General features: G+C 64.3%; 210 protein-coding genes and 3 pseudogenes (2 of these 213 only partly in view). 104 read left to right on the plus strand and 109 right to left on the minus strand.

The features are described from left to right. The 6 genes from ACZ9BC_RS13005 to ACZ9BC_RS13030 all read right to left on the minus strand — a co-directional run. Positions 1-404, minus strand: the 5' portion of a protein-coding gene (locus ACZ9BC_RS13005) for a DUF779 domain-containing protein (protein ID WP_476246269.1). 4 nt of this gene lie to the left of the window's left edge; the window shows 404 of its 408 coding nt (coding positions 1-404); it begins with the start codon at positions 402-404; the stop codon falls past the left edge of the window. Beyond that, positions 404-1426, minus strand: a complete 1023-nt coding sequence (gene adhP, locus ACZ9BC_RS13010; protein ID WP_476246270.1) for an alcohol dehydrogenase AdhP — start codon at positions 1424-1426, stop codon at positions 404-406. Before adhP ends, ACZ9BC_RS13005 begins: the two co-directional genes overlap by 1 nt. A 43-nt stretch (positions 1427-1469) precedes the next feature. Further along, positions 1470-2996 (minus strand): acetaldehyde dehydrogenase ExaC, encoded by a 1527-nt coding sequence (exaC, locus tag ACZ9BC_RS13015; protein ID WP_476246271.1) that lies wholly within the window; start codon positions 2994-2996, stop codon positions 1470-1472. Positions 2997-3088: 92 nt separating this feature from the next. Next, positions 3089-4429, minus strand: a complete 1341-nt coding sequence (locus tag ACZ9BC_RS13020; protein ID WP_476246272.1) for a helix-turn-helix domain-containing protein — start codon at positions 4427-4429, stop codon at positions 3089-3091. Between the two features lie 107 nt (positions 4430-4536). Then, on the minus strand, positions 4537-5997 hold the full coding sequence (locus tag ACZ9BC_RS13025) for an FAD-dependent oxidoreductase (protein WP_476246273.1): 1461 nt from the start codon (positions 5995-5997) through the stop codon (positions 4537-4539). Positions 5998-6049: 52 nt separating this feature from the next. After that, on the minus strand, positions 6050-7048 hold the full coding sequence (locus ACZ9BC_RS13030; protein WP_079596555.1) for a DNA topoisomerase IB: 999 nt from the start codon (positions 7046-7048) through the stop codon (positions 6050-6052). Positions 7049-7152: 104 nt separating this feature from the next. Here ACZ9BC_RS13030 and rarD point away from each other — a divergent pair, with 104 nt between their 5' ends. Continuing rightward, positions 7153-8211, plus strand: coding sequence for an EamA family transporter RarD (gene rarD / locus ACZ9BC_RS13035; protein ID WP_476246274.1), 1059 nt, complete (start codon positions 7153-7155; stop codon positions 8209-8211). Positions 8212-8287: 76 nt separating this feature from the next. Here rarD and gabT read toward each other — a convergent pair whose 3' ends face one another. Continuing rightward, on the minus strand, positions 8288-9658 hold the full coding sequence (gene gabT / locus ACZ9BC_RS13040) for a 4-aminobutyrate--2-oxoglutarate transaminase (RefSeq protein ID WP_275729606.1): 1371 nt from the start codon (positions 9656-9658) through the stop codon (positions 8288-8290). Between the two features lie 58 nt (positions 9659-9716). Continuing rightward, complete coding sequence (locus ACZ9BC_RS13045) at positions 9717-11147, minus strand: gamma-aminobutyraldehyde dehydrogenase (RefSeq protein WP_476246275.1); 1431 nt, start codon at positions 11145-11147, stop codon at positions 9717-9719. 171 nt (positions 11148-11318) lie between these two features. On the opposite strand from ACZ9BC_RS13045, the gene ACZ9BC_RS13050 reads away from it, so the two are divergent. Further along, positions 11319-12755 (plus strand): PucR family transcriptional regulator, encoded by a 1437-nt coding sequence (locus ACZ9BC_RS13050; protein ID WP_476246276.1) that lies wholly within the window; start codon positions 11319-11321, stop codon positions 12753-12755. Between the two features lie 79 nt (positions 12756-12834). Here the strand turns inward: ACZ9BC_RS13050 and ACZ9BC_RS13055 are convergent, their stop codons facing one another. Beyond that, complete coding sequence (locus ACZ9BC_RS13055; protein WP_476246277.1) at positions 12835-14406, minus strand: CYTH and CHAD domain-containing protein; 1572 nt, start codon at positions 14404-14406, stop codon at positions 12835-12837. Between the two features lie 143 nt (positions 14407-14549). On the opposite strand from ACZ9BC_RS13055, the gene ACZ9BC_RS13060 reads away from it, so the two are divergent. The 3 genes from ACZ9BC_RS13060 (at position 14550) to ACZ9BC_RS13070 (ending at position 17864) form a co-directional block, all read left to right on the plus strand. Beyond that, positions 14550-15833 carry an MFS transporter gene (locus ACZ9BC_RS13060; RefSeq protein WP_476246278.1) on the plus strand — a complete coding sequence of 428 codons (1284 nt, stop codon included), beginning with the start codon at positions 14550-14552 and terminating at the stop codon, positions 15831-15833. A gap of 11 nt (positions 15834-15844) precedes the next feature. Further along, positions 15845-16525, plus strand: coding sequence for a FadR/GntR family transcriptional regulator (locus ACZ9BC_RS13065; protein WP_476246279.1), 681 nt, complete (start codon positions 15845-15847; stop codon positions 16523-16525). Between the two features lie 85 nt (positions 16526-16610). Next, on the plus strand, positions 16611-17864 hold the full coding sequence (locus ACZ9BC_RS13070) for an AI-2E family transporter (RefSeq protein ID WP_476246280.1): 1254 nt from the start codon (positions 16611-16613) through the stop codon (positions 17862-17864). A gap of 101 nt (positions 17865-17965) precedes the next feature. On the opposite strand, the gene ACZ9BC_RS13075 is transcribed toward ACZ9BC_RS13070, so the two are convergent. Next, complete coding sequence (locus ACZ9BC_RS13075) at positions 17966-18502, minus strand: hypothetical protein (protein ID WP_079596547.1); 537 nt, start codon at positions 18500-18502, stop codon at positions 17966-17968. A gap of 156 nt (positions 18503-18658) precedes the next feature. Between ACZ9BC_RS13075 and ACZ9BC_RS13080 the strand changes: the two genes are divergently transcribed. From ACZ9BC_RS13080 to ACZ9BC_RS13090, 3 genes are read left to right on the plus strand one after another with little or no spacing between them, the layout of a single operon-like run. Continuing rightward, a complete protein-coding gene (locus tag ACZ9BC_RS13080; protein WP_476246281.1) occupies positions 18659-18949 on the plus strand; it encodes a hypothetical protein in 291 nt (96 codons plus the stop codon). Between the two features lie 3 nt (positions 18950-18952). Continuing rightward, entirely contained in the window at positions 18953-19780 is an 828-nt protein-coding gene (locus tag ACZ9BC_RS13085) for a DUF1206 domain-containing protein (protein WP_476246282.1), read from the plus strand. Between the two features lie 30 nt (positions 19781-19810). Further along, the gene (locus ACZ9BC_RS13090) at positions 19811-21115 is read left to right on the plus strand and encodes an SRPBCC family protein (RefSeq protein WP_476246283.1); all 1305 of its coding nucleotides are present in this window, start codon (positions 19811-19813) and stop codon (positions 21113-21115) included. A 93-nt stretch (positions 21116-21208) separates the two neighbouring features. On the opposite strand, the gene ACZ9BC_RS13095 is transcribed toward ACZ9BC_RS13090, so the two are convergent. The 7 genes from ACZ9BC_RS13095 to ACZ9BC_RS13125 form a co-directional block, all read right to left on the minus strand. Next, positions 21209-22675: an FAD-dependent oxidoreductase gene (locus tag ACZ9BC_RS13095; RefSeq protein WP_476246284.1), complete on the minus strand. Its 1467-nt coding sequence runs from the start codon at positions 22673-22675 to the stop codon at positions 21209-21211. A 101-nt stretch (positions 22676-22776) separates the two neighbouring features. Continuing rightward, the gene (cobA, locus tag ACZ9BC_RS13100) at positions 22777-24033 is read right to left on the minus strand and encodes a uroporphyrinogen-III C-methyltransferase (protein ID WP_476246285.1); all 1257 of its coding nucleotides are present in this window, start codon (positions 24031-24033) and stop codon (positions 22777-22779) included. A gap of 88 nt (positions 24034-24121) precedes the next feature. Continuing rightward, complete coding sequence (locus tag ACZ9BC_RS13105; protein WP_476246286.1) at positions 24122-24568, minus strand: SRPBCC family protein; 447 nt, start codon at positions 24566-24568, stop codon at positions 24122-24124. A gap of 193 nt (positions 24569-24761) precedes the next feature. Beyond that, a complete protein-coding gene (locus tag ACZ9BC_RS13110; RefSeq protein WP_476246287.1) occupies positions 24762-25802 on the minus strand; it encodes an ABC transporter permease in 1041 nt (346 codons plus the stop codon). Beyond that, positions 25792-26517 carry an ABC transporter ATP-binding protein gene (locus ACZ9BC_RS13115; protein ID WP_476246288.1) on the minus strand — a complete coding sequence of 242 codons (726 nt, stop codon included), beginning with the start codon at positions 26515-26517 and terminating at the stop codon, positions 25792-25794. The genes ACZ9BC_RS13110 and ACZ9BC_RS13115 overlap by 11 nt, the downstream gene beginning before the upstream one ends. A 27-nt stretch (positions 26518-26544) precedes the next feature. Then, positions 26545-27684, minus strand: coding sequence for an ABC transporter substrate-binding protein (locus tag ACZ9BC_RS13120; protein WP_476246490.1), 1140 nt, complete (start codon positions 27682-27684; stop codon positions 26545-26547). Positions 27685-27907: 223 nt separating this feature from the next. Continuing rightward, complete coding sequence (locus ACZ9BC_RS13125) at positions 27908-29074, minus strand: RtcB family protein (protein ID WP_476246289.1); 1167 nt, start codon at positions 29072-29074, stop codon at positions 27908-27910. Between the two features lie 78 nt (positions 29075-29152). Between ACZ9BC_RS13125 and ACZ9BC_RS13130 the strand changes: the two genes are divergently transcribed. Next, positions 29153-29590 (plus strand): SRPBCC family protein, encoded by a 438-nt coding sequence (locus tag ACZ9BC_RS13130; RefSeq protein ID WP_476246290.1) that lies wholly within the window; start codon positions 29153-29155, stop codon positions 29588-29590. A 93-nt stretch (positions 29591-29683) separates the two neighbouring features. On the opposite strand, the gene ACZ9BC_RS13135 is transcribed toward ACZ9BC_RS13130, so the two are convergent. From ACZ9BC_RS13135 to ACZ9BC_RS13155, 5 genes are read right to left on the minus strand one after another with little or no spacing between them, the layout of a single operon-like run. Next, positions 29684-31093, minus strand: coding sequence for a sulfate adenylyltransferase subunit 1 (locus tag ACZ9BC_RS13135; protein WP_476246291.1), 1410 nt, complete (start codon positions 31091-31093; stop codon positions 29684-29686). Continuing rightward, positions 31093-32040, minus strand: a complete 948-nt coding sequence (cysD, locus tag ACZ9BC_RS13140; RefSeq protein ID WP_115526347.1) for a sulfate adenylyltransferase subunit CysD — start codon at positions 32038-32040, stop codon at positions 31093-31095. The genes ACZ9BC_RS13135 and cysD overlap by 1 nt, the downstream gene beginning before the upstream one ends. Further along, positions 32037-32828, minus strand: coding sequence for a phosphoadenylyl-sulfate reductase (locus ACZ9BC_RS13145; protein ID WP_181884893.1), 792 nt, complete (start codon positions 32826-32828; stop codon positions 32037-32039). Before ACZ9BC_RS13145 ends, cysD begins: the two co-directional genes overlap by 4 nt. Continuing rightward, positions 32828-34573: a nitrite/sulfite reductase gene (locus tag ACZ9BC_RS13150; protein WP_079596534.1), complete on the minus strand. Its 1746-nt coding sequence runs from the start codon at positions 34571-34573 to the stop codon at positions 32828-32830. Before ACZ9BC_RS13150 ends, ACZ9BC_RS13145 begins: the two co-directional genes overlap by 1 nt. A gap of 54 nt (positions 34574-34627) precedes the next feature. Beyond that, the gene (locus tag ACZ9BC_RS13155; protein ID WP_476246292.1) at positions 34628-35509 is read right to left on the minus strand and encodes a sirohydrochlorin chelatase; all 882 of its coding nucleotides are present in this window, start codon (positions 35507-35509) and stop codon (positions 34628-34630) included. 60 nt (positions 35510-35569) lie between these two features. Here ACZ9BC_RS13155 and ACZ9BC_RS13160 point away from each other — a divergent pair, with 60 nt between their 5' ends. Further along, on the plus strand, positions 35570-36238 hold the full coding sequence (locus tag ACZ9BC_RS13160; RefSeq protein ID WP_476246293.1) for a trimeric intracellular cation channel family protein: 669 nt from the start codon (positions 35570-35572) through the stop codon (positions 36236-36238). Between the two features lie 13 nt (positions 36239-36251). After that, a complete protein-coding gene (locus ACZ9BC_RS13165) occupies positions 36252-36680 on the plus strand; it encodes a hypothetical protein (RefSeq protein WP_476246294.1) in 429 nt (142 codons plus the stop codon). On the opposite strand, the gene ACZ9BC_RS13170 is transcribed toward ACZ9BC_RS13165, so the two are convergent. Then, positions 36677-37339, minus strand: coding sequence for an endonuclease domain-containing protein (locus tag ACZ9BC_RS13170; RefSeq protein WP_476246491.1), 663 nt, complete (start codon positions 37337-37339; stop codon positions 36677-36679). The two genes, ACZ9BC_RS13165 and ACZ9BC_RS13170, sit on opposite strands and share 4 nt — an antisense overlap. Between ACZ9BC_RS13170 and ACZ9BC_RS13175 the strand changes: the two genes are divergently transcribed. Further along, positions 37331-37675 carry a hypothetical protein gene (locus ACZ9BC_RS13175; protein WP_476246504.1) on the plus strand — a complete coding sequence of 115 codons (345 nt, stop codon included), beginning with the start codon at positions 37331-37333 and terminating at the stop codon, positions 37673-37675. The two genes, ACZ9BC_RS13170 and ACZ9BC_RS13175, sit on opposite strands and share 9 nt — an antisense overlap. 385 nt (positions 37676-38060) lie before the next feature. Here the strand turns inward: ACZ9BC_RS13175 and ACZ9BC_RS13180 are convergent, their stop codons facing one another. Genes ACZ9BC_RS13180 through ACZ9BC_RS13195 form a run of 4 tightly spaced genes read right to left on the minus strand, consistent with a single transcriptional unit; the run spans position 38061 to position 42112 of the window. Beyond that, entirely contained in the window at positions 38061-39161 is a 1101-nt protein-coding gene (locus tag ACZ9BC_RS13180; RefSeq protein WP_476246295.1) for a polyprenyl synthetase family protein, read from the minus strand. Further along, the gene (locus ACZ9BC_RS13185; protein ID WP_476246296.1) at positions 39158-40489 is read right to left on the minus strand and encodes a geranylgeranyl reductase family protein; all 1332 of its coding nucleotides are present in this window, start codon (positions 40487-40489) and stop codon (positions 39158-39160) included. Before ACZ9BC_RS13185 ends, ACZ9BC_RS13180 begins: the two co-directional genes overlap by 4 nt. A gap of 3 nt (positions 40490-40492) precedes the next feature. Further along, positions 40493-41269, minus strand: coding sequence for a demethylmenaquinone methyltransferase (locus tag ACZ9BC_RS13190; RefSeq protein ID WP_476246492.1), 777 nt, complete (start codon positions 41267-41269; stop codon positions 40493-40495). Between the two features lie 51 nt (positions 41270-41320). Then, positions 41321-42112: an alpha/beta fold hydrolase gene (locus ACZ9BC_RS13195; RefSeq protein ID WP_476246297.1), complete on the minus strand. Its 792-nt coding sequence runs from the start codon at positions 42110-42112 to the stop codon at positions 41321-41323. 109 nt (positions 42113-42221) lie between these two features. On the opposite strand from ACZ9BC_RS13195, the gene ACZ9BC_RS13200 reads away from it, so the two are divergent. The 6 genes from ACZ9BC_RS13200 to ACZ9BC_RS13225 all read left to right on the plus strand — a co-directional run bounded on the left by ACZ9BC_RS13200 (position 42222) and on the right by ACZ9BC_RS13225 (position 48694). After that, positions 42222-43598: an isochorismate synthase gene (locus ACZ9BC_RS13200; RefSeq protein ID WP_476246298.1), complete on the plus strand. Its 1377-nt coding sequence runs from the start codon at positions 42222-42224 to the stop codon at positions 43596-43598. A gap of 244 nt (positions 43599-43842) precedes the next feature. After that, positions 43843-44646, plus strand: coding sequence for an ABC transporter substrate-binding protein (locus tag ACZ9BC_RS13205; protein ID WP_476246299.1), 804 nt, complete (start codon positions 43843-43845; stop codon positions 44644-44646). Between the two features lie 133 nt (positions 44647-44779). Then, positions 44780-45571 (plus strand): amino acid ABC transporter permease, encoded by a 792-nt coding sequence (locus tag ACZ9BC_RS13210; RefSeq protein ID WP_079596522.1) that lies wholly within the window; start codon positions 44780-44782, stop codon positions 45569-45571. Between the two features lie 12 nt (positions 45572-45583). Continuing rightward, entirely contained in the window at positions 45584-46384 is an 801-nt protein-coding gene (locus ACZ9BC_RS13215; protein WP_079596521.1) for an amino acid ABC transporter ATP-binding protein, read from the plus strand. 250 nt (positions 46385-46634) lie between these two features. Then, a complete protein-coding gene (locus ACZ9BC_RS13220) occupies positions 46635-47849 on the plus strand; it encodes an aminotransferase class I/II-fold pyridoxal phosphate-dependent enzyme (protein ID WP_476246300.1) in 1215 nt (404 codons plus the stop codon). Beyond that, entirely contained in the window at positions 47846-48694 is an 849-nt protein-coding gene (locus ACZ9BC_RS13225) for a VOC family protein (protein ID WP_476246301.1), read from the plus strand. The genes ACZ9BC_RS13220 and ACZ9BC_RS13225 overlap by 4 nt, the downstream gene beginning before the upstream one ends. A 19-nt stretch (positions 48695-48713) precedes the next feature. Here the strand turns inward: ACZ9BC_RS13225 and menD are convergent, their stop codons facing one another. From menD to ACZ9BC_RS13240, 3 genes are all read right to left on the minus strand, one after another. Further along, positions 48714-50444 (minus strand): 2-succinyl-5-enolpyruvyl-6-hydroxy-3-cyclohexene-1-carboxylic-acid synthase, encoded by a 1731-nt coding sequence (gene menD, locus ACZ9BC_RS13230; RefSeq protein WP_476246493.1) that lies wholly within the window; start codon positions 50442-50444, stop codon positions 48714-48716. Between the two features lie 271 nt (positions 50445-50715). Further along, on the minus strand, positions 50716-52791 hold the full coding sequence (locus ACZ9BC_RS13235; protein ID WP_476246302.1) for a PhoX family protein: 2076 nt from the start codon (positions 52789-52791) through the stop codon (positions 50716-50718). 149 nt (positions 52792-52940) lie between these two features. Beyond that, positions 52941-53972, minus strand: coding sequence for an o-succinylbenzoate synthase (locus ACZ9BC_RS13240; protein WP_476246303.1), 1032 nt, complete (start codon positions 53970-53972; stop codon positions 52941-52943). Between the two features lie 69 nt (positions 53973-54041). On the opposite strand from ACZ9BC_RS13240, the gene ACZ9BC_RS13245 reads away from it, so the two are divergent. The 3 genes from ACZ9BC_RS13245 to ACZ9BC_RS13255 all read left to right on the plus strand — a co-directional run bounded on the left by ACZ9BC_RS13245 (position 54042) and on the right by ACZ9BC_RS13255 (position 55881). Continuing rightward, positions 54042-54389 carry an ArsR/SmtB family transcription factor gene (locus ACZ9BC_RS13245; protein ID WP_476246304.1) on the plus strand — a complete coding sequence of 116 codons (348 nt, stop codon included), beginning with the start codon at positions 54042-54044 and terminating at the stop codon, positions 54387-54389. Positions 54390-54393: 4 nt separating this feature from the next. Continuing rightward, positions 54394-54900 carry an SRPBCC family protein gene (locus tag ACZ9BC_RS13250; RefSeq protein ID WP_476246305.1) on the plus strand — a complete coding sequence of 169 codons (507 nt, stop codon included), beginning with the start codon at positions 54394-54396 and terminating at the stop codon, positions 54898-54900. A gap of 75 nt (positions 54901-54975) precedes the next feature. Further along, positions 54976-55881, plus strand: coding sequence for a phosphatase PAP2 family protein (locus ACZ9BC_RS13255; RefSeq protein ID WP_476246306.1), 906 nt, complete (start codon positions 54976-54978; stop codon positions 55879-55881). Here ACZ9BC_RS13255 and ACZ9BC_RS13260 read toward each other — a convergent pair whose 3' ends face one another. Beyond that, the gene (locus ACZ9BC_RS13260) at positions 55882-56241 is read right to left on the minus strand and encodes a hypothetical protein (protein WP_476246307.1); all 360 of its coding nucleotides are present in this window, start codon (positions 56239-56241) and stop codon (positions 55882-55884) included. It abuts the gene before it with no gap. Positions 56242-56315: 74 nt separating this feature from the next. Then, positions 56316-56966 carry a PglD-related sugar-binding protein gene (locus ACZ9BC_RS13265; RefSeq protein WP_476246308.1) on the minus strand — a complete coding sequence of 217 codons (651 nt, stop codon included), beginning with the start codon at positions 56964-56966 and terminating at the stop codon, positions 56316-56318. Positions 56967-57335: 369 nt separating this feature from the next. Here ACZ9BC_RS13265 and ACZ9BC_RS13270 point away from each other — a divergent pair, with 369 nt between their 5' ends. Together ACZ9BC_RS13270 and ACZ9BC_RS13275 are read left to right on the plus strand one after the other, a co-directional pair. Then, positions 57336-57809 (plus strand): hypothetical protein, encoded by a 474-nt coding sequence (locus ACZ9BC_RS13270; protein WP_476246309.1) that lies wholly within the window; start codon positions 57336-57338, stop codon positions 57807-57809. Positions 57810-57912: 103 nt separating this feature from the next. Next, positions 57913-59346 (plus strand): fibronectin type III domain-containing protein, encoded by a 1434-nt coding sequence (locus tag ACZ9BC_RS13275; protein ID WP_476246310.1) that lies wholly within the window; start codon positions 57913-57915, stop codon positions 59344-59346. Here the strand turns inward: ACZ9BC_RS13275 and ACZ9BC_RS13280 are convergent. The 3 genes from ACZ9BC_RS13280 to ACZ9BC_RS13290 are packed head-to-tail and all read right to left on the minus strand — an operon-like array spanning position 59343 to position 62199. After that, a complete protein-coding gene (locus tag ACZ9BC_RS13280) occupies positions 59343-60263 on the minus strand; it encodes an LssY C-terminal domain-containing protein (protein ID WP_476246311.1) in 921 nt (306 codons plus the stop codon). The genes ACZ9BC_RS13275 and ACZ9BC_RS13280 overlap by 4 nt on opposite strands. Further along, entirely contained in the window at positions 60260-60964 is a 705-nt protein-coding gene (locus ACZ9BC_RS13285; RefSeq protein ID WP_476246312.1) for an esterase/lipase family protein, read from the minus strand. Before ACZ9BC_RS13285 ends, ACZ9BC_RS13280 begins: the two co-directional genes overlap by 4 nt. Before the next feature lie 17 nt (positions 60965-60981). Further along, positions 60982-62199 carry an MFS transporter gene (locus ACZ9BC_RS13290; protein WP_476246313.1) on the minus strand — a complete coding sequence of 406 codons (1218 nt, stop codon included), beginning with the start codon at positions 62197-62199 and terminating at the stop codon, positions 60982-60984. A gap of 153 nt (positions 62200-62352) precedes the next feature. Between ACZ9BC_RS13290 and ACZ9BC_RS13295 the strand changes: the two genes are divergently transcribed. Next, positions 62353-62694 (plus strand): thioredoxin domain-containing protein, encoded by a 342-nt coding sequence (locus tag ACZ9BC_RS13295; RefSeq protein ID WP_079596499.1) that lies wholly within the window; start codon positions 62353-62355, stop codon positions 62692-62694. Here the strand turns inward: ACZ9BC_RS13295 and ACZ9BC_RS13300 are convergent. Continuing rightward, positions 62687-64552 carry a hypothetical protein gene (locus tag ACZ9BC_RS13300; RefSeq protein ID WP_476246314.1) on the minus strand — a complete coding sequence of 622 codons (1866 nt, stop codon included), beginning with the start codon at positions 64550-64552 and terminating at the stop codon, positions 62687-62689. The genes ACZ9BC_RS13295 and ACZ9BC_RS13300 overlap by 8 nt on opposite strands. Before the next feature lie 214 nt (positions 64553-64766). Here ACZ9BC_RS13300 and ACZ9BC_RS13305 point away from each other — a divergent pair, with 214 nt between their 5' ends. Next, positions 64767-65090: a hypothetical protein gene (locus ACZ9BC_RS13305; RefSeq protein ID WP_079596497.1), complete on the plus strand. Its 324-nt coding sequence runs from the start codon at positions 64767-64769 to the stop codon at positions 65088-65090. Between the two features lie 145 nt (positions 65091-65235). Here ACZ9BC_RS13305 and ACZ9BC_RS13310 read toward each other — a convergent pair whose 3' ends face one another. Together ACZ9BC_RS13310 and ACZ9BC_RS13315 are read right to left on the minus strand one after the other, a co-directional pair. Beyond that, the gene (locus ACZ9BC_RS13310; RefSeq protein ID WP_476246315.1) at positions 65236-67026 is read right to left on the minus strand and encodes a sensor domain-containing protein; all 1791 of its coding nucleotides are present in this window, start codon (positions 67024-67026) and stop codon (positions 65236-65238) included. Further along, a complete protein-coding gene (locus tag ACZ9BC_RS13315) occupies positions 67023-67859 on the minus strand; it encodes an alpha/beta fold hydrolase (RefSeq protein WP_476246316.1) in 837 nt (278 codons plus the stop codon). The genes ACZ9BC_RS13310 and ACZ9BC_RS13315 overlap by 4 nt, the downstream gene beginning before the upstream one ends. A 231-nt stretch (positions 67860-68090) precedes the next feature. Between ACZ9BC_RS13315 and ACZ9BC_RS13320 the strand changes: the two genes are divergently transcribed. Further along, positions 68091-68693, plus strand: coding sequence for a hypothetical protein (locus ACZ9BC_RS13320; RefSeq protein WP_476246317.1), 603 nt, complete (start codon positions 68091-68093; stop codon positions 68691-68693). Continuing rightward, positions 68657-69772 carry an ATP-binding protein gene (locus ACZ9BC_RS13325; RefSeq protein WP_476246318.1) on the plus strand — a complete coding sequence of 372 codons (1116 nt, stop codon included), beginning with the start codon at positions 68657-68659 and terminating at the stop codon, positions 69770-69772. Before ACZ9BC_RS13320 ends, ACZ9BC_RS13325 begins: the two co-directional genes overlap by 37 nt. 288 nt (positions 69773-70060) lie before the next feature. Here ACZ9BC_RS13325 and ACZ9BC_RS13330 read toward each other — a convergent pair whose 3' ends face one another. Further along, on the minus strand, positions 70061-71251 hold the full coding sequence (locus tag ACZ9BC_RS13330; protein WP_476246319.1) for a type II toxin-antitoxin system HipA family toxin: 1191 nt from the start codon (positions 71249-71251) through the stop codon (positions 70061-70063). Next, the gene (locus tag ACZ9BC_RS13335) at positions 71244-71447 is read right to left on the minus strand and encodes a helix-turn-helix transcriptional regulator (RefSeq protein WP_476246320.1); all 204 of its coding nucleotides are present in this window, start codon (positions 71445-71447) and stop codon (positions 71244-71246) included. Before ACZ9BC_RS13335 ends, ACZ9BC_RS13330 begins: the two co-directional genes overlap by 8 nt. Before the next feature lie 214 nt (positions 71448-71661). On the opposite strand from ACZ9BC_RS13335, the gene ACZ9BC_RS13340 reads away from it, so the two are divergent. Continuing rightward, positions 71662-72405 carry an SDR family oxidoreductase gene (locus ACZ9BC_RS13340; RefSeq protein WP_476246321.1) on the plus strand — a complete coding sequence of 248 codons (744 nt, stop codon included), beginning with the start codon at positions 71662-71664 and terminating at the stop codon, positions 72403-72405. A 21-nt stretch (positions 72406-72426) separates the two neighbouring features. Here ACZ9BC_RS13340 and ACZ9BC_RS13345 read toward each other — a convergent pair whose 3' ends face one another. Then, a complete protein-coding gene (locus tag ACZ9BC_RS13345; RefSeq protein WP_476246322.1) occupies positions 72427-72753 on the minus strand; it encodes a hypothetical protein in 327 nt (108 codons plus the stop codon). A 133-nt stretch (positions 72754-72886) separates the two neighbouring features. Then, the gene (locus tag ACZ9BC_RS13350) at positions 72887-73288 is read right to left on the minus strand and encodes a VOC family protein (RefSeq protein ID WP_476246323.1); all 402 of its coding nucleotides are present in this window, start codon (positions 73286-73288) and stop codon (positions 72887-72889) included. 177 nt (positions 73289-73465) lie between these two features. Between ACZ9BC_RS13350 and ACZ9BC_RS13355 the strand changes: the two genes are divergently transcribed. The 5 genes from ACZ9BC_RS13355 to ACZ9BC_RS13375 all read left to right on the plus strand — a co-directional run bounded on the left by ACZ9BC_RS13355 (position 73466) and on the right by ACZ9BC_RS13375 (position 81374). Continuing rightward, positions 73466-74989 (plus strand): SulP family inorganic anion transporter, encoded by a 1524-nt coding sequence (locus tag ACZ9BC_RS13355; RefSeq protein ID WP_476246324.1) that lies wholly within the window; start codon positions 73466-73468, stop codon positions 74987-74989. A 92-nt stretch (positions 74990-75081) separates the two neighbouring features. Continuing rightward, complete coding sequence (locus ACZ9BC_RS13360) at positions 75082-77049, plus strand: helix-turn-helix domain-containing protein (RefSeq protein WP_476246325.1); 1968 nt, start codon at positions 75082-75084, stop codon at positions 77047-77049. Between the two features lie 164 nt (positions 77050-77213). Then, positions 77214-78464: an iron-containing alcohol dehydrogenase gene (locus ACZ9BC_RS13365; RefSeq protein ID WP_476246326.1), complete on the plus strand. Its 1251-nt coding sequence runs from the start codon at positions 77214-77216 to the stop codon at positions 78462-78464. Between the two features lie 21 nt (positions 78465-78485). Further along, a complete protein-coding gene (locus ACZ9BC_RS13370; protein ID WP_476246327.1) occupies positions 78486-79961 on the plus strand; it encodes an NAD-dependent succinate-semialdehyde dehydrogenase in 1476 nt (491 codons plus the stop codon). Between the two features lie 39 nt (positions 79962-80000). Next, positions 80001-81374 carry an MFS transporter gene (locus tag ACZ9BC_RS13375; RefSeq protein WP_476246328.1) on the plus strand — a complete coding sequence of 458 codons (1374 nt, stop codon included), beginning with the start codon at positions 80001-80003 and terminating at the stop codon, positions 81372-81374. Positions 81375-81441: 67 nt separating this feature from the next. Here ACZ9BC_RS13375 and ACZ9BC_RS13380 read toward each other — a convergent pair whose 3' ends face one another. Next, positions 81442-82206: a cation:proton antiporter domain-containing protein gene (locus ACZ9BC_RS13380; protein WP_476246329.1), complete on the minus strand. Its 765-nt coding sequence runs from the start codon at positions 82204-82206 to the stop codon at positions 81442-81444. Positions 82207-82297: 91 nt separating this feature from the next. Beyond that, positions 82298-82687 (minus strand): annotated as a pseudogene (locus tag ACZ9BC_RS13385) (cation:proton antiporter domain-containing protein); the annotation flags it as partial. A 201-nt stretch (positions 82688-82888) separates the two neighbouring features. Here ACZ9BC_RS13385 and ACZ9BC_RS13390 point away from each other — a divergent pair. The 12 genes from ACZ9BC_RS13390 (at position 82889) to ACZ9BC_RS13445 (ending at position 95167) form a co-directional block, all read left to right on the plus strand. Continuing rightward, entirely contained in the window at positions 82889-83272 is a 384-nt protein-coding gene (locus ACZ9BC_RS13390) for a hypothetical protein (protein ID WP_476246330.1), read from the plus strand. Continuing rightward, a complete protein-coding gene (locus ACZ9BC_RS13395) occupies positions 83265-85325 on the plus strand; it encodes a DUF8189 domain-containing protein (RefSeq protein ID WP_476246331.1) in 2061 nt (686 codons plus the stop codon). Before ACZ9BC_RS13390 ends, ACZ9BC_RS13395 begins: the two co-directional genes overlap by 8 nt. A 161-nt stretch (positions 85326-85486) precedes the next feature. Continuing rightward, the gene (locus ACZ9BC_RS13400; RefSeq protein WP_476246332.1) at positions 85487-85885 is read left to right on the plus strand and encodes a DUF7793 family protein; all 399 of its coding nucleotides are present in this window, start codon (positions 85487-85489) and stop codon (positions 85883-85885) included. Next, positions 85882-86529 carry a LysE family translocator gene (locus ACZ9BC_RS13405; protein ID WP_476246333.1) on the plus strand — a complete coding sequence of 216 codons (648 nt, stop codon included), beginning with the start codon at positions 85882-85884 and terminating at the stop codon, positions 86527-86529. Before ACZ9BC_RS13400 ends, ACZ9BC_RS13405 begins: the two co-directional genes overlap by 4 nt. A gap of 302 nt (positions 86530-86831) precedes the next feature. Then, positions 86832-88265, plus strand: coding sequence for a glycoside hydrolase (locus ACZ9BC_RS13410; protein WP_476246334.1), 1434 nt, complete (start codon positions 86832-86834; stop codon positions 88263-88265). A 43-nt stretch (positions 88266-88308) separates the two neighbouring features. Then, positions 88309-89643 (plus strand): ABC transporter substrate-binding protein, encoded by a 1335-nt coding sequence (locus ACZ9BC_RS13415; protein WP_476246335.1) that lies wholly within the window; start codon positions 88309-88311, stop codon positions 89641-89643. A gap of 82 nt (positions 89644-89725) precedes the next feature. Beyond that, positions 89726-90604 carry a carbohydrate ABC transporter permease gene (locus ACZ9BC_RS13420; RefSeq protein WP_476246494.1) on the plus strand — a complete coding sequence of 293 codons (879 nt, stop codon included), beginning with the start codon at positions 89726-89728 and terminating at the stop codon, positions 90602-90604. Then, the gene (locus ACZ9BC_RS13425) at positions 90604-91509 is read left to right on the plus strand and encodes a carbohydrate ABC transporter permease (protein WP_476246336.1); all 906 of its coding nucleotides are present in this window, start codon (positions 90604-90606) and stop codon (positions 91507-91509) included. The genes ACZ9BC_RS13420 and ACZ9BC_RS13425 overlap by 1 nt, the downstream gene beginning before the upstream one ends. A gap of 38 nt (positions 91510-91547) precedes the next feature. Further along, a complete protein-coding gene (locus ACZ9BC_RS13430; protein WP_476246337.1) occupies positions 91548-92624 on the plus strand; it encodes a LacI family DNA-binding transcriptional regulator in 1077 nt (358 codons plus the stop codon). Between the two features lie 108 nt (positions 92625-92732). Beyond that, positions 92733-94007: a glycoside hydrolase family 26 protein gene (locus ACZ9BC_RS13435; RefSeq protein ID WP_476246338.1), complete on the plus strand. Its 1275-nt coding sequence runs from the start codon at positions 92733-92735 to the stop codon at positions 94005-94007. Positions 94008-94049: 42 nt separating this feature from the next. After that, on the plus strand, positions 94050-94739 hold the full coding sequence (locus ACZ9BC_RS13440; protein ID WP_476246339.1) for a cation diffusion facilitator family transporter: 690 nt from the start codon (positions 94050-94052) through the stop codon (positions 94737-94739). 83 nt (positions 94740-94822) lie between these two features. Beyond that, positions 94823-95167 (plus strand): hypothetical protein, encoded by a 345-nt coding sequence (locus ACZ9BC_RS13445; RefSeq protein WP_079596477.1) that lies wholly within the window; start codon positions 94823-94825, stop codon positions 95165-95167. Positions 95168-95177: 10 nt separating this feature from the next. Here the strand turns inward: ACZ9BC_RS13445 and ACZ9BC_RS13450 are convergent, their stop codons facing one another. Next, positions 95178-95570: a hypothetical protein gene (locus ACZ9BC_RS13450; protein WP_476246340.1), complete on the minus strand. Its 393-nt coding sequence runs from the start codon at positions 95568-95570 to the stop codon at positions 95178-95180. Between the two features lie 317 nt (positions 95571-95887). Between ACZ9BC_RS13450 and ACZ9BC_RS13455 the strand changes: the two genes are divergently transcribed. The 9 genes from ACZ9BC_RS13455 (at position 95888) to ACZ9BC_RS13495 (ending at position 105722) form a co-directional block, all read left to right on the plus strand. Beyond that, positions 95888-96055, plus strand: coding sequence for a hypothetical protein (locus ACZ9BC_RS13455; RefSeq protein WP_476246341.1), 168 nt, complete (start codon positions 95888-95890; stop codon positions 96053-96055). A gap of 405 nt (positions 96056-96460) precedes the next feature. After that, complete coding sequence (locus tag ACZ9BC_RS13460; RefSeq protein ID WP_476246342.1) at positions 96461-97801, plus strand: ABC transporter substrate-binding protein; 1341 nt, start codon at positions 96461-96463, stop codon at positions 97799-97801. After that, entirely contained in the window at positions 97801-98694 is an 894-nt protein-coding gene (locus ACZ9BC_RS13465; RefSeq protein WP_079596474.1) for a carbohydrate ABC transporter permease, read from the plus strand. The genes ACZ9BC_RS13460 and ACZ9BC_RS13465 overlap by 1 nt, the downstream gene beginning before the upstream one ends. Continuing rightward, the gene (locus ACZ9BC_RS13470) at positions 98691-99533 is read left to right on the plus strand and encodes a carbohydrate ABC transporter permease (protein WP_275729666.1); all 843 of its coding nucleotides are present in this window, start codon (positions 98691-98693) and stop codon (positions 99531-99533) included. The genes ACZ9BC_RS13465 and ACZ9BC_RS13470 overlap by 4 nt, the downstream gene beginning before the upstream one ends. Before the next feature lie 56 nt (positions 99534-99589). After that, on the plus strand, positions 99590-100669 hold the full coding sequence (locus tag ACZ9BC_RS13475) for an ABC transporter ATP-binding protein (protein WP_079596713.1): 1080 nt from the start codon (positions 99590-99592) through the stop codon (positions 100667-100669). Further along, a complete protein-coding gene (ggh, locus tag ACZ9BC_RS13480; RefSeq protein ID WP_476246343.1) occupies positions 100670-102001 on the plus strand; it encodes a glucosylglycerate hydrolase in 1332 nt (443 codons plus the stop codon). Beyond that, positions 101998-103158 (plus strand): glycerate kinase, encoded by a 1161-nt coding sequence (locus tag ACZ9BC_RS13485; RefSeq protein ID WP_476246344.1) that lies wholly within the window; start codon positions 101998-102000, stop codon positions 103156-103158. The genes ggh and ACZ9BC_RS13485 overlap by 4 nt, the downstream gene beginning before the upstream one ends. Positions 103159-103189: 31 nt before the next feature. Beyond that, positions 103190-104365, plus strand: a complete 1176-nt coding sequence (locus tag ACZ9BC_RS13490; RefSeq protein ID WP_476246345.1) for an ROK family transcriptional regulator — start codon at positions 103190-103192, stop codon at positions 104363-104365. 142 nt (positions 104366-104507) lie between these two features. Next, on the plus strand, positions 104508-105722 hold the full coding sequence (locus ACZ9BC_RS13495; protein ID WP_476246346.1) for a glycosyl hydrolase: 1215 nt from the start codon (positions 104508-104510) through the stop codon (positions 105720-105722). A gap of 13 nt (positions 105723-105735) precedes the next feature. On the opposite strand, the gene ACZ9BC_RS13500 is transcribed toward ACZ9BC_RS13495, so the two are convergent. Beyond that, positions 105736-105882 carry a hypothetical protein gene (locus ACZ9BC_RS13500; RefSeq protein ID WP_176156811.1) on the minus strand — a complete coding sequence of 49 codons (147 nt, stop codon included), beginning with the start codon at positions 105880-105882 and terminating at the stop codon, positions 105736-105738. Between the two features lie 11 nt (positions 105883-105893). Beyond that, complete coding sequence (locus ACZ9BC_RS13505) at positions 105894-107021, minus strand: glycosyltransferase family 2 protein (protein ID WP_476246347.1); 1128 nt, start codon at positions 107019-107021, stop codon at positions 105894-105896. A gap of 432 nt (positions 107022-107453) precedes the next feature. Here ACZ9BC_RS13505 and ACZ9BC_RS13510 point away from each other — a divergent pair, with 432 nt between their 5' ends. After that, positions 107454-108317 carry an ANTAR domain-containing protein gene (locus ACZ9BC_RS13510; RefSeq protein ID WP_476246348.1) on the plus strand — a complete coding sequence of 288 codons (864 nt, stop codon included), beginning with the start codon at positions 107454-107456 and terminating at the stop codon, positions 108315-108317. Positions 108318-108327: 10 nt separating this feature from the next. Here the strand turns inward: ACZ9BC_RS13510 and ACZ9BC_RS13515 are convergent, their stop codons facing one another. Beyond that, positions 108328-109647, minus strand: coding sequence for a BTAD domain-containing putative transcriptional regulator (locus tag ACZ9BC_RS13515; protein ID WP_476246349.1), 1320 nt, complete (start codon positions 109645-109647; stop codon positions 108328-108330). Positions 109648-110090: 443 nt separating this feature from the next. Between ACZ9BC_RS13515 and ACZ9BC_RS13520 the strand changes: the two are divergent. Continuing rightward, a pseudogene (locus tag ACZ9BC_RS13520) lies at positions 110091-110968 on the plus strand (FAD-dependent monooxygenase); the annotation flags it as partial. Between the two features lie 231 nt (positions 110969-111199). Further along, on the plus strand, positions 111200-111502 hold the full coding sequence (locus tag ACZ9BC_RS13525; RefSeq protein WP_476246495.1) for an aromatic-ring hydroxylase C-terminal domain-containing protein: 303 nt from the start codon (positions 111200-111202) through the stop codon (positions 111500-111502). A 24-nt stretch (positions 111503-111526) separates the two neighbouring features. Here the strand turns inward: ACZ9BC_RS13525 and ACZ9BC_RS13530 are convergent, their stop codons facing one another. Continuing rightward, positions 111527-113557 carry a multicopper oxidase family protein gene (locus ACZ9BC_RS13530; RefSeq protein WP_476246350.1) on the minus strand — a complete coding sequence of 677 codons (2031 nt, stop codon included), beginning with the start codon at positions 113555-113557 and terminating at the stop codon, positions 111527-111529. Positions 113558-113639: 82 nt separating this feature from the next. Next, positions 113640-114371: a GAF and ANTAR domain-containing protein gene (locus ACZ9BC_RS13535; RefSeq protein ID WP_476246351.1), complete on the minus strand. Its 732-nt coding sequence runs from the start codon at positions 114369-114371 to the stop codon at positions 113640-113642. Positions 114372-114551: 180 nt separating this feature from the next. Between ACZ9BC_RS13535 and ACZ9BC_RS13540 the strand changes: the two genes are divergently transcribed. Beyond that, positions 114552-114932 (plus strand): DUF1304 family protein, encoded by a 381-nt coding sequence (locus ACZ9BC_RS13540; RefSeq protein WP_476246352.1) that lies wholly within the window; start codon positions 114552-114554, stop codon positions 114930-114932. Positions 114933-115235: 303 nt separating this feature from the next. Here the strand turns inward: ACZ9BC_RS13540 and ACZ9BC_RS13545 are convergent, their stop codons facing one another. After that, positions 115236-116450: an acyltransferase family protein gene (locus tag ACZ9BC_RS13545; protein ID WP_476246353.1), complete on the minus strand. Its 1215-nt coding sequence runs from the start codon at positions 116448-116450 to the stop codon at positions 115236-115238. A gap of 305 nt (positions 116451-116755) precedes the next feature. Further along, entirely contained in the window at positions 116756-116896 is a 141-nt protein-coding gene (locus ACZ9BC_RS13550; RefSeq protein WP_176156809.1) for a hypothetical protein, read from the minus strand. 179 nt (positions 116897-117075) lie between these two features. Here ACZ9BC_RS13550 and ACZ9BC_RS13555 point away from each other — a divergent pair, with 179 nt between their 5' ends. The 3 genes from ACZ9BC_RS13555 (at position 117076) to ACZ9BC_RS13565 (ending at position 120248) form a co-directional block, all read left to right on the plus strand. Continuing rightward, positions 117076-117699, plus strand: coding sequence for an Ig domain-containing protein (locus tag ACZ9BC_RS13555; RefSeq protein ID WP_476246354.1), 624 nt, complete (start codon positions 117076-117078; stop codon positions 117697-117699). Between the two features lie 155 nt (positions 117700-117854). Further along, positions 117855-118580, plus strand: a complete 726-nt coding sequence (locus tag ACZ9BC_RS13560; RefSeq protein ID WP_476246355.1) for a hemerythrin domain-containing protein — start codon at positions 117855-117857, stop codon at positions 118578-118580. A gap of 9 nt (positions 118581-118589) precedes the next feature. Further along, positions 118590-120248, plus strand: coding sequence for a serine hydrolase domain-containing protein (locus ACZ9BC_RS13565; RefSeq protein WP_476246356.1), 1659 nt, complete (start codon positions 118590-118592; stop codon positions 120246-120248). Positions 120249-120347: 99 nt separating this feature from the next. On the opposite strand, the gene ACZ9BC_RS13570 is transcribed toward ACZ9BC_RS13565, so the two are convergent. The 7 genes from ACZ9BC_RS13570 to ACZ9BC_RS13600 form a co-directional block, all read right to left on the minus strand. Next, complete coding sequence (locus tag ACZ9BC_RS13570; RefSeq protein WP_476246357.1) at positions 120348-120998, minus strand: DapH/DapD/GlmU-related protein; 651 nt, start codon at positions 120996-120998, stop codon at positions 120348-120350. Beyond that, the gene (locus tag ACZ9BC_RS13575) at positions 120991-121566 is read right to left on the minus strand and encodes a GtrA family protein (protein WP_476246358.1); all 576 of its coding nucleotides are present in this window, start codon (positions 121564-121566) and stop codon (positions 120991-120993) included. Before ACZ9BC_RS13575 ends, ACZ9BC_RS13570 begins: the two co-directional genes overlap by 8 nt. Beyond that, entirely contained in the window at positions 121563-123224 is a 1662-nt protein-coding gene (locus ACZ9BC_RS13580) for an ArnT family glycosyltransferase (protein ID WP_476246359.1), read from the minus strand. The genes ACZ9BC_RS13575 and ACZ9BC_RS13580 overlap by 4 nt, the downstream gene beginning before the upstream one ends. Further along, on the minus strand, positions 123221-124501 hold the full coding sequence (locus ACZ9BC_RS13585) for a glycosyltransferase (RefSeq protein WP_476246360.1): 1281 nt from the start codon (positions 124499-124501) through the stop codon (positions 123221-123223). The genes ACZ9BC_RS13580 and ACZ9BC_RS13585 overlap by 4 nt, the downstream gene beginning before the upstream one ends. A gap of 796 nt (positions 124502-125297) precedes the next feature. Further along, positions 125298-126830 (minus strand): galactose oxidase-like domain-containing protein, encoded by a 1533-nt coding sequence (locus tag ACZ9BC_RS13590; protein WP_476246361.1) that lies wholly within the window; start codon positions 126828-126830, stop codon positions 125298-125300. A 1975-nt stretch (positions 126831-128805) separates the two neighbouring features. Next, complete coding sequence (locus ACZ9BC_RS13595; protein WP_476246362.1) at positions 128806-129924, minus strand: serine hydrolase domain-containing protein; 1119 nt, start codon at positions 129922-129924, stop codon at positions 128806-128808. Between the two features lie 362 nt (positions 129925-130286). Further along, positions 130287-131105 (minus strand): SGNH/GDSL hydrolase family protein, encoded by an 819-nt coding sequence (locus ACZ9BC_RS13600; RefSeq protein WP_476246496.1) that lies wholly within the window; start codon positions 131103-131105, stop codon positions 130287-130289. Positions 131106-131349: 244 nt separating this feature from the next. On the opposite strand from ACZ9BC_RS13600, the gene ACZ9BC_RS13605 reads away from it, so the two are divergent. Next, entirely contained in the window at positions 131350-131640 is a 291-nt protein-coding gene (locus ACZ9BC_RS13605; protein ID WP_476246363.1) for a hypothetical protein, read from the plus strand. 122 nt (positions 131641-131762) lie between these two features. Here the strand turns inward: ACZ9BC_RS13605 and ACZ9BC_RS13610 are convergent, their stop codons facing one another. After that, positions 131763-132182, minus strand: coding sequence for a nuclear transport factor 2 family protein (locus ACZ9BC_RS13610; protein WP_476246497.1), 420 nt, complete (start codon positions 132180-132182; stop codon positions 131763-131765). A 218-nt stretch (positions 132183-132400) separates the two neighbouring features. On the opposite strand from ACZ9BC_RS13610, the gene ACZ9BC_RS13615 reads away from it, so the two are divergent. Beyond that, positions 132401-133258, plus strand: a complete 858-nt coding sequence (locus ACZ9BC_RS13615; RefSeq protein ID WP_476246364.1) for an SGNH/GDSL hydrolase family protein — start codon at positions 132401-132403, stop codon at positions 133256-133258. A 77-nt stretch (positions 133259-133335) separates the two neighbouring features. Then, a complete protein-coding gene (locus ACZ9BC_RS13620) occupies positions 133336-134250 on the plus strand; it encodes a TM2 domain-containing protein (RefSeq protein WP_476246365.1) in 915 nt (304 codons plus the stop codon). A gap of 412 nt (positions 134251-134662) precedes the next feature. On the opposite strand, the gene ACZ9BC_RS13625 is transcribed toward ACZ9BC_RS13620, so the two are convergent. From ACZ9BC_RS13625 to ACZ9BC_RS13635, 3 genes are read right to left on the minus strand one after another with little or no spacing between them, the layout of a single operon-like run. Then, positions 134663-136174, minus strand: a complete 1512-nt coding sequence (locus tag ACZ9BC_RS13625; protein ID WP_476246366.1) for a dihydrolipoamide acetyltransferase family protein — start codon at positions 136172-136174, stop codon at positions 134663-134665. Between the two features lie 2 nt (positions 136175-136176). After that, positions 136177-137289, minus strand: coding sequence for an alpha-ketoacid dehydrogenase subunit beta (locus ACZ9BC_RS13630; RefSeq protein ID WP_476246367.1), 1113 nt, complete (start codon positions 137287-137289; stop codon positions 136177-136179). After that, on the minus strand, positions 137286-138524 hold the full coding sequence (locus ACZ9BC_RS13635; protein WP_476246368.1) for a thiamine pyrophosphate-dependent dehydrogenase E1 component subunit alpha: 1239 nt from the start codon (positions 138522-138524) through the stop codon (positions 137286-137288). Before ACZ9BC_RS13635 ends, ACZ9BC_RS13630 begins: the two co-directional genes overlap by 4 nt. A 296-nt stretch (positions 138525-138820) precedes the next feature. Between ACZ9BC_RS13635 and ACZ9BC_RS13640 the strand changes: the two genes are divergently transcribed. From ACZ9BC_RS13640 to ACZ9BC_RS13655, 4 genes are all read left to right on the plus strand, one after another. Further along, the gene (locus tag ACZ9BC_RS13640) at positions 138821-139420 is read left to right on the plus strand and encodes a metalloregulator ArsR/SmtB family transcription factor (protein ID WP_476246369.1); all 600 of its coding nucleotides are present in this window, start codon (positions 138821-138823) and stop codon (positions 139418-139420) included. A gap of 426 nt (positions 139421-139846) precedes the next feature. After that, on the plus strand, positions 139847-140068 hold the full coding sequence (locus ACZ9BC_RS13645) for a hypothetical protein (protein ID WP_115526443.1): 222 nt from the start codon (positions 139847-139849) through the stop codon (positions 140066-140068). Between the two features lie 195 nt (positions 140069-140263). Continuing rightward, positions 140264-140728 carry an Lrp/AsnC family transcriptional regulator gene (locus ACZ9BC_RS13650; RefSeq protein WP_079596441.1) on the plus strand — a complete coding sequence of 155 codons (465 nt, stop codon included), beginning with the start codon at positions 140264-140266 and terminating at the stop codon, positions 140726-140728. Positions 140729-141516: 788 nt separating this feature from the next. Beyond that, a complete protein-coding gene (locus ACZ9BC_RS13655; RefSeq protein WP_476246370.1) occupies positions 141517-142278 on the plus strand; it encodes an ANTAR domain-containing protein in 762 nt (253 codons plus the stop codon). A gap of 291 nt (positions 142279-142569) precedes the next feature. On the opposite strand, the gene ACZ9BC_RS13660 is transcribed toward ACZ9BC_RS13655, so the two are convergent. Together ACZ9BC_RS13660 and ACZ9BC_RS13665 are read right to left on the minus strand one after the other, a co-directional pair. Beyond that, positions 142570-143385 carry an MBL fold metallo-hydrolase gene (locus ACZ9BC_RS13660; RefSeq protein ID WP_476246371.1) on the minus strand — a complete coding sequence of 272 codons (816 nt, stop codon included), beginning with the start codon at positions 143383-143385 and terminating at the stop codon, positions 142570-142572. Positions 143386-144369: 984 nt separating this feature from the next. Beyond that, a complete protein-coding gene (locus ACZ9BC_RS13665; protein ID WP_476246372.1) occupies positions 144370-145560 on the minus strand; it encodes a MinD/ParA family ATP-binding protein in 1191 nt (396 codons plus the stop codon). Between the two features lie 2055 nt (positions 145561-147615). Here ACZ9BC_RS13665 and ACZ9BC_RS13670 point away from each other — a divergent pair. Continuing rightward, entirely contained in the window at positions 147616-148287 is a 672-nt protein-coding gene (locus tag ACZ9BC_RS13670; protein WP_476246373.1) for a YdcF family protein, read from the plus strand. A gap of 160 nt (positions 148288-148447) precedes the next feature. Here ACZ9BC_RS13670 and glmS read toward each other — a convergent pair whose 3' ends face one another. From glmS to ACZ9BC_RS13685, 3 genes are all read right to left on the minus strand, one after another. After that, complete coding sequence (gene glmS, locus ACZ9BC_RS13675; protein WP_476246498.1) at positions 148448-150340, minus strand: glutamine--fructose-6-phosphate transaminase (isomerizing); 1893 nt, start codon at positions 150338-150340, stop codon at positions 148448-148450. 213 nt (positions 150341-150553) lie between these two features. After that, positions 150554-151846 (minus strand): O-antigen polymerase, encoded by a 1293-nt coding sequence (locus ACZ9BC_RS13680; RefSeq protein WP_476246499.1) that lies wholly within the window; start codon positions 151844-151846, stop codon positions 150554-150556. Positions 151847-152065: 219 nt separating this feature from the next. After that, the gene (locus ACZ9BC_RS13685; protein ID WP_476246374.1) at positions 152066-153553 is read right to left on the minus strand and encodes a polysaccharide deacetylase family protein; all 1488 of its coding nucleotides are present in this window, start codon (positions 153551-153553) and stop codon (positions 152066-152068) included. Between the two features lie 1838 nt (positions 153554-155391). Here ACZ9BC_RS13685 and ACZ9BC_RS13690 point away from each other — a divergent pair. The 3 genes from ACZ9BC_RS13690 (at position 155392) to ACZ9BC_RS13700 (ending at position 158410) form a co-directional block, all read left to right on the plus strand. Beyond that, positions 155392-156657: a hypothetical protein gene (locus ACZ9BC_RS13690; protein WP_476246375.1), complete on the plus strand. Its 1266-nt coding sequence runs from the start codon at positions 155392-155394 to the stop codon at positions 156655-156657. 539 nt (positions 156658-157196) lie between these two features. Further along, positions 157197-157796 carry a sugar transferase gene (locus tag ACZ9BC_RS13695; protein ID WP_476246376.1) on the plus strand — a complete coding sequence of 200 codons (600 nt, stop codon included), beginning with the start codon at positions 157197-157199 and terminating at the stop codon, positions 157794-157796. Further along, on the plus strand, positions 157796-158410 hold the full coding sequence (locus tag ACZ9BC_RS13700) for a NeuD/PglB/VioB family sugar acetyltransferase (protein WP_476246500.1): 615 nt from the start codon (positions 157796-157798) through the stop codon (positions 158408-158410). The genes ACZ9BC_RS13695 and ACZ9BC_RS13700 overlap by 1 nt, the downstream gene beginning before the upstream one ends. Before the next feature lie 139 nt (positions 158411-158549). Here the strand turns inward: ACZ9BC_RS13700 and ACZ9BC_RS13705 are convergent, their stop codons facing one another. After that, complete coding sequence (locus ACZ9BC_RS13705) at positions 158550-159884, minus strand: polysaccharide deacetylase family protein (RefSeq protein WP_476246377.1); 1335 nt, start codon at positions 159882-159884, stop codon at positions 158550-158552. Positions 159885-161195: 1311 nt separating this feature from the next. Between ACZ9BC_RS13705 and ACZ9BC_RS13710 the strand changes: the two genes are divergently transcribed. Then, a complete protein-coding gene (locus ACZ9BC_RS13710; RefSeq protein ID WP_476246378.1) occupies positions 161196-161489 on the plus strand; it encodes a transposase in 294 nt (97 codons plus the stop codon). A 165-nt stretch (positions 161490-161654) separates the two neighbouring features. Further along, a complete protein-coding gene (locus ACZ9BC_RS13715) occupies positions 161655-161846 on the plus strand; it encodes a transposase (RefSeq protein ID WP_476246379.1) in 192 nt (63 codons plus the stop codon). Here the strand turns inward: ACZ9BC_RS13715 and ACZ9BC_RS13720 are convergent. From ACZ9BC_RS13720 to ACZ9BC_RS13745, 6 genes are all read right to left on the minus strand, one after another. Further along, positions 161843-162676: a glycosyltransferase gene (locus ACZ9BC_RS13720; RefSeq protein WP_476246380.1), complete on the minus strand. Its 834-nt coding sequence runs from the start codon at positions 162674-162676 to the stop codon at positions 161843-161845. The two genes, ACZ9BC_RS13715 and ACZ9BC_RS13720, sit on opposite strands and share 4 nt — an antisense overlap. Beyond that, positions 162673-163956: a lipopolysaccharide biosynthesis protein gene (locus ACZ9BC_RS13725; protein WP_476246381.1), complete on the minus strand. Its 1284-nt coding sequence runs from the start codon at positions 163954-163956 to the stop codon at positions 162673-162675. The genes ACZ9BC_RS13720 and ACZ9BC_RS13725 overlap by 4 nt, the downstream gene beginning before the upstream one ends. 73 nt (positions 163957-164029) lie before the next feature. Next, complete coding sequence (locus tag ACZ9BC_RS13730) at positions 164030-165232, minus strand: glycosyltransferase family 4 protein (protein WP_476246382.1); 1203 nt, start codon at positions 165230-165232, stop codon at positions 164030-164032. A gap of 33 nt (positions 165233-165265) precedes the next feature. Then, entirely contained in the window at positions 165266-166537 is a 1272-nt protein-coding gene (locus tag ACZ9BC_RS13735; protein WP_476246383.1) for a nucleotide sugar dehydrogenase, read from the minus strand. Between the two features lie 107 nt (positions 166538-166644). Continuing rightward, entirely contained in the window at positions 166645-167793 is a 1149-nt protein-coding gene (locus tag ACZ9BC_RS13740; protein ID WP_476246384.1) for a DegT/DnrJ/EryC1/StrS family aminotransferase, read from the minus strand. Beyond that, positions 167790-169625 carry a polysaccharide biosynthesis protein gene (locus ACZ9BC_RS13745; protein ID WP_476246385.1) on the minus strand — a complete coding sequence of 612 codons (1836 nt, stop codon included), beginning with the start codon at positions 169623-169625 and terminating at the stop codon, positions 167790-167792. The genes ACZ9BC_RS13740 and ACZ9BC_RS13745 overlap by 4 nt, the downstream gene beginning before the upstream one ends. 506 nt (positions 169626-170131) lie before the next feature. Here ACZ9BC_RS13745 and ACZ9BC_RS13750 point away from each other — a divergent pair. From ACZ9BC_RS13750 to ACZ9BC_RS13760, 3 genes are all read left to right on the plus strand, one after another. Further along, positions 170132-171637 (plus strand): tyrosine-protein kinase domain-containing protein, encoded by a 1506-nt coding sequence (locus ACZ9BC_RS13750; RefSeq protein WP_476246386.1) that lies wholly within the window; start codon positions 170132-170134, stop codon positions 171635-171637. Continuing rightward, positions 171606-173546 (plus strand): DUF4012 domain-containing protein, encoded by a 1941-nt coding sequence (locus ACZ9BC_RS13755; protein WP_476246387.1) that lies wholly within the window; start codon positions 171606-171608, stop codon positions 173544-173546. The genes ACZ9BC_RS13750 and ACZ9BC_RS13755 overlap by 32 nt, the downstream gene beginning before the upstream one ends. 172 nt (positions 173547-173718) lie before the next feature. Beyond that, on the plus strand, positions 173719-174366 hold the full coding sequence (locus ACZ9BC_RS13760; protein ID WP_476246388.1) for an LPXTG cell wall anchor domain-containing protein: 648 nt from the start codon (positions 173719-173721) through the stop codon (positions 174364-174366). A gap of 535 nt (positions 174367-174901) precedes the next feature. On the opposite strand, the gene galU is transcribed toward ACZ9BC_RS13760, so the two are convergent. The 9 genes from galU to ACZ9BC_RS13805 form a co-directional block, all read right to left on the minus strand. Next, on the minus strand, positions 174902-175786 hold the full coding sequence (galU, locus tag ACZ9BC_RS13765; RefSeq protein ID WP_476246389.1) for a UTP--glucose-1-phosphate uridylyltransferase GalU: 885 nt from the start codon (positions 175784-175786) through the stop codon (positions 174902-174904). Positions 175787-175883: 97 nt separating this feature from the next. After that, the gene (locus ACZ9BC_RS13770; RefSeq protein ID WP_476246390.1) at positions 175884-176672 is read right to left on the minus strand and encodes an enoyl-CoA hydratase/isomerase family protein; all 789 of its coding nucleotides are present in this window, start codon (positions 176670-176672) and stop codon (positions 175884-175886) included. A 25-nt stretch (positions 176673-176697) separates the two neighbouring features. Then, positions 176698-177924 carry a 1,2-phenylacetyl-CoA epoxidase subunit PaaE gene (paaE, locus tag ACZ9BC_RS13775; protein WP_476246391.1) on the minus strand — a complete coding sequence of 409 codons (1227 nt, stop codon included), beginning with the start codon at positions 177922-177924 and terminating at the stop codon, positions 176698-176700. Positions 177925-177933: 9 nt separating this feature from the next. Then, complete coding sequence (gene paaD, locus ACZ9BC_RS13780; protein WP_476246501.1) at positions 177934-178452, minus strand: 1,2-phenylacetyl-CoA epoxidase subunit PaaD; 519 nt, start codon at positions 178450-178452, stop codon at positions 177934-177936. Positions 178453-178460: 8 nt separating this feature from the next. Then, on the minus strand, positions 178461-179378 hold the full coding sequence (gene paaC, locus ACZ9BC_RS13785) for a 1,2-phenylacetyl-CoA epoxidase subunit PaaC (protein ID WP_476246392.1): 918 nt from the start codon (positions 179376-179378) through the stop codon (positions 178461-178463). Further along, a complete protein-coding gene (paaB, locus tag ACZ9BC_RS13790) occupies positions 179375-179755 on the minus strand; it encodes a 1,2-phenylacetyl-CoA epoxidase subunit PaaB (RefSeq protein ID WP_115525334.1) in 381 nt (126 codons plus the stop codon). Before paaB ends, paaC begins: the two co-directional genes overlap by 4 nt. Then, on the minus strand, positions 179752-180744 hold the full coding sequence (gene paaA, locus ACZ9BC_RS13795) for a 1,2-phenylacetyl-CoA epoxidase subunit PaaA (RefSeq protein ID WP_476246393.1): 993 nt from the start codon (positions 180742-180744) through the stop codon (positions 179752-179754). The genes paaB and paaA overlap by 4 nt, the downstream gene beginning before the upstream one ends. Positions 180745-181044: 300 nt before the next feature. Next, entirely contained in the window at positions 181045-181560 is a 516-nt protein-coding gene (locus ACZ9BC_RS13800) for a hypothetical protein (protein ID WP_476246394.1), read from the minus strand. Positions 181561-181689: 129 nt separating this feature from the next. After that, positions 181690-182394 (minus strand): hypothetical protein, encoded by a 705-nt coding sequence (locus ACZ9BC_RS13805; protein ID WP_476246395.1) that lies wholly within the window; start codon positions 182392-182394, stop codon positions 181690-181692. Positions 182395-182422: 28 nt separating this feature from the next. Between ACZ9BC_RS13805 and ACZ9BC_RS13810 the strand changes: the two genes are divergently transcribed. Then, entirely contained in the window at positions 182423-182611 is a 189-nt protein-coding gene (locus ACZ9BC_RS13810) for a hypothetical protein (RefSeq protein WP_476246396.1), read from the plus strand. Between the two features lie 522 nt (positions 182612-183133). Next, on the plus strand, positions 183134-183334 hold the full coding sequence (locus tag ACZ9BC_RS13815; protein WP_476246397.1) for a DUF2795 domain-containing protein: 201 nt from the start codon (positions 183134-183136) through the stop codon (positions 183332-183334). Between the two features lie 13 nt (positions 183335-183347). Here the strand turns inward: ACZ9BC_RS13815 and ACZ9BC_RS13820 are convergent, their stop codons facing one another. Then, a complete protein-coding gene (locus ACZ9BC_RS13820; RefSeq protein WP_476246398.1) occupies positions 183348-183944 on the minus strand; it encodes a hypothetical protein in 597 nt (198 codons plus the stop codon). An 85-nt stretch (positions 183945-184029) separates the two neighbouring features. Beyond that, a complete protein-coding gene (locus ACZ9BC_RS13825; RefSeq protein ID WP_476246399.1) occupies positions 184030-184920 on the minus strand; it encodes an AraC family transcriptional regulator in 891 nt (296 codons plus the stop codon). Between the two features lie 233 nt (positions 184921-185153). On the opposite strand from ACZ9BC_RS13825, the gene ACZ9BC_RS13830 reads away from it, so the two are divergent. Continuing rightward, a complete protein-coding gene (locus ACZ9BC_RS13830) occupies positions 185154-186158 on the plus strand; it encodes a hypothetical protein (RefSeq protein ID WP_476246400.1) in 1005 nt (334 codons plus the stop codon). 7 nt (positions 186159-186165) lie between these two features. On the opposite strand, the gene nhaA is transcribed toward ACZ9BC_RS13830, so the two are convergent. Then, a complete protein-coding gene (nhaA, locus tag ACZ9BC_RS13835) occupies positions 186166-187464 on the minus strand; it encodes a Na+/H+ antiporter NhaA (RefSeq protein ID WP_476246401.1) in 1299 nt (432 codons plus the stop codon). A gap of 74 nt (positions 187465-187538) precedes the next feature. Continuing rightward, entirely contained in the window at positions 187539-187706 is a 168-nt protein-coding gene (locus ACZ9BC_RS13840; RefSeq protein ID WP_476246402.1) for a hypothetical protein, read from the minus strand. A 152-nt stretch (positions 187707-187858) separates the two neighbouring features. Here ACZ9BC_RS13840 and ACZ9BC_RS13845 point away from each other — a divergent pair, with 152 nt between their 5' ends. From ACZ9BC_RS13845 to ACZ9BC_RS13860, 4 genes are all read left to right on the plus strand, one after another. Beyond that, positions 187859-188683: an MBL fold metallo-hydrolase gene (locus ACZ9BC_RS13845; protein ID WP_476246403.1), complete on the plus strand. Its 825-nt coding sequence runs from the start codon at positions 187859-187861 to the stop codon at positions 188681-188683. 47 nt (positions 188684-188730) lie between these two features. Continuing rightward, positions 188731-188883 (plus strand): LPXTG cell wall anchor domain-containing protein, encoded by a 153-nt coding sequence (locus ACZ9BC_RS13850; protein WP_115525355.1) that lies wholly within the window; start codon positions 188731-188733, stop codon positions 188881-188883. A 117-nt stretch (positions 188884-189000) separates the two neighbouring features. Then, a complete protein-coding gene (locus tag ACZ9BC_RS13855; RefSeq protein WP_476246404.1) occupies positions 189001-189231 on the plus strand; it encodes a hypothetical protein in 231 nt (76 codons plus the stop codon). A 166-nt stretch (positions 189232-189397) separates the two neighbouring features. Beyond that, positions 189398-189601, plus strand: a complete 204-nt coding sequence (locus tag ACZ9BC_RS13860) for a hypothetical protein (protein WP_476246405.1) — start codon at positions 189398-189400, stop codon at positions 189599-189601. 6 nt (positions 189602-189607) lie between these two features. Here ACZ9BC_RS13860 and ACZ9BC_RS13865 read toward each other — a convergent pair whose 3' ends face one another. Then, positions 189608-189820, minus strand: a complete 213-nt coding sequence (locus ACZ9BC_RS13865; protein WP_476246406.1) for a hypothetical protein — start codon at positions 189818-189820, stop codon at positions 189608-189610. A gap of 254 nt (positions 189821-190074) precedes the next feature. On the opposite strand from ACZ9BC_RS13865, the gene ACZ9BC_RS13870 reads away from it, so the two are divergent. Beyond that, a complete protein-coding gene (locus ACZ9BC_RS13870; RefSeq protein WP_476246407.1) occupies positions 190075-190263 on the plus strand; it encodes a three-helix bundle dimerization domain-containing protein in 189 nt (62 codons plus the stop codon). A 61-nt stretch (positions 190264-190324) separates the two neighbouring features. Here ACZ9BC_RS13870 and ACZ9BC_RS13875 read toward each other — a convergent pair whose 3' ends face one another. The 4 genes from ACZ9BC_RS13875 to ACZ9BC_RS13890 form a co-directional block, all read right to left on the minus strand. Next, positions 190325-190798 carry a universal stress protein gene (locus tag ACZ9BC_RS13875; protein ID WP_476246408.1) on the minus strand — a complete coding sequence of 158 codons (474 nt, stop codon included), beginning with the start codon at positions 190796-190798 and terminating at the stop codon, positions 190325-190327. An 18-nt stretch (positions 190799-190816) separates the two neighbouring features. Further along, on the minus strand, positions 190817-192199 hold the full coding sequence (locus ACZ9BC_RS13880; protein WP_476246502.1) for an FAD-dependent oxidoreductase: 1383 nt from the start codon (positions 192197-192199) through the stop codon (positions 190817-190819). Between the two features lie 212 nt (positions 192200-192411). After that, a complete protein-coding gene (locus tag ACZ9BC_RS13885; RefSeq protein ID WP_476246409.1) occupies positions 192412-192834 on the minus strand; it encodes an arsenate reductase ArsC in 423 nt (140 codons plus the stop codon). Positions 192835-192977: 143 nt separating this feature from the next. Then, positions 192978-193652, minus strand: coding sequence for an arsenate reductase/protein-tyrosine-phosphatase family protein (locus ACZ9BC_RS13890; protein ID WP_476246410.1), 675 nt, complete (start codon positions 193650-193652; stop codon positions 192978-192980). A gap of 46 nt (positions 193653-193698) precedes the next feature. On the opposite strand from ACZ9BC_RS13890, the gene ACZ9BC_RS13895 reads away from it, so the two are divergent. The 3 genes from ACZ9BC_RS13895 (at position 193699) to ACZ9BC_RS13905 (ending at position 196290) form a co-directional block, all read left to right on the plus strand. Then, positions 193699-194439, plus strand: a complete 741-nt coding sequence (locus ACZ9BC_RS13895; RefSeq protein ID WP_476246411.1) for an aquaporin — start codon at positions 193699-193701, stop codon at positions 194437-194439. Positions 194440-194515: 76 nt separating this feature from the next. Then, positions 194516-195793: a serine/threonine-protein kinase gene (locus tag ACZ9BC_RS13900; protein WP_476246412.1), complete on the plus strand. Its 1278-nt coding sequence runs from the start codon at positions 194516-194518 to the stop codon at positions 195791-195793. After that, complete coding sequence (locus tag ACZ9BC_RS13905) at positions 195790-196290, plus strand: hypothetical protein (RefSeq protein WP_476246413.1); 501 nt, start codon at positions 195790-195792, stop codon at positions 196288-196290. The genes ACZ9BC_RS13900 and ACZ9BC_RS13905 overlap by 4 nt, the downstream gene beginning before the upstream one ends. Positions 196291-196301: 11 nt before the next feature. Here the strand turns inward: ACZ9BC_RS13905 and ACZ9BC_RS13910 are convergent, their stop codons facing one another. Beyond that, complete coding sequence (locus tag ACZ9BC_RS13910) at positions 196302-196895, minus strand: TetR/AcrR family transcriptional regulator (protein WP_476246414.1); 594 nt, start codon at positions 196893-196895, stop codon at positions 196302-196304. Between the two features lie 118 nt (positions 196896-197013). Here ACZ9BC_RS13910 and ACZ9BC_RS13915 point away from each other — a divergent pair, with 118 nt between their 5' ends. Together ACZ9BC_RS13915 and ACZ9BC_RS13920 are read left to right on the plus strand one after the other, a co-directional pair. Further along, a complete protein-coding gene (locus tag ACZ9BC_RS13915) occupies positions 197014-198318 on the plus strand; it encodes an MFS transporter (RefSeq protein WP_476246415.1) in 1305 nt (434 codons plus the stop codon). Then, positions 198319-200817: a beta-glucosidase gene (locus ACZ9BC_RS13920; protein ID WP_476246416.1), complete on the plus strand. Its 2499-nt coding sequence runs from the start codon at positions 198319-198321 to the stop codon at positions 200815-200817. A 90-nt stretch (positions 200818-200907) separates the two neighbouring features. Here the strand turns inward: ACZ9BC_RS13920 and ACZ9BC_RS13925 are convergent, their stop codons facing one another. Beyond that, a complete protein-coding gene (locus ACZ9BC_RS13925) occupies positions 200908-201189 on the minus strand; it encodes a hypothetical protein (protein WP_476246417.1) in 282 nt (93 codons plus the stop codon). 163 nt (positions 201190-201352) lie between these two features. Here ACZ9BC_RS13925 and ACZ9BC_RS13930 point away from each other — a divergent pair, with 163 nt between their 5' ends. The 3 genes from ACZ9BC_RS13930 to ACZ9BC_RS13940 all read left to right on the plus strand — a co-directional run bounded on the left by ACZ9BC_RS13930 (position 201353) and on the right by ACZ9BC_RS13940 (position 203843). Then, on the plus strand, positions 201353-201601 hold the full coding sequence (locus tag ACZ9BC_RS13930) for a hypothetical protein (RefSeq protein ID WP_476246418.1): 249 nt from the start codon (positions 201353-201355) through the stop codon (positions 201599-201601). Between the two features lie 93 nt (positions 201602-201694). Next, complete coding sequence (locus ACZ9BC_RS13935; protein WP_476246419.1) at positions 201695-203158, plus strand: TrkH family potassium uptake protein; 1464 nt, start codon at positions 201695-201697, stop codon at positions 203156-203158. Next, positions 203151-203843 (plus strand): potassium channel family protein, encoded by a 693-nt coding sequence (locus ACZ9BC_RS13940; protein WP_476246420.1) that lies wholly within the window; start codon positions 203151-203153, stop codon positions 203841-203843. The genes ACZ9BC_RS13935 and ACZ9BC_RS13940 overlap by 8 nt, the downstream gene beginning before the upstream one ends. 48 nt (positions 203844-203891) lie before the next feature. Here ACZ9BC_RS13940 and ACZ9BC_RS13945 read toward each other — a convergent pair whose 3' ends face one another. Further along, positions 203892-205112 (minus strand): MFS transporter, encoded by a 1221-nt coding sequence (locus tag ACZ9BC_RS13945; RefSeq protein ID WP_476246421.1) that lies wholly within the window; start codon positions 205110-205112, stop codon positions 203892-203894. 92 nt (positions 205113-205204) lie between these two features. Here ACZ9BC_RS13945 and ACZ9BC_RS13950 point away from each other — a divergent pair, with 92 nt between their 5' ends. Then, positions 205205-205873 carry a TetR/AcrR family transcriptional regulator gene (locus ACZ9BC_RS13950; protein WP_476246422.1) on the plus strand — a complete coding sequence of 223 codons (669 nt, stop codon included), beginning with the start codon at positions 205205-205207 and terminating at the stop codon, positions 205871-205873. Positions 205874-205898: 25 nt separating this feature from the next. Beyond that, positions 205899-206644 (plus strand): annotated as a pseudogene (locus tag ACZ9BC_RS13955) (ABC transporter permease). A 74-nt stretch (positions 206645-206718) separates the two neighbouring features. On the opposite strand, the gene ACZ9BC_RS13960 reads toward ACZ9BC_RS13955, so the two are convergent. The 8 genes from ACZ9BC_RS13960 to ACZ9BC_RS13995 form a co-directional block, all read right to left on the minus strand. Then, positions 206719-207693, minus strand: a complete 975-nt coding sequence (locus ACZ9BC_RS13960) for an alpha/beta fold hydrolase (RefSeq protein ID WP_476246423.1) — start codon at positions 207691-207693, stop codon at positions 206719-206721. A gap of 10 nt (positions 207694-207703) precedes the next feature. Further along, positions 207704-208078, minus strand: coding sequence for a cupin domain-containing protein (locus tag ACZ9BC_RS13965; RefSeq protein ID WP_476246424.1), 375 nt, complete (start codon positions 208076-208078; stop codon positions 207704-207706). 195 nt (positions 208079-208273) lie between these two features. Beyond that, positions 208274-209482, minus strand: a complete 1209-nt coding sequence (locus ACZ9BC_RS13970; protein ID WP_476246425.1) for a carboxylate-amine ligase — start codon at positions 209480-209482, stop codon at positions 208274-208276. After that, positions 209463-211001, minus strand: a complete 1539-nt coding sequence (locus ACZ9BC_RS13975; protein ID WP_476246426.1) for a M20/M25/M40 family metallo-hydrolase — start codon at positions 210999-211001, stop codon at positions 209463-209465. The genes ACZ9BC_RS13970 and ACZ9BC_RS13975 overlap by 20 nt, the downstream gene beginning before the upstream one ends. A gap of 39 nt (positions 211002-211040) precedes the next feature. After that, on the minus strand, positions 211041-211394 hold the full coding sequence (locus ACZ9BC_RS13980; RefSeq protein WP_115525385.1) for a DUF8129 domain-containing protein: 354 nt from the start codon (positions 211392-211394) through the stop codon (positions 211041-211043). Positions 211395-211406: 12 nt separating this feature from the next. Continuing rightward, entirely contained in the window at positions 211407-211814 is a 408-nt protein-coding gene (locus ACZ9BC_RS13985; RefSeq protein WP_115525386.1) for a four-helix bundle copper-binding protein, read from the minus strand. Between the two features lie 131 nt (positions 211815-211945). Next, positions 211946-212209 carry a hypothetical protein gene (locus ACZ9BC_RS13990; protein WP_147294384.1) on the minus strand — a complete coding sequence of 88 codons (264 nt, stop codon included), beginning with the start codon at positions 212207-212209 and terminating at the stop codon, positions 211946-211948. A gap of 35 nt (positions 212210-212244) precedes the next feature. Then, complete coding sequence (locus tag ACZ9BC_RS13995; protein ID WP_476246427.1) at positions 212245-213138, minus strand: phosphodiesterase; 894 nt, start codon at positions 213136-213138, stop codon at positions 212245-212247. A gap of 271 nt (positions 213139-213409) precedes the next feature. On the opposite strand from ACZ9BC_RS13995, the gene ACZ9BC_RS14000 reads away from it, so the two are divergent. The 5 genes from ACZ9BC_RS14000 (at position 213410) to ACZ9BC_RS14020 (ending at position 215498) form a co-directional block, all read left to right on the plus strand. Beyond that, positions 213410-213694 carry a DUF1540 domain-containing protein gene (locus tag ACZ9BC_RS14000; protein ID WP_079598736.1) on the plus strand — a complete coding sequence of 95 codons (285 nt, stop codon included), beginning with the start codon at positions 213410-213412 and terminating at the stop codon, positions 213692-213694. Between the two features lie 259 nt (positions 213695-213953). Continuing rightward, positions 213954-214211: a hypothetical protein gene (locus ACZ9BC_RS14005; protein ID WP_476246428.1), complete on the plus strand. Its 258-nt coding sequence runs from the start codon at positions 213954-213956 to the stop codon at positions 214209-214211. Further along, the gene (locus ACZ9BC_RS14010) at positions 214208-214456 is read left to right on the plus strand and encodes a hypothetical protein (RefSeq protein ID WP_476246429.1); all 249 of its coding nucleotides are present in this window, start codon (positions 214208-214210) and stop codon (positions 214454-214456) included. The genes ACZ9BC_RS14005 and ACZ9BC_RS14010 overlap by 4 nt, the downstream gene beginning before the upstream one ends. Beyond that, positions 214453-215169, plus strand: a complete 717-nt coding sequence (locus ACZ9BC_RS14015) for a GAF and ANTAR domain-containing protein (RefSeq protein WP_476246430.1) — start codon at positions 214453-214455, stop codon at positions 215167-215169. Before ACZ9BC_RS14010 ends, ACZ9BC_RS14015 begins: the two co-directional genes overlap by 4 nt. An 11-nt stretch (positions 215170-215180) precedes the next feature. Further along, entirely contained in the window at positions 215181-215498 is a 318-nt protein-coding gene (locus ACZ9BC_RS14020; protein WP_476246431.1) for a hypothetical protein, read from the plus strand. A gap of 13 nt (positions 215499-215511) precedes the next feature. Here ACZ9BC_RS14020 and ACZ9BC_RS14025 read toward each other — a convergent pair whose 3' ends face one another. Then, the gene (locus ACZ9BC_RS14025) at positions 215512-216249 is read right to left on the minus strand and encodes a GAF and ANTAR domain-containing protein (RefSeq protein ID WP_476246432.1); all 738 of its coding nucleotides are present in this window, start codon (positions 216247-216249) and stop codon (positions 215512-215514) included. Between the two features lie 195 nt (positions 216250-216444). Here ACZ9BC_RS14025 and ACZ9BC_RS14030 point away from each other — a divergent pair, with 195 nt between their 5' ends. Further along, entirely contained in the window at positions 216445-217776 is a 1332-nt protein-coding gene (locus ACZ9BC_RS14030; protein ID WP_476246433.1) for a cytochrome P450, read from the plus strand. Here the strand turns inward: ACZ9BC_RS14030 and ACZ9BC_RS14035 are convergent. After that, positions 217760-218566 (minus strand): carbon-nitrogen hydrolase family protein, encoded by an 807-nt coding sequence (locus tag ACZ9BC_RS14035; RefSeq protein ID WP_476246434.1) that lies wholly within the window; start codon positions 218564-218566, stop codon positions 217760-217762. The two genes, ACZ9BC_RS14030 and ACZ9BC_RS14035, sit on opposite strands and share 17 nt — an antisense overlap. A gap of 169 nt (positions 218567-218735) precedes the next feature. On the opposite strand from ACZ9BC_RS14035, the gene ctaC reads away from it, so the two are divergent. Both ctaC and ctaD read left to right on the plus strand, forming a co-directional pair. Further along, on the plus strand, positions 218736-219629 hold the full coding sequence (gene ctaC, locus ACZ9BC_RS14040) for an aa3-type cytochrome oxidase subunit II (RefSeq protein ID WP_476246435.1): 894 nt from the start codon (positions 218736-218738) through the stop codon (positions 219627-219629). Further along, positions 219629-221380: an aa3-type cytochrome oxidase subunit I gene (ctaD, locus tag ACZ9BC_RS14045; protein WP_476246436.1), complete on the plus strand. Its 1752-nt coding sequence runs from the start codon at positions 219629-219631 to the stop codon at positions 221378-221380. The genes ctaC and ctaD overlap by 1 nt, the downstream gene beginning before the upstream one ends. Positions 221381-221454: 74 nt before the next feature. On the opposite strand, the gene ACZ9BC_RS14050 is transcribed toward ctaD, so the two are convergent. The 3 genes from ACZ9BC_RS14050 to ACZ9BC_RS14060 all read right to left on the minus strand — a co-directional run bounded on the left by ACZ9BC_RS14050 (position 221455) and on the right by ACZ9BC_RS14060 (position 223627). After that, on the minus strand, positions 221455-221973 hold the full coding sequence (locus ACZ9BC_RS14050; RefSeq protein WP_476246437.1) for a DUF2243 domain-containing protein: 519 nt from the start codon (positions 221971-221973) through the stop codon (positions 221455-221457). Between the two features lie 86 nt (positions 221974-222059). Next, a complete protein-coding gene (gene chrA / locus ACZ9BC_RS14055) occupies positions 222060-223283 on the minus strand; it encodes a chromate efflux transporter (protein WP_476246438.1) in 1224 nt (407 codons plus the stop codon). Beyond that, positions 223280-223627 carry an ArsR/SmtB family transcription factor gene (locus ACZ9BC_RS14060; protein WP_476246439.1) on the minus strand — a complete coding sequence of 116 codons (348 nt, stop codon included), beginning with the start codon at positions 223625-223627 and terminating at the stop codon, positions 223280-223282. The genes chrA and ACZ9BC_RS14060 overlap by 4 nt, the downstream gene beginning before the upstream one ends. A gap of 126 nt (positions 223628-223753) precedes the next feature. Here ACZ9BC_RS14060 and trxB point away from each other — a divergent pair, with 126 nt between their 5' ends. After that, positions 223754-224492 carry the 5' portion of a thioredoxin-disulfide reductase gene (gene trxB, locus ACZ9BC_RS14065; protein WP_476246440.1) on the plus strand. 239 nt of this gene lie beyond the right edge of the window, so the window shows 739 of its 978 coding nt (coding positions 1-739); the start codon lies at positions 223754-223756; the stop codon falls past the right edge of the window.

Genomic DNA, 224492 nt, shown 5'->3' on the forward strand with positions numbered 1-224492 from the left:
GCCGTCCAGTCCATCAGGGTTGACCGGATCAGGAATCGTTTGCCCTCCGGCGCTTCCACCGAAAAACCGCTCCCGCGCCCGGGAACCACGTCAACGGTCAGGTGGGTGTGGCTCCAATAGTTGAACTGCTCCCGCGACATCCAGAACTCCAGCGGCTGCGGTTCCAACCCATCGGAGAGATCGAACAGCCCCAGGAGGATGTCCGAATCGCCGGTCATGAAGTCGCCTGCCGGATAGCACATGGGCGAGGATCCGTCGCAGCAGCCGCCGGATTGGTGGAACATCAGCGGTCCGTGCCGGAGCCACAGCGAGCGCAGCAGCTCCACGGCCGGCGGCGTGAGCGCCACCCGGGAAAAGTCCTCCCCGGGCAGCGTCACTGCAGCATCGAGGCTGTCCAGGGCCATCAGAACCTCAGGACCACGCGGCCGTCGATCTTGGCGTGCTTCATCTCGTCGAACACGGCGTTGACCTCCGAAAGCTCCCGCACGGATACCGTGGGGTGAATTTTTCCCTGGGCGTAGAAGTCCAGCGCCTCCTCCAGGTCCTGGCGCGTGCCCACGATCGAGCCGCGGACGGTCAAGCCCTTGAGCACAATCTCGAAGATGGGCGCCGGAAAGTCGCCCGGCGGCAGCCCATTGAACACAATCGTCCCGCCGCGGCGGGCCATGCCGATGGCCTGTCCGAAAGCTGACGGGTGCACTGCGGTGACCAGGACTCCATGGCAACCTCCGGTTTCGCGCTCGATCACTTCCACAGGGTCTTCGTGCAGGGCGTTGACGGTCAGTTCCGCACCGTGCGCCTTGGCCAGGGCGAGCTTGTCGTCGGCAATGTCCACGGCCGCGACCCTCAGCCCCATGGCCACGGCGTACTGCACGGCAATGTGCCCCAGCCCGCCGATACCCGAGATGGTGACCCACTGGCCCGGCTTGGCTTCGGTCATCTTCAGGCCCTTGTAGACGGAGACGCCGGCACAGAGCACCGGCGCCACCTCGACGGGGTCGGATCCCGCCGGAATGCGGGCGGCAAAGCGGGTATCGACGAGCATGTACTCGCCGAAGGACCCGTCCACGCTGTAGCCGCCGTTCTTCTGGACCTCGCACAGGGTTTCCCAGCCCGTGCGGCAGTACTGGCAGCCGCCGCAGGCGGACCAAAGCCACGCGTTGCCCACCAGGTCGCCCACCGCGAGGTCTGTGACGCCCTCGCCGAGTGCCACCACTTCGCCCACGCCCTCGTGGCCGGGAACAAAGGGCGGTGAGGGTTTGACCGGCCAATCGCCCTCGGCGGCATGGAGGTCGGTGTGGCAAACGCCGGTGGTGAACACCTTGACCAGGGCTTCCCCCGGGCCGGGAGTTGGGATGGGGAGGTCCTGGACCTGGAGCTCCGTGCCGAAACTGTTTACTACTGCTGCTTGCATTGTCGTCGTCATTGGCGAAAATCCTTGCGTCGTTGTAGCGATGGAGTGCGAAGGCTTAGAAGAAGCCCAGCTTGTTTTCGTTGTAGCTGACCAGCAGGTTCTTGGTCTGCTGGTAGTGGTCCAGCATCATCGAGTGGTTTTCCCGCCCGATGCCTGAGGACTTGTAGCCGCCGAACGCGGCACCCGCCGGGTAGGCGTGGTAGTTGTTGACCCAGACGCGGCCTGCCTGAATTTCGCGCCCGGCGCGGTACGCGATGTTGCCGTTGCGGGACCAGACGCCGGCGCCCAGGCCGTACAGGGTGTCGTTGGCGATGCCCATGGCGTCGTTGTAGTCGCTGAACTTTGTCACCGACACCACCGGGCCGAAGATTTCCTCCTGGAAGATCCGCATCTTGTTGTGGCCCTCGAAAACGGTGGGCTGGACGTAGTAGCCGCCGGCCAGGTCGCCGGGCAGCTCGGCCCGTCCGCCGCCGATGAGGACCTTGGCGCCTTCCTGCTTTCCGATGTCGATGTAGGACAGGATCTTCTCGAGCTGGTCGTTGGAGGCCTGGGCGCCCACTTGGGTTTCCGTGTCCAGCGGGTTTCCCTGGACCATTTTCGCTACGCGGGCCACGGCGTCGGCCATGAAGGAGTCGTAGATGTCTTCCTGCACCAGGGCGCGGGACGGGCAGGTGCAGACCTCACCCTGGTTGAAGGCGAACAGCGCGAAGCCCTCCTGTGCTTTGTCGTAGAACGCGTCGGAGGTGTCTGCTGCGACATCGTTGAAGAAGATGTTGGGACTCTTGCCGCCCAGTTCCAGGGTGACGGGGATGAGGTTCTGGCTGGCGTACTGGCTGATCAGGCGGCCGGTGGTGGTCTCGCCCGTGAAAGCGATCTTCCGGATGCGGGGGCTGGACGCCAGCGGCTTGCCGGCCTCGACGCCGAACCCATTGACAATGTTGAGGACGCCGGCCGGGAGGAGGTCGCCGATGAGTTCGATGAGCACCAGGATGGACGACGGCGTCTGCTCGGCCGGCTTGAGGACCACGGCGTTGCCGGCGGCGAGCGCCGGTGCGAGCTTCCAGACGGCCATCAGGATGGGGAAGTTCCAGGGGATGATCTGGCCCACGACGCCGAGCGGCTCGTGGTAGTGGTAGGCGGTGGTGTCGTCGTCGAGCTGGGAGAGCCGGCCTTCCTGGGCGCGGACGGCGGAGGCGAAGTAGCGGAAGTGGTCCGCGGCGAGCGGGAGGTCCGCGTTGAGGGTTTCCCGGATGGGCTTGCCGTTGTCCCAGGTTTCAGCGACGGCGAGCATTTCCAGGTTCTCGTCGATGCGGTCGGCGATTTTGTTCAGGATGGCGGCACGTTCAGCGACGGACGTCTTGCCCCAGGACGGAGCTGCCTTGTGGGCGGCGTCCAGCGCCAGGTCGATGTCCTCTGCCGTGCCGCGGGCTACCTCGCAGAAGGCCTTGCCGGTGACGGGGGTGATGTTTTCGAAGTACTGGCCCTTCACGGGGGCCACCCACTCGCCGCCGATCCAGTTCTCGTAGCGGTCCTTGAAGGTAACCTTCGAGCCCTCGGTTCCGGGCTGTGCGTAAACAGTCATTGCTAGCTCCTTTGCTGTGCAGTCCAGGCTTTCGCCGTTGGAGCAAGCGTAGGAGTGGACAGGTTGCAGCGAGGTTGCAACTAAGTCCGGTGCTAGGCGCGGAGTTCGGCTTCCAGCCGTTCCAGGTCAGCGACGACGGCGGCCCGCTTGGGTGAGCGCGCAGGAAGGAGGCGGAGGGCGGCACGGCGGACCCCGACGTCGTCCCTTGCCTCGGGCAGCTCGGCGTACCGGAGGAGCGACTCGGCGCTGCCGTCGGTCAGGACTGCCTCGCGCAGCAGCGACGAGACCCTGTCACGCAGCTCCACGATGCCGGGCGCCTCGGACCGCGGCAGGACCGCGCCGCGGTAGATTTCCAGGGCGATGCGGTGCGCGCCGCGCTGCAGGCAGCTCAGCACCTGGCCGCTGTCCGGCACCACGTCCACGGGCAGGCGGTAGGGCCGCGATCCCGGGACGGCATCCGGATTGAGCTGCTGGAGGACTTTGCGCAGGCGCACCATTTCCGCCCGGAGCGTGATGGCGGAGCCTTCCCCGGGATACAGCAGGACGGTCAGCTCTTCGGCAGTGAGCCCGTCGGGGTGGGTGCTGAGCAGCGCAAGGATTTCGCTGTGCCGGGCGGACAGTGCAACGGTTTTGCCTTCCAGACTGAGCAGGGCCTGGTCGCGGCCCAGCAGCTGCAGGCTGTTCCGGTAGAGGCTGCCTTCCTTGGTCCCCGTGCCAGGTGCGCGGGCAGCGGAAGACGCGGCCCGCCGTCGTACCGGCCTGGCGGCGAGCCCTGCGGCCAGCTGGAGCCGCTCGACACGCAGCTGCGCCTGGGCTGCCGCTACGGTTGCCTCCACGAGGGACAGGGTGTGCGGGGCCACGGCCGTGGCGGTGCCGGTGATGTCCACGACGCCGAGGACCGCACCGGAATCGGGGTCGTGGAAGGGTACGGCGGTGCAGCTCCACGCATGCACGGCGCGCTGGTAGTGCTCGGCACCGGCAATCTGGATGCCGCGGCCCAGGGCAAGGGCCGTTCCCGGAGCGCTGGTGCCCACCGTGGCCTCGGACCAGTCGGCGCCGGGGACGAACATCATTCCCTCGGCCCGGCGCTGCAATGCGGGGTCGCCCTCCACCCAGAGCAGACGGCCCACTTCGTCGCCGACTGCCACCAGCAGCCCGCTGTCGTGGCTGGGCTGGACCAGGAGTTTGTTGATCACGGGCATGATGGCGGCCAGGGGGTGCTGGCTGCGGTAGTCCTCCAGCTCATCCCGGTCCAGTGCGAGCGGTGCGGCAGGGTTGTCCGGATTCGCCTTTAAGCTGACCGAACGCTGCCAGGACTCGCGGATCAGGTTGCGCAGGCCGTTGGGGGCATCCGGAAGGGCGCCGCCGTCGAGCTGTTCATGGGCGGCCAGGGCGCTGGCCTGCAGCGGTTCCGGCTGGATCAGGTTCCTCATTGAACTCCTGTGCTGCCTGTAGGCACGGCATCTCCATGCCGGCCAAGGGGTGGCCGCCATTCTAACCCTGCACGGGGCCGTAGCGCCCCTGTCCCCCTGGGAAACCCTTAGCCGCGGGAAATCCGGATCATGTCCTCGCGCGGAACCACCTTGATCCGTTCCCGGACCACGTGGTCCAGGCCCTCGGGTCCGGTCCAGGCAGCACCCAGGCCGGCCTCATGGGCGTCAAGCCGGTTCCACCCTTCCCAGGTGGTGTATTCAATGCCGCGCTCTTCCAGCAGGTCGATGATTGCCTGCGGGTCCGGGTTTTGGGCCGGGGGCAGCGTAAGCCGGTCTTCGAGGAGAAAGCCGATGGTTTCCAGCGCATCGCCCTTGGTATGGCCGATCAGGCCGACAGGTCCACGCTTGATCCAGCCGGTGGCATAAATGCCCGGAACCGGGTTGCCCTCGGCGTCCAGGACCCGGCCGCCCTCGTTGGGGATGACCCCGCGCTTGGCGTCGTACTCCAGTTCATCCAGGGCCGAGCCATGGTAGCCGATGGCACGGTACACCGCCTGGACCGGGTACTCGATGTACTCCCCGGTGCCTTTGGCGTTGCCGGTGCCGTCAAGCTGCATGCGCTCGAACTTGATGCCGCCCACCTTGCCCGCACCGTCGTCGAGCACTTCCACGGGGCTGTGCAGGAAGTGCAGGTGCAGGCGCCGCGATGAAGGGTTCTCGGATTCTGCGTGCTCCTCCACCAGCCAGTTGGTCAGGGTGTTCACCATGGTCTTGATCTGGTTGTTGGTGCGGATGGCTTCATCCGAGGCGTCGTCGAACTCGAAATCCTCCGGATATAGCACGATGTCCACATCATTCATGTGGCTGAGCTCCCGCAGCTCCAGCGGCGTGAACTTCACCTGGGCCGGGCCGCGGCGGCCAAACACATGCACGTCAGTGACGGGCGAGGCTTTCAGGCCCCGGTAGACGTTGTCCGGGATCTCGGTGCTGAGCAGCTCCTCCGGGTGCTTCACCAGCATGCGGGCCACGTCCAGGGCCACGTTGCCGTTCCCGATCACGGCGATCTCCCTGGCCTCGAGCGGCCATTCCCGGGCGACGTCGGGGTGGCCGTCGTACCAGGAAACAAAGTCGGCGCCGCCAAAGGAACCTGCCAGCTCAATACCGGGAATGGCCAGGTCCGCATCCTTGACCGCGCCCGTGGAGAAAATCACGGCATCGTAAAAGGACCGGAAATCGTGCAGGGTGAGGTCCCGGCCGTACGTCACGTTGCCCAGGAACCGGATGTCGCCGCGGTCCAGGACCTTGTGCAGGGCGTTGACGATGCCCTTGATGCGGGGGTGGTCCGGGGCAACGCCGTAGCGGATCAGGCCGTAGGGTGCGGGGTACGCCTCAAAGAGGTCGATGCTGACCTCGAAGTCGCCGTCCTTCACGCCGCGGGACTTGGTGAGGATGTCCGCAGCATAGACTCCTGCCGGTCCTGCGCCCACAATGGCGACGCGGAGCGGGCGGTTGGAAGCTGTTTCGCTGGGGTTGGACACCGGGAGCCCTTCTGAACTGACCATTTTCATGATGCATCGGGATGCGCCGAGTCGGGTAGCGCACAATCCCTTATTCTAGGCCTCAGCCGCTCTTGGCCAGCGGCACCACGTTGCCTTCGCGGTAGAGCAGCGCACGAAGCTCCGCCTCCGCCGATTGAAGACGCTTGGGGTCGATGGTTTCGCCGGCGTGGTAGTGGTCCAGCACGCGGGGGTCCACATAGCTTTTCCGGGCGATGGAGGGCGTGTTTCCCAGAGTATCGGCGGCGTCGTGCATGGCCCGGCTGATGGCCCGCTTCCGTTTGGCAGCAGTCCGCTGGGGACCGGTCCGGGCCAGGCTCTCGGCAGCCGCTATTGTGCCGCGCAGGGTGCGGAAGTCCTTTGCGGTGAAGTCGGAGCCGGTCCGCTCCTTCACGTAGGCGTTGATGTCGGCACTGGTGACCGGGCGCCATCGCCCGCCCTCCTTGTACGCAAGGAGCCTGGCGTTGGGGCCGCGCCGTTTGAGCAGGCGCAGCAGGGCAGCGAGGTCGGCGTCGCGGATCTCCGATTCCCAGTCCTTCCCGCTCTTGGCCGGGAACCGCAGGTGGATACGGTCCTTGCGGACCTGGACGTGGGCGCACAGCAGGGTGGCCAGTCCGCGGCTGCCGTTCTCGTTGGTGTAGCGCTCGGAGCCTACCCTCAGGGAACCGCTGTCCAGCATCCGGAACGCCCCGGCGAGGACGCGCTCCCGGGTGAAGCCTTCGCTGCGCAGGTCCATGGTCACCCGGCGGCGGGCGGAAGGAAGGGACTCGGCAAGCTGCAGGGAACGGTCAAACTTGAGCCGGTCCTTCCGCTCCCGCCATTCGGGGTGGTAGATGTACTGGCGCCGGCCCACCGCGTCCACCCCCGTCGCCTGGATGTGCCCGTTCTCGAACGGGGCGATCCACACGTCCGTCCAGGCCGGTGGAATACCAATACTCTCCAGCCGGTCCCTAACGGGCCCCGGGGGCAGGGTGGAGCCGTCGAGGTCCCGGTAGCTGAAGCCCTTGCCGGCGGGCACCCTGCGGTATCCGCGGCCTGAGGCGTTGCTGCGCCGGAGCCTCATGGGGCGGCTTTCGGCAGGTCGGCAAACATCATAAAAGCAAGCCTACTGACTATTTGGCGTTTCCGGCGGTGCCGGCTTGGAATACCTGTCCCGGTGCTGGTGTTATGGGTTTCGTGCCCACCCCTGAAGGATCCTCCCCCGCCAGTCCGCCAGCCGCCGCCATGACAGGCACCCCGTCAGCCAAAGGCGCCGGCGGAGGCGGAGCAGCGGGTGCCGCGAAGCCCGACGCCCCCAAGGCAGTGGACAAAGAGACGACGGCGGGCATCCTCTTCGGCATCGGGGCTTACGGGCTGTGGGGGCTGCTCCCGCTGTACTTCTTTGTGCTCATGCCGGCAGGCGCCGTCGAAATCGTGGCCAACCGCGTGGTGTGGTCCCTGCTGTTCTGCGCACTGCTGATCACAGTCACCCGGGGCTGGCCGGCCCTGGTTGCGGCGGTCCGGAACCGTTCGGTGTTCGGCCCCCTGGCCCTGGCCGCGTTCCTGATCGCCATTAACTGGCTGACGTACACGTACGGAGTGACCACCAACCAGACGGTGGAAGCCTCGCTCGGGTACTTCATCAACCCGCTGGTTTCCGTCCTCCTTGGCGTCTTCGTCCTCAAGGAGAAGCTGCGTCCGCTCCAGTGGGCCGCCGTCGGGATCGGCTTTGTGGCGGTGGGTGTCCTCACCTACTCCTACGGCAAGCTGCCGTGGATCGCGCTGACCCTGGCCTTCAGTTTTGGCCTCTACGGCTTCGTCAAGAAACGTGTGGGCCCCAGGGTGGACGCGGTCACGAGCCTCAGTGTGGAGACCATGGTGCTGGCACCCTTCGCGGCGGCCACTATGGTTGTCCTTGCCGTCACGGGTTCCGCCACGCTCACCAGCCAGGGCGCCGGGCACTTCTGGCTGCTGCTGGCCTCCGGCGTCATCACCGCCGTCCCGCTGGTCTTCTTCGGCGCTTCGGCCCGCCGGCTGCCCATGACCACCATCGGGCTCCTGCAGTACTTCGCGCCCGTGCTGCAGTTCATTGTTGCGCTGCTGGTGTTCCGGGAAGCCATGACCGTTGACCGGTGGATCGGCTTCGGTGTGGTGTGGCTGGCCCTCATCGTCCTCACGGTGGACATGCTGCGGACCGCGCGCAAAAACTCGGTGGCCCGCAAGTATGCGGCCCACCACCCGGCCTAGTCCATAAACCAAGGAAGGCGGGACCAGCAGATGCTGGTCCCGCCTTCCTGGCGTTGCCGGAGGGAGTCGTTTCCGGTTAAGCGTTGGCCTTGATGGCGGCGGCGAGGACGTCCAGGCCGTCGTTCAGCAGGTCATCGGTGATGACCAGCGGCGGCAGCAGGCGGATCACGTTGCCGTAGGTGCCGCAGGTGAGGATGATGACGCCTTCCTTCAGGCAGGCGGCGGCAACAGCCTTGGTCAGTTCCGGGTTGGGTTCCTTGGACCCGGCCTGGACCAGTTCGATGGCCAGCATGGCGCCGCGGCCGCGGATGTCGCCGATCACGCCCGTGCCGGTGCCGGCAAGTTCAGTCTGCAGTTCACGGAGGCGCGTGGTGGCAACCGCTTCAATGTGGCGGGCGCGGCCGGCCAGGTCGTATTCCTCCATGGAACCGATGGATGCCAGGGCAGCCGCGCAGGCTACCGGGTTGCCGCCGTAGGTGCCCCCCAGGCCGCCGGGGTGGACGGCGTCGAGCAGGTCGGCGCGGCCGGTGATGGCGGACAGCGGCATGCCGCCGGCGATGCCCTTGGCAAGGGTCATGATGTCCGGGATGACGCCCTCGTGGTTGACGGCAAACCATTCGCCGGTACGGCAGAAGCCGGACTGGACCTCGTCGGCGATGAAGACAATGCCCTTTTCCTTGGCCCATGCAGCCAGCGCCGGCAGGAAGCCCTCAGCCGGGACGATGAAGCCGCCCTCGCCCTGGATGGGCTCGATGATGATCGCGGCAACCTGGTCCCCGCCGATCTGCTTTTCGATCATGGTGATGGCGCGCTTGGCAGCCTCGGCACCGGTGATCTCCGGGTTTTCCTCGCGGTACGGGTAGCTCATGGGCATGCGGTAGACCTCGGGCGCGAACGGGCCGAAGTTGGTCTTGTACGGCATGGCCTTGGCGGTCAGCGCCATGGTGAGGTTGGTGCGGCCGTGGTAGGCGTGGTCGAAAGCCACGACGGCGTCACGCCCCGTGGCGAGGCGGGCCACCTTCACGGCGTTTTCCACGGCTTCTGCGCCGGAGTTGAAGAGGACGGTGCGCTTTTCGTGGTCACCGGGGGTGAGGCGGTTCAGCTGCTCGGCGACGGCCACGTAGCCTTCGTAGGGTGTGACCATGAAGCAGGTGTGGGTGAAGTGCTCCACGGCTTCCTTGACGGCACCGACGACGGCGGGATCGGACGCGCCCACGCTGGTGACCGCGATACCCGAGCCGAGATCGATGAAGGAGTTGCCGTCGACGTCATGGATGATGCCGCCGTCGGCGTCTGCCACGTAGACGGGAACGCCGGAGGCGACGCCCGCGGCCACCACGGACTTGCGCCGCTCGGCGAGGGCGAGGGACTTGGGGCCCGGGAAGTCGGCCTGGACGCGACGCTTCTGCTCCAGGCGGAAGGTGATGTCGGATGCGGTGGTGGTCATGGGAGGCCTTTCAGGAATTGCGGGGAAGCGTTAGGGGTGTTGCTGGTTGGCGCGGCGGTCAGGCGTCCAGCGCGCTCATGACGTGCTTGATGCGGGTGTAGTCCTCCACGCCGTACATGGAGAGGTCCTTGCCGTAGCCGGACTGCTTGAAGCCGCCGTGCGGCATCTCGGCGGTGAGCAGGATGTGGGTGTTGATCCAGACGGCACCGAAGTCCAGGTCCCGGCTCAGGCGCATGGCCGTGCCGTGGTTGGTGGTCCAGACGCTGGAGGCGAGGGCGTATTCCACGTCGTTCGCGAGCTCAACGGCTTCTTCCTCGGTGCTGAACCTCTGGACGGTGATCACGGGGCCGAAGGTTTCCTTCTGGACCACGTCGTCGGTCTGCTTGGCGCCGGTGATGATGGTGGGCTCGAAGAAGTAGCCCTTCTCCCCCGCCCGGTGGCCGCCGGTTTCGATCCGGCAGTTCGCGGGCAGGTTCTCCACCACGGACGTCACGGCGTTGAAGTGGTTCACGTTGTTCAGCGGGCCGAAGTAGTTGTCTTCGTCGTTCTGCGAGCCGGTGTGCAGGGTCCTGGTGTGTTCCACCATGGCTGCCACGACGTCGTCGTGCACCGAATCCTCCACCAGCACGCGGGTGATGGCGGTGCAGTCCTGGCCGGCGTTGAAGAACGCGAACTCGGCGATGGCAGCCGCGCTCTTCTTGATGTCGGCGTCCTTGAACACGATGGCGGGAGCTTTGCCGCCCAGTTCGAGGTGGGCGCGCTTGAGTCCCTTGGCGGCGCCGGAAGCGACGGCGATGCCGGCCCGGACGGAGCCGGTGATGGACACCAGGCCGGGGACCTTGTGCTCCACCATCATGGCGCCGGTCTGGCCCGTGCCCAGAATGACGTTGAGGACGCCGGCGGGCAGGATGTCCCCTGCCAGGCGGGCCAGGACCAGGGTGGATTCCGGGGTGGTGTCCGAGGGCTTCAGGACCACGGTGTTGCCGGCGGCGAGTGCGGGGCCGATCTTCCAAATGGCCATCAGGAACGGGTAGTTCCAGGGGGCCACCTGGGCCACCACGCCGATGGGTTCGCGGCGGACATAGGAGGTGTGGCCCTCGAAGTACTCGCCGGCGGACTTGCCTTCCAGGATGCGCGCGGCACCGGCGAAGAAGCGGAGCTGGTCTGCGCCGGCGGCCACTTCCTCGGAGGCGATCAGGGACCGGACCTGCCCGGTGTTGCGGTGCTGGGCCTCCACCAGTTCGTCACTGTTGGCTTCGATGGCGTCGGCGAGCTTGAGCAGCATCAGCTGGCGCTGGCCCGGGGTGACGTGCTTCCAGGTCTTGAAGGCGTCCTTCGCCGCGGTCATGGCGGCGTCGACGTCGGCCTGCACGGAGATGGGCGCAACGGCCACCACCTCGCCGTTGGTGGGGTTCACGACGTCCAGCAGGCCGGTGCCGGCAGGGGTGACGAACTGTCCGTTGATGAAGTTCTGCAAGGTTTGGACCACGGTGTGCAACCTCTTTCGTAAGGGGCCATCGGCGCCAGGGTTATTGGACCAGGGCGGATGGATGGAACTGCCTTGAGCCTATGTCAGCGCCCCTGCACAGTGAATAGCCACCTGCACACCCTTCCTCACGGTGTTTAGTGCGGTTGTCCAGAGCCCGTTTATCCTTGATGCATGGCCATTTCCCTCGCTGCCCTGCTGGGCGTGAACTCCCTGAAGCTTTCCAAGGCAGGGGTTGCTGAAACCACGTGGCACCAGGACATCAACTGGGTGGCGGTCACGGAGCTCGAGGATCCGCAGCGGTTCATCAACGGCGGCGAGCTGATCCTCACCACCGGGCTGCGGTTGCGTTCCGCGCCGGAGCAGCGGCGCTTTGTCCGCCAGGTGCAGCGGGCCGGGGCCGTGGGCATCGGATTCGGTGTGGGGCTCTCGCATGATGCCGTGCCGCCGGCGCTCCTGGCCGAGGCCAACCGGTGGGGTTTGCCTGTGGTGGAGGTCCCCTACGAAACCCCGTTCATCGCCATCGGCAAGCTGGTAGCGGACGCCCAGTCCGCAGACCACTATGCCAAGCTGGAGCGGCTGATCGCCGGGCACCAGGTGCTGGCCCGGGCGCTGCTGACCGGCGGCGGGCTCGCCGAGCTCCTGAAGCACCTGGGTAGCATGCTCCGGACGGATATCGCCCTCACCCAGTTCACGGCGCAGCTCTACAACAGCAGCAGCGAACCGCCGTCCGCAGACACCTGGTCCTCCTACCCCATCCCCACCGGCCGCCGCGATGCCTGCACCCTGTGGGTCCGGCAGCCGTTCGAGGACTCCGGCATCATCGGCTACGCCCAGAACCTGATCAGCGTGGAGCTGAACAACATGGTCAAGCAGCGCCAGGCGCAGCGCGCCCTGTGCGGGCAGGTGCTCGAGGACGTCATCCACGGCGCGCTCGAAACCAGCGAGGCGCAGCGCCGGCTGGCCGGTGTGGGCGTGAACAGTACCCGTAAGAACGTGGTGCTGCTGGCCGTCTCTGCCGCGCACAACAAGGCCCTGGTGAGCACCTCCGTGCCTCGGGACCTGGAGAACACCGTTGCCGCCGTCGTCGGCAAGGACCTGGTCCTGGTAGTCAATGATGACGGCGGGAAGGCACCGGCCCTGGCGCGGAAGCTCAGCGACCACCTCGCCGAGGCCGGGATCCACGCCACCATTGGAATCGGCGGCGCATACACCAAGCCGAACGGCCTGCGCTGGAGCTACTTTGAGGCCCGGGATGCGGCAAGCCACGGCCTGCCCGTCAACGAGCCGGAGCGGCTGAGCCTGACATCACTGCTGCTGGCGAGCGAGGACGTACCGCTGGCGGATATGGCACAGGAATCGCTGAACCCGCTGCGCACCTTCGATGCCGCCCATGGCGCCGAGCTGATGGCCACGCTCGAAAGCTACCTCAACAACAACGGTTCCGTGGCGGCCGTTGCCGAGGAGCTCACCCTGCACCGCAACACCGTCCGCTACCGGCTGGCCCAGATCACGGAGCTGACGGGGTACGACCCCTCGGTCACCTCGGACCGCGTGCAGCTGTGGCTGGCGCTTGCCGTGGCCCGGCTGTCCGCGCGGCAGGGCAAGTAAGCCAACGCGGGGTCACTCCAGGCCCAATGTCCGCCGTTTGCGGGGCCTTACCTGACCCAGCGTTGCCTTGGACCAGTAACTAGATGACCCCGCGCCGCAGCAGGTCGCGGGACTTTTTGCGCGCCTTCCGGTACTTCGATTCGGCGGCCGCCATCAGTTCTTCCTGCCGCTTCTGCAGAGTCCCGTAGGCTTCAGCCGTTGCCGCGGGGTCCTGGTCCGACCGGAGGCCGGCGAGCAGGTCGCGGGCCAGCACGGCGTCATGGTAATCGCCCAGGGTTTTCTGCTGCCGGTGGGCCGCCTTGGCCACCTTGCCCGCCCGCTTGCCCTTAACGAGGGCCGCGGATTCCGCCACATGCCGGAGCCGCTTTGCGTCCTTGCGCACCTGGTGGAGGGCGTTTTCGTGGTCTGTTCCACGCCGCGCGTGCGCGGCCGCCTTGTGCGAGCGCCGCAGCCGTTTCGCCGCTTTGTCCACGGCTTTCGCAGCCACCCTTTGTCCCGGCGCCACGGCCTGGGCGCGCACGGGCGGGTTGTCCCGGAAGTCTTCGAGGCTGTCCAGGAGCCTGAAGTAGCGCTTGGACTGCAGGGCCTCCTGGAGGCGCTGGTACCCGGCGTCGAACGTGGCTCCGGCCTGGCGTTCCACCCGGACGCGCGCCGCGTCGGTACCCTCGCCGGGAGGGAGACTGTCCAGCTGTTCACGGAGGAGGCCCAGCAGCACCTCGGCGTCCCGCGGCTCGCCGAGCAGTCGGCCCAGCAATTTCAGCTCGTCCCGCAGCCGGCGCACCGGCACTGCCCGGTAGAGCTTCCGGTACGCGGCCAGGACGGAGCGGATCCGGCGCGTTGCCGAACGCATGTCATGCACGCCTTCCGGTTCTTCCAGCCTGACCGCCGCGTCCTGGGCCAGGAGCTGCTCGATCTGTGCCGCAACGTAGACGGTGACGACGGCGGCGGCCGGGGCCTTCTTCCCGGACAGGAGCGCGGGGGTACTTTCCGACGGGCTGGCGGACGTGCCCAGCGCCTTGCCCAACTTGGAAGCATGGCCGGCGGGACGGGCGCCGGCTGCCAGCAGAAGCTGCTCGGCCGGGGCGAAGAGTCCGGGTTCCCCGTGGACCAGTTCCAACTCCCACTCGCGCCACTGCTGCTTGTGCCCTTCACCGGCTGATTCGCCGGAGACATCCTGCCCATGCAGGCGCTCCGCCGTCACGCGGTCATCAGCCAGGTCCGCCAGGTGCACACCGTCCTCGCCGTACAGGGCATGGGTGGTGCGTTCGGTACGCAGCCGGACCACCGGGGCAACCTTCGCGCCCCGCACGTACGCCTGCACGCGGGCCAGCAGGCTGTCGGGAACGACGCCGGGCTGGCCCAGCGGGGCGTGCAGCTCGCGGCGCTGCTGGGGTTCCGCCCCCGTGGATGCGGAGGATTCGGGCGGCAGTTTCAGGTGCCAGCCCGCGTCGGTTCCGCCCGTGCGGCGGCGCAGGGTGATGCGGCGGGAGGCCAGGGTGTGCTTTGCGGTGTCGAAGTAGACGGCTTCCAGCAGCGCGGTGTGCGGTTCGCCCACCCGGGCAACGCCGGGCAGGTCGTGCAGCGGGGGCACGACGGCGTCGTCGCCGGCGTCGTACTTTTTCTCGACCTCAAGTCCCTCGGAAGCCTTCACAGCCGTCCTTCCACAATTGCTGCAGTGCGTAGTCCGGATGTCCGGCATCCGCCCGTTCGCAGTCTATTGCCCCGGGCCGAAAAGCCGGGAGAGCTTGCCCACAAAACCCTAGACATCAAACGTCTAACGTTTACCCTAGAGGTATGCCCGCCACCCCGCCCTCGCCTGCCGCGTCCGCTCCCGCCCCGGCACCCACAGCTGCCGCTCCCGCTTCCGCGATCATGGGCGCCCAGGCCGTGCAGGCAAAGCCGCGGTCCGCCGTCGTCTTCGGCGTTATTGCGCTCGTCCTCATCGGGCTGAACCTTCGTGCGGGGATAACCGGGGCGTCGGCGCTGCTGCACGATCTGCAGGCCGCGCTCGGCTACGGCCCGCTGGTGGCGGCAATCATTCCGTCCGTCCCCACCCTTTGCTTCGCGCTTGCCGGTGCGGGAACGTCCTGGCTAACGGGGCGGCTGGGCGTGGAAAAGGCGATTCTGCTGGCCCTGGCAATGCTGGCCGGCGGTCTCCTGCTGCGCGGCATTCCGGCCACGGGGATGCTGGTTGCCGGCAGCGTTCTTGGGATGTCCGGCCTGGCCGTCTGCAACGTGGCCATGCCGTCCTTCATCCGCGAGCATTTCGCCTCCCGGACTTCGCTGATGACCGCCATGTATACGGTCACGATGACCACCGGCGCAACCGTCACGGCCGTCGCGGTGGTCCCCCTGGCGCAGGCACTGGGATCGCCGTCCGCTGCCGTCGGCGCCATCGGAATCACCGCCGTCGCAGCCTTCCTTGGCTTCCTTCCCGTGGTGCTGCACGCGCACCGCAACAACTCCCGCGGCAGCGCGGGTACCATCTCGCCCTGGCCGCTGCTGCGGACCCGCAAAGGCGTGCTCCTCACCGCGATCTTCACACTGCAGGCCCTGCTCGCCTACGCCCTGCTGAGCTGGTTCCCCTACATGCTCACCACCATGGGGCTCAGCGCCTCGGACAGCGGACTGATGTTCGGACTGATGCAGCTTGTCTCGGTCCCTGCCGGCATGGTCCTGATCGCCATCGGGTCACGGCCGCGGATGCTGCGCCCGGCGTTCTACCTGGTCAGCGTCGTCATGGCACTGGGGCTGGTGGCGCTGCTGGTGCTGCCCGTTCAGCTCGCCTTCGTTTCGGCCGTCCTGCTGGGCTTTGGCCTCGGAATCTTCCCGCTGGTGATGGTGATGATCAGCCGCAGCGGGGCAAGCACGGCCGAAACCACCGCGCTGTCCACCCTGGCGCAGTCCTCCGGCTACCTGCTGGCAACGGCCGGGCCCTTCGGAATGGGCCTGCTGCACGGCGCAACCGGAGGCTGGACTCTGCCCCTCGCCATCCTGCTGGCCCTGGCGCTGGTCCAGATTGTGGTGGCGCACCTGATCACCGGCACGCCGAAGACCGGCAAAGCCAACACCAGATAAAGTAGGACGCCATGGCACTGAGCCCCTCCACCCGCGCGCCCCTGGCCGATGAAGTTACCGCCAAACTGCGCACCATGGTGCACTCCGGCGAGTGGCCGCTGAACCAGCGCATCCCGTCCGAGACCGAACTGATCGCCGGGCTTGGTGTCTCGCGCGGCACCCTTCGCGAAGCCATCAAGGCCCTCGCACACAGCGGCATGTTGGAGGTGCGCCGCGGCGACGGCACCTACGTCCGCGCCACCAGCGAGATCTCCGGTGCCGCCCGCCGCATGTACCAGGACCACACGGAGGAGCACATCCTGGAAGTCCGGCTGGGGCTGGACACCCAGGCGGCGCGGCTGGCTGCCCGGAACGCCACCGACGACGACGTCACCGCCCTGCGCGGGCTCCTCACCGCCCGGGACCAGGCCTGGAAGGGCAGGGACTATGAGGCCTGGGCGCGGGCGGACTGGGGCTTCCACGAACGGGTGGCCCAGGCCTCCGGCAACCCCCTGCTGCATGAGCTCTACGTCAGCTTTGGCCCCGTCCTCCACCAGGACCTCCTTACCCAGCAGGGCCGGCCGGGCTTCGAGGGGCTCCCCCAGGAAGGGCACGAGTTGCTGCTGGCGGCCATCGAACGGCACGACGAGGACGCCGCCGTCGCCACCGTGAACAGAAACCTGAACTCCTGCGCAGAGTGGCTCGGCACGTAATCGGTCAGTAGGCTTACTATCTGACGTAGGTAGTTAAGCCTGCCCTGCACCCGCAGGCGGGTGCCGCCGATGATGAGGAGTTCCCATGGCGCGATCCACACGCCTGACCGAACACGAGTTGGGCAACGAGACCCCACCGCCGAAACCTGGCACCGAGGCCGCGGCGGCAGCCGAAGGCGCACCGCGGCAGGGCCAACCCCTTGGACAATCTGCCCTGCAGCGGGGCGCGAAAGCCCGGGAAACCAAGCCGGCCAGCGCACTCTGGTCCGACGGATTGGGCCGGGTGGGCATCCGCGCGGCCCAGATCCTGCTGATCCTGACCGTGGCCGTCGTCTCCATCTACGCGCTGATGCAGATCAAGCTCCTGGTGATTCCGATCCTGATCGCGCTGATCCTGGCCGCCGCCATTGGTCCGTTCGTGAACATGCTGCGGCGCCGCGGAATGCGCGGAGGCCTGGCCACGGGCATCGCGTTCATCGGGCTGTTGCTGGTACTGGGCGGCGTTGGCACAGTTATTTACTACTCGGTCCGCAACCAGTGGGGCGAACTCGCACAGCAGGCTGCGTCAGGCCTGGACGAGCTGGAGCGGTTCCTGCTCACCGGCCCCATTCCACTGGACCAGGAGCAGTTGGACCAGGCGCGCGAGGGCATCGTGCAGTTCGCCACCAGCAGCCAGGTCCGTTCGGGAGCTATCACCGGGCTGTCCGTGGTGACCGAGTTCATCGCGGGGGCCAGCCTCATGATCATCATCCTGTTCTTCTTCCTGAAGGACGGGGGCAAGATCTGGAACTTTTTCCTCCGTCCGTTCAAGGGGGAACGCGAGGCAAAGCTGCGCCGGGTGGGCAAGCGTACTCTTGAGGTGCTCGGCGGCTACGTCCGCGGCACGGCGATTGTGGCTCTTGTGGACACTGTAGCCATCGGGGCCGCGCTGCTGATCCTGCAGGTTCCGCTGGCCATCCCCCTGGCACTCATCGTCTTCATCGGCGCCTTCGTGCCGCTGGTGGGCGCCACTGTGGCCGGAATCCTGGCGGCCCTGGTGGCACTGGTGGCCAACGGGCCCGTGGTGGCCCTGATCGTGGTGGCCGTGGTCATCGCGGTCAACCAGCTGGAGGGCGACCTCCTGCAGCCCATTGTGATGGGCAAATCCCTGCAGCTCCATGCCCTGGTGATCCTGATGGCCCTGACAGCCGGCACCATCCTCGCCGGCATCGTGGGCGCAGTCCTGTCCGTCCCCCTGGCCGCCGTGGCATGGGCGATCATCCAGGTGTGGACGGCCGAGGATCCGAACATGGAAGACATGAACCCGGACCTTCCACCGGCGAACACGCAGCCCGTCTAGCGCTGCGGTTCCTCCTTTTCGCCGCACAAAAAACCTGGCGCACCTGTAATCTCAGGTGCGCCAGGTTTTTTGTGCGTCACAGATGACTGTGCGCGTCGCGTTTAGCGGCGCAAGCCCGCAAACACGTTCTTGGGACGCTGCATCTCGCCGTGCTTGGCTCCGAGGATCACCACGAGTCCGGCGAAGGCCGGAATCACCCACTGGAGCGTCTTGAGCTGCTGCTGGGCCGCCTGCAGTTCGTCGGAAGCACCGGGCCGCGGCTCGGTGGCGCCTTCGGAACCTTCACCGGCCAGCTTCTCCACCTTCTTGCCGAGCATGCCGGAGTACAGGGTCACCGCAGCGCCGGCCAGGGTCACCACGGTTTTGATGGCCGTGTCCCGGGCCACGCCGTCCTGCTGGGCGATGCGCTCCTTGTTCTCCCAAGCGATGGCCAGGTCCGCCACAAGGTGGGAGGCGAAGGCTGCCGTCTGGATCGGCGCCCATTTCATCCACCCGGCACTGGAGAGCCGGGTCCGCTCAGTGGGGTCCTTGGCTTCCGCCGCTGCACCGTTCAGGCCGATGGCACCCATCAGGGAGCCACCGAACCAGGCTGCTGCCGTCAGGTCGTGTACTGACCGGGCAATGAGATTTCCTGCCATGATGTGCATTCCTTACGTTGAACTGGTTCCGGGATGCCGCTGCCGCGGACTTCGCTTTCCGTGTCCCATCGAGGTCATGGTCCGCCTATGGTAAGCACACTTACTAATGTTACGAAAGCCCGTCTTACGCGCACCGGACCGCGTAATATCGTGGCCATGGGAATGACAGGGACATTGTTCGGCTGGGCCTTCGGGGACCCGGCCCGTGAAAGTGACAGCACATATGTGGACGGGCTTCAGCGCGAGGCGCTGCGGAATGCCCGGGAGACGGCGCAGGCCAAGGGCGTAGGTGTTGTGGGGGGCTCGGAGGTCTTTACCGTGCTGAGCGGAAACGATTCCCTCGTTGAGCTGGACAACGCTCCCGGCCAGCTGGTGGTGCGCTGCACCGTCCACGTTGAAGGACCCGGTGCGGAGAAGCTGCGTGCCGAAGGACCCATGAACGGCTGACCGATGTCGGACCGGGACTCAACCCTCAGCCAGGCCGCGGACGCCATCGAGGACGCCTCCAACCACAAGGCTCTCGACGTCCTGGCGCGTACGGGATTCGCTGTGATGGCCCTGCTGCACATCATTGTGGGGGCCATCGCCGTCGCCGTCGCCTTCGGCCAGCCAGGTGAGCCCGATGCTACCGGCGCGATCGAACAGCTGGCTGCCAACCCGTGGGGCCCGGCAGTCATGTGGGCATGCGTGGCAGCATGCGGTGGCCTGTCCTTGTGGCAGGCCAGCGAGGCCACACTCCGCATGCGGGGCCGGCCCCGGAAGGAGCGGGTCTCCAAGCTGATTTCCTCAGGCTTCCTGGCCATTGCCTACGGCAGCGTCGGGTTCAGCTTCGCCGGTTTCGCGGTGGGGCTGCGCGGCGACTCCGGTGACAGCGCGCGGGACTTCAGCGCTTCCCTGATGGCCAACCCGCTGGGCTTGTGGGTGCTGGTGGCCCTGGGCCTGACGATTATCGGGATCGGCATCTACTTCGTGTTCAAGGGCGCCCGGCGCGGCTTCAAGGAGGAACTCTTCTATTTCGACGGAACGCGGCGCGGCCGGCTGATCGACACCTTGGGCGTCACGGGCCACATCGCCAAGGGCATCGCCCTGAACCTCACGGGACTCCTGTTCGTCATTGCCGCCGCCAAGCACCGCCCCGAGGAATCCACCGGACTGGACGGCAGCCTGAAGGCCCTGCGCGACCATCCCTTCGGACCATCCCTGCTGGTTGCAATCGGGGCCGGCTTCATCGCCTACGGGATTTTTGCCTTGATCCGCTCGCGGTTCGGCCGTATGTAATTCCTCCGGATTTCGGGGTACGAAGGAAATATGACCCAGCACCTGACGACGGACCCAACAGCCGACGACGGCGCCAGCAGCCAGGGCGCGGAACGCACCTTGCGTGCCTTCACAGCGGGAGGGCCTGCGCCTGGCACCGGGCAGAGGGAACCCGCTGACGCCGCCCCGGGCCTCTCGGAGCCTGCCGGCCGCGCTTTCGAGGGTCTGTTCCGGGTGCTCAAGCTGGCCAGGCCGGACCGCCCCATCCATCCGAAGGGACTGGGCCTGGCCGGGGAACTGACGCGGACCGGCAACCCCCACGAAGCGAGTGGCCTGGAGTGGCTGGATTCGCCGGGCACGGACGCAGTGGAGGCCAGGTTCTCGCGGTCAGTGGGCCTGCCGCAGGCACTGCCGGACGTCCTGGGGCTCGCGCTGCGCGTCACCCCGGTTGCCGGCACCCCTGCCACCGGAGGTTCCGCGGATGTTCTCTTCGCCTCCACCGGCTGGCGGGTTCCGGGACGCTTCCTGCTCCAGCCGCGGCTCGACGTCGACGGCGCCACCATGACCACCCTCATGCCCTACCGCGGCAGGAATGGGCCCGTTCTGCTGGGACTGCGGACGGTCAGTTTGCCGCCGGGATCGCTGTCCTCCGGGGAATGGGTGCTCGGGCTGTACTGGGCCAGGCCGCTGGGACGCTGGCGCCAGTGCGGCGAGCTGGTGCTGCACGCGGGGTCCCCGCCCGCTGACACGCCGCTGCGCTTCAACCCACTGGAGAACCAGCCGCCCGGGGCGCAGACTTATGCCTGGACGCGCCGCCTGCGGGAGCGCTCCTACCGGACGGCGCAGCGGCCGGCGCCTGCCGCCGTCGGACGTCCTGCCCTTAACCAGCCCGGCACCGCAGAGAGAAGGAAGACCATGTCCACCGTGTCCCAGCTGTTCAACTCCCCCGCAGCCGACGTGTGGCGCGTCCTCTCCGACGGCTGGCTGTATTCCGGCTGGGTGGTGGGAGCCTCCAGGATCCGGGCCGTGGACGATGCGTGGCCCCAGGCCGGTGCCCGGCTCCACCACTCCGTCGGCGCCTGGCCGTTCGTGATCAACGACAGCACCAGGGTAGTGAACGCCGAGCCCGGCCGGTTGCTGGAACTTGTGGCGCGTGGCTGGCCGATGGGTGAGGCCAAGGTGGTGGTTACCCTTGAGGACCGGGGCAACCAGTGCCAGGTGACCATGGTCGAAGACGCCATCAGGGGTCCCGGCAAGCTCATGCCCAAGTTCCTCCGGGACGCCATGATCGGCGTGCGGAACCGGGAAACCCTTCAGCGGCTGGAGCTGATGGCGGCAGGCGGCGCCGGGAAGTAGCGCCGCCTGGTTAAAACAACAACGCGAGGTCGCTTCCTGCCCAATGAACCGAGTTCATCGGGCGGAAAGCGACCTCGCGTTGCTTGTGGTGTCTTAGACCTGCGCGGCCACGCCGTCGCGGGAGATGGCGACCATGTCTTCGCGCGGCACAACCTTGATGCGCTCACGCTTGACCTCGACGCCGTGCGAGCCGCCGGCCTCCGTGGCGGCTGCACCGAGGGCGAGCTCGTGCGCGTCCAGGGCAAGCCAGCCTTCCCAGCTGGTGAACTTCACGCCGCGGCCGTCCAGGAGTTCGACGACGCCGTCCGCCTCGGGAACGCTGGCCACCGGAAGGTTTTCGCGGTCTTCCAGCAGGTAGGTCACGGTTTCCAAAGCGTCGCCCTTGGTGTGGCCGATCAGGCCGACGGGTCCGCGCTTGATCCAGCCCGTGGCGTAGATGCCCGGCACGTGGGTGCCGGACGCGTCCAGGACGCGGCCGCCGTCGTTCGGGATGACGCCCTTCTTGTGGTCGAACTCGATCTCCGGCAGGGCGGAACCGAAGTAGCCGATGGCGCGGTAGACGGCCTGGACCGGGTAGTCCACGAACTCGCCGGTGCCGCGGGCGTTGCCCGTGCCATCCAGCTCGGTCCGCTCGAACTTGATGCCGGCAACCTTGCCCGGCGTCTCGGCGTCGTCGTAGATCTCCACCGGGCTGTGCAGGAAGTGCAGGTGCAGGCGGCGGGAAGCCTTGAGCTCGGAGAGGTCTTCGGGCTGCTCGGCGATCCAGTTGGTGAGCGTGCCCACCATGGTCTTGGTCTGGTTGTTGGTCTGGATCTGGCGGTCGGATTCCTCGTCGAACTCGAAGTCCTCCGGGTACAGGATGATGTCCACGTCCTTGGAGTGGGACAGCTCGCGCAGCTCCAGCGGGGTGAACTTGACCTGGGCCGGGCCGCGGCGGCCGAAGACGTGCACGTCGGTGACGGGCGAGGCCTTCAGGCCGGCGTAGACGTTGTCCGGGATCTCGGAGACCAGGAGGTCGTCGGCGTGCTTGGACAGGACGCGGGCCACGTCCAGGGCCACGTTGCCGTTGCCGATGACAGCTATTTCCTTGGCTTCGAGGGGCCATTCGCGGGGAACGTCGGGGTGACCGTCGTACCAGGAGACAAAGTCCGCGCCGCCGTAGGAGCCGTCCAGCTCGATGCCCGGGATGTTCAGGTCCGCGTCCTTGATGGCGCCGGTGGCGAAGATGACGGCGTCGTAGTGGGTGCGGAGGTCCTCGATGGTGAGGTCCGTGCCGTAGTCCACGTTCCCGAAGAAGCGGATGTCGCCGCGGTCCAGGACCTTGTGCAGGGCGTTCACGATGCCCTTGATGCGGGGGTGGTCCGGGGCAACGCCGTAGCGGATCAGGCCGTAGGGTGCCGGGTAGCGGTCAAAGAGGTCGATGCTCACGGTCAGCTCGCCGCTCTTGACGGCTTCGCTCTTGGTGAGGATGTCGGCGGCGTAGACGCCGGCCGGGCCGGAGCCCACGACGGCGACGCGCAGCGGACGTTCGGCAGAACCTACGGTAGTGCTTGATGACACGGCTGTGTTCCTTTTGTTCGTTCCGGCCCAACTAAGTAGCACTAACTGTCGTTTTGAGGGCTCATAACGACACTTGGCGCTACCCAGTTGGGTTGGGTGGGCTAGGTGGTGAGGACTCGGGGCTTGTTTGGGGTGGTGGTGCTGTAGTCAGCGGTTCGGAAGTGCGACGGCGCGAACGGGCTCACGCGCACAACGTCACCGATGACAATTACTGCGGGATTTGCGACGCCGGCGGCCTCGGCCTGGTCCGCAATGGAACCGAGCGTGCCGATGGTGACGCGCTGGTCCGGCAAGTAGCCGTTTTCAACAATACCAACCGGAGTGTCAGCGGGCAGGCCGGCTTTGCCGAGGGCGGACGCGGATTCGCGGAGCTGGCCCACGCCCATGAGCAGGATGATCGTGTGGTCTGCGCGGGCCGGAACCTCGGACAGTTCCTCGTGGCCGGTGACCACGCTGAAGCCTTTGGCCAGTCCGCGGTGCGTAACCGGAATGCCGGCGGCTGCGGGAACGGAAATCGCAGACGTGACGCCGGAAACCACTTCAACCTCGACGCCGTGCTGCCGGCAGTGTTCGGCTTCCTCGCCGCCGCGGCCCAGCACGTAGGGGTCGCCGCCCTTGAGCCGGACCACGCGGTGGCCGGCGAGGGCTTCTTCGACCAGGATGCGGTTGATCTCGGCCTGCGGCACGGGGTGGTGACCGGGGGTCTTGCCGACCTCGATCACGCGGACGTCTGGGGCCAGTTCGTTCAGCAGTTCACGGGGGCCGAGCCGGTCCGCCACAACGACGTCGGCCTGGCCCAGGAGCCGGCGGCCGCGGACGGTGATGAGGCCGGTGTCGCCGGGGCCGCCACCAACCAGTGCAACTGATCCCCGGTGGGCGCGGCGGCGGCGCAGCGGAAGGTCGCCGGTTTCCAGTGCGGTGGCGACGGCGTCGCGCACGGCCATGGCGCGGCGGGGGTCTCCCCCGGCGTTGACGGCGATCTTGACGTCGTCAACTTCGGCGACGGCGGGCGTCCAGGCTGCGGAGGCTTCATGGTCGGAAGCGTTGACGCACCAGACGCGCTGCGCCTCGGCGTCAGCCGAAACCTGCGCGTCCACGGCGGCATCACCGGTGGCGGTCTGGACGAACCAGACTCCGTCGACGTCGGACGGACGGTAGGTGCGCGGCTCCCAGGTGAGAAGGCCGGCGTCGGCCAGTTCCCGGAGCGCGGGAGAGGCAACGGGAGCCACGGCGGTGACCCGTGCACCTGCGTCGAGCAGCCCCTTGGCGCGGCGTGCAGCAACGGGGCCGCCGCCCACCACCAGCACGGGGCGGCCGAGGAGGCGCAGCGCCGTGGGGTAGATATCCTGAATTGCCATGAATCAACGGTAGGGCCGCGTCACAATCGCCCACAAAGGCCGAGCAACACCAGTTCACGTAAGGTAATGCTGCGTCACAAAGGATGCTTCAGGCTTGGCCGGCAAGGAACCGGCCCCTGTGGACGATGAGCTTCTCCAGGTAGCCGGCCAGCACCAGCCGCTCTGCCAGCCGGCCCAGGAACCCGAACGGGGCGGTGAACTCCACCCGGTCCGTCATGGCGCTGCCTGTGGCGGTCGTTTCGAATTCGTGGACGTGGCGGAAGCTCTTGAACGGGCCGCGGACCTGCTCGTCCGTGAAGCTGCTTGGGAAGTCCATGTGGGTGATGCGGTTCGTCATGGTCAGGGGAATCCCGAAGTGCCGCGCCCGCCACGTCACCTCCTGGCCCTCTTCGATCAGCCCGGACGTCACACCAGCCACGGCCCGCTCCCCCGCGTCCTGCTGGGAGTTCACGTGTACGTCGATGCTGCGGGCCAGGTCGAAGAGTCGTTCCGGAGGCAGCGCTGATTCGGTGCGGCACACGAAGCTGACGGTCATCCGGCCAGTCTGTCACGGACCCCAGGGACCCGCCGTCGTGGGGCACATTGGCGGGCCAGAGTGCCGGACCAGCCTTAAGCCGCGGCGTTTCCGTGCCAAAGTGCCCCACGACGGCGGCGGGCAAAAGCACAAGCAAACGGCAAGGCCCGACGGCGGGAGGTCGCCGTCGGGCCTTGCAAGGGTGGTGTAAGGGCTAGCGGGTGCTGCCGGAGAGGAGGCCGCGGCTGCGCAGCAGGCGCTTCTCGATGGGGCCGAACACCAGCAGTTCAATCAGGATGCCGACGGCGAGGATCAGCAGGATTGCCGACATCACCACGGTCATGTCGGACAGGATGCGGCCCTGGTCCAGCAGCGAGCCCAGGCCGAAGCCGATGGTCCCGCCCACGGCGATGATTTCCGCGGCCATGAGTGAGCGCCAGGAGAAGGCCCAGCCCTGTTTGAGGCCACCCAGGTATCCGGGAAGCGCGGCCGGGAGGATGACCTGGAGAGCCATCTGCAGCCGGGAAGCGCCCAGGACGGTGCCCACGCGCCGGTACTGCGGCGGGATCTGGTCCACACCTGAGATGAGGCCGTTGATGATGGACGGGATGGCGCCCATGAACACCACGAAATAGACGGTGGCGTCGGTGAGGCCGAACCAGATGATGGCCGCAGGAACCCATGCCACGGAAGGAAGGACCTGCAGGCCGGAGATCAGCGGGCCGAACGCGCGGCGCAGCGGTGCAACCTGTGCCAGCAGCAGGCCGATTGGCGTGGCGATGGCCACCGAGATCAGAAAGCCAACCAGTCCGCGCTGCATCGATGTCCACAGGGCCTCCTGGAGTTTACCCTCGTTCCAGAGAACGCCCATCTGGCCCACAACATCCAGCGGACCTGGCACCAGGTCGCGGCGCTTGACGCCCAGCGAGACGTAGAACTGCCAGACAAGGATCAGGACGGCCAGGGCGGCGATCGGCAGGAGGATCCGGCTCCACTCGATCCGGTGCTTGCGGTCGGCATCGGACTGCAGCGAGTCCAGCCCGGACTCGAGTTCCCGCAGGTCCTCTTTCCCGGTGGAAGTCCGTGTCAAAGCGGCATGGACGTGCTGAGTGGATGCGGGCGCAGCGCCCGATGCCGCCCAGGGAGTGGCATCGGGCCTGTCGGAGCCGGACGCTTCGTCCGCAGGACGAAAGCCGTCCGGCGAAGGGGCGGGGGCGGCATCGGGCGCGGAGCCGGACAGGGACTTACTTGGCATGGCGGCGAATCTCCTCCCGCAGCCGGGCGGTGATGACCCCGGTCAGCTGGCCGGCAAGCCCGGCGTCGGTTCGGTGTTCCTCGGTGACGGCCCATTCCTGGACCACGCGGCCGGGCCGGGAGGACAGCAGCAGCACGCGCTGGCCCAGCCGGACGGCCTCGCGGACGTTGTGGGTCACAAAGACGATGGTGCGGCCGGTTTCCTTCCAGATGCGCTCCAGCTCGTCGTGCAGGAGGTCGCGGGTGATGGCGTCCAGCGCGGCGAACGGCTCGTCCATCAGCAGCAGCTGCCGGTCCTGTGAGAGCGACCGGGCCAGAGACACACGCTGCCGCATGCCGCCGGACAGCTCGTGCGGGCGCTTGTCGCCGGCGCTGCCAAGGTGCACGAGCTCAAGGAGCTCCTGCGCCTTGATCCGGCGCTCCGCCTTGCCCACACCGCGCAGCTTCAGGGCCAGCTCGATGTTTTCCCGGGCGGTGAGCCACGGGAAAAGGGCGGCGTCCTGGAACATAAAGGCGGCACCGTCGCTGGGCACTTCCAGGGCGCCCGACGTCGGCGCCTCCAGCCCCGCGATGATGTTCAGCAGGGTGGATTTGCCGCAGCCGGACGCACCGAGGAGGGCAACGAACTCGCCCTGCCCGATGGTGGCGTTGACGTCGTCCAGCACCGGGGCGCCGTCGCCGAAGCGCTTGCCCAGGTTTTCCAGTACGACTGGCATGGTGCCGTCCTTAGGTAGTGGGGTGGATCAGTCCTGGCCGAGGCCGGCTGCTGAAATCTTGGTGGTGCTGCCTGCAACCGCATTGACCTCGTTGAGTGCGCGGAGGTCGAAGAGCCCGTTGATGTCCGCCTGCTTGGTGGTGCCTGCCTCGACGCCGTCGTGAAGAAGGCGTGGGTAGCCTCCGGCCAGCGGGTCAAGGGTGAAGGTGATGTTGGCCAACGAACGGTCCAGCACATCCGGGGCCAGGGCTGCGCCGGCGGATTCCTGCAGGGCGGAGTTGATGACACGGGCCTTCTGTTCCGCAGGTGCCTCGTTGAGCCAAGCGACCGACTTGGCGTGGCCGGCCAGGAGCGCCTTGACCGTCTCAGGGTGTTCGGCGGCGAATTTCTGGTTCACGATCAGGATGGTGGTGGGGAACTCGCCGGGCTTGCCCGTACCGGTTCCGTCCCACAGGTCCTTTTCGTCCACCAGCACCTTGGCTCCGGCCTGGAGCACCAGCCGGGACGCCCACGGCTCAGGCAACCAGGCGCCGTCGAGCTTTCCGTCCTGGAAGAGCTTCAGGGACTGGGCGTTTTCGGTGGGGTTGATGGCGACGTCGCCGCTGCCGTCAACGTTGGTCTTGTAGCCCTGGTCCGCCAGCCACGCGCGCAGGGCAACGTCCTGGGTTCCGCCCAGTTGCGGGGACGCGATGGTCTTGCCCTTGAGGTCTGTGGCGGAGTTGATGTCAGGCTTAACCACCAGTTGGGCACCGCCCGCGGCAGCGCCGGCAATAACCTTCACGGACTCGCCCTGGCTCTTCACGAACGAGTTGATGGCCGGATTGGGGCCGATGTATGCGGCGTCGATGGCGCCGGCGTTCAGCGCCTCGATGGCAGCGGGACCGGCGTTGAATGTCTCGGTGCTGAGGGTGGTGTTCCCCAGCGCTTCGGCCAGGAAGCCCTCCTTGATGCCCACCAGAGCGGGGGCATGCGTGACGTTGCCGAAGTACCCCAGCTTGAGCTCCGCCGCGGGGGTGGGGGCCACGGCCTGGGCCTCAGTGTTACGCGAAACAGTGGAGGCCACAACCGCTCCCACCACAATCAGGAGGACCAGCCCGACGGCCAGGGCAGCCTCGATGGCACGCTTGCGCTTGGGTGCTGCGCTTTCGCCTGCCACGATGCGGGTCATCCCGGGCTTGGAACTAGTCATTGTTTCACCATAGGGAGTGACATAAACCCGTTCAATGAAGCCTAAACGGGGGGTCACGCAGGTTCATCTAGCGTCACATTCGGCCGTGCCGGTGGCTTCTCGCTTGCTGCCGGTCCGCCGCTTGATTAGCGCCCAGATCGCCGGAATGGTGCCAGCACGCCGTTCCGTTCCGGCTTCATGACACCGTTCCGGCGAGCTCGCGTCAGTTGCCTTTGACGTTGACCAGCTGCCGCAGCTTGTGCCGGACCGTCACCAGGTCTGCGGCGTCCTGCATCACCTGGTCGATCGGCTTGTACGCAGCGGGAATTTCGTCGATGAATGCCTCCGACGCGCGGAACTCAATTCCGCGCATGGCCCGCTTTAGCTCCTCGAGCGAAAAGGTCCTGCGGGCTGCATTGCGTGAGTACTCCCGGCCCGCCCCGTGCGGCGACGAGTTCAGCGACTCCCGGTTGCCGCGTCCTTCCACAACGTACGACGCCGTCCCCATGGATCCGGGGATCAGTCCCGGATCGCCGTGCTCGGCTTTGATGGCGCCCTTCCGCGACACCCACACGGACTTGCCGTAGTGCGTCTCCTGCCGGGTGAAGTTGTGGTGGCAGTTGATCCTCTCGCGTTCCTGCACCGGCCCACCCACCCAGCGGCCGAACTGCTCAATCACGCGGTCCATCATTTCCTCGCGGTTCAGCAGCGCGAAGTGCTGGGCCCAGCGCAGTTCGGCCATATACCGGTCAAACTGCGGCGTCCCCTCGTCGAGGTAGGCGAGGTCCGGGTCGGGCAGATAGATCTGGTTCTTGCGGCTTACGTGCCGGGCGACGCCGATATGGTGCTGGGCGATCTTGTTGCCGATGCCGCGCGAGCCGGAGTGCAGGAAGAGCCAGACGTCGCCGTTCTCATCTGAGCAGATCTCGATGAAGTGGTTGCCCGAACCGAGGGATCCCAGCTGCAACTCCCACTTCTCGACATACTGCGCCGGGTTGAAGCCGGCCTTCGCAGCCAGCGCTTTCAGCTCCGCGATCCGGGGTTCGGCGGTGGGCAGGACCTTCTTGTTGTTGTGGCCGGCGGACAGCGGAATGGCCCGCTCGATGTACTCCCGGATCCGCTTCCTGTCCGCCGGCAGGTCCTTCAGCGTGTACTGCGTCCGGACCGCGATCATGCCGCAGCCGATATCAACCCCCACCGCGGCCGGAATGATCGCCCGCAGGGTTGGAATGACGGAGCCCACGGTGGCGCCCTTGCCCAGGTGCGCGTCCGGCATCAGTGCCAGGTGCGGGTAGATGAACGGCAACTCGGCCGTCATCACGGCCTGTTTCCGGGTCTGGTCATCCAGGATGGACGCCCAGTTGAGAAGCTTGCTGTTGATGGTTTCCATGCTCTGCCTCCCACTGAGCCGCCGAGGACTAACGTAAGTCCTAGGCTAAACCCGGTCTCCCCGGAAGGAGACGCAATCATGGTGAACGTCCAGACCGAGATCCTCATCAACCGGCCGCGCGCGGAGGTGGCGGAGTACGCGGCCAACCCGGACAACGCACCAAATTGGTACGTCAATATCCATAAATCCCAGCGACTGACTGACGGCCCAACCGGTACAGGTTCCAAGGTGGCGTTCACCGCAAAGTTCCTCGGCCGGGAGCTGAACTACACCTATGAGTTCGTGGAATACGTACCGGGCGAAAAGCTGGTGATGCGCACCGCCCAGGGCCCGTTCCCCATGCAGACCACCTACACCTGGGCCGATGAAGGCGGCGGGACCCGCATGACGCTGGGCAACACCGGCAAGCCCTCGGGTTTCTCCAAGCTCGCGGGTTTGGTTATGGAGCCGATGATCCGCCGTGAGACCCGGAAGGACCTGCAGAAGCTCAAGTCGATCCTCGAGGGGCAGCAGTAAAGCCAGGTCCCTTAAACCGCGAAATCGCCGGAATGCACCGAGATCGCCGCAATTTTGCGGCGATCTCGGTGCATTCCGGCGAACTCGGCGAAGCTAGATGCTGTAGCGCTCGTCCTCGTGGTCGCCCGGGTGGTCCTTGACCAGGCCTGCGGCAAGCGTGTTGCCGTCCAGCGGATCGATCACCAGGAACGCGCCGGTCCGGCGATGGTGCAGGTAGTTCTCGAGCGGCAGCGGTGCGGCGAGCCGGAGCTGCGCGTGCCCGATGTCGTTCAGTTCCAGGTTCGAGGCTGGCTCCAGCTTGAAGGACGCAAGGTCCAGCTTGCCGGACACGTTGCGGACCAGCGCCTGCACCGTGCGGGTGCCGTGCTTCACCAGCACCTTCTGGCCTTCGCGGAGCGGCTTCGGGGACAGCCAGCACAGCGCTGCATACAGGTCGGCTGACGCTTCCCGGACGGTGCCGGCAGCAGCAATGGTGTCACCGCGGGCGACGTCGAACTCCTCCGCCAGGCGGATCGCGACCGACTGCGGGGCGGCGGCTTCCTCCAGCGAGGCGCCAGCGAAATCGATGCCAACCACAGTTGTGGTGCGCGGGTCCTGGCCGGGCGTCAGCACGGAAACCTTGTCGCCCACCTTGACGGAGCCTTCGGTAATCTGGCCGGCGTACGCGCGGTAGTCGCGGTAAGCCTCCGCATCCAGGCCGGCAGCCACGGCGTCGGGAGCCAGCGCGCCCTGCGGACGGATGACCAGCTGCACCGGGAAACGGAAGCTCTCCAGGTGGCTTTCCAGCTCGTCGGCGGCGGGAAGGGTCTCGAGGACCTCAAGCAGCGCCGGGCCGGTGTACCAGGGGGTCCGCTCGGAGCGCTCCACCACGTTGTCGCCGTCGAGCGCGGAAACGGGTACCACCAGCAGGTCGGCGATGCCGTCGGAGCCGAGGCCCAGCTCGCGGCCCACCTGCTGCACGTCGGCTTCGATCTCGCGGAACACGGGCTCGCTGAAGTCCACCAGGTCGATCTTGTTCACGGCCACGATGACGTGCGCCACACGCAGCAGTTGCAGCACGGACAGGTGCCGGCGGGTCTGCTCCAGCACACCCTTGCGGGCGTCGATGAGTACGACGACGGCATCCGCAGTGGACGCGCCCGTCACCGTGTTCTTGGTGTACTGGACGTGCCCGGGGCAGTCGGCCAGGATGAAGCTGCGGCGGTCCGTGGCGAAGTAGCGGTAGGCAACGTCGATGGTGATGCCCTGTTCGCGCTCGGCACGCAGGCCGTCGGTCAGCAGCGCCAGGTCGATGCCGCCCTTTTCGCCGCCGAAGCCGCGGTCTGCGGAGGTGCGGGCAACGGCGTCGAGCGTGTCAGCCAGGATGGCCTTGGAATCGTGAAGGAGGCGGCCCACCAAAGTGGACTTGCCGTCGTCGACCGATCCTGCGGTGGCGAAACGGAAGAGCGTGGTGGGCAGGCCTTCGGTGAGTGAGCCTGTCGAAATCTCGGAAATCGTGCTCATTAGAAATACCCGTCCTTCTTGCGGTCTTCCATGGCTGCCTCGGAGATGCGGTCATCTGCCCGGGTGGCGCCACGTTCGGTGAGGGTGGAGGCAGCGACTTCAACCACGACGTCGGCCACGGTGTATGCGTCGGACTCGACGGCGCCGGTGCAGGACATGTCCCCCACGGTCCGGTAGCGCACGGTCTTGGTGATGACTTCCTCGTGGGGCAGCGGCTGGGACACTTCGCCCACTGCGCGCCACATGCCGTCGCGGGCGAAAACCTCGCGCTCGTGGGCGTAGTACAGGCCGGGCAGCTCGATGTTCTCGCGCTCGATGTAGCGCCAGATGTCCAGCTCGGTCCAGTTGCTGATGGGGAACGCACGGACGTGCTGGCCCACGGTGTGGCGGCCGTTGTAGAGGTTCCACAATTCGGGGCGCTGGTTGCGCGGGTCCCACTGGCCGAACTCGTCGCGCAGGCTCAGGATGCGCTCCTTGGCGCGGGCCTTGTCCTCGTCGCGGCGGCCGCCGCCGAACACGGCGTCGAACTTGTTCTGCTGGATGGCGTCCAGCAGCGGGACGGTCTGCAGCGGGTTGCGGGTGCCGTCGGCACGCTCGGCGAGCTCGCCGCGGTCGATGAACTCCTGCACGGAGCCGACCACGAGCTTCAGGCCCAGGCGCTCCACGGTGCGGTCGCGGAAGTCGATGACCTCCGGGAAGTTGTGGCCGGTGTCCACGTGCAGCACGGGGAACGGGACCTTGCCGGGCCAGAATGCCTTGGTGGCCAGGTGCAGCATCACCACGGAGTCCTTGCCGCCGGAGAACAGCAGCGCGGGCTTCTCGAACTCGGCAACAACCTCGCGGATGATGTGGATGGCCTCGGACTCAAGGGTGTCCAGGCTGGAGAGGCGCGTGGAAACGGCGGCTTCAGTCACCTGGGTGGTCTCCTCGGTTAGGGAAGTGCTCATACGTGTAGTCCGCATTCTGTCTTGTCGGTCCCTGCCCAGCGGCCGGCGCGCGGGTCGTCGCCCGGCGCCACCTTCCGGGTGCAGGGCTGGCAGCCAATGGAGGGGTAACCCTGGGAAAGCAGCGGGTTGACGGGCAGGAGGTTGTCGTCCGAGTACTGGACCAGCTGGTCGAAGGTCCACGCAGCCACCGGGTTCACCTTGACCAGGCCGTTGGCCTCGTCCCAGGTGACCAGCGGGGTGTTGGTGCGGGTGGGTGCCTCGTCGCGGCGCACGCCGGTGAACCAGAGTTCGTAGCCGGACAGGGTGCGGCGCAGCGGGGCCACTTTGCGGAGGGCGCAGCACTGGGCGGCGTCGCGGGCGAAGAGGTTCTTGCCCAGCAGGCGGTCCTGCTGCTCCACCGTGTTCTCGGGGAGCACGTCCACCACGTTGACGCGGAGGTTTGCGGCCACCTCGTCACGCGTGGCGTAGGTTTCCGGGAAGTGGTAGCCGGTCTCCAGGAACAGGACGTCGACGCCGGGCATCTGGTCCGCGACCAGGGCCGGCAGGACGGCGTCGGCCATGGAGCAGGCGACGGCGACGGCGGGCAGGTCGAAGTTGCGCTCCACCCAGGCGATGACGTCGCGGGCGGGCGCGTCCCAGCCGAGCTCGGCAGCGCCGGCTTCGGCGAGGGCCTTCAGCTCTTCCTTGCTGCGGAGCTTGGGGGCTGCTGCCGCAACGGTGGCGTCAACCTCGGCGGTGGCGACGGCTTGCGGGGCAACAGGGTCTACTCCGAGTGCATGCTTGCTCATTACTGGAGTGCCTCCTCGTCTGCTGCGTGGGCCCATTCGGCGAAGGTCTGGCCCTCGGCGCGCTGGGCAACGAACGTGCGGACAACCCGCTCAACGTAGTCGGGCAGGTCGTCCACGTACACCTTCAGGCCGCGGACGGTACGTCCCAGGCCGGCCTCTTCGCGGCTGCTGGAAGCCAGCCCGCCGCCCAGGTGGACCTGGAAGCCCGGGGAGGGGTCGCCGTCGGGCGTGGGAAGCATCATGCCCTTAAGCCCGATGTCCGCGGTCTGGATGCGGGCGCAGGAGTTGGGGCAGCCGTTGATGTGCAGGGACAGCGCGTGCGGCAGCTCGCCGGATTCGGCGAGGTCAGCCAGGCGGCGCTCAAGTTCGGCAACGGCGGTGGCGGCGGTGTGCTTGGTCTCCACGATGGCCAGCTTGCAGTACTCGATGCCGGTGCAGGCGATGGTGCCGCGGCGGAAAACGGACGGGCGGGCGGACAGGCCCAGCGCGTCCAGCTCGGCCACCAGCGGCTCCACGTGGTCCTTCTCGACGTCGAGAACAACGAGCTTCTGGTGCGGGGTGGTGCGCAGCCGGTAGGAGCCCCGGGCCTCCAGGGTGTCCGCGAGCTTGACCAGGGCAGCCCCGGACAGGCGGCCGGCCACCGGGGTGGCGCCGATGAAGAACTTGCCGTCCTTCTGCTCGTGCACGCCGACGTGGTCGCCGGGGGTGGTGGGCTTGGGTGCGGCGGGGCCGTCGGCCAGCTTGTAGCCCAGGTATTCGTCCTCCAGGATCTGGCGGAACTTCTCCGGACCCCAGTCGGCCATCAGGAACTTCAGGCGGGCCTTGGTGCGCATGCGGCGGTAGCCGTAATCGCGGAAGATGCTGGTGACGCCGAGCCACACGTCTGCTGCCTGCTCCGGCGTCACGAACGCACCCAGGCGCTTGCCGAGCATCGGGTTGGTGGACAGCGCGCCGCCAGCCCAGAGGTCGTAGCCGATGCCCAGCTCGGGGTGGCGCACGCCTACCAGGGCGAAGTCGTTGATCTCGTGCACCACGTCCTGGCTGGGGTGCCCGGTGATGGCGGTCTTGTACTTGCGGGGCAGGTTGGACAGCAGCGGGTTGCCGATGAACCGCTCCCCCAGCTCGGCGATCAGCGGGGTGGGGTCGATGATCTCGTCCTTGGCGATGCCGGCCACGGGCGAGCCAAGGATGACGCGGGGAACGTCGCCGCAAGCCTCGGTGGTGGACAGGCCAACACCTTCCAGGCGGTTCCAGATTTCGGGGATGTCCTCCACGCGGATCCAGTGGAGCTGGATGTTCTGGCGGTCCGTGAGGTCGGCAGAGTCCCGGGCGAAGTCCACGGAGATCTGGCCGATGACGCGCAGCTGCTCGGTGGTGAGCGCGCCGCCGTCGATCCTCACACGGAGCATGAAGTACTTGTCTTCGAGCTCGTGCGGCTCAAGGGTTGCGGTCTTGCCGCCGTCGATCCCCTGCTTGCGCTGGGTGTACAGGCCCCACCAGCGGAACCGGCCGTGCAGGTCCTGGCCCGGGATGGCGTCGAAGCCTTCCTTGGCGTAGATGGTTTCGATACGCTCGCGCACGTTAAGGCCGTCGTCTTCCTGTTTCCAGGTTTCGTTGGCGTTAAGGGGCGTCTTGCCGTCCACTTTCCATTGCCCGTGCGGCTTTGCAGCGGGACGGGCAGGGCGGGCGGGGCGCTTAGGGGCAGCGGAGTCCGCGGACGCTCCGGCTAGAGCTGTATCAGTCATGCATCGACTGTAGGTCCCGCCCGAATTGCGTCACAAAGGCCCGGAAACGCTAAGTCACCTAGGGAAATATTTCGTCACGAAACGCCGGACGGCCTTGAAGAAGCCTTCCTGCTGTGCATCGGACGTGCGGTCCGCGGCGGCTTCGGCCGGGCCCTTAATCCTAGGTTTCGGCGGCTGCGCAGCCGGCGCTGCTGCGGCGGCTTCCCGGGCCTTCGCGACGGCGGCGTCGTACCGTTCGAGCGCAATCTCGGCGAGCACCGGGGACGGCAGCAGCGGCCCGGTGATGAGGTCGGCACCCGCCTTGGCGAGCTGGTCGTGGAAGAAGCCCGGCGCCAGGAGGTATGCGGCAATCACGACGCGCCCACCGACGTCGACCGCTCCCGCGGACTCCCCCGCGCCGGCACCGCCTTCCAGTTCCTCGCGTAGCATCGCGACGGCGTCGGGCACCGAAGGCTTGGCAGAGGCACCATAGGCGGCCACCATCCTGTTGGAGCGCAACTCCTGCAGCTGGCCCAGCAGCTTTTCGACGCTGACGGCGGCGTTGGGGTTGGACGAACCGGCAGCGGCGACCACGATCACGTCGTTGTCCGTTACCCCGGCTTCGCGCAGCCGCTGGTCAAGCAGCGCCGCCAGGCGGGGATCCGGGCCCAGCGGTGCGGCCGCCGCACTTCCCGGGCGGCTCTTCACTGCCCGTGCGATGTCCACCTTCACGTGGTAGCCCACGCTCAGCAGCAGCGGCACCACGACGGCGGACTCCCCCTCCGGCAGGCCCGCCACCACGTCCACCAGGTCGGGCTGCTGGACGTCCACGTACGCTTCCCGGACGTCGAGGCCGGGGCGGAGGGCGGCGATGCCGGCGCGCATGGCGTTGACCTCCGCGGCTCCCTGTGCGTTGGACGTCCCATGGGCGCAGGCGATCATGATGGGGCTGTTCATAGGGGCTAGCGTAACGTTGGAGCCGCCCTGTCCGCCCTCTTTGAATTGCCGGGACGCTCCATGACATTCCCTTTTGACATCGCCCTGGTATGGCTGGACCTGGCCGGTATCTTTTTCTTTGCCGTCTCGGGATCCCTGCTGGCGGCGCGGAAGCGGTTCGACATCCTGGGCTCGCTCCTTCTGGCCTCGCTGGTGTCCCTGGGCGGGGGCGTAATCCGGGACATCATCCTCAACACCGTTCCGGCCGCGTTCACCAACCCGGCCTACCTGGTGCCGCCGCTGCTGGCAACCGTGCTGGTGTATTTCCTGTACTCCAGCGTCCAGCGTTTCACCTCCCTTTTGGTCCTGTTCGACGCCGGCGGGCTGGCACTGTTCTGCATCACCGGCACGTTGAAGGCGATTTCCCTGGGAATGAACCCGTTTGCGGCAGTCCTGCTGGGCGTCACAACTGCGGTGGGTGGCGGGCTGCTGCGCGATATCACGGCCAACGAGGTGCCGCAGCTGTTTGATGCCGGGGATCTGTATGCGCTGCCGGCCTTCAGCGGGGCAACCCTTACCTCGGTGCTGTGGGTGACGGGTTCATTCAATGCCGTCACTGCTTGCCTGGTTGCGGCTGTTGTTTTTGCCTTCCGGGTGGTGGCGTGGCGCCGGTCCTGGTACGTGCCGCTGGCGGTCCAAGGGTGGCACCGGCCGGGCCCTGACGGCGGCGAAGCGAGGGTCCGCAATTAGCTAGGATATGAGCATGACTGACATGTTCCTCGAGAAGTTCCGCTCGCTTGTTCCGAAGTATCTCGAGGATGAATGGCAGGAAGAGGACGGGCTGTCCGAAGAGGAGCTGGACAAGGCCCTGGCCGAGCACCAGTTCCAGATCCCCCTGGTCCTCCGGGAGTTCTACCTCGCCCTGGGTGGCTGCGAGGACCTCATGGAGGCCTACCACTACTTCTGGGACCCCGAAGAGCTCGAGGTGGACGACGAGGGTTTCCTCATGTTCCTCGAGGATGAGGAGGAGCAGTTCACCTGGGGCTTCCGTGTGGGCGACCTCGGCATCCCGGACCCCATCGTGTACCGCCGCAACAACGCCCGCGGGCAGTGGAAGTCCGAAGAAGGCACCTTCTCCGAGTTCGTGTTCGACATGTTCGAGTGGGCCTTCGAGGACGACGAAGAGAACTAGGGCTCCTGGGGCCTCAGGCCTTCCGGGGGCCGGCCGCCGGGATTCCCCAGCTTTGGAGGAGTACGACGGCGTGTCCCCCGGTTTTGCAGGCATGTCTCCGGTATTCCGGGGCAAACCTGAGGAATCTCAGCGCACCACCCTGCCGCGCAGAACCTGCCACACTTCATCAATGATCTTTGCGGGTTGTAAACCACGTCCGCATAGCCGTATCGGAGCACCGCGTAGCCAGTGAGTGTGCTCGCGTTGTTCCTCACCCTGTCTTTTTTCACCTGCCGCGGTTCCAGGTGGCTGCCTCCGTCTATCTCGACAATGAGGAATCCTTCCAGGAGGAAGTCCACGAACCCGATCCCCGGCAGCTCAACTTGGGTCTCCGTGTGGATTCCTTCGCTGCGGAAGAGTAGCCGGGCAACCACCTCGATGGCTGAGTCCGCCGTGCCATCCACCAGGTCCAGCACCCTCCTGGCGCTGCCGTTCCGGTTACCGGGCAACCTTTCCCGCAGGTAGCCCAGGGTTGTTACGCCCTGCCGCACCGCGCTTTCAACGATGACGGCAGCTTCCACAGCCGGCAGGCAGCGCAAGCTGTGGATCAGGACATCGGTGGTACTTGCGATAGGTTTCAGCCGATCGGGAGACGGCACCAAGGAGTCCCGGTGAACCACAGCATCGCGGGGACCGCCGTGTTTGCAGAGCAGGTGAAGTGTCCGCGGCTCGTGCAGCAGCCAGAGCTGCCGATGGCCGGCAGCCGACGCGCAGGTCAACAGGCCGTTCCCGAGCACGGCGCCCATCAGGTCATGAGCAGCACCTGGCAGTCCAACCACTCCATGCCGCAGACGAAGAATCTCGCCGCCCGCCACCGCATTTCGGACGTCCCGGTCTATGAAGCCTGCCCTCAGGAGGGTGGATGTCCGGGCCACGGAGCCTGCCTGAAGGAGGAAACGGGAAAGGTCCATGAAGCCAGCAGACCCAATATCCGACGGCTGGGGCAGAGCAGTTGAGCCATATGTGGACAAGGTGGTGCTGAGATTCGCCGGCTTTGGCGTGGTGCATCGGCGTGTCATGACGACTCGCCAGGCCCGCAGAGCATCTTGGGCCTAAAGGTGGGGAGATTGGGCGACGAAAAGTTTTTGACACTCGCAGTAACAAGGGACTTGATTCTTGTGACAAAGCTGTCATAGACTATTTCCGGATCCGCTAAACGCCTCCGGCGGGTCTGATGCGAACGGAGAGATAGCCCCGGTTCACAGCAACATATGACTCGTATTGTTGTTGCGGACCGGGGCTATCCCGTTTAACAGGCGCCCCGGCGACCGGGACGGCGGCGCCGCACATGGAGAAGCCCGGCGCCTGGGGGGAGCCGGGCTTCGACATGTCAAGAGAAAGCTAGCTGGCTCGGTCCACTACAGCCAGGGCGAAGTTGGACAGCGAATCCTTGACCACGCCCTCGGGCAGTGGGGCCAACGCGGCAATCGCTTCATTGGCCCAGCGGCGCGCCACCACCCAGGACTCCGCAGTGACGGGGTGCTCGCGCAGGCCGGCAACAGCCTCGGCCAGTGCCTCATCGGAGGTCAGGTCGCCGTCGATCAGCCGGAGAAGTTCGACGGCGGACTGGTCGCCGTCCGCGGCAGCCTTGCGCAGGAGCAGCACCGGCAGCGTGGGCACCCCTTCGCGCAGGTCGGTTCCCGGCGACTTGCCGGACTTCACCTTGACGCCGGTAACGTCGATGACGTCGTCCGCGAGCTGGAAGGCCACACCCACCTTCTCGCCGTACTCCACCAGCACATTCTCGAATTCGGGAGCAGCCCCGGCGAAGATGGCGCCCAGCTGGCCGGAAGCGGCCACCAGTGATCCGGTCTTGTCCGCGATCACGGAGAGGTAGTGCGCCACCGGATCCTCGTCCGGGCGCGGCCCAACGGTTTCGTGCAGCTGGCCCAGGCACAGGCGCTCGAAGGTGCGGGCCTGGATGCCCAGCGCCCGGGAGCCGAGCTCGGACACCAGGATGGAGGCGCGGGCAAAGATGAGGTCGCCGGTGAGGACGGCTACGGAGTTTCCCCACACTTCGTGGGCGGTGGGGGCGCCGCGGCGGAACGGGGCGGAGTCCATCACGTCGTCGTGGTACAGGGTTGCCAGGTGCGTCAGTTCAACCACGACGGCGGCCTGCACCACGGCGGGCAGGGAAGCGTCGCCGAGGTGGGCGCAGAGCAGGGTGAGCAGCGGCCTGATCCGCTTTCCGCCGGCTTCCACCAGGTGACGCGACGTTGCGTCAGCCAGGGGATCCGAGTTGGCGATGGCTTCGCGGAGCTTCTTCTCCACCTTGGCCAGGTTGTTGGTGATGGCCGGGCCCAGTTCAGCGTCCTCGGCGATGGCGGCAAAACCCGCAGGCAGCTGGAGGCCGGTGGCGATGGCGCTGGTGTTGAGCGAAGGTTCAGCGGCCGTCATGCCGTGTCCGGCGTGGGTCCAGCTGTGGTCTGCGGGGTTGGTCACGGGTTAACCCTAACTTTTTGTTGCGGATACCGCTGGTTCGAAGCAGACGGGGTATTGGATGTGGCCGGAACCAGCGATTCCAGGACACGGATCATCCGGTCCTCGACGCCCTTCGCCGACGGGTCGGTGAGGTTGGCCAGAAGCCGCACCACAAACCGCATCAGTACCGGGATGGGCATGCCCGTCCGCAGCGCGAGCTTCATGACGGCGGGCTTGCCGATCAGCGCCGCGAACGCCCGGCCCAGGGTGAAGTGCGATCCCCACTGGTGCCGCACATAGTCCGCGTACCTGCCCAGGTGCGCGTCGGCGTCGTACGTTCCGCCCGAAGAAGCCGCGCGCGAGGACGCATCGATGATGAACTCGGCGGCGAAGCGCGCGGACTCCATCGCGTAGGAGATGCCCTCGCCGTTGAACGGGGAGACCATGCCGCCGGCGTCGCCCAGGAGGAGCAGGCCGGGTGAATAGTGCGGGGTGCGGTTGAAGCCCATGGGCAGCGCGGCGCCTCGGATTTCGCCTACCTGGTTTTCGGGTGTGAAGCCCCAGTCGGCGGGCATGCCGGCGGTCCATTCGCGCAGGACCTGCTTGTAATCGAGCTTCCCGAATTCCTTGGAGGAGTTCAGGATGCCCAGGCCCACATTGGAGGTACCGTCGCCCACGCCGAAAACCCAGCCGTAGCCGGGCAGCAGCTTGCCGTCGCGTCCGGGGAGCTCCAGCCAGCCTTCCATCCAGTCGTCGTCCGTGCGCGGGCTGGTGAAGTAGGTGCGCACAGCCACGCCGAGGGGACGGTCGTCGCGCTTCTGGATGCCGAGGGACACGGCGGTGCGCGTGGAGTTGCCGTCCGCGGCGAGGACGACGTCGGCGCTGAACTCGCGCGTCTCCCCCGTCTTGCGTCCGGACTCGTCCAGGAGCGCTGCGCGGACGCCGGACACGCGGCCGCTTTCGTTGGACAGGGCGTCCGTAACGCTGTGCCGCTCGAGGATCGTGGCACCCGCGGACTGGGCATGCCGGGCGAGTTCCTCGTCGAAGCCCAGGCGCGTTCGGATCAGGCCGTACTGCGGGAAGTCGGAGACCTCGGGCCAGGGCAGCTCGATGGTGCGGCCTCCGGCAATGAGGCGCAGGCCTTTGTTGCGCCGCCAGCCGTTGTTTTCCGGGTGCGGCAGGCCGAGCTTCTGGATTTCCCTGACGGCGCGGGGGGTGAGCCCGTCACCGCAGACCTTTTCCCGGGGGAAGCTGGTCTTTTCCAGGACCGTGACCTCGATGCCGGCCTTGGCAAGGTAGTACGCGGCGGTGGATCCGGCCGGACCCGCGCCGACAATCAGTACCTTCACAGGTCAGCGGGTGATGTTGCGGCGCAGCTTGGCCACCGGGCCTTTGCGCGCAGCGATGGCGGCAGCGCCATTGTCGGGCGTCGATTCCGGAGCCTTGAACGCACGGTGCACCGCCACGATGCCGCCGGTGAGGTTGCGGTAGGTGACGTTTTCCCAGCCCGTTTCCTGGAGCCACGCGGCCAGGTGGTCCTGGTCCGGCCAGGCGCGGATGGACTCAGCCAGGTAGACGTAGGCGTCCGGGTTGGAAGCGACCTTGACGGCGATAGCCGGCAGGGCGCGCATGAGGTATTCGGTGTACATGGTGCGCCAGAGCGGGACCACGGGCTGGGAGAACTCGGCAATCACCAGGCGGCCGCCGGGCTTGGTGACGCGGAGCATCTCCTGCAGCGCCTTCTTGGGCTCGTTGACGTTCCGCAGGCCGAAGGAAATGGTGGTGGCGTCAAACGTGTTGTCCGCGAACGGCAGGTTGGTGGCGTCCCCGGCGATGAAATCGATGTCCGGGCGGCGCCGCTTGCCGACCTTGAGCATTCCGAGGGAGAAGTCGCAGGCCACCACGTCTATGCCTGCATCGGCATATGGTTCGCTGGAGGTGCCGGTACCGGCGGCCAGGTCCAACACCCGCTGGCCCTTGGAGACTTCCATGGCTTCCACCACAACCTTGCGCCAGCGGCGGGTCTGCCCCATCGAGAGGACATCGTTGACGACGTCGTATTTCGGTGCGACGTCGTCAAACATTGTGGCTACTTCGTCCGGACGCTTATCCAAGGATGCTCGGTTCACCATGTCATTGTCTCAAATGTTCGGCAGCGTCCGGACCACCGGGCGTTTGACTCACGGCTGCCGCAGGAATGCCCTAACATCCTCCGCCACCAGGTCAGGGCACTCCCACAGGACCAGGTGGCCGGCGTCGGGGTAGATCTTCAGTTCCGCGCCCGGGATGCGTGCCGCCAGCTCTGTCTGGTCCGTCCGGGGCAGCAGCGTGTCCTGCCCGCCGTACAGGATCAGCGCGGGCACATTGATCGTTCCCGCTGCGGTGGGCGGGATGGCGTCGTAGAGGCCTCGTAGCGCGTCCTTCCAGACGTACGCCGGCATCATCATTCCGTCTCGGACGCGGTCCTCAAGAAACCACTGCGGGACCGGCCGGTGCAGGGGGAACCACTCGACGGACTCCCGCACCCACGTTTCGTCCATCGGATCCACCTGGGCATCGACATCGTCCGCGAATGGCGGGCGGCCGGCAAGGCTGAGGGGCGAGCCGACAAGTACCAGCGCATCCACGCGGCCCGGCTGGCCCACCGCCAACTGCTGGGCCACGTAACCGCCGCTCGAGGAGCCGAGCACGGCTGCGGACTCCAGCTCCAGGGCATCGAGGATGGCCGCCACGTCGTTGGCCTGGTCATGCAGCGAGTAGCCGTGGCGTGGCTTGTCAGCCTCACCGTGTCCGCGGAGGTCCGGAGCGGCGATGCGGAGCCCGGGCAGCAGCGGGATCAGGCGGTCGAAAGACCTGCGCGATTCGCCCCAGGCGTGCAGGAGGAGCAGCGGCCTGGCCGTGGGATCGCCCTGGAACAGGCACGGGACGGTGATACCGGTGCTGAGCGTGAGTCTGCGGACTTCCGCCTCCATAGCTGAAGGGTACGCCCGCCAGTGAAAGAGGGCACAGGAGCGGACCGCGCTAAAAGGTACTTGGCTTCGCAAGTACCTTTAAGTACTTTCGGGTAGCGTTGAGGCAATCATGACGAGCACCTTCCGCACCTTGACAATCCCCCTGGATGGAAAAGCATTCCCCGGCGGGCTGCCTTCGTTCTTGGTCCGGGACGATGTTCTCTGCTGGACGCGGCGGGAGGCCGGGCTTGCGGGCTTTGGCGAGATCGCGCGGTTCACGGCCACGGGCCCGGAGCGCTTCCTGGAAGCCGACATCTGGTGGCGGCACCTCGTCATTGAAGCCGACATCACCGATTCCGTGGAGCTGCCCGGCACGGGCCCGGTGGCCTTCGGCTCCTTCGCCTTCTCCAAGACCTCCGCCCACGAATCCCGCCTGATCGTGCCGGAGATCGTGGTGGGTGTGCGGGACGGCCAGGTCTGGCTCACCCAGTTAACGTTCGACGACGGCGACCTCACCGAAGAGGGTGCCCTCGCAGCGCTGGACCGCTGGCTGAGCGGCGGGCGGCCGGCGGCGGCAGCGGACTCCGCCGGGAACCCTGCGCACGGTGAGGTTCCCGCCCGGGCGGGCGGCGCCGTCGTACGCCCCCTCCCCCTGGCTGCCGGTGCCACGCTCCACACGGGATCCCTCAGTGAGGAAGCCTGGATGAAGGCCGTTGAAGCGGGGGTGGCGGAAATCCGCACCGGGGCGCTGGAAAAGCTGGTGCTGGCGCGGGACGTTGTGGCCACCGTCCCCACCGGCGTCAATCCCGCAAAAGTGCTGCGCGAACTCGCCGCGCGGTACCGCGAATGCTGGACGTACGGCGTGGACGGCCTGGTGGGAGCCACCCCGGAAATGCTGATCCAGGTGGAGGGCCGGACCGCCCAGGCGCGCGTGCTGGCCGGAACACTCGACCGTCGCGATGCCCACGGCGAGGACGGCATCCCCATGGACTACGCCACGCGCGTGCTGGCCGGATCCGAGAAGCAGAGGCACGAGCACGAGATCGCGATCCAGTCGCTCACCACGCAGCTGGCGCCGTTCTCCGAGGCAATGAACGCGCACGACGAGCCCTTCATCCTTGAGCTGCCGAACGTCTGGCACCTGGCGTCAGACGTTAAGGCAGAGCTCACAGAGGTGGAAGGCCACGTGCCCACCTGCCTCGCGCTGATCAATGCCCTGCATCCCACCGCCGCCGTCTGCGGAACGCCCACGCAGGTGGCCGGAGCCCTGATCCGGAAACTCGAACACCTGGACCGCGGCCCGTACGCCGGGCCGGTGGGCTGGCTGGACGCTGCCGGAAACGGTGAATGGGGCATCGCTTTGCGCGGCGCTGTGATCGAAGCTCCAGATACCGTGCGCCTATATGCCGGATGCGGAATAGTGGACGGCTCGCAGCCCGAGGCCGAGCTGGCTGAAACCTGGGCCAAGTTCCGCCCGATGCTCGAAGCGCTGGGCATCCGCAACTGATCCCCCGCTCCGCCCAACTAGGTAGCACGAAGTGTCGTTTTGGAGGGTGAAAACGGCACTTACTGCTACTTAGTTGGGTAAGAGTCCGGAATAGGAGACCGCCGAGCAGCCAGCCGGGTTGATTTCTGATGTGATTTAGTTATCCAATAGTGAAACTAAGTTTCCTGTGATGCACATCTCATAATCGGCGCTACACTATGAACCGATTTAGTACCGCATACCCCTGCAACAAAAGGTAAGAATTATGCAGCTCAAGTCCCTGGCCACGGCCAAAATGACCGCCAAGGCAGCAGCACTCTTCGCCGTCGGCGCCCTCACCCTCACGGCATGCGGCGGCGGCAGCTCCACCCCGGCCGCCTCCGAAGGCGGCATCCAGCTGATCAACGCAGGCAAGCTGACCGTCTGCTCGGACATCCCTTACGAGCCCTTCGAGTTCGAGAAGGACGGCCAGACGGTCGGCTTCGACGTGGACATCGCCAAGGAGGTCGCCAAGGACCTGGCCGCCGAGCTCAGCATCGTGGACAGCTCCTTCGAAGCCATCGAAACCGGCACCGCGCTGACCCAGTGCGACCTGGGCATCTCCTCGATCTCCATCACGGACACCCGCAAGGCCGTCATGGACTTCTCCACCCCCTATCTCGATGACGACCTGGCCCTCGTTGCCAGCGAAGAATCCGGCATCAGCAGCCTGAACGACGCCAAGGGCAAGAAGGTCGGCGTCCAGCAGGCCACCACCGGCGCCGACTACGCGCAGGAACAGGGTATCGACGCCCAGCAGTTCGAGGACACCGGCCTCCTGGTCCAGGCGCTCCAGGCCGGCACCATTGACGCTGCTCTGGGCAACCAGTCCGTACTCGGCTACGCCATCAAGGACGACCCCAAGTTCAAGAGCGTTGAGGAGTTCGCCACCGGCGAGCAGCTGGGCATCTCCATCAAAAAGGGCAACACCGCCATGGCCGAGAAGGTCAACGGCACGCTCGAGCGCCTGAACGGCGACGGTTCGCTGGAGAAGTTCAAGACCACCTGGTTCGGCGAAGCCGCCAAGTAAACCAGAGCGGGGACACGGGGCTTCAGTAGCCCTGGACCCTTTCCAGCCCTGAGAACCACGCAGCAGGGGCCCCGGATAAGCTGTACCGCTTCCGTCCGGGGCCTCTGCCACGCATAACGAATGTGAGCAATTCATGGCAATGACCGCACGTCAGCGCGCCAGAGTAAGCCTGTATGTCCAGGCCGGAATCTTTATTGTGGCCGTCGCCGCGCTGATCCTGGCCACCGACTGGGAGACCATCGGCAACAGCGTCTTCAACTTCGCCAAGATCGGGCCCATGTTCCCGGGCATCTTCGTCACCGGCCTGGTCAACACCCTGGTCTACACGTTCCTGGGCTTCATTGTGGGCCTTTCCGGCGGCCTGCTGCTGGCCCTGATGAAACTCTCCAGCTTTCCGCTGTACCGCTGGATCGCCACCGGCTACATCGAATTCTTCCGCGGCATCCCCGCCCTGCTGGTCTTCATCGCCTTCGGCTACGGAGTTCCGCTGGCCTTCGGCGTCTCGTGGAACGTCACCGTCATCGTGATGATCTCGCTGGGTATGGTGGCCTCGGCATACATCGCCGAAACCCTCCGCGCCGGCCTGCAGGCTGTCCCCAAAGGCCAGCTCGAGGCCGCCCGCTCGCTCGGCATGCCGCAGTGGCGGGCCATGGTGACCATCGTGATCCCGCAGGCGTTCAAGATCGTCCTGCCGCCGCTGACCAACGAGATCATCCTGCTGACCAAGGACTCCTCGCTGATCTACGTCCTGGGCCTGACCGCCTCACAGTACGAGCTCACAAAGTTCGGCCGCGACGGCATCTCCAGCCTGGGCGCCGGCCTGACGCCGCTCCTGGTGGCGGGCGCCTTCTACCTGGTCATCACCATCCCCCTGAGCCTCCTGGCCCGGAAGTTCGAAAGCCGCTCCGCGCGGACCAAGCGATAGGCAGGGAAGACAATGAACGACGTCGTACGCTCCTCCGGCGGGACCGGCACCATCCACGCCGCCGGCGTGGAAATCAAGGACCTGCGTAAGTCCTACGGATCCAACGAGGTCCTCAAGGGCATCAGCCTGGACGTGGCTCCGGGCGAGGTGGTGTGCCTGATCGGGCCCTCCGGCTCCGGCAAATCCACCCTCCTGCGCTGCGTCAACCTGCTGGAACAGCCCAACCAGGGCAGCATCCAGGTGGGCGGCTTCGAGGCCACCGACCCCGACGTGGACATCGACAAGATGCGCCGCAAGGTGGGGATGGTGTTCCAGCAGTTCAACCTGTTCCCGCACCTGGACGCGAAGCGCAACTGCTCCATCGCCCAGACCAAGGTCCTCAAGCGGTCCCAGGCCGAGGCGGACAAGGTGTCCATGCACAACCTTGAGCGTGTGGGCCTGGGCCACCTCGCCGACCGTTTCCCGGACCAGCTCTCCGGCGGGCAGCAGCAGCGCGTGGCGATCGCCCGCGCGCTGAGCATGGACCCCGAGCTGATGCTCTTCGACGAGCCCACGTCCGCCCTGGACCCCGAGACGGTGGGCGATGTCCTGTCCGTCATGCGGAACCTGGCCAAGGAGGGCATGACCATGCTGGTGGTCACGCACGAGATGGGCTTCGCCCGCGAAGTGGCCGACCGCGTGGTGTTCATGGACGGCGGCGTTGTGGTGGAGGAAGGCGTGGCCGAGCAGGTCATCGGCGCCCCCACCCAGCCGCGCACCAAGGAGTTCCTGCGCCGCGTCCTTGATCCGACGCACATCGAGATCGAAGAGTAGGCACTTCCCGACCCGCTAATCCACACATTCCCTGGCGCTTGGATATCTCCATATCGCCGGGGAATTTGTGTGTCGGGGGGGGTTTGGGCGCCGCCGTCGGGCCACGCACGACGGCGGCACGCACCTTTGCTGCGAACCTTTACTTCCGCTGGTGGCGGGCACAGAATGGGTCCCACCAACAGCCCTGGCTCAGCAGCGCGCTGCCCCATCGGACGCCGGGCCATCCGGCCGTTCTGCACAGGAGCGTGACATGGTCGACCCGACTTCGCCAACCCCGCCCGTGGTCTCCAACCGGGCCGCGCGGCTGGCCTCGATACCCTCATTCCTGCGGGTTGACGAATATATACGGGGGTTCGGCGCCCGCGCGGACGGGCAGACGGCGGGCTGCGATTTCACTTTCGGCAACCCGCACCAGATGCCGCCGGACCGCTACGTCAACACGTTGCGGGACGCGCTGGTCCCGCAAAACGATCAGTGGTTCGCTTACCAGGCCAACGGCAGCGCCGCCCGGGTGGCCGCCGCGGAATCCCTCCAGCGGCTGCTGGACGTCCCGTTCCGTCCCGAGGACGTCTACCTGACCACCGGTGGCTTCGCCGCCATCGCCCTGGCGCTAAAGACCGTGGCGGATCCGGGCGATGAGGTCATCTACAGCCTGCCGCCCTGGTTCCTCTACGAGCCGCTGATCCTTGAGGCAGGTCTGGTACCCGTAAAGGTCACGGTCAACACCACCACGTTCGACCTGGACCTCGACGCGATCGAAGCCGCCATCACCGGGCGCACCAGGGTGGTAATCGTCAACTCGCCGAACAACCCCACCGGCCGAATCTATCCCCCCGAGCTGCTGACCCGGCTTGCGGACCTGCTTGAGGCCGCTTCGGCGAGAATCGGCAGGCGGATCTACCTGATCTCCGACGAGGCCTACAACCGAATCGTGTTCGAGGGCGCGCGCTTCCACAGCCCCGTGGAGTTCTACCCGCATACGCTCTTGGCCTACTCGTACGGCAAAACCCATCTCTCGCCAGGCCAGCGCGTGGGCTACCTGGCGCTGCCGCCCGCCATGCCGCACCGGGACGAGATGCGCCCGGCCCTATCCGGGCTGCAGGTGGCAATGGGCTGGGTGTACCCGAACGCCCTGCTGCAGCACGCGCTTCCCGAGCTGGAGAAGTTCACCATCGACGTCGGACAATTGCAGCGGCGTCGGGACCTCCTGGTCGAGGCGCTCGGCGGCATGGGGTACCGCCTCCAGCCGCCGGAAGGCAGTTTCTACCTCTACGTCACGTCCCCCATCCCTGACGACCAGGCGTTCACCGGATCACTGGCCAAGCGGGACGTCTTCGTGCTCCCGGGCGTACTGTTCGAAACACCGGGCTTCTTCAGGATCTCCTTGACGGCCAACGACGACATGGTTGAGCGCAGCCTGCCTGCATTCGAAGCAGCGATCAAGGAAAGCAGGAGCGGAACATGAACGGACGGACTTACCCTCCGGGCGTGCCGTGCTGGATCGACACAAGCCAGCCCGAAATCGACGCGGCCGCAACCTTCTACGCCGGACTCTTTGGCTGGACGTTCAGGGAGGCGGCTCCGGGCGGCGGCGCGGACCGCTACCTGGTGGCCCAGCTGGAAGGCGCGGACGTGGCAGGGATCGCCAGCGGCCGCGAAGATACAACGGCCTGGAGCACCTACATCACGGTCGAGGATGCGGACGCCGCGGTGGACCGGCTGGTCGCTGCCGGTGCAGGCCTTCGGGCACAGGCAACGGACGCGGGAGAGGACGGCCGCAGCGCGGCACTGGTTGATCCGGAAGGCGTGGAATTCCGCCTCTGGCAGCCGAAGCGGCAAGGTGGAGCACAGGCCGTCAACCAGCCCGGGACATGGAACTTCAGCGACCTCCACACACGCAACCCCGAGGCGGCCGTCGGCTTCTACCAGGGCGCGTTCGGCTGGCAGGTGGACAAAGTGGGCTTCGGGGCGGACGACGCCGACTTCGGACTGATGGTCCGCATGCCCGGGTACGGCGACCACCTTGAAGCGACCGTCGATCCGGAGATCAGGGCTAGGCAGTCCGAGTTCGCGGCTCCACCCGGCTTCGCGGACGCCGTCGCCTGGATCGTGCCCATTGAAGCCGACCGGACGCCGCACTGGCATGTCACGTTCGCCGTCGCCGACCGGGACCGGACGGCCCTCGACGCCGAACGGCTCGGTGCCCAGGTCCTCAGGCAGGACGACACCGGGTGGACACGCGAGGCCATAATCCGGGACCCGCAGGGAGCAGAGTTCACTGCCAGCCAGTTCACGCCGCCAACAGGCTGACCAGCCAAGGCGCACGGACCTAACGCGCCAGGACTCCCCCGACGGCCGCGGCCACGGCTTCCTTGATCCGCCCGTGGAGCTGCCGGAGCGCATGGCGGTCCGTGCGGACTTCCACAATGCTGCGTCCCGCCACCGGTTGGCCGAGCGCTTCGGCAAGTCCCGCCGTCGTACTCACAACCGAATGCCCGACGCCGTACGCCGCGGCGAGTGCCGCGATGTCCACAGAGTGCGGGGTGCCGAAGAGGCGTTCGACGGCGTCTCCGTAGCGGCCGCCTTCCGCGACGGCGCCGTGCTCGAGCAGCCCGAAGATGGCGCCGCCTGAGTCGTTGAGCACCACGATCCGCAGCTCAGGCTGCATCTCCCCCGCGCCGAGGAGCAAACCGCCGGCGTCGTGCAGGAAGGTGACGTCGCCCAGCAGGACGGTGGTTTCCTGCCGTCCGCCCAGCGCTATGCCGGTGGCCGTCGAGATGGTGCCGTCGATTCCGGCGAGGCCACGGTTGGCGTACACGGTGGCGCCGGGTTCGGGGGCGGGCAGGCCGGCCAGGTCAACGTCCCGGATCCCATTGGAGGAGCCCAGCAGCAGCTGGCCGCGGGTGTGCTGCCAGACGAGGGACCCCACGGACGGTCCGGTTGCCGCGGCCTCGACGGACAGCACCCCGTCCAGGGCATGCTGCGCCGCCGACCCCGCCAGCAGCCAGGTATCCAGCCACGCCCCGGCACCGCGGCCGGCGAACTCGGCGAGGTCTGCCAGGTTCTCCAGCGGCAGCTCGGTGCGCCGGCCGGGCTCGTACCAGGCGACGGGAACCGGCTGGTACAAGGCAGCCTGGACGTCGGACCGGGCAAGGAGTGCCGCGACCGGCCGGGACAACGTGGGCCGGCCGAACAGCACCACCCGCTCGATCGGCTGCGCGGCAGAAGGTCCGAAATGCTCCAGCAGCAGCCGGTACGGGCCCACCGCGTTCGGCCCGAAACGGGCGTTGGATGACGGTTCGGCGAGCAGCGGAAGGTTGTGGGCGCGGGCAAACGCCTCGGCGACAGGACCGGCGTCGTGCCCGGCGAGGACAACCGTCCGCCGTTCCGGCAGCTCATCCGGCGCCGGCGGCAGGTTCATGACGAGCGGCTCGGTGCCAATGCGGTAGCGCTGCCGCTCCACCGCCGGCGGGAGGGCCTCCTCCGGCGACGGCACCAGCGGGTCGCGGAAGGCAAGGTTGAGCTGGACCGGGCCGGGCGGCAGATCGGGAAAGGCGCCGGTGGCCGCGGAGAGGCCGGTCTGGATGGCACGTTCCGGGTTGCTGCCGGCGGGAACATCGGCCGCGAAGCGCACCTGCTCGCCGAAGAGGTCCGGCTGGATGGTGGTCTGGTTGGCGCCGGTTCCGCGGAGTTCGTCGGGCCTGTCTGCGGACAGGACAATCAGCGGGACGGCAGCGTGGTTGGCCTCCATCACGGCGGGCAGCAGGTTCCCGACGGCGGTCCCGGACGTGGTCAGGACGGCCACGGGCGAGCCCGTGGAGAGAGCCAGCCCCAGGGCTGTGAACCCCGCGGCCCGCTCATCGATCCGGACCAGCAGCTCCACCCGGCCCTCGGCGGACGCCTCGGCCAGCGCGTACGCCATAGGGGCCGAGCGCGAACCTGGCGAAACCACCACCTGCCGCACACCGCCGTCGAGCAGGATTCCGACGGCGATCCGCGCCGCCGCGAGGGCGCTCAGCTCAGGGGCGGTGTCCGTAGCGTCGGGGGCAGAGTCGTTCAGCGAAGTCACCAAACCAGTCTGCCACCACCGACGCGCTCTCACGCCCTGCAACGAAACGGCCGACGCTCTCTCACCTCCTGCAACGAAACGGCCGACGCTCTATCACCTCCTGCAACGAAACGGCCGACGCTCTCTCACCTCCGGCGAGGACTGGGCGGAGAGTGAGAGAGCGTTCCGGCCAGTCCTGCCAAAGGTGGGAGAGCGTTGCAGGAAAACCTGCGAAAGGTGAGAGAGCGTCTGAAAACGAGAGGCTCAATCACCCGGCAGCGGGTTAGGCGTCGGTGCGGAACACCTGGATCACGGACGGGCGCGGGGCGCGGACCTGGCCGGGAGCCGCCGTGGTACCTGCCGGGACGTAGTCCGGGAAGAAGGAGACCTGCTTCTCGAAGGTGCCGTCCTCGCCCGGGTGCTGCACGGCGACGAACACGGTGCGCTCCTCGTCGTGGATGATGGGGCCGCAGGTTTCGCCGTCGCGCGGGACGGCGAGGAACTGCTCCACCTTGCCGCGCTCGGCACCCTCCAGCGTGACCTTGAACAGGCCGTCCGCCCGGCCGATACCGGAAGGGGCGCCGTCGGTGGAGATCCAGAGGTTGCCCACGGAGTCGAATGCGAGGTTGTCCGGGCAGGAGATGGGCGAAACCTTGTCCACCGGGAAGCCGGAGAAGTAGGTGACGTCGCCCTGGGCCGGATCGCCGCAGACCATGAGCAGGTTCCAGGTGAACTTGGTGGAGGTCTGGTCACCGGTTTCGGTGATCTCCACGATGTGGCCGTCGCGGTTCTGGTTGCGCGGGTTGACCTCGGTGGCGCCCTCGTTCGTGCCGGTGCCGCGGTTGGAGTTGTTGGTGCAGGCGACGTAGACCTTGCCCGTGAACAGGCTGGGCTCAACGTCCTCGCAACGGTCCATCTTGGTGGGACCCACCTTGTCGGCGGCCAGGCGGGTGTACACCAGGACCTCTTCCACGGTCATGTCCTTCACGGCGGATTTGCCGTCCACCACCAGGGGCAGCCACTCGCCAACGCCGTCGAAGGCGCCGTCGGAGGGAACAGCGCCGGTTCCGGTGATCTCAGCGGCAGGGGAGTTGCCCGTGAACTTGGCGACGTAGAGGCTGCCGGCGGACAGCAGGGTCATGTTGTGCGCCCGGTCGCCCTCACGGTACTTGTCCTTCGACACGAACTTGTACAGGTAGTCGAACCGCTCGTCGTCGCCGGAGTAGGCCACCACGTGCCCGGACTTGGCGATGATGACGTTGGCGCCCTCGTGCTTGAAACGGCCCAGCATGGAGTGCTTTTTCGGGGTGGAGTCGGGATCGAACGGGTCCACCTCGACGATCCAGCCGAACCGGTTGGCCTCGTTCTCGTAGCCGGGGTTGCGGGTGTCCCAGCGGTCCTCGTCCAGTTCCCACTGGCGGGCTGTGGGCTTGGAGGTGATGCCGTACCGCTTATCCCCGGCGGACGTGCCGTTGCCCACGAAGTAGCCCTGGAAGTTTTCTTCGCCGGACAGGATGGTGCCCCACGGGGTGGTGCCGCCGGCGCAGTTGCCGAGCGTGCCCTTGATGTAGCGGCCGTCTTTGTCCTCAACCGTCTTCACCAGCGAAGAACCGGCGGCCGGACCGGTCAGTTCATACACCGTGTTGTTCAGGAAGCGGCGGTTCAACTCCGCACCCTTGACGTAGGTCCACGGCTTGTTCTTGTTCTTGCGCTCCAACTCCACCACTGAAAGGCCATGCGCGGCTGCCCCCACGGCACGCATCTGGTCGGCCGGCATGGTGGGCGGGAACATGATGTTCTCGTTGGTGTACTCGTGGTTGGCGAACAGGACTGCACGGCGGCCCTTGCTGCCCGGGATCTCCAGGATGTCCGTGTAGTCGTTGTTGTAGCCGAACTGCTGTTCCTGCGCGGCCGCCGTCTGGTTGTTCAGGTCGAACTCCGGAGCGCCCTTGAAGATGGGGTCACCCCAGCGGATGACCGGCTGCCACGTGAAGCCTTCCGGCACGGTGACGGCGTCCACCATGGCGTCGATGGACGGGATGGGCGTGAACTGGAGCTTGGACTTGCCGAAGCCTTCCTTCGCTGCCTTGGACAGGCCGGCGGCGGAGGCTGATTCGGGAGAGGTCACGGCTGAACCGAGGACGACGGCGAGCGCGCCGGCGGCGCCGAAGCCCAGGGCGGCGCGGCGGGACATGGTGGCGGAGGCGATGTCGCGGAAGTAGCTGTTGGAGCTGGTGTTGCACACGTCGCCGGCGCAGGCGTTGTCGCATTTCAGGGCGCAGGTGACAGCACTGCGCTTGCCCTTGGTGTGGCCGAGCATCGGCAGCAGGGTGAATTTGCGGGCAGTCGTTTCAGACATGGGGGCCTTCCAGGGAAAATCGATGCGGTTCGCCCACCCTGTCAGCCGATTTCTACGTCAAGTAGTCAGGAGGGTGAACCCAAGGTAAACCCGCCGGTAACCCGTGGTGACCTGCGCAAATGTGATAGAGCGTTCCAGGAAAAGCCCCGTCAAGTGATAGAGCGTTGCTGGGGAGCGAGTTGGGCGTGCACGCGGCGGAGCCGCGCGAGCCACCAGCCGCGGCGTTCCGGTGCGGCGGCGTACTCGGACAGCAACCCGGCGTCAGCGGTCACGTCGCGGAGGCGGATGGCGCCGTCGTCGGCCACGAGGGGGTCCAGGGTGACGTCGGATTCAAACAGGGACACCGTCCCCAGCCCGCATGCGTACGGCAGCTCCGGGAGGGAAGCTGCCAGGGCCAGCCCGGCGCGGATGCCCACCGAGGTGTCCAGCGCGGAGCTGACGACGGCGGGCAGCCCGGCCTGCGCCACGATGTCCAGTGCGCGGCGCACTCCCCCGAGCGGCGCGACCTTGACCACGATCAGGTCGGCCGCGCCGGCACGCGCCACGCGAAGCGGATCGGACTCCTTGCGGACACTTTCGTCGGCGGCGATCAGCACGGGGATGCCGGCCGTCCGCAACGAGCGTCGAACCTCTGCGAGCCCTTCGATGGTGGGCACGGGCTGCTCCGCATATTCAAGCCCAACGGCGGACAGCCGGGTGAGTGCCTCAACCGCGGCGGGCACGTCCCAGCCGCCGTTGGCATCCACCCTGATGGCGGCTTCGGGCAGTGCGGCCCGGACGGCGGCGAGGCGGGCGGTGTCGTCGTCAAGGGTCTGGCCCCGCTCGGCAACCTTGACCTTCACGGCGTCCACCCGGCCGAAGCGGGACAGGACCTCCGGAACCCGGTCAGCCGGCACGGCGGGGACGGTCGCGTTAATCGGGATGACAGACCGTACCGGCGGAGGGAAGCCGGACCAGGCGGCCTCGATGGCGGCGGCAAGCCAGCGTGATGCCTCTGCATCTGCGTACTCCGGGAACGGGCAGAACTCGCCCCAGCCCGCCGGCCCGCGGAGCAGCAGTGCTTCGCGTTCCGTGATTCCCCGGAACCTCACGCGCATGGGAAGGCTGACCACGTGGGCGGACGCGAGCAGTTCGTCAAGGCCGGGAATGCCGGCGGAAGGGACAGCGGGGCGCGAGGGCATGGAAACACTGTACAAGCGGGGACTGACAACCCCTTCCAACGCATATCCATATGGATATATAATCCATCTATGGCACGTGCAGCAACAACGTCGGACGCGTTCAATGCGGTGGCCGAGCCCCGCCGTCGGGAGATCCTGGACGTCCTGGCAGGCGGCGAACGGCCGGTGAACGATCTGGTGGACCTCCTCGACCTGGCCCAGCCGCACGTCTCCCGGCACTTGCGCGTCCTGCGGGACGTGGGCGTGGTGGACGTGCGCGGTGAAGGCCGGCAGCGGCTGTACCGGCTGAATCCGCAGGCCCTGAAGCCCATCCACGACTGGGTGGCCGGCTACCGGCACCTCTGGGAAGAACGGCTGGACGCCCTGGCGGACGTGCTGGAGGACCTCAAGGATCAGGAAAACCAAGAGAAGGACTAGGGCAATGGCACAGACAGGCAGCGGCACCCTCAGCGTCGCCCTCCCGGGCGAGAACGAAATCCTCATCACCCGGACGCTCAACGCACCCCGTCACCTGGTCTACAGGGCGTGGACAACACCCGAGCTCGTCAAAAAGTGGTGGCCCGGCAGGCGCGGCGAGATGACCGTCGTCGAAATGGACTTCCGCGTGGGCGGGGCGTGGCGGTACGTCATGCTGGCCCACGGCAACTTCGAGCTGGGCTTCCACGGGACGTACCGCGAGATTGTTGCCAACGAGCGGATTGTGCACACGGAGGTCATGGAAACTCCTGACGCGGCGCCGGACAGTGAGGAGGGGGCAGTGGTCAACACGGTCACCTTCGAGGATGCCGACGGCGGCGCCACCGTGGTCAGTATCCGCACCGACGCGGGCAGCAGGGAAGTCCGCGACATGATTGCCGGGTCGGGCATGGAAGACGGCGTGCGGGAGCAGTTCGAGATCATCGAGGAGCTGGCGGCGGCGCTGGCGTAACTGCTTCTGCGGGTGTTCCGCGGACAGGCCTGTGCTTGCGGCGCAGTCCCAGCTTTCTGTGAAATCCTTGAACGGATGACTCTTTCACGGCAAGCAACCGCCAGGACCGCAGCCCGCCCCGCACCGGGATCGGGTTTCCTCTTCGTGCTTGCCACCCTGGCCTGCGTCACAGGGCTCATGGCCACGTACTACTACTTCGTGCAGACCACCACGGGGCAGTTCATCGACGAGTCAGCCCTGGTGGAAGCGGTGGAGCTGCACGGGCCGGCAGGCAAGGCGACCACCAGGTTCCTGGACCTGCTGCCCACCATCTCGCTGGTGATGGCCGCCGTCGTGGTGCTCTTTGTCACGGTGATCCGGCGGCGCTGGACCGAAGCAGCCATCGCGGTGGCGGCGTGCATCGGTGCGAACGTGGCCACCCAGGTATTGAAGGCTTTGCTCCCGGCCCGTCCGGACAAGGGCGTGGTGACGCTGGACCTGAACTCGCTGCCGTCCGGGCACACCACGCTGGCGGCGTCCGCCGCCGCCGCGGTGTTCCTCATGGCCTCGCCGCGCTGGCGGCCGATGGCGGGGTTTGTCGGCGGTACGTTCGCTATCGCTTCCGGGGTGTCCACCCTGATCAACCAGTGGCACCGGCCGGCCGACGTGGTGGCGGCGTTCCTGCTGGTGGGGGCGTTCATGATCCCGGCCGGCTGGTTCATCATCAGGCGCGGGGCCTGGAATGCGTGGGACGGTTTCGGCGGCCACATCGGCTCGGCCCGGATCTGGCTGACGCTGCCGGTCATGATCGCGCTGGCGTCGGCGGCGGTAGCCTCGTACTCGCTGCTCCGGCTGGCGCCCAGCCCGTGGCAGGAGGCCAGCACCACCAACTATTTCTGGGCCGGGATCTCGCTGATCGTTATCGCGGGGTATCTGGCGACGGTTGCCACCACGTCCCTGTTTGCCTACGCCGCCCGACGGCGGGACTCACCCAGGCGCTGATCAGTCCCGCTGAGTTGGGCCGCCGGGCGCACCATCAAAGTCCGGCGCAGGCGAGAGGCCTCCCCCGCCCGGCCGTCCGCCGTCGAGCGTTTCATCCATGGCGGCGGCAAGCTCAACGTCGTCAAGGTACCTGGCAGCCGGCCACCCGGTGGCGGCGGCGAGTCTCTCCAGGGACGCCAGATGCTGGCGCGCCAGTTCGATGGCAAGTTGCTCCATGATTGCCGGCCCGTTCCGGATGATCAGGTCGCTGAGGAAGACCTGGAGCCGGCCTGCCAGACGGCCTCCGGCCTCTGCGTCTGCCGCTGCAAGCCGGGTCAGGGCGGCGGCAGCCATGGCGGGCCTGTCGCTGAAGAGTTCCATGAACTGTCCTCCGCAATTGTGTGGATGGGAATTACCAGGACTGGCAACACCCGGCGCAGCCTCTTCGCGGCCCGCTAAAAGGCAAGGCCCCCGCCCGGGAGGGAGGTGCGCGCCGGCACTCCCACCCACGTCTCGTACTCGGGCACGTCATGCACAACCGCCGCACCCATGCCCACTGACGAATAATCACCCACGGACAACCCATCAGCCACACCGGCATTCACGCCTATTTGGACGCCACGGCCCAGCCGCACGCCCTCTCCCAAGGAGGATCCGGCGGAGAACGTGGTGAAGTCCCCTGCCTGCACGGCCCAGCCCAGGGACACGGACGGCATCACCACCGTGTGGTTCCCCAGTGACACCTGCGGTCCAACCGTGGCGTGCCGCAGCAGGATGCTTCCCTGGCCGATCCGGCAGTCGTCCGGCAGGCGGATGTCCGGATCCAGCACTGTGCCATACCGGTTACCTTCCACACCCAACTGGGTAAGCCTCTCCACCACCGCTTCCCTGTCGCGTCCCACGGGCAGGCACACCGCGAAGAGCGCCTTTGGAAACATGGCGGCGTCCTCGAGGGCGCCGAGCACGGGGGCGCCGTCGATCAGGACGTCGAGGAGTTGGGGGTCATCGTCAAGGATCCCCAGGACGTCGTATTGGCCGCTGGCGCGCACGGTCAACAGCACTTCGCGCGCCAGTCCAGTGGCGGCCAGCAACAGCAATTCGCTCAAGGGGTGTCGCTTCCGGGCCCGGGGAGGCGGGCGGCAGGTCTGTGGCTTGCCCGGACACCGCTTCTTGGCTCCTGGCTGTTGGTCCGGGCCTCGGCGATTCGAGGATCAATTCGCCAGCTTGCCCAAATACAAGTTAACGCCGCAACAGGTCCCCGGGAAGACGGCACGGGAAACAGGGTTGGATTATGGGGTTTCCTGCGGAATTCGGGGGTTTGCCGCACTGCAGCAAAATCACTTGAAAGCTTGACAAAACCTTGAGTGATTACCGAGGCATATTTTGATACTGCTCGGCCAAGCTATTCCCATCGGAGCCGCTCAGGGCTCACAAGGTCTCAGCGGTTACCCGCACAAAGTTTTAGGGGAAATGACATGGGCAAAGTGGCAGGACGTAAGAAGCGCATCATCGGCACAACCGTTGCACTGGTGGCCATCGGCGGCGGCGCCGCTTTCGCCTACTGGACGGCGACCGGCACGGGCAGCACCGCCGGCGCAACCGGCACTTCCACCAACTTCACCGTTACCGCGAGCGTTGCCGGTGCGGCCCTCACCCCCGGCGGCGACGCCCAGACGGCCACCTTCACCATCACCAACCCGGGCACCGGCGTCCAGAAAGTCCAGACGGTCGTAGCCACCGTCGCCAACAGCGACGGCAGCGCCTGGACCTCAGTTCCCGGTTGCTCCAAGGAAGACTTCAAAGTGGGCACAGCAGTCTTTACACCGGAGGAACTTGCCGCCAACCAATCGTTGACCGGCACCGTAACGCTTCAGATGGTCAACCGTGAAGACGTAAACCAGAACGGCTGCAAGGGGGCCACCGTTCCCCTGCACTTCGTGGCCAGCTGAAGAGGGTCAGGGTTAACCTTCCTGGAACAGTCCGTCAGCTTCCTAGCCATCTGGTGATGAAGCCCGCCTAACCGCTTCCGAAGCCGACATCAGGAAGGTCCCCGTGCCCGCCACCACCAGCTCCCCCGAAACCTCCCCCCGGTTTCGGCGGGAGCTGGTGCTCTTTTCAAGGGTTTTACGCAGCGGCGCCTGCGTCTTCATCGTCCTTCTCTTCGCTACCCTGCTGGGGGTCGCGCCCGCCTCCGCCCACTGGCTGGCGTCCGGAACGGGAAGTACGACGGCGTCAGTCGCCACCCTGCTTCCACCCACCAACGTGTCGGTGCCGGCAATCAGCAACTCGAGTGTGGGCGTCAGCTGGACTGCGCCCTCCGGTTCTGTCGTTCCCACCGGCTACTACGTCACCCGTAGCACCGGGTCTGCGGCCGTGGCCGCCTGCGGTTCCAGCCCTGCAGCGCTGGTCGCTGCCACATCCTGCACGGACATTTCCGTCCCCGAAGGAACCCATACTTACCAGGTGACGGCGGCCTACCGCTCCTGGACAGCAGCAAGTGCTGCCAGCGGCAACGTGCAGGTGGCTAGCCCGTTGAGCACCCTAGCCATCACCTCGCAGCCGTCCGTCCGCGTAACCGCAGGCTCGGCCAGCATTAGTTTCAGCGTGCAGGCACAGACGCTGCTGGGACTCCCCCTGTCCGGAGTTCCCATCACAATCAGCCTTGGCAGCAACCCTGGAGGAGGAACACTCTCTGGAACTGTCACAGGATCAACGGCAGGCCTGGCAGGGACTGTCACTTTCAACGGACTCTCAATCGACAAGGCCGGATCCGGCTACACCCTGGTTGCCTCAAGCCCCGGCTTTGCGGGAACGGTCAGCAACAGCTTCACGGTCATGCCCGCTGCTGCCAGCAAACTCGTACTCACGTCCGGCGCCGCCTTGGCCGGCCCGGCGTCGTCGGCCGCCCTGCTGGGCCCCGTGACACTGGAACGCCAGGACTCATACGGCAACCCGGTCACCACTGGAACCACGTCGGTCACCCTGTCCACTTCCGCAGCCACGACAGGAACTTTTGCTGCAACCGCCAACGGCACCAGAATCGCCGGCGTGACCATTCCCGAAGGCTCCGCATCGGCGTCGTTCTTTTATGGGGACAGCAAAGCGGGCGTGGCAACCCTCACTGCTGTGGCGACGGGGCTGACAGCACCGCAGCCCATTAGAGTCACCATCAGCGCCGCGCCGGCAGGCAAACTGCAGTTCGATGCCGTTCCTAATGTCGTGAAGAATGCCAATATCGTTCCCCCGGTCACTGTCCGTATCCTTGACGCCTTCGGAAACCCTACGGACAGCAACCTCCAGGTCACTGTGCAGGCGAAACCTTCGCTCCATGGAAACTGCAGCATCAAGGGCACACTTTCCGGGACCGCCTCATCCGGTGTGATTCCATTTCCCGACCTTCAGGTCGCGGGAAAGACAACAGGTTGCATCCTGACCGCCACGAGCGGCACCCTTTCCGCCGACAGCAACGCCTTCAACGCAGACTAGGCAGCAGAGCTCCCCGGCCGGCCCGGCTCGTACAGGTCGATGATCGGCAGGTGCCCGTCGGTGCGGATGGCGTCGCCGCCGCCGTTGCGGTGGTGGTAGCCGCTGGAGTAGTTGAGGATCACGTGCACCGACTCCACAGCACGGGCCGCGCGGAGCGTCTCGATGATGAAGTCGCGTTCCTCGTCGGTCCGGTCTGCGATCTTGTGCGTGATCTGGAATGTAAAGAGGGACAGTCCGACGCTCCTGTCGTACGTGCCCGCGCCAACCCAGTCCACAGACAGCCCGCCGGGCAGCATCCAGCCGGCCGGGCATTTCCAGAACCGGACGTGGTGGCGCTTGCGCGGGTTGCCGTCGATCTCGCGCTGGAACGCCAGGTCCTGCTTGTTGCCGAAAACGTACAGCGAACTGACGGGCGCCGCCGGGTAGCTCCTCCCCAACATTGTAGACGTCAGGGTGCGCCACGCAGTGGCCGGGGTGATGGGGTCGGCCTCCACCCAGCCGGCAGACAGCATCGCCTTCCGCAGCTCCTCCCCCGTCCCCACCACGGCCAGGTTCACGGGGTCGCCCAGGACGCCGTCGCCTGTCCGGGTCCTGCCGATGAAGTAGTCCGGGATGTACAGGCTGCTCAGGATTTTGTGGATGCGCGGCAGGAGCGCGTACGCCAGGATCAGCCACACCGGAAGGAACACCCAGGCCTGCTCGGGCCCGCGGGACAGCCGCGACAGCAGGAAAAACCACACCGCCCAGCCGACCGCGACGGTCACCACCAGATAGAGCAGCCGCTGCAGCACGGCCAGGACGGTTGCCCACCGGCTTTGACGCCGCTCCACCCGGTTCGTCGAACGCGAATGGTCCGGTTCGTGCGGAAGTGGCCGCCCGCCGTCGTACCTTCCGCCGGGATCAGGAAGGCGGCTCACGGCTCGTCGGGGGTCAGCTGCTCCACGATGATCCGGGCCGTTTCGTGATCCCCCAGGATCCGGAAGTGCCCGGCCGTGGGCAGCTCGATGTTGGTGGCACCGGGAAGGACGCTGCCCTCCGGGATGTGCGGGTCGAACGGGCCGTAGATGGAGGTGATCCGGCTGTTGATGGCTTCCTCACGCGCCAACTGGAGGGTCAACGCGTTGCTGGGCGAGAAGATCCGCAGGCTCGGCAGCAGCATGTACTTCGCGTAGCGGGACCCGGAAAACGGCGTGCACACCGTGATCATCCGGGAGATCCGGCCCTCGGGGTCCAGGTTCAGCATGGCGTATTTGCCGATCAGCCCGCCCTTGCTGTGCGCCACGATCGCCGCGTCCCGCAGCCCGGCCTCCTCAAGGTGCTGCGCCACCAGCCGCGCCGCCACGGGAACATCCAGCTTGTTGCGCTGCAGCACCGTGACCACGTGGACCGGGTGGCCGGCGTCGTGGATCGACCGGATAAGCGGCATCATGAACTGCCAGTTCTCGTACACGCCCGGGATGATCAGCACCGGGGTGCGGTGGCCCTGGTGGAAGGAGCCCGGCTGCACCCGGGACACCATGCCCTGGACCTGGCAGACCGCTGCATAGACATAATCCTGCGCCCACCACACGGCCTTCTGCAGCGGACTGCTCCGGGCAGGTGCCCCCGTTTCACTCATCTGATGAGGATAACGGGTCAGTAGTTGCGGCGGTGCTTCAGCCGGGGAATGACGACGGCGAATACGGCCGCCGCCGCGAACCCCAGGACGCCCGTGGCTGAGATCCCCGCGCCCAGGGTAGCCAGCGCCGTCACCCCCGAGAGCAGGACCGGCCCGCCGGTGGACCCGGCATCAGCCATGAACCGCCACAATCCCAGGAACTGGCCCCGCCCGCGGTCCGGCGAGAAGTCGGCGCCGAGCGTCATCACCAGCCCGGAGCTGATGCCGTTGCCGAACCCGATCAGCAGCGCCGCCAGCAGCAGCCCCACAAAGGACCCGGTCAGCGGAATCAGCAGCAGGGCGGTACCCATGAGCAGCGTGGACGGGACGGCCACAAACTGCCGGCCCTTGCGGTCCATGAGCTTGCCGGCGGGATAGAACACCAGCATGTCGATCGCCCCGGACAGGCCGTAAATCAGCGAGGCGGAGGTGGCGTCGAAGCCCAGGTGGTCGGCCCATAGCGGGATTACCACCTGCCGTGAGGATCGCAGTGCGCTCAGCAGCAGGATGCCCACACCCAGCGAGAGGAACACGCCCGCATGGGACACCGCGACGCTCCGGAGGGTGGGCTCGGGACCCTTGTGTCCGCCGTCGGGCACGCCCACCGCGGCAAGGTCCGGGATGGTGAGGGACAGCAGCGCGGCGGCCGCCATGGCTATCACGCCCACCCAGTACGCACCGCCGATGCCGGAGAACTGCATCACCGCCGCACCCAGGAACGGGCCGATGAACACGCCGATGCGGTTAACGCCGCCCAGCGTGGACAGCGCCCGCGCCCGGAACTGCACGGGCACAGCCTCGGTGAGATACTTCTGACGGGCCAGGCCAAAGACACTTCCGGACATGCCGACGACGGCCATCGCCGCCGCGAGCAGCCACAGTCCGTCCGGAACCAGCGAGGTCAGCCCCGCTGCCGCCAACGCCAAGGCGGCGGCGACGGCGGCACCCACGATGGACCACCGCTCACCGAACCTGAGGGTCACCAGGGAGGCCGGCAGGTTGAAGAACCAGGACCCCAGCCCCATGAGCGTCACGATCAGCGCCGCGACGGCCACCGAGGCACCCAGGTCCCGGGCGGTCAGCGCCACCACCGGCAGGATGGCCCCGGTCCCGATTCCGTAGAGCAGCGTGGGCCCGAACGCGGCCACAGCGATGCTGCGCAGGCTGAACGGCTGCTGGTTTTCGGGGGAAGTCATCAGATTTATTTTATGGCCGGGAGCAGCGGGCAATTTCCACGTATGGCCCCGGACACATCAGCGCAAATTCGGGGGTCACAAATGGCCCGCGGAGGAGTAGCGTTCGACTTATGGGGCGTTGTTCCGCGCCCACAGCCAAGGGGAGGTCATTCGATGGGTGAAGTGTGGATCCGCACGCTCGGCAACGGGCTGGTCCGGGCAGACAGAGTCACCGAAATTTCATCCACCCGGGGATCCCTCCATGAGGACCAGGGGTATTCGCTGAAGGTCATCGTGGACGGCAAAGGCCATGTGCTGATTGACGACGCCGACCTCCAGGGCACCCTGGCCGAACGGCTCGAGTATGCGCGGCACATGGAGGACGCCCTGCTGCTCGCCATCGACGAGGCTAAGGAAAGCGACGTCTCGATGGTGATCTCCTACGAGCCGGAACGCGAGCGCTGGTCGTCGGCCCCGGTGACAGTGTTAACCGGAAGCATCCCCGTCATCAGTTAGGCGGCAGGCTCACTGCCGTACGCTGCGGTTCGGGCCGGGCTTCCTGCGCGTCCGGGGTTTCCTGGATAGTGTCCCGGGATTCACCCGTGCGCGCCGGCAGCCCGCTGATGCTCGTGCGTGTGAAGCAGAGGGCCCACAGCGCAACCACCAGCACCACCACCAGCACCCAGGGCAGGTCCGGCCATGCCAGCATGAACGGCACGGCCACAGCCACCGCGGTGACGATCAGCAGGTACCAGGTGACGTACCACCACGGGTTGGCGGGCGGATTGCGCGTGGGGTCGCTGGATTGCCGGAAGGACGGCTTCCGCATGCGCTGCAGCCGGTTGTGCAGCACACCCCAGACGGGCCCGTTGAGCAGTCCTATGAGAACAGCCGCGAACACGGTGGTGGTCACCGCCAGCACGCCCCAGTTTTCCCAGTGCCCCCAGTGGTAGGACGGGCCCGAGCACAGCCAGGAGGACCACCACGGATCCTGGCCACCGCCGGGCGGGCCGCACTGGACCCGGTTCCGCGCCCAGTCCTGTGAACCGAGCCAGGCGAGCGCGGCCGGGGCGCTCAGCGCGGCGGTGAGGATCGAGAGGAGCCGGGTCACCCCCAGGCTCTTAACCATGACGCGGTGCGGCCGGAGCCGCCGGTCGCCGTCGAGCCCGCGCAGCACGAGGCCGTGCGGGTCTGCCGGCGGGTCCAGGATCAGCCGGGCCAGCGGATCGAGCACCTCCACCCTGTTGCTGGAGTACACGATGTGGTCGTAGATGAGCCCGGACCTGTTGTACACCGGGTGCTCCTCCGGGCCGGGCCCGCCGTCGCCTGCGGTATCCCGGGCATAAAGCTTTCCGAACACGGGCAGCGGCCCGTTCTCGTGGGTGGAAATGGGCCCGGCGGGAACGAAGTCGAACTTGCCCCACACGTTGATCCAGCGGGGCCGGTCCGGGTTGGCCAGCCAGTCCGTTACCGGGTCCTCCCCCGTTCCGCCGCCCCACTGCGCGTAGCCCAGCAGGTCCAGGCCGCTGCCCACGCTGACGAAGTTGGTGGCCCGGGCCTGGTTCTGGAACAGGACCTGCCCGGTGATCGCGGCACCTTGGCTGTGCGCCACCACCGTGACCTGCGTCCCGCCGTCGTGGTCCCAGCGCTGGAGCGTGTCCACTACGCGCTGCCGCATCGCGGCCGCCTGCAGCGGCTTGCGCTTCCACACCTGCGGATCGCCCAGGAAGTCCGCGAACAGGGACACGATTTTCCCGATCCACCGGCCCGGTCCCGGAATCCAGGCCAGCACGATGATCAGCAGCAGCACCACCAGCACGGCCAGCAGGATGAAGAACCCGGCAGAGGCGGCGATCAGGGTGAGCAGCATCTGCCGCAGCCGGGCCGCGAGCCATGCGGGGCTGGCCCGCCGGCGGCCGGGATAGAGGTTCCACCTGATCAGCTGCACGGACCGTTTGTAGACGCGCAGGGCGGTGCGCAGTGCCCAGGAGTAGGTGGACGCGGCCGACGCCGGCTCGAAGTCCCTGCCCCAGGACGCCTCCGTCATGAGGACCGTGAGGTAGTCCGGCCTGCCGTCCGCATAGCCGCGCAGCACTTTCACCCACACCTCGGGCGCGTCCCCCACCGCGTTGGCTTTGGTGATGACCAGGTGTGGGCACGGGACGTCACCGGGGACAAGGTCCAGGGAAAGATCGTGCAGGCTGAGCATCAGCGGCTGGGCCCACTCCTGCAGGGTGCCGCCTTTGAGGGCCCGGCCCATCCCATGGACAAACACCACGGCGTGGTCCGGGGGCCTGCCCGGCACTTCCGCAGCGTCACCGCCGTCGTTGTCCTTGGTGGCATCCCCCAGGCCATCGCTCACGCGCTTGCCCATGGCTACATGATCCACCCGGGCCGGACGGAAGCGGAAGGCTGCAAGCCCCCTTCTTTCACCGCCAATAGAGGGAGTAACCAAAAGACCATCCAATGTAATAAACGTCACCATGTTGCGTGGGTCACATTCGCCCCCTACTCTGGATGAGGCTGATGCAAACGGCCATAGCAAGAAGCTGCAGCGTCGCAGCCAATGCCGGGGAAGGCTTTACAACTTGAACTCTAAGCTGAACATTGTTGTCCGTATCGATCTCGACCACGCACGTGCAAAGGTGATTGCAAAGGGGCATATCACCGTCCACAGCGTCAACGCCCTATATGTAGTAGCAAAGCGGGCCAATTCCCTCAGGGAAGGCCTTGATTTGGAACTCGATATCTCCCATGCGTGGGTGGATGAAGCAGCCCTGGAGATGCTCCGGGCCTGTTCCGAAACCCACCACCTGCCAGCCAAAATCGATCCGCAGCAGGCGCCCTGCACCATCAGCGTCCTGGCACCGCGGCGGAAGGCTCCGGCAGCAGCCACCCGCCTGGCTGCATAGGCCAACGCACCGGCGACCCACAGCGCCCAGCATCGGGCCCCGGGTTCGCCACCCAAAACTTTTCTAGACCCAAACCCTTGAGCGCAGCTGTACCTGAATAGACGGGTGGCTGTGCTTTTGGGTTTAAGGGAAACCTTCGCAGAAGTCAGCCCAGCACCGGGCTCGAATCCGGGTACTGCCTGTGGGAGTTGGCCTTCAGCCATTCCTTGAGGAGCGGGGCCGGCAGCGGGCGGGCGAAATGGTAGCCCTGGGCGTAGTCGCAGCCCATGGCCCTGAGCACCTGGACCTGGCTGGGGGTTTCCACGCCTTCGGCAACCGCCCGGATGCCGACGGCGTGCGCCAGGTCGATGCAGCTGGTCACGATCGCCGCATCGCCGGTGTTGGTTCCCAGTCCCATGATGAAGGACCGGTCGATCTTCAACTCATCGATGGGAAATTTCTTGAGATAGGTCAGGCTGGAGTAGCCGACGCCGAAGTCATCAACGGCGAGGCTGACGCCGAGGTCCTTGAGGGCCATGAGCTGGTCGAGGGCGCCACCGGGATCATCCATCAGGGCTGTCTCGGTGATCTCCAGTACCAGGAGCGAAGGATCCATCCGCCGCAGCCGGAGGGCGTGCTCCACCATGGGCACCAACCCGGGATCGTTCAGCTGGCGGGCGGACAGGTTGACCGCCAGTTCAAAACCGGACACAGTGGCCTCTTCAATCCGCCAGTTTTCGGCCTGCCGCAGCGTCTCCTCCAGGACCCAGGCCCCCAGCGGCCGCACCAGTCCCGATTCCTCGGCCATCCCGATGAACTCCGACGGCGGGAGCAGCCCCCGCGACGGGTGCTGCCAGCGGACCAAGGCCTCCACGCCAACGGCAAGACCGGTGCGCAGATCGACGCGCGGCTGGTAGTGCAGCCGGAGTGCACCCTCGCTGATGCCGTGGCGCAGCTCGGCGAGGGCCCGGAGCCGGTCCGCCGTGGGGTCGGACTCTGCCGGCTGGTGCAGTTCCCAGCGGCTCCGCCCCAGCGATTTGGCCTTGTACATGGCGATGTCGGCGCGGCGGACAAGATCGTCCATGGTCTCGCCGTCCTCGCCGGCAACCGCGACGCCGATGCTCGCGGACGTCACGATCTCCAGCCCCTCGATCAGCATCGGGGCACGGAGGACGTCCAGGAGCCGGGCGGCACGTGCCGTAGCCTCATCCGTCCCGGCAAAAATATCCATAACGATGAACTCGTCGCCGGACAGCCGGGCAACGGTGGCCTGCTTCCCGGCTGCAGGGACCAGGCGCCGCGCCACGGTGACCAACAGCTCATCCCCGGCCGCGTGCCCCAGGCTGTCATTGACGGCTTTGAAGTGGTCAAGGTCGATGCACAACGCCGCGAGCGTGCCATGCCCGGCACGCCTTGCAGCGAGAATTCCGTCCAGCTTTGCCTTCAGGCCGGCCCTGTTGGGAAGGCCGGTCAGGGGGTCCTTCAGGGCGAGCCGGTGCAGTTCAGCCTCAGCTTCGGCGCGGCGGGCTTCGGATTCCTCCGCATCCCGCAGCGCTGACACCAGTTCTTTTTCGTACATGCGGCGTTCGTGCGCGCTGAAGATGATGACGCGCACGCTGGCCGGTTCCTGCCCGGATGCCGGACTGCGGGATGCCGAGAGCAGGGCAGCCCGGCGGCTGCCGTCAGCGCAGACAATTTCGACCGCAACCTCGGACACCGCACCGGCAATGCCAAGCTGCGGGATGCAGTGGGTGGAATACAGGATCTGGTCACCCACCGGCATCAGCGACTGGATGGGTTCACCGACCAAGTCCGGAAGGCGGTAACCGGACCAGTGCAGGAAGGTGCCGTTGACCGCGGTGATGCGGCCGCCGTCGTCCGTTACCAGGTAACCGCAGGGTGCCTGGTGGAAGAGCGCCTCGAAGTCACCAGGCTCCGGGCCAGGCACGCCTGTCATGGGCTGGCAGCAAGAAATTGCTGGATGGCGCGGGCGGTTGCTTCGGGGGCGCTGACGTGGGGGCAGTGACCGGTGGCCTGCAGGTGCACCAGCGTGCTGTGCCCGAGGTGCCGGTTCAGGTAGTCGCCCACCTCCGGCGGGGCGAGCAGGTCCTCCGAGCACTGCAGGATCAGGCTGCTGGTGCCTACGTCGTCCAGCACTTGGCGTGTGTCGGACAGGAACGTGACCCTGGCAAAATGCCGGGCGATGGACGGGTTGGTCCGGCAGAAGCTGCTCCGCAGGTCCTCGGCAAGCCCGGGCTGCTCGGGGTTGGCCATCACCATCGGCGCCAAAGCCTCGGCCCAGGCGAAGTAGTTGCTGTCCAGGGAGTCCAGCAGGCCCTCGATGTCAGCCTGCGAGAACCCGCCCACGTAGCCGTCGTCGGGATCGTCCGTGTAGCGGGGTGAGGGGGCAACCAGTACCAGGCGGGAGAAGAGGCCGGGTTCCTGCACCGCGGCGATCACGGCGATCATTGCGCTCACACTGTGCCCAACAAGGATGACGTCCTGGAGCTCCAGGGCGGCGCAGATCTCCAGCAGGTCCTCGGCGTAGCCGTCCAGCGTTCCGTACTTGGCCCGGTCATAGGCGGCGGCGTCGGAGTGGCCTGCACCCACGTGGTCGAACAGCACCACCCGGTAGTCATCCGTAAAGTAGGGCAGCAGCCGCCGCCACATGTCCTGGTCGCAGCCGAACCCGTGGGCAAACAGCATCACCGGCGCGTCCGCCCGGCCCGCCACCGTGACGTTGTTCCGGCGGATGACAGATGAGACGGCGGCGGTTGCTGCTTCGACCATGTGTTCACTCGCCCTTAATAAGCCGACTGTGCTTTTCCTGATATTAGCGGCGGGGTGACGCGGAATCCTAGGATCCGGTTCGGCCTGTGCGAATCGTGCGGGTCACCGCAGCCACCCGAAACGCCAGGCTTTCCTTATGGCCGGAGGCCGGCAGGTAGGCTGTGTGCAGCAGCACTTCAAGTAGCCGGAGGCTGTCTATTTTAGTCTGTGCCGGGGGAACAGATGAGTCGGATGCAGGATATTAAAGGCGGGACTGTCTTCGAGTGGCGGCAGCGTCTGGGGCAAACAGCCGGGGGTTCGTGGGCAGGAGCGGCTGAACCATTGTTGGGCAATGGCGGCCGGTGGCAGGCCGCGGCCGGGCAGCTCCCGCTGGCATTAATGCTGGTGCTTGTGGTGGCGGCAGCCGTGGTGTTCAGCCCGCCAACATTGCAGGACCCTGCCTTCCAGGCCGCCGTGGCGGGTCACGCTTTAGTGTTCGCCCTGGCCGCCGTCGTTCCGTGGCATCGCCTGCCGTCCGCGGTGTTCTCAATAATTCCTGTCCTTGACTGTGTGGCCATCGGGTTCATCCTGCAGGCCGGCGGCCCGGAATTCAGTGTCCTGAGCCTGCTCCTGGTCTTTCCTGTGATCCGGCTTTCCGTTAATCGCGGGCGTCCCGGCGTGCTGCTGGCGATCCTCAGCGTGCTGCTGAGCACCACTGTTCCGGCATTCGCCATGGGCCGGGACGACGCGCAGGATTCCGCCATCCGCATCATCTTCCTTCCGCTGATCATGGCCGGCGTCGCCCCACCGCCCACTTCGTGGCGCGCGCCCTTATCAACCAGCATCAGACGCTGACCCAAAAGGACCGGGAGCTGGCAGACACGTTGGCCGAAAGCATCCGCCGCCAGCAGCTCCTCGATGCAGTCCTGTCCTCGATCAACGTCGGTGTCTGGGTTATCAATCAGGACGGACGCGGTGTGCTCACCAACAAGGCCCTGGAGGTGGACCCGGCCTTGGCCGGACTGGCAACAGGGCGGCGCCCGCTGTTCCTCTCCGACCGCACAAGCGAAGCCCCCACGGAACGCCTGCCCAATATCAGGGCGGCAAAGGGCGAAGAGTTTACCGACGAGTTGTATTACGCCAGCACAAGCGATGACCAGCATGCCTATTCGGTCAGCGCCTCCACCATCCGATCAGCGGAGGGCGTGTGTACGGGCGCGGTGGTCACCTTTGCGGAGGTCACTGAACTCATCAACGCGCTGAAAGCCAAGGACAACTTCGTGGCCACGGTTTCACACGAGCTGCGCACCCCGCTGACCTCCATCCTCGGCTACCTGGAAATCGTGCTTGACGAGCCGGACCACAAGGAGATCGAGCCCGAACTGCTCATCATCCACAGGAACGCGACGCATCTGCTGACGCTCGTGAACGATCTGATCGCCGTCGCATCCGACCGCGTGGAACTCTCCGTGCAGGAGGCTGACATCACCCACCTGCTGGCTCAAGTGGTGGAATCCCTACGGCCGCGGGCGGCCAGCTCGGGGCTCCGCCTGGTGATGGAGGCCGGCCAGCCGCTGGTTATCCGGGTGGACCCGGGCCGGATCCGCCACGTGTTCAAGCACCTGCTGTCCAACGCCATCAAGTACTCCCCCGGCGGCGGAACAATCACCGCCAGCCTTCGAAGCTATGGCCAGGGCCTCGTCTGCTCGATCACCGACCCTGGCATCGGCATGACCGAGGATGAGGCCGCGCACGCCTTCTCAAAGTTTTTCCGCTCCGAACGCTCCCGGGATACGGCCATCCCCGGAGCCGGCCTGGGACTGCCCATCAGCAAGACCATCGTTGAGGGCCATGGCGGGTCCATCAGCCTCAGCACCGCACCCGGGAAGGGAACCACTGTCACCTTGTCCCTGCCGTACAGCCCCGCCGGATAAGGGAACAGAACACACAGCGCACGACGGCGGCACGGGCCATCGCTGCACCGCCACCGGGCGCCTTCCGAAGGACAGGATTTGAGGAACTCTTGAGGGCTTCTTGAGCGAACGTGCTGAGGTCCTTGAGCTACAACATGCACAGTAGTTCGTGAAAGGCCTGGAGCGCATGGGGGGTGCACCTGGGAATTGGGCCCAGCAGTCCACAGGCCTTGAGTCGGGCAACCGATGGTCTCAGCGCTTGGCGGTGTCACGAAGCCGGCACCGCCAAGCAGCCCCATTGAAGGTGGGTCAGGAGCCCAGCTCGGCCCGGCGGAACCGCAGCTCCCTCTTCGCTCCGTTCAAGGGCGATCCACTAATGGGTAGGGTTTCCAGGTCGATTGCCCTTGCAGCCTTTAGCGCCAGGGCATTTGCGGCCGCCGCTGCCCGCTCTGGCAACCCTATGGTGGCTGCGAACTCCTGCCAGTGCTTAGCTTTCAGCCCTTTGACTTTCCCGGCGACAGTTAAGGCCATCGTGTCGTCGCCGTAGAGCAACGTGCAAGGGATGTCGTAGACGGGGGCCACGGCCCAGCCGCCGTTATTGCCGGCAAGGACGGCGGCGTTCTTGGCGTGCAGGTCCCCGTTACCGGTGAGCCAGGCGAAAACGAACTGCAGGTACAGATTCCTGGCGGCTACAGCCTGGGCTTTACACAGCCTGGCCAGGGTCAGGACCACGTCCTCGGAGCTCACCGCATATTTCGACGACGGCGGGAGGTTCAGCGCCTGCGCTCCGTCCTCCATGGCCAGGCGCAGCAGTCCGTTATCCGTGGCACGGTCGAACCTTTCAACCAGCAGCCCGGGCAGGCCGTTCCTGTCTCTGACAACACCGTGTTTGGCCACAGGTATCTTGAGGGCCTTGGCCCCCGTCAGGTGGACTGCTTCGTTCAGGACAAGGTGTTGGTGCTGCGGAGGGTCCAACTTGAGCAGGTAGCGCCGGTTTGCCAGGGCAAGCGGTGTTGTCAGCATCGATGCGCTGGCCTTGTTCTGCACGCCCGGCAACCCGTGCTGGTCAACGGCCTCGGCCAACGCGGCGAAGTCCAGGTCCTCGGGGCGGGACGTGTCCGCCAGCGGTTCCGGCTCTATGGGGGCTTGCCCGGCGGGGACGACCTGGACGTCGCCCGGAACGTCTGCACCAACCGCCAGGAGCAGGCTCAACTCGTCGGAGAAGCTCGTCTTGACGGCGTCCTTGAGAACTGTCAGCCGGTGGCCTTCGGGCAGGAGGCCTGAGAAGAAGGCGGGCAATGCGCCGCTCGGCGCTTCAACCGGTTCCGCTGTGAGCGGCAACGTTGTTGCGACCGGCCGGGCACCCGAAGCCAAGTAGTCGTGGGTATAGGAAAAAATCACACTCCCCTCCCCGGTACGGTTCAGGTGGGCGGCCAGAACATTTGATTTGTAGACGTCTGCGCTGCGGACGAACTTCAACCGTCCCAGGTCTTCAGGCATCGGTGGCCCGGAGGTGCAGCCCCACAGCGTTCGCGGCGGCAGCAACCGTCAGCAACGAAGGATTTCCCTTGCCGCTTTCGATGGCGTGGATGGTCCGGGCCGACGTGCCGACCAGGTCGGCCAGAGTGCCTTGTGTAATGCCCGCCTCCTTGCGGGCCTGCCGGATGCTTGCCCCGATGGCTGCAATATCCTCCATCCGCACCTTTCAGAAATATATTGCCGACTGACCGATTCTCAACCCCCACCCTCCCGCAGAAAAAGAGAATTCGCAAGATATTGCGGAAAGTCGCCATAAGGTTGCCAACAGACACCACAACAGCGCTTATCAGAAATATGTTGCTGCTTTCATCGTCGCCATCAACCCGGGCAAAGACACTTCACCGGCCGGGAAGAGTCCTAGGATTTCTTGTATGAGGATTGCCGTTGCAGGGGGAACCGGAACCGTTGGCCGCTATGTCGTAGAGCAGGCCGGCACGCGCGGCCATGAGGTGGTGAGCCTGAGCCGGTCGGAGGGCGTGGACCTGGTGACCGGAAAGGGCCTGGAGCAGGCCCTCCAGGGCGTGGATACGGTCATCGACGTGTCCGGCATCAAGTCCATGTCCACCAAGAAGAACGTGGACTACTTCACCAACAGCACCCAGAACCTGCTCGCGGCGGAAAAGAAGGCCGGCGTGGGGCACCACCTGGCTCTCTCGATCGTGGGAATCGACCATGCGACGTCCGGCCTGTACGCGGGGAAGCTCGCGCAGGAGGACGCGGTGCGGCACGGGGACGTGCCCTGGACCCTCCTGCGCTGCACCCAGTTCCATGAGTTTGTACCGCTGACGGTTGGCGTCGCCTCCGTAGGCCCGGTGGTAGTGGTTCCCAAAATGTTCACCCAGCCCGTGGCGGCCAGCGAGGTGGCAGAAGCCCTGGTTGCGGCAGCGGAGGCCGGGCCCCAGGGACGCATCGCTGACCTGGGCGGCCCCCGCACCGAGGAGCTCGCCCGCCTGGTCCGCGCTTACCTGGACAAGACGGGCCGGCGCAAGAGGATCGTCGAGGTCCCGTTCCCGGGACCCATGGGGAAAGCCATGCGCCATGGCGCGCTGGTCCCGGCGGAGGGTGCCGCCGTCGGACGCCAGACGTTCCTGGAGTGGCTGGAAGGCGCCGCCTAAACGGGCCTGGACGCCAAAAAATTAGGCATGCCTCCGGATGCGGCTGAACAGCAGGCCCACCAGGGCCAGGGAGAGCATTGCGGCGATCAGGCTCAACGTGGGATTCACCCAGTCCGGGACGAGGTCCGATACGGCATTGCATCTGTTGTGGAGCGGGAAGACGGCACTGCCGTCGCGCGGATGCCGGAGCCGGTAGTTCAGATCCAGTTCCTGGCCGGCGGCGAGGCAGGCATCGCTGAGGTCGCCGCTGGCAATGAACGTGGACTGGGTGTAGTAGACCGCGCCCAGCACCACCGCGGTAACCAGGGCGGCGGTGAACCAGATTCGCGTTGCTCTGCGCTGTGGCATGGGGAGCTGCTCCCGATGCAGTTTTCGAACGGTCCGGTTGCTTGAACCCGTAAATTCACCATAGCCATGCCGCTGCCACAGGTCAGCGCGGTTTGCTCAAGATACAGGCAATTTTGCTCCGCGGCAGAGCCGCTTAGGCCTGGTCCTGCAGATGCGCATCCCTGATGCCGGGAGGAATCGCGCCCTGGATGACCCAGCGGTTGCCGTCCGGGTCCGAGAAGTAGGCGAACAGCACGCCGCCCATGTCCTGGACCTCACTGATGCCTGCACCCCTGGCCAGGAGCTCGGCCCGCGTGGCGTCCATGTCCGAAACAACCAGCTGCAGCCCCTCGAGGCTGCCCGGCACCATGGAGGTCATTCCCGTCCCGATGACGATTGACGCCGCCGAGCCCGGCGGGGTCAGCTGCACCACCCGCATTCCGGGAATGTGCTCCACGTCGTGGTCCAGCACGAAACCCAGCTTCTCCGTATAGAAGGCCTTGGCCCTGTCCACGTCAGCCACCGGTACCTGCACTACTTCAAGGCGCATCTCCATCCGGCCACAGTACCCCGCAAAGGGCCCGTTCCGGCCACGTAGAATTGACCTTCAGCGGCGCACCCCACAGGCCGCCCCGGCGCGGTGCTGCGCCCCCTTCAATCTTCGAACAGACGATTTCTTCGAACAGTGCGAGGGCGCTGCCGTGCGTCTTCCAGACCACGAACGGAGCCAGCAATGGCCGCCCCCACCGCTGCAGATGCCGCCGCGTACACCCCTGAACAGCTCCAGTCGGTGCGGGAAACCCTCAGGTCCCCCAGGAGGCTGAAGACCGAGGTCCTGGGCGGACTCGTCGTCGCCCTCGCCCTGATCCCGGAAGCCATCGCGTTCTCGGTCATCGCCGGAGTGGACCCCAGGCTGGGCCTCTTCGCGTCCTTCACCATGGCCGTGACCATCGCTGTGGTGGGCGGCCGGCCGGCCATGATCTCCGCGGCCACCGGCGCCGTGGCCCTGGTCATCGCCCCGCTGGTGAAGAGCCACGGCGTGGACTACCTGGTGGCGACCGTCATCCTGGCCGGCATCTTCCAGATCATCCTGGGACTCGCCGGAGTCGCGAAGCTGATGCGGTTCATCCCCCGCTCGGTGATGGTGGGCTTCGTCAACGCCCTGGCCATTTTGGTCTTCATGGCGCAGGTCCCCGAGCTTCTGGGCGTCCCGTGGATGGTCTACCCGCTCACCGCCCTCGCGCTCCTCATCGTCTTCGGGCTGCCCAGGCTGACAACAGTGGTCCCGGCCCCGCTGGTCGCCATCGTCGTCCTCACCCTCATTACGGTGTTCGCCTCGGTCACGGTCCCCACCGTCGGTGACAAGGGCGACCTGCCCGAATCCCTGCCGTCCCTGTTCATTCCCAACGTCCCGTTCACCCTTGAGATGCTGCAGGTCATCTTCCCGTACGCGCTGGCCATGGCCTTCGTGGGACTCCTGGAATCCCTGATGACCGCCAAGCTCGTGGACGATGTCACGGACACCCGCTCCTCCAAGACCCGCGAGGCGTGGGGCCAGGGTGTGGCCAACATCGTCACGGGGTTCACCGGCGGGATGGGCGGCTGCGCGATGATCGGCCAGACCATGATCAACGTCAAGGCCTCCGGCGCCCGCACCCGCATCTCCACGTTCCTGGCCGGCGTCTTCCTGCTGATCCTGGTGGTGGCCCTCGGCGGGGTGGTCTCGGTGATCCCGATGGCCGCGCTGGTGGCCGTCATGATCTTCGTCTGCTGGGCCACGTTCGACTGGCACAGCATCCACCCCCGCACACTGAAGATGATGCCCAAGAGCGAAACCACGGTCATGGTGGCCACAGTCATCGTGGTGGTGGCCACCCACAACCTGGCCATCGGCGTCGGCGCCGGCGTGCTGGTGGCCATGGTGCTGTTCGCCCGCCGCGTGGCGCACTTCGTCACCGTGGAGCGGACAGTAAAGGACATCGAGGGCCAGGAGACCGCCACCTACACGGTGAACGGCGAGCTGTTCTTCGCCTCCTCCAATGACCTCTTCACCCAGTTCGAATACGCCCTGGACCCGCAGCACGTGGTCATCGACATGCACGCCTCCCACCTCTGGGACGCCTCCACCATCGCCGCCCTGGACGCGATCACCGAGAAGTACCGCCACCACGGCAAGGATGTCAGGATCATCGGCCTCAATGACGCCAGCACGCTCATGCGCGAACGCCTCGCCGGCAAGCTGGGCTCAGGGAACTAAGGCAACAAGCCAGTAGGGCGAGAGGCACGACGGCGGCACGCGCCCGCCGTCGTCCGCTTTCCTGCGCGCTTGCCGCGGCTAGCATTATGTTCATGCGCGCCGATGACAGTTCTGCCGTCCACGCCGGAGGAGGACCGCCAGCCGGCGCCAGGAGCGCGGGCCAGCTTATGGCCATGCTGGACAGCGGTATTTCCGCGGCCGACCTTGAGACAACACTGGCCGCCTGGCTGGACGGCGGAGCCATCGACCAGTCCACCGCCGCGGCCGCACGCCGGCTGAATTCCCGGCTCTGGGAGGCGAGCCGCCGGGAGGGCCTGCTGCGCGTCCTCTACGACACAGCCACCGACCTCACCGGCATACGCGACGTCGAAGCCGTACTCAAAGCCATCGTCCGGCGCACCAGGTCACTGATCGGCAGCGACATCGCCTACCTGAGCCTGAACGACTACCACAGCGGCGAGTCCTACGTCCGTGTCACCGACGGTGCAACCACCGCCCTTTTCCGCAACATCCGCATGCCGCTTGGCGAAGGCGTGCTGGGCGCCGTTGCCACCGGCGAGGCGCCGGCCCAAAGCGCAGACTACCTCCTGGACGAAACCAAATCCCACCTGGAGTCCAGCGACAGGGCCGTGGCAGCCGAAGGCGTCCGGGCCATCATGGGTGTTCCCCTGCGTGCCGAAGGGAAAGTCATTGGCGCGCTGCTGGTGGCCGACAGGCACCCGCACCAGTTCAGCAACGACGACGTTGCCCTGATGGAATCCATCGGCACGCACGCCGCCGTCGCGCTGGAGAACGCCCGCTACTTCAGCGAAATGGCCCATGCCCTGGCACGACTGGACCAGGCACAACAGCAGAACCTGGCCCATGTCCGGGACCTGGAAGAGCTTTCATCCCTGGACCGGCGGCTCATGGAGACCCTCGCCTCCACCGGCAGCCTCCCCCACCTGCTCACCCTGCTGGCCGAATCACTGGGCGCCCCTGTTTTCCTGGTCTCCCCCATGGGCGAGCCGCTGGCAGGAACCGCGCCGGACAGTGACTTCACCAGCCTTCCGGCCCTGAGCGCGGCTGAAGAATCCGTGGCGAAAAGCTCGGCGGTGCAGTTCGAGGCCAAGGGCAGGAAGTACACGGTGATGGCCGCGGTTGCGGGTGACCAGCACCTCGCCTCCCTCATCGTCGGAGAGCAACTCAGCCCGGCCCGTCTTGCCGTCCTGGAACGCAGCGCCCTGGTGCTCAGCGTGTCCCTGCTCTTCGAACGCACCTTCCAGGATGCCCAATACCGGCTCCAGCTCGAACTCATCGACGACCTGCTCAGCCCGCGGTCCGAACATGCGGAGGCGCTGTCCCGCAGGGCCGGGCAGTTCGGCCTCGCAAACCACCTTCAGCTCGTGGTGCGCGTGGTGGGCGTCGCCGACGACCAGCGCCAACGCGCGCTTTCGGTGCTGAGGCTCCGGGCGGAAGGGCTTCCGGGAATTATTGCCCTGCACGAGTCGCACTTGTGCATCATCGAACCCTTCGAACGGCGCACCGGGCGGTCGGATGGAACCGGCGGCGCCGGGGACAACGGCCGGTCCATCATCGACGAGCTCAAGCGGCGCCGCATCACTGCCAGCGTGGGGACATCGGAACCGGTCACCGGCTTCGCAGGCCTGTCGGCGGCGCACACCGAGGCCCACACCGTCCTGCGGGCACTCCAGGCCCTCTCGCGTGACGGCGAGGCAGCGGACCGCGCCGCTTTGGGCACTGCAGGGATGTTGCTCGGAGCGATGGACAGCCCGTTCGCCGGACAGCTGCTGACGGCACAACTGGGCCCGCTCCTGGACTACGACGAGCGGCGGGGAACGCAGCTGGTCCTTACGGCATGGATGTTCCAGGAAAAAGGCGGTGCCATGCAGGAGGCGGCCGATGCCCTCCATATCCATCCCAACACCCTTCGGCAGCGGCTGGACCGGATCGACGCCCTCATCGGCGCCACCTGGCGCCGGGGAAGCCGCTCCCTCGACGTCCAGGTGGCGCTGCGCCTGTGGCGGATGAAGACGTCCGGGGTCACGTCCGGCTTCTGACCATTTGTTCTGCCCTCCACGGCGACATATATGGCGTCGGCGCACATAAGCGTGCTTTTTGTGTGGCGCACATTCACATGGTGACCGTCACGCGGCTCTGGAATGCTTGTTTCTGCGGCACCTGTCAGGCAGCCCGCCACCCCCATCTTTAGGAGTCATTCACAATGTCGTGTGCGCATGCAGCGGGTATCCGTCCCGCAACTTTCGGCGTCCTGCGCCTGCCCCGGAGTGTCGTCGTCGGCGCCGGGCAGCGTTTCGCAATCGCCGGCATCGCAGCCGAATTCGGCACCAACATCCTCATCTGCACCGATCCGCGGCTGGCCGCCTCGGACGAGCTGAAGGCCCTGGTCCGGAGCCTGGAGGACCGGCACCTGACCGTAACTGTCTACGGAGACACCCAGGCCGAGCTGCCGACGCCAGGCATCCTGGCATGCATCGAGGAGCTCAAAGGCCAGGACATCGACGTCATCATCGGCTTTGGCGGCGGCAGCTGCATGGACATGGCCAAGGTGGTGTCCGTCCTGCTCACGCACGGCGGCAAGCCCAGCGATTACTACGGCGAATTTGCCGTTCCCGGGCCCACCAAGCCGGTCATCGCCCTGCCCACCACAGCGGGCACCGGTTCCGAAGCGACTGCCATCGCCGTTGTCTCCGACCCTGAACTGGGCATGAAGATGGGCATCTCGAGCCCGCACATCATCCCGTTCGCCGCCGTTTGCGATCCCGAACTCACCTACTCCTGCCCCGCGCCGCTGACGGCCGCCACCGGCGCTGACACGCTGGTCCACCTGGTGGAGTCCTTCACCGCCATCACCCGGGAACCCACCCCCCAGCTGGCCGCTGAACGGGTCTTCGTCGGCAAAAACATCCTGACCGATTCGATTGCCCTGAACGGCATTGGATTGGTGGGCCGCAGCCTCGTCACTGCGTACAAGGACCCGGAAAACATTGAGGCCCGCGCCGGGATGATGCTCGCGGCACTGTACGGCGGCGTCGTTTTGAGCAATGCCGGAACCGCAGCGGCACACGCCATCCAATACCCGGTAGGGGCACTGACCCACACTCCCCACGGTGTAGGCGTCGGCCTGCTGCTGCCCTACGTTGTCCGCCACAACTTCCAGGCCATCCAGCCGCAGCTGGCGCAGATTGCCGAAGCTCTGGGCCGCGATACCAAGGGCCTGGACCAGCGCGCCGCCGCCGTTGCAGGGGTGGAGGCCATCGACGAAGTCATCGCCGCCATCGAACTGCCCCCCACCCTGAAGGACCTCGGCCTTCAGGAAAGCGACCTCGCCCAGGTGGCAAAGCTGTCGCTGAACTCCAAGCGGCTCATCGACAACAACCCCGTGCCCCTCGACCTCGACGCCGTAACCTCGATCGTCCACGCCGCCTTCACCGGCGACCGCACCATCCGCTGACCAGCACCAAGGACTTCCCCAATGACACTTCTTTCCACCCTCGAACCCCTCGACATTGACGGCCTGACAGTGCCCCGCGAGCTGCTGATCGCCGGCAACTGGCAGCACGCGGCCGGCGGTGACCTCGTTGAGGTCATCAACCCCTCCGATGCCTCCATCATCACCGGCATCGCCGACGCCGACGTCGAAGACGGCCTCGCAGCCGTGGACGCCGCGGCAGCAGCCTTCCCCGAATGGGCAGCAACTCCCCCGCGCCGCCGCGCCGAAATCCTGCGCCGCTGCTTCGAACTGATGACCGAGCGCAGCGAGCAGCTCGCCCACCTCATCTCCCTCGAGAACGGCAAGGCCCTTGCAGATGCCCGCGGCGAAGTGGCCTATGCGGCCGAATTCTTCCGCTGGTACTCCGAGGAAGCGGTCCGCATCATCGGGGATGTGTCCGTCTCGCCGTCGGGCTCGAACCGGATCCTTGTCCAGCACCCGCCCATCGGCGTCTGCGTGCTGATCACCCCGTGGAACTTCCCGGCGGCAATGGCCACCCGCAAACTGGCACCCGCGCTGGCTGCCGGCTGCACGGCCGTGCTCAAGCCGGCCACGCTCACGCCGCTGACCTCCCTCGCGATCGCCCAGCTGATGCTCGACGCCGGAACCCCCGCCGGCGTGGTCAACGTCATCACCACGAGCAAAACAAGCGAGGTCATGACCCCGATCCTCGCCGACCCCCGGGTCCGCAAGCTGTCCTTCACCGGCTCCACGGGCGTCGGGCGGCACCTGCTGCACCAGGCGGCCGACAATGTCCTTAAGTGCTCCATGGAACTTGGCGGCAACGCGCCCTTCCTCGTCTTCGATGACGCGGACCTCGACCTGGCCATCGACGGCGCCATGGTCGCCAAGATGCGCAACGGCGGCCAGGCCTGCACCGCCGCCAACCGCATCTACGTCCAGCGCGGCATCCACGACGAATTCGCCCGCCGGCTGGCCGAACGGATGAGCGCACTGCGCGTGGGTCCCGGTACCGACGCCGAGACCGAGGTGGGGCCGCTGGTGGATGAGGCCAGCGTCCGCAAAGTTGACTCGCTGGTCCGCGACGCGGTCAGCCAGGGAGCACGGCTCCTTGCCGGCGGCAAGGCCGTGGACGGGGCCGGGTACTACTACCCGCCCACCGTCGTCACCAACGTGCCGCTCCAGGCCCGGATGGTCAGTGAGGAAATCTTCGGGCCGGTGGCCTCGGTCATCCCCTTCGACACCGAGGACGAAGCCATCACCGCCGCGAACGATTCGGAGTACGGCCTCGCCGCCTACGTGTTCACCGAGGACCTCCGCCGCGGACTGAGGGTCTGCGAGCGCATCGAGAGCGGAATGGTGGCACTTAACCGCGGCCTGGTGTCCGACCCCGCAGCACCCTTTGGGGGCGTCAAGCAGAGTGGCCTCGGCCGCGAAGGGGCCCATCAGGGCCTGCTGGACTTCACCGAAACCAAATACATCGCGCTCGACTGGTAGCCCGCTGCTCCCTTCGTTTCCCTCCGAAAGAAAAGACCAATGACGATCTCCAACACCACAGCCAAGCCCAAGGCGGCCTGGCGCGTACCGCTGGCCAGCTTCGCCGGCACCACCATCGAGTGGTACGACTACTACATCTTCGGCCTGCTCGCCGCCACTGGCGTTTTCAGCCGGCTCTACTTCCCGGAGCAGGACCCGGCAACGGGACTCCTCCTTGCCTTCGTCACCTACGCCGTCGGCTTCGTTGCACGCCCCTTCGGCGGCATGTTCGCCGGCCACTTCGGCGACAAAATCGGCCGCAAGCCCATGCTCGTGCTGTCCCTGCTCATCATGGGCTTCGCCACCCTGGCCATGGGGCTGCTTCCCACCTACGCCCAGATCGGCGTCTGGGCCCCCATCCTGCTGACCGTGCTGCGCCTGCTCCAGGGCTTCGGCGCCGGAGCGGAATGGGCCGGCGCGGCGGTTATCTCCATCGAACACGCCCCGCCTGGGCGCAGCGGCTTCTTCGGCAGCTTCACCCAGATGGGCGTCCCGGCGGGCATGCTGCTCGCCAACGCCAGCGTCCTGATCGTCAAGTCTTCCGTGCCCGCCGAGGTCTTTGATGCGTGGGCGTGGCGGGTGCCGTTCCTGCTCAGCGTGGTCCTGATCGTCATCGGCCTGGTGGTCCGCGCCAAGCTCGAGGACTCTGACGACTTCAAGGACCTTGTTGCCACCAAGCAGACGTCCAAGAAGCCGCTGGGCGAAGCAATGAAGAAGGAAACCAAGGGAATCTGGCTCGTTGTGGGCATGCGTCTGGCAGAAAACTCCGCCTTCTACCTGTACACAACGTTCTCGGTGGTCTACATCATGAGGACCTTCGGACCCGATCGTGCCAACCAGGGAACCCTGTCCGTCCTGATCGCCTCTGCCATCGGAGTCTTCGCCGTCCCGCTCTGGGCCATCCTCTCGGACAAGATCGGCCGCAAGCCGCTCTACCTGTTCGGCTCGATCGGCGGGCTCCTGTTCTTCCCGCTCTACTTCGTGATGACCGACACCGGCAGCGCCCTGCTGGCAACGCTGGCCATCATCATCGGGCTCGCCGTCTTCCACAACTCCATGTACGGCCCCCAGGCTGCCTTCTTCTCGGAGCTGTTCTCCACCAAGCTGCGCTACAGCGGCGCCTCCATGGGTTACCAGTTCGGCTCGGTTCTTGCCGGCGGCGTCGCTCCGCTGGTCGCGGTGGCGCTCCTGAACGCCGGAAACGGTGAGCCCGGCTGGGTGATCCTCTACTTCAGCGTGATCGGCGTCATCACCGTTGTGGCCACGCTCCTGGCACCGGAAACCCTCGGAAAGCTGGACCGGCGCATCACCGCCGCCCAGGAACTGGACGACACCAACGCACGGATCGCCGAGCAAGGCATCAGCACCAAGTAATACCCACCCACCGGTGAGACGTACGACGGCGGCACGGCCCGCCGTCGTACGTCCCGTTAACCGTCACTCAACCAGGAGCTTCTCCGGACGCCTTAACCCGGGCAACCTTCCGCCGGGACTTCCTTGGGCTGCGGAGACGTCCCGACGGTTTGCGGTGCTGCTGGCGGAGTGCGAGCAGCGGAAACAGCAGCACCGAAAGCATTCCTGCCCCCACGAGCGCGGACGCGATCCCGCTGGAAATGAGGCCCTCCTGCCTGCCGATGGCGGTCACCGCCACGATGATCGGCAGCCCTGTTGCCCCGAACAGGACGATGGCCCGCTTGTCGGCAGGCGTTGACTTGGGCGGGGCTGCGAGCAGCGATGGCAGGCCCCGGACCACCAGCAGGAGGAGCAGGAACAGCGGGACCAGTGCCAGGGCCGCCGGACTGTCGGTGAGGGCGCGCAGGTCGAAGTCGATGCCGGTATCGATGAAGAAGATGGGCACCAGGAACCCGAACGCGACAGCGTCGATCTTGGTCTCGATGACGTGCCGGTCCTGTTCGGGGGCCCGCGCGATGGCCACCTTCCAGAGAACGCCGGCGGCGAAGGCACCCAGCAGCATGTCCAGTCCCACCACCATGCTCAGCACCACCAGCAAGGTGAGGATGAACATGATGGACCGGACGGCGAACTGGCCGCTGGTGTGCAGCGTCCGGGTGGCCTGGGAGTGGAGCAGCGTATGCCGGGCCCGGGAGGCGAGGAAAATCGCCAGGCCGGTCAGGAGGACAAACCCGAGAAGCACCGCCGTGGCCGGCCCCAGTTCCCTGCCGCTGAAGAACAGCGAGATCGCCACCAGGGGGGCCGAACTCCCCCGCCGCGCCCAGTGCCGTGACCGCGATACCCATCGGGGATTTCAGTTCGCCGGCGTCGCGGAGGATGGGCAGCAGCGCGCCCAGCGCCGTGGAGCACAGGGCCACCCCGATAATCACGGCAGCAGCCGGTGACGGGCCCAGGACAAACCCCGCGCCGATGCCTGCCGCCAGGGAGATGGCCCAGCCGGCGGCGGCACGATTGACGGGCCGGCCCCGGATGACGGCGAAATCAATCTCGTTGCCGGCCACGAAGAAGAGCATGGCCAGCCCGAACTGGGCCAGCGTGTCGATGAACTCCGTGGGCTGGATCCATCCCAACAGGCTGGGGCCGAGCATGATGCCGAGGACAATCTCGAAGACCACGATGGGCACCCTGACCACCCGGTCCAGGAAGCGGGCCGCGAGGGGCGCTGCGATAGCCAGCAGGGCGATCAGGACCAATGACGTGGACAAACCCTGCATTGGCGGTACCTCCGGCACCTCGGCTGCTTCGAAGGAAAAGTACTCCAAAGCTACCGCCGCCGTGGGGTTGGCGCCATAACGGCAAACCCCCGGCAATGCCCAGGTTCCGCAGGTCCGCCGGCGCCGTGGACGGTAACGGTGCAGTAACGCGGGTGTGATCGACTCATTCGTGGGTTCCCCCGCAAAATGAGGAGGGCGCTAATGGGACCTCCATGGAGTTCCGTGCGGGTGGCTGGCCTGGCGGTGGACGTCCCGGACCAGCTTGCGCCCTCAGGCGAGCGCGGCATCGAAGGCAGCGCCGGCGTCCTGGAGGGCGCGGGCATACGCCTGACCGTCGATGCGGGCCCCTTCGCTGACACCCTCACCCGCTATGCGGACAAGCCAGGCTACGAGCACTGGCGGGAAGTGGTGGGCAGCCATACCGCGGATTTCGTCCTGTTCGAGGAAGAGGGAATCCGCACCGTTGCCATGAATATCCCCGGCCGCGCCACCGCCGTCGTCCATCTGCCCGCCGGTGAGGAACGGGACGTGGCACTGCAGATCCTGCGAAGCATTCGAACTGATCAAGGAGAGTCCAATGACTGAAGAGCAATACCGTGCCGCCCCATACCTGGCCGCGGTGGAAAACACCTCCCCGGGGGAACGCAGCCCGGGCTTCAGCAAGGTGCAAACGTACCTTGAGCGGTTCGGCTACCTGGGGGAATCAACCTCCAGGGAAATCGGGCTCCTGGACGACCCCACGGCGGGGGCCCTGCGGAATTTCCAGGAGTTTTTCAACCTGCCGGTCACCGGCGTCTTCGACGACGCCACCCGGGAGGCCATGATGCGTCCCCGTTGCGGTCTTCCCGACATGCGTGCCGGCGAACTCGCCTTCTCCACCCAGTGCGCCTGGGCCGACCGGACACTGACGTACGCCCTTGATACCGGGACCAACGATGTTGCCGGCACCGCCGAATTCGACGCCATCAGGCGTGCAATCCAGACCTGGCAAAATCTGGGCGGATTGACGTTCACGGAGGTTGCCGTCGGGTCCAATCCGGACATCCGGATCGGCTGGCGGCCGGCAGCGGACCCGGACCACTCGATGGTAGGCGGTGTCCTGGCCCACGCCGACTTCCCGCCAGGCTGCAGCGTCGTCACCAACACGCTGCCCAAGCCGGTGCACTTCGACGACAGCGAGCACGTGTGGAGCGTGGGTGCCGTGGACAGCGCCTTCGACATCGAAACGGTTGCACTTCACGAATTCGGCCACATCGTGGGCCTGGCGCACTCCAGCGTTGCGAACGCCGTCATGGCACCCACTGTGGCAGCCAACTTCACCAAACGGGCCCTCACCCAGGACGACATCGACGGCTTCCGGTCGCTGTACCCGGCGGCCCCGCAGGCCTGGTCCGGCTGGAATTCCCTGGGCGGCACCATCACCTCGGACATCGCCGTCGGCAACAACAAGGACGGCCGGCTGGAGGCTTTTGCCCGGGGCACTGACGGGGCTGTGTGGCACCGGTGGCAGACCACTCCCAACGGGAATTGGGCCGGCTGGGCATCACTGGGCGGGGTCATCACCACCGAGATCGCCGTCGGCAATAACCTGGACGGCCGGCTGGAGGTTTTCGCCAGGGGCACGGACAACGCCTTGTGGCACAAGTGGCAGACCGCGCCCAACGGCAATTGGTCCGGCTGGAACTCCCTGGGCGGCGTGATCACCGGACCGCCTGCCACGGGGCGTAACGCGGATGGCCGCCTCGAGGTCTTCGCCCGGGGCACGGACGGTGCCGTGTGGCACCGCTGGCAGACCGCGCCCAACGGCAACTGGGCCGGCTGGAACTCACTTGGCGGGGTGATCACATCCGAGATCGCGGTGGGCAAGAATGCCGACGGCCGTCTTGAGGTTTTCGCCCGCGGCACGGACAATGCCCTGTGGCACAGGTGGCAGACAGCACCCAACGGCAACTGGGCGGGCTGGCAGTCCCTGGGAGGCGTGCTCACCTCCAACATCGCCATCGGCAGCAACGCCAACGGCCGCCTTGAGGCCTTCGTCCGGGGCACCGACAATGCCCTCTGGCACAAGTGGCAAACAGCACCCAACGGTGGATGGTCCGGCTGGCAGTCGCTGGGTGGCCTGCTCACGTCAGACATTGCGGTGGGCAGGAATGCTACAGGCCGCCTCGAGGCTTTTGTCCGGGGAACGGACAACGCGCTGTGGCACATGTGGCAGACGGCGCCCAACAGCGGATGGTCCGGCTGGCACTCCCTGGGCGGCCTGCTCACCTCCAACATCACCGTGGGCAGCAACGCCGATGGCCGCCTGGAGGTCTTCGTCCGCGGCACCGACAACGCCCTGTGGCACATGTGGCAGACCAGGCCGTTCCTGACGGAAGAGCCCACCGGCTCGTCCGGTGCCACCACGACGTCGGAGGAGAAGGGCGGGGACATGCCGTCCGGCGGCGCGCTCCCGCAGACAGTCGAGATGCCGGTGGGTGCGATGGGCGAAAGCGTGACCGCTAACGGCCACCAACCGGCGATGCCCCTGGGTGCCATGGACGCCTCGAAAGAGGAGTCCGCGGACGGGCGCGATGGATCATCCAAGGAAGCTGTTTCAGACAAGATGCCGGCGGGGGTCATGCCCGCCGCGGTCTGACCTGGGAGCGTGGCCAAGGACTGGAGGAACGTACGGCGGCGGCGCGCGGCCGCCGCCGTACTGCGCCAGATTGGATCTACCCGTCCCGAAAAACGGTCCTCTGCGGTAGTTTGATGCTTGCGGTCAAACGTGGCTGATCAGTACTTTGGGGGAGCGGAAAAATGGAACCAGTCGTTATTGAGGGTGGCAAGGGCACGATAGAACTCGGCGCCGACGGAATTATCCATCTTTCGTGGAGGCCGGGCATTGTTCTGGAGAGCGACGACGTGCACGCGGGCATGGCCACGCTCAACGAAATCTGCGGCGGGTCCGAATACCCGATGCTGGTGGACATGGGGACTACAAAAGCGGTGACCCGCCAGGCCAAGTCTGCTTTCCAGATCCCGTGTGCCGCGTCGCGGATTGCCTTGCTGGGCTCCAGCCCGGTGGACCGCATCATTGCCAACTTCACCATGGAACGGCAGACGCTGCCGTGTCCTACCCGCTTCTTCACGTCCCGCGACGGCGCCCTGGACTGGCTCCGCCAAGGGGAATCCCCCACCCCTATCCTTGACGAGTGACCCTTCTTCAGGCCCTTCTTTCCTTTGTCCTGGTTGCCGGGCTCCTCACGCTGGTTCCCGGCCTGGACACCGCGCTTGTGCTGCGCTCGTCCATCTCCAAGTCACGCCGCTATGCCTTCGCCACGGCGGCGGGCATCAGCACGGGAGCGATGATCTGGGGCGTCGCGGCGGCGGTGGGTGTATCGGCGCTGCTGGCAGCGTCCGAGTTCGCCTACCGCATGCTGACCATCGCCGGCGCGGCCTACATGGTGTGGCTGGGACTGTCCCTGCTCTGGAAAAGCCTGCGGAAGACCGGGGTGCCCGCCGCGGACGGGACAGCGGCACCGGTGGAAGGCCGGGACAACCTCGTCCAGGGCTGGTTGACCGGGACCGGAACCAACCTGCTCAACCCTAAAGTCGGGGTGTTCTACATCGCCACCATCCCGCAGTTCATTCCTGCCGGGGTGTCGCCCCTGCTTGTGGGCATCCTGCTGGCGGGCGTCCACTGCCTGCTGGCCATGGCCTGGTTCACCCTGCTGATCTTCGGCACCGGATACGCCGCCCGCTGGCTCAAGGGAGCCCGCAGCATCCGCATCATCGATAGCATCACCGGAACGGTCCTGGTGTGCTTCGGCCTCAAGCTCGCCCTCGAACCCGCCCACTAGTTCCGGCGGGTGGCACCTCAGGCAACACGGACGACGGCGGCACGCGCCGCCGTCGTACATGTCACCGCTGCCGGTGCTGCAGCGTCTTGGTTCGTCGCGACTCATCATCGTGGTAAATCGCTTAGGCAAAAGATACTGTGGTTTTCGTCGGCTGGTCAAGCGTTTTATCAGCACGTCCGAGAGTCAGGCCGGATCAAACGAAACGGCTTAAAAGATTTTTGCTAAAACGCTTGATCAACGACGAGCGCCGGGGCTAGCCTTTGATTGATCAAACGCTTTAGCAGAAATGGACATCACCGCCGATGAGCTATCCAGTCTTCTTCCAGCCCGCCAATGGATGGGTGGGAGACCTCATTCCCTTCCAGAAGGACGGGGAGTTCTGGCTCTACTACCTTCACGAGGTCCGCTCCGACCCGAAACCTGGAACGTCATGGAACCTGGTCACCACAAAGGACCTCACCCAGTTCCAGGATCACGGGGTAGCCCTCCCCCACGGAACCGGGACCGACCTGGACTTCAATGCCTACACGGGCAGCGTCGTCGTTGACGAAGCCGGCCTCCACCACCTCTTCTACACCGGGCACAATCCGAACAACCTGGGACCGGACGGGCTGCCGCTGCAGCTGGTCATGCACGCCACCAGCTCGGACAGAATGCGTTCGTGGGTCAAGCACCCCGGCCACACCTTCGGCGCACCCGAAGGCTACGAGTCCGGGGACTGGCGGGACCCGTTCGTTTTCCATGACGAGGCCGCCGGCCAGTGGCGGATGCTCATCGCGGCCCGGCATTCCGAGGGACCAGAGCGCCGCCGCGGCGTCATCGCCCAGTGCGTCTCCACGGACCTGATTAGCTGGCAGTACACGGACGCGTTCTGGGACCCCCGCCGGTACATCACCCACGAATGCCCGGACGTGTTCGCCTGGGGCGACTGGTGGTACATGGTCTACTCAGAGTTCTCCGAAACGTTCACCACGCGGTACCGCATGGCGAAGAGCCCCGACGGCCCATGGACGGTACCTGACCAGGACTCCATCGACGGGCGCGCCTTCTACGCATCAAAAACCGCAGAGCGGGACGGGCGTCGCTTCTTCTTCGGGTGGATCGCCACCAGGGAAGGAAAGCACGACGGCGGCCCCTGGCAGTGGGCGGGCACCATGTCCGTCCTGGAGGCGCGGCAGAACCCGGACGGGACCCTCGGGTTCGGCTTCGCGGACGAACTGATGGACAGCTTCTGGGACGAGGTCCCGGTGAGCTTCGACCGGGAACTTCCTGCCCGGCTGGAGGCGCCCGACGGCTACGCCGCCGCGGTCTCCAACGAGGACCTGCCCGCGCAGTTCTATGCGAAAGCGGTGTTGGACATCGAACCGGGCACCACCGAATGCGGACTGCTGCTGCGGTCATCCCCCGACGGTGACCACTCCTACGTCCTCCGGCTGGAACCGAAGCGCGGGCGCCTGGTGTTCGACCGGTGGCCGCGCACCATCACCGGAGACGCCCAATGGCACGTCTCCGGCGACGTCCCGTTCGCGATAGAACTCGAACGCCCCTGCGACCTCCGCCCTGGAAAGCACACCCTGGAAGTGGTGGTGGACGGGGACCTGTGCGTCGCCGTCGTGGACAGGCAGGTGGCCTTGAGTACCCGGATTTACGACGTGGCGGCAGGGCGGATCGGCGTGTTCGCCGGTGAAGGATCCGCCACCGCAGACCTCGAAGTACGCAAGCGTACCGACAACTGAATATCCCCGTTCCCCTCCGTTCCAATCAAGGAAGATTGCCGCAATGAAAAATGTGTTCCGCGCTGCCGCTGCCGCAGCTGTTGCCGCCCTGGCCCTGACCGCCTGTGGCGGCGCAAGCTCCACCGACCCCTCCAACGTCAGCCCCACCGGGGAGATCAAGCCCCGCGAAATCTCGTGGCTCCTCTCCCGTCCGGCGGACGGCGCCGTCATCAACATTATGAAAAAAATCGCTGACGATTACGCCAGGGACCACCCGGGCTTCGAACTGAACCTGATCACCACCCCGGACCGGCCCTCCTACATCCAGAAGCTCGAGACCCTGGCGGCAGCCAACAAGCTCCCCGAGCTGTTCGATACCGACGCCACGCCCTTCGCCCAGCAGCTGGCCAAGCAAGGCAAGATGGTGGACGCCGAGAAGCTGCTGAAGACCCTGGACGTCTACGACGACTACCGCCCCGGCGCACTGGACTACCAGCGGTTCGATGACGGGTCCCTCTTCATGATCCCGTTCCAGTTCGAGCTGGAATTCATCTGGTACAACAAGGCACTGCTGGAAAAGGCCGGGGTTGCGGTGCCAACATCCCTGGATGACATCCCCGCCATGTGCACCGCCCTGCGGAACGCCGGCATCACCCCCATCGCCATCGACGGCCAGGACCAGTGGCCGCTGGAACGCTATGTGGCGTACCAGCCGTTCCGCGAAGCCGGGCCGGAGTTTGTCCAGAAACTGAAGAAGGGCGAAGCGAAGTTCGCCGACCCCGCAGGCCAGAAGACCGTCAGCTGGCTGGCGGAGCTTGGCAAGGCCAAATGCTTCCAGGAGGGGTTCTCCGCGCAGGGCTACTCCGATGCGCAGAACCAGTTCACGTCCGGGCAGGCCGCGATGTACAACATCGGAACCTGGGAACTGCCCAGCCTTGCCACCGACAAGCTGAACCCCGAAGTCCGGGACGACGTCGACTTCTTCACCCTTCCCACCACCGAAGGATCCGTGACGGCGGCCAACGAATTCGTCTCCCCCTCCGGCATCGGCATGGCAGTGAACGCCAAAACCTATGACCCGCTGGTGAGCGACTTCCTGAGGTTCGCCCTGGAAAAGTACCCCGCCGAATACGCCGCCACCGGTGCGCTCTCCCCCACCACCGACGTCGAAACCGCCGTCCCTGCCAACGCCACTCCCCTGTACCGGAAGGCACTCGACCAGGCCAACAACCTCGGGTCCAAGCAGGCCATGCCCTGGGACACCCAGCTTGACCCCACCACCAACGGCCGGCTGCAGCAGGAGCTGGTCCTCCTGGTCCAGGGCAACATCACGCCCGAGCAGTTCACCAGCACCATGGACAACGCCGTCGCGCAGAACGCTCCCAAGTTCTTCAAGTAAGCACTGCTTCTTCACGTAACCACTGCGGCGGGGGGCCACACCGGTCCCCCGCCCGAAAGGCCCCGCCATGCAATCCAACAGGATGCTTCCCAACAGGTCACGGACCTCGGTCCTGGTCTTCCTGCTCCCGCCCCTGCTGCTCTACTGCGCCGCAGTCCTCTTCCCCATCCTCCAATCCCTGTTCCTGAGCTTCTTCTCCTGGAACGGCATCAGCGACATGGAATTCGTCGGGCTGGACAACTACGTGCGGATGTTCGTTGCCGACGACATCTTCTGGCGTGCGTTCCTGAACGCCCTGATCTACCTGGCCATCTGCCTGGTCCTGCAGCTCGGCGGCGCCCTGGTGGTGGCCAGCCTGCTCACGTCCCTCCGCCGCGGGCGGGAGCTCATCAAAACGCTCTACCTGCTGCCGGCAGTCATTTCCACCGTCGCCATAGCCTTCCTGTTCGTGAGGATCTACTCCATCGACCCCGCCGGCCTGCTCAACCAGCTGCTGCACTGGATCGGGCTCGGCGCCCTGGAACGGCCCTGGCTCTCGGACGTCAACACGGTGCTGGCGGCAGTGTCCGCACCGGAAGGCTGGCGCTTCACCGGGCTCTACATGCTCATCATCTACGCCGCACTGATCGCCGTGCCCAAGGAACTGGAAGAAGCCGCGGTCCTGGACGGCGCGTCCCGGTGGACGCTGTTCACCAAGATCCGGTTCCCCTACATCCGGCCGGTGTGGATCACCACCACCATCATGGCCACCACCTACGGGCTGCGCGGCTTCGACATCCCGTACCTGATGACCAACGGCGGCCCGGGACAGTCCTCCGAGCTGCTGACCACCTACATGTACAAGGCCGCGTTCACCAGCACGGACTTCGGGTACGCCAGCACCATCTCCGTCTTCATCGTCATTGAGTGCCTCGTTGCCGTCGGCCTCATCCTGTTCCTGCTCAAGCGGAAGGCAGACTAATGATCGCCCAGGCAGCCCCGGCCACGCCTCCCACCACCGTCCCAACCGCTCCTCACAAAGCCACGCGCCGCCGTCGTAAGCCCAACCTGTTCCGGACGCTGTCGCGGGTCCTGATCATGCTCATTGTGATCGTGCAGGTGTACCCGCTGGCCTGGCTGTTCCTCACCAGCCTGCGCACCGAACAGGACTTCGCCACCGGAGACCCCTTCGCCCTGCCCAGTTCGCTCACTTGGGAGAACTACGCCAGGGCCTTTGAAACCGGCGACCTGGGCCGGAACATCCTGAACAGCTTCATCGTGACCATGGGCGCCAACATCCTCATTGTCCTGTTCGGCATGATGGCCGCCTACGCCATCCAGGTGCTCGGGTTCCGCCTCAGCAAGCTGGTCCGCGGGCTGTTCCTGATCGGTATCATCGTGCCGGTCCAGATCGCCCTCGTTCCGCTGTTCATCGACTACTCGGCGGTGAACCTGCTGGACACGTACCAGTCGATGATCATCCCGCTGGCCGGGTTCTCCCTCCCCATGTCCGTCTACCTGTTCTCGTCGTTTTTCGAATACATCCCACGGGAGACATACGAGGCGGCGTCATTGGACGGCGCCGGGCCCTACCGGATCTTCGGGCTGATCACCCTGCCGCTGTCGCTGAACACCGTTGTCACCGTGGTGCTGGTCAACAGCATCTTCATCTGGAATGACTTCATCTTCGCCAACACGTTCGTCCTGTCCGAGGACCTGAAGACCATTCCGCTGGGCCTGCAGAACTATATAGGCGCCATGGGCAAGGTGGACTGGACGGCAACCTTCGCCGCCGTGTGCGTCACCATCACCCCGCTGCTGCTGGTCTTCCTGGTGCTCAACAAGGCCATGATCCAGGGCCTTGAGAGCGGGGCGACCAAGGGATGACGGCCGCAGCGGATGGATATACTCCTGAAGGAGGACAGATGATTTCAATGGAGAAAGGCCCGGGAGAACCGGCCCGGACGCCCCGTGCCCGGCGGATTCCCGAGCGTGCCCACCCCGTCACCCTCCGCGACGTAGCGGAAGCGGCCGGGGTTTCCACCGCCACGGTCTCGCTGGTGGTCAACAAGAAAAAGGACGCCCGGATCGCGGAGGAAACGCGGCAGCGCGTGAAGGATGCCATCCGGTCGCTGGGCTACCGCCCCAACGCGATGGCCAAGAACCTGGTCAGCGGCACGTCCCGGTTCATCGGGCTGGTGGCCGACGGCGTTGCCACCACCCCGTTCGCCGGCCAGATCATCCATGGCGCGCAGGACGAGGCGTGGAAACACGGGTACGCCCTCCTCATCGCCAACACCGAGGGCAACGGGGAGCTTGAGCAGGACGCCATCACCATGATGCTCGAGTACAAAGTGCGCGGCATCCTCTACTCCACATGGTTCCACCGGCCGACCGACATTCCGGCGTCGCTCCGGGAAGCGGACTTTGTCCTGGTCAACTGCTTCTCCCACGAGCCGGGCGCGCGGGCCGTGGTGCCGGACGAGGCACAGGGCGGCCGCTCAGCCACTGAGATCCTGCTGCGCCACAGCCACCGCCGCATCGCCTTCATCAACGCCACCATCCCCGCCCCCGCCAAGGACGGGCGGCTCCAGGGCTACAGGGAAGCGCTTGAGGACGCGGGAATCCCGTTCGATCCCGAGCTGGTCATGGAAGCCTATCCGGACCAGGAAGGCGGGTACGGCGCAACCGCGGAACTGCTCAAACGCGGCGCCACGGCTGTGTACTGCTACAACGACCGGATGGCCATGGGCCTCTACGACGGGCTGCGCGAGCACGGCCTGTCCATCCCGGAGGACATCGCCGTGGTGGGCTTCGACAACCAGGAAGTCATCGCCGCGCACCTGCGCCCCCCGCTGTCCACGGTGTCCCTTCCGCACTACGAACTGGGTGCGGCGGGCGTCCGCATGCTCCTGGAGCTCGACGGCGCAACCGAGGGGATCTCGAAAATCCACTGCCCCACGGTGGAACGCACGTCAGTCCGGGCGCAGGCACACGCCTAACTGGAACGGACGACGTCGGCGCGCGGCCGCCGTCGTACGTTTCCATGGTGGTTCCAAGGTTCAAACCTAGGATGGAGTCAGCGTCAGCCAGGGAGGGGGCCGCCACCGATGTCGGAGGAAGTTCCGGAGGGGAGCCGGGGTTCCCGGCGTGGGGATTTATCCCGGCGGCTGAAGGGCCTCGCCCTTCCCTTGATCGTGGGGCTGATGGTTGTGGGGATCGGCGGCGCTGTCACCTATTACGGGATCAACGCAAGGCCGCAGAACACCGACCAGTCCATCCGCCTTCCAACGCCCGTCTCCCTGCGTCCGTGCGAAGTCCTGGACAGGGCTGCGCTGGTCCCCGCCAGCGGTGCGCTGTTCGGCGTCAACCTCGATATGGAGGCAAGGACGCTGGCTGAATACTCCTTCAACCTGGGCCACACGCCAGCAGTGACCGTAGTTTCCACCGGCTTCCCCTACAACGGCGAGGAGAAGGAGGACCTGCAACGCGCCGCCGACCAAATCCGCGCCCATGGCCAGACGATGCTGCTGACCCTGGAGCCCGTGAACGGCCTCGACGCGGTGACGGAGGAATCCGCCGCCACCCTCGCCAGGGACGTCGCGGCGGTCAACAACGGCGGCGTCCCCGTCTTTGTGCGCTTTGCGCCTGAGATGAACGGCAACTGGATCCCATGGGGACAGCAGCCGGCCCGCTACATCGCAGCCTTCCGGACGCTGGCGTCAGCCGTCCACGCCCAGGCGCCCGGTTCGGCAATGATGTGGGCGCCGGACTACGGCGGCGGCTATCCGTTCTCCGGCGGCCAGTACGATGCGAAGCCGGGAACAGCGGACTTTACCGCGCTGGATACCGACGCGGACGGGGCACTGACCACGAATGATGACCCCTATGCCCCCTTCTATCCGGGCGATGACGCGGTGGACTGGGTGGGAATGTCCCTGTACCACTGGGGCTCGGCCTTCCCCTGGGGTGAGAACGAACTGCCGGAAGCCAACAAGTTCGCCAGCCAGCTCACCGGCAACTACCTTGGCGCGAACGGGGACGACACCCCGGCGCCTGACTTCTACGAGGTCTACGGGGTGCAGCACGGCAAGCCGGTGGCCATCCCGGAAACTGCCGCACTGTTCAATCCGGCTGCCGGCGGGGAAACCGAGCTGGCCATCAAGCAGGCCTGGTGGGGCCAGCTGTTCGATCCCGCGACGGCCGCGCGCTTCCCGCAGCTGAAGATGGTCAACTGGTTCGAGCGGGATGAGGACGAGGTGGAAGTCAACGGCCGGGTGGACTGGACCGTCACTAAGTCACCGCAGGTCCGGGAAGCCTTCACCGCCGCGTTGCCGGACTGGCTGCACTACGGCCCGGCCGAGGCGTGCGCTCCCCGCAGGTAATCCGCTGCCGCACGGACCCATGCGCGGATATAGGTTGGGTTTATGGAAACCGTGAGGACTGCCCCGGCGCGGGCGCGGCGTGACGTCCTGAGCCGGCGCATCCGGCTCTTGGCTGCCGCGACGATCACCTACAACCTCGTTGAAGCGGTTGCAGCGCTGTGGGCCGGCAACGTGGCGGACTCCTCGGCCCTGATCGGCTTCGGACTCGATTCGGTGATCGAGGTCGCCTCCGCAGTGGCCTTGTCCTGGCAGTTCTCCGCGCAGGACCCGGAACGGCGCGAGCACCTGACCCTGCGGATCATCGCGTTCTCCTTCTTCGCCCTCGCACTGTTCGTCACCGTCGACTCGGTCAGGTCACTGACCGGCGGCGGGGAAGCACAGCACTCCATGCCGGGCATCGTCATCGCCGCACTGAGCCTGGCCATAATGCCCGTCCTGTCCTGGCTCCAGCGCCGGGCCGGCCGCGAACTCGGATCCAGGACCGCGGTGGCTGACTCCAAGCAGACCCTGCTGTGCACCTACCTCTCGGCCGTGCTGCTGGCCGGCCTGGTCCTGAACAGCACGCTGGGATGGTGGTGGGCCGACGCCGGTGCAGCACTGGTGATCGCAGGGATCGCCGTCCGTGAGGGGATCAGCGCATGGAAAGGGGACGTCTGCTGCACCGTCCCCCATGTCGAGGCGAGCCTCTGCGGGGAACCCGATGACTGCTGCCCATCAGGCGGGACAAAGTGAGGCCATGGAAACCTTTGTGAAACAAGGAAATCCCTAGCTGCGTCGTTAGGGTTCCCCAATGTCCGCTCCCTACCCTCTGATTCATGATTACTTGCTCGGTGCTGCGGTGCACCAATGCCGGTTCCGCCTTCCTGGTGGGGAACCAGAACCTCGTTGCCGGTTATCACGAGGCCTTCGTCTGCGCTGAGCATAAAGCGTTGATCGAGGCCGGTTCCCCCTGGGACATGGAGGAGCGCTACGTGCTGTTGGGACAGGACATGGCACCTGTCCTGCAGACATGGTCCGCCCGCCCAAGCGCCGGGTCAGAGGGCTTCACGCTCACCCTCGAAATCGCGAACCAGGCCAAGCCCATTGAGGTCTTCCTGAGCTCAAGTGAGGCAAGGATGCTGGCCCAGTTCATCAGCGCCGCCAACGGCGACGGCAGTTGAGGAGTGTCTTCTAGCCGAGCTCGCGCCGGAGGGTTTCCTGGAGCGGCACGTTGGGTTCGCCCGGTTGGCCCTGGCCGCTGAGGTAGAGGCCCATTTGGGCCCCGTGGTACTCCCAGTAGGCGAAGCTGAGGTTATTTTCCTCCAGAAGGCTGAGCATGTCGCTGACCCATTGCTGGCCGCCCTTGCCCTCCATTTCAAAAGCTTGGCGCACCGTCCCGAATTCCATCACGGACATGGGGACGTTGTTGTCGGCGCCGAACTTCAGGTGCTTCGCCATTTCATGCGCCAGGTAGGTTTTGTCGCGCTGGAGGAAGCCGCTTCCGGCGGCTCCCGGCGACTGGGCGTAGACGTCCAGCTGCAGGGCGACGCGGGGCGGACGCCGGTCCGGCTGCCGGCGGGTCATCCTTATCGCCCAAGACCGTAAAGCCGGCAATGACCAGTGCCGGGACCAACACCAGCAGCGCGCCTCCAACCCACCACGGCCACTTGCGCCGGCCGACGATCCGCCAGGCCCTTTGATGAAGCGCTGCTGTCGGTCATGATGAGCTCCCCTTGCCTGGCCATAAAGCAGTTGCGCCCACTTTAGGGAGCTGACCTTGGATAAACCTTTGGTGTGGTTCCACCTGCGGAAACCGACGGGACGCATAACACATCCAGGGGTCAGGAACGGGGGCATCGGCGTACGCTGGGGAGATTACTGCGACCGTGAGGCGGAGACAGATGAGAGCTTTGGTGGTGGCGATCCTGGTTGTCGCCGTGGTCCTTTTCATCGTGGGACTGGCCGTCAAAACGCTGGGGTTCCTCCTTGGGGTAGCCCCAGTGCTGGTGATTGTCGCCTTGGTCCTTCTGCTGCTGAACCGGTTCAGGGGACGCCGCATCCCGCGCTGAATATACGCCGCCCGGCCGATGTCAGGCGGCAAGGGGAAAGCCCCTCCTAGGAGGGGCTTTCAACGTAGTGGTCAATGGTCTTCTGGTAACGGTCAGCGGTGATGCACTCCCCCTTCCCGGACGCCCCACAGCGCCCATCCGGACTATGACAAGAACTGACTTTAATAAGCCAAGGGCCCCGCGTAAAGGGTTCCAGCCGATTTGCTGGAAGTCATCTGACTGAGACGTACGACGGCGGCACGCGCCGCCGTCGTACATCCCACCTTCAGTGCGCGTTGGCGCCGTGCCGGCCCCAACACACTTCCTCCTCCCTGCTTTTCAAGACGTGACCCTTGACACATCAAATCTTTTGTCTAATGATTAAACGAAAGTGGTGCAAAGCCGCACACCCGAATGGAGCAGTCCATGAATCACGAATTCACCTCCCCCACCCATTTGCCTTCACGCCGCAGTATGTTGCTGGCGGGCCTGGGCACAGCCCTATCGGTGCCCTTCCTGTCCGCCTGCGCCGGTTTCGACACGAGCGGAGCCGCAGCAGGCAGTGGGACCGTCAGCTTCCTGTCCACCCAGTTCACGCCCGTGGAGGAAAAGCAGCGATACGAGCAGGTCCTGAAGAAATCCCTCCGCCTGCCCGTGGCATACAACTCCGTGGACCCTGGCGTCTTTGCCTCCACGGTGAAATCGCAGACGGCCGCCGGGAACATCAAAACGTCCCTGCTCGGCGGACTGCACGGCGAACTCGCACCGCTTGCAGACTCCCTGGAAGACGTGGACAGCATTCTCACCGACCTGGCCGGCCGCGGCTTCACCAAGGAAATGCTGGAGCTGACCAAGGCCGGCACCTCCTCGGCAAAGTACGTCCCATGGATGCAGGCAACCTACGTGGTTGCCGTCAACAAAAAGGCACTGGAATGGCTGCCCTCCGGAGTGGACGTCAATGACCTGAGCTACGAGGACTACCTGGCCTGGGCCAAGGCAGCCAAACAGGGTGCCGGACGGCCGGTGTTCGGCATGCCGGCCGGCCCCAAGGGCCTGCATCACCGCTTCTACCAGGGATTCCTGCTGCCAAGCTTCACCGGCGGCCAGATCACCACGTTCCGCAACCCGGACGCTGTTGATGCCTGGAGCTTCATGCAGGAACTGTGGGACAACATGGTGCCTGCCTCCACCAACTTCGACGCCATGCAGGAACCACTGGCGCGCGGTGAAGTGCTGGTGGCATGGGACCACGTTGCCAGGCTCATCAACGCTCCTGCCGATAACCCCGGCGAGTGGCTGATGGTGCCCGCCCCCAAGGGACCCAAGGGCCGCGGGTACATGCTCATCGTCGCTGGCCTGGCACTCCCGGCCGGTGGAACCGAGCGGGAACTTGCCGAGCAGGCCATCCGCGGCCTGTCAGAACCGCTGACCCAGGTCGAAACCCTGCGACAGAACGCGTTCTTCCCCGTGGTGCAGACCGAGCTTCCCACCGATCTGGCAGGGGCCATCGCACTCGAAGCCGGGGCGGTCCGGCTTCAGCAGCGTTCCCAGGGCGCGCTGCTGGCGCTGCCTCCGGTGGGCCTGGGCGCGAAAGAAGGCGAAGTGTCCCAGATCTTCAAGAACGTCTTCCAGGAGATCTGCCTCAACAACCAGGACATCCAGCCGGTCCTGGACCGCCAGGCCAAGGAGCTGAACACCATCATGCAGTCGCTCAACGTGCCGTGCTGGGCACCCGATCCCGTCTCCGCGAAATGCGAGGTAGCGTAATGACCGTCCAAGCGCCCCCGGCCCCGGCCAAAGCCGCCACCCCTGTCCGGCGCCGCAGCGTCCCGGCTGCGGTCTGGCTGATCGGACCCTCCGTAGTTTTTATGACCCTCCTGCTGGGTTGGCCCGTTATCGAAGGCGTGATGCAGGCCTTCCGGAATGAACAGGGCTTCACGCTCGAATTCGTGACCCGCATGGTGCAGGATCCCTACTTCTGGCCGGCGGTGCGCAACACGTTGCTGCTGATCGCTGTGATGATTCCAATCCAGTTCGCCTTCGCCATTGGCATGGCCCTGCTGCTGCGGGCAAACCCGCGGCTGAACAAAGTCCACTTCTTCATCTGGGCCATCCCACTGGCCCTCAGCGACCTCGCAGCAGGCCTGGTCTGGCTCTCCATCTTCAACGACCGCGGCTACCTGAACTCGGCCCTGGCCTGGCTCGGCATTGAAGGCGTCTCCTGGCTGGCCTACGACAACCAGACAACGATGTTCATCTGCGTCCTCATCGCTGAACTGTGGCGTGCAACGTCGCTGGTGCTGGTCATCGTCGTCGCGGGCCTGCAGGGCATCCCCAAGGATTACGACGAGGCCGCGCAGGTCTTCGGCGCATCGTTCTGGCAGCGCCTGCGCCACGTCACGCTGCCGCTGCTGAAGCCCAGCCTCCAGGTGGCCCTGATCCTCCGCACCATCCTGGCGTTCCAGACTTTTGCCGTTGCCCAGGCGCTGACCGGGCAGAACTTTCCCCTCGTCGTCGGGGAAACCTACCGCTGGTACACCGGCCTGCAGAACCCCAACGTTGCAGCTGCGCTGGCCCTGGTGATCCTGGCCGTGTCCATGCTGACGTCCATCTTCTACCTGCGGGCTCTCCGCGAAAAGACCCAGGGAGGCACCCGATGAGCCAGGCCACCGTTGATACCGCGCCGCTGAAACGCCAGAAGCGGAACAGGGTCCTGCTGCAGCTCACCTGCATCGCAGTGTCGCTGTTTATGCTGATCCCCATCTACCTGATCTCCCTTGCGGCCCTGTCCAGCAGGGAATCCCTCAACGCCTTCCCGCTGAGCCTGCTGCCCACCAGCTTCTCCTTCGAGACGCTGAACGCATTCCTCGGATCCACAGGTGTCTTCGGCGCACTGGGCAACTCGCTGATCGTGGGAGTGGGAACGCTGCTGCTCTCGGCACTGATCGGCGTTCCGGCAGGTTACGCCCTGGCCCGCTTCGCATTCCCGGGCAAGGAGCCATACCAGCTCTTCCTGCTCTTCACCCGGGCCCTGCCCATTGTGGTGCTGTCCGTCCCGCTGGCCCGGCTCTTCCTCACCGTGGACATCTACGACACCACCTACGCCGTGATCCTGCTGCACACCGCACTGGCACTGCCCACCACCATCCTCATCTCGGCCAGCGTGTTCCTGGGTGTCCCCCACGACGTGGAGGAGGCCGCCAGGGTATTTGGCTGCAGCCCGTTCGGAGCCTTCATGCGGGTGGTCATGCCCATGGCCCTGCCCGGCATCGCCGCCGCCTCCATCTTCACGTTCGTGATGTCCTGGAACGAGGTTTTGGGTGCCTCCATCCTCACCCTGGACCACCGGACACTGCCGGCACAGGTCCTCACCTCACTGGCCGATTCACCCCTGGCCTACCGGTTCGCCGGCGGTTTCGCGCTGGTGATCCCTTCCATCATCTTCATCGCGTTCATGCGCCGGTACCTCACCAACATGTGGGGCTCCACCATCCGCTGATCCCGGCATTCCCCCAATCTTCCAAGCTTCCAGAATCCTTCAAGGAGCCGATCCCCATGGCTGATATCTCCATTTCCAACCTCATCAAGACCTACCCCGGCGGCACCGAACGGGCCACCGACGACGTCTCGCTCCACATTGCCGACGGCAGCTTCACGGTGCTGCTTGGCCCGTCCGGCTGCGGCAAAACCACCCTGCTGCGCATGCTGGCCGGACTCGAACTTCCGGACTCCGGCTCCATCTCCATCGGAGGGCGGGACGTCACTTACCTGCCGCCCAACAAGCGCAACATCTCCATGGTGTTCCAGTCCTACGCCGTCTTCCCGCACCGCTCCGTCCGGTACAACATCGGATTCGGCCTCCAGATGGCCAAGGTCGCCAAGGAGCAGATCGACAAGAAGGTCCAGTGGGCCGCTGACCTGCTGCAGCTGACCCCCTACCTGGACCGGCTGCCGGCCCAGCTTTCCGGCGGCCAGCGGCAAAGGGTTGCCGTAGCCAGGGCCATCGTGGTGGACGCGGACGTGCTGCTGATGGACGAGCCGCTGTCCAACCTGGACGCCCTGCTGCGCCTGAACTTCCGGTCCGAGCTGAAGAAGATCGTGCAGGACCTGGGCACCACCACGGTGTATGTCACCCACGACCAAAGCGAGGCACTGTCCCTCGGAGACCAGGTGGCCGTGATGCGCAAGGGCCGGATTGCCCAACTGGGCGACCCGCTGGACGTTTACGACGCGCCGAGCGACCGCTTCGTGGGCGGCTTCATCGGTTCCCCGCCGATGAACTTTGTTGACGCAGCAGTGACCCCGGACGGCGAGCTGGTGGTCGGGGACCAAAGGCTCATGGCACCGTCATTGCTCCAGTCGTTTGGGAACCACAGCATTGTCCTGGGCGTCCGCGCCGAAAACGTGTCCGTGGCAAAGGAACGCGCCTCCGGGCACATCGCCGCCACGGTCCTGGTGGTGGAGCCCATGGGATCCACCATCCTGCTCACCGTGGATGTGGAAGGACAGACCCTCAAGGTCCAGGCCCCGCCCAGCTTCCGGACCGCTCCCCATCAGACCATCTGGCTGGGCTTCTCGCCCAACACCATGCGCTTCTATGACCGCGAAACCTCAATGGCACTGGAGGCCAACTAGATGACACACCACAACGTCAGCAACGAAGAACTCCGCAACGCCGCAATCGAAGTGCTGCGCCGCAATGACCTGGGCACCATGACGACGGCGGCGCCCGACCTTTATCCCCACATGTGGAGTTGGGATGCGGCGTTCGTTGCGATAGGCCTGGCCAGGGTGAGCGTGCCCCGCGCCATCACCGAGCTGCGCACCCTGTTGGACGCCCAGTGGTCCACCGGCATGATTCCGCACATTGTTTTCAGCGAGGATGAAAAGCGCTACTTTCCGGGCTTTGACCGCTGGGGCACGGCCACCGCCAAGGCACTCCCGGAGGGCGTCAAGAGCAGCGGCATCTGCCAGCCGCCGGTGCACGTCATCGCGCTGCAGCACATCCTTGACCGCGGCCGGGAGAACGGCGGGTCCGACCAGGCAGCGGCAGAGGAGTTTCTCCGCGAATCCTTTGATGGCTGGCTGGCCTGGCACCGCTGGCTGGCCACTGTACGGGATCCCGAAGGCGTGGGCCTGGTGGAGATCCACCACGGCTGGGAATCGGGCTTTGACAACTCCCCCCGCTGGGACGGCCCGTATGCGGCCATCCAGCCCGGCGAGCTGGAGCCGTTCACCCGCCGGGACATCCTCCATGTGGCGGACGCCAGCGAAAGGCCGGACGACGCCGAGTACGCGAAGTACCTCTGGCTCGTCCAGCAGATGGCATCCGTAGGCTTCGATGACCAGGCCGTGCAGGAGATTGTGGATTTCCGGGTCCGGGACGTCTTCTTCTCAGGAATCATGGCAGCCTCCACCGAGGTCCTGGCCAACCTGGCCGCTGAACTTGGACGCCCCGAGGAAGCGGAACTGCGGGGGCTGGCCGAACGCTTCCGCCGCGGGGTGGCCTCCACCGTGGACCCGGAGACGGGGCTGGCCCGGGACTACGACGTCCTGGCGGGCGAATGGATTTCCACAGAAACGGTCTCCGGCTTCGCGCCGCTGGTGGCCGGCGGCGATGCCGCACTCCTGTCGAGGCAGCGTGAACTGCTGCAGGGCAAGGACTGGATGGCATTCCCCGGAATGCGGTTTGCGCTCCCGCCTTCCACCTCCCCCGCCAGTGCGGCCTTCAGGCCGAGGACCTACTGGCGCGGGCCGGTGTGGCCGTTCCTGAACCTGCTGCTGGGCTGGGCAAGCGAGCGTGACGGGCAGGCTGACCTCGTCAAGACCCTCCGCTCGGAGTCGCTGCAGCAGCTGGCCGACCTCACCTTCGCGGAGTACTACGAACCGTTTACGGCAGAGCCCTTGGGAAGCCTCGCCCAGGCATGGACGGCAGCCGCAGCCCTGGAATGGCTCGGGAACCCGTGACTGCAGTGCTGATTGCCTGCGACAAGTTCAAGGGCAGCCTTACGTCCGCTGAAGTCTGCGCTGCGGTGGAGGCGGGCATCCGGAGGGTACATCCGGACATAGCTCTGGTTGCCATGCCGATGGCCGACGGCGGCGAGGGCTCCGTTGCCGCTGCCATCAGCGCGGGTTTCGCGGAAATCACGACGACGGTCACTGGGCCGGGAGGGCAGCCGGTAGTGGCGTCGTTTGCGGTGCGCCGCAGCGACGGCACGGCTGTGGTGGAAATGGCACAGGCATCCGGGCTCCTCCAGCTCCCCGGCGGCCTTCCCGATCCCCTGGGGGCAACGAGTTTCGGCACCGGCGAACTGGTCCGGGCTGCCCTGGAGGCCGGTGCCCGCACCATCATCCTGGCCGTCGGCGGCAGCGCATCCACCGACGGCGGGGCCGGTTTCCTGCAGGCGCTCGGCGCCACCCTTTCGACGGCAGACGGAACACCGCTGGGACGGGGCGGAAAGGCACTCGGTGATCTCGCCGTCGTCGACCTTAACACGCTGGATTCGCGGCTGACCGGTTGCCGGATCATCCTGGCCGCCGACGTCGATAATCCGCTCCTGGGACCTCGGGGGGCTGCCGCCGTCTACGCTCCACAGAAGGGCGCTGACGAATCCCACGTGCGGCTGCTGGAGGAAGGCCTCGGCCATTACGTGCGGACGCTGCGTGCCGCCGGGCTGCCCGCCGGTGCTGAAGACCTGCCCGGCGCAGGTGCCGCCGGCGGCCTGGGCTTTGCCGCCCAAAGTGTACTCGGCGCCACCATGCGGCCCGGGATTGGCGTCATGATGGACCTTGCCGGGTTCGGTGAGGCCCTGGCAACGCTCACCAGCGCCGACCTGGTCATTACGGGCGAGGGATCTTTGGATAGACAGACCCTGAACGGCAAGGCCGTCGCGGGAGTCGCCAGGGCAGCCTGGGACGCCGGAGTGCCCGCTGTTGCCGTCTGCGGGCGGGGACTCCTGGGACGCGGCGAGCTGGCCGGCCTCGGCATCAGTCAGGCCTATGCCCTCACGGACCACGAACCGGACGTGGCCCGCTGTATCTCCAATGCCGCTGCGCTCCTGGAATCGGCGGCGGAACAGCTCGCCCGGGAATGGATCAGGGCGGAAGCCTCGCTCCCCGGATGAAGTAAGTTGATTGAGGGAACGGGAGGATGACATGGCGGTGGAACGAGTGCCGGCGAGCCTTGGCGGGGCGACGTCGCACGGGCGGCTGCTGGAGTTGATCCGCTCCACCGGCGGGCTGTCGCGCCAACAGCTCCTGGCTGCGACGGGCATGTCCCGGGCCACCCTGTATGAGCGGCTCGAGAGCCTCCTGCGCCGCGGTTATATCTACGAGGCGGAGTCCCTGGAGGCCACGGGCGGGCGCCGCTCACGCAAGATCCGGTTCGATGACCGGGGCAGGGTGGTGCTGACCATCGCCCTGGGCCAGACACACGCCACCGTCACTGTCACCAATACCCGCGGAAAGGCGTTGCGCTCACTCACCAGCAGCCAGGCGATCGGTGGACAAGCCCAGTCAGTGCTGATGCCCCTTGTCGAAGCCGGGAAGAGACTGCTGGCACAGGGAACCGGTGAGGTCCTTATTGGGGTCGGGGTCAGTGTGCCAACCCCGGTGGAAGCGGGAACAGGCTATGTTGCCCATGCCACCACCATTCCCGATTGGCCCCGGGATGCCGTAGCGCGTGCCGTGTCGGAGGCCTGGGAGGTCCCCTTCGTCGTCGAAAACGATGCCCGGGCTGCAGCGCTGGGAGAACGTGTCAGCGACGAGGAAACCATCGTCTACGTCAAAGTGGGAACGGGCATCGGCTGCGGCATTGTGGTGGAAGGGAGCATCTTGCGCGGCGCCCGCGGCGCGGCCGGGGACATCGGCCACATCCGGATGGCCGAGGACGGTCCGCTGTGCCGGTGCGGACGCCATGGCTGCCTTGCCGCCTACAGCTCGGGCCGTGCCATCGCCGACCACCTCGGCGGGCCGGGGCCGGACCCGCTCCAGGCCATCAGCGACGCTGCCCGCGCCGGCGACCCGGTTGTGGAGCCGATCGTGGAAGCGGCAGCGGGTGTGCTGGGCAGGGCACTCTCCGCAACCATCACTACCCTGAACCCGGACCGGCTGGTAATCGGCGGAATCATCGGGGCGGTTCCGGCATATGTGGAACAGGTCAGGAGCACTGTGATGGCAACCGTGGTGGAACGAATTGCAGACGGGCTCACCATTGAAGCCGGCGATGCGGGCGACCAGTCCGCCTCCCAGGGACTGGTCACGCTGGTCATGCGGAAGGTGTTCTCCCCGGCCGCCATAGACGCGGTGGCTAACGAGGCCGTCCTGGCCTGAGCGGCACGAAAGAAACTTGAGCGGATCTTGAGACACGGGCAATAGGCGGCCTTTAGGATCAGGGAAGTGCCTGCCGGCACGGAACTGGCGGCTGCTGGGGCAGCCTTATCGATTGCGGGGACCGATCTCTGTGTTCAAGTTCGTGAAGATACTTACGGCCACTCTTGGCGTCGGCCTGGGCGTCACATTTGCGGGAGTGCAGCCTGTGCAGGCAGCGCCGGCAACAGCCCAGATAACGCTTAGTCCAACCACCGGCCCTGCAGGGTCCGCCGTCACGGTCAGCGGGACCGGGTTCAGGGTCTCCACCTCAGGAACGGTCATCGCGGGCTCCACCACGTTTGGCTTTCGGACCACATCAACCGGTGCTTTCACAACAGCCATCACCATTCCTTCCACCGCAACCGGAAAGCTGACTATCTCGGCAAAGACATCTTCAGTCCAGGCGTCCTCGGTGTTCACTGTGGCAGCCCCGGCGGCGGCGCTGCCCCCGGTCAGCACGGCTGCCCTGCGGTTTGGGGTCGCGACAACGGGCGGACCGCTGGCAAGCGCGGAACTGGACGAGGTGTCACGGCTGGCCGGGGAAAGCCCGTCCAGCGTCCTGTTCTACAAGGATTTCCTCCAGGCGCCGCCAATCAATGAGATGAACGCCGTGCGGGCCCGTGGCGCCGTGCCCTTGGTGACCTGGGAGCCGTGGGCCTGGGGCGGCGGGCTCAACCAGCCCGCCTACTCCCTGGACAGGATTGCCGCCGGAGACTTCGATGCCCATATCACCCAATGGGGACAGGCATTGGCCGCCTGGGGCTACCCGGTGCAGCTGAGGTTCGCCCATGAGATGAACGGCGACTGGTACCCGTGGGCTGAAGGGGTCAACGGCAACGAGGCCGGGGACTACATCCAGGCGTGGCGCCACGTGCACGACGTCATGGCCGCCACCGGGGCGTCGAACGTCTCGTGGGTGTGGAGCCCGAATGTTCCCTACTGGGGCTCCACCGACTTGTCCGGCCTTTATCCGGGCGCCGGCTACGTGGATATTGTCGCTCTGGACGGGTACAACTGGGGCACGTCCGCCTCGTGGAGCGGCTGGATTTCGCCGCAGGATCTCTTCGCGCCCGGAATCGCCCAGCTGCGGTCGCTGGCCCCGGGGGTTCCGATCCTCATCGCCGAGACGGCCTCGAGTGAGGCTGGCGGGTCCAAGGCCGCGTGGAACACGGACCTCGTGTCCTACCTTGCGGCCCAGCCGGATGTGATGGGCTTCGTCTGGTTCCACATGCAGAAGGAAGCCGACTGGCGCATTAACAGCAGCGACGCCTCGGCGTCCGCCTTCAATTCTGCGTTGGCGGCGCGCCGGGCGTCGTAGCCCGTGCTGCTGGTTACGGCCGGGCTGCGGGGTTGCGGCGGACCAGGGCGATCAGGGCCACGCCAATCAGCATGATGCCCAGCGCTGTGAGCAGTCCGGCCCCTACGTTGAGTCCGGTGTAGGCCAGGGCGGCCCCGGACGCGGGGATGGAGGTGTTCATTCCGTACATTGTTAGTTGATTTCCTCTGCTGTGTATTGTGCTTCCCAGCGGTCGATGCGCCGCCGGGTGATTTTGGTGGTGAGTACTGCTGACCAGGACGCCAGGAACCATCCGGAGCGCAGCCACATGAACAGTTCCTGCGGGAAGAAGGTGGCCGCAATGAGGACGTCTTTCCAGTCCCAGTGCGGTATCCGCAGTGCGCGCTTGATGTCCAGCGCCACGAACAGGATGGGCACCAGCCACCAGAACAGGACCACCTGGAACACGCCGAGGGTCAGCGACAGCACCATGACGGCGATCCACAGGATTTTGAGGAAGACGCCCAGCAGGCCCATGGCCTGCTGGGCCCAGTCCCGGAGTGTCAGGCGGTTGAGCCCCAGGTCCAGCAGGTCCTCCACCGTGCCCACCTGCCATTTCATCCGCTGGCCCCAGAGGGCCTTGATGGACTTCATGGAATCCGTGTAGGCCCGCACGTCCGGCGAGACCTGGCAGACGTAGCCGAGTTCGCGGATCCGGTAGGTCAGCTCGAAGTCTTCAACCTGCGAGGTGTAGACCCACGGCCCCTCCCGGTCGTCCCGGGCAGCAATCTGCCGCAGGACCGCGTTGTTGATCGCGCAGCCGGTACCGGCAAGCACGCTCGTCCGTCCCCGCCGCAGCGCCGTATCGGTCCACGTGGCAAACTCGGCTTTTTGCAGCCGGCTCAGCAGCCCGGGATCCTGCATGGTGAATTTCGAGGAGGACCCTCCCAGGAGGACGCCTTCCCCGCCACTGAATTCAGCTTCCCAGGCCGCCAGCGCATTCGGCGGCAGCACGGTGTCCGCGTCCAGGCAGACCACCACGTCCGCGTCATAGGCGTACTCCGCCCACGCGCGGTTCAGTGCCTCGGACTTGCGGTGTTCCAGCCGGGGCAGCTCCATCACGGTGACCGGATACTTCCGCGCTTCCCTCGCTGTTGAATCCGTGCAGCCGTTGGGAACCACCACGATCAGGTCCGCAGACCGGTCCTGGCGCATCAGCCCGTCAAGCGTCGCCCCGATGGACGCGGCCTCGTTGTACGCCGGAACCAGTACCACCACCCGCAACCCGGGGACACTTGAGTGCACCTTGGTGTGAGCTACCGAGGGCAGAACCGTGGACAAGGAGGCCTCCTACTGAACTACGAAAAGTCCGGCCGGACCTTCCAATCCAGCTAATAGCCCCTATCTCAGATTTCGCCCGCACGCGGCATCAAGGTTCAATCAATTACTCTCAATTCTTCCGCAACGCATTTGCTTGAGACTCATAATTTATGACTCATTCAAAAGCCGCATCCCAAAAACACCAATAACACGCATTGATTCTATTTGTGCTTCTGGTCACAATTTCAGGCTTAAGTGGAGAATTCTAATTTCAGTGAATTTATGGCCAGCTGGAGCGGCCTTCACGTGCTCACCCAGATGCGCCAACACATCCTCCAGGGACGCCATCGGAGCGAAAATAGAGTACACACTACTCGTGTGCTCCCCCCTGGCCCCCGGGTACTGTCGCCAGAAGTATTGCTGAGGGCATTCTGACTGTCAGGGGGGCAGGTCATGAGTAGTGAGCTGAACGTGCTCGGGGCACGGTATCAGGCAGGGGCCGGTGACGGAGGCAGCAGCGGGACAGCGTGGTCCCGCGGGCAGTCACCGGCCCCGGCATCCTCTGGGGCGGCCCGGGATGAGACCTTTGCACAGGATAAGTGGTGGGAAAGCCCGGCAAAATTCCTGCTGGATGTCCATGCCGACACGGAGCATGATTCCCTATGGTTACTAGCCCTGACTGCTAAATCAGCACTTCTGCAGGCTACCGGCCACGCCTTCGACTGTGCCGTGACTCTGATCCGTCCGGAAGATGTCCCTTTGAGTGCCGGCAACTCCAACCGTGCCTCCGGCCTTGCCGCATGGGACCAGGAGACCGGTGACGGGCCCGTGGCGCAGGCCCTGGGCGGGCGGCTGGCTGTCGTCGTCAACGCCGCTTCAGGAGGTGCGCGCTGGCCGGCCTACCGGGAACGGTTACGGATGTCCGTATACCGGTCCGTGGCATCAGTGCCGCTGCAACTGTCAGCCGGACACTTTGGCGCGATGACGCTCCTTGCCACAAAGGGCGGCATCTTTACGCCCGGAGTTTTGAGCAAAGCCATGGCCTTCGGTGCAGTCGCCGCCACGAGCTTGGTGGCAGCCAATGAGGTCATGCAGGCAATAACCAGGGCGAATCATTTGCGTTCGGCCATCAAGGGCCGTACATCCATTGATGTCGCCTGTGGCGTCATCATGGCAAGGGAGGGCTGCTCCTATGACGAAGCGTTCGGCATCCTCGTCGAAGCCTCCAGCAACAACAACGCGCATCCGAAGGACGTGGCGGAGACCATCCTCGACGACCTCCCGGGCGGCGCTCCCGCCGTTCATTTCAAACGATGAACCGGTAGGGTCAGGCAGCACCCACCAGGCCCGCAAAGAGCGACGGGTGGACAATCATGCTGCCGGGATGCGCGTGCCGCAGGGTATCCAGCATGACGCCCAACCCGCCGTCTTTCGGAAGGAACCCGCAAATACCCATCCGGGCAGCCTCACCCAAGGTTTCCTGTGACGGGTTGCCGGTGAGCATGATGATCCGCGCCTCAGGTGCTTCCGAGAGGATTTGTCCGGCGGCTTCGAGGCCCGACCCGTCCGTCAGGTGAAGGTCCATAATTACGACGTCGGGCTGCAGCTCGCGGAACATGGTCACCGCGGATTCCACCGACTTCGCCGCCCCCACACTTTTCAGGTCCGGCTCCCGATCCAGTGCCCCGGCCAGCAGGTCCGAAAAGGTGGTGTGGTCATCAACGATCAGGATCCGCAGCCGTTCGGTTTCCTGCTCAGTCACCACCGGGGCAACGCCACGGCTTTCGGCCACCACGTGGATGCGGGTCCTGCCCTCGGATGGCATGTGCCCTGCCGCAGTGCTGGTCAGGAGCCTCGCGTGCGCCTCCTTCAGCGCCGGACTCGGCGCACAGCCCAGTTCCTCGTCCAACACCTTGCGGCAGCGGTCATACGCCCGCAGCGCCTCTGTTTTCTCGCCGTTGCGTTCCAGCCCCAGAATCAGGGCTGTCCAGGCCCGCTCATTCAGGGGATCTTCCTTTGCCGCCGCGCCGCCCCACACAATAGCCTTGCCCAGGTCCCCCACGGCCAGCGCAGTCTCAGCCGCCTGGACCCGGACCATGCTGACCCGGGCTGCATGCAGGGCCCGTTCCTCCTCAGCCCAGGCCGGCAGCAGCTCATCCCCCAGCAGCGGGGCCGAAGCGATCTGGAGTGCTTCGGTGAGCAGTGCCAGCGCTGCCGGCGCATCGGCCTGGCTGGCCTGCTTGGTCAGTGTGTCGAACCGGTTCAGGTCCAGGTCCACCAACGACCGGTCAATCGCATAACCGCCGGTGACCGTCCGCAGCGGCCCGCCCCGGCCGGACCCCGGCTGCAAATGCCGCCGCAGGACACTGACATAGCTTTCCAAGGTGGGCAACGCCACCGACGGATGATTGTCACCCCACAGCAGGTCCATGATGCGGGTCTTGGACACCGCCGAGCCGAAGTTCAACAAAAGGATCTCCAGCACCTGCCGGGGCTTGGGCCCGCCAAGGTCGTTCGAGCCCAGCTCCGTATTCCCGCGGCGGATGGTCAACGGACCAAAAACCGAAATCGTCAGCACCGGTGCCTGCGGTGATGCGGGAACCTGCCCCGGACCGCCGCTCTTCTTCGCCATCTCCAAAATAGTCACGATGTGCCCCCCGAGTAATTGAGTACTGCTGGTTTCCATTGAATTGGCGGGAAAAAGGCCGAACAACAGTGGTCACTACTTGCTTCCACGCCGGCTATCTTCGTCTGACTACTTAGTACTTGTGAGCAGATACTCAGAGGCCATGCGGGCGAAACGTGGCTGTACTCGGGCAAAACCACTGGGCCGTAAGGCGTTTGTGCTGGTGAAACGTGAATGGCCGTGGATCTACCTCAAACGATTGGACAAACCTAGGTAGCCCGGTGCGGAGGCGAAATTACGCGTTCTGGGCCGCACCCCGTAATCCCCCTATTTTCAGGATAAAGCGGAGGACGGGCCTTGCGGCAAGGTCCATGTGGCGTCCTAGACTCCTGGGGCGGGTCCGGACAGGAAGGGGGGCGCGCATGCCCGACGTGACCATCGTTGGAGGCGGGCCGACCGGCCTGATGCTGGCGGGAGAGCTGGCATTGGCGGGGGTGGACACTGCCGTCCTGGAACGGCGGGCAACGCCGGACCTGGTGGGCACCCGTGCCCGCGGGTTCCATTCGCGGACAATCGAGATTTTCGACCAGCGCGGCCTCGCCGGCCGTTTCCTTGCCGAGGGACAGAAGGTTCCGGTGCTGCGCTTCGCCGACACTCCACTTGAAATAGCGGGCTTCCCTTCCCGCCACCCATACACGTTGGGGCTGTCGCAGAGCCATATCGAGCGGATCCTGCGCATGTGGGTGGAGGAGCTGGGAGTGCCCATCCGGCGCGGAATCGAGGTAACCGGCTTCACCCAGGACGAAGCCGGCGTCGACATTCACATCCCGGGCGCCACCCGCTCAGGACGGCATACCTGGTGGGGGCCGACGGTGGGCGCAGTGTCATACGCAAGGCGGCCGGCATCGAGTTCATCGGGCCGGAGGCGACCCGGAGCCACCTCATCGCCGAAGCCGCGGTGACCGGCGAGCCGCCCACGGGCATGCGGCAGGACGACGTCGGGATCCACGGGATCAACACGACGGAGGACGGGCGGACGGTAGGAATTGTCGTCACGGAAGCACACCTGGGCCCCACCGCCGAGCCCACGCTGGCGGACCTCAGCAAAGCGCTGACGGCGGTGTACGGGACGGACTTCGGGGTTCATAGTCCGTTGTGGATTTCAAGGTTCACCGATGCCACCCGGCAGGCCGCCGAGTACCGGTGCGGGCGGGTGCTGCTCGCCGGGGACGCCGCCCACGTGCATCCGCCGACCGGCGGGCAGGGAATCGGCCTCGACGTACAGGACGCGGTGAACCTCGGCTGGAAGCTCGCCCAGGTGGTCCGGGGCATCTCCCCCGATACCCTCCTGGACAGCTATCATGCCGAGCGGCACCCCGCCACGGCACGCGTCCTGAAGAACGTGATGGTCCAGGCCCTCCTCCAGCGGGGCGACGACCGGACCGTGGCGATGCGTGACACTTTCTCGGAGCTGTTGAGCTTCGAAGGACCACGCAAGCAGCTCGCCGGGCTTCTGTGCGGGCTTGATGTCACATACAACCTCGGCGATGGCCATCCCCTGCTCGGGCGCCGCATGCCGGACTTCGACCTCACCACGCCCGATGGCCCCCGACGAGTCTTCGAACTGCTCCACCACGCCGCACCGGTGCTACTCAACTTCGGTGCGCCGGACAGCCTCGACATCTCCCCCTGGACCCGCCGGGTTCGGCACGTCGCTGCCACCTACTCCGGACCCTGGGAACTGCCCGTCGTCGGAAGCGTAACGCCGCCTGCCGCCGTCGTAATCCGGCCCGACGGACACGTGGCCTGGGTGGGCGACGGCACCCCGGCCGGGCTCCCCGAAGCGCTCACGGCATGGTTCGGCCCCCGGCGGTAAGACCGCCGAGGGCTTTCGAACCTGTTACCGGGTATCCACCCGGCGGGTGGCCGTTCCGCCGCGGCTCGATACAGCCCTGACGGATGTGACCTGCTGGCGCGGGCCGGGCTTAGCTGACATGGACCAGCTGCCCAGGGAATTGATGGGTACGCTTCCCAGCAGGGTTTCGGCACGGCCGGGCGTGACGTCATAGACCTTCACCGAGGCTGAACCGGTGGGGACGGCCCCGTCGATCCTGGAGGTTCCCGCAACGTCCATGTCCTTGTTAAGCCGGTGCCGCGCGGTGGTGATGGTGAGGACGTCGGTGGTTGCCGTCGGGGTTGCTGTCGCCGTCGGCTCCGCCGGGGCGGTGGTGGCCGGATCCGTTGGCTCGGCGGTCGCGGTTGCGCTGGCGGTTGGTTCCGGCGTTTCCGTTGTCGGCTCGTCCGTGGGTTCCTCCACCGGTTCCTCCACCGGTGCAGTCTGGTTGATCGGATGCGGCTTCGAGGCATCGATGGGGTGGTTGGGGTCGGGATCGTTCGTGTCGATGCCCACGCTGAACTGGGCCATCATGTCGTGGTCCTCATGCGGGAGGTTGTGGCAGTGGATCATGTACCTGCCGCGGTGGTGCTCAAACTTCATGAGCAGCCGGACCGTCTCGCCCTCGCCGACGTACACAACGTCCTTGGGCCCGCGTTCATAGGCGAAGGGGGGCCGCCCGTTGCGGCTGAGGATCTGGAAGTCCACCAGGTGGATGTGGACGGGATGGAACCATCCGCCGGAGCTGTTTTCGATGGTCCAGATTTCCACATCGTCCAGGTCCGGATCGGCCAGGACCTTCTTGTAGCCGCTTTCCACCACCTCGTCCCACGTCATGCCGCCGATGGTCCATATGTCGTTGTCCCGCTTCACGCGCATGTGACGGCTTTTCACGGACTGGGAAGGTGTCAGGCTCATGGGCCCGCTCGGGGTGAGCAGGGTCGGCATGACCTTTGCGGCCGGACCGGAGGTGTCCACCGGTTCGTCGGTTACATCAAAGGCCATGACCTTGCCCGTGAAGTCGTAGTCCACGTTGTTGTCATTGGACAGGTTGCGCAGTTCCACGCGCTTTCCGGCCGGGTACTTGGAAAAGTCGATGAGGACCTCGTAGCGCTCCCCGCCGCTATGCCGCCACGACGACACCTGCTGGGCAGTGGGCATCAGGCCGCCGTCGGTGGCCACCATCGTCACCGGATCCCCCGTGCTCAAGGAGAAACGGTAGGAACGTGCAATCGAGGCATTGAGGATGCGGAAGCGGTAGATCCGCCGCTGGACCTTCATCACCGGCCACGGTGCCCCGTTGACCAGGACGACGTCGCCCCAGAGGCCGGAGTGGGTGTTGTCGTCATAGGCCAGTTGTCCGTCGGCCGCGAACATGGCGTCGGATACAGTCAGCGGCACGTCGAACTTGCCTTGGGGAAGCAGGCTTCGTTCCACGTCGTCATGCATGTGGTACTGGCCTGCGAGCCCGGAGTAGACACTCTGCGCCGTGTTGTGGACCGCATGGTCGTGGTACCAGAGGGTGCGTGCCGGCTGGAAGTTCGGGTACTCGTAGTCCTTGCAGAAGCCAAGCCCGGTCAGGTCGTTGGCGTACCCGTCGAACTGCGGCAGCGACGCCGACCCGTGCAGGTGGGTGGACGTATCCAGCCGGTAGCCCCACTGCGGATGGAACAGCGGCAAAATGTTGTCCATCATCAGGGTGATGCGTTCGCCCTGGTTCACCTTGATGGTGGGGCCCGGGAACGTCCCGTTGTAGCCAAGGATGGGTGTGCTCAAGCCTGGAACAATATTGGCCGCACCGAGCTTCTGCTCAATCCGGTAATGATGCCGCTTGTGGCCGTCCGGGTCCAGCGTGGTGCGCGTCGGCGCAAGCACCGAGGGCACCTCGAGGGCCCGCTGGAAGGGCCTGGGCATGTTGCTGGGCGCCAGCCGGCTAGCCGACTTCGCATCCACCGACGTCAACGGCACCGCCAGACCAAAGGCGCCGATGATTCCAACTCCACCTATTTGCAATGCCTGCCGGCGTGTAATTGACATGGCTAAAGACTGGAATAACCACCCTGAGAAAACATTGGGGAAATCTGGTCCTCTGTGTTCTCAAGCAACCGCGATATCCCGGCTAATTGCCAAAATGCGCCGCCGGGATGCCACCCGGCAGGGCCTCCAGGATGTCTTCGGCCACCTGGCGGACCTTGACGTTCCTGTGGCTGGATGCCTTGGCAAGCATGGCGAAGGCATCCGTGTACGAGCACCTGTTCTGGCCCATGATGATCCCGCAGGCGATGCTGATGGACGTCCGGCTTTCCAGCGCGGCGTGCAGGTTCTCTGCCCTGGACACTGCCGCCTGGACGCGAAAGGCCAGTTTCAGGCTCCTCGAGGCGATGTCAGTGATTTGAGTGGCCCGCCGTATGGTTTGGGGGCTGAAAAAATACCGCTGAGTGGCGAAAAAGGTCAGGACACACAGCGCGCCCCCGTCCAGTTTGATCGGTATGGAATAGACGCCGTGACAGCCCTCGGCTTTCAGGAGTTCCCGATAGACCGGCCACCGCACATCCGTGGCGGCGTCACTGAGGATTATGGGTATCCCGCCCTGCATTGCCTCGGTAATAGGCCCTGCTCCGCTGCGGGTTTCCAGCTGTGCACACCGGTCCGCTACTTTATTGCTCGCCGTGGCCAGCGGTGGCTGCTTGCCTTGTAAAAGGGAGGCGGCGCAGCCGACGCCTGCCCTGGTGGAAGAACTCATGGCTGCCGCCGCTATTTTTGTCATTCGATGCAGCGATGCCACCGTGGAATTACTGTCGCCTCCGAGGTCAAAAAGCACCTCGAACTCATCTCCCCAAAGATCAGTCATTCCGTAAACCTACCCGGGAATGCGCAACTTCCTTAATATATGCATTTCACAGACCTAATTCTCCTCACATTCGCTGCAAAGCCACCCCTTAGGACGGCCGGAAATCCTCTTGATGGCCCTTGCCTCTGCGGCGTACTCTGCACGAAAAGCCTGCGGCCCATGGAATGAGGAAGTACGCGGATGAACCTGCTGAGCCAGATCTTCGCCGGCGGCACAGCCCTGGCGCTGATCGCCGTCGGGCTGCTGGAGATCGTCTTTCATGGTGACCGCCGCTTCTACCGGATCTTCCTGATCAAACCTGAGAACGTTCCGGCCGTGCGCATGTGGGCGATGAACGTTGGCGCCTACAACATCACCTTTGGCCTGGGCATCGCCGCGGGCCTGTGGATGGTGAACACCGGGAACGCCGCCGGCGGGACAGCGATAGTGCTCTTCTGCTGCGCGAGCCACATCTTCCTGGGATTCTGGCTGTGGGTCACCGAAAAACGCCTGCTGACCAGCGCCATCGGACAGGCCCTGTTTCCCGGCCTGGCAGTGGTCTTCTACGTTTTCTTACGGTAGAAGGCAGCGTACGACGGCGGCACGCGGCCGACGCGTCGATTTCCACAAGGAAGGCAACCGGCAAAGGGAAAGCCCCTCCTAGGAGGGGCTTTCAACGTAGTGGTCATGTGTCTTCTGGTAACGGTCAGCGGTGATGCAATTCCCCTTCCCGGACGCCCCTCAGCGTCCCTCCGGACTATGACAAGAACTGACTTTAATAAGCCACGTCCGGTTCGTAAAGTGCTTCGGCAAAGGAAATTCGCTGGAGATTATTCGCGCAGGTGGAGGACGCTGCAGAGAACAGGCAGCGGGCAAGCAGGCACATTACGTCGCCCGCCCAGCAGGGTCCAGTTCACGCTCCGGCACCTCCGCAGGGGCAGAACGGACGACGGCGGGCTCCAGCCTTTCGTTTGCCCAGCGGCGGAGCGGCTGCTCCACCAGGCGGAAGGACGCGCAGGCCAGCAGCAAGGTCAGCGCCGCCGCGAGCGCGATACGGAGAGGCAGCTCCGGGACCAAGGGCATCAGCAGCAGGTAGACGGGGATGTGCCAGAGGTACATGGCGTAGGAGAGGTCCCGGCCGGGGCCCGCAAGCCAAGGGTGGCTGAGGAACCGTGCCATGAAGCCGGCCGGCTGCAGGACCAGCGATCCGATCAGTACTGCCGCCAGCAGGGAAAGCACCGTGGGACCGGCCGTCCAGAAAACACCGAACCACAGGCCGGGCGTGTCCGGTTCCTTCAACAGGAACAACGCAGCCACCAGGATGGCGGCCGCGAGCGGGGCACCCCACCGGGCAGCCGCCTGCAGGGAGCCGTGGAGTGTTGAGCCCCGGCGGACGCAGGTGAACAGCAGGGCCAGCGCGCAGCCGATCAGCAGCTCATCAGCGCGGGTGTCCGGCCCGTTGTAGAGGCGGCCCAGCGGCGCACCGAGGGCAACCAGTACGAACCGTTCCAGCAGGAAGGCACCGGCCAGCCCGGCTGTTATCCACGTGACAGCGCGTAAGTTCCAGAACCGGAGCATCAGCAGGAGCAGCGGCGGCCACACCAGGTAGAACTGCTCCTCCACGGCGAGGGTCCAGGTGGGGCCGAGGGTTTCGCCGGTGATGGAGTTGCCGAACACGCCGAAGTGGGCCAGGTTCATGACGTACCCGGCGGCCGGCAGGACGAAGCCTTCCTGGCCGCCCCACCCCGACGCGGGAAAGAGCAGGCCCACCGCGAGGATCACACCGCACAGCGCCAGCAGCGCGGGCCACAGCCTGGCCAGCCGCTTGGCGTAGAAAACACCGAGGCGCAGCCGCCCGGTGGCGAGGCGTTCCTTCAGGATCAGCAGGGTGATCACAAACCCGCTCAGCGTGAAGAAGACGTCCACGCCGATGAACCCGCCGGGGATGAGCTCCGTTGCCGTGTGGAAGAAAAAGACGCCCGCCACGGCGATGCTGCGGAGCCCGTCCAGGGCATGCTGGCGCCCGGCTACGAGCCCCGTTTCGGGAGCTGCCGCGCGTTCGTTGACTGATGAAATTCCGCTGCTTGACCTAAAAACCACCAAGCAAGCATATATAACGTTCCGGTAACTGCGCTGGGTGAAGGCTGGGCGGAACCTCCACGGCGAGGCGCACGACGTCGGCGCGCGGCCGTCGTCGTACGCCTTCTCCCAGGACGCTACGCTGCGCCCGGAGCTTCTGTGACGGCCGCGGGACCACTGCGGGAGGGGTCAAAAGTGCCGGAGCCACCCAGCGCCCCCTGTCCCGCTAATGACCCGCTGCACGCGTCACAACGTCCCACAAACTGATGCGGGCAATCGAAATCCTGCCCTTCCGGGGCCGGCAATACGACGTGCATCAGCTTGGACTATCGCATCAGGGCGTAAGCGGTCACCAGTGCGGCAATCATCAGGACGACGACGCCCAAAACAGCGAGCGGCTGGCCGTTTCCCTTGGCAGGACCTGGCCCTCTTCGGCGCCCGTGCCTGCGCTCAATTACATTTGCCATGCGCCGAGTCTATGCAGCCCCAGGCGCCCGCACCCGCGCATCGCGTACCTGTCTTTGAAAGGCCAACTACTTGAAAACAGGAGCCCGAAGCATGGTCTATTGTGCGTGTTGACGGCCCGCTTGACCGGTCGGATTCTTGAAGCAGCGGGGAGACACCCCGCGCACGTCAAGGAGTCCCCATGAGAAAGTTGATGCTTTTCCTTCTTGTCTTCCCGCTCCTGGTGTTTGTCGCACCGCCTGCCCAAGCCGCGACCTGCACCATCGACCCCCAGACTGAGCCGATTACCGGCCAGGTTGGGACCGAACTTACGTACTTCATCACCGTTACGGGCTGTTCATCGTCGAACAAGATTCCCGCGTTCAAGGTCGTCGACGGAGACCTTCCCCCAGGCACGAAGCTTTTTGACTTCGCCGGCAGCTCCGGGCTGATCAACGGCGTCCCCACAACGGCCGGCACCTTCACGTTTATGGTCCAAGTCAAGGACGAAACCCGGGCCACTGACACGGAGACCTTCACCATCGAGATCCTCCCGCCCGAGGCACCCGTCATCACCACGGTGGCACTCTCCGGCGGCACGGTGGGCGAGTTCTACTGCTGCGGCAACCTGTTCGCCAGCGGCGGCGTCCAGCCGTACACCTGGTCGGTGGTCGCGGGAGAACTTCCTCCAGGACTGGAACTGCCAAAACGGGAGAACACCATCTCCGGAACGCCCACCACGGCCGGCACCTTCACCTTCACCGTCCGGGTCACCGACGATCTGGGCGCGTCTACGGACAAGGAGTTCACCATCACCATCACCTGAGTCTCAGTGGTGAGCGTCCGGCGGCGGCACCGCTGCCGCCGTCGGACGCTCACCACGGCACGAAGCATGGGCCATTGTGAAGCACATGGGCAGGCGTTACGATGCTGGCGGGGAGAGGTCCTGGTCTGCATGACGTCCATGAGAGGGCCCATCACATGACCGACTTCTTCACCATGCAGCCCGGCGAGACCGCTGCTCCCCTGCCGCCAGGGCCCGTGCTGTGCACCGGGTCCGCGTCCATGCGGCGCATCCACCGCTTCTTCCTGTGGGCCTACGACGAAGCGCCCGGCCTGGTGCGCTCCGTCAAGGCCGGCGACACCGGCCGCGCCGCGTACGTGGGGGAAGTGCTCGGCAACTTCGACAAGGTCCTCCACGTGCATCACGAAGGCGAGGACCTGCTGATGTACCCGCAGCTGGAGCAGCGGGCCCCGGCCTGCGCGCTGCACGTGGGGCAGATGCTGGAGCAGCACCGGCAGGTCACCCAACGGCTGGAGCACATCGAGCCCAACCGCCTGCGCTGGATCGAGACCGCCGACCTCGAGGCCGGCTCGGAACTCGCCGCACGCTACGAGGATCTGTCTGCTGTCCTGAAGGTTCATCTGCGGCGCGAGGTCACGGAGGTGATGCCCGTGGCGGACAGGGTGATGACCGAGGAGGAGAACAAGAACATCGGACAGCACGGGATTAAACAGTTCGACAAGAAATTCATGGTCGCCTACCTGGGAATGGTGCTGGCCACGAACCCGCCCGCGGACCGAAGGGAACTGTTCAACGAAATCCCCTTGCCGGTCCGCCTTGCCTACAAACTCGTGGGGCGCGGCATGTACCGGAGACAATACGCCACGCTTTTTCCGGGACGCCCCATTCCCGAGACGCTCTAACCAGCCCCGGTGGCCGGGCGTGCGGAAACGCGGACGACGGCGGCACGCGCCGTCGTCGTTCGGGTGGCCTTGGCCGTTGTCATCGCCTTCGGGGTGATCGCTGCTGCCCTGGCAGGCACCCCGCAGAAGCACAATTCCGTTGCGCAAATAGGTGCGGACCGGTTCCAGGCCGCGGACCAGTATCTGCAGGAACAGATGGAGCAGCTGGGCCTGCCGGGGGTTCAGCTGGCCGTGGTGGAGGGCGAGCAGCTGGTCCACCTTTCCGCTTTTGGCGTGGCGGACGCCTCCGGCCGCGCCATGACCCCGCAGACGCCGGTGCTGCTCGCCTCAACGAGCAAAGCGCTGACCGCCGTCGCCGTGATGCAGCAGGTGGACGCCGGCCTGCTGGACCTGGACACGCCGGTGAAGCACTACCTTCCGTGGTTCCGTACCGCGGACGAGACAAAGTCTGCACAAATTACTGTGGCCCACCTGCTCAACCACACGGCGGGCTTTTCGGAACGGGACGGCCGCGCCTACCAGGCCGCGGATGACCGCAGCCCCCAGGCCCTGGAGCAGGGTGTCAGGGAGCTGTCGGACGCGGTCCTCGTTGATGACCCGGGCAAAACCTTCACCTACTCGAACCTCAACTACGACATCCTGGGCCTGCTGGTGCAGTCGGTTACGGGTGAAAGTTTCGCCCAGTACATGAAGCTCTATGTTTTTACGCCCCTGCAAATGGCTGACAGCCATGCGTCTGCAGATTATGCAGAGGCCAACCGGGCAGCCCAGGGTTACTACCAGTGGTTCAGCTCCGTTTGGCGTCCGGCTGACATGCCGGTCCCCTCGATGGGCGCGCCCTCGTCCACCATGTACTCCTCGGCGGAGGATCTGAGCCGCCTGCTCATCGCCGAACTGTCCGGTGGCAGGTACGCCGGCAGGGCCGTCGTCTCCCCCGATTCCGCCGCGGCGCTCCTGAAACCGACGGTCACGGTGGACGGCTTCAGCTCGTACGCGATGGCATGGTTCGCCCGGCCGCTGTGGGAGAGCCTGGACCCTGCGGCACCCAAGGAGCAGTGGTACGGGCTGCCCCTTGTGCTGGAGCACACCGGTTCGTGGTCCAACACGCAGTCGTTCCTGGCCTTGGTTCCCGGCGAGCGCCTGGGCGTTGTGTTGCTGGTGAACGGTGCCAGCCAGTCCACCGCTTCCCTGGCCCGCGCCATGGACAGCAACGTCCTGCGGATCCTCCACGGCAAGGCTCCCCTGCCGGCGGAAATCCGGGAGGAGCCGCTTCAGCAGTACGGCTGGACGGTGGCACTGCTGGCGCTCCTCGCGGAACTCGTGTCGCTGGGTGTCGTGGGCCGTGTGCTGTACCACTGGGCACGGAGCGGCCGGCCGGTTCCGGGACGCCGGATCGCTGCCGCCGTGGTTCTGCCCCTGCTGCTGGACGCAGCCATTCTGTGGCTGGGACTGGTCTACATCCCAAGCCATTTCGACGCCGACCTGCCGGTCATCGTGCGCACGGTCCCGGACGCCGGGCTGTTTATTGTGCCCGCCCTGGTGTTGGCGGCGGCGTGGGCTATCGTCCGGACTGCCTTGGCCGCATGGCTGTGGTTGCGTTCGCGGGCAGTAGCGCCAGGACTGTCCCACACAGGACCATTGCCACACCCAAGGACGGACCTTCCATAGCGCCTGCCCGGTCGGGGATAGGCCAGCATCGCCCGTCGAAAACCGGTACTACGTCAGCGCGGCCGAGGGATGACGCTGCACCCGCACCGGGCCGGTTCCTCAGAAGCCTATGCCGCGTCCAGCCCGGAAGCAGCGCGCCGGTACACCCTCCCACGTTTCGTAGTTCGGCACGTCCTGGAGTACCGCAGCGCCCATGCCCACGGTTGCTTGGTCCCCCACAGATAAACCGTCGCCCACACCCGCGTTTTTGCCGATGGTGGCCGCACGGCCGAGGCGCGCGCGGTCCCCCAGCAAAGCCCCAGTGGACAAGGTGGCAAAATCCGCTGCCTGCGCATCACAGCCGAGATTGACCCCCGGCATCACCACTACATGACTGCCCAGCTTAACCTCCGGTCCGATGGTGGCATTGCGAAGCAGGATACTTCCCGGACCAACTTGCCAGCAGTCAGGTCTCCGGACGTCTGAGTCCACCACTGTGGCGTACCGGCCGTCGTCTACGCCCAGTTGCCTAAGCGCGTTCACCAGGGCTTCTCTCTCCTGGCCCGCTGGGAGGCCCACTAGGAGGAACGCCCGTTCAAAACGGATGACGTCATCGATGGCACCCAGTACAGGGGCACCGTCAACAAGAACGCCGAGTAACTCCGGGTCGTCGTCGAGGATTCCCACGATGTCGTACTGGCCACTGGCACGTACAGTCACCAACACTTCCCGGGTTAGCCCGCTCGCGGCCAACAGCAATAGTTCACTCAACCCTTGTCTCTCCCTGGCTGACGGACGAAGCCGGTAATCTGTGGCTGGGTGCGGGATCCAACTCTTTCCCCGGGTCTCGCCGGGTCAGGGACACACCACGCCGTTTCAGAGACACCCGCCACAGTGCGGGCGCTTGCACCTGTTTTGCTGACACGGGAAGGCTTTGTCGTGCATAGACGAACTTGACGTGAAATGCGTAGCGGATGAAGAAGGCCGCACAAAGGGTTCCCGCTTGGGCGATCAGGCTGGGCAGGTGGAAATACTCCACCAAGATCCACAGGAGCGGTACTCTGGCCACGGCTTCGAGCGTGTTGAAGGTGAACGAGTGGAAGAACCGGTGTGCCAATGGCCGTCGGTGGTCGGACAGGTCCGCGAACGCCAATTTCTCCTGCAGGATGAAGTTGGTGATTATCGTGATTTCGCCCGCAACTATGGCAGCACTCATGTAATTGGTACCGAAGCCAATCAGGGCCATCATGATGAGGATGTTGAGCACCGCCCCAGATGCCCCAATAAGCGCAAAGCGGGAGATTCTGGTGCTGATGAGGAACCCGGCCAGCCTAATCATCGCCCCTCCCCTGCCAATGATGTTTCTCCTTTGAGTACTTCCCGCACCTTCCAGTTACCGAAGGTTGCAACAACGCGGGAGTTCTCCAATGCTCGGCCGGCGTTCTTGAGTTCGAGGTTCCTTATGTTGCGTTCCGTAGGCGGGCCTTCAATAATCCAGTCGATACTCCGCCAGCCGTTTGGGTGGTGAATAGCAAAGTCGGAGTCCAAATCCATCTTTTCCAAGGCGATCACTTTCCAGGGGTCGTGCCGCCCGTCGGCGTTAATGTCTTGCCACATAGAGTAGGGAACCAAGGCGACTTCATCCTCGGGCAGGTTGTCCTTTGACCATTGCAGGGCCTTGTTCCAATCGGCATTCTCGTTGCTTATCAGCAAGGTGTGGTTCATCGAGATCCATGGCGGCACCACCACCACGGACAGACCGACAATCACGGCCGTTCCGGTGGCAGCCAAGGCCATCGGCTGCCAGTTAGACCTTGCTGGCGTCGATGCGGATACATTCTTGCTGCGGCGGAAGGAGCTGAACGGGAAAAGGTTTGAGATCCTGCGCACAGTGAGATCCGCAGCAACGGCAATGGCCAGCACCAGGAACGGAATGGCCGCGATGACATACATAGCTGGTAGGTAGCCACGTCCAATCACAATAGGAGCCGAAAACAGCAGCAGACCGACAGGAATCCACCTTGCCTCGCGGCGCAGCAGGCAGACCAACGCCGCCGCCACGCCGATGAGAATCACGAGCTTGTCGTAGTACATCCAGCCCATGACGAGTTCATACCTGCCGGAGGCTGGGTCAAGGAGGTTGCCCGATCCAGGCCGGGACACGAATTGGTAAGCTACGGCGTCCTGCAGAGAAACATGGCCCGGACCTGCCACAAGTTCTCCTTGCAAGATCGCCAGCAGCGGGAAGAAGCCGAGGACCAGACCGCCTACGGAGAGGAACCCGATGAGCGAAAAGAAACGCGTCTCCCAATACGGGCGGTGCAGAAGGGCCAAAAGCAGGGCCGGCCCGAAGATAGCCAGTGTTTCCTTGGACAGCACGGCAACGGCGAAGCACACGCCTGCACCAACATGGTGCCAAAGCTTCAGCTGGGGCGACAGCATGAGGTAGAACGCCAGCAGCAGCCACGGCACCCCCACATTGTCGATAAACACCTGCCTACTCAAAACCAGGGACAGGGGTGACAGGCAGTAAAGCAGAGCTCCCAGTACCGCGAAAGGCAGGGCGAGCCGCAGCCGCCGCCCGATAAGGAACACGAGCACCGTGCTGGCGATAAAAAACAGAGCCACCACGTAACGCATTTGGCCTACGTATGCTTCATCTCCCTGACCGAGCAAGGCGGGTACCCAGGACAGGACGCCGAGCTGCACCCACCCTAGCGGCGGATGATCGTACCAATAGGTATAAGGCGCCAAGCTCCCCGTAAGAGAGGACATCGCCTGGGCAGTATAAGTGCCTTCGTCGTCCTGGTACCCGGGGGCGTCGAGGATGTTCCAGAAGCCGAGGACCGCCGCCACCAGGGCCACCAGGAAGCCAGCCGTCTGGTCCGGACGGAGGCGTAAATAGAGGTCTTTTGCCGCGCCGCGGAAGTCACGGGTGCCGACGAAAAAAATGGGTGCCGCCCAGAGCTTGCGGGTGGGTGCAAGGAGCGCATTCATGATTGGGTCGCCAGGTAGTCGAGGTGGGAACCTGCGTGCATGGTCTTTTCCCACCTAAAGTCACTTTGCCGGAATTTGACGAGGGCGCGAAGCGCAGCGAACGCAAGCAGGACCTGGTAAAACGGGGTTCCCAAGACAAGTCGGATGTAGTCGTAGAGGCGGATCTTGTACCCGTGGTCACGGCCGAATTCGCGCAGCATACAGATGTCAAACGCGACGGCTGCGACGGCCGGAATCATTGGGACGAAGGTCAGTAGCGCGATTGGGATGGGAAATTTTCCAAAGAGCGCGGTGAGTATGGACAGCGGGATGCAAAGTCCGGCAAACGCCATGAAGTGCTGCTGCATGAGCGTCCACCACGCAACGCACCGCTGCCTCAGCGTGGGCAGTGCCTGCCAGTCACGCTTCGAAAAGACCTGCATAAACCCGAGGGACCACCGAGTCCGTTGCTTGACGAGGGCTCTGATCGAATCCGGAGTTTCTTCCTTGGTGACCAAGTGGGGCGCGTAGGCAATAACAATCTTGCGGTTTAAGACCGACAGACGCACGCCAAGGTCGCAGTCCTCCGCGAGGCAGTTGCTGTCCCATCCGTTGATGGAGCTAAGGACTTCGCGCCGGACAAAGACCGTATTACCGCCCAGCGGGATGAAGCCCTGTTTCGCGTACGCATGCAGTCGGGAGCGGAACCACATGAAGTATTCCAGGCAGTTCCGTAGTGAATACCAAGTGTCACGGTAGTTGACCAGTTGCACCGCTCCCTGAACGACGTCGGCGTTCCTGGCCACGAAGCAGGTATCCACGTGCAAGAGCAAATCAGGGGCTGCGATGGACTCCGCGTCGAAGACCCCCACAATCTCCTTCCGACACATCGCCAGCGCCGTATTAAGCTGTCTAGGTTTGTTCTTCACCACCCCCTCATCCACACTGACCCGCACCATGTCTGGACGCTCCAAGGCAAGCTTTCGTGCCACCGCGATTGTTTCCGGATCATCGTGGCCCACGGAAATGACTACTTCAACATCGGGATGCTCCTGGTTGCACAAATGGTCCAAGGTGCTGCGCATCACCATTTCGCTTTCATGACGGCACGGCATGATGAGGGAAAAGGACACTCCGGGTGTGGGTAGCAGTTCTGTGTAGGACGTGGCAGCTTGAGTCTTGGGGTCCCACCAGGCATGGGTGGAGACGTAAAGCGTGGACAGAGCGATGACAAACAGCACGACCGATATGCCTGTGATGAAGACGCCGAGGACAAGGGTGAGGACAGTAATTAGCATGTGTGAACCTGTTCAGTAGCAGTGGCTATTGCCTTGTCGGGACAGTTTCTGGGTGAGCTGAAGTAGGGCCGGTGGACACGGCCCTGCTTCGATGGGAGGTTTTAGGACTTCCGGTTTACGGGTTAGCGGTCGCCAGCGCCGCAGGCTTTTCCGTCGCCATTTGTGTCCAGGTTCTGGGGGTCGCTCCCCGTTTGGCGCACTGCTAGACCATCGCGGAAGTATTTGCGGAGTTCACCGCAGGACCAGCGATGCTCCATGGCATTCGGGTTCCCGGCTGCTCCCATGTCATGAATGTGCTGGGCACGGCTGGGAGGAATGGTTGGCAGACATTGACCGTTGTCGCCGTATTCCTTAAGGCAGCCGCCGTAGTTCTTGGCTGCGTCTCGGAACACCTGCGAAGGTAAGACGCTCTCTCGCAGCTGGGGTGGGGGTCCCTGTGGCGAGGGCCTCGATCCTATCGGATGTTCCCGGCCGGCAGCCGCTTCGAGGGAGGTCTGCTCCCTGTTTGCCGGATCAGCGGCGTCTGCAGGCCCGGGTTGAGCCCTGCCATCGGCCGCGGCAGGAGGCAGGTTGGGCATAGACGGCTTGGTCTGCGCAGCTGTGGGTAACGGATTCTGCACGCTGGCCAAGGCAGCCAGCGAATGGCTATCATGACTGGCTTGGACAGGAGCGCCTGAGACCGGACCAACCGCTGAGTGGTAGGACAACGCGAGCAAAGCTGTCAGGCCTAACGTAATCACGCTGTTGCGCGCCCATCGGGCTGCGTAGTTGCGCCAGCCGTGGTTCCGAGTTTCAGTCATGATATCCACACCCATTTCGCAATGCTTGGAAGGTTGTTGGTGTCAAGGACGGTCAGCATGTAAGGGCCTGGCGGCACGAGGTTGGGGTTGGCGGGGACGGTCGCACTGACGGTGTCCCCACTGGTGGTCATAGGCAGGTCCACCAGGCGGGCATTGGTGTCGGTTTGGTGTGTGGCCGACATTGGGGACATCAACTGGGCGGCTCTAATGGTGCCTGTGGTCTGCAGGGTGATCTGCTGTCCACGCGATGCGGTAGTGGGTGCTGCGGTGATGGTGGGCCGTGTCCCGTTGAACATGTACTTGGGTGAGTAAACGGAGATCCGCGTGTCATACGAGTTGTCCAGCGGGTTCGACCCCAGGACGGCAACCCTGCCGTCCGGAAGTAGGATCGCCGAAGAATGATAATTTCGGCCCACGGGGTCGGCTCCGATACTTAACCACGCGTTGGTGGTGGGCTGGTATATGGCCGCTGTCATCACGTCGTCGGAGCGGTTATGTTGAGCACCGTTGGCGGCGAGCACCGTCCTGTCGGGGAGGTTTAGGAGGTTGACGTAGGTCTTTCCTGGGCCGGGGAGGGCAGGGCCGGGCACATACACCGGGTTGGGCTGCTTCAGGTCGATGATGTCCACCAGGTTGATTGCAGCAACGTTCGTATCGGTGTTTCCACCGCCAACAATCATGACCCGTTGGTCTTGTGCCGGACCCAGCAGGACGGAACCGGCTTGGTCCCGCATATCCTTTTGGCGGAGCCCGGATACGTCCCAGATTTGTGCTGTTCGCCAGTTGTAGATGGAGGCTCCGGTCCCTGGTAGTCCATTGCCGAAAGTGTGGCCGCCGGAGTAGAACATCCGGCCGTCGTCCAGCAGGTACATGTGCGGGTAGGTGCCCCAGAAACTCCATGTCTGCGGGACGTTGCCCGATGCGAGCCAGCTCATCGTTGAGGCTTGGAACATTTCAGTCAGAACTGTTCCTTCGGCCTTTTCATCGAGGCCACCTGCCGCCCATACGTCACCATTGCCAAGTTTGGTCATGGTCGGGTACCAATGGCCGCCCGCCATGTCGTTGAGGGGGTGGAACGAGTTGTCGCCGGGATCGAAATAGTAGCTCTTCTTTGATCCTTTGAAGGTTGTAGGGCCTTCGCCCGAAGCGGGGAACGCTGCCGTCCCGCCTCCAATTAGGATCTTGCCGTCAGGCAACGTTACGTGGCCCGCGCAGAACATGTCGTACGGGACGGGTACGTCGGTGAAAGCACCTGTGGTGGGGTTCCAGACCGATGCTTTGAACGTGCCGGCGTCGAATGCAGCCCCTTCATTTCCGGATCCAGCGATTAAGAGAACCCTCCCGTCACTCAGCAGTGTGGAGTGGATGGACCGCAGCGGCAATGGAGCCTCGGACACCTGCCAGGACCCCGCCGTCGCGGGGCTCGTACCGGGCGGTGGCGGCGGTGCCACCACCTCTTTCAGCGAGTAGTTGGTGGTTTTTAGGGTTCCGTTGGCGGATATGGACATCCCGAATGAGATGGCGTCCACTCCTGCCGGAATAACGGGGGTTGTGGCCGCGGCAAGAGCCCAAGTAGAGGATGCGGCCGGCTGGACGAGGTCTGTCCAGTAACCCCACCCGGCCGCTGTGTGAGTGAATACGGTAATGGAGTTACGGGAAGACGTAGAGGTGTAGTCAATGGACAAGTTGTATTTGCTGCCGGCTTTCACCGCCGGCGCACAGGTGGGCGCCTCGGATGGGAGCAGCTTTGTGTCACCGCTGACGTAGTCGCTGACAGTAATGGACCAGGAGCGCGAATCTGCAGGAGCCGTAGCGGGGATGTCAGACGAGATGGCCTGGGAAACGCTGCGCGTCCCCCACCCCGTGGTTGTGAAACAGGTTGGGAGCGGATTGCCGGAGGCCAGCGTGCCGTTAGCGACGAGTTCGCTACCAGGGGGTGGTGGCGGTGGCGTATTGGTGGTGGTAGCGAACAGTGAGTAGTCGTCGGTGGTGAGTGTTCCGTTAGCGCTGATGGAAAGGCCGAAGGCAATTTGATCGGTGCCAGCTGGGATCGGAGGGGAAGTAACCTTTGCCTCAGTCCATCCTGCGGATGCGGCGGATTGACCCAAGTCACCCCAGTAAGTCCAGCCACTGGCTGTGTGTCTGAAGGTGGTGATGGATACCTGAACCGTGGACTGGTACCAGATGCCGAGGTTGTAAATCTGTCCGGCGGTAACTTTGGGAGCGCATGCCACCGATTCTTGCTGGATGGCTTTCCTGTCTCCGGCGCTGTAGCCAGTGATACTTACGCTCAACGCCCGGCCCCCGGTTCGGCCGGGTAAGAAGCTCCATGCTCCTGGAGTTCCCCAACCAGAAGCTTGGAAGCAATCAGGAAATGTTGCGCCGACTTCCAGGGAAGGATTATTGACGAGGTTAGGGCCGACGCTGTCGGCTGCTGAGGCAGAAACGGTGGTGGTGGCGAGTGTCGCGAGGGTTAGGCCAGTCACCACGACATAGGCTGTCAACCGCCGCAGCTTTGAGCGGGGGCGTTTGCTGCTTCTGCGCCGCCAGTTGCTCGGCATGTTGCTGGCGTAGCGGTGGCTTAGAAGGGAGAACGGTTGCACCTTGGGACCTGTCCTTCGTTGATTTTCCCCGGATGCTAAGTAGTGGCTTGCAAGAGCTGCAGGACTTAGCACGATTCCCACTACAGCCGGACGGCCCCGTGCCCGACTGCATCAAATGCAGGAATAAGCGGAAATGTTGATCAGGAGGAATGAGTTGATGCTGTCCCGCTCTGCTACAGGACTCCCAACGGCGAACTCTGAGTTGTTGCCGTCAGGTACTCGATGCAGAAAACTCTAAGAAGCAGTTCCGGCTAAAACCCGAGTATGCGGTACTCGAAGAGCAGATTAGGGGTTACTTAGTCAGAAGAAGGTTTGTCCCGCTTTGGATGCCTGAACCTGCGGTTCACAAAAGCGTCAGCATCGTCTATGGTCAGTGTCAGGATCGGCTGGCCGTTGCAGTAACTCCCGCCGCTCCTTATAGCCACCGCACGGCTGGACGGCCACCTCGCGGCGTTCTTGATGAACTCAGGAAAGAAACAGCGTTCCACCCGGGACGCCCTATCGCCGAGACTCCGTAAGCAGACGCGGTGGGCTTTCGGCAACTGGTCCCGACGGGCTGCGTCCGGCTGAGGAACTGACGGCAGCCTCATGTATCTCTATGATTTCGGGGCTCAACGTTTCAAGACACCAATATGATTTGCAGGTGAATGTCAGCGCTGCGATTTGAATTTGAGGCTGCCATGATCCAGGCCCTGCTGTGCTAGCTGAACATTCGGCACGAATGGCATCGAACATGCCGAAGATGGGACCGTGTATAAACGCTGCCGTCGATGCGGCAAGGATGACGATCAGCGCGGCGAAGGGACAAGGGGTGATTTCAGCTCCTGGGTACGGCCAACTGGAGGGTGAAGCCCGGCCGTGCCTCAAGTACTCGGATGCCCCGGCGAATTGTGGGTTCCAGCTAGCACATGCTCTTGGCTGTCTGCAGGATAGCGTCCTCCATCTCGGGGACGAGCGGAGGCGCGTCCGTAACGTTGAGTTCCCGGGGCGGAAGCACCGTGGCCACCGTTACCTGCTGTTGGCCGTCTAAAGAGGAAACGGATTCGACACTGTATGGGCCTCCGCCTCCGTATACGAAGACGTGGCGTGTCCCGAGGCAGACATCATCGCTTGGATTGATGCCACCCAAGGGAAACGGCTCGGCCTCAATCATGCTCTTCCACGTTTCCTCGCTGATGAGCCGCCCCGTGGTGAGCGCCGCCAGGAATCTGCTGACGTCTTTAACCGTTGAGATGACCCCGGAATCAGCGGACCCGGCCACCGCGTCAATACGCGTGAAGTCGCGCCTGTTCCCGTTCTCCCGCACGTACCCATGCAGCATGGGCTCGGGCGGCTGCCCTGCCGCAGCAATGTGGGTGTTGCCCATTCCTGCCGGCTCAAACACATCCTCGGCGAGAACCTCTGCGAGTCCGCGGTTGTGTTTGCGTTCCAGCAGCCAGCCCAGCACTTCCCAGTCCGTTGCTGACCACGCGAAGTAGGACACCGGTCCCGGCGGCAGGTTCACCCCCGCTGCGATTCGAAGCCGTTCCTCGAAGGTCAACGGGCGCGTCTGGAGCTCGTCCAGGCTCCTGGACTCAATCAGGGGTGGAAAGTAGTCGGGCAGGCCGGAGGTACTGCCCAACAGGTCCCGCACCGTGACCCGGTCCCACGCCGGGAAGATGGCCGTGAACTCGGGCAGATGAGCGGCGACGGGATCCTCCAGGCGCACGGTGCCGGCCTCCACCAGCTTCATCACGGACACGGCCACCATCGGCGTCCCCGCCCCGATGATCCACATTCTGTCCGTGGGGACCGCCTTCGTGTTGGACTCCAGGTCTTTCACCCCAGTGGCTCGTAGCTCTTCCTGGTCTCCATTGCGCACATGGAAGACCACAGCCGGCGCCCCATGTGTAGACGCGTCGGCGACAAAAGCTTCCAGCGCAGCGCCAAGCTTCACAGCAGGGGTGGGGGCCGATTCGTCAGGGGTGCCGAACGTGCAGCCGGAAAGCACAAGAGCCGAGGCCAGTGCTACAGCGTGCATGTTCAATCCGGCACCGGACCAATCGGATTTCCTGGCCGGTCTCCAGCCTCCAGATGCCCGGACCACCTGGCGCTGTGGCGGTCGTACCTGCCGCATCTGGTGCAACGACGGCGGACCCCGCCGTCGGGCGTCCTTTCTGCCAGCCAGTGGTGCCCGATATTAAGCCTGCACAGCAGGGCCCGGATCATGACCACTCCTCTCCAGAATGTGTCGTCCAGCCCACTTCTAATTATCTTCCTGAACCCTCTGATTGAATCCTTCAGGAACAGTAGCAAAGGAGCTCACTCGGAGCGACGCGTTTAGACGTGGTGATAGGTACGACGGCGGTGCGCACCGCCGTCGTACCTGTCGCCAGCGTGGGGCTATCGGACCAAACCGGCCCAGGACTCCAGGAACCTATCGGCAAGATAGGCGTGGCCGGCGGAGTTCGGGTGGGCGCCGTCAGCGTCGAAGCCCGGGCTGTTGCCAGCTGTGAACCAGCCCGCTTCGATGGCGTCAACAAATGGTGCGCCTGCAGCTGCGGCACCGGCGCGGACGGCGCTGTTCACACCGCGCAGTTCCTCCGCGAGGGGCTGTGGCGCGGACGGCCCAAGCACCAACACCTGGACGCCCGGCCAGAACCTTCGGGCGGCCTCGATGGTCTGTGCCGTGGCAGCAGTCACTTCTTCAGTGCTGGGGACCTGGGAATCGTTCTGTCCGCCCTGAAGAATAAGGACGTTGGGCACGAACGCGGGGTTGGCGGCAATTTCGCGCAAACGGATTTCGTACTCGCCGGCCAGCTGGTCCTGCTCGCCGCCGCCCCAGGCGAACCCGGTTCCGCCCACGCCATCAATGTTGGTGGGGTATCCGAGCTGCCCGGCAACGAGGTACGCCCACCCCTGGTCCGGCTGGTCGGCACCAACACCGGCCGTGTACGAGTCGCCCACAACAAGGAGGACGGGCTCAGCCGGCAGCTCAATCCCCGGTTGCGGCGCGCTTGCAGTAGCCGTGGGTGTAGGAGCCGGAGCCACAGAGGCAGTAGCCGTAGGCGCTGCCACCGAAGCCCTTGCCGTCACGGGGACGGCCTCATCCACGGCGCGTGGGCCCATCAGGGCGATAGCTGCCACCCCGAACGCGGCCACGGCCAGCACGAAAAGTGCGGCGTACTTGATCCACTCCTGCATGCGCCCGCCGTTTCCCATCACCCGCAAATCATACCGGCGGAAACGAACCCGTCTGGGGAGCCGCCGGTTTAGAGCCCCGACCCCGGGGTAAGCAACGTGCGAAGAGCCCTGCGGACAGAGACCCGAAGCGGAGCTCTTCTCCTGCCTAGGACCAGCAACTGCTTAAAGGGTTAACCAACCGTGACCTTCCGGTCGTTCCTTCGCCGCGCAACAGCCATTACTGTCGACTCCACCATCCGGACAAAACGGAAAAGAGGCGACGATGAGCATCGACATCGAAATTGGTAGCAGCCTCAGCAACGAGGACGCTGCGCACTTTGCGGCCAAGACGGAAGTCATCACCACAGCGATGCAGCGGGTACGCGAAGCGCACGCTGCATACAGCTGGGTGTGGACAGACGAGATCCGCTGCCGGGGATGCAACGCCAGCCTCGATATACCTCTCCTCGCCAGCACAAACGCCAACGCGGACAAGGCCTTTCAAGCACACCAGGCCGCCCAGCTGGATGCGCTGTTGGCTGCCGGCGGCCTCAACCCCGCAGGCCAATCGTGAAGGCTCCCTGAAACAGCTAGAGGCGTACGACGGCGGTACGCGCCGCCGTCGTACGCCTCACCTCACGAGCGGGCTGGCTGCGATATCGACCAGGAGTGCGGCCCGCCTTTCAGTGGCCTTCGCTACGAACCGGAGGAAGCCGGCGGCGGGGGCTCGTCTGCAGGCACATCGGACCGCCATGGAGCGCGCCACTCTGCTGCCTCCCACCCGTCCATGATGTAGATCCGCTCGTGCGCAACCCGGTCGTTCCTGAATTCCAGGATGTTGACCGAGAACATCCAGGGGCCTCCGTCGTAGCTGATCAGGTTCTCCACGACCACCAGGTCGGCCCGGTGGCTGATTCTCCGGGTGTGGAATTTGAGCTTTGCCGGGTACTGGCGCCGCCATTCGCGGAAGTTCTCCACGCCCTCGAAACGTTCCCCGGACTGGGGAAACTCCAGCACCGCGTCGTTGTGGTAGATCTCATGGGCGACGTCCTCGTCCTTGCCCGAGTACTCCCAGTGACGCCGCAGGGCCTGCATGAGGTCCGCCTCTTCGAGCATCACGCGCCTCCTTCAACCAGGGACTAATGGTAGCGCCGGGCTCCTTCCCCTGGACAGGGCCCTCCCTCAAAACCAGTGGTAGCGATCACCCCGCCGCTGGCAAAACAGGATGAGCGGTAACGCCGCAGTAACGCCGCTGGAAGTAGTTGTGGGACATCGTTCTCCACGAACGTCAGGGCATCTGCCGTAACCCGGACAGAAAGCGAAGGGACAGAACCATGAGGAAGTTTGCGGGGCGCCTGGCGACCCTGGCCGTTGCTGCCACCGCACTGGTGGCCGGCTCTATAGCCGCGCCAGCAGCCGCACATGAATCCGAAACACTGGACTACGTAGCCTTCGGCGATTCCTACACGTCAGGCATCGGCGCTCCGAATGTCAGCGTCTCCCCGCTCTACCCCGTTAATCCGGCGCCGTGCTATCAGGCATCGCCGAGCTATGTGGACGTGCTGGATGACCGGCCCGACGTGGAACTCGCAGCCAACGCCGCCTGCGCCGGCTGGACCGCCGCGATGGTTCCCATCCAGGTCGATGTCGCGTCGGCCGCCGGCCGGCTGAATGCTGAAACGGATCTGGTCACCATCACCGCCGGCGGCAACGACGTCGGCTTCCAGAGCATTCTCGAAGCCTGCCTGAAGCCCAGCCTGCTGCACGATTGCAAGCAGGCCGTCAAAGCTGGCGAAGCACTTGCTAGGACTGAGGTTCTGGCCGCCCTCACCAATGCCTACGCGGCCATTCGCGCCAAGGCCCCCAACGCGACGATCGTCGCGCTGGGATATCCGTACCAGTTCTCCCCGGAATTCGGCGACCAAACCTACATCACGGACGAGGCCGCCAAGGTCTTCAACAAGGGCACGGACACCTTGAACAAGGTCATCAGGAAGGCGGCCAGGCAGGTCTCCGGGACGGTGTACGTCGACGTCACCGACGAGTTCGACGGGCACGGCATCGGCTCGCCGGCACCCTGGATCCACTTGCCCGGAAGTGACGCCGGCTTCCACCCCACTGAAACCGGCTACGCCAAGGGATACTACCGGGCGGTCGTCCGCGAGGCGGGAAGCCGGGCTTTGCAGCACTGACGTCTGAAGAGAACGCACGACGGCGATGGGCATTTCTGCCCATCGCCGTTCTTCGCCGTCGCCAGTACGTTCAACGGGTGAATGAAAACTCAGCTCCGCCCATCCCCACCGCACCTGCCAGCTTTGGCGGACTGTACCAGGGAGGACAACAGGGCGGATACCAGCCGGACCCCTATGGACACCCTCCTTATGCCACCGCCCCGGGGAAGTCCTTCGTGGTTACCTGGCTCCTCTCCCTCCTGCTGGGCGGCCTTGGTGTGGACCGCTTCTACCTCGGCAAGATCGGCACCGGCATCGCCAAGCTGCTGACCATGGGCGGCTTTGGCATCTGGTCCATCATCGACCTGATCATCATCCTGACCGGGAACATGCGGGACAAGAACGGGTTGCCGCTGGAGGGTTACCCGGAGAACAAGAAGACGGCCTGGATCATCACCGCCGCCGTCTGGCTCGTCGGGGTGGTCGTTGGCATCCTGTACACGGTGATGTCCTTTGCACTGGCCAACAGCGCGTTGGAGGAGCTGCGCAAAACCTCACCGGAGGTCACCCAGGCCGCCGATCCCCAGGTCAGTGAAGCGGCATCACAGCCCTCCATTACCGCCGGTGACGACACTTCCTTCACGGTCACGATCTCCGATGGGAACACTGTGAAGGTGGGCGTCATCGACGCCATCTACACCCAGGAGATTCCCGGGATGTCCTACATGAAGCCGGCAAACGGAGGCTTCCTCGCCATCAATGTTTCCTGGGAGACGCTGACGGGAACCAGCCTGGCCAGCTCCTCAAACTTCGAGGCCTACGACGCCGACGGCAACGAGGGCGTCGGGATCTACCTGGAGGAAGGGCTTGAGGGCCTGCCCACCGAGGAAGTCGCCGCTGGCGATGCACGCCAGGGAGTGGTGGTGTTCGACGTCAAGAAGGGCCCCACCACCATCGTGGTCACCGACGACGTTGGCGATAAGGCAGCCACCTTCACCCTGACCACCCAATAATCGAATAAGCACAGAACCCGCGGCCCCACTGAAGGCCGCGGGTTCTTTGCTTGCGCGCTGCCCCTTGCCGTGCACCTGACGGAGGTAAAGTCAGTCCGCAGATTTCTGTCACACGGGTAATCTGCTGTCCCCGTTGAGTTTCCTCGAATAGAAGTTCATGTGGCGCTGGCGGGTCTCCCGGAGAGGGCCACCAAACCTAAGACCCGCCAGCACTGGTGACCGGTGAGGGTTGGGTTTGAGACCTCTTGGCTTAGGGAGACCTCTCCTCGCTGGCTTCCACCAGTCAACAACGCTGCTCAACCCCGCGCACGAGTAGACGGTACCTGTTCTCCGCCTGTCCTCAGATCCGGGGACCACTTGCCAGTACCTAGGAGCCAGTAAGGCCGTTTAGGTGCCCCTCTGACTTCTGCAGTTACAGTTCAACCAACAGCTTCCGGGGATTTTCTATCGCGTCCGCCACGAAGCGGAGGAAACCGGCTGCGGTGCCTCCGTCGCAGACGCGGTGGTCGAAGGTCAACGTCAGCTCGGTGACCTTGCGGACTGCCAGCTCGCCGTTGACCACCCACGGCTTGTCGATGATCCGACCCACGCCAAGAATGGCCACCTCGGGGTGGTTGATAATCGCCGCCGATCCGTCCACGCCGAACACTCCGTAGTTGTTCAGTGTGAAGGTTCCGCTGCCGAGCTCGGTGGGGGTGGCCTTGCCCTGGCGTGCGACGTCGGTCAGCCGGCGGATCTCCGCGTCCAGTTCGCGGGCACTCAGCTTCTCAGCGCTGCGAACCGAAGGCACAACGAGCCCCCGGTCCGTCTGGGCGGCGATCCCGAGGTTGATCCCGTCGAATCCGATGATCTCCTGCGACCCGTCGTCCGTATTCTCGATGCGCGTGTTCAGCTCCGGGTACTTCTTCAGCCCCGCGGTGACAAAGCGGGCAATGAACGCAAGCAGGCCCGGCACCTCTGCGCCGCCCGTCTTCAGTTCCTTACGTAGCTCCACGAGGGCAGTCGCGTCGACGTCCACCCAGACTGTCGCCTCGGGGATTTCCGAGCGGCTGCGGGCCATGTTGGCGGCTACGGCTTTGCGTACTCCTCGAACCGGTGTGCGGGAGGAGACGGCGAGGCCGGTGCGGGCGTCGGTGCGCTCCGGTGATCGAGCTTGTCGAGATCCAGGAGCCTCTGAGGTCTCGGCAGGCTCAACCACCGGGGCTTCTTTGGTTTCGACAGGCTCAACCGCCGGGTGGATGGCTGCTTCGACGTCCTTGCGCATAATCAGGCCGCCGTCGCCGGAGCCGGGGATGTCGCCGAGGTCGACGCCGTGCTCCCGCGCCATGCGGCGGACCAGCGGCGAGATCACTGCGCCGAGTTTGCCGGGAACGCGGGTGCGCAGGAGGGAGAGGTCGTCCTCTTTGGTTTCGACAGGCTTGGTTTCGACAGGCTCAACCACCGAAGAGGCACGCTCAGCCACCGCGACGGATGACTTGGGTGCCCGGCTGCGGCGGGCTACGCCGTGGCCGCCCGGGGTTCCATAGCCAATCAGGACATTCCCAGACCCTGCCTTCTCTTCTTCCCGGTAGGTCTCGGCCTCTTTGGTTTCAACAGGCTCAACCACCGAGGAGTCAGGCTCAACTACCGGGTCGCCGAGTTCGGTTTCGGTGGGCTTGGTTTCGACAGCCTCACCCACCGAAACAGGCGTCACCGAGATCAGCGGCTTCCCCACGTCCAAGGTCTCCCCCGGCTCCCCGTGCAGCTCGGCCACAATCCCGGCATATGGAGACGGCACCTCAACAGTGGACTTCGCCGTCTCCACCTCGGCAATCGGCTGGTCCACAGTAATGGTGTCCCCCACGGCAACGTGCCAGGACACCAGCTCCGCTTCGGTCAGCCCCTCGCCCAGGTCCGGCAACAAAAACACGCGTGCTTCACTCATGGTCAGTTCTCCCACTGCAGGTCGTCAACGGCGTCGAGGATGCGGTCCACGCCGGGCAGGTAATACTTCTCAAGCTTCGGCGCCGGATACGGGATGTCGAACCCCGTCACGCGGCGGATGGGGGCCGCCAGGTAGTGGAAGCAGCGCTCCTGCACCCGGGCCACGATCTCCGAGGACACGGACGCGAAGCCGTGCGCTTCCGCGATCACCACGGCCCGGCCGGTCTTGCGGACCGACTCACACACCGTCAAGTCGTCGAACGGCACAATGGTGCGCACGTCGATGACCTCCAGCGAGCGCCCCTCCAGCGCGGCGGCCTCGGCGGCGGCGAGCGCCGTGGGGACGGACGGCCCGTACGCGATCAACGTGGCGTCAGTACCGGAACGCGCGACGGCGGCGCGCCCCTCCGAGGACTGCCCCGTCGAAGCAGCAGAAGAGTAAGAGGACCGCAGCTCGGACAGGTCCACCAGATCCTTGGACCAGTACAGCTTCTTGGGCTCCATAAACATCACGGGATCGTCCGAGTCGATGGCCTCGCGGAGCATCCGGTAGCCGTCCGCCACGGTGGCCGGGGTGAACACCTTCAGGCCGGCCGTGTGGGCGTAATAGGACTCGGAGGAGTCGCAGTGGTGCTCCACTCCCCCGATGCCGCCGCCGTAGGGAACCCGGATCACCAGCGGCAGCTTCACCGCCCCCTTAGTACGGTTGTGCATCTTGGCCACGTGGCTGACGATCTGCTCGAACGCCGGGTACGCGAACGCGTCGAACTGCATCTCGATCACCGGGCGCATCCCGTTGATCGCCATACCCACGGCCATGCCCACAATCCCGGACTCAGCCAGCGGAGTGTCAAAGCAGCGCTGTTCGCCGAACGTCGCGGTGAGCCCGTCGGTAATACGGAAGACCCCGCCCAGCATGCCCACGTCCTCGCCGAACACCAGGACGGAGGGATCGGCGTGCATGGCGTCAGCCAGGGCAGTGTTAAGAGCCTTGGCAAGCGTGACCGGCTGCGGCCCGGCGGCTTCCGCCGACGCGGCGGCGGAGGCGGCGGCCCGGGCAGTTGCAGCAGAAACGTTGCCGTTGGCCTCGGACGAGGTGGTGATGGTGGGGCTCACTTGGCGGCCTCCTCGGTAGATGATGCGGCGTCGCGGGCGAGTTCGTCGGCGAGCAGCGCGCACTGTTCCTTCAGCTGGGGCGTGGTCTTGGCGAAGACGTGGCGGAAGAGCTCCTGCGGGTCCACCGGCACGTCCTCGCTGAGGCCGTCACGCAGCTGCGTGGCAACTGCCTCCGCCTTCTCGCGGATCCGCCGCTCGCCGTCGTCGTCCAACAGACCGCGGTCGGTCAGGTAGGTCCGCATCCGGTTCACCGGGTCCTTGGCCCTCCACTCCGCAACTTCAGCGCTCTCCCGGTAGCGCGTGTCGTCGTCGGCGTTGGTGTGGGCCTGCATCCGGTAGGTGTGCGCCTCCACCAGCAGGGGGCCGGAACCTTCCCGGGCCAGTTTCACGGCCCGGTCCAGGACGGCGAGGAGCGCCACGACGTCGTTCCCGTCCACGCGTTCGCCGGCCATGCCGTAGCCCACCGCCTTGTGCGCGAGCGACGGCGCCACGGACTGGTGTGCCAGCGGCACCGAGATGGCGTACTTGTTGTTCTGGACGAAGAAGATCACCGGCAGGTGGAAGACGGCCGCGAAGTTCAGGGCTTCGTGGAAGTCGCCTTCGCTGGTGGCGCCGTCGCCGCACATGGCCAGCACCACGGTGTCCTCGCCGCGGAGCTTGGCCGCGTGGGCAACGCCGACGGCGTGGAGCAGCTGGGTGGTCAGCGGCGTGCACTGGATGCCCACCTTGTGCTCGACGGGGTTGAAGCCGCCGTGCCAGTCGCCGCGGAAGATGGTCATCACCTGGACGGGATCCACGCCGCGCGCCATCACGGCGACGGCGTCGCGGTAGGTGGGGAACATCCAGTCGCCGCCGGACAGGCACAGGGCCGCCGCCACCTGGCAGGCCTCCTGGCCGTGGCTGGACGGGTACACGGCCATGCGGCCCTGCCGGACCAGCGCCGAGTTCTGGTCGTTGACGCGGCGTCCGACGACGAGCTGCTCGTACGCTGCCAGCAGTTCAGCGTCGCCGGGCAAAGGGTATTCGTGGCCGGGTTCGGTACCCTGCTCACCTTCGGGCTTGAGCCGGCCGTCCGGGTCCACCATCTGGATCTGGTGCCGGGCCGGGAGCATGTAGTCCTCCACCGTGATGCCGAACTTCTTGACGGCCTCGGTGAGGGCGTCTTCTGTTGGGGCGTTGCCGGCCGGGCGTGCGCTGGCAGTGTCCGGTGCGGTGTGGTCTGCGGAGATCGTCATTGGTCCATCCTTCGAAAGCCACTATTTACTCCCAGTATTGACCCGGGGAAGGTTTCGTATCCAGCGTCTGCGGGAATCGTGGAGAAGCTGGCTCAATCTGCCTCTACTGGGAGACGAATTGCAAGTGTGACGCAGGTTACCAACGGCGCCGTGGACAAATTGGCGGATGCGGATGCTGGGCTCCCGCCGGTCGAACCCGTCCGCCTACACTAATGCCTGAATTCCTGGACATGATCTCCCGGCGCAGACCGCAGAGCGGAGGATAATGGCGTGCATAGCCCAAGGAAGCGAAGAGCATGAGCAGCCATAACACCGGCTCCGAGAGCCGCACGGCTCGGACGGCTGGACCGGTCCACGGTGACGGCGCCGGACCCGCGATGTCTGCTGCGGCGGAGGTGTTCAAGGCCGTGGCCCATCCGGTCCGGGCACAGATCCTGGAGTTGCTCTCGCATGGAGAGTCCTCCATCCCGGAACTCTGCGAAGGCACGGGAGTGAAGTCCACACACCTAGCCCGGCACCTGACCCAGCTGCGCGGGCAGGACTTGATCCAGCGCGTGTGGTCAGGCGGTCGCCTTGTTTACCGGCTGGCGCACCCGGAAGCCGCCGAGCTGCTCGCCGCTGCCCGGTCCATACTCCAGGGCCGAACGGCGTCCGGCGCCGGCTCCCCGCTTCCCGTGCCGGAGGACCTGCCGGATGCGGCCCTCCTGGACGAGCAGTTCTCCGTCCTGGAGGCATCGCTGGCCTCGCGCTCGGTGATCGCGGACGCCTGCACATCGATCGCTGCGCGGACCGGTTGCACCCCCGACGAAGCGGCCGACCAGCTTCTCCGGACAGCCCGCACCCACGGCGTCACCCTGCTGGAAGCCGCCCGGAACCAACTTAGGAGCGGGCAGTAACAGCGCCACACCTAGCCCCGGTAGGAGTCCTATGCCTGCCCGGTTGCTGAAGAAGTCCGGTGCTGCCAGCCGGCCTCTTCGAGCAAATGTTCACCTCTTTTCAAAGAGCCCTTGACCTCCACCAGCGGGAGGACCACACTCGGATGGTCGCGATTGACCAAAAGGTCAATCGGTCAATGTCCGGAAGATTTCTTCCGTTCATTACAGGCAGAAAACTCCGCATCAGGTGGCAGGGATTTCCCGCGGTTGGGGGGCTCATGGTGCGGCGACGGACGCGGAGGGGACAGTGAGGTCCCCTCCGCATCTGGATCACTCTTCGCGGTCAGCCTTCCCTGCGGCTGGCGGGGACTGGGGACCTGAGTCATCCGTCCCGCGGGCGAAGCGGCATTTCATATACGGGGAATGACAAGAGTGGGGTAACTGTAAATGGGCATCGACAAGTTGTGGGACCGGCTCGAGCCAGAAACGCGGCAGTGGCTGCTGGACAATCCGGGGTGCAGAATCCTCCCCCGGACCATCGCGGCGGAGATCAAAAAAGCCACGGGCGCCGAGTTCGAACAGGACCGGCACGGTGAGAGCATCCTCTCCCCCAGCGACTGCGACTTCATCCGGCGTGCAGCGGAACTCCACGATGCCCAGCGGCGGTAACCTGGCGTCTCCGCTGCCCTCGACGGCGACCCGTTGTTGCCGGCCTTCCTGAAGCCACTATCCACTCACAGTGCCCTGCCACGGGAGGTTCGTATCCTGTGCCTGCGGGATCCGTGGAGAAGCTGCCTGATTCTGCCTATGCTGGAAGACAAATTGTAAGTCTCACCAGAATTGCCGAACAGGGGCCGTGAACAAATGGCAGCCAGGGATGCCGGGACGGAACCCGTACCGTTAGACGACATAGACCGCAGAATCATTTCCGAACTTACCCGGGACGGCAGGATGTCCGTCACCCAGGTGGCGGAGAACGTCCACATCTCCCGGGCGCATGCGTACACCCGGATTGGCCGGCTGACCAGCGAAGGTGTGCTCTCCCGGTTCACCGCGCTGGTGGATCCGATCAAGGCGGGGCTCCGGTCGTCCGCCTACGTGACCCTGAAGCTGCGGCAGGATTCCTGGCGCGAACTCCGTGACCAGCTGGGCGCCATCCCGGAGGTGCACCACATAGCCCTGGTGGGCGGCGACTTCGACGTGATCCTGCTGGTCCGCGCCGTGGACAACATCGACCTGCGGCGGGTCATTTTTGACCAGCTGCAGTCCATGCCCGGAGTACTCGATACGCAGACGTTCTTGGTGTTCGAGGACGTGGACACGCGCTGACCCGATGGAGGGAAGTTCTCCCACCGCAGCGTCAGGGGTCCCCGCCCGGATAATCGAGCACTCCTCAAAAGCAGAGCACGGGGTTCTCCGCCCTGCTCGTGCACCAGTTTTCCAAGGGGAACCGTCATCACTTCTGCGTATAGAACAATAAAGCAGCTCAACCTCGATGAGGCTGGGCAATTCTTCCGCCAGCCACCAGATCACTAAGGTATTTTAACCCCGTCGATTGGAAACCTAGCGGCTATCTGAATTAGCGTTAGCTTCGGTCCCTTAACAATTACTCATCATTTGCGCTAAAGGGACTGGAAAGGCCCCGCGCTAGTCACGTTGCTGTGGGGCCTTTCCTCTGGCTTGGATTGAGTGCACTGCGCGAACTTTTTTAGGTTGGTCTGACTGATGACGGCGCAGGTGCAGCATGGGCCGTGGCCATCGCTGACACGTCAGTGGCGAAAGTGCCCCCGGTGTTTTTGATCGAGTGCCGCTTAGTTGTGCAGTCGGACAGAATTTCCGGTCCATTCCTTTATACAGAGCGTGCCGCGCTGCAGGCGGCAACGCCATCGCATAGCTCTCATCGAAGCCGAGGTGCGCGCCGCCGGAAGGCAATGCCTACCGGCCTTTCGGTAGCGTCCTAGGGGCCTCAGCCTCATGGAGTAAAGCAAGTACTGCCCAGAACCGGCAGGAAAAGTAGAGTACCGGCTACTCGTGTCCGCGCATGTGCACACCCCTAGATTCGAGGAAGGGGCCGCGCTGCTGCGGTGTAGAACTGATCGTCGAGTGGGGGCAGAAGCATGACAGTACATCCGGCAACTGGAAGCAAGCGCACGGAACGCCCCGGGTTCCTGTTGGACCTGATCACTGGAGCGGATACAAACCTTGCGTCGGTGCAGCGGTTGGCTGATGCTGCTGCACTGGCGCTCACCGGATCGGCAGGAACGGGGGTTGACTGCGCCGCCACAATGGTGTGTGCCGGAAGTCCCCCTGTCACTGCTGGCAATACCAGCCCTGCCGTGAACGTAGCCTCCTCCGAGGACCGGTACGGCGATGGTCCCATGGAGCAGGCGACCGCGACGGGAGGACCTGTGGTGGTGACAACGGGCGGCACGGCGCAGCGGTGGCAGGCGTACCGGCGCCGGCTCGCGGGCTCGGGGTATGGAAGGGCGCTGGCTGTTCCGTTGGAGCTTGAAGCGAGAACAAGCTGCACGCTGGTGTTCCTGGGACCGGCCGGGCTCGAGTTCACGCCCGAACTGGTGAACGAGGCCATATGGCTGGCCGGGGTGGCGTCATCGAGCATGAAGCTTGCACTCGAGGTGCGAAGCGTCAGGTCTGCCGGAGACAACCTAAAGACCGTTCTGGAAAGCCGCACGTCCATCGACGTGGCGTGCGGGGTGATCATGGCGCAGAACCGCTGCTCCTACACTGAGGCCTTCAGCAAGCTTGCCGGGGTATCGCGTCAACGTAACCTGAAGGTCCGCAGCGTGGCGGAGAACATTCTGAAGGCGATGGCCGGCGGCTCGCCTGGGACCCGGTTCGAGCCGCCAGTTCTGGCATAGGGGTGCCGTCGCATCCTTACGTTAGCACAGACGGTATAATCCGGTTGTTTGTGGCCCAGCTAGCTGCGTGCCTTGGCGCCGATTAGGTCGGAGGGCAAAGACCCGCCACCCAGTGAGGCCAGCATGCCGTCAAGAGCCACAGCGGATTCGGTGATAGTCATGTCCGGCTCCTCCCGTGCTGCCCGTACTACCTGACAAGCCCGAACCTCCAGGGTCAGGCTCAAGTTGCGAATAATCAACCGAGGGTTGGGTCAAGGATGGACATAGCAAGCGCACGGAAGCGACTACCAGCTAGTGCTCCCGGCGGGTCTCCTGGAGACGCTTGATGAACCAGCGCGACTGTTCCGGTCCGTAAGGCAGCACCGGAATGGCCTTGGTCGCATCACTCGGGGTATCACGGATCGACTGGCGGGCCTGCCGGACAGCGGTGGTCATAGTGTTCGCCATGGTTTTTACGAACTGGTCGCTGCACGGCTTCCCGTGCCCGGGAATCAGGAACTCGTAGCGGTGGCGCAGCGCAGAGATGTGCCGGAGAGCGTCCGCCCACTCCTCGGGATAGGAGTCTTCGAAGGACGGGTGCGCACCCTGCTCCACAAGGTCGCCCACGAACACGGTAGTGGGTGTGCCCACCAGCAGGTCGCCGTCGGTGTGGCCCCGGCCCAGGTGGAACAGGGTAGCGGTCAGCCCTCCGAGATCCACCAAAACAGGTTGGTCCTTCACGATGGCATTGGGCACCACAAGGTCGACGTTCTGACCTTCCCCGGCGGACATCTCCGGTTCCAGCGTCCCGACGAAGCTGCGCTGGAGATCCCCGCGCTCATCAATTTCGGTGGCGCAGTTCTGGTGCCCCCAAAATTCGGTGACGCCGGCTTCCGCGAATACCGCATTGCCGAAGAAGTGGTCGTAATGGGCGTGCGTGTTGACGACGACGAGTGGCAGGTGCGTTTTTTCCCGAACTGCGTCCAGGATTTCCCCGCCCTGCCTGGGACCGCAGCCGGTGTCAATCACCATGGCCCGTTCGGAACCCACGATCAGTCCGGTGTTGAGCAGCGATCCTTCGGTTACCAGCACGTAGTTGTTTGCGCCGACTTCGAGCCATTCCGACATTGTTTCTCCGTACCTCCGGCAAAGCAGTGTGCGTTCATCTAGGCGTCGATTGTACCCGCCAGCTCTTGGAGTTCCGGGAGGCGGAAGCGAGCACAACGCCAGCACGCGACATCCATTGCACGTCACGTAAGCCGAATCTAATGGCTGGCTTTAAGCTGGCCAAGAGGACTTGCGCCCACGTCTTGGCAGGATCAGGGGTGCTTGTGCTGGCTAGATGTAAGCGAGGAGTGTGTCTTTTCGACGACTTCACCTGAAGCTGAAGAAGTCTGCTGCCTTGCCGCCATCGCAGACCCGTTGCTAGAAAGTTAGCGTTAGCTCTGTGACCTTGCGGACGGAGGGCCACCCCCCTTCAATACCCACGGTTATCGATAATCAGGTTCAAGCCGAGAGTAACACTCGGGGTGATTGATTTGATCGTGGCGGACCTGTCTTCGCCAAACACACCGCAAGTGGGCAGTATGAAGGCCTGCTACCCAATTCGGTGGAGTTGCTTTAGCCTGGCGTGCCACGCCGGTCAGCCGAAGGTTCTTAGCATCCACTTCGCCCGCGTTTTGGGGTCCACGCCGGCAGCACCGCCACCAAAGAACGTCCTGACCACACCGGTCAGGCTGTACGACGTCGATCGGACGCATTATTTCCGAGCTCAACCGGGTCGGCGGAGTGTCCGTAAGAAGGTGGCAGAGAACGTGCGCATCTCTCGGCCGCACGCTTATACCCGCGTCGCCGGACGCACCATCGACGTCGTGCCATCCGAATTAGGGCCGGTGTGATCCGATCAAGGCAGGCGCAAGTCCTTCCCTGAAATTGGCCCGTTTAATTGGGCGCGGGGACCATCGCGCCGGTCACGGACAGGGCCATTGCACCCGGTATTTTCCGCCCTTGCGGCTTGGACGGGCGGCGATGCCGGCGCCTACCGTTCATGAATTTTCTGCTGCAAGTTTCAGGGCCAGTGGGAAATCCTGCTGGGTATCGGCTGCCTGTCTTTCACATGTGGTACCCATCCACGATGGCTGCTGCAATTTCCTTGTAGGCACGTCGTGTTTCGGGCCTAAGCACATCCAGGGTCACGAGATCACCGTCTGCAACGCCCCGGTCGTGCGGGACGGCAATAAGCTCACGGCAAATGCCGGCAAGATGTTCCTCGATCGCATCCTTGTCCACACGGGAGGACACTTCGTCCTTGTCCGTGATCACCACGATTGCGTTCCGTGCTAGGTCTTCGTAACCATGGCTCGCCAGCCAAAGCAGGGTGCTACGGGCACGCTTTGCGCCGCTGACAGCGTAGCCGGCCGCAATCACCAAGTTGTCGGCTGACTGCAGAATCCCGCTCATGGCATTGTGAGTGACACCTGTCCCACAATCCGTGAGCGCCACAGAATAGTAACTTGAGACAAGTTTACGAATCCGCAGATATTCCTCCGCCGTCAGGGAGTCCGAAACCTCCGGGTCCTGCTCCCCCGCTATCAGGTGCAAACGACCTGCGTGATGCATGTACCGCGCCAGAGCCGTTAGTGAGTCAATGGTCTCGATGTTTTCGAGCAGGTCAGTGATGGTTCTAGGACTCGCCTGTTGGTAAATGCCTTCCCCCAGAGCACGCTCAACCAAGTCTCCAGAGTCAGGGTTGGCATCAATAGCGCAGGGAGCGTCTCCCCGGAATTCCGCGAGGGTCAAGCCTACGCCGACGGTGGTAGAGGTTTTGCCGATGCCACCTTTAAGACTCAGCACGGCGGTGTTATAGCTTCCCTGCAATTGGCGAGAGATCCGGCGGGCCAATTCGTCCTCCTGGCGCTGCTTCGCACCGGGACCCAGATTCCAAGCTCCGCCTGACAACCTGTATAGGGCACCACGAAACCCTCCGGTGGGTCGCGGCTTTTGTTCTTTCACAAATAGCCCTGGTGAGCTGATGAAGTCCGGCATTCGGCTTTCAGCATTGGTTTCGCTTACCGTGGGACGGGTCCGGCGAAGAACGGGAGTTTCAGCAGGCATGGGAGAGGGAGCCGATGCAACCGCTCCGGCCGGAGCGCCAGAGACCGAGGTAACGGCATCTGAAGGTGCCGGTGGCCTGGCCGGGGCCGCCGGACTCGCAGCATCCGCTGCGGCTGCCGCCTCCGCCCAAGAGGTCCGGCGCGTCTCCGCGTCGGGCTGAGTTGAATGTCCTGGTGTTACAGAAGGCATGGTTCCTGTCCGAGCATCCGTAAAGTCGCGGTCGGCACGACGAAGGTCACGCCTACGCCGTTGCGACTGCCCTGCACCTTCTGCATTGGCGCGTGCGTTCTGATCCGCCGGATCGGGCATGTATGTCCCCCAAGACGTTTCGGCAAACTTTCGTGCTGCACTTGTTCAAACAGTAAGTCTAGGTGTTTGGACAGACAGACCGCTTCATAGACGCACGAGAGCCGCACAAACTACGCCAGCCGTTAAGGCCAAGATGACGGCTAATACCGCGTAACCCTGCCATTTGGGGCGACCCTTATAAGGGTTAATGTCGATGTACGGCATGACTAACGGTTGTCACCTTCTGGAGCGGCAAAACCTTTGACGCGGACGGCGCCGCAGTCAAGCCAGAGCATCTGGTGTAAGACAATAAAGGGAACCACCAGGGCGCCCAACGTCGCACTGAACGCAAACGCGTATTCGGGTATAGCCACACAGCCTCCATCGGTCACAGAGATCCGGAATCAACCTGACCTAATCACGTGACAGATGCAATAACAAGTCGCGCCAATACAGACGCGCAGCCAAGAGAAGCTACGTCCCCAATGCCATGAGTACGACAGCCACCGTAAGGACGGCCAGAGCACTCAGCAGAAAATAGGAAAGTACCCTTATATTCCGCTGCCTCAGCTCCCGCCGCGAGTACCGCGCTCCGTACGTGCCCCCATATCTACCCATGCCGCGATAGTAGAAACACACCCTCAAGGTTTGATCAAGTCACGATGTTTGTTACGAAACGTCACCCCCAAATGGAAGTTCAGCGCGAGCCAGAACCGTCGTACGAGGAGCATTGGATAGCGCAAGGGCCCGCAGAACGTACCGAGCACCAGGTGTAGCTCCCAAGGAGGCAGTGAACAGCGTGACGTAAGGCGAAGGCGAGAACCTCCGGTACCGACTTGGGTTATCGTACCCATCTCCACACCAAGATCCCGTGCCCTATCCATGCCAACGCCGGCCTGACATCTAATGTCAAGGTAAGCTCGCCCAGATGGTCATCGAGAGGGGCTGGACTCTGCGCCGGGCGTCGAAGCGTTTCCAGCACTCGCCCGCCATCGCGAAGAAATCGGCGGAACGTTACGCGGGTCTTTGGTGAGGAGGAAATGAAGGGACATGTCCTCCCGGCCGCGTCGGACCCCGAACCGCGCTAACGCTCGCACTGAACGACGGGTGCTGGCATTTCGTCTCCCTTCCCGCTGGGGCCGCAGATCATTGCAGCCCCCTCCATCTGGCACGCTCGACCGTGGGAAAGGGTCCCGGCCACGTTTCCACAAGCGTCACCCCACGGGCATTGCGGCTGTGTAGGGGGAAGTCGCTTCCTCCCAATTCGCCAAACATGTTTCGGGCTGCGGGGATGAATGTACGTTCATCATCCTTCGCGATCTTGAGGCGCGAGCGCTAAGCCTGCATGAAAGGGGGCACATCCACTGCAAGCTGATTGAGCTTCGTCCACATAACCTGCATAAGTCCTTGACTCCCTGCTGGGACCACGGCCGACCGAACACCGCCCCCAGCCCACCGCTCGACCAGCAGGTGTCCGCCAGCCAAGCGAGTTACAAACACGTCAGCCGCTACCCAAGCTGCACCGTTGCTAAACCCAAACAGGGCTGGCGGCGTCTTCATTTCCTTATCCATAGCAAGACCTAAGCAGGCGTACCGAGGCAAGGCATCAGTACTCGCTACCTGCGTTTTTCAAAAGCGATTACTCGAATGTCCACCTGCCCGGACGTGGCGTCTGCGGAGATGCCGTGTCACCTCATTCGTTGACACGGGATGCACGTTTGCACGCGCTCGAAAGGAACCACAGGCTTCGTCGTGCTGGGTTCGGACAGGAAGCCCCGCCACGGTAGTCCAACTGGCAGCCTGGCGATGTTCCTGTTTGGTTCCTTTTGCCTGCTCCTAATGCGGGGACAGATGACCCCAGCGCTGTGGGGGCCGGCCCACCCTCTGCTCGAGGTAACGCCGCTGGATCGACTGGGCTCGAAGTTGTGAAGCGAGAGAGCATCAAAAGTGAAGTGTTTGAAGATTGCTCAAGCGGTGTATTTTCATAGGTGTCTCTTCAAGACATATCCCCTTTTCACTACCGAAGACAGCGACGATATGGCACAGACCGACCCCAAAGACTATTGTGCCGAGCACTTGAAAGGGTTGCTGCTGCGAACAGCAGGGTGGTTCGCCGGGGGGCTGTTCGCCCTGTCCTCCTTCGGTTTCTTCCTTTACGTCCTCCCGACAACTGAAGGACCTACGCCTTCTGATGTTCTGGTGGTGCTCGCACCATCTCATGACCGCATTCCCTTTGCCGAAGAGCTTATGGACGAGGGTTACGCTCGTACGCTTGTCATATCCGCGCCCGCGAACGCTACAGCAACGCGCCCTGCTTTGTGCACTCAAAAGCGTGAGTACCGGATCATTTGTTTTGCGCCCGACCCCATAACCACCCAAGGCGAAGCTCGCGCTCTTCGAACTCTTTCCGAAGAACACGGATGGGATAGTGCGAACGTGCTAACCGCTCAGACGCATGTCACGAGGGCTCGCGTAATCCTCCGGCGCTGCTACACGGGTGACCTCAGCATGATCGCCATCAAACAGTCCATGCCCGTGCTGTCCCCTGCACGGGATGGCTCGTGGGCTTACCACTTTGCCTATGAAAGCGCCGCTTTCGTGAAAGTGGCCTTAAACCCCAGCTGTTAAACCATTGAGGCAGACCACGCTGAGCCGCTCGCACGTTGCCGCGCTTTCGAAAGCTGAGATCCGATAACAACAAGAGGGCCTTCTAGATCCAAGGCTCTCCGAGAGCACCACACCGCAACAACTGCCGGCCGACCGAATGACCGAAGCGTTGAATGCGCTTCTATTCAACGGTGACGCTTTTGGCGAGGTTGCGGGGCTGGTCCACGTCGTAGCCCTTGGCCGCGGCGAGTTCGGCGGCGAAGATCTGCAGCGGGACGGTGGTCAGCAGCGGCATCAGCAGCGTCGGGGTTTCCGGGACGTAGAAGACGTGCTCGGCGTAGGCCTTCACGGCTTCGTCGCCTTCCTCGGCGATCACCATGGTCCGGGCGCCGCGGGCACGGATTTCCTGGATGTTGCTGATGACCTTGGCGTGCAGCGATTCGCGGCCGCGCGGGGACGGGACAATCACGAACACCGGCTTGCCTTCATCGATCAGGGCGATGGGGCCGTGCTTGAGTTCACCGGCGGCGAAGCCCTCGGCGTGGATGTAGGCGATTTCCTTGAGCTTCAGCGCACCCTCCAGGGCCACCGGGTAGCCGACGTGCCGGCCCAGGAACAGCACGGACGTTTCGTCGGCCATGCTCCGGGCGAGCTCGCGCAGCGGGCCGGCGTTGTCTAGGATGCTCTGGATCTTGGCCGGGATCTTGTTCAGGTCCGCCAGGACGTCCTTTAGCTCACCTTCGAACATGTTGCCGCGCAGCTGTGCCAGGTACATGCCCAGCAGGTACGCCGCCGTGATCTGGGCCAGGAACGCCTTGGTGGAGGCCACCGCGATTTCCGGGCCGGCGTGCGTGTACAGCACCGCGTCGGATTCACGCGGGATGGTGGAGCCGTTGGTGTTGCAGATCGAAATGGTCTTCGCACCCTGTTCCCGGGCGTACCGGACGGCCATCAGCGTGTCCATCGTTTCGCCGGACTGGCTGATCGAAACCACCAGGGTCTTTTCGTCCAGGATCGGGTCGCGGTAGCGGAACTCGTGCGCCAGCTCCACCTCGGTGGGGATCCGGCACCAGTTCTCAATGGCGTACTTCGCCACGGTGCCCGCATAGGCGGCGGTGCCGCAGGCCAGCACGATGATCTTGTTGACCTGCTTGAGGAGCTCCGGGTCGATCCGGATCTCATCCAGGGTCAGTTTCCCGTCCAGGTCCGACCGGCCCAGCAGGGTCTGCGCCACGGCGTCGGGCTGGTCATGGATTTCCTTCTCCATGAATGAGGAGAAGCCGCCCTTTTCCGCCGAGGCCGGGTCCCAGTCCACGTGGTATTCCTTGCCCGCGGCCGGGTTGCCGAAGAAGTCCGTGATGTCCACGGTGTCCGCGGTGATTGTGACGATCTGGTCCTGGCCCAGCTCCACGGCCCGGCGGGTGTAGTCAATAAAGCCGGACACGTCCGAGCCCAGGAAGTTCTCCCCCTCACCCAAACCCACCACCAGCGGTGAGTTCCGGCGGGCGGCAACCACCACGTCGGGCTGGTCCGCGTGGACCGCGAGCAGCGTGAAGGCACCCTCGAGCCGCTGGCAGGCCAGTTCCATGGCCCGGGTCAGGCCGCCGTTGGACGCGTCCCCGCCCAGCTTGTTCCGGAAAATCTCCGCCAAAAGTGCCGCGGCCACCTCGGTGTCCGTCTCGGAGAGGAACTCCACACCCTTTTCGAGCAGCTCAAGCTTCAGCTCGGCAAAGTTTTCGATGATGCCGTTATGGATCACGGCGAGCTTGCCGCCGTCGGCCAGGTGCGGGTGGGCGTTCCGGTCCGTCGGACCACCGTGCGTGGCCCAGCGGGTGTGACCAATCCCGGTCACCGTCTCCGGCAACGGCCTGGCCTCCAGCTCAGCAATCAGGTTGCTCAGCTTCCCCGACTTCTTCCGAGACTCAATCGCGCCCTGCGACACCACAGCCACCCCGGCGGAGTCGTAGCCCCGGTACTCCAAACGGCGCAGCCCCTCAAGGACAACATCCAAAGCACTGTGACCGTCAATTACACCGTCAACAGAACGACCCACATATCCCACGATTCCACACATGGTTACAAACAATACAGGGATTTGTGCATCTTCCACGCCAGTTCGGCGCCAATTCGATCGCGCCTAAAAGGAGTCGATGAATGTGCACCGTGGCACCGAATCTTTGTGAACAACAACTGAGCTTGGGCTGATCATGTGGGCTTCATGAACAGAAATCAAGCCCTGGTTTGGGGCGTTTGTTGCGCAGCCAAGCCTGGGTAGGCGCCTTCGAGCTTAAAGAACCTGGTCGCGTAAACGGCGCAATTCGGGCCTGTGTCGTGGACGACGAAGAAACGAGCGCTTACCCTCATGTTCGAGTCGTTTGGAAAAAAGCAGGACCGCCGGAGCAGCTACCGTAACAACAAGGATGTTTGTGAAGGTCGTTGTTGCCATCCAACCCGAAAAAAGGATGCTAGCGTACCCAAAACCCACGAGAGATGCTGCAACAATTGATCCATTAACCGCTTTTATATACAGCCGTCCGAACACAAAACCAGCCACAGCCAGGAAACTAAGTGTGCCAGCAATGCCAAAATCGAGCATCAGACCACGGAACACCGTGTAAACATTTGATGTGCGTCCGCTAGCGTCAATGATCGCGAACTCTCCATACGCACGTGTAGCGGCTCGGTCTTGTCCAGTCAAATATTCCATACCGGCAATTGTGGCGGTGCCATAACCAAGGTCCCGGCCCATACCAGTACCATAATCTTTGTACCAGGACGAAAATGCGCCGACTGCGCCAACCGTGTAAGAGGCCTGTTTATCCGTTGTAGCTTGAATGACTTCAGGGTCAAGTCTACCCGTGCGCAGTACACCGATCCCAGTGAAAAGAACACCCAATATCACTGCTACGAGGGCAACGCTAACCACAGTTTTAATCCGAACCTTGGGAGCAGAACCGTTCTTTATCACGGTGCAGGCAATAACACCACCAGCTGTTAGTGCGGCCGCTACAAGAAAGCCCAGCCGAGCAGACGTAACGGCAGCATAGGCGAGCGATGTCAGCGCAGGAAGTATCGTCCACCATGTCTGTCTCTTAGACTCAGTGAGCCGTATGAAGGGCGCCACGAGCGCAGCAACGTAGCCGATTCCGAGAAGAAGGAAAACAAGCATGCCGTCACTCTGGCCACCAGAGTAGCGCTCAACAGCCAGGGAGTTGGTCGATTCAGCTAGCCCCTGCAGGGTCAGAACGTCAGCCAAACTAGCTTGGCTGTTACGGAGTGCCATAAGCGCAGCCGTCATGTTCCCGACCGCGCCCACAGCACTAGCCCACTTGATTGTGTTAGGGCGCAGATGCGGCACTTTTCGTGCAAAACTACATGGGCTGGAGGCCCCAGGGCTTCCCGGTACCGGCTGTCCTAGGGTTGCTACGGTGGCCCAAAACAGAAACATACCGCAATACAAGACGATGATGACCGCCGCGTGTGCATCGAAGGTGCTCGTAGGCTGGAGCACAAGCGTCGCAGTCAGAAAAACAGTCCAGTAGACGGGGAACACCCATCTCGGGCCCAAGATTCGATTCATGGAGCTCCCAATCGCGATAGTCAACACTTAATGCTACCCGCTCATCAGGAACAGGAACTTGGTTGACCCCGCTGACCAAGTCCCGAGTGCGCGTTAGTCAGTCGCGACGCGCGTTGAAACTTTCGGCACCCGCTAGTTCGGAACCCTTTTCGTGTTCGTCCATTCTGCTACATCTGATTTGAGAACAGACAAATTTAGAGGGTTTCAAAACGCCCCTGCTTAGCTTGTTGCAAGCCGCGCGGTCACATCGCCTACAGTCATAACTACTACGTCCTTGGTTGCTATGTAATCAATGAGGGCTAGCGTGTCGGCAACAGACCAGTGGGTACCCACTGTTGGGATGGCTACGATGTCATGGAAAGTGAGAATACCCCACCCCTTTTGTGCGGCCACCCTGTCTACCAGCGCCTTGGCCGTAGACAGCGGAATGGTGTTTGACATGGAAAGAGAACGAAGACGCATTCGGTCTGAAGGACGAAGTGTTTCCACGAGCCGGCTAGTGACGGTTCGCCCCGTGGCGAAATACTTTCCGATGATTGCTTGGGAAGCCGGCGTGTAGGAACCTAAGGGGTAAGCCATGTGATCTGCACCGATAAAGTTATTATCAACCAGCCAAGTCTTTAGAAGCTTTATGTCGGCCTCGACTTCAGCATCAGTCATATTTCCGTAACCCTTACCGTGGTGGGCCATCGTGTAAGAGTGACCACCAATTTCCCAACCGTGAACCCTCTCGAGTTCTTTCAGATGCTCAAGTGTCATAAAGCCTGGGACTCCAAGTCGGTCGACAATGGTATATGCGGTTGCACCCCAGCCATATCTATCCAGAGCCGTTTTGAGGTGCGTGAACTGCGATACATAGGAGTCGTCGCATGTGATGGATATCACTCCCTTAGGGAACAGGGGCAATTCAGCGGATAACCCGATACCACCCAGATGTGCGGTGACAGCCTTTCCAGCGCTAGCGCGAATCCGGAATTGCAACTGAACAATAGTCGATCGCGACGGTGCACCAACTACGTAAGCATCAGCGAAGCCAAGTACAACCTGCGCCCATTCGCCTTCGCGAAATACTTGTTGTGCAACACCGCCGCCGTCTGCGATGGTCCAATTATAATGATTCGCTAGAGACGCGTCGCCTGCATAAAGATTCATTTCCGTCAGGTTCGCCGCGCCATCGACTTTTATCCAGATTACAAATTGCTTGCTCGTTGCATCAATTGTAAGCTTCGGACTTCTCATTATCGCGGGGGAATTTCGAGTATCGCTGATAAGTTTCGTAGATTGAGCGCCTAATGCGTAGTCTGTGGAATCGTCCGCGGAGAACGACGCTGCCCCATGGTAGCTGTACCAGCCGTGTCCAGGGGCGAAGGTAGTAATCATTTTTGACAGCAGCGGCTTACGAGGTTTTGCGGAAGTAGGAGCCAATCCGCCGGGGGCATATGTAGCCGAAAGGTTCGGGAGCTGGTTTGAAGGAATTTTGGCGTTGTCGTCTAATGTCGCAACTCCGGTCGGCATTCCCTTCTCGGTGACTGGTACATAAGCCGTCGGCTGGCTTACATCGCCTGGGGCAGCGTTGGCGGTTCCTGAACTAAAGGTTGTTGCTGCAGAAATGCTTGTAACTAAAGTTCCGAGCGCAAGAAGCCGGCGGCGTTTAACAACTGCGGCGTTTTTGATGTCAAGTTCCCGCTGGTTACTTTCAGGAGTCATGGCCGCAACCCCCGAAATCCGGTCGGGAAGTATTTGTCAGATTGCTGTACACGGTCCGCATCGGTGCCTCTCAAAGTCCTGGCTTGTTGCTCAAAAAGCTAATTGGATGACTTTGTGAGAACCACAGTGGCGACTACGCGTCTTCAGTGCGATCAGGTACTTGGAAAAGCAGGCGAGTACTTTGAGGATTATTTATCTACTGGAGATTCCTAGGCTTTGATAAGAAGCGTTGAGCGCGCAGCCAACGAGGTGGCCGGAACCCCGCCGTCTAGTGCGTGACAACGGCACCACGCCCAGTCGTCACTAGTGTGCAGTTCGGACGGTACCTGGCCTGTCCTTGGGAAGCATCCGGGCTACAAAGTCCGAAGGACTTTCGAACCTAAAGCTTCAGAAGCACAACCCATCGAAGTTCGTAGATCTACTAAACGGCCTCAGTAACTTGCCCAGTGTTGGCGGACCCCGCGGTGGACGCCTCGGCCCCTCACTAGCAGCTCGGGCCCTACCGGGACCGGCGAACGCAGAGACGAGACTCCTATGAATACCACTGCACTAAGCTCCCTCAGCATGCGAATATCGCCAAAATCTCGCTGCACGCAGCATCCATAGCAAGTTTGTAAGGTTTGCAAACTCGCTGTGAACGAATGCTGCCGTCTTGTTGCATTTACGGAGGATTCCTATATGTCGCGCATCACGTAACACTCGATTGCAGCACAGGGCATTGGATGCCTACCGTTCCGCCCAAATGGATGTTGGGCGCTGAGTTAGCCGTCTAGCGCCTCGAGTGCTAAAGGCTTTGGAAGTCTTGACACCATTTAGGACGCGCATGTCGACCGATGACGGTGAAAACTGGCGGCAGACCTTCGTTCTGCCCTGCGCTATCGTTGGTTGTTGAATTCGCGGATCCTTGGCCTTGCCTCGTGTTCGCCCCTTGGCACGTGCGGCAAACTCCAACAAACTGATGTGCACAATCCAGAGGACTGTCATCGTCCCCCGAAGGCAATGAGATCTTCATTCCGGCTGTGTCCCTTTCCTGGAGCCACAATCATCAATTTTTTGGAGTCCCGGCGCCAACGCGGCCTGCCGTAACAAACTCGCAGGTCACCCTATCCAGCACCCCCCGCCATAATAGTGCAATGCTCTGTCAGTGCTAGCGCAAACCGAACAGGACGGGTAGGTGGGCCATCTTTCACTCGATTTGCGGTTGATACGAACATGTCGATTTGATCTTTTCGTCGGAGCTGATGGCCAAGACTTCCAAGTCGGCTTTCGTCGTGCGGCTCACTCGGCACTGCCTTAGATTGTCGAGCCCAGCGCCCGAGCCGGGAGTAACGTTCGCTACCGCTAGTTCGGCCGATGCTACGGAGCCGCTTCCTTGAACGTACCGAACCTGTGCAGCGTGTAGCGAAACTTCCCCTGTACCCATGGCCTCATTGTGTCCAAGAGTTTCAAGCCCCGAAAGGAGGACAATCGGACGTCAAGATTCTTCTCGCAAGCGGCTTAGCAATATCAATTCGGAAGGTCAGTGGGGGGCTGGTGGAGATCTGCAAACCGCCCTGGAGGTCCCTAGGGCTGCATCCGGTGTCCCCCATTCGCCGACGCTCCAACCTCATCTTCCTGCTCAATTGGACAATCCTGGCTTCTTACCGATTCACAGGCGAGTAGCTCCACTTAGCATGAGTACTGGTGGTGATCTAAAACAAGTAGCTGCCACGGTGGCTGCGCAGTTCCCAGCCAAATAGCTTCTGCATATGGCAAAAGAAATTGGTACTGATAACCAGCCGGCATCGCCAGATCATCTCGGCGTACAGCGCCGAGGGCTTCTCCGGTTAGGAACACTGATGACCGCGCTAACTGGTGCCTCAGCAGTGTCAGCCATGCGTGCCGACGGCGCCCAAGCTGCCACCGGCGAGCTCAACGCGTATATACCACTTGCTGAAAAGGCCGCGCCGTCGGGCGTCGCAACCTTGGACGCGAATGGGAAGATTCCCCCCGCACAGCTTCCTGACATTTCCGCGGACTATGCCCGGCGCACCCTGATCTCAACACCTAAGCCTTTCGCAGCCCCAACCAAGACCACATCTCCAGCCACCATTGGCGTGATCGGTGTGGACGAAGCAACAGGTGTGCTTTATGGGCGAAATGCCTCGTGGGGAATTCTTTCCCAGTCAGATGACGGAGGAGTGAGCTGGGTTAATAGGTCCAGCCCTGCCGGTGTTACACCGCTCAGTATCCTGAAAGCAGTGACATTCAGGGGCTACGTCTATGCGCTGTATCAGGACACAGCCTCGGGAATATCCGGTATCTACCGCACACAACAGAAAGCAAAGGGGACTCCCTTTGGTGCGTGGAGCACTCCGGTCAAGACCCTTATCCCGGGAACGTCCGGGATGAGGACGGCATTCAACGCGGGCTCTCAATATCTATTCTTGGGAGAGTACGAGGCGGACGGGGTTGACATCGCTGCCGCTGGTGGGCCGTTGATCCACCGTTCATCCGATGGTCTAACGTGGGAAACCGTATGGGGTCCGGATCGGTCCGTGAAGCATGTCCATGGTGTGAAGGAGGACCCCTATAATCCTGGCCATATCTACGTAACACTCGGCGACAACGACGCAAGCGCCGGACTTATCCGTTCCACAAAGCATGGCGCGCCCGGCACTTGGGAGACGGTGCTTGCCGGGGGCACAAACGAATGGCAGAGCGTTCAGATCAGTTTCTCCCCGCGCTGGGTGTGGCTCGCATCTGACAGGTTCGGGTTCTCCGTGGCCGTCGTGGACCGGAACACCAAAAAGGCTTACTCTGCGTCTTCGAACTGGCACCGAAACATCGCCGTGCCAGGAGGGGCAGCCGGGGACAGGTTTTTTGAGCTTGGCTACTACGGGGCAGTGGATCCCGAAACTGAAATTTTTTACCTTAACGTCTCGGACACCTCCACTGCCGGTACGCACTTCGCGAATTTCTACCTTCCGGGCATTGGCCAGGCACTACAGGTACTTGACTTTGGCAAGGACCACTACATGTCCAACGGTGAGGTGTTCATCGCCAACGGAAAGGTTTACATCGGCAACGCCATCTTCCCGAAATTGGCTGCACTGGCACCCTAGGCGTAGTTCCCGCCGATTAGGAACAGCCTCAGAGAAGTAGCACGGGCAGCCTCCGGCGGTGAGGGTGAACACACCCGTCTCAAGGTCACGGGGCTCGTCCACTCACCCATGCTCAAGCCGACGCCGATGTGGCCAAGAAAACGTCACCAGTGGGGGCTCCATGCCGAGTCTGCACGCCGCGCCAAGCCGAGGGGCAGTTCCCACCCTCCACATCGGCATTGGCAAGACACGACGGAACGGTACTGGGTTTGCGCCAAGGCAGAATGGCCCATCCCATCTCGGCCGGCCCATGCCACGGATCAGGGCAACTGCAGTATAGATTGCCCTGCGGGGGCCTGTCCAAAGGAATGCATGGCCCGTTTGCTTAGCTCGATCCACTACCCTCCCTCCGCGTGCAGGAGTTGGTCCGTTGTGCGACTATTCGGGGCCGCTCATCGTGCCAACACGGGCGGGGCCAAATCCTCGTCCCAGGTACCAGCAGATCTGGCCTTCCCCTTTATGATTCAGAAAAGCCGCCCACGCCATGTACGCTGTCACCCATGGGGAATTTCCGTGCGAGTCGATGCCTTGACCTAGTCGGTTCCATCACCGGGCTCTTGCTGAGTTTTCCGATGCTAGTGGCAGCGGCTGCCGCCATTAAACTAGCCGACCGCGGCCCCGTACTTTATAAGCAGGAGAGGATTGGGCTGCACGGTCAACCGTTCTTGATCTACAAATTACGTACCATGACGGTCAATGCAGAGCATAACGGATTGGGGTTGTTGGTCGCTGAGAACGATTCCCGAATCACCAAGCCCGGTCGCATTCTCAGGTCTAGCAGTATTGATGAACTGCCTCAGCTCATAAATGTCCTCCGCGGCGACATGTCCCTTGTAGGTCCACGCCCAACAGTGGCTTCACAAGTAGAGCGTTACACCGCCCACCAAAGGCGTCGCTTAGAAGTAAAGCCTGGAGTGACGGGATGGGCGCAAATCAATGGACGAAATACTTTATCCTGGCCTGAACGAATCGATTTGGACGTCTGGTACGTGGACAACAAGTCCTTCTGGCTTGATCTCGCAATCATTGCGCGTACCCCACAATCGCTATTCGACGGGGCATCAGTCTACGGTCCATCCGGGCTTAATCGCGGACTGTGATGATCTTCATCGCTGGCGCTGGAGGATTCGGGCGTGAGACCTACGACGCGATCCTTAGTCACAGAACAAACCTGTCTGGAACCGTTGGCGAAAAGATACAGGTCTGCTTCCTTGATGAATACCGAGCAGGGCAATGTGTACGCGAGGTGCCGGTTCATTCGCCCTCTGACGTTCCGTCCACCGGATACTTTGTCGTAGCAATCGCTGATCCCCACATTCGTCGCCGTATGTCGGGGGAACTGACGGATAAGGGATTGACGCCTCGGACTGTGGCCCACACCGCGGCAATAATCGGTCCGGAGACGTCGGTGGGCACAGGGTGTGTATTTCTTGCACTGTGCCATATTTCATCATCCGTAACGATCGGCAACAACGTCCACGTAAATTACAACGCTACTGTCGGGCATGACGCGATCTTGGAAGATTACGTTACTGTGCTTCCGGGGGCCAACGTTGCTGGATCAGTGGTGTTGAAGGAGGGCACCACGGTCGGTTCTGGAGCGGTCATTCTTCCAGGTCTTACCGTCGGCCCGTGGTCTACCATCGGGGCCGGAGCGGTCGTTACGCGCGATGTTGGACCGAACGTAGTGGTGAAGGGTGTTCCCGCGCGCTGACGCACCGCCTCTTACCGGAAGCAGCAACACAACTGTCCACAGTTGCCCCCCTCGCATAACCAGCCAAGCCGGACCCTGTGCCCGGCCACATGTCTCCGCTTTCTTCACCGACCTATACTTGAAATCTTTTGTGAGCCCGTCAAATGGCGACGCAACGAAGGTCGTCGAAGTCAATGGGTCCACCGGCATTGACGCCAACGTACATCTTGATCAAATTCGACCCGCGCGGGATGACAAATGGTACGCGAAAAAACTTCCACCCTTCATTGACGCCCAAGTTGCCAATGACATTGCGAACGTTCGTGTTTGTTGAACCGATCATGCTGGTAGCACCCACACGATATTGGGCCCCTTGGATAGATGCTCGGGCCCACCCTTCAAACATGAACGGAAACCCATCGATGCCATACGCCGTCGCCTGCGTGTTGCACAATGCTAGTCCTGACGTTACACGTAAGTAGTTTGTACCAGAGTGGCCACCATCCGTTTGAACATTCCAGGCAGCCCCAGAATCTGCCCAAGGGGCCGGAATCGTTCCGGTGGTTTGTCCTTCGAAGTCACCGTAAGGAACTATACTCGGGCGGTGCGAGCTTCCGGGGTCAGCGAATGCCAAGGCAGATGCGGTAAGTACCTCTATTTTTCCCGCGTCCCTCAGTGTCACCAAATAGTCCAAAACGGCTCGGAAGTCCGCTGTTGTCATCTTGCCCGGCTGATCCAAGGCCTCTGCATGGATCATTAGCTGAATGCCGGTCTTGTAGGCGGCAGCTTCATCGATCGCTACTTTTGTCCAAGCGAAATTGCGTGTGTCAAGGGTGACATGATCGTAGCCAAAGCATCCATCTGTAGGTATAGCTCTGCGACTACTGCCTTGTATGGAGGACTCGTAAAGACCATAAGTCTCCCGGATTAGTCGTCCAGGCTCGTCATTCATTGCATCGATTGTGGTGTGCGCTGTGGCGTACGAGGTGGTTCCCGGCTGTTGGTAGCCTATGACGCGGATACCTTGCGCCTCAATCTCTCGCTTTGACGTAACAATTTCGTCGTATGCGGATACTCCGTCGCTGTGTGTCGCCGAATGCCCCCAAATCTCCCCACCCTGCGCCAGGATCTTTTTCTTTATATCTGCCCATGAAGTGTTTGTTGGCTCGTAAGCAGCGGTAGGGTTTTCAACGGAACGCGACACGATGCCCATCGAGTATGGCAGGCGACGTGACTCCATCAGAGGCTGAACCTTTGCCATGAAGGGGTCGAGTTGGTGATCGAAGCGAATCGATATGACACCCTTGCCAGACGTTCCCACTTTACCGAACCGACCTCGTCTTTCAACGCCCGAAAGTTGAGGGATGGCGAGACTCGAGGTGGTGGCGTACACCGCGCTGAGTTCTGCGACATTGATCTCAGCAGCCTGGGCGGCAGGAGCCGCAGCCAAGCCAACTGCGCCGGCGCCGGCACTAAGACCAAGGGCAGAGATCATTGACCGGCGTGACACTGGAGGGACCCTACTGTCTGACCTTTTAGCCACAGGAGAGCCGTTAGCCCAAGCAGACGTCCAGAGTGCTTTCTTCATCATCTTCCCCACGCATCTAAGAGATCTTCATCACTTTCAATGAGATCGTGACAGGGGCTCCGCAAGATTCGGTCTGGGATCAATCAAGAAAACTTCAATATTGTTCCACACAAAAGATCTTCCAGTTCTGCCTCTGGGCCCCACCAACGCCTCCCCCACCTTTGGCGGATAACTGGACGAAGATGTGATGGTAGTCGTTGAGCCCGCAAGGCCCAGAAAAGCCCGAGGGCCGGTCCCGATCCCTTGCCATCAGCCCACGAAGGCTGAACTACGAGATCTTGGAGTCGGGCGCGTGGCACCCATTGCCTCTCCGACAATCGGCAAAAAACTGAAATAGCAATAAATGCTGCCTAGGCAGATCAAAAGCAAGCATATCGGAAGGAGCTACTGACAGTCGGCTAACTTCTTTGCGTCTACGCCTTAAGGAGTTAACGGGCTCTTCGTGGCTGCTGGGGAAATGAGTTCGTGTCGTTGAAGACAAGGGGGCCCGTGGCCCTGCTGGAATGAGTGTGTCTAAGCATTCTTCCTGGACAGGACCACGAGCCTTGATCGAGCCTACCGGGGTCTCAGCTGACGCTGCTAGCATTCTCCTTCAACCTGTCCGGCTAGCATGTGGTTCCCACCGCTGTTATTGCCGGCCTGCGGCAGGTGATTGTCGAAACCGAGCAGCTTCCGGGCTGCTCGAGCTGCGGGGTCATTGCGTCCCGGGGAAAGGACGTCGCCTTCAACGACTCCGCGATATTCCCGTCGCCGCGCCGGTGGACTTGCTCTGGTCCAGGTACCGCTGGTATGGCGAAGATGTCGTGTGCGACCGGCCGACGTTTTATGAATCACCCCGCCTGTGCCGCGCCGTGCCCGCTCCACGGCCAGGCTGCGGGACCAGCTCGTGAACGCGGTCATCCGCTCGAGCCGTATCGGAGACCCCTGCCGGCTTCACCGTGCGCTGGTGGATGGTCCGGGCAGCGGTGAGCCAGGCCTACCTGCTGCAGCTGCCCGACGTGGACAAGCTCAGCCGCGGAGGCTGAGCATGTTGCGCACCGGTTCCCGTCCTTGCGCTAATTTCAGGACCCGTCAACTAAGGGGTGCACGCGATTCGAGCCGTGGATGACAACCACCGGTGGATCTGGACGCTGGACAGATCCTGGGCGTGGTCGACGGCCGCGAATACAAGGGTGTCGGGACCGGCTGTTCGCCTGGTCACTGAAATGGCGCCTGTCCGTGCAGGTCGTCGCGATCGATCCCTCGGCGGCGTTCCGTAAAGCCTTGCGGATGTGGCTGCCCCGCACCGCGGTCGCTGTCGATCATTTCCACCTGATCTCGCTGGCCAACCAAGCAATGAGCGAGACCCGGCAGAACCTCTCCCAACAGCTCAAGGGCCGCCGCGGCCGGGCCATCGACAAGGGCTGGACTCACCGCATGCTCCTGCTGCGCGGCGACGACACACTCAGCTGCCGGGCCGCCTTCCGACTCCAGGAAGTGTTCGCCCTCGACGATCCCACCGGCACCTTCTAGGCCGTCTGGAAAGGCACGAAACAACTCCTCGGCCCTGCTCCCAACCGGCTCACTGGACGACGCCGCGGCGGCCGTGAAGGCACTCGAGGAGCTGGTACGGCGGCCGAACGGCCGGAAACCAACCGGCTCTACGGCACCATCTGCTGATGCTGGAAAGAGATCGAGGTGCTGATCATCACTGGTGCCACGACAGGCAAGGTCAAGGCCAACAACACAGCGATCAAGAACATCAGACGCACTGCGCGAGGCTACCGCACCCCTGCCAATTACAAATCGGATATTCTCTTGAGAGGTGCCTCCGACGGCGGCATGACGTTCATCCCAAGTACTCCTTCCCCACGAACGGTGGAGAGCTAACGATTTTTAGCTGCCAGTGACTTTCCCGAAATTAGAGCAAGGGCATTCCTCGCAGCCGTTACTTGAGATCGCAAGACAACCGGCGAGCGGAGGATTCCGGTGTTTGCGTGTTCGGTGTGTTTCACCATTAGCGACGGCACATAGGTTGTTCGTAGGCCGTTCAAGCGGCAAAACTCAGCGACAGTAAGTTCTTCACCGAAAAGAAATGAACTGTGTCTAAAAGTCCCACCGGCGGTGAAAAATCTCGTACCGAAAATCATAAAGCATCCGTGAGCGGCATATATATCGACATCAGACGTAGGGCCAGGAGCAGATTTTCCAATCTTACGTCGCATGTGTGAGATCAGAATCGTGGCTTGCGCGGTTGCAGCGTTCCAGAACAAAAGTCGCCGCATCCTAGACTTCCACAAAGTGGGCCGAGTATACATGTAGGGATTTAACGCAGTGCGGGATCTTGAGCCATATATCGAAGGCGCCAGGATGCTCATATCCGAACCAGACAGTAGCATCAACGACTTGATGAAGTTTCCACCGTCCAGGACCACGTCCGTATTGGTAACACAGATCCAGTCAAAGCGACTAGCTTCTAATCGCTGGCGCGCCCATTCTGCCGCACCAAAATAACCCAAATTATCATCGGTTGCCCATACCTCGATGCGCGGGTCAGCGGCGGCGATGAGCTGCAGACGCTCGTGCTCAGAACTGTCTTGTGAATTGTCTACTACTTTTAGTTGCCACCTGGGATCGGACTGAGCCAAGAATGACTCCACGTAGGCAGATAGATCTGAACTACCGAAATACGAAACTGCAATAAAACAAACTTCATTCAAAGTGTGATCTCCTTGGCTTGATAAGAGCGCAGGCTCCTGCGCGACAGAAAATAGGTAATAATGCAATACGTGAGAGACGAGAATGCAAAACTACCAGCCGCAACAACTGTGCCCCAAAGCGGAATCAATAATGCATTAATCGGAAGGGTTACCGCAATCAGTATGGCAAGGACAAGCAGCATTAGACGTGGACGTCCAACCATTTCAAGGCCCTTATGAGTCATCAACGACAATTGCCAGCATCCAGCGCCCAGGGCTATCAACCAGAGTGTCGGAGAATTGCTTACGCTTATGCCAAGTACTAATTCTCCCAAAAATATGCAAGCGAGGCTCCCAATAAAGACTCCCATTAGAAGAATGACGGACAACCGCGCAGTCCAGACACGTGACACATTGATGGCCGTTGCATGGTCTTTTTTGTTCCACGCTCTCATGATCACCGGGTGGCTCGCCACAATGATCGGGTAGGACAAGATGGTGAACCCTCGGACCAGCAAATCAGCCAAGGCCGCATAGGTGCCGGCTGCGGTAGGTCCCAGAATCATGGTAATGAAGAACCGATCCGTATAGAGAGTTGCTGCCGCAATTGCTTGCCAAATCCCCATCGGCCAGCCGAAGGCCCAGAATGCTCGTAGGACTCTAGAAGAAGACCGGCGACGCCGGGGCACTACCAAACTGCTGCGCCTGAATAATACAGAGCAGCCAACAATCGTCCCGATCAAATTTGCTAGAACCAGGGTCGTCCCCGAGTAGTTGCCTACGAGAATTGGAAGCAGCAGACTTGATGCCAGCGTTGCAGCCGCTCGTAGCCCTTCTGCCAGTGTAAAGGCTCCTGCTCGCTGGTCACGCTGGGCAACTGCGAGAGCAATGTAGTAAATCGCGCTTACAATCGCGAAACCAACAGCAGAAAATCCCAGAGCCCAAGAGGCTTGCGACGACTGGTCACCTTGTAGAACCCACACGACGATGCCCGACGGAATGCCGCAGAGAAGGACAGAGAGGACTATCCAAAGAGAAGCAATGTTAGTTAGCCGATTTATCGGGCTGCCAGCAAACTTCAATATAGCTTGCCTCAGCCAACCTGTGCCCAGAGATGAGGAAAAGAGAACTGTTCCCCAGACAACGGCAAATACCCCGTAGTTTGCGGTTCCATACAACCGGATCCAGATGGGTACCGACACAAACATCAAAAGTCCTGGCAGAACTTTTGCCAGCCCATAAATAGCTAACGTCCGCGGTGCAAGTGCCTTTTCGGATTCTCGTCGTTTCACATCAGGCATACAGGCACCCACTTATCCCGTTCCTTGCAGAAGAATATGCGGCAAATGACACGCCGGTATCACTCATGGATGATTAAGCAGTCAACAGAACTTGCTCAAACTCCCCAAACAATTGCTCAACTTCAAAGCGGGATACCCCCAGTTCTTTCGAGGCCTCGCGTGCCCTCATCAGCCATGCGTCGTCCGAGGCATGCTTGTACAGCCACTCTGCGGCATGCTCCGGACTAGAGCCACTGAGTTCAAGCCCTGCTCCCGTAGTTGTCAACAAATCGCTCTGCCAGCCGCCGTGATTGATTAGCATGGGCCGGCCAGCCGCAAACGCGTCGAACAGCTTATTGGCCGAGTTCGCTTCCAACTCCACCACCGGGATCACCCAGGAGCAACAGGCCAGACTTGCCGCCAGTATGCCTGGAAGCTCCTTTTTTGGAACAGGGTCAAGTAAGAAAAAGTTCCTATCAAGCACGCCGATGCTATTTGCATAAGCAGCGACTGCGCTTTTACGACCGCCATCACCAATGGCAACAAAAGCGAGATTTGGGTCGAGAGCGTGATAGGCCCGCGCCAAGTCCGCCATGTACTCAACGCCATTTACGTGACCGAAAGTGCCGGTGTAGACGATAAACGGACGTCCGGCCAGTTGCGGATGCTTTCTATAGAATGCCTCAGCGTCTGGCGCACATTGGAACCTTTTTGTGTCGCTCAAGTTAGGAATCACGGATATCTTACTTACGTCGAAACCCGCGGAGGCAACGCCATCTGCCATTCCCTGAGAAAGCGCGATGATACGGGAGGCGTTCGCATAAGCAAATCGTTCGAGCATCTTAGCCAGTAATCTGGCTACAGGATTACGAAGGTAGCCCAGGGCAATTGGGACTGAAGGCCAGAGATCCCGAACTTCCATCACGAAGGGACTCTTTCGACCCAGTGTAGCCATGATGGCTGGAAGCGCAATCGTCAACGGAGTGCTCGTGGCGAAGACAATATCTCCTCGCAGAGATCTGGCACGGATAGCAGAATATACAGCGAATCGAAGAAAGGCACTTAGCCGTTCCCGCGGTCCCATCGCGTTGTCATAAGGTTGTGAAATGGCATGAATATTTATGCCTTCAACATTGGTGACTCGCCAAATGCGATCACGTCGACCGTCGCTTCGACTCGACGTCACTACGTGAACTTCATGTCCTCGCCCTACAAGCCTTCGCGCGAACTCGTAGGAGCGAGTTCCACCAGCTGCATCGGCCGTATTGAAATACTGATGAAGATAAACGACTTTCAACTTGCTGTCCTTATCCCGACAGATGAGACCCTACTAAAGAACCTCAACTTGAGCACCCTTCAAAGTATTTCGAGTATCCAGGACTGCTGCTTCGGTTGATTCAAACAGGCTGTAGTCAAGGTCGTCGTGATCAGTGATTAGAACGGTAGCTTGGACAGATTCAAGGACTTCCCTATCGAGCTGAACTTTGGCGACATTGTCGGGCCAGCGATAAGCCTCGACATGGTTGTCCACGGCTAGGACTTCAGCCCCAGCCTCCTGCAGTAGTTCTATCAACCGAAGTGACGGTGATTCTCGTATATCACTGGAATTCTTTTTGTAGGCCAATCCGACTAACAGGATACGAGAGCCTGATAGCGCTACCTTTGCTTTATTAAGCATCATCATCAGCCGCTGGAGGACATAGTCCGGCATGTGATCGTTTATATCATTGGCCAGTTCAACGAAGCGGAAGTTCTGGCCCAATTTCCTCCTCACCTGCCACGAAAGGTAGCTCGGATCGACGGGCAGGCAGTGACCTCCAACGCCAGGTCCCGGAGTGAACTTCATGAACCCAAAGGGCTTGCTACTGGCAGCCTCAATTGCTTCCCAGACATTCACGCCCAACTGGTTCCCGAATATCGCTAGCTCGTTGACGAGTGCGATGTTGACGTGACGGAAGGTGTTTTCGAGCAGCTTTGCCAACTCCGCCTCCTTAGGAGTCGACACCGGTACGGTAATGTCAACAATTGAGTCATAAAACTCCTTTACGTGAAACAAAGACGCTTCATTCAGGCCCGAGACAACCTTCGGAGTCTCGACAAAGCCCCACTTTTTATTTCCTGGATCAATTCTCTCCGGACTATATCCAACGTGGAAATCATGCACGCTACTAAGACCAGAGCCCTCTTCAAGAATTGGTACTAAAAGCTCTTCCGTCGTTCCCGGGTAGGTAGTTGACTCCAAAACAACAGTCGCGCCCGGTTTCAGGTGTGCTGACAATGATCGCGCGGACTCTTCGATAAACCTCAGGTCCGGCACGCTTTCGCGTAATGGTGTGGGTACCGTTATGACAGCAACGTCGAAGCCGGCCGCGTCTGCATAGTCGAGGGACGCTGTATAGCGGCCGGACCGCAAAGCTGTTCGTAATTCTTCATTCGAGATGTCCCCCACGTATGACTCGCCATTAACAAGGTCATCTATGCGCCGTTTGTCAACATCAATACCGACAACAGAATAGCCGACCTCTACAGCGCGCATGGCTACCGGCAGACCGACATAGCCTTGTCCAACAACGACAACTTTCTTGATTTGCGCATTCGCCATGCTCAATATTCCAATCTCAATCTGATTCCGCAAGGAAAAACTACAGGACATCGCTTACAAGGGATACAAGCCAGAACCTAAAGTTCGGATTCTCAACGAACGTCACCCTATGAAGCGGCTAAATGACTCTTATATACGAAGTTGGTGATGACGTCCGCGACGCGGTTGAGCTGATCACGCGTTAGTCCAGATCCGCTTGGTAGCGTAATACCTTGACGAAAGAGAGTTTCAGACGTGCCGTTGACAAGGGAACGTGCCTTTTGGAAGACCGGCTGCATGTGCATTGGCTTCCACACAGGCCTGCTTTCGATATTGTGAGCAGACAATTCCGCGATTAGCTCCGAAGCATCGAATCCGGACACCTCCGGGTCGATGACAAGTGAAGTGAGCCAGCAATTGTCATCCTTATCATCTTCACCACCCAGAATTGATATTCCCTTATATTCCGATACGAAGTTTCTGTAGAAAGCACGGTGCTCTCTTCGACGCGCTATCATGTCATCGAGTCGCGACAGTTGGGCACGGCCTAATGCGGCTAAAAGATTGCTCAGTCGATAGTTATAACCGATGTCGACGTGTTCATAATGGACGGCAGGTTGCCGTGCTTGGGTAGCTAAATATCTTACGTGTGAGGCAGTTTCCGCGTCGTCCGTCATCAGCATCCCACCGCCTGAGGTGGTCATGATCTTATTGCCGTTGAAGGAAATTGCGGCGGCATCGCCCCAAGCTCCTGCCGGCCGAGATCCATGTACCGCGCCGAGAGACTCCGCTGCATCTGCGATCAATGGAACGTTATATTCTTCCGACAACGATTGAATCGCAGTGTAATCGACGGCTTTACCAAGCAAATCGACAGGGACAATTCCTGCAACTTTGTCACCCGCTGTAGTAAGCATTGCCAGTGCCTCCGCCAGCAAGGCTGGGTCGATATTTCCTGTGTCGGGAAGGCAATCGACAAAAAATGGTTCCGCCCCCGTGTAGGTTATGGCGTTTGCCGTGGCAGCGAACGTCATAGATGAGGTGAGAACTACGCTTCCTGGGCCAATGCCCTTGGCTAACATCGCCAAGTGGAGGGCGGCCGTACCCGAGCTCAGCGCAACTGCGTGTTCCCGGCCTAAACGAGCTGCCATTTCTTGTTCAAATTTGTCTACGTCAGGTCCAAGCGGTGCTATCCAGCCAGAGCGCAGGGCACTCACAACAAAGGATTCCTCAAGGTCCCCTACGTCGGGGGCGGACATGTAGATTCTCTCGTTCACTTGGATTCCTCCAATGAAGCTGCGGAGTAAGGCTTATGCGCTTCTCCTGTAGTCGATCTCTGACTCTGCCATCTGTGCTGGTCCAATTCCGCGGGATGGAGCGGGGGGACGATATTATGGGTGATCTGCGGATGGAACGGACGCTCGTCCTGCTCCGTAACTCCAATAAGCTCCTCATGCAGCTTCTCCCCCTCCCTGAGCCCCGTGAAAACGATATCGATTGAGCGGCCGGACTTGGCGATCATGCGTTTTGCAATGTCCAGGATCTTGACTGCCCTACCCATATCGAGGATCAGGACTTCACGCGGGCGACCAATGGCCCCCGCTTGGATTACAAGCTGGCACGCTTCCGGAATCGTCATAAAGTAGCGGGTGACCTCTGGATCGGTAACAGTGACGGGACCCCCGGCCTCAATCTGTGCGATGAAAGTCGGGAGCATGGATCCCCTGCTGCCTATTACGTTTCCGAAGCGAACAGACAGGTATGTCCCCTCAGTAACATCTGCTGCCCATGACGTCAGCTTTTCAGCCACCCGCTTGGAATGACCCAAGATACTTATCGGATTAGCGGCCTTGTCCGTGGAGATATTGATAAACGTCTCTACTCCGGAACGTCGCGACGCTTGTAGCACATTCAACGTGCCAAGGACGTTAGTTTTCCAGGCTTCTTCTGGATACTGTTCCAACATAGGCAGATGCTTGAGGGCGGCAGCGTGGAACACCACCTGGGGACGACGATCTTCAAAAATGGCTTGAAGAGCAGCCTCATCCCGAATGTCAGCCAAAACGACGTCGTCGCTGTCAAGAAGACCGTGACCAGAAATCGACATCTGTACGCCATGCAGCCCAGACTCATCGCGATCCAGCATGATCAACTCTCGAGGCGAGTAGCCGGAAAGCTGTCTGCACAGTTCAGCACCGATCGATCCTCCGGCGCCTGTAACCAGTACTCGTTTACCTTCGATATATCCGGCAATTGATTCCACGGCAGTATCGACGGGATGTCTGCCGATTAGGTCCTCAATGGCGACATCACGCAGGTCGGCGAGGTTCATGCCGCCTTCCAATATTTGCGACAAGAGCGGAAGCACCATCATTCGGATTCCAGCCTTGTCGGCACGATCAGAAACGCTGCGAATGAATTCAGCATCTGCTCGCGTTATGCACAGCACCACTGCAGAAGCACCCGTCTTAGCAGCAAGTTCCACAAGTTCGGTGCCACGCCCCAAAACTGGAACGTTAGAAAGGCGCAGATGACGTTTGTAGGGATCGTCGTCAATGAGACCAACCGGAACATATGTGGACCCTGGCTCGCTAAGCATCCGCTTGACCAGGTAGGCGCCTGTCTGGCCGGCACCGTATATGAGCGTCCTCTGAGCTGAATCGCGAGGCTTAGCTCTACGTTCATTGAGTAGTCTCTGCAAGTATCGGCTACCGCCCATGATGAGGAAGGCGATGGGAAGGGCGATCAGAGTCGCACTTCTCGGCAATCCGCTGGGTCCGAGAAGAAAGATATTAACAGCCAGTAGAACTATCGCGACCAGCGCTACAGTCCCGAGAAGCGTTTGGGCTTCATGAAAAGCGCCTTGCTGGTGCCGTCCCCGGTACAGCGCAAAAAACCAGCCGAAGGCTGCTTGCAAAGCTATTGCTAAAACGGCAAGCACGCCCAGGTCAAACCAACTAATCCTTCCTGCCACGAAGTCAAATCGGAACAGTACGGCCAGCGTAATCGCTATGACCCACGCTTCCGCGTCGACAGCAAATTGTAGGACCCGGTACGCTAATCGAACGGCCCCTTCTGGCTCGTCGCGCGTCACTTGCTTCGGTGTCATTACCTGTTCTTCCCCATAAATGTTGTTGCCGGGCCTGAAACCCATTACTAGCTCACTGCTCGAACAAGTGTCAGTGCTGCGGTCACTTTAGGCGCCAATTATTACGCGTATCGTCTTAGACTTCGGCGCTCTTGTCGAGGTGCTCCACTCAGGCGCCGGCTCGCGATAGCGATTTCTACGCAGGCAGTACTGCATCTGCGGCCCCCCCCAAGTCAGCGCACATCTCAGCCATTAGAGCCATGGCTAAACCATTACGTAGCCAGATGGCTAATGTCGAAGCTCAGAATACCTGATCAATGTTGGGTCCGACTCTCATCACAACCCTCCGCATCTGGGTGGACCCCTCGGGCCTCGTGCAGCTTTGCCGCCGTCCTCACCGACAGCCATTCTGCGCTCGGAGTGCTGTCGCTAGGCCTGCATGGTCGCACCGCCCTCGAACGGACTGGATTTGCAGGTAGTATGGGCAAATCTGTGTCGTCACATCATGTTCAAAAAGGGGGGCTCTCTTGGAGCTGAAGGATTATCTACATGTGCTCCGAAGAAACTGGATAGTGATTGTGACTGCTGTCCTCCTGGGAGTGCTTGCGGCAGGGGCAATTTCATTGGTTGTTCAGCCCAAGTACAAGTCGGAAACCAAGCTGTTTGTCGCCCTTCAGAATTCGTCATCAGTAACCGAACTTCAGCAAGGAAACGTTTTTACGCAAGCGCGTGTGCAGTCATATGTCGAGACTGTGACAACGCCCGTCGTTCTGCAACCCGTCATCGATTCCCTCGGTCTCAGGGAGACCCCCGCTTCCCTCGCCAGCAAAATTACTGCTGTATCGGATGCCAAGACGGTTCTCATCACCATTTCAGTCGTCGATGAATCGCCGGTGAAGTCTGCCGCGATTGCTCAAGCCGTTGGGAGCAGTCTTGTCGATGCCGTGGACACCCTGGAAAGGCCCGCCCGCAGTGACGTATCGCCAGTTAAGCTGTCCATAGTCACACCTGCCGTGGCCGCCTCTGCACCGATTTCACCAAACGTTAAACTAAACGTGCTGTTGGGTCTAATGCTTGGTTTGGTGGCCGGTGTCGGTTTGGTAATCGTTAGATCAATAGTTGATACGAGGGTTCGTGGAGAAGCAGATCTTCGTCGTATCACTGAAGCGCCGGTACTCGGGGGGATCAGCTTTGATAATGACGCTACCAAGAAGCCGCTTCTGACGCAGACTGCATTTCAAAGTCCGCGGGCAGAATCGTTTCGTCAGTTGCGAACGAACCTTCAGTTCGCCCACGTTAGCAGTAACTCAAAGACGGTTCTCATGACCTCATCGCTTCCGGGCGAGGGTAAGAGTACAACCGCTACCAATCTGGCGATAGCGCTGGCCCAAGCTGGACAGACTGTGGCGTTGGTGGATGCCGACCTTCGGCGGCCCATGGTTGCGGAGTACCTCGGGCTTGAGCGTGGGGCAGGACTGACAACGGCGCTAGTCGGAGGAGCAGACCTTGACGAGCTACTTCAGCCCTGGGGAACTGACAACCTCTACGTGCTGGCTTCGGGACAAATTCCACCCAATCCCAGCGAACTGTTGGGTTCCGACAAGATGCGCGATATCCTCGACCGCCTTGAAGCTTCGTTTGACGCGGTGATTATAGATGCGCCCCCTCTCCTGCCCGTCACAGATGCTGCCGTTCTTGCTCAACAAGTGGGAGGCGTGGTACTGGTCATTGGCTCACAAAAAGTGCGCACAAAGGATCTGGAAAAGTCGCTCGCCGCACTTGAAATGGTAAATGCTGATCTCCTTGGTGTGATCTTGAACCGCCTCCCCTCCAAGGGACCAGATGCTTACGCCTACAGCTACTACAGTTACGAACAGCAGGATGTTTCTGCTTCTCGAATCAAGAAGCAGTCACCACAGCTCAATCAGGTGGATATTTCTGATCGGGATAGCTTCGAAAAAATCCTGAATGGTACCGAAAGGTCGCAAAGCCGCTTGGGCAATGCCGGCACTAGAGGACAAAGTGCAAGGTAAGCGGGAGACGGATGCCTCCGAAAGTAACGGGAACACCCACCGCATCTCGTCGAAAACCGCCGCCCACGGAAAACTCAGCGGGACAGGCAGGGGCGTCAAAATCGATCTTCCCAAGGGTCGTAGGCGAATCGTTCGAGGCTTCATAATCGCAGGAGCCCTGCTTTTGTCGCTTGCCGCTGCCTCGGGTTGGCTTGCTTACAAGACCCAAGAAATAGCTGGAGAACTACGCGCAGCGGAAGCCCTCGTTCCTCAATTAGAAGCCAATGTGGCATCACAAAAAAACGGTGACGCGAACGTCACTATCGATGAGATTAGCCACCATACCGCTTCGGCTCGTACGGCATCAGAGGACCCAGCATGGAAGCTGGCCGGAGCGATCCCAGTACTCGGCGCAAATTTCACCGCAGTTAGTGAACTGGCGCGAGCGGCTGATGACGTGGTGCAGGGTTCCGCACGCCCCCTACTCCAGGTCGCCACATCCCTGAATTGGGAGCGGCTTGCTCCTGTCGATGGAAAGCTCGACGTCGGTGCGCTCGAAGATTCTGCGCCCGCTATAAAATCAGCAACGAACACCTTGGATTTGACTCATGCCAGGCTGCAGGCCATCAATAAATCGCAGTTGCTTCCACAGGTGGCTGACCCTCTTGACCGAGTAACGCTCAAACTCCAAGGTTTCCGAGACACAGTGTCGACTGCGGCGAATGTCGCAACAGTTTTGCCTCCCATGATGGGTTCGAATGAGCCCAGGAACTACTTATTTCTGGTGCAGAACAATGCCGAGTTACGTGCATTGGGGGGACTTCCCGGTGCCCTAGCATTAATTCGTGTCGATGACGGATCTATCGAGCTATTGAAGCAGTCCAGCGGCTCATCAATTGGAAAATTTAGTCCCTCAATCGAAGTCGACGATGCACAAGTCGACATATACTCAACTCGCTTGGGTTCCTACATCAGCGATGTGAACCTTACACCGGACTTTCCGACAGCAGCACGAACAGCTGCAGCGATGTGGGAAGCGCGGCATGGTGACTCCATCGACGGTGTTGTAGCAATCGACCCCGTCGTTCTCCGACACATCCTTGAAGCCTCCGGCCCTGTGGCACTTACAGAAAATGTCGGTAGTAGCCTTTCCGCCGCCAACCTACCTTCCGAGTTGACCTCGGAGAATGTCGTTCCAACACTACTGTCGGACGTGTACAAGGCCCTGGATACGAACGCATTGCAGGACGAGTTCTTTGCCGCGGCTTCAGAGCAAGTTTTCCAAGCTTTAGTCTCCGGCAAGGCAACCGGACCAGCTTTGTTGCAAGCGTTATCGCGAAGTCTTGAAGAGAATCGCGTGCATCTTTGGAGTGATCACGTAGATGACCAAGAGATCCTGAAGGCGACTAAGATCGGAGGCGCCATTTCGGGAGTCAGCGTGGGCAGTGCATCCTTTGGCGTCTACTTCAACGACGGCACTGGCGCCAAAATGGACTACTACATGAAAAGATCTGTACAACTCGTTCAAGTCTGCACTGGCAACGAGTACATGAAATACCGAGTGCGTGTGCGCACCATCAACACTGCGCCCCTAGACGCTGACCAATACCTTCCAATGTCGATTACGGGCGACGGGAGGTACGGGACACCGCCCGGAACAGTCCAAACAAATGTCGTTGTATACGGCCCCGCTTGGTCTCACGTTGATACAGCGGTTCAAAATGGGGCAACGGTTAGTTTTGGATCACATCTTCACGAAAATCGGCCGGTGGGCGTAGTCACAACGAGGCTGTCGCCGGGTGAGTCCAGTGATCTCGAGATGACGTTTGTCCAGGTTGTCCAAGATGCGGAGCCCACGCTTTCCGTCACACCAACTGTGCAAGATGTCAAAGATGTGACACTAGGCATGGAAATTGCTGAGTGTCGGTGAATGTCGACGTTCCTTAACAGTTGGTAAACCATTTCGATGATGTTGCTCACGGGCCTTCAGGGGTGATAAGTTGCAAGAGACTTCCAGCCCGAAATAACTGCAAAGGTCTCTTGCAGTGGGAAAATCACCAGTCGGGTCAACTGAATAACATAACGTCTCCGGGGGGACACTCATGAAGAAAACTCTTGCAGCAGTTGCGCTTGCGGGCTCAATCGCTCTTATTGGATCTGCGCCTGCCATGGCACAGGGAGCATATCCGCCCATTCCGCCTCAGGCTGCCGTATCCGACGGAACTGTCGGCCCGGGCGAACAGTTTACGTTTAGCGGTCAGGGGCCCTTTCAGAACCAGCGCCTGACCATCCGAGTTACACCCGGCAATGCGCCCGCAGCCAGTGGGGCCAACATCGCGGGCGGCACTTCGTTCTCAAGCAAGATCAGCGTCTTTGTCGAGGCGCAAGCTTTCACTACGCAGGCTGATGGTGAAGGTAAGTTCTCTGTGCCGGTCACGATTCAGGAAGAAGGCGCCTACCTGCTTACGGCAACTAGCGACTCCGGATACACCGTTGGCCCTGTGAGGGTTGTGGTGGCCGCCGGCTTCGCTAACGGTGGCGCAGGTGGATCTAACGCTGGTGGAAACAACGGCACGCCTGGCTCGGCTTCACTTTCCAACTCGGGTACTTCCTCAGACACGGGGAGCTTGGCAGCAACCGGTGCTGATGCCAGCTTGCTCCTTTGGGGTGCTGCCGGTGTGGGAGCTCTTGGTCTTGGTGCAGCGGGTGTAATTCTCGTCCGTCGCAATAGGGCTGAAGCGGCCGCATAAAGATTCAAGTTTGCACTAGGGAGTGGGTAGTCTCTGCAGAAGGAGGCTACCCACCCTTTTGCATTTAAGGGTCTCGAACAGACTAAACCACCTGTTATGGTGTCTATTGTTGACATGGGGAGACATTGACGTTAAGCACCATCTCACCCAGTCCGATGGACCAGCCAGACCCAGAGCAGCGCGCCAACATCTTGAACATCCGCCACCAACGGCATTCCCCGCTGGTTTAATTGCAAGTTTGTCGAAGCGTCCCTAGATGTCGCGCATTTTAGGCCCCGTGGTTTCGTAGGTTCCCTTGCTTTTCCGGATAAAGACAGGTGGCAGAGCAGATCGGCCCGTTTGGACTGCCCGTATCCGGATGCATGAAACTGGGCCAACTCCTCGTTCTTGACAAATGGTTTTGCTAGCCATCCAATCCTCATGACAAATACGAGGGGCCTGTCATGGGAGTCCTGCTTGCCGCTTGGGCACTCAGAAAACTAAAGGCCCGCCACCTTTCGGCAGCGGACCTGTAGAAGGTTGGTAAAGTTCAGGGTTAGTTGACGAAAGCCTTCATCCAAGTCTTAAGGTCCTCGCCGAACTCCACGCGCTCGGACGCCAGTGTGATGACGGCCTTGAGGTAGCTGAGTTTGTCGCCGGTGTCGAAGCGGCGGCCCTTGAAGACCACACCGTAGACGCCCGAGCCCTCGCCGGCGGCCAGGGTCTGCAGTGCGTCGGTCAGCTGAATTTCGCCGCCGCGGCCCGGCGCGGTGTGCTCCAGGACGCCGAACACGGACGGGTGCAGCACGTAGCGGCCGATGACAGCCAGGTTGGACGGCGCGTCTGCTACGGCAGGCTTTTCCACCAGGCTGTTGACGCGCACGTAGTCTTCACCCTCAACGGCAGTGACGTCCGCGCATCCGTAAGCGCTGATCTGTGAGGGATCAACCTCAATCAGCGCGATGACGGAACCGCCGGTCTTCTGCTGCACCTCGATCATGGTGGTGAGGAGGGACTCGGCCTCGTCAATAAGGTCGTCGCCCAGGAGCACCGCGAAGGGCTCAGCTCCCACGTGCTGCTTGGCGCAGAGCACCGCGTGGCCCAGGCCCTTGGCCTCACCCTGACGGACGTAGTGGATTGGGCCAAGCTCGGAAGCGTACCGGATCGACTCCAGCCGGTCCTTATCGCCCTTCTCCTCCAGCACCCGTTCCAGCCCCGGCTCACGGTCAAAGTGGTCCTCCAGGGAACGCTTGTTGCGGCCTGTGATCATCAGCAGGTCAGTGAGGCCCGAGTTGATGGCTTCCTCCACCACGTACTGGATGGCCGGCCGGTCAACCACCGGCAACATTTCCTTCGGCATTGCCTTGGTGGCGGGCAGGAAACGAGTTCCCAATCCGGCAGCAGGAATGACGGCTTTGGTAATAGCTTTGCCTGTTGTCATAGGTGAACCCTACAAATCCGGGAAGAATAAAGACAATTGAAAGTTTCGGCAGGCTCGGTCACCGGGATGGTGCGATTGGCATGCTGGGTTCGACAGCTCAGCCACCGAGGACGCTGAACTTCGGCTCACGCTTCTCCTGGAAAGCCCTGAACCCTTCGGCGTAGTCGTGCGTTTTGCAGAGCCGTGCCTGCTCGGCGTTCTCCTCCTGCATGGCCTCCCACAGGCCCAGGCGCTGGTCACGGATGTGCGCCACCAACTCTTTGCTGGCCGTGAAAGCACCCGTGGCGCCCACTGCCACCCGAGACACAATGTCCCGCGTTTTGTCCAAAAGTTCATCCGCAGGCATCGCCCGGCTGAACATCCCCTGCGCCACGGCCTCGGCACCGCTCATCAGCTCGGCCGTGTAGATCAGGTCCAGCGTCCGGTGCATTCCCAGCCGCTCCGTGAAGTACCAGTGCCCGCCGGAATCCAGCGTGGCGCCCAGCTTGGCGAACGGCGACCCGAACTTCGCGTTGTCCGCCACGTACACCACGTCCGTGGCCAGCAGCAGCCCCAGCCCCACGCCCAGGCACGCCCCGTGCGCCGCCGCGAACGTCGGGGCCGGGAATGCTGCCATCTTCTTCAGCAGCGGCTCCACCAGGCCGCCCAGGTACGCGGCGGCGTCGTCACTCTCCGGGGTCACGTTCTGAATGTCCCGGCCAGCGCAGAAGGCGCGGCCCTCTCCCCTCAGCAGCAGCGCCCGCACCTCACCGCGTAAGGCGGCGGCAGCAGCGTCGTCGTACGCCTGTGTTAAATCCTGCAGGGCCTGCTCGTCCAGCGAGTTCAGCTTGTGCGGTGCATTCAGGACAACCTCGGCGACGCCGTTGCTGATGGAGAGGGAAATCATGGGGCTCCTTACGGGTTGGAAAGACTTAGACGTCGAAGTCGACGGTGACTTCCTTGCTGGTGGGGTGGCTCTGGCAGGTCAGCACGTACCCCTTGTCCAGCTCATCCTGCTCCAGCGCGTAGTTTTCGTCCATGGTCACGCTGCCGGTGACCACCTTGGCCCGGCAGGTGCCGCACACTCCCCCGGCGCACGCGAACGGCACGTCCGGGCGGACCCGCAGTGCGGCGTTGAGGATGGACTCGCGGGCGTGCGTGGGGCTGGCCACGTCCCCCTGCAGGCCGTCCAGCTTGAACGTGATCTTGTACGTCTCCTTGGACTCGTCCACCACCACGGGCCGGCCGGCGTGCCCCTCCGGGCGGTCCGGCTTGCCCGACGTGAACAGCTCGAACCGGATGTTCTCCGGCTTCACGCCGCGCTCGGCCAGGGTGTCCCGGCACAGCTGCACCAGCTCGAACGGCCCGCACAGGAACCACTCGTCCACATCGTCCGCGTGGATGGCGGTGCCCAGCAGCTGCTGGAGCTTCCCGCCGTCGATCCTGCCGCTCAGCAGCGGCGCGATCCGCTGCTCGCGGGACAGCACGTGGTGGATGGCCAGCCGCTGCGGGTACTTGTCCTTCAGGTCCGCCAGCTCCTCCAGGAACATCACGTCCATGGCGGCCTTGTTGGCGTAGATCAGGTCGAACCGGGTGTCCGGGCTGGCGGCCAGCAACGTCCGGGCGATCGCGATCACCGGGGTGATGCCTGAGCCCGCCGCGATGGCCACGAAGTTGCCCGGCTCCCCTGCCATGTCCTCCGGGTGGTTCATGGAGTTCATGACGTTCTGCTCCACGGTGGAGCCGTCCCGGCCGTGCTTGGACACAAACGCGCCCATGGGGCTCATGACGTCCAGCGTGTCCCCCGCCTTCAGCTCGGCGTTGGCCCAGGTGGAGAACAGCCCGCCCAGGTCCTTCTTCACGGCGACCCGGATCTCGCTGCTGCCGTCCTCGAAGCTGCGCGGCTCCGCGCAGATGGAGTAGCTACGGCGCACCTCGTGCAGCTCACCGGTCTCATCCGGCAGCTTGGTGCGCAGGGCCACGTACTGGCCGGGCAGGTAGTCGAACTGGCCGGCGAGCTCCGCCGGGACATGGAAGGAGACCTCGATGGCGTCCTCGGTGAGCCGGCGCACCTCCTTGACGGCGAGCGTGTGGAAGGACGGACGACGGCGGCCGGCGGCCTGCGCCGATTCGGCGGCGGTCTGGCGGACAACAGGCATGGGGCTTCCTTACAGGACCTTGAAGTAGTCGAACGGTTCCTGGCAGTCCTGGCACACATACAGCGCCTTGCAGGACGTGGAACCGAACCGGGTGAGTTCCCTGGTGTTCAGGCTTTGGCACTGCGGGCACTTGACGGCCAGGCTCAGGCGGACGGGGCCGTTGTGGCCCAGCCCTGCCTTGCCCGACGGCGGCGCGATGCCGTACTCCCGCAGCTTCGCCTTGCCCTCGTCCGTCATCCAGTCCGTGGTCCAGGCCGGGGCGAGGACCAGGTCCACGTGGACGTTGCTGTAGCCCTCTTGCTTGAAAGCTTTCTGCAGGTCGTCGCGGATGGCGTCCATGGCCGGGCAGCCCGAGTACGTGGGGGTGATGGTGACTCTTACGTCGTCTTCAGTCACCTGCACGTCGCGAAGGATCCCCAGGTCCGCGATGGTGAGCACGGGGATCTCCGGATCGCAGACGGTGGCGGCGATGTCCCACGCCGACTGCCGCGGCGTCCGGGTCCTGGTCTCGAAGTCGGAGATGTACATGGCCGCGGTCACCACTTGGCTCCCGGGTACTCGCGGGCCAGGACCTGCATCTCGGCCAGGATATAGCCTAGGTGCTCCGAGTGCTTGCCGTGCCGTCCGCCGCCGGGCGCTGCCGGGACGTCCGGCACCTCGAGCTCGGCCTCTTTCAGGACGTCGCCGGTCAGCTGGTCGAAGTCCTCCCGCAGGGTGGAAGGCACGACGGCGGCGCCCGCCTCCGCGAGGCGGGTCGTCAGGTCATCGTCCTGGAACAGTTCGTTGACGTACGGCCACATCAGGCGCAGGCCGTGGATCATCCTGGTGCGCGACTCCTCGGTGCCGCCGGCCAGCCGGAGGATCCACTGGGCGCTGTGGTCCCGGTGGTAGTCCACTTCCTTCACGGCCTTGGCCGCGATGGCTGCGAGCGTGGCGTCCGATGATTCGGTGAGACGGCGGTAGAGCTCGAACTGGTAGTAGCTCACGATGAACTGCCGCGCGATGGTCACAGCGAAGTCCCCGTTGGGCTGCTCGAACAGCTGGACGGAGCGGAACTCGTGCTCGCGGCGGAAGTAGGCGAGGTCGTCCTCACTCTTCTCCCAGGCGCCGCCGGCGTAGCTGAGGAAGGACCGGGCGTGGCCCAGCTGGTCCAGGGCGATGTTGCCCAGGGCCACGTCCTCCTCCAGCTCGGGAGCGCGAGAGATCCAGTGGCCCAGGCGCTGGGCGAGGATCAGGGCGTCGTCGCCCAGCCTCAGGGCGTACTCGGCAACGCCTTCCGACGGCTTGGCGAGGCCGGTGCGGACCTCGAGGGCGATGTCCTCCGGGCGGAGGGCGTTTCCGGGGGTGATTCTTGTGGCGGAGGCGTTGGAGTCGCCACTGCCGGCTACACCGGTGGAGATGTCGCCGTGGCCTGTGGTCTCTGTTGCGTCGGTATTCGTTCCGGGGGTGCTCACAGGTGCTTTACCCCTTCGCTCTTGGTGTAGTACGTGGCATGCCGGTAGTCCTTGCCCTGCGGCGACTCGAAGAACGAGCCCTTGGAGTCGGGATCGCTGGCGGCGATGGCTTCGGCGGGGACGACCCAGATGGAGACGCCCTCGTTGCGGCGGGTGTAGAGGTCGCGGGCGTTGCGGAGCGCCATGGCGGCATCCGGCGCGTGCAGGCTGCCGGCGTGCACGTGGGACAGGCCGCGGCTGGACCGGACAAAGACCTCCCACAGACCCCAGGCTCCGCGGTCATGGTGCTCCTCGGGCGCAGGTGACGCTTTCGGTGCTTCGCGGTTGATCTCGGTGGCCGAGCTTGCGGGGACTTCCGGGTTGCCGTGCGGACTCATGCTGCGTATTCCTTCGTCTTCTTTGACTGTTTTGCTGCGTAGGCCGCTGCTGCCTCACGGACCCAGGCGCCGTCGTCGTGCGCTGCCCTCCGGCGCTCCAGGCGCTGGGCGTTGCAGGGGCCGCGGCCGGCGAGCACCTCTTGGAACTCGTGCCAGTCCAGCGGGCCGTGCTCCCATTTCCTGGTGTCCTCGTTGAAGCGGACCTGGCTGTCCGGGAGCGTGAGGCCCAGGACCCGGACCTGCTCGACCATCATGCCCACGAAGCGGCTGCGGAGTTCGTCGTTGCTGAAGCGCTTGATGTTCCAGGCCATGGACTGCTTGGAGTTGGGTGAATCGTCGTCCGGCGGGCCGAACATCATCAGGGCCGGGGCGTACCAGCGGTTCACGGCGTCCTGGGCCATCTGCTTCTGCTCGGGGGTGCCGTTGGAGAGTTCCAGGAGGATCTCGAAGCCCTGGCGCTGGTGGAACGACTCCTCCTTGCAGATGCGGACCATGGCGCGCCCGTAGGGGCCGTAGGAGGCGCGGCACAGCGGGACCTGGTTGCAGATGGCGGCGCCGTCCACCAGCCAGCCGATGGCGCCCATGTCCGCCCAGGTGAGCGCGGGGTAGTTGAAGATGCTGGAGTAGCGGGCCTTGCCGGCGATGAGGTCGTCCATCATCTTGTCGCGGGTCTGGCCAAGGGTTTCGGCGGCGGAGTAAAGGTACAGCCCGTGGCCGGCCTCGTCCTGGACCTTCGCCATGAGGATGGCCTTGCGCTTGAGGCTGGGGGCCCGTGAGATCCAGTTGGCCTCGGGCTGCATGCCGATGATCTCAGAGTGGGCGTGCTGGCTGATCTGGCGGAGCAGGGTCTTGCGGTAGGCCGCCGGCATCCAGTCCTTGGGCTCGATGCGGGAGTCCTCGGCCATGACGCGGTCGAAGTGGGCCTGGGCCTCTTGTTCTGCTTCCGGGGATAGCTCGGCGGGCACTGACTGCAGGTTCTGCGCTGCCATGGTTGCTCCTATGCAATGACCTTCTGGGACGTGCGGAATTATTTACCGACCGTTCGTTCAGGATATGCGGAAGCGTTTGGGGCCGTCAAGCGGCGGGCGTGTTCGCCATCCGCCTGCTCCCCTCTTCGGCGACGCTCTATCACCTCCTGCAGGTTTTCCTGCGACGCTCTATCAGCTCCTGCAGGTTTCCCGACAACGCCCTATCAGCTCCTGCAGATTTTCCGGCAACGCTCTACCACCTCCTGCAGGTTTTCACCGGACGCTCTATCAGCTCCTGCCGTGGACAGGGCAGGTAGGAGGCTATGAGGCACTTTTGGTTGCAGATGGTGTCGGAGCCGCCGTAGTGGGTGGCGGTGAGGTGACGCTCGTCGTCGTCGATGGCGTGGACGTGCCGGTTGTTGACGTTGCGGACGGCGATGTTGAGGTTGTGGCCGTGGAAACCGGAGTGGGCGCAACAGTTTTCTTCGTCGGAGCGTCAGAACCGGACGCGGCTTCAAGAGGGACTGAAATCTTTTGCGTGGGTTTGCTGGGCGCGCTCTTGTTGGTAACTGCCACGTCCAGGGTGACGTTCCGCGGGCCACCGGCCAACCATTCGCCGCGCACAATGCACGTCCTGCCCGGCTTCACGCCTTCCGGGCAGGTGTTCACAATTATCCGGAATGTTGTGTTGCCGCCCAGCCCGACATCCGGCACCAGGTCTTCGCTGGTGTCATTCACGATTTCGAAGGATTCAATAGTGCCGGCTCTAACAATCGGGCTTCCCGCACCGGGCTCAATGAGCCAGTCGTCACCGCCAATTCTTACCCGGTGAGTCACGGAAACAGGTGTGGATTCAGTAGCGCCGTTGGGGGATGGTCCGCCGTTTGCAGGTGGCCCGCCACACGCACATAGGGAAGCCAATGCAATGCATGAAAGGGCTGCGGCCCTGGAATGAAGCTTCATCGCTTATCCCTCTCCCGGTTCGAATTCGACCCGGTATTCCGGGCTCTCCTCCAGAACGATTGCGGTGCCGGCACCGCGGGACCAGTTGGCGGGCAGCAGGAAATACTTGTTGGAACTGAGCGTGACGAATTTGAGTCCGGTGTATTTGAAGCCGTACTTTGAGCCGGGAACGGGTACCTTCTCCTCCACCACCGAGCCTCCAAGAGCGAGCGAATGCAGGCTGTAGACCGTCACGGACGGACGCTTGCTCAACTCCCGTTCGTAATCCCTGGACCTGCCCGTGCCCAGTGCTCCTGCATATAACGAACAAGCCCAGAATAGGGCCAGAACCACCAGGAGCACCACGGAAACGTAGCCAAGTTTCTCCCACATCGGCAGGCGCCTTAGCCTTTGGTCACCCAGCGCGGTCCTCCGAAGGGCCCAGAAAGCATATGCACTGACTGCGATTCCACCACCAAGCGCACCGGGCTCAAAGAGAAAAGGTGTCCTGAACGGGGGCTCTTCGAAGATGGTCCACACTCCGAGGGAGGTGAAAAATATCCCAGCGAGAAGCACGAAGCCGGCGGCCAGCTGAACATATCCAAGGCCGACGCCGCGCCGGATGATACTGCGTGTAACGGCATGAATCGCCACGCCCACAATGCTTACGAGCAGGAGGAGGATCGCCGGAACGATCAGGGCATCAGCACTGCGCAGCAGATAATCCACCGTGGAATATTCCAGGACGCTTTGGTCAATGCCGAAGTACGCAGTTCGTGTGGCCGTCATTGTCCAGCCGAACCAAAACGAAAGCGCGGTTGCCACGGTGGTGAGGGGTGCAATGATGGCAAACCATTGCAGGACAGAGTGGCTAAGGTCAGCACCGCTGCTGCTGGACGCCTTGCTCATCCGTGAAGAACGCACCGACCGGGACGAAGAGGAATGAAACCCGCGGCTCAAATTGGTGCGCGGCGTGCTCCCCGGGGCTCTACCCGACGTCACTAGCCGCCTCCTCAGCCTAGGGACGAGCCGGCTCAGGACTGCATCCCGGAACCTCCGCAAAACTCGAGGTGGTCCCTTTCCATCAGGACACAACGGGCGTTACTGCGGCGTTACCCACCCTCCATTCAGTTGGGCTGAATCCGCATACAGGTTTTAGAAGCGGCGGTTCCGCGGCGGCCGGGGATGGGCAGTGGGGGCCTGACGAGCTTTCCTGGCCTGCATGACCCGCTTGAAGATGACGGGAAGCAAAGCGAAGAGCAGTTTCTTCATGGCAGCGATCCTTTGATTGTTGGGTAACTCGTTAGATAGTAAGCACACTTGCTATCTATCCGGCAATGGCTATTTTCTTGCGCGGCACCCTTTCCCCGCCGGAACGTCCAGGCCTAGGATGAACTTCTGTGCGGCCCGGCGCGCCAGCGGAGGAGCCGCGGACCTCAGAGCTCACACATGGAAGGGAACCGAAACCATGGCCGACACTCCGAACCCCATCCAGATCCAGAAGTTCCTCGGCGGCGTGGACTACCCCGCGAGCCGCGATGCGTTGCTGTCCAAAGCAAAGGATTCCGGCGCTGACAGCAACGTGATCGAAGCCCTTGAGGCCATCCCCGACAAGGAGTACGACAGCCCAACGGCCGTAAGCTCAGCGGTGTCGGACAGCAACTCCTAACAGCCGGCGGAAATCACCAGGTGACGAGTTCGTTGCCGTAGCCGGAGTCGCACTCGCCGTCGTGGATGACGCCGTCCCCCGGGGCCACCACGTAGTTGTCCGCAGGGTCAAAGACGGCTGTGTGCACGCCCGTGACTTCCCTGGTGCAGCGGCGGGCAAACCCCGCGCCGTCGTCCTCGCCGCCGATCCAGATATCCAGCCAAATGGATGCCTCACCGAACTCCTCCGCCCCGGTGTGGCACGGGCCTTCCTCGGGCGCGTCACCGTCCCCGCAGGTGTCCTCCACGATGAAGTACCGGCGCACGTTGGGCAGGTAAATGCGGGTCCCGGCTGGGTAGTCCAGAACGTCCTTCCCCGTCTCCTTTGAATGCCCGACGGCGATGGTCACCGGATCCTCGTAGGTGCCGGTCCCGCCGGCCGTCTTATGCAGGACAGGGTGGCTGATGATGGGTGAGCCGGGAGGGGTGTTGTCGAACCAGGTGTAGGCCGTGATGTACACCTGCTCACCCACCGTGTCCTCGGGAGGTGGCGGGGGCTCCTGGTTTGTGCAAGCGCTGGCAGCCAGAACCAACGTGAGCACGCCCGCCAGCGGAAGGACTCGTCGGCCCATGCGGCACCCCCTGTCTCGCAGTTAGGGATGAACATAACACCCGGACCTGTGAGCGTTGTCAGTGCAATCACTCGGAGCCGAACGCTCAGCCAGTAGCTGCCACCGCCAGCCACAGCTCCATGTGGTCCGGCTTCCCCTCCTGGTCGAAGACCGTGGCCAGCAGCTCCGGTTCCGGGAGCGGTTCGTACGGGTTGGCCGGGAACCATTCGCCGTACGCTTTCGCCCAGAGCTGCTGGACCTCCTCGGTCTCCATGCCCTGCGACTCCAGCACCAACCACTGGCGGGCGGGGACCTGGAGTGTCTCGTGCCCGCTGCCCGCCGGAGGTGACTGGTCGGTGGCCGCCGCAAGCCAGTACTCGAAGGTGCTTCCGTCCGCCCGGTCCTCGGCGAAATCCGTGCTCACGGCCAGCACACCGCGCGGGGACCTGGTGGACAGGCTGCTGATCTCCCGGAGAACGGCCAGGCCCAGCTCTTCACGGAACTGCTCCAATGCCAGGTTGGGACCGTTGTAGACCAGCGGCATCCTCCGCCGCCGGCCCACAAGAGTGAACGAGTCCTCATTCTGCAGCCGGTAGTTCATCTGTTGTGTTCCTTTCACTGAGAGGGAGAAGCGCAGCGGGGGCTGCGAGCGCAGCACGGCACCGGCGCGGCGGGCCTCGGCCGGACCCACACCGTGCACTGCACGAAAAGCCCTGCTGAAGGCATCGGCCGAGGCGTAGCCGAAGCGCACAGCCACGTCCTGCAGCGGCTCATCACCCGAGACCACGGCGGACGCAGCGGCTGTCATGCGGCGCCGCCGGACATACTCCGAGACCGGCATTCCGGCCAGCACCGAGAACATCCGCCGGAAGTGGTGCTCCGATGTCAGAGTGATCCGCGCCAGCGCAGCCACATCCACCTCACCGGCAGAGCGGTGCTCCGCACCGTCGCTGATCTGCCGCTCGATGTGCTCGATCGCCCTGTTCCAAAGATCCACTTACTGCCACTCCTGCGTTTGATGATGGGTCCACGTTAGCCATGCGCCACCCGGCCGGGGCCGACGATCCATGCCCGTTCCGGTCGGGCCCCCACGCGGCAGGGACCAACCTTTGGCGGCACTGTCGTGAGGTACGACGCCGGGCGCGGGCCGCCGTCGTACGTTGCCTTCTGCACCCGGGCAGTAACGCGGCAGTAACGCGTGCTGCGGTGGACTTGGGAGGAGGCAGTGACGTGGCCAGAAAGCGCAGACCGGAACCGCGACCTCCCTGGTACCGGCGCCCCAGAGAGCTCATCATCGCTGCCGGCGCGCTGGCGGCGGCCCTCCTGGGCGTCATCAACTTCTGGGAGAAGATCTTCCCGCCGGCCGACGAGGACCTCGCCCGGATCGAGTCCATCCACATCATCAAACGCACCACGCTCACCGGCTTTGCCCCGGAGGGCATCGGCAAGGACCTGCCCCTCGCTCCCGTCCCGGACGCCGCGTCCCTTGGCTGGCTGCCGGCCACGCCCGTCCTTCCGAAGCCAACCTTGGTTCCGGTGCCGACGCTGGTTCCGGAGCCCACGCCGACCGTCAAACCCTTGCCCACGTTTACGACAACGACACCAACCCCCAGCCCCTCGCCAACCTTCACCACAGCGACCAGCAGCCCGACGCCGTCGATCAGCACCTCATCCGGCAGCCCGTCGCCCTCCCCCAGCCCGCCGCCGGAGACCATCCCGGCGTTGACCTCCATTTCCGAGGAGTTCCTCGATGATGTGGTGGCGCAGCCGCCCATGCAGGCCTACGCGCCCCGTGCGCGGGAGTACACCGCGAGGTCGCTGGTGATCGAGGCAGTTGACGACGCCGGCACGCAGCTTCCGCCGGCACGCGTGGCTGAGGAGCTGGCCCAGGCCCTCGAGGAAGTTGAGGCAACTTCCGGCCCGGAGGGCGAGGATCCACACGGCTGGACCGTGGCAGTCCGGGTGGACCTCGAGGGACTGCAAAACATTCCCCTGCTCCTGACGTGGTCCCTGGACGGACTGGACGTTCCGCACACATGGCAGGCAGAGAACCTCGCGTACCGGGTGGTGGGCGCTACCCCGCACGACGCCGGGGTTGCCGAGATCTGGGTGCCCGACCTCAAGCGCCCGGGCACGTACAACGTAAACATCAAGCTGTCCTACGCATCGAGCGGGCTTGTTGCGGACTGGCGCCCACTGCCCCTGCCGGATCCGGGCGTTGTCTCCAGCGGTTAGCGGAGGCCTACTGGGACTCTGCTTCCGTAACGGGAGTGCGCGCCTGATGGCGGTAATACCGGTCGCGCTTAGCCAGGATCAGGGCCCCGATGATTGCGGCGACGAGCGACCCTGCCAGCACGCCGACTTTGACCCTGTCTCCTGCGTCACCGTTGGCGCCGTAGGAAAGTTCTCCAACCAGCAGTGAAACGGTGAATCCGATGCCGCCCACGAAAGCCATGCCCACGAGGTCGGCCCAGCGGATACTGTCATCGAGGCTGATGCCCCGGAAGCGTGTCACGAGATACGTCGTGCCGGTGATCCCCAGGACCTTGCCCACAACGAGCCCGGCGATGATGCCCAAGGCGATGCTGTCCGTAAACGACTGGGCAAGTCCGTCCAGGCCACCGAACGCGACGCCGGCCGAGAAGAAGGCAAACAGCGGCACGGCCACGCCTGAGGAAACCACGCTCCACCGGTCAGCGAAGTGGGCAGCCAGTCCCTCATAAACCGGGGAACCGTCTGCCCCTGTCCCGGCATTCACCCGGGCGCGCCTGGTCGCAATCACAGGGACCATAAAGCCCAACAGCACTCCTGCCACCGTGGCGTGGACGCCGGAGGCATGGACCAGCGCCCAGGTGGCAACACCCAGCGGTATCAGCACCCACCACGCCCGGACTCCGCGCTGCACGGCAAGAGCAAACAGCGCCAGCGGGACAAGAGCCAAGGCGAGGGCCAGGACATCGATGCTGCTGGTGTAGAACACCGCGATGATCGTGATGGCCAGCAGATCGTCAACCACCGCCAGCGTCAGCAGGAACGTCCGCAGCGCCGGCGGCAGGTGCCTGCCGACGACGGCCAGCACTGCAACGGCGAAAGCGATGTCCGTGGCGGCAGGGATCGCCCAGCCCTTCAACGCGTCGCCTCCGGCAGACAGGTTTACCAGGACGAAGATCAGGGCGGGGGCTATTACTCCCCCGGCAGCGGCCGCGATCGGGACGATGGCGGTCTTCGGGTTCCGGAGCTTTCCGGCAACAAATTCCTCCTTCAACTCCAGTCCCACGACGAAGAAAAAGATCGCCAGCAGCCCGTCCGCTGCCCAGGCACCGACGCTGAGGTTCAGGTGCAAGGACTCGGGACCGAAGGTGAAGTCGCGCAGCGCTGAGTACCAGCCGGCAGCACCGGAATTCGCGAGGACGAGTGCTAGAACAGTGGCGCCGAGCAGCAACGCACCGCCCACCGTGTCCTGTTTGAGCGTTTGATGGATACCGCGCCAGATCGAATGCGGCTGCTGGTTGACGGGCAGGAAAGAAGAATCAGGTGACATTAGGACGCTCTCGTTGAGTTTGGGCACGCAGAACAACACGTCCGTGGTCCCTGTTCGAGAGAGGCGGACGCGGGCTAGGTCCGTGGTGGCGGGCAGCCGGCGATTTCGCCGTGCGCGTTGGTACCCCAGGAGCTCATCCACCCGTTGGTTCCGCTGGCGCGCTTTGTCAGCAGCAGCCGCTTCGGGAAGGCCTCGGCCGCTTCCGCGCAGGAGCGCGGGATACGGGGCCGTGGATACGTCACCAACCCATCGTAGCGCGGGGCCCAAAGTCTGCACCCGCTCCCACGGAGCAAAAGGGCTGGCTGTGGGGAACGTCCCATGGCGCTTGCCTCCCGCTCCCGGCAGGCCCTACCGTCTCCACTAGCGGTTCCACCCCACAAGCGGAAGGCATTCGATGCTGAAGGAAGTGGCTGAGGGCGTTCTGGTCCACGAGAGCGAGTTCATCCAGAGCAATTCCGTTGTGGTGCAGGGCCGGGACGGTGTGCTGCTTATCGACCCCGGCATCACCAGCGGCGAAATGGCGGACCTCGCCAACGACCTCCGCCGGCTGGGCCAGCCCGTGGTGGCAGGCTTCTCCACGCATCCGGACTGGGACCACGTGCTCTGGCACCCGGACTTTGGCGACGCGCCCCGCTATGGCACGGCCCGCTGCGCCGCCTCGATCCGGGATGTGCTGGCCAGCGCGGACTGGAAGGAGCGCGTAGCCGAGGGGCTGCCGCCGGAGTACGCCGACGAGATCCCGATGGATCTGCTCGGCCTTATCACCGGCCTGCCCGCCGGCGCTGCCCACCTTCCCTGGGAGGGCCCCAGAATACGGATCATCGAGCATCAGGCCCATGCCCCGGGCCATGGTGCGCTGTTGATCGAGGAGCGCCGGGTCCTGGTCGCCGGCGACATGCTCTCGGACATCCTGATGCCGTTCCTCGATCTGGAGGCCGCGGATCCGCTGGGCGACTACCTTGCCGCGTTAGGGCTGTTCGACGGCGTTGCAGACGCCGCTGATGCGGTCATCCCCGGGCACGGCTCAGTGGGCGGAGCTGAACAAGTGCGGGCACGCATCGCGTTGGACCGCGCGTACGTGCAGGCCTTGCGGGACGGCCGTGCTCCCGATGACCCGCGGGTTGGTCCACTGGCCCCGTTGGACTGGCTTCCGGAGGTGCATGACTGGCAACTCCAGCGGCTCGCCCAAAAGAGCGGGGGCGGGACGACGCCCGGGTAGCTGTACCGCCCGTGTCCGTGCCAGTGTCTTGGGACTAGGCTTCGGACATGGGACTCATCATCACACTGCTGATCATCTGGCTTGTTCTGTCCATCCTGGGCTTCATCATCGAGGGCCTGTTGTGGCTGGCCCTCATTGGCCTGGTGCTGTTCGCCGCCACAGCCGCCTGGGGCTGGGTCAAGCGCAGAGCCCGGACCTGAAGCGTTTTCACCCCCGCGCCGCCCAACCTTGCGCCAATCTTTCAGAAAATCCCGCACGTTCCTGATGCTTATGCCGCAGGATCGGGGCAGGTAGACGAACGATAGTTGGGGGACATCATGACGGACGACGGCGGCACAGGCGCCGCGGACGGGGGCGGGGACGCCCTGAGCGGCGAGACGATGGTGATCCGGACCTGGCTTGAGCCAAACGGCGGGTCCAGTTTCAGGGCCCGGATCACGTACGGCAAGGCGACGGCCGGGGAGCCGAACAGGTTTGCCACCTCTGATCCGGACGAGGTGCTGGACGTGGTGCGTCAGTGGCTGGACGCCCAGCGCGCCGACAACTAGGACCTCCATAGCCGCTTGGCTGCTTTGCAGGTTTAGGTTGAACACTGTCAAGGGGTTACTTGCGGGGCGGAATCTGGGACCATGAAAGGACGCTTCCGCTGCGGAGGCCTTTGAATTACTGTCTTTCGCCTTGCATTTCGGTGCCGGCGGCAGTGGGTAGGTTCTCATGCTGGATCCTTTGGCACAGGCGAAGGCTCTCGTCCGCGACGATGCCTCCTCACTTCCGGTTCTGTGGGGCTGGTACTGGGGAAACGGCGGGAACGCAGGCTTGGTTGAGTTCGACGCCTGCCTTTACGACCTCATGGTTCTTGACGCCTTTGACCTGAAAATCCTGGCGTGGGCGCTGGAGGACTTCGCGCTGCATTCGTAAGTGACTTCAGGCCGCGTCCACGGAGAGTTCTTCAAGCGCGGATGCGAGAGCTTCCACATCAAACCAGCGGACAACCAGAATGCCATAAATAAAGGCGTCGAATTCGAAGGGATGGCAGCGCCCGCCGTGGTTCCAATAGGAGATCCAAAGGTCAATCAAGGACACATCCGCACGCCCTAAGAGCATGGTGGCTGCCTGCCGCAGGTCTTCCATGACCAATGCTCGCTTCTGCTACACCCACCCTGCAAGAGCAGCAACAGGCTGTCAGTACTGAGCGAACTGGAAGCACTGTGCGGGGACGAAGAAAGCCCGCCGGTGGGGGACCGACGGGCTTTCCAAAACTGACGTTACAGGCAAGCAATTTGGTCAACGAGTGGACGATCCTACGTACGACGGCGTCAGCGATCCCAGATGAGCGCGGCGATTAAAAATGGTTGTTGACTCTCCCGGCCGGCAGGCCCGAAGCTTTGGGGATGACCAAAGAACCTGAAGCGCTGATGGCTGTCATCGACCGGCTGGCCGAGCGGTTCCCCCAACACCAACGCTCCCTCATTGAAGACGTGGTTGCCGAAGAGCACGGCCTGCTCGACGACGGGCCCGTCCGGGACTACGTACCGCTCCTTGTGGAACGGGCGGCAAAGCTGCGCCTCGCCCACAAGTAGCCCACCCGGTCCGCACCAATAAGCGCAAACCGCGTGCCGCCGTCGTACGCTCACGACCCGCCTACCCGCCCTCCGGAACAACGAGGACGGGCCGCTGCTGATGCCGGATCAGGGCGGCAGGCACGGATCCCTCAAGGACCCTGTCCAGCCACGCCACGGACCCCGGCCGGCCGGCGCCCACCACGAGCAGCGCCGCATCGGTGTTCCTGGCCAGGCGGTTCAGGGCCTTGGAAACATCGCCGTTCAGTACCCGGAAGGACCAGGACTCCCCCGGCTCCCCGAGAACATTTTCAAGCCTCCGCTGCAGGTGCGCTGAAGGGAACTCGGCTTCTTCGTTGATGCTCGGATCCAGGGACAGTGCTATCCGCTGGTTCACCGGCGCCCATTCCGTGAGGTAGCTGGCCGGATCGACAAACGCGCAGATCAGGTGCTCTCCCATTGCCGCCGCGAGGGCCGCTGCAGTGCGGACCAGGTGCTCGGAAAAGTTCCATTCAACGCCGACGACAACGGGCCCGTCCGGCCATTCCTGGGCCATGAGGAGGTTGTTTCCTTTTCAGTTGGCGGTGCCGGAGCGGCCGTGGGCCAGGCCGGTGGGGAAGCCCACCAGCACCGGTTCGGGTGCGGCGCAGCAACCGGACTCTGAGGCCTCTGCCGCCAGCGCCGTGGCGGGGACGTCGCAGCTGGTGCCGGCGTCCGTGGAGCAGACCCCGGTTTCGGGGAGTTCGAGGTGGACGGCGTCGGCTGATTCCTGGTCGCCGGCGAGGGCGGCGGTCACGGAGCGGACCTGCTCGTAGCCGGTGGCCAGCAGGAAGGTGGGTGCCCGGCCGTAAGACTTCATCCCCACGATGTAGAAGTCCTTGTCCGGGTGGGCGAGCAGCTTCGCTCCGTGCGGCGGGACAGTGCCGCAGGAGTGGAATTCGGGGTCGATCAGCGGGCCCAGTTCCATCGGCGCTTCGACGGCGGGGTCCAGGTTGAGGCGGAGCTCGCGCAGGATGTCCAGGTCAGGGCGGAACCCCGTGCACGGAACCACGACGTCGGCCTCGAGGGTGCGGCCGTCCACCGCGCCGACGGTGACGGAGGAGTCCAGAAATTTGATCGAGCTGATCCCGAAGCCGGTGTGCAGTTCGATCTTTCCGGCCTCTACGAGCCGGCGGACCCGGCCGCCCAGCTGGCCGCGGGCAGGCAACCCGTCGAGGTCGCCTCCGCCGTAGACCTTGTCCGCAGTTGCGCCACGGACGGCCCACAGGATCCGGGTGTCCGGCACTTCCTTGGCGAGGTCAGAAAGGTTGATGAGGGTGTTGGCGGCGGAGTGTCCGGCACCGACCACCAGGACCCGGCGGCCGGCAAAGGCGGCACGGTCACGGCCGGCAACGTCGGGCAGCGGCGCCGAGATCCGCTCCCCTGCTGCTTCTTCGCCGATAGCTGGAAGGCCCGAGGTGCCCAGCGGGTTGCGGGTGGACCAGGTGCCGGAGGCGTCGATGACCGCTGCCACGGTGTGGTCCCGGGTTTCACCGTCGGCGTGCTCGACGCGCACCACGAAGGGTGTGGTGTCCCGGCCTTTGATGTGGGTCTTGTCCAGGCCCTGCCGGGTGACGGCGGTGACGCGTGCGCCGGTCTGCAGGCGGGAAGAGATCTGCGGAAGGGCGGCCAGGGGCGCAAGATACTTGTCGATCAGCTCCCCGCCGTAGGGCAGTGCTGTAGGCCGGGGCGCTTCCCAGCCGGCGGCTTCCAGGAGGCGGATGGCGGCGGCGTCCGTGTTGAACCGCCACGGTGAGAAAAGACGGATGTGGCGCCAGTGCTCGATGGCCGCGCCCGCCGTCGTACCTGCTTCAAAGATCAGCGGTTCCAGGCCCCGCTCCAGCAGGTGGGCGGCGGCGGCCAGGCCAACGGGCCCGGCGCCGATCACGCCGACTGGAAGGTTCTTCGCTGCATCCATGGTGTCCTCGTTCATCCGTAATGGTGGTGCGGTGCTGTTAGCGGCCGGGTTGCCCAACTAGGTAGCAGTAACTGTCGTTTTGAGGCCCCAAAACGACACTTACTGCTACCTAGTTGGGTGGGGGTCAGCAGCAGTCCTCGTCGTCGCAGCAACCTGAGTCGCCGCAGCATCCGTTGGTCATGAGGCTCACCCCCTCCCCTGTCAGATCCGGGTTACTTGACGGCCGGGGTCAGGGAGTCGATCAGGCCCTCGATGCGGCTCTTGATCTCATCGCGGATAGGGCGGACGGACTCGACGCCCTTGCCGGCCGGGTCCTCCAGCACCCAGTCCTCGTAGCGCTTGCCGGGGAAGTACGGGCACTCGTCGCCGCAGCCCATGGTGATCACCACGTCGGACTCCTTGACGGCCTCGGTGGTGAGGACCTTGGGCACCTCGGCGGACATGTCGATGCCCAGCTCTGCCATGGCTTCAACGGCGGCGGGGTTGATCTTTTCGGCGGGCTGGGACCCGGCGGAGCGGACCTCGATCTGGCCCTTGCCAAGCGTGCTGAGGAACGCGGCTGCCATCTGGGAACGGCCGGCGTTGTGGACGCAGACGAACAGGACGGAGGGCTTCTTGGCGGTTTCGGTGCTCACGGGTTGTCTCCTGGTATCGGTTGGGTTGGACTGCGGCCGTGCTGACACTCTCGAACCAAACATTGATGATGATCGATATAGCGAGTATCTGGCCGTACATTGATAAATGTCAATATGTGGTTGTGAAAAGCTCCCCGGCTGTATCAGGCAGCGGTAATGCGGGGGGCGAGGTCCGCGACCCGGCTGGCGATGTCCGCAAAGGCAGCGTCGAAGGCGTCCTTGGTGCCGAGGCGCAGCGGGTCCGGGATGGACCAGTGGATTCCCGCCAGCCCGGTCAGTTCCTCGTGCGCGTTGTCGCATACAGTCACCACAAAATCCGCGTCACCGGCGACGTCATCCAGTGCCTGGGGCGCGACGGCGGGAAGGTGGAGCCCGTGGCGGCGGGCGGCGTCGACGGCCCCGGGGGCGATGCGGTCCGCGGGGTGCGTCCCGGCGGACGCTGAAGGGACGGCACTCGCCTGGCTCCAGAGGGCTGCGGCCAGCTGGGAGCGGGCGCTGTTGCGCGTGCAGACGAACAGGACCCGCTGCGCGCCGTGGACCGCGCCGGGAACCAGCCCGTCCAGCGCCCCGGCGGCCAGCCGGAGGTAGCTGCGGCGCCTGTCCGCCTCGGAGCGGTGCCGGGTTGCGAGCCCGGCGTCCTCCAGGGTTTTGAGGTGGTGTGCGAGCAGGCTGGAGGACATGTCCAGCTCGGCCTGCAGTTCCGTGGGCGAGAAATCCCCGAGCGTCAGGAGATCAACGATGCGCAGGCGCGCCGGGTCGGCGAGGGCCGCATGCCGGGCGACGCGCGCTTCAAAGTCGGAAGCTGGCTCAATCTTCATTGATTCAATTTTGACTGAGCTATTCTTGGTGCGTCAAGCTGGTGGCATGACTTTGAACCAGCCGCCGCTGTGGCGCCGCGCCGTCGCCGAACTGCTCGGCACCGCCCTGCTCGTTGCCATCGTCGTGGGGTCCGGGATCGCCGCCCAGCAGCTCTCCCCCAACGACGTGGGCCTGCAGCTGCTCCAGAACAGCACCGCCACGGTCCTTGGCCTGACGGTGCTGATCCTGGTGTTCGGCCCGGTCAGCGGAGCGCATTTCAACCCCGTCGTCTCCCTGGCAGACTGGTTCCTCGGCCGGCGCAGCCATTCGGGCCTGACCCTGCCGGACCTCGGCGCCTACGTCGCCGCCCAGGTAACCGGGGCCATCGGTGGCAGCGTGCTCGCCAACGCGATGTTCGACGTCGGGACCTCCTTCTCCGCCAAGGACCGGGCAAGCGGCGGGCACCTGATGAGCGAAGTCGTGGCCACCGCCGGGCTGGTCCTGCTGATCTTCGCCCTCGCCGCCACGAACCGCGGCGCCCTCGCCGCACCCGCCGTGGGCGCCTATATCGGGGCGGCGTACTGGTTCGCCTCCTCAACCTCGTTCGCCAACCCCGCAGTGACCGTAGGCCGGATCTTCAGCGACACCTTCGCCGGCATCGCCCCCGGCTCCGTACCCCCGTTTGTGGTCGCCCAGCTGGCGGGCGCCGCCGTGGGCCTGGGCCTGCTGCTCCTGCTGTTCCCGGCCGCCGCGCGCGCCGCGGACGACGTCGTTATCCCCCACGGCAGCCGGGCAGCCAACCCGTAGGCTCAGGTGGTCTATTCATAGCCGCTTCCGCGCGCCTGGCATGGCTAGAGTAGGTGCTGGACGGAAGGCATCAACCATGACCGAACATACGGATACCGGTTTGGCCGGCACCATCCTCCGCGAGCGTTACAGGGTGGAGGAAGTCCTTGGCCACGGCGGCATGGGAAGCGTCTACCGCGGGACGGACGTGGTTTTAGGCCGGGAGGTGGCCCTGAAGATCTTCCGGGAGGACCTCACCGACCCCGAGGAACTGGCCCGGCAGCAGGCTGAAGCCCGGATGCTCGCCCAGCTGAACCACCACGGCCTGGTCACACTCTTCGACACCGGCACTCTGCTCCGGGGCCACAGGGAAGTGCCCTTCCTGGTCATGGAACTTGTTAACGGAACCGACCTTCGCCGCCACCTCGCAGCCGGGCCGCTGGCCGGGGGCGAAGCGGCGCGGCTGGGAGCCGAACTGGCTGAAGCACTGCATTACATCCACCAGCGCGGCGTGGTGCACCGCGACGTGAAACCCGCGAACATCCTGCTGACCCGCTACGCGGCAGACTCCCCGCTGCGGCCCAAGCTTGCCGACTTCGGGATTGCAAGAATGCTCGACGGCGCCCGGCTCACCGCCACCAACATGGTTCCGGGAACAGCGGCCTACTTGAGTCCGGAGCAGGCCCGCGGGGACACGGTGGGACCGCCGGCGGACATCTACTCGCTGGGCCTGGTGCTGCTGGAGGCCCTCACGGGGACGGTGGCATTTCCCGGGCCTCCGCTCGAAGCCGCGGTGGCACGGCTCTCCCGGCTCCCGGACGTTCCCGATTCCCTTGGCCCGCAGTGGAAGTCGCTGCTGACCGGCATGACATCCCTGGACCCGCAGGACAGGCCGGATGCCGCGGAGGTGGCAAGGATACTGGGAACGGCCGGCTGGAGCGTGCCGGCGGGAGGAGCAGGCGAGGCTCCGACTGCCGTCGCATCGTCCCACCCGGCCACGCGGATCCTGGACGCGGGTGACGCCGGGTACCGCGTGGCGGGGAGCCCTGCCGCGCAGGGAAGCAGCTTGCCCGTCCTCTCCGACAGCCAGGCCACCAACGCCACGTCCTGGCAGCCTGCCCCACAGTTACCGGCGCGGGCACCTGCCTCGGCACACCCGAAGCCTGCCCGGAAGCGTCTCGGGGACAAACCCGGCCCCATGCGGCGCCGCCGCCTGGGGATCCTGGCCGCTGCCGCCGTCGTCGTTCTCATCCTCGGGGCAGTCCTGCTGACGTCCCTCCAGCGGCCGCAGCCCGCGCCGGTGGATCCGGGACCGGCGATCCCCGGGCAGCTGGGCGAGCACTTCAAGGAACTCGAAGAAAGCGTCAGGCCATGAACCGCCATCCCCGCCGAAAGCTGACGACCGCCGTCCTTGGCGCTTGCCTTGGCGCGGCCCTGCTGTCGGGATGCTCTCCTGCGCCTGACCTGGACACTGCGGTGGCCGGCCAGCTGCAGACGCGCGTGGCCTCGGCAAAGGAACTGGCTGCGGCACAGGACTTCCCGTCGGCGCTGGCCGAGCTTCAGCAGCTGAACCGGGACGTGGCAGCCGCTACGGAGCAGGGCAAGGTCTCGCAGCAGCGGAAGGCCCGGATCGAGGCGGCCATCAGCACGATCAGGAGTGACCTGGAAGCAGCCCTGGCACCGGCGCCGACGCCCCCTGCAACCGATCGGCCGCTGACCAAGGACGAACAGGAGCGGCTCGAAGAGGCGCAAAAAGAGGCTGAGAAGCAGCGCGAGGAGGCGCAGAAGGAGGCCGAAAAGCTGCTGGAAGAGGCACAGGAGGAAGCTGAAAAGCAACGCAAGGAGGCCGAAAGGCAGCGGAACAGGGACTAAGAGGTAGCTGTTTACTTCCCGGAGGGCGGCTTCATGAGGATGTCGGTGAGTTGGGTCAGGCCGCCGGCCATGTCCACCTTCTTGTCGTAGAGCCATTGCAGCTGCAGTCCGTCAAAGGCTGCGATGACCAGCCTCGCGAGTGCCTGCGCGGGAACATCGTTGCGCACTTCACCCGAATCCTGGCGGCGCTGGATGTCCTCGCCCAACTCCGTCACAAGCATGGCGTAGCGGTCCTCGAAATACGGGTGTGAGTCGTGCCCGGGGTCGCTGGCCGTCGCTGAGGCCACGGCGTACAGCGTGGTGAGTCCGGGTTCGTTGCGGTTCCGTTCTGCGACGGGCGCCAGCAGCCGGAGTCCTGTCTTGGCGTCATCGGCAGTATTGAGGACCCGCCGGTCCCGCTCGGACAGGACGGCAGTCAGCAGCTCCTGTTTGCCCCTGAAGTAGTGGAACAGGGTGGCTTCCTTAACACCTACGAGCTCGGCCACCCTTTTCAGCGCCGCACCTTCAAAGCCTTCAGTGGCGAAGACATCCGTTGCTGTCTGGATGATCTGCTCCCGGCGCTCCGCTCCTTTGGCGTACTGGCCACGCGGCTTTGATGTCGGCATCACGACAGTTTATTTCACACGCCTCCCCCGAAAACCTAGTCTTACTTGGTTTTTGTGTATATGATCCTTTTCACGGCCCAACGGAGGGTCGCTTTCATCAGGAGGCAATGTGGCCGATATGACCATTTCCCAAGATCCCGCTGCATCTCCGGCCAGCGGTGCCTTGGGCAGCAGCACAGCAGACACCACCGCCGGAACCGGCGCCCCCTCGCCGGTCAAGGCACCCCGTGCCTACGTCATCGGCATGCCCATCGCCAGCGCCGGGCTCTGGATGGCTGTGCTGGCTCCGGCGCTTGTGGTGCTGGCCATCAAGGTTTCCGAGATCACCACCCCGGAAACCCGGGCGGGCGCCCTGAGCCTGGTGGCCGGCGTCGGCGCCCTGGCAGCGCTGCTGGCCAACCCGTTCTTCGGGAGGCTGAGCGACCGCACCACATCCCGGTTCGGTATGCGCAAGCCCTGGATTGTTGGCGGTTCCCTGGTGGGGCTCGTGTCGCTGTTCTTCCTGGGTTCGGCCACCGATGTCATCGGGGTGCTGGTTGCCTGGCTGTTTACGCAGCTCGGCTTCAATGCCGCCCTTTCTGCCTTGGTTGCCACGCTTCCTGACCAGGCCGGCCCCACCGAACGCGGCCGTCTCTCCGGCCTGATTGGCATGACGCTTCCCCTCGGCCTGGTTGCCGCCGCATTCCTTGCGCAGCTGTTCGATAACGCACTGCAGATGGCAGTGGTGCCCGGCATCATCGGCACCGTGGTGGCCATCGCCTTTGCCTTCACGTTCAAAGACCGGGTCCTGACCGAGAAGCCTGCCCCGCTGAACTTGAAGGAGATCGCGGGCTCGTTCTACTTCGACCCCCGCACCAACCCCGGACTGGGGTGGGCCTGGTTCACCAAGTTCCTGGTGTACATCGGGTACTGCGCGGGCCTGCTTTACCTGCCGTACTTCTTCATCGACCACCTCAAGGTCGCCGAAGCGGATGTCACCGCCCTGGTCTTCCAGGCAACCCTGGTCAACTCCGCCGGCACCGTCCTCACCAGCCTCGCCGGAGGCTGGATCAGCGACCGCATCGGCAAGCGCAAGGCTATGGTCATCGCCTCGGCAATCATCGTGATGCTCGGCCTGGTCGTCATCGCCACCAGCACCACCACCGACCAGGTCCTGGTGGGACAGGCAATCACCGGCCTCGGCCTGGGCTGCTTCGGAGCCGTGGACGTTGCCCTCATCACCGACCTGCTGCCCAAGGACCAGAGCGAGAACGCGAAAACCTTTGGTGTCTTCAACATCGCCCAGGCACTGCCCCAGTCCCTGGTGCCGGCCATCGCGTTCCCCGTTATCACCCTCGGCGGTTACCCCGCACTCTTCATCGGCGGGGCCGTCGTCGGCATCATCGGCGCCGTCCTCGTCACCCGCATCAAAGGAGTCAAATAGATGAACCCCACCCTGTCCCCTGCCGTAACTGCCCCGCCCGCAGGTTCGCCCGACGCCGAAGCACGCATCCGCGAACTGGCCGAAAGCCTCCCCCTTGAACAGCAGATCCAGCTCCTGACGGGCGCGGATGTCTGGGCAACCCACGCCCTTCCTTCCATCGGCCTTTCCCGCGTCGTCCTCTCCGACGGCCCGTCGGGGGTCCGTGGTGAAGACTTCGACGAGCGGCACGACTCAGTCTCCCTGCCGTCGTCGTCCGCCCTGTCCGCCACCTGGAGCGTGGACGTTGCACGCCGCTACGGCCAGGTCCTGGGCCAGGAAGCCCGCCGCAAGGGCGTCCACGCCGTACTTGGCCCCACCATCAACCTGCACCGCTCACCTTTGGGCGGAAGGCACTTCGAGTGCATGAGCGAAGACCCCCGGCTCACCGCAACCCTGGCCGCCGGCTACGTGGCCGGCGTGCAGTCCATGGGCATCGGGGCAACACCCAAGCACTACCTGGCCAACGAGGCCGAAACGGACCGCTTCACCGTCGATTCCGTGGTGGACGAGCGCCCGCTGCGTGAGCTCTACCTCGCAGCCTTCGAAGACGCCATCACCGAAGCACGCGCCTGGCTGGTGATGAGCTCCTACAACTCCATCAACGGCACCACGGCCAGCGAGAATGACCTCCTCAAGACCCCTCTGTCCACAGAATGGGGCTTTGACGGCGTCGTTGTCTCGGACTGGACCGGCGTGCGGTCTGTCGAAGCGGCCAACGCCCACCAGGACCTCGAGATGCCCGGCCCGGTCGGCCACTGGGGACCCAAACTGCTCGCAGCCGTCGAGGACGGCCGCGTCAGCCGCGCCGCCATCCTGGAAAAAGTCATCCGCATCCTCCGCCTGGCTGCCCGCGTCGGATCGCTTGAAGGCGTCTCCCCCGCGGTGGCCGACCTTCCGCCGGCCCTCGACGCCGCCGCCGTCGCCCGTGAAGTAGCGGTCCGGGGCGCCGTCCTGGTCCGCAACAAGGACGGACTCCTGCCCCTTGACCCGTCAGCCCTTGCCAGCGTTGCAGTGAGCGGCCACAACGCCGAAGAGGCCCGCACGCAGGGCGGCGGCAGCGCCACCGTCATGCCCAAGTACACCGTCTCTCCCCTGGAGGGGCTGCGCGAAGCCCTGCCGGAAAGCGTCAGCGTCAGCTACGCCCGCGGAGCCAAGGTAGCCGAAGGCCTGCAGGCTTTCCCGCGCACCTCGCTGCACAACCCCGTCTCCGGCGTTCCCGGCCTGCGGGTGACCTTCCTGTCCGAGGACGGTTCGGAAATTTCCGGTGAGGACCGGCTCGCGTCCCACCTGATCTGGTTCGGCGTCGGGATCCCGGAGGGTGCCGCCGCCATCCGCATGGAAGCTGACTGGACTGCCCCCACGGCAGGCATCCATCACCTGGGCGTGGGAACGGTGGGCCACATCCGTTTCTCGCTGCAGGGCGAGGAAGTGTTTAACGGCGGGATCGAGGATGACACCGACGTGCTCGGCGCCGCGCTCTTCGACCCGCCCAAGACCGTCCACCCCGTGGAAACCGCTGCGGGCGAAGCGGTGCGCATCGAGGCCGTTTACGAGCTGCCCAAGCAGCAGGTCATCCCGTTCACCGCCATCCTCCTGGGCGAGGAGACCGTCGTGGAGGACCCCCAGGCCGATATTGACGCGGCAGTGGAAGCGGCAAAGGCCGCGGACGTTGCCGTCGTGGTGGTGGGAACCAGCGCCGCGATCGAGTCCGAGGGCTTTGACCGCAAGGACCTTGACCTTCCCGGCCTGCAGAACCAACTGGTCGAAGCTGTTGCCGCTGTCAACCCGCGCACCGTCGTCGTGGTCAACTCCGGTTCGCCGGTCCTCATGCCGTGGCTCGACAAGGTGGGAGCCGTCCTGCTCGGCTGGTTCGGCGGCCAGGAGTTCGGCCGTGCCATCGCGGACATCCTCCTCGGCGTCGAAGAGCCTGGCGGCCGCCTGCCCACCACCTGGCCCGCAGCCCTGGAGGACGTTCCGGTATCGAACACCACACCGGTGGACGGCAAGGTGGTCTACTCGGAAGGCATCCACGTTGGCTACCGGGCCTGGCTCAAGCAGGAAGCTGCCGGCGGCGCCGCTCCTGCCCTGCCGTTCGGCTTCGGCATGGGCTACACCACCTTCGAACTGGGAACAGCCCACGCGCCCCAGTACGTAACCGCCGGAGAGGACGTCGTGGTGCACGTACCGGTCCGCAACACTGGCAAGCGCACCGGCCGTGAAACGGTGCAGGTGTACCTGGACCGCCCCGGCTCCGCCGTGGAGCGCCCCGTCCGCTGGCTCGCCGGCTACGCGGGAACGCACCTGGCGCCGGGAGGTACGGAAAGCGTGGAAGTGCGGATCCCGGCACGGTCCTTCGGCCATTACGACGGCGGCTGGAAATTTGAGCAGGGCACGTTCCGCCTGCTGGTGGGCCGCCACGCCGCCGACGACTTCCAGGCACTGGACATCGAACTCCGGTAAAACTGAGCGATCAGAACGAAGGCCGGGCTGGATCCGAATACTTCGGGTCCAGCCCGGCCTTCTTTGCTTTTCCTTCGGGCAGCTTTGGGGTCACACCAAGCTGGGCTGGCTCGACAAGATGTAGTCCACCGCCGCAGGACCGGTCATTGACAGCCCCGGCCACACCAGCTGGCCGCCGCGGACGTGCGGCTCAACCCGGGTTTGCCGGCGCATGGCGATCCACAGCGAGGCGCTGGCAATTGGCTCCTCGGCATTGAGGAAACACCAGCTCAGGTACAGCCCGTATACCTCGTCCTCGCGCAGGCCCGGCTGCTTGTCCGGGTCACGGGTGATGCATTCCGAAAGGAAACGGCGGCAATTCGGCACACTCATATCTGTAAACCTCCTGCTGAAGAACCCACGGACCCGGGTTTCAGCGCCGCGCGGCAGCGCGCGGCGACAGAACCTTGCAAGTAGTTCGGAGCCGGAACCCGGGCGGATGGGTGCGATATCAGCAGGTCTTCCTGACGCAGACCCGCAGTGCAAGGATTTCCTCATGAACAACAACACAAGCGGTAACGAAGGGACCCACGGGCAGCACCTGCACGCCCACACCTCCCCGACCACGCAACAGATGCGCACCGTCGGCCAGCGCCGCCGCGACGCCGAAGAGAAGTTGGAGCACCACCTCCAGGAAGCCCGCCACAAGGACGACGCCCCTAAGCCGGACGACGGCGGGACCTCCCCGGGCGCAACGGCGGACAAAGCGGACAAGGAAGAGCAGGGCACGGACAGCCGGACCTGAGGGCTGGCTGAAGCTAAGCCGGGACGGCAGCCGCCGTCGCTGACCGCGGACGGTGGCGCCGGCGTCGTCCGCTGTGGTGCTAACGTGACGCCTATGCACCTGAAGGCTTACCAGCGAAGCCCTGCCCCGCGCCGCCGGAGACAAAAGCCAAGTACGGTCCTTTCCGGCTACGGCCGGTCCGCCGCAGCCTTCCAGGAGCGGCAGCTGTCCACCCTGCAACGGCTGGTCCGGCGCTTGGTTCCCCGGCATCCCGCCCAGGTGATTGTCCTGGGCTTCGCGCTGGCGATTGCCGTGGGCACCGGCCTGCTCATGCTGCCGGTGGCCAAAGCCGGCGACGGCGGCGCGTCCCTGATGGAAGCCCTCTTCACGGCCACGTCCGCCGTCTGCGTCACCGGGCTGATCACCGTGGACACTCCGGTGTTCTGGAGCGGATTCGGGCACGCAGTCATCCTGGCGCTGATCCAGGTGGGCGGGTTCGGCGTCATGTCCTTCGGCACCCTCCTGGGGGTCCTGATGGCCCGCCGGCTGGGCCTGCGCTCCCGGATGCTGGCCGCCGCCGAAACCAAAAGCCACGGCTTTGGCGACGTGCGCCGTGTCCTGCTGGGCGTCTTCCTCATCACGGTCATCGTGGAAACCGCACTGGCACTGATCCTGATGCTGCGCTTCATGGTGGGCTACGGCTACCAGCCCTGGGAAGCGCTCTGGCACGGGGTTTTCCATTCCATTTCCGCGTTCAACAACGCCGGCTTCGCGCTGTACTCGGACAACCTCATGGGCTTCGTCAGCGACCCCTGGATCTGCCTGCCGATCGCCGGCGGTGTGATCATCGGCGGGGTCGGCTTCCCCGTCCTGTTCGAGCTGCGGCGGCAGTACCGGCCCGTTTTCTGGAGCATGAACACCAAACTGGTCCTGGTGGGCAGCGCCGTCCTGCTGGCCGGTGGCACGGCCTTCCTCACGGCCGCCGAGTGGACCAACCCCGCCACCCTGGGCGGGCTCCCGCCCGGCGACCGCATCCTGGGCGGGTTCTTCCAGTCCGTCATCACCCGCACGGCCGGGTTCAACAGCATCGACATCGCGCAGATGCACCCCGTGTCCTGGATGGGCATGGACATCCTGATGTTCATCGGCGGCGGCCCGGCGGGAACCGCCGGCGGCCTGAAGATCACCACCTTCGCCGTCCTGTTCTTCATCCTGGCCACCGAACTGCGCGGCGGCACCGCGGTGAACATCTTCGGCAAGCGGCTCTCCCGGGCCGTGCACCGCCAGGCGATCACGGTGGTGCTCCTGGCCATCGCGCTCATTGTGGGCTCCACGATGTTCCTCATGCTGATCACCGATTTCGGGCAGGAGCGGATCCTCTTCGAAGTGGTCTCCGCCTTTGCCACGGTGGGCCTGTCCACCGGTATCACCGCCGGGATGCCGCCGGCCGGGCAGGTGGTGCTGATCCTGCTGATGTTTATCGGCCGCCTTGGCCCCGTGACCCTTGGCACCGCACTGGCCGTCCGCGGCCGACCGATTATGTACGAATACCCGAAGGAAAGGCCCCTCATTGGCTAAGGACTTGTTCTCCCGCAGAGCCGGGCGCGTGGCGCAGGCGGATTCCGTGGCTGTGATCGGCCTGGGCCGGTTTGGTGGTTCGCTGGCACTGGAGCTTGAAGCCCAGGGAACCGACGTGCTGGGCATCGACAGCAACGAGGAAATCGTGCAGTCCTACAACGGCCTGCTCACCCACGTGGTCCGCGCCGACTCCACGAAGGAGGAAGTCCTGCGGCAGCTCTCCGTCCACGAGTTCGACCGCGTGGTGGTGGGCATCGGCACCGACCTTGAGGCCAGTATCCTGACCACCTCGCGCCTGCTGACCTTCAAGCACCCGCAGATCTGGGCCAAGGCCATCAGCGAACCGCACGCCGAGATCCTGGGCCAGCTGGGCGTCGCGAACGTCATCCGGCCCGAGCACGACATGGGCAAGCGGGTGGCGCACCTGGTCCGCGGGTCCATCCTGGACTACGTGGAGTTCGAGGACGACTTCGTGATGATCCGCACCCAGCCTCCCTCCGAAGCACGCGACCGGCCGCTGGGGGTGCTCGGGCTGCGGGACAAGTACGGCATCACCATCGTGGCAGTGAAGCGGCCGGGGACTGCCTGGACCCACACCACGGCGCAGACGGTCCTCTACGACGACGACCAGATCATTGTCCAGGGCCCCAAGAACCTCGCCGAGGGTTTCAGCACCATGGCCTAGGGTCTTTCGGTGGTTGAGCCTGTCGAAGCCCTCGGGCTTTCGACAAGCTCAACCACCGGTTCGTGCCCCTGGCGCTTTCCGCAGGGCCAACCATGTGTGGATTGCACCCACCACGAGAATTACGACGGCGGCGAGCAGCGGCGCGGTTGCTCCGACGGTGTCGATGAGCCCACCACCGGCCAAGGCACCGAGCATCATGGAGCCCTGGATGGCAGCGACCAGGATTCCGCCGCCACTCTCGGCGTGCGCAGGATAGGTTGCCGCCAGCCACGTGGACCACCCGACGGCTACCGTTCCTGTTGCGAAGCCCCACAGGGCGATCAAGCCGAGAGTGATGACTTGTGACCCGCCCCCAAACATAAAGAGCAATGCCAGGAAAATCGCCTGGGCTCCGGCCGAACCGGTAAGGGCAAGCCGGACACTCCGCTTGAGAAAAGCCGGAGCGGCAAGGGTGCCGAGGAAACCCGCTGCACCAAACACGAGCAGGGCAAACGCCACCCCGTTGGTATCGGCGCCTCCCACAGCCTCCAGGAACGGCCGCAGATAGGTTGTGAACGTCTGCTGGCCGCCGAAGAGCAGCACCACTCCCAGCATTCCGGCCATAAGGCCAGGCAAGCGGAAGGCGACTCCAAGGCCCGACGATGCAGCGGCCGCGCGCGAGGGCAGCGGGGGCAAGGTCAGCGCCAAGGCGAGCACGGCGACGGCAGCAAGCCCCGCGGCGGCGAAAAACACACCCCGCCAACCGATGAGGCCGCCCAGTAGCGCGCCGATGGGCGTAGCCGCGACCATCGCCACGGACCCGCCGCCAAAGATGATCGACAGCGCCCGCGAAACCCCCGTAGCCGGAACCAGCCTCAGGGCCAGCGAAGCCGACAGGCCCCAGACGCCGCCCACTGTCAGTCCCAGCAGAAGGCGCGCCGCCAACATGAGCCCTGCATTTGGTGCCAACGCGACCACCAGGTTCGACAACACCTGTGCTGCAGCCACCACCAGCAGCACGGTGCGCCGGTCGAACCGGCGTGTAAGCGGCCCGACCAGCAGGCTGGTGGCAATAGCCAGGAGCGCCGTGGCCGTCACAGACTGGCCGATCAGCCCTTCACTGGCGCCCAGGCTGTTGGCCATCGGTGTCAGCAGGCTGGCCGGGAGCATTTCCGATGTGTTGAGGGTGGTCACTGTCAACGCCAGTGCCCAGACGGCACCCCAGGCAGGACGCTGCGGCGCCTGCTCTCTTTCAGCAGTAGCTGCGGGCGCAATCGCTCCTACAGGCATAGTTACTCCTTGTTCTGGATAAGTGGATACAAGTTATCCGGTTAAGAGATTAGCAGAAGCGGATATTCTTGATCCACTTGTAGAATGGCCGTATGACGGACCAGACAATGCGGAAGGACGCCGCGCGGAACCGGGAGCGGTTGCTCGCCGCCGGCCGGGAACTCTTCGCGCAGCGGGGGTTCGATGCGACGCTCAACGATGTGGCCCGGCATGCAGGGGTCGGCGTCGGAACTGCATACCGGCGCTTCGCGAACAAGGATCAGCTGATCGACGCGATCTGGCTGCAGCAGATCGACGAACTGGAAGCCATCCTGAACCAAGCACTCGCCGACCCCGACCCCTGGCAGGGACTGGTGTATTACCTTGAGCGGTCGCTGGCGGTCCAAACGCGTGACCGCGGGATGGCCCAGATGCTTTCGGGCCGCCGCCTCCGGCCTGAACAGCACGACTGGCAACGCGACCGCCTCGCCCCGCTGGTCAACCAGGTGGCGGACCGGGCGCGTGAGGCCGGCAAACTCCGCGCCGACGTCACAGGAACGGATCTGGTCCTGCTGCAAGTGGGACTCGCCGCCATTTCCGTGACAGTGCAGGACGGGGCGGCGGCCGGCATCCGGGACGATGTGGGAGAGCTCCACCGGCGGTATCTGTGGATTGCCCTGGACGGGCTGAGCACTTCACCTTCGGAAAGGTCAGTGCTCCCGGTTCCCGCTCTAAGCACCCTGGAAGCGCACTCGCTCCTTCAGGGGCGCGGGCAAGGCTAAGTTTCCGGGCGGTTAAGCTGGCAGGATGCCTGACCTTGCCGCCCTGGTGCCCACCCTCGTGGCCCTCGCCATCCTGGTGGCACTCACGGTGGCTGTGCTCTGGGGCTCGCGGACGCCGTCGTTCGTTGCCCCGGCCGTTGCCATCCTCCGCGGGGCGGCGCAGCTGGCCCTGATCAGCCTGGTGCTGGGCGGCATCATCAACGATCCTCTGTGTGTGGCGGTGGCGCTGCTGGTCATGTTCACGGTGGCCGTGGTGACGGCAACCCGCCGGCTCACATGGTCCCGGCGGCGGTTCGCGGCGGTGGCCGCGACCATGGCGCTGGGGATCCTGGTGACCTTGGCTGTGGTGTTCGGCACCGGGGCGATCGAGTTCACGCCGCGGTATGTCCTGGCGTGGGCGGCATTGTGATCGGCAACTGCATGAGCATCGCCGTACTGGCCGGGCGCCGGTTCTTCGAGGCTGTGCGGGACCAGTGGAGCGAGGTGGAAGGCTGGCTGGCACTGGGTGCGCAGCCGCGCCGCGCAACCCTCACCCAGGCCCGCTTCTCCGTCCATGCCGCCCTGATCCCGTCGATCGACCAGACCAAAACCACCGGCCTTGTCACCCTCCCCGGCGCGTTCGTGGGTGCGATCTTCGGCGGTGCATCACCTCTGGAAGCGGGCCGGTTCCAGGTGGTGGTGCTGGCGTCCATTATGGCGGCGGGCTCCGTCACCGCCGTCGCGCTGATCCGTTCCCTGCGCTCGGTGAAGATGCGCCCGGAACCGCTCTGAAACTGCAACGCGGGGTCACTCCCGGCCCAATAAACCGCCCGCGGAGGGCATTGAGTGACCCCGCGTTGCTGGTTTTATTGCGGTGCGGTAAGGAAGGCCCGGATCTCGTCCGCCATCCGTTTGGACTGCGTCCAGTGCAGGTAGTGGTGGCCCTCGATCGGCACAACCTGATGCCGCCGGACGTTCTTCAGCAGGTTCTCGGCCGCTGCGGTTTTGGTGGCCGTTGAATCGGAGCCTTCATCGGCAACAAACGCCAGGACGGGGAGGTCATCCGGGTAGGTGACTCCCCGGAGGGCCGCCGCGTTGTTCGCAATCCGGGCTGTTTCGTCGGCAACGGCGGGGTTGCCGTAATTCCAGCTCACCATCATGCGCATCCGGCGCAGTTCCTCGTCCGTATAGGCGTCGCTGTCCGGGTCAACAAAGCCCGGGGCCAGCGCGGCAACCCCGCGGACCACGCCGGTAACCGCCAGTGCCCGCTCCACGTTGATGCCTGGCTGCGGGTCTTCAACCGGCCCGCTTCCGGGCTTGGGAATCGTCGCGTCAATGCCGATCACGGCGGACACCTCCGCGGGGTACCGGTTGGCGTAATCCAGCATGTAGAAACCGGCGATGGAATGCCCTGCCAGGACATAGGGCGGCCGGACCTGGAGCTTTGCCAGTGTGTCGTGAATCTCGGTGCTGATGTTTTCGTTGGACCGCACGGGGGCTTCGAGGTCGCTGTAGCCGTAGCCGAACCCCTCCACCACAATGGCGTCGAAGCCGCCGAGCTCCCGCATCAACGGGGCGAAGTCAAGGCCGGGAGCCGGAGTTCCAAGGCCACTCAGAAGAACGATCGGCTGGCCCTGGTCCCCGTTCCGGACCACATTCAGGCTGCCGCCGCTCACCGCGACCCGCTCACCGTACGCTGGCGTGCCCGACTTCTCCCTGGACTCCAGGATCAGGTTAGCCACCGTAGACAGCAGGATCAGCCCCAGGACGATGAGCGCGGCGATACCGGCCCGGCGCAGCCCGCGCCGGGGCTTCTTCCGGGACCCGGTATCCGTCGCCACGTTCTAGAGTTTAGGCCGGCTTCGCGAAGGTGGCCGCGCTCATGATCTCGTACCCCACGAACGTCTCGTCGCCTTCCACCCAGGCGTCGTGGCCGGCCGGAATGGTATACGCGTTTCCGGGAGTTATGGTGGTTCGGGTTCCGTCTTCCATCTCTACGGTGAGGGTTCCGGCGGCGCAAATTCCCACGTGACTAACCTGGCAGCTGTCCGTATGGACAACGGTCTTGACCGTCTCCGACCACTTCCATCCGGGCTGGAAGGTAAACCGGCCAAGGGTGGTGTCACCGATGTTGACCACGTCCACCTCGGTCTTCGGCGGGCGCCGTTTTTCATCGGGCTGGTCGAAGGACTTCGCTTCAAGGGTTCTGACAGTAACGGCGGCCATTTCATTCTCCTGACAGGGAGGGATTGCAACTGTTCGTCCGGGGCGCTGAGACATCTCCAGGAGGGATTGGTTGGCCGGCCTACCGAGGCCTTGAATGCCCGCCAACGCTGCAACTAGCGCTATCAGCGTGCGCCCGGGCACAGGCACTGGTCAATACGTGGCACTCCCCCTTCCCGAGATGGGGGTCGGGCCGGTTCAGGATCCTTCTGCCGGTAACCCCACGGTGCAGTCGGCGGCGTCGTTCACCACGTCTTCCAGGTCCCCGGTGCGGTGCAGGACCTCCAGCTGCCGGACGGCGCCGGTGCCGGTCTGCAGCAGGTCGTCCACCAGCTCCTCCACCCGCTGCAGGTCACCGCTGTCCTCCAGCGCCCCATGGATATGGTTCAGCAGGGAATTGACGACGGCGAGCGCCGGCACAGGGCGGTGCGAGTGCGGGTCCAGCAGTTCCCCGCGCAGTCCCCAGCGGCTGGCCTTCCAGCCCGCCAGCCGGATCAGGGCCGACGGCGCGCCAACAGGCTCTTTGCCTTCCCGCCACTCCCGCGCGGCGGTCTCCACCAGCCCGCGGGCGATGCCGGCCAGGAGCACGGTGTTCTGGGGCCGCAGGCACACGTCCGCGATGCGGATTTCCACCGTGGGATAGTGCCGCGAGAGCCGGGCGTCGAAGTAGACCATTCCCTCATCCAGCGCGACGCCGGTGCTCACCATGTCATGCACCAGCTGGTGGTAGGCGTCGGCTGAGCCGAGGATTTCCAGCGGGCCGGCGGACGGCCACCGGTTCCAGACCTGCGAGCGGTAGCTGGCGTACCCGGTGTCCTCGCCGTGCCAGAACGGGGAGTTGGCGCTCAGCGCGGTCAGCACCGGCAGCCAGATCCGGATCCGGTCCAGGACGGCCACGCCTTCCTCCGGCGAGTCAACCGAGACGTGGATGTGGCAACCGCAGGTGAGCTGTTCCCTGGCGGTCAGCCCGTACTCCTCGGCCATGGCGGCAAAGCGCCGGAGCCGTACCGGGTGCGGGTCACAGGGCAGCGGTGATGTGGCCAGGGCGGCCACCCGCACCCCGACGTCCTGCGCTGCCCTGTCCGCGATGGCCCGGCCGGCGATGATGTCCGCCTCCAGCGAGTCCATGGTGGAATGCGGCGGGGTGACCACCTCGATCATTTCCTGCTGGAACTCCGCGGTGAGGACCGGCCCGGAACTCGATTCCATCGGACGCACGTACAGGTCCAGGAGCGCGCCGGCCATGGGCACGGGCTCCCCCTTGCCGGGGTCCACCAGGAGCAGCTCCTCCTCTATCCCGAACGTCCGCACCCGTCCGGCACCGCCGGTACCGCCGGTACCGCCATTGACCGCACCGGCGCTCCCTGTACCGTCGCGAACGGTGCGGTCATTGCCTGAGGTGTCCATCGCCGTCGTCCTTTGCTCGTTGCATCTTTGCAAGCTCATCCCAGAAGCAGGCCTGCGTCACGGCGCCGTTCATCAGGACCTCCAGGCTGACGCTCTCATCGCTGTCGTGCCAGTGGTCCTCCACAAGCCCGGTGCCGAAGAACAGCACCGGCGCCTGCAGCACGCGGCCAAGCAGTTCGGCCGGTCCCCCGCCGGCGTTCCCCATCCGCCCCACCTTGCCGCTGTGGAACCCCACGGCCATGGCCCGCTCCAGTGCGGCGACGGCGGGGTGGTCCGGAGTGCGGTACGGCTCCTGCGCCGTTTCCAGGTCCGGCGTCAGCGTGTGCCCGAAAGCGTCCCCGATGGTGTTTTCCACCCACTGCCGCAGCTGGTCAGCCACCTTCTCCACCCGCTGGCCGGGCACGGTCCGGAAGCTCAGGTCCGCCGACGCCACGGCCGGCACCGCGGCACGCGACACACCGATGGGATCGCCGGCGATGATCGAGGTGACTTCGACGGCGGGACGCAGCCACAGCCGCTCCAGCGGCGTGTACCCCTTCTCGCCAGTAATGGCGCCGCTTTCGGACCGCTTCAGCCAGTCCTCGTCGCTGTAGGGAAGCTCCGCGAGCGCCTGCCGAAGGTCCTCCGGAAGCGGCTCGACGTCGTCGTAAAACCCCGGAATGGCGATCCTGCCGTCCGCATCGTGCAGGAGCGCCAGGAGCCTGGCCAGTTCGAAGGCCGGGTTGGGGGCATTTCCGGAGACAGCCCCGCTGTGGACGTCGCGCTCCGGCCCGAACACCTCCAGGCTGGCGCTGAGCATGCCGCGCAGGCCTACACAGAGGGCGGGGTGGTCTTCGTGCCAGAGGAGGGTGTCGGAGAAAAGTACGACGTCGGCCTGGAACCTTTCCGTCTGTTCCTCCAGGAGTGCCGCGAGATGCGGGGAGCCGCCTTCCTCCTCGCCCTCGACGATGAACTTGAGGTTGACGGCGGGCGCGGGCCGGGCGGGGTGTGCCTGTGCAGGGGAAGTGGAGTGCAGGAGCGTTTGGTTTGTGGCGTCCAAACGTGAGAGAGCGTGCGGGTTTTGGCGGTCAAAGGTGAGAGAGCGTTGGTGCAGGTGGGCGCGGATGCCCCAAAGGTGCGCCAGGACCTGGGCCTTGGCGTCCGAGCTTCCCCGCCCGTAGAGCCTGCCTTCGCGGACCACCGGTTCGAACGGCGAGGTCTGCTCCCAGTTGTCCGGCTTGACCGCGCGGACATCGTGGTGGCTGTAGACCAGGACGGTGGGAGCTCCCGGCGCCTCACACCACTCCGCGCAGACCGCGTGAGACTTTCCCGTGGGCTGCACGTCAACCACGGGGAAGCCCGCCTCACGGAAGGCGGCAGCGAGCCAGTTCGCGGAGCGGAGCAGGTCCCGCTGGTGCTCCGGCACACCCAGGATGCCCGGAACGCGCACCCACTCTGCCAGCTGCTTCTCAATGCTGCTGTGATGGGAGCGGAGGTAGGCATGCAAGCGCGCGCCGCCGTCGTACTCCTGCCTGTCCATACCCGCCCCTCCCGCTATTCCAGCCGGTTCATTGCGGCATCACCGCGGCTGGGAAGGGTTGGTGGGCACCCCCTGCGACGGCGGGTTGACCGGTGGTCCAGGCACTGACGGGCTTTGCGGGGACACCGGCTGGCCGGTGTTCACCTCGGGTGTGCCGGGGGTCCGGGGGCCGCTGGGAACGGCACCGCCCTGAAGATCCTGAAGCCTCTTCTCGAGGATCTGCAGGATGGGCAGCCGGTTGCCGTGCGCCTTCTCGTAGCTGACCAGCTGCGCCACGTCCGCTTCCTCCAGTCCGGAGATGCGGGTGGGGAGTGTCCCTACGGGCAGGTGGTCGTAGTCGGGAAGGGGCAGGTCCTTGTGCTGGGGAACATCGTTCCGGGATGCGTCATTCATTGTCCGGGCTCCTTAGGCTAGTGAGGTGAGCAAGTCAGCGCAGGCCTGTTCGCAGCGCCGGCACGCTTCGGCGCAGACCTGGCAGTGGTCATGCATGTCGGCGTGCCGTTCGCATTCGTCCGCGCAGGCCCGGCAGGCCGTGCGGCAGGCCTCCAGCAGGGCGCGGGTGGTGGCAGGGTTGTAACCGGTGCGCCGGGACAGCACCATTCCCGTGGCGGCGCAGATATCCGCGCAGTCCAGGTCGGTGCGGATGCACGTGGCAAGGTCCGCCACCATGTCCTCGGCCAGGCAGGCGTCAGCGCAGGCGGTGCACGTCTGGGCGCACTCAAAGCAGGCGCTGATGCACTCGGCAAGCCTGGTCACGTCGATGTCACCGAGGTCCTTGGGATACGTGTCAATCATGGACCGTATGTGGGTCATGCCTTTTCTCCTCCTTCCCCCTTGATCAGCAACGGTCAGGACTTAGTAAGTACACTTACTTCTTTCACGGTACCGGGATTGCGGGACTTGGTACAGAGGGCGGACTCCCCCATCCGGCGGAGCGTGGAACGTCAGGCGGTGGGCCCGGTTACCGTGGCGCGCGGCCAGGCCCGCTGCGGGGCGGGTTGCGGGTCGTTCGCCAGGTGCTCGTATACCAGTTCCAGCACCTCCGAGGCTCTCTTGTTCAGCCGCCGCGATTCCTCCAGGGCCCGGTCCAGCCGGGCCACCTCCGCCCGCAGCTCGGCGATGTCCGCCGCAGCCACGGCCAGCCGCAGATTGATGTCATCCACCGGGTTCAAAGGCTCATTCAAAGCCTCACTCAGGGGTTCATACACGGCACTGCCCTTTCAGTCGATGGGTGGGTACGGCTTCAGTTGATGGGTTGGTACGGCGGAATGGTGATGGCCGCTTCCTCAAGCCGGCGCCGTGTTTCTTCGGCCGATATCGGCGTGCCGAAACTCCGGTACTTGCCCACCGGAACCACTGCCGTGACCGGGGTGCGGCCGTGGATGCGCACCAGGTTGAAGGACCGCGCACCATCCCGGCCCTGCATCGCCCCCGCGGGAATCGCCAGATCCTGGGTGTAGCTGGTGGACGCGGCCACGGACACAGGGATGTTGGCGAACGTCGAAAAGAGGGAGCAGTGCGTGTGCCCGGAGAGTATGCCGATCACGTCGCTGCCCTCAAGGACCTGCGCCAGGCCCTGCTGGTTCCGGAGCTCGGACAGCACCGCGAGGTCCTGGACCGGGGGCACCGGCGGGTGATGGAGCACCAGGAGGGTGCCGTCGTCGGCCGGCGATTCCAGCTCCTTCGCCAGCCAGCCCAATTGATCCTCGTCGATTTCCCCATGGTGGAAGCCCGGGATGGAGGAGTCCAGGACCAGCACCCGCAGGCCGCCCAGGTCATACCGGCGGTCCACCGGCCCCGGCCGCGGCTCCTCGTCCAGCATGATGCGCTGGAAGTTGGAGCGGTCATCGTGGTTACCCATAGCCCAGATGATGCGCGTGCCTATCCGCTCGGCGTAGGCGTCGCAGACGGTCTTCAGTTGCCGGTACGCCTCAATTTTGCCCTTGTCCGTGAGGTCCCCTGAAACGATAATGGCCGCGGGCTGCATCCTGGTTCCCTCGATGGCATCCAGGACCTGCACCAGCCCCAGTTGCGGATCCATCTCCCCGTACAGCAGCCCCTCCGCGACAAAGTGCGGGTCGGTGATGTGGACCAGCACGTGGTTGGGTGCGGGATATTCCGCCTGGAGGATCTGCATCAAAGGCCTTTCAGCTGGTCCCTATACGGCGGTGGCAACGCATGAGGATCCGCTGACGGGCTCTGCTTGCCGCCGAAATGAACAACATAATAAGCACGCTTATGAAACCGGGGGAAGAGCTTCGCGGCGACGCGCCGGTGCTCGCCGGTGTGCGCCCCGGAAATACCGGGAATTAGCGAACACTATTGGGTCTTTTTGATTGGGCCACGCGGGCTTACGGTAGACCCACGGAGCCGCCCGTCCGGGGTGGCCGGCCAAGGAGGACTTTCCAATGACAACGCACGTCGCGGACTGCAGCGTAACGAACTGTTCCTTTAACGACCACACCAACTGCAACGCCGCCGCCATCACCGTGGGCGGCGCCGAAAACCACGCCCACTGCGCCACGTTCATCGAGACCGGCCTGCACGGCGGTCTCCCCAAGGTCCTCGCCGACGTCGGAGCCTGCCAGCGGAGCGAGTGCATCCACAACGACCATCTGATGTGCAATGCACCTGAAGTCCACGTTGGCCCCGGCCGGGACAACGCCGATTGCCTCACCTACTCGCACGCCTAGGACAAACTGGCCGAAGGCTCCGGAGCGCCCGGGCGGCATCGCCCCCGGGCGCTCCGCTGCTGCCCGGCACAGCCATGCGGCGTTCAGCCGCTGCCACCAGCATCCGCCATCCACCTGCTGTACAAACCCCTGCCACCGCGAGTAAATTCGGAATGTGACGGGAATCATGGCCCGTCCTCCAGGCCACCTCTGCACAGGCCTTAGGAGCAGCTGCTGTAGCCCAACGGCGGCACATTTGCAGAAGCGAAAGATCCATACCGTGGCGACATCGCATTTCCAGCAATTCCTAGAAGAAGCAACCGTTTTCGATCCCTCCAGCGATTCCACGCTGGGACCTGACTGCCTTTACGGCCTGTACGTCAGCTGGGCAACACTTCACGGCATGACCCCAAAGTCCGATCAGGCCTTCCGCGCCGGCATGCACCGGTGCGGGGTGGATGTCCACAACAGCCGGCTGCACATGACAGGCCCCGCCGCTGCCGACTACATCCTCAGCAGCTACCCGGCGGTGGCATGATGTCCATTCATCCGGACCGCTACCGCCCCCGCAACATCCCGGACGTGCTGGTCTATGACGGGCAGTACATGCACTGCGGCGAGCCCATGGCTGCCGCGGGCGCCGAAATGCGCAGCATCCGCGGCAGCTACAACAGCAGGCAAATGCCGGAGACGCTGAGCGTCTACCTCGCCACCAGGGTGCTGCGCTGCGCCTGCGGTTTCCAGATGGAGATCCCGGACCAGAACCCCGCGGTGTTGGAATGACCAGGCTCCCCCTGGATGATCTGACCGCGACCATCGCGCGCATCCGGGGACTGCTGCTCACGGAGGAGAAGGTGGACCGTGCTGTTTCCCTCCTGGCCCGGGCCATCAAGGAATCCATGCCGGGCAATCCGGGCACCGGAATTTCGCTGATGGACGCCGGGGGAAAGCGCACCAGCAACGCCTCCACCGACGCCCTGGTGGAGCAGACGGACGCTGCCCAGTATTCGTTGGGCGAAGGTCCGTGCATCACGGCGTGGGCGTCGGAAAAGGTGGTCATCGTTGACGATGCCCACACGGACGAGCGCTGGCCGCGCTGGCGGGACGCGGTCCTCGGGATGCCGGTCCGCTCCGTGGTGAGCACGCCACTGATGGCCGGGAAGGAAACGCTGGGAGCGCTGAAGATCTACTCCGCCCTGCCCGGGCAGTACGACGAGTCCACCGGCCGGGTCCTGAGCCTGTTCGCCGGCACGGCCGCCACTCTCCTGGCGCACATCCAGGGCAGCGAAGCGCCGCTGAAGATGACGGAAAGCCTCAAGGCCACGGTGTCCAGCCGGGACCTCATCAACCGCGCCTGCGGCATGCTGATGGAGCGGCACGGCGTCAGCCACGACCAGGCGATGCAGGAATTGATCAAAAACGCGCGGGCGGCAGATGCCACCCTGGTTGAGGTCAGCGAACAGCTGGTCACCAGGGTGCCGCCTGCGGAACGGTAAGGGGTGCAGCCGTGGGTTTCGATCCACATGAGCCGGAACAGCGCAGTCAGCTCAAGGACGCCTTGTCCGCGGCTGACATTACTGTGGGCGAGTTGTGGCTGCGCTATTTCAGCATGAGCGGCAGTGCAGGCGAATACGAGGTCCATGCCTACCTGCAGGGCCTCATTTCCCTGCCCGTCACCCAGCGGGACCTGCTGGCCCTTGCCTGTAACGAGATCATCGGCGAGACGCCGCCGAGGTATGCACCGTACGCGGACCAGATGCACGGCGTTGAGCCGGACGACGTCCCTTCAGGTGAGGTACGACGGCGGGAGGCGCCGCCGTCGTAATCACCCCTTCGCGTCACACGTCGAAGTGGGTGGTGACCGTGGGGTTGTCCGTCACCGAGGCGATGACCGTTGCCGCAAGGTCGCGGAGCTTGATGTTGCGTGTGCTGGAGGCGCGCTTGAGGATGGCCATCGCTGTTTCCTGGCTGCAGCGGTTCTGGGCCATGATGGCGCCGGCGGCGAGGTTGATGGTGGTGCGCGACACCATGGCTGCGGCGAGGTCGTCCCGGGCATCGGTCAGCTGGGCGATGCGGAGCGCCAGCCTCAGCGACGAGCTTCCCTGGACGGCAAAGCTCTCCGCCCGGCCGATCGCTTCACCGGAGAACGCGTGCCTGCGTGCCGAATAGAGGTTCAGGGCCGCCTGGAACTCGCCGCCGCCCGGGAACGGCACTGCCAGCATGGACCCGAGCACGTTGTGGTTTACTGCGGCCACATACTCCGGCCACCGGTGTTCGGTCTCCAGGTCCGGGACGTGGACTGTGGCGTTCTCCCGGAGGGCTGACAGGCAAGGCCCGTCATTGAAGGCGTACTGGATCTCATCCATGGCGAGGGCACGCGCATCGCTGCTGCCCGCCGTCGCAGCCTTCTTGCGCCGCACTACCGTGACCGAGCATGAGGCGTCCTGCGCGGAGGACGAAAGATCGGCGGCAGCAGCCACCGCAAGTTCGCGGAGGAAATCCTCCACGTGGGAGCTGCTGAGCACCAGATCGTCCAGATGCACGCGGATTGATACGGCAGTTATGTTTTCAGCCATGGCAGGCTTCCTGGTCGTGCCCTGCGCGTGCCGCCCCCACGGGCCAAAAGCCGGGACCGTCACCGCCCGATACCGGGCGGCCCTTCCAGCCTACGCCCCATAAGTGGTCCTGCACCCGCCCTGCTCCCCGCGACTACGGCCGCCCTGAACGGGTACGGGATTGTTAACCGTCCCCACCAGCCGAGGCAGGCATCAATGACTTCCCTTCCCAGGGCCAGCGTCCGTGACACTGCAGCGTTCCTGCTGGACGTGTTCATTCCGACAGCGGCAAAAGGTCCCCTGCTCCGCCGGCCCCGTGTTGAGGCGTTGGCCGAGCGGCTGAAGCTGGACCAGCGGGCGGTCCGGCGGATGCAGGAGCTGGACCGGAAGTATCCGCAGGGCCCGCTGCTCCTGCGGCTGCCCGTCCGGAACCAGGCCGTAATCCTGCGGCCCGGGCATCTGCACGCCGTCCTGACACAGTCGCCCGATCCGTTCTCGCCCGCCAGCAGCGAAAAGCGCGGCGCCCTGGCCCACTTCGAGCCGCGCAACGTCCTGGCCTCCACCGGCGCCGAGCGGACGGTCCGCCGGGCGCTGCACGAGCAGGCCCTCGACACCTCCAGCCCGGTGCACCGGTTCGCGGACACCCTCCTGCCGGTGGTCCGGGAGGAGGCGGACGCCATGCTGGCCGCGGCCCACGCCAAGGGCGTCCTGGACTGGGACGTGTTCAGCCGGTGCTGGCAGCGTGCCGTCCGGCGCATCGCCTTTGGTGACTCCGCCCGTGATGACCAGGAGCTGACGAAGATGCTGGCCAGGCTGCGCAAGGATGCCAACTGGTCTGTGCTCAGGCCGCGGCGCTCAAAGCTCCGGGACGGGTTCCTGCGGCGCGTCCAGGAACGGATAGACACCGCGGAGCCCGGCAGCCTGGCATCTGTCATGCGCAGCAGGCCGGAACCTGATGCGGCTGCGCCACAAGACCAGGTGCCGCAGTGGCTGTTCGCGCTGGAGACATCGGGGATGGCGGCGATCCGCGCCCTGGCCCTGCTGGCAACGCATCCCAACCAGGCACTGTTGGCTTCGGAGGAAAACACCAACGACAGCACCGGAGGCAGACACCTCCCCTTCCTGCGGGCCACGGTGCTCGAGTCCGTGCGGCTGTGGCCCACCACGCCAATGATTTTGCGGCAGACCACGCGCGAGGTCAGCTGGGACACCGGAACCATGCCCGCGAAGTGCGGGGTCCTGATCTTCGTCCCGTTCTTCCACCGGAACCATCACCGCCTCCCGCAGGCCGACCGGTTCGACCCGGCGCTCTGGCTCCGCGATGACGACCAGGAGGACTGGGGCGTGATCCCCTTCAGCGCCGGACCGGTCAGCTGCCCCGGCCGCCAGCTGACCCTGCTGCTCACCAGCGCCCTGCTGTCCTGCCTGCTGAAGGACACCTCGTTCGCCTTCCAGGACGGTCACCGGCTGTCCCCCGGCCGGCCCGTGCCGGGAGAGCTCAATCCCTATTCCCTGCGGTTCACTCCCGCCGTCAGGGCAGGGGATTAGGGCGGGGCACGACGGCGTAGCGCCGGTTCGCCAGCACCGGCACCCGGCTGCGCACCTGCTCCAGCCGGTCCCCTCTGAGGTCCGCCAGCACCAGCCCCGGCTCCTCGCCTGCGTTGGCGATGACCACCCCCGCCGGGTCCACCGCCACGGAGTACCCGGTTGCCAGCGGGCCCGCCTGGTTGGCGGCCAGGACGTAGGCCGTGTTCTCGATGGCACGTGCCTTGAGGAGGGTGGTCCAGTGGTCCTCCTTGCCCGGTCCACGGATCCACATCGCCGGAACCAGCAGGACGTCCGCACCGCCATCTACGGCCGAACGGGCGCTTTCCGGAAAACGAAGGTCGTAACAGGTGAACGCGCCGAACCGGAAGCCGCCCAGCCGGAACACCAGCGGCTCCCCGGGGTTGCCCGCCGAAATTCCATCGCTTTCCCGGTAGCCAAAGGCATCGTAGAGGTGGACCTTGCGGTAGCACCCGAGGAGATCGCCACTGCTGTCCATGGCCACCAGGGTGTTATACGGAAGCCGGCCCGGCCCCTTCTCGTACGTTCCCACCACCACCGCGATCCCGTGCCGCTTGGCCTGGGTTGCGATGGCAGAGACGAACGGCCCGTCCAGGTCCTCCGCAACGGCGGCTACCGCGCCTGCACCCCCGCTGGTGGCAAAGAGGCTGGACTCGGGGAGCACCACCAGCTCCGCCCCCGCCCCTGCAGCCGACTCGATCAGCAAGCCCGCCGCCGTCGTATTTTCAGCGGGGTCCGTACCTGCGCTGAACTGCCCCAACGCCACCTTCATGGCTGCCACTCCTGCCCGAAAACCATTTGCTGTCCCTGCCCTCCACGGCCGGGCTCCGGCCTCTTCCCATAGCATCCTCCCCGCGTTACTGTTGGCACACAACCGTCCGGCCAGGGGCTGGAGCGGCGGGCTCAAGCAGTTGGGCCTCTGGAGGCATTCCGGAGGGAGCATGGTGGGCACCAAACCCTTGAAGAAGCATGTACGACGGCGGGTTCCCGCCTTGCTCATGGGCCTCGGGGTCCTGGCGGCACTGACGTCCTGCAGTGCCGAAGTCCAGCGCGGCTTCCTTCCCGGTGAGCGGGACACTACGGACAACACACCCCTGATCACCGACCTGTGGGTTAATTCCTGGATCGCGGCGGTCATCATCGGGATCATCACCTGGGGCCTGATGATCTGGGTGATCGTGGCGTACCGGCGCCGGAAGAACACGGTGGGGTTCCCGGTACAGATGAGCTACAACCTGCCGCTGGAGGTCTTCTACCTCTCCGTGCCGCTCATGATCGTGGGCGTCCTCTTTATCTTTACCGACCGGGAGCAGCGGGCCATTGACACCCGGGACCCCAATCCCGACGTGATCATCGATGTCCGCGGCAAGCAATGGTCCTGGGACTTCGGCTATGTCAAGGAAGACGTGCATGAAGATCCTGGCGTTCAGGCCCACCTGAATGGCGAGTTCGGCACCCCGGACCGGCTGCCCACCCTCTACCTGCCGGTGGGGAGAACCGTGGAACTGCAGCTGAACTCCCGCGATGTCCAGCACTCGTTCTGGGTGGTGCAGTTCATGCAGAAGCGCGACATGTACCCGGGCGAAAACCAGTACCACCGGTTCATCAACCTCACCCCCACCCGCACCGGCGAATTCACCGGCAAATGCGCAGAGCTGTGCGGTGAGTACCACTCCGAGATGCTCTTCAGGGTCCGGGTGGTGAGCCAGCAGGAGTACGACAACCACATCGCCGAACTCCGGGCCCGCGGCAACACCGGCATCCTGGGTGACGAATTCGACCGCAACCCGGCACGGCCGGCCCTGGAAGAGGCACAACAAAGGACGGAACCGTAATGACCACCACCCAGAACACGGGCGTCACCTCGGCCACCGCGGCGCCGTCAACGGTCAGGCGGCCCAAGGGCAGCATTGTGGTCAGCTGGATCACCTCCACGGACCACAAGACCATCGGGTACATGTACCTGATCGCGTCCTTTGTGTTCTTCCTCCTGGCTGGCGTGATGGCGCTGCTTATCCGGGCGGAGCTGTTCCAGCCCGGCATGCAGATCCTGCAGACCAAGGAGCAGTACAACCAGCTGTTCACCATGCACGGCACGCTCATGCTGCTGATGTTCGCCACCCCGCTGTTCGCCGGGTTCGCAAATGTCATCATGCCGCTGCAGATCGGCGCCCCGGACGTGGCGTTTCCGCGGTTGAACGCGCTGGCTTTCTGGTTCTTCCTGTTCGGCTCCACCATCGCGACGGCGGGTTTCATCACGCCGCAGGGTGCTGCCTCGTTTGGCTGGTTCGCCTACGCCCCGTTGTCCAACACCACGTTCACGCCGGGGATCGGCGGTGACCTGTGGGTGTTCGGGCTGGCGCTGTCCGGTTTCGGCACTATCCTGGGCTCGGTCAACTTCATCACCACCATCATCTGCATGCGGGCCCCCGGCCTCACCATGTGGCGGATGCCGATTTTCACGTGGAACACCCTGGTGACAGGCATCCTGGTGCTTATGGCCTTCCCGCCGCTGGCCTCTGCGCTGTTCGCGCTCGGGGCCGACAGGAAGTTCGGTGCCCACATCTTCGATCCCGCCAACGGCGGCGCCATCCTCTGGCAGCACCTGTTCTGGTTCTTCGGCCACCCCGAGGTGTATATCATCGCGCTGCCGTTCTTCGGCATTGTGTCCGAGATCTTCCCGGTCTTCAGCCGCAAACCCCTGTTCGGCTACAAGGGCATCGTGTACGCCACCATCGCCATCGGCGCCCTCTCCGTGACGGTGTGGGCCCACCACATGTACGTCACGGGTGCGGTGTTCCTGCCGTTCTTCGCGTTCATGACCATGCTGATCGCAGTGCCCACGGGTGTGAAGTTCTTCAACTGGATCGGCACCCTGTGGGGCGGCTCCATCACCTTCGAGACCCCCATGCTGTGGAGCATCGGGTTCCTGGCGACGTTCCTTTTCGGCGGCCTGACCGGGATCATCCTGGCCGCCCCGCCGCTGGACTTCCACGTGTCCGACTCCTACTTCGTGGTGGCCCACTTCCACTACGTGGTGTTCGGCACCGTGGTGTTCGCGATGTTCGCCGGATTCTATTTCTGGTGGCCCAAGTTCACCGGCACCATGCTGAACGAGCGCCTGGGCAAGATCCACTTCTGGATGCTGTTCCTGGGCTTCCACGCCACCTTCCTCATCCAGCACTGGCTGGGTGTGCTGGGCATGCCCCGCCGCTATGCGGACTACATGCCGGAGGACAATTTCACCCTGATGAACCAGTTCTCCAGCTTCGGCTCCTACCTGCTGGGCGCATCGATGATCCCGTTCCTGTGGAACGTCTATCACACCTGGCGGACCGGCAAGAAAGTCACGGTGGATGATCCCTGGGGCTTCGGTGCCTCCTTGGAGTGGGCCACGTCCTGCCCGCCGCCGCGCCACAACTTCACCTCGCTGCCCAGGATCCGGTCGGAGCGGCCGGCCCTGGACCTGCACCACCCGGAGCTGAGCGTGCGTGAACACGCGCCGGTGCATGGCGTAGCAGCGGATGTCCTGGGTGCGGCAGACATCGGCGAGCGGGACGTCCGGAGCCCGGACCCGAACCAGTAACGACGCACCAACGCGGGGTCATTCCCGGCCCAATTCCGACAGTTTATTGGGCCGGGAGTGACCCCGCGTTGCAGTTAGCCGGCCGGGTTTTCCCGTTTGCCCTGCCAAAACAGGAGGCAACCTCCCGCAATCAGGAGCACGCTCAGGCCCAGGAATCCGAGATCCCAGGCGAGCGGCCCGCCCAGGTCGTCCCGCACGTGGTGGATCTGCAGCAGCTGGTGGTTGACCAGGCCCTCGACGACGTTGAACACGCCCCAGCCGGCCAGTACCAGGCCGGTGTGGAACCGCCAGCTCGCGGACAGCCGCCCCTGCCGCCGCGCCCGGACCGTGAGGATGGCGGCGGCCACCACCAGCACCCACATGGCACTGTGGAAGAGGCCGTCGGCCAAGGTGTTCAGCTCCAGCCCGGCCACCGTTTTGGTGTTGCCGCTTTCGGTGTGGCTGAGCATGTGGTGCCACTGCAGCAGCTGGTGCAGCACTATGCCGTCAACAAAGCCGCCCACGCCCATCCCGAACAGGAACGCGGGCGCCGCGGCAGGTGCCATGGCCCGCCCGCCGGGCCTGGCCGATGAGCTGTGGGCTTCCTGTGCCACGTTCTGTTCCCCCTCGCCTGGTGAGTCCTTCCACCAAGTCCCTACCCGCCGTCGGACGCGCTAACCGCCGGGGCCCCCAAGAGAACCTAGCCGAGGAGGCCGAGCAGGATGCCTCCGGCCGCGCCAACCAGGACCACGGCCCACGGCGGCGTCTTCCAGGCGATCAGCAGCACGAAGCACACGAGGCCCAGGCAGAACGGGCCCGGCCCCGTGATAGCCGTAGTGAACACCGGGTTGTAGAGGGCTGCGGCGAGGATCCCGACCATTGCAGCGTTCGCACCGCGCATCAGCGCCTGGGCCTGGGGCCTGGACCGGAACCTGTTCCAGAACGGCAGCACGCCGGTCAGGAGGAGGAAACCGGGCAGGAAGATCCCGGCCAGTGCGATGCCGGCGCCGGCGATGCCTCCCGGGCCGAAGGCGGAAAGCGTGCCCAGGTAGGCGGCGAACGTAAAGAGCGGCCCCGGCACTGCCTGCGCCGCACCGTAACCTGCCAGGAACTGTTCGGAGGTGACCCAGCCGGGATCCACCACGCCCGACTGCAGGAGCGGCAGGACAACGTGCCCGCCGCCGAAGACCAGCGCCCCTGCCCGGTAGAACGCGTCAAAAAGGGTGAGGCCCGCCGAACCCGTGGCGGGCGCCAGCAGCGGCAGCCCCAGCAGCAGGGCAAGGAACAGGACCAGGCAGACGGTTCCGGCCGTCCGGCTGACGGGGAAGCGCATCATCCCCGTGACGTCGCCGGTCCCGGCGCGGCAGACCACCAGGCCCCCCAGCGCCCCGATGAGGATGGCGGCAATTTGGCCGAGCGAGCCGGCCAGCAGGATCGCGGCCAGGGCCGCCACTACGGCAATCGTGGCCCGTTCCCGGTCCGGGGCCAGGGCTTTCGCCATCCCCCACACGGCCTGGGCAACGATGGCCACCGCCACGATTTTCAGGCCAGTGAGTATGCCTGAACCAATGCCTCCCTGGAATAGCGGGGCGCCGGCGGCGAACGCCACCAGCAGGGCCGCCGAGGGCAGGGTGAAGGCCACGAACGCAGCCAGGGCACCGAAGGGACCTGCCCGGTGCAGGCCTATTCCAAATCCCACCTGGCTTGAAGCGGGGCCGGGGAGGAACTGGCACAGCGCCACAAGGTCCGCGTATTCCTTGTCGTCCACCCATTTGCGGCGTTCCACCAGCTCGTCGCGGAAGTAGCCCAGGTGGGCGATGGGCCCGCCGAAGGACGTGAATCCCAGCTTCAGGAAAACCCGGAAGACTTCCCACACCGAACCCCGGGCGGTGGCCGTCACAGGGCTGCCGGCAGCAGCCGTCACAGGGCTGCCACGAGCCCGGCAGCACGTTCCAGTGCACCCGGGACGATGGAGTAGTAGGCCCAGGTGCCGCGCTTTTCTCGGTGCAGCAAGCCGGCGTCCACCAGGATCTTCAGATGGTGCGAGACCGTGGGCTGACCGAGGTCGAGGGGTTCGGTCAGGTCGCAGACGCAGCGTTCACCGGACTCCCCCGCCTTGACGAGCGAGAGCAGGCGCAGGCGGTTCGGGTCGGAGAGCGCCTTGAAGACGAGCGCCGCTTCCTTCGCCTTGTCTGCCCCCAACGCCGGGCCGGCCGGCGGGCAGCAGGCAGGGTCCAGCAACGGATCAAGTGTCTGCGAAGCGTTCATACCTCCCATTATGCCGCTGCATTGACGTTCATCAATGTTTGTCCCTGCATCCGCGGGTGGGGGCTGGAGGATCATGCTGGCAAGGGCGTAGAATCCGTCCGCCCAGTAACTCCAAAGGAGACCTCCATGACGAACGAACAGCTGATCATTATCGGGTCCGGTCCGGCGGGGTACACCGCTGCCATCTATGCCGCCCGGGCGGGTTTGGAGCCTCTGGTGCTGGCGGGTTCGGTGACCGCGGGCGGCGCGCTGATGAACACCACGGAGGTGGAGAACTTTCCGGGCTTCCCCGGCGGGGTCCAGGGTCCGGAGCTGATGGACGGGCTGCAGGAGCAGGCCGAGAAGTTCGGCGCAAAGGTGGTGTTCGACGACGTCACCTCAGTGAACCTGAAGGGTCACCTGAAGACGGTGGTTACCGGGGGCGGGGAAACCCACCAGGCGCCGGCGGTGATCCTTGCTACCGGTTCGGCGTATAAGGAACTGGGTTTGCCGGAGGAGAAGAAGCTCAGCGGCCACGGCGTGTCCTGGTGTGCCACGTGCGACGGGTTCTTCTTCCGGGAACAGGACATCATCGTGGTGGGCGGCGGTGATTCGGCGATGGAGGAAGCGACGTTCCTGACCCGGTTCGCGAAGTCCGTCACCGTCGTCGTACGCCGCGAGGAGCTCCGCGCCTCCCGCATCATGGCCCAGCGCGCCAAGGACAACCCGAAGATCAGCTTCGCGTGGAACTCCGCCGTCACGGCCATCCATGGCGACGGGAAGGTCACGGGCGTGACCCTCACTGACACCCGCTCCGGGGAAACCCGCCAGCACGCTGCCACCGGGATTTTCGTGGCGATCGGCCACGTCCCCCGCACCGAACTGG

Source organism: Pseudarthrobacter sp. TE3704, from assembly GCF_056279405.1.

Excerpts from the sequence above, each read along its gene's own strand:
- adhP (WP_476246270.1), bottom strand. The coding sequence starts at position 1,426 with ATGACGACGACAATGCAAGCAGCAGTAGTAAACAGTTTCGGCACGGAG.
- ACZ9BC_RS13690 (WP_476246375.1), top strand. The coding sequence starts at position 155,392 with ATGACCGCGCTAACTGGTGCCTCAGCAGTGTCAGCCATGCGTGCCGAC.
- ACZ9BC_RS13395 (WP_476246331.1), top strand. The coding sequence starts at position 83,265 with ATGACTGAAGAGCAATACCGTGCCGCCCCATACCTGGCCGCGGTGGAA.
- ACZ9BC_RS13050 (WP_476246276.1), top strand. The coding sequence starts at position 11,319 with ATGGCCATTTCCCTCGCTGCCCTGCTGGGCGTGAACTCCCTGAAGCTT.
- glmS (WP_476246498.1), bottom strand. The coding sequence starts at position 150,340 with ATGTGTGGAATCGTGGGATATGTGGGTCGTTCTGTTGACGGTGTAATT.
- ACZ9BC_RS13435 (WP_476246338.1), top strand. The coding sequence starts at position 92,733 with ATGTCGGAGGAAGTTCCGGAGGGGAGCCGGGGTTCCCGGCGTGGGGAT.
- ACZ9BC_RS13030 (WP_079596555.1), bottom strand. The coding sequence starts at position 7,048 with ATGAGGCTCCGGCGCAGCAACGCCTCAGGCCGCGGATACCGCAGGGTG.
- ACZ9BC_RS13215 (WP_079596521.1), top strand. The coding sequence starts at position 45,584 with ATGAACGACGTCGTACGCTCCTCCGGCGGGACCGGCACCATCCACGCC.
- ACZ9BC_RS13320 (WP_476246317.1), top strand. The coding sequence starts at position 68,091 with ATGCAGGATATTAAAGGCGGGACTGTCTTCGAGTGGCGGCAGCGTCTG.
- ACZ9BC_RS13665 (WP_476246372.1), bottom strand. The coding sequence starts at position 145,560 with ATGCCTTCTGTAACACCAGGACATTCAACTCAGCCCGACGCGGAGACG.
- ACZ9BC_RS13680 (WP_476246499.1), bottom strand. The coding sequence starts at position 151,846 with ATGAATCGAATCTTGGGCCCGAGATGGGTGTTCCCCGTCTACTGGACT.
- ACZ9BC_RS13985 (WP_115525386.1), bottom strand. The coding sequence starts at position 211,814 with ATGACCCACATACGGTCCATGATTGACACGTATCCCAAGGACCTCGGT.
- ACZ9BC_RS13430 (WP_476246337.1), top strand. The coding sequence starts at position 91,548 with ATGATTTCAATGGAGAAAGGCCCGGGAGAACCGGCCCGGACGCCCCGT.
- ACZ9BC_RS13615 (WP_476246364.1), top strand. The coding sequence starts at position 132,401 with ATGAGGAAGTTTGCGGGGCGCCTGGCGACCCTGGCCGTTGCTGCCACC.
- ACZ9BC_RS13655 (WP_476246370.1), top strand. The coding sequence starts at position 141,517 with ATGACAGTACATCCGGCAACTGGAAGCAAGCGCACGGAACGCCCCGGG.
- ACZ9BC_RS13155 (WP_476246292.1), bottom strand. The coding sequence starts at position 35,509 with ATGAACAGCCCCATCATGATCGCCTGCGCCCATGGGACGTCCAACGCA.
- ACZ9BC_RS13425 (WP_476246336.1), top strand. The coding sequence starts at position 90,604 with ATGATCGCCCAGGCAGCCCCGGCCACGCCTCCCACCACCGTCCCAACC.
- ACZ9BC_RS13920 (WP_476246416.1), top strand. The coding sequence starts at position 198,319 with ATGAACCCCACCCTGTCCCCTGCCGTAACTGCCCCGCCCGCAGGTTCG.
- paaD (WP_476246501.1), bottom strand. The coding sequence starts at position 178,452 with ATGTACATCTCCGACTTCGAGACCAGGACCCGGACGCCGCGGCAGTCG.
- ACZ9BC_RS13255 (WP_476246306.1), top strand. The coding sequence starts at position 54,976 with ATGACTCTTTCACGGCAAGCAACCGCCAGGACCGCAGCCCGCCCCGCA.
- ACZ9BC_RS13725 (WP_476246381.1), bottom strand. The coding sequence starts at position 163,956 with ATGCCTGATGTGAAACGACGAGAATCCGAAAAGGCACTTGCACCGCGG.
- ACZ9BC_RS13125 (WP_476246289.1), bottom strand. The coding sequence starts at position 29,074 with ATGGAAACCATCAACAGCAAGCTTCTCAACTGGGCGTCCATCCTGGAT.
- galU (WP_476246389.1), bottom strand. The coding sequence starts at position 175,786 with ATGACAACAGGCAAAGCTATTACCAAAGCCGTCATTCCTGCTGCCGGA.
- ACZ9BC_RS13350 (WP_476246323.1), bottom strand. The coding sequence starts at position 73,288 with ATGGAGATGCGCCTTGAAGTAGTGCAGGTACCGGTGGCTGACGTGGAC.
- ACZ9BC_RS13235 (WP_476246302.1), bottom strand. The coding sequence starts at position 52,791 with ATGTCTGAAACGACTGCCCGCAAATTCACCCTGCTGCCGATGCTCGGC.
- ACZ9BC_RS13650 (WP_079596441.1), top strand. The coding sequence starts at position 140,264 with ATGGCAGCCAGGGATGCCGGGACGGAACCCGTACCGTTAGACGACATA.
- ACZ9BC_RS13145 (WP_181884893.1), bottom strand. The coding sequence starts at position 32,828 with ATGAGCAAGCATGCACTCGGAGTAGACCCTGTTGCCCCGCAAGCCGTC.
- ACZ9BC_RS13560 (WP_476246355.1), top strand. The coding sequence starts at position 117,855 with ATGACCGACTTCTTCACCATGCAGCCCGGCGAGACCGCTGCTCCCCTG.
- ACZ9BC_RS13335 (WP_476246320.1), bottom strand. The coding sequence starts at position 71,447 with ATGGAGGATATTGCAGCCATCGGGGCAAGCATCCGGCAGGCCCGCAAG.
- ACZ9BC_RS13760 (WP_476246388.1), top strand. The coding sequence starts at position 173,719 with ATGAAGAAAACTCTTGCAGCAGTTGCGCTTGCGGGCTCAATCGCTCTT.
- ACZ9BC_RS13895 (WP_476246411.1), top strand. The coding sequence starts at position 193,699 with ATGACTTTGAACCAGCCGCCGCTGTGGCGCCGCGCCGTCGCCGAACTG.
- ctaD (WP_476246436.1), top strand. The coding sequence starts at position 219,629 with ATGACCACCACCCAGAACACGGGCGTCACCTCGGCCACCGCGGCGCCG.
- ACZ9BC_RS13220 (WP_476246300.1), top strand. The coding sequence starts at position 46,635 with ATGGTCGACCCGACTTCGCCAACCCCGCCCGTGGTCTCCAACCGGGCC.
- ACZ9BC_RS13970 (WP_476246425.1), bottom strand. The coding sequence starts at position 209,482 with ATGGACACCTCAGGCAATGACCGCACCGTTCGCGACGGTACAGGGAGC.
- ACZ9BC_RS13585 (WP_476246360.1), bottom strand. The coding sequence starts at position 124,501 with ATGCTAATTACTGTCCTCACCCTTGTCCTCGGCGTCTTCATCACAGGC.
- ACZ9BC_RS13685 (WP_476246374.1), bottom strand. The coding sequence starts at position 153,553 with ATGACTCCTGAAAGTAACCAGCGGGAACTTGACATCAAAAACGCCGCA.
- ACZ9BC_RS13875 (WP_476246408.1), bottom strand. The coding sequence starts at position 190,798 with ATGGCCCAGGAATGGCCGGACGGGCCCGTTGTCGTCGGCGTTGAATGG.
- ACZ9BC_RS13065 (WP_476246279.1), top strand. The coding sequence starts at position 15,845 with ATGGCACTGAGCCCCTCCACCCGCGCGCCCCTGGCCGATGAAGTTACC.
- ACZ9BC_RS13575 (WP_476246358.1), bottom strand. The coding sequence starts at position 121,566 with ATGATTAGGCTGGCCGGGTTCCTCATCAGCACCAGAATCTCCCGCTTT.
- ACZ9BC_RS14010 (WP_476246429.1), top strand. The coding sequence starts at position 214,208 with ATGATGTCCATTCATCCGGACCGCTACCGCCCCCGCAACATCCCGGAC.
- ACZ9BC_RS13135 (WP_476246291.1), bottom strand. The coding sequence starts at position 31,093 with ATGAGCACGATTTCCGAGATTTCGACAGGCTCACTCACCGAAGGCCTG.
- ACZ9BC_RS13965 (WP_476246424.1), bottom strand. The coding sequence starts at position 208,078 with ATGGCCGCCGTTACTGTCAGAACCCTTGAAGCGAAGTCCTTCGACCAG.
- ACZ9BC_RS13640 (WP_476246369.1), top strand. The coding sequence starts at position 138,821 with ATGAGCAGCCATAACACCGGCTCCGAGAGCCGCACGGCTCGGACGGCT.
- ACZ9BC_RS13060 (WP_476246278.1), top strand. The coding sequence starts at position 14,550 with ATGCCCGCCACCCCGCCCTCGCCTGCCGCGTCCGCTCCCGCCCCGGCA.
- paaB (WP_115525334.1), bottom strand. The coding sequence starts at position 179,755 with ATGAGTCCGCACGGCAACCCGGAAGTCCCCGCAAGCTCGGCCACCGAG.
- ACZ9BC_RS13345 (WP_476246322.1), bottom strand. The coding sequence starts at position 72,753 with ATGCCACAGCGCAGAGCAACGCGAATCTGGTTCACCGCCGCCCTGGTT.
- exaC (WP_476246271.1), bottom strand. The coding sequence starts at position 2,996 with ATGACTGTTTACGCACAGCCCGGAACCGAGGGCTCGAAGGTTACCTTC.
- ACZ9BC_RS13880 (WP_476246502.1), bottom strand. The coding sequence starts at position 192,199 with ATGGATGCAGCGAAGAACCTTCCAGTCGGCGTGATCGGCGCCGGGCCC.
- ACZ9BC_RS13465 (WP_079596474.1), top strand. The coding sequence starts at position 97,801 with ATGACCGTCCAAGCGCCCCCGGCCCCGGCCAAAGCCGCCACCCCTGTC.
- ACZ9BC_RS13085 (WP_476246282.1), top strand. The coding sequence starts at position 18,953 with ATGTCGGACCGGGACTCAACCCTCAGCCAGGCCGCGGACGCCATCGAG.
- ACZ9BC_RS13975 (WP_476246426.1), bottom strand. The coding sequence starts at position 211,001 with ATGGACAGGCAGGAGTACGACGGCGGCGCGCGCTTGCATGCCTACCTC.
- paaE (WP_476246391.1), bottom strand. The coding sequence starts at position 177,924 with ATGCCTGTTGTCCGCCAGACCGCCGCCGAATCGGCGCAGGCCGCCGGC.
- ACZ9BC_RS13595 (WP_476246362.1), bottom strand. The coding sequence starts at position 129,924 with ATGCACGCTGTAGCACTGGCCTCGGCTCTTGTGCTTTCCGGCTGCACG.
- ACZ9BC_RS13080 (WP_476246281.1), top strand. The coding sequence starts at position 18,659 with ATGGGAATGACAGGGACATTGTTCGGCTGGGCCTTCGGGGACCCGGCC.
- ACZ9BC_RS13910 (WP_476246414.1), bottom strand. The coding sequence starts at position 196,895 with ATGCCGACATCAAAGCCGCGTGGCCAGTACGCCAAAGGAGCGGAGCGC.
- ACZ9BC_RS13400 (WP_476246332.1), top strand. The coding sequence starts at position 85,487 with ATGGAACCAGTCGTTATTGAGGGTGGCAAGGGCACGATAGAACTCGGC.
- ACZ9BC_RS13410 (WP_476246334.1), top strand. The coding sequence starts at position 86,832 with ATGAGCTATCCAGTCTTCTTCCAGCCCGCCAATGGATGGGTGGGAGAC.
- ACZ9BC_RS14000 (WP_079598736.1), top strand. The coding sequence starts at position 213,410 with ATGACAACGCACGTCGCGGACTGCAGCGTAACGAACTGTTCCTTTAAC.
- cobA (WP_476246285.1), bottom strand. The coding sequence starts at position 24,033 with ATGGCAATTCAGGATATCTACCCCACGGCGCTGCGCCTCCTCGGCCGC.
- ACZ9BC_RS13440 (WP_476246339.1), top strand. The coding sequence starts at position 94,050 with ATGGAAACCGTGAGGACTGCCCCGGCGCGGGCGCGGCGTGACGTCCTG.
- gabT (WP_275729606.1), bottom strand. The coding sequence starts at position 9,658 with ATGACCACCACCGCATCCGACATCACCTTCCGCCTGGAGCAGAAGCGT.
- ACZ9BC_RS14025 (WP_476246432.1), bottom strand. The coding sequence starts at position 216,249 with ATGGCTGAAAACATAACTGCCGTATCAATCCGCGTGCATCTGGACGAT.
- nhaA (WP_476246401.1), bottom strand. The coding sequence starts at position 187,464 with ATGTCACCTGATTCTTCTTTCCTGCCCGTCAACCAGCAGCCGCATTCG.
- ACZ9BC_RS13580 (WP_476246359.1), bottom strand. The coding sequence starts at position 123,224 with ATGAATGCGCTCCTTGCACCCACCCGCAAGCTCTGGGCGGCACCCATT.
- ACZ9BC_RS13160 (WP_476246293.1), top strand. The coding sequence starts at position 35,570 with ATGACATTCCCTTTTGACATCGCCCTGGTATGGCTGGACCTGGCCGGT.
- ACZ9BC_RS13090 (WP_476246283.1), top strand. The coding sequence starts at position 19,811 with ATGACCCAGCACCTGACGACGGACCCAACAGCCGACGACGGCGCCAGC.
- ctaC (WP_476246435.1), top strand. The coding sequence starts at position 218,736 with ATGGTGGGCACCAAACCCTTGAAGAAGCATGTACGACGGCGGGTTCCC.
- ACZ9BC_RS13735 (WP_476246383.1), bottom strand. The coding sequence starts at position 166,537 with ATGGCGAATGCGCAAATCAAGAAAGTTGTCGTTGTTGGACAAGGCTAT.
- ACZ9BC_RS13020 (WP_476246272.1), bottom strand. The coding sequence starts at position 4,429 with ATGAGGAACCTGATCCAGCCGGAACCGCTGCAGGCCAGCGCCCTGGCC.
- ACZ9BC_RS13260 (WP_476246307.1), bottom strand. The coding sequence starts at position 56,241 with ATGGAACTCTTCAGCGACAGGCCCGCCATGGCTGCCGCCGCCCTGACC.
- ACZ9BC_RS13375 (WP_476246328.1), top strand. The coding sequence starts at position 80,001 with ATGACGATCTCCAACACCACAGCCAAGCCCAAGGCGGCCTGGCGCGTA.
- ggh (WP_476246343.1), top strand. The coding sequence starts at position 100,670 with ATGACACACCACAACGTCAGCAACGAAGAACTCCGCAACGCCGCAATC.
- ACZ9BC_RS13605 (WP_476246363.1), top strand. The coding sequence starts at position 131,350 with ATGAGCATCGACATCGAAATTGGTAGCAGCCTCAGCAACGAGGACGCT.
- ACZ9BC_RS13115 (WP_476246288.1), bottom strand. The coding sequence starts at position 26,517 with ATGCCAGTCGTACTGGAAAACCTGGGCAAGCGCTTCGGCGACGGCGCC.
- ACZ9BC_RS13815 (WP_476246397.1), top strand. The coding sequence starts at position 183,134 with ATGGCCGACACTCCGAACCCCATCCAGATCCAGAAGTTCCTCGGCGGC.
- ACZ9BC_RS14060 (WP_476246439.1), bottom strand. The coding sequence starts at position 223,627 with ATGAACGCTTCGCAGACACTTGATCCGTTGCTGGACCCTGCCTGCTGC.
- ACZ9BC_RS13470 (WP_275729666.1), top strand. The coding sequence starts at position 98,691 with ATGAGCCAGGCCACCGTTGATACCGCGCCGCTGAAACGCCAGAAGCGG.
- ACZ9BC_RS13120 (WP_476246490.1), bottom strand. The coding sequence starts at position 27,684 with ATGACCCGCATCGTGGCAGGCGAAAGCGCAGCACCCAAGCGCAAGCGT.
- ACZ9BC_RS13635 (WP_476246368.1), bottom strand. The coding sequence starts at position 138,524 with ATGACGATCTCCGCAGACCACACCGCACCGGACACTGCCAGCGCACGC.
- ACZ9BC_RS13165 (WP_476246294.1), top strand. The coding sequence starts at position 36,252 with ATGACTGACATGTTCCTCGAGAAGTTCCGCTCGCTTGTTCCGAAGTAT.
- ACZ9BC_RS13130 (WP_476246290.1), top strand. The coding sequence starts at position 29,153 with ATGGTGAACGTCCAGACCGAGATCCTCATCAACCGGCCGCGCGCGGAG.
- ACZ9BC_RS13355 (WP_476246324.1), top strand. The coding sequence starts at position 73,466 with ATGGCCGCCCCCACCGCTGCAGATGCCGCCGCGTACACCCCTGAACAG.
- ACZ9BC_RS13995 (WP_476246427.1), bottom strand. The coding sequence starts at position 213,138 with ATGCAGATCCTCCAGGCGGAATATCCCGCACCCAACCACGTGCTGGTC.
- ACZ9BC_RS13845 (WP_476246403.1), top strand. The coding sequence starts at position 187,859 with ATGCTGAAGGAAGTGGCTGAGGGCGTTCTGGTCCACGAGAGCGAGTTC.
- ACZ9BC_RS13245 (WP_476246304.1), top strand. The coding sequence starts at position 54,042 with ATGGCACGTGCAGCAACAACGTCGGACGCGTTCAATGCGGTGGCCGAG.
- ACZ9BC_RS13870 (WP_476246407.1), top strand. The coding sequence starts at position 190,075 with ATGACCAAAGAACCTGAAGCGCTGATGGCTGTCATCGACCGGCTGGCC.
- ACZ9BC_RS13820 (WP_476246398.1), bottom strand. The coding sequence starts at position 183,944 with ATGGGCCGACGAGTCCTTCCGCTGGCGGGCGTGCTCACGTTGGTTCTG.
- ACZ9BC_RS14030 (WP_476246433.1), top strand. The coding sequence starts at position 216,445 with ATGACTTCCCTTCCCAGGGCCAGCGTCCGTGACACTGCAGCGTTCCTG.
- ACZ9BC_RS13270 (WP_476246309.1), top strand. The coding sequence starts at position 57,336 with ATGGGCAAAGTGGCAGGACGTAAGAAGCGCATCATCGGCACAACCGTT.
- ACZ9BC_RS13070 (WP_476246280.1), top strand. The coding sequence starts at position 16,611 with ATGGCGCGATCCACACGCCTGACCGAACACGAGTTGGGCAACGAGACC.
- ACZ9BC_RS13610 (WP_476246497.1), bottom strand. The coding sequence starts at position 132,182 with ATGCTCGAAGAGGCGGACCTCATGCAGGCCCTGCGGCGTCACTGGGAG.
- ACZ9BC_RS13510 (WP_476246348.1), top strand. The coding sequence starts at position 107,454 with ATGAGTAGTGAGCTGAACGTGCTCGGGGCACGGTATCAGGCAGGGGCC.
- ACZ9BC_RS13890 (WP_476246410.1), bottom strand. The coding sequence starts at position 193,652 with ATGAAGATTGAGCCAGCTTCCGACTTTGAAGCGCGCGTCGCCCGGCAT.
- ACZ9BC_RS13645 (WP_115526443.1), top strand. The coding sequence starts at position 139,847 with ATGGGCATCGACAAGTTGTGGGACCGGCTCGAGCCAGAAACGCGGCAG.
- ACZ9BC_RS13310 (WP_476246315.1), bottom strand. The coding sequence starts at position 67,026 with ATGACAGGCGTGCCTGGCCCGGAGCCTGGTGACTTCGAGGCGCTCTTC.
- ACZ9BC_RS13945 (WP_476246421.1), bottom strand. The coding sequence starts at position 205,112 with ATGCCTGTAGGAGCGATTGCGCCCGCAGCTACTGCTGAAAGAGAGCAG.
- ACZ9BC_RS13980 (WP_115525385.1), bottom strand. The coding sequence starts at position 211,394 with ATGAATGACGCATCCCGGAACGATGTTCCCCAGCACAAGGACCTGCCC.
- ACZ9BC_RS13225 (WP_476246301.1), top strand. The coding sequence starts at position 47,846 with ATGAACGGACGGACTTACCCTCCGGGCGTGCCGTGCTGGATCGACACA.
- ACZ9BC_RS13925 (WP_476246417.1), bottom strand. The coding sequence starts at position 201,189 with ATGAGTGTGCCGAATTGCCGCCGTTTCCTTTCGGAATGCATCACCCGT.
- ACZ9BC_RS13905 (WP_476246413.1), top strand. The coding sequence starts at position 195,790 with ATGAACCGCCATCCCCGCCGAAAGCTGACGACCGCCGTCCTTGGCGCT.
- ACZ9BC_RS13285 (WP_476246312.1), bottom strand. The coding sequence starts at position 60,964 with ATGAGTGAAACGGGGGCACCTGCCCGGAGCAGTCCGCTGCAGAAGGCC.
- ACZ9BC_RS13370 (WP_476246327.1), top strand. The coding sequence starts at position 78,486 with ATGACACTTCTTTCCACCCTCGAACCCCTCGACATTGACGGCCTGACA.
- ACZ9BC_RS13205 (WP_476246299.1), top strand. The coding sequence starts at position 43,843 with ATGCAGCTCAAGTCCCTGGCCACGGCCAAAATGACCGCCAAGGCAGCA.
- ACZ9BC_RS13300 (WP_476246314.1), bottom strand. The coding sequence starts at position 64,552 with ATGGGCAAGCGCGTGAGCGATGGCCTGGGGGATGCCACCAAGGACAAC.
- ACZ9BC_RS13450 (WP_476246340.1), bottom strand. The coding sequence starts at position 95,570 with ATGACCCGCCGGCAGCCGGACCGGCGTCCGCCCCGCGTCGCCCTGCAG.
- ACZ9BC_RS13660 (WP_476246371.1), bottom strand. The coding sequence starts at position 143,385 with ATGTCGGAATGGCTCGAAGTCGGCGCAAACAACTACGTGCTGGTAACC.
- ACZ9BC_RS13200 (WP_476246298.1), top strand. The coding sequence starts at position 42,222 with ATGACGAGCACCTTCCGCACCTTGACAATCCCCCTGGATGGAAAAGCA.
- ACZ9BC_RS13915 (WP_476246415.1), top strand. The coding sequence starts at position 197,014 with ATGACCATTTCCCAAGATCCCGCTGCATCTCCGGCCAGCGGTGCCTTG.
- ACZ9BC_RS13540 (WP_476246352.1), top strand. The coding sequence starts at position 114,552 with ATGAACCTGCTGAGCCAGATCTTCGCCGGCGGCACAGCCCTGGCGCTG.
- ACZ9BC_RS13290 (WP_476246313.1), bottom strand. The coding sequence starts at position 62,199 with ATGACTTCCCCCGAAAACCAGCAGCCGTTCAGCCTGCGCAGCATCGCT.
- ACZ9BC_RS13330 (WP_476246319.1), bottom strand. The coding sequence starts at position 71,251 with ATGCCTGAAGACCTGGGACGGTTGAAGTTCGTCCGCAGCGCAGACGTC.
- ACZ9BC_RS13390 (WP_476246330.1), top strand. The coding sequence starts at position 82,889 with ATGGGACCTCCATGGAGTTCCGTGCGGGTGGCTGGCCTGGCGGTGGAC.
- ACZ9BC_RS13530 (WP_476246350.1), bottom strand. The coding sequence starts at position 113,557 with ATGTCAATTACACGCCGGCAGGCATTGCAAATAGGTGGAGTTGGAATC.
- ACZ9BC_RS13315 (WP_476246316.1), bottom strand. The coding sequence starts at position 67,859 with ATGGTCGAAGCAGCAACCGCCGCCGTCTCATCTGTCATCCGCCGGAAC.
- ACZ9BC_RS13110 (WP_476246287.1), bottom strand. The coding sequence starts at position 25,802 with ATGCCAAGTAAGTCCCTGTCCGGCTCCGCGCCCGATGCCGCCCCCGCC.
- ACZ9BC_RS13525 (WP_476246495.1), top strand. The coding sequence starts at position 111,200 with ATGCCGGACTTCGACCTCACCACGCCCGATGGCCCCCGACGAGTCTTC.
- ACZ9BC_RS13420 (WP_476246494.1), top strand. The coding sequence starts at position 89,726 with ATGCTTCCCAACAGGTCACGGACCTCGGTCCTGGTCTTCCTGCTCCCG.
- ACZ9BC_RS13855 (WP_476246404.1), top strand. The coding sequence starts at position 189,001 with ATGACGGACGACGGCGGCACAGGCGCCGCGGACGGGGGCGGGGACGCC.
- ACZ9BC_RS13625 (WP_476246366.1), bottom strand. The coding sequence starts at position 136,174 with ATGAGTGAAGCACGCGTGTTTTTGTTGCCGGACCTGGGCGAGGGGCTG.
- ACZ9BC_RS13415 (WP_476246335.1), top strand. The coding sequence starts at position 88,309 with ATGAAAAATGTGTTCCGCGCTGCCGCTGCCGCAGCTGTTGCCGCCCTG.
- ACZ9BC_RS13850 (WP_115525355.1), top strand. The coding sequence starts at position 188,731 with ATGGGACTCATCATCACACTGCTGATCATCTGGCTTGTTCTGTCCATC.
- ACZ9BC_RS13770 (WP_476246390.1), bottom strand. The coding sequence starts at position 176,672 with ATGATTTCCCTCTCCATCAGCAACGGCGTCGCCGAGGTTGTCCTGAAT.
- ACZ9BC_RS13210 (WP_079596522.1), top strand. The coding sequence starts at position 44,780 with ATGGCAATGACCGCACGTCAGCGCGCCAGAGTAAGCCTGTATGTCCAG.
- ACZ9BC_RS13445 (WP_079596477.1), top strand. The coding sequence starts at position 94,823 with ATGATTACTTGCTCGGTGCTGCGGTGCACCAATGCCGGTTCCGCCTTC.
- ACZ9BC_RS13550 (WP_176156809.1), bottom strand. The coding sequence starts at position 116,896 with ATGGCAAATGTAATTGAGCGCAGGCACGGGCGCCGAAGAGGGCCAGGT.
- ACZ9BC_RS13475 (WP_079596713.1), top strand. The coding sequence starts at position 99,590 with ATGGCTGATATCTCCATTTCCAACCTCATCAAGACCTACCCCGGCGGC.
- ACZ9BC_RS13340 (WP_476246321.1), top strand. The coding sequence starts at position 71,662 with ATGAGGATTGCCGTTGCAGGGGGAACCGGAACCGTTGGCCGCTATGTC.
- ACZ9BC_RS13705 (WP_476246377.1), bottom strand. The coding sequence starts at position 159,884 with ATGATCTCTGCCCTTGGTCTTAGTGCCGGCGCCGGCGCAGTTGGCTTG.
- ACZ9BC_RS13240 (WP_476246303.1), bottom strand. The coding sequence starts at position 53,972 with ATGCCCTCGCGCCCCGCTGTCCCTTCCGCCGGCATTCCCGGCCTTGAC.
- ACZ9BC_RS13365 (WP_476246326.1), top strand. The coding sequence starts at position 77,214 with ATGTCGTGTGCGCATGCAGCGGGTATCCGTCCCGCAACTTTCGGCGTC.
- ACZ9BC_RS13810 (WP_476246396.1), top strand. The coding sequence starts at position 182,423 with ATGCCGAAGTACGCAGTTCGTGTGGCCGTCATTGTCCAGCCGAACCAA.
- ACZ9BC_RS13950 (WP_476246422.1), top strand. The coding sequence starts at position 205,205 with ATGACGGACCAGACAATGCGGAAGGACGCCGCGCGGAACCGGGAGCGG.
- ACZ9BC_RS13490 (WP_476246345.1), top strand. The coding sequence starts at position 103,190 with ATGGCGGTGGAACGAGTGCCGGCGAGCCTTGGCGGGGCGACGTCGCAC.
- paaA (WP_476246393.1), bottom strand. The coding sequence starts at position 180,744 with ATGGCAGCGCAGAACCTGCAGTCAGTGCCCGCCGAGCTATCCCCGGAA.
- ACZ9BC_RS13360 (WP_476246325.1), top strand. The coding sequence starts at position 75,082 with ATGCGCGCCGATGACAGTTCTGCCGTCCACGCCGGAGGAGGACCGCCA.
- cysD (WP_115526347.1), bottom strand. The coding sequence starts at position 32,040 with ATGAGCACTTCCCTAACCGAGGAGACCACCCAGGTGACTGAAGCCGCC.
- ACZ9BC_RS13935 (WP_476246419.1), top strand. The coding sequence starts at position 201,695 with ATGCACCTGAAGGCTTACCAGCGAAGCCCTGCCCCGCGCCGCCGGAGA.
- ACZ9BC_RS13025 (WP_476246273.1), bottom strand. The coding sequence starts at position 5,997 with ATGAAAATGGTCAGTTCAGAAGGGCTCCCGGTGTCCAACCCCAGCGAA.
- ACZ9BC_RS14035 (WP_476246434.1), bottom strand. The coding sequence starts at position 218,566 with ATGAAGGTGGCGTTGGGGCAGTTCAGCGCAGGTACGGACCCCGCTGAA.
- ACZ9BC_RS13555 (WP_476246354.1), top strand. The coding sequence starts at position 117,076 with ATGAGAAAGTTGATGCTTTTCCTTCTTGTCTTCCCGCTCCTGGTGTTT.
- ACZ9BC_RS13745 (WP_476246385.1), bottom strand. The coding sequence starts at position 169,625 with ATGACACCGAAGCAAGTGACGCGCGACGAGCCAGAAGGGGCCGTTCGA.
- ACZ9BC_RS13195 (WP_476246297.1), bottom strand. The coding sequence starts at position 42,112 with ATGGAGGCGGAAGTCCGCAGACTCACGCTCAGCACCGGTATCACCGTC.
- ACZ9BC_RS14015 (WP_476246430.1), top strand. The coding sequence starts at position 214,453 with ATGACCAGGCTCCCCCTGGATGATCTGACCGCGACCATCGCGCGCATC.
- ACZ9BC_RS13755 (WP_476246387.1), top strand. The coding sequence starts at position 171,606 with ATGCCGGCACTAGAGGACAAAGTGCAAGGTAAGCGGGAGACGGATGCC.
- ACZ9BC_RS13460 (WP_476246342.1), top strand. The coding sequence starts at position 96,461 with ATGAATCACGAATTCACCTCCCCCACCCATTTGCCTTCACGCCGCAGT.
- ACZ9BC_RS13930 (WP_476246418.1), top strand. The coding sequence starts at position 201,353 with ATGAACAACAACACAAGCGGTAACGAAGGGACCCACGGGCAGCACCTG.
- ACZ9BC_RS13695 (WP_476246376.1), top strand. The coding sequence starts at position 157,197 with ATGGGGAATTTCCGTGCGAGTCGATGCCTTGACCTAGTCGGTTCCATC.
- ACZ9BC_RS13250 (WP_476246305.1), top strand. The coding sequence starts at position 54,394 with ATGGCACAGACAGGCAGCGGCACCCTCAGCGTCGCCCTCCCGGGCGAG.
- rarD (WP_476246274.1), top strand. The coding sequence starts at position 7,153 with ATGGGTTTCGTGCCCACCCCTGAAGGATCCTCCCCCGCCAGTCCGCCA.
- ACZ9BC_RS13150 (WP_079596534.1), bottom strand. The coding sequence starts at position 34,573 with ATGACTGATACAGCTCTAGCCGGAGCGTCCGCGGACTCCGCTGCCCCT.
- ACZ9BC_RS13600 (WP_476246496.1), bottom strand. The coding sequence starts at position 131,105 with ATGGGAAACGGCGGGCGCATGCAGGAGTGGATCAAGTACGCCGCACTT.
- ACZ9BC_RS13105 (WP_476246286.1), bottom strand. The coding sequence starts at position 24,568 with ATGACCGTCAGCTTCGTGTGCCGCACCGAATCAGCGCTGCCTCCGGAA.
- ACZ9BC_RS13500 (WP_176156811.1), bottom strand. The coding sequence starts at position 105,882 with ATGAACACCTCCATCCCCGCGTCCGGGGCCGCCCTGGCCTACACCGGA.
- ACZ9BC_RS13700 (WP_476246500.1), top strand. The coding sequence starts at position 157,796 with ATGATCTTCATCGCTGGCGCTGGAGGATTCGGGCGTGAGACCTACGAC.
- ACZ9BC_RS13455 (WP_476246341.1), top strand. The coding sequence starts at position 95,888 with ATGAGAGCTTTGGTGGTGGCGATCCTGGTTGTCGCCGTGGTCCTTTTC.
- ACZ9BC_RS13535 (WP_476246351.1), bottom strand. The coding sequence starts at position 114,371 with ATGACTGATCTTTGGGGAGATGAGTTCGAGGTGCTTTTTGACCTCGGA.
- ACZ9BC_RS13900 (WP_476246412.1), top strand. The coding sequence starts at position 194,516 with ATGACCGAACATACGGATACCGGTTTGGCCGGCACCATCCTCCGCGAG.
- ACZ9BC_RS13295 (WP_079596499.1), top strand. The coding sequence starts at position 62,353 with ATGGGTGAAGTGTGGATCCGCACGCTCGGCAACGGGCTGGTCCGGGCA.
- ACZ9BC_RS13075 (WP_079596547.1), bottom strand. The coding sequence starts at position 18,502 with ATGGCAGGAAATCTCATTGCCCGGTCAGTACACGACCTGACGGCAGCA.
- ACZ9BC_RS13860 (WP_476246405.1), top strand. The coding sequence starts at position 189,398 with ATGCTGGATCCTTTGGCACAGGCGAAGGCTCTCGTCCGCGACGATGCC.